Raw genomic sequence first — 212,105 nt, 5'->3', positions numbered from 1 at the left:
CGTCGATCCGGACGGGCATGCTGAGCGGGCGCGGAAACGGCGTCTGGAACGCAGCGTGCAGTTGGTGCACCAGGACGATGCGATGAGCACCCTGATCGCCGATCTGCCTGCCGAGACCGCCACGGCGGTCTACGCACGCGTGGATCGGATCGCGAAGACCCTGCGTGGTGGTGGTGAGACCCGCACCCTGGAACAACTCCGTGCCGACGTGTTCGCCGAACTCTGCCTCGGTCACCGCACGGCAGAAGCCCGTACGGAGGTGTTCGTGCACGTCGCCGCGACGACCCTGGCCGGGGTCGACGACCATCCCGCCGAGCTGTCCGGTCACGGGCCGGTACCGGCCTGGCTGGCCCGCCACCTCGCCACCAACTCGGGTTCGGTGCTACGCAGGGTCGTCACCGACCCGGTCACCGGAACCGTGCTCGATCTCGGACGCAGCCGATACCGCCCGCCGGCGGCGTTGGCGGAGTTGGTGAAGGTACGTGACCGGGAATGCCGGATGCCGGGTTGCCACCGGCCGTCCCACGTATCCGACATCGACCACACAGACGACTGGGCACGAGGGGGCAGTACCAGCGCCGCGAACCTGACCGGGCTCTGCCGACGACACCACCGCCTCAAAGACCTCCCCGGCTGGCACCTCGCCACCGACAACACCGGCGCCCTGCACATCACCACCCCCACCGGCAACGTCCACACCAGCCGACCCGAACCCCTCCACCCGCCAGACGAAGTACCCGCACCCTTCTGACCTGGACGGCACAGGAACTCGCCACCGTCCGTACAGCGTGACCGACCAACCGCCAACGGACGTCCATATCGAACAGAACTGCCAAAGTTCGCCACACGGCTGCCGAGCATGCCCGCCCGGACCCAGGGCGAGTCGCGGCGCCGAACGGCGAAGCCCCACCGACTGTCCACAGTGGATTCCAGACGCCGTGAGACTCGACACGAAGCCGATCCACCGGCGCGGGGCGGCCGACAGGACTCCATGCGACCGTCCGCCCGGAGCCTCCTGCCGACGGTCCGCATCTCGCGCCGGTTACGCCGCGACCGGGAGCCAAGCCGGCCACGGCCGCGGAACGCGCGGAACGAGTGCCGTCGAGCCGGGACGGATCCCGCGGCGACGACCGTGCACTGCAACACCCACGGCCGGAACCGCCGCCACCCCACCCACCGATACGATCAACCGTGCGGGCCGTGAACGAACCGCCGCCGTAACGTGGAGAAGCCCATGCGCGTACTGCTGACCTGCCTGCCGCTCTACTCGCATCTCGTCCCCGCGGTGATCCCGGCGGCGAGAGCCCTGGGCAGGGCGGGGCACCAGGTCGCGGTGGCAACGGCCCCCGCCATGGCCGGGGAACTGGGCCGCGCCGGGATCGAGCACCTGCCGCTGCCGAACGTGATCGACCTGGCCCGCTTCCTCACCGACCCCGCCTACACGAACCTGCCCGGCATGCCCGGCGCCGTCACCGAAGCCGGTGGACACCGGTCCGCGGCGGCCGAACCCTCGGTGAGCCGCGCCCGAAGCGACCCGGGCGAGGGAGTACGCGCCTACGCGGGCCCGCTCGCGCGTATCTTCGCCGAGGATCTCCTCGACGCAGCACCCCGCTGGCAACCGGACGTCATCGTCCGGGAATGCAACGAGTTCGGCGGCTACCTGGCCGCCGAACGCCTGGGCCTCCCGCAGGCAGTACTCGACATCTCACCGTTCTCGGCCCGGAACCTGCCCGCCGTACGGGACATCCTCAACGCCCAGCGTGCAGGCCTCGGTCTGGACACCGTCGACACCCCTGGCCGACCGGACCGGACACTCCTTGCCGCGCTGGTCCCGCAACAGTGGTACCCCGACGACATCCGGCTCCCCTCCGCCCGGTCCTACCGCCTCGACGACACCGGCCCGGGCGCGATCGCGCTCGACCCCGCGTTCGCGAACCTGCCCGACGACCGGCCACTCGTGCTGGCCGGACTCGGTACCGTGGCCCTCCAGGCGATCCCGGAAGCGCCGAAACTCCTCGAACTGCTGGTCGCCGCACTCGGCGAACTGCCCTGCACCGGAGTCGTCGCACTCGGGCCCGGATTCGACCCCGCGGACTGGACCGGCCCCCGGCCAGGCAACGTCCGGCTCACCTCCTTCGCCCCCCAGCCGCAACTGCTCCACTCGGCAGACCTGTTCCTCTCCCACGGCGGCTTCGGCGGTGTCCGCGAAGCCCTGCGCGCCGGCACCCCGATGGCGGTCCTGCCACTGTTCGGGGACCAGCAGGACAACGCCGACCGCGTGGCCGAACTCGGGCTCGGCACCCGGCTCGACCCGGCGGTGGTGGACGCGACCTCCCTCGCCGAAGCCTGCGCCCGACTGCTGGACGACCCCGCGCCCCGCCACCGGGCGGCGAGCATGTCGCGCCGGATGCTCGCCTGCCCCGGAACCGAGGCCCTCGCCGAGGACATCGCCGCACTGGCCTGACGGCGCCCGTCGGCCGACCGCCCCGCGCCCCGGCACACCCCCGTCGGCCCTGCGCGGAGCGTGACCGGCGCTTCCGCCGCACAAGTCTCTCTACGTTCCGTAGGACAACGGCTACAATTCATTTCGTTAGCTCACCTAATAGGGTGACATCCAGAGACCGGAACATTGCGGATCGTGGCCCGCCTGGGTCAAGGTCACGGTGGGAGGCGACATGGATCCGATCGACACCCCGGCGAGCGACGGGCACGGCCCGCGGCGGCCGGCCCCACTGAGCCGCCGGGACCTGCTGCGACGGACCGGGCAGGTCGCCGCGGTCGCGACCGGCGCCGGACTGCTCGGCCCCATCGCCCTCGAACGCGCGGCGGCCGCGGACCCCGCCGGCCACGGTGAACGGGCGACACTCACCGAAGGCACCAACATCGCCGCCTCGATGTCGCCGGACGGCCGGGCCATCGCGCTCGACCTCGTCACCGCCATCTGGATACTGCCCGCCGACGGCGGCCCCGCCCGCAGGCTCACCGACGACCTGCAGGACGCGACCCAGCCGCACTTCTCCCCGGACGGCCGCGGCGTCGTGTTCCAGTCGTACCGCGACGGGAACTTCCACCTGTGGGTCATCAACCAGGACGGCAGCGGTCTGCGCAGGATCACCGAGGGCACCTCGGACCACCGGGAACCGAAGTTCTCCCCGGACGGAACGCAGATCGTCTTCGCCTCGGATCGTGGCGGCACCGGCAGTTACGGCATCTTCCGCTGCGAACTGGCCACCGGCACCGTCAGCGCGCTCACCGACTCGGCCGCCGAGGAGGCGATGCCCGCCTGGTCGCCGGACGGCAGCAGGGTCGCCTTCACCGTGGACGACTCCGCGATCGACGCCGTCGAGGTGGCGACCGGCGAGATCACCCACCTGGTAGCCGCGGCCGAGGGTGCGAGCGTGTACGGCCCGGCGTTCGCCCCGGACGGCGCGACCCTCAGCTACACCCGGGTCACCGGTGCCACCGCGGAACTCGTGGTGGGGGACCGGGCGATCACCAGCGGCGAGGACGTCTTCGGATTCGCCGCCACCTGGCTCTCCGCCGACGAGCTCGTCTACACCGCCGACGGGGAGATCCGCAGGCGCTCGCTGACCGGTACGGCCACGTCCATCCCGTTCCGCGCGGAGGTCCCGGTCGTCTCGCGACGGGACTACCGGCGCGAACCCCGCGATCTCGACTCGACAGCCTCCCGGCCGGTACAGGGAATCGCGAGCCCGGTGGTCGCCCCGGACGGCTCACGGATCGCGTTCCGCGCCCTGAACGCCCTGTGGCTGCTGCCGATCACGGGAGGCAAGCCCAGCAAACTGGTCGACGACGGGTTCTTCGCCACCGACCCGGACTTCTCCCCGGACGGCGCGTCGATCGTGTACGCCTCCGACCGTGAGGGCGACGCCGACCTGTGGCAGCGCGACCTGACTACCGGCGCCGAGCGGCGGCTCACCGGTGTCGACGGCGCGCAGATGACTCCCCGCTGGTCCCCGGACGGCAACAGCATCGCCTACGCCGACCAGGACGGAGCGATCTGGATCCTCGACGTCGCGTCCGGCTCGGTCCGGCAGGTGACCCCGACACTGTTCATGCCCGGCCGGGTGAGCTGGTCACCCGACGGCTCGGTGCTGGCGCTCGCCGCGGTGAAGCCGTTCTCGAAGCGGTTCAGGGAGGGCACCAGCCAGATCCTGACGGTCGACCTCGCCTCCGGCTCGCTGCACTACGCCGAGGCGATACCCGGCAGGTCCATCGCCACCAGGGGCGACGACGGACCCGTGTGGTCTCCGAACGGGCGCATGCTGGCATTCGTCGTCGAGTCCGCCCTGTGGGTGGCCGAGGTCGACGCCGCGGGCAGCCTCGCCGGCGAGGCCCGGCAGGTGACCAGGGAAGTCACCGACGCGCCGTCCTGGGTGGGGTCCGACCGGCTGCTGTACCTGAACAACGGCAGGTTGCGGCTCACCGGAATCGACGGGAGCAGGCCGCGGACAGTGCCGGTGGACCTGCGCTGGCACCGGGCGAAGGTCACCGAGAAGACCGTCATCCACGCCGGTGCGATCTGGGACGGCGAGGCGACCGGTCTCCGGCGGGACGTGGACATCGTCGTCGACGGCGACCGGATCGCGGCCGTCGAGCCGCACCGGCCTGGAAGGTCCACAGTGGACGCTTCGGGGCTGACCGTGATACCGGGCCTGATCGAGTCCCACAACCATTGGCATCTGCGGGGCAGGCAGTGGGGTGACCGGCAGGGCCGCGTGTGGCTCGCCTACGGCATCACCTCGACGCGCTCGCCCGGCGATCCCGCCTACCAGATGGTGGAGACCAGGGAGGCGCTCGACGCCGGACGGCGGGTCGGCCCCCGGTTCTTCGCCACCGGGGAGGCGATCGACGGCTCGCGGGTCTACTACAACTTCATGCGCACCACCCGGTCGCTCGACCAGCTCGGCCCGGAACTGGAACGGGCGAAGGAACTGGGCTACGACCTCATCAAGACCTACGTTCGGCTGCCCGCCGAAGCCCAGCGGGAGCTGGCCGCACGCGCGCACCGGGCCGGAATGCCGCTGTCCTCGCACTACCTGTACCCGTCGGAGAACTTCGGCATGGACGGGATGGAACACACCGGCGCCACCAACCGGCTCGGCTACTCGCACACCGTCAGCAGGCTGGGACGCGCGTACGCCGACGCGGTCACGCTGTTCACCCGCACCGGCATGTCGATCACCCCGACACTGTTCAACTCGGCCGCGATGTACGGCGAGGACCGCTCGCTCGTCGACGATCCGCGTACCCGGGCACTCTTTCCCGCCTGGGAGTACGACCTGCTCCGCACGAAAGCCGAGAACGCCACGCTGCCACCGGCGGAGGCGATGCGGGAACTGCTGAGGGCGAACGTGGACATGGTGCTGCGGATCCACCGAGGCGGTGGCCTCGTCATCGCCGGAACGGACGCCCCGCTGGACAACGTCGCCGTATCGCTGCACACCAACCTGCGCGCCATGGTGCGGTACGGCTTCACCCCGTACGAGGCGCTGCGTACCGCCACCGCCAACCCGGCGCGCTGGCTGGGGCTGGAAGGCAGGATCGGTACCGTCGCCCCCGGTGCGCTGGCCGACCTGTCGTTCGTGACGGGGGATCCGCTCGCCGACATCCGGGCGGCGGCCGCGGTGACCCGGGTGATGCGCGGCGGCGTGCTGCACACGGTGGACGAACTGCTGGCTCCGTTCGCGCCGGATACGCGGGCGAGCGTCACGCCGGCGCTCGCTGCCTCGGCCCCCACCCCGCGGCACGACCACGACCCGCGGTTCTGGTGGCACGAGCCGGAATGGGCGCAACCGGTCTGCTGCGGCACCTGAGTTCGGTGCGCCCACGGCCACCTCGTTCGCCGTCGGCTGCCACCGCGACATGTCGACACCTGCCGTTCCGGCATGCCCTCGACCGTTCCCCGGCGAATCGCGACCGGTGGACCCGAGTGGAGTGGCAGGCGGTGGGCTTGCACTCCGGCCACGCGAAAATATGTGACGATGACCTATTGAAGTGTCACGCAGAAATCGTCGGCCGTGCAGATTCTCCTCACCGTCCGATCGCCTTTCCTCCGGCGCATGGAATGTGACCGAAGGACGTCGCCGGGCGCGCGGACGCAGCGCGGTCGCGGCCGGGAGTCAGGTCCGCTTTGTCGGAACGTCCTTGTCTCGCAACGGTTTCGTCCGCCGTCGGCGTGCCCGGTCGCGCATCCTCGCGATGGCGGCCCGGCGCGTATTCCGCCCGTGGCCGCCTGCCTTTCGAGAAGAATGCCCCTGAGTCGGCGGAATGGTCGGAGAATTCCCTTCCATGAGGACGTGGATGTTCGCGGCCGCTCGTGCCAGGCTGTTGTGGTGAGCAGACGTGAACTCGCCGGATTCCTGCGGCAACGCCGTGAAGCACTACGACCGGACGACGTCGGCCTGCCGACCGGTACGCGGACCCGGCGGACTCCGGGACTGCGCCGGGAGGAGGTCGCCGCTCTCGCCGGCATCTCGGCCAACTACTACGAGCGGCTGGAGCAGAAACGCGCGGCGCACCCGGCGCCGCTCGTCCTGGACGCCCTGAGTCGCGCACTGCGGTTGTCCGGCGGAGAACGTGCCCAGCTCACCCGGCTGGCGAGCAAGACTCCGGCGGCTGGGGACGACGCGATCGGCGAGACGCCGTCGCCCCCGCCGGACGGGGAGCGGATCGTGCTCTACCTGCCGGAACCGGAGAACCGGACCGAGAGCCGTCCCGCTCGGGTCGACGGCGACCACGCCGGAGAGACTCCGGTGGCCGGGGCGAGCTGAGCGGGCGGCCCCCGGCGCCGCTCAGTCCGTGGCGTCGATATGGACCAGTTCGGGACGGTCCAGGCGGTAGCCGACCCCGCGCACGGTCGTGATGAGGGCGGCGGCCGAACCGAGTTTGGACCGCAGTCTGCGGATGTGGACGTCCACGGTGCGGGGATTGCCCGGCTCGTCGAGTCGCCACACCTCCCGCAGCAGCCGTCGGCGGCTGTGCACCAGGCGCGGGTTGCGGCACAGGTGCAGCAGCAGGTCGTACTCCAGTCGTGTGAGGACGGGTTCGTGGCCGTTGTCGATCACCCGGCGGGCGCCGGGATCGATCCGCAGCGGCGGTTGCCTGCGCTGGTGCGGAATCGGGGGAACGGCGTCCCCGCCGTCGACGCGCACCTCGGTTCCCGGCCGGTCGGCGATCGCGGCGATGGTGTCCCGCAGCGAGGCGGCGACCCTCGGGGCGTCCTCGGACCGGACGGTGACGCGCAGGGCGAAGGTGACTTCGGCGTGCCCGGCGATGAGCCCGGCGGTGGATGAGGGGGTCAGCGGCATGATCGTGGTCCCGGTTCGTCGGTCGGCCGGTCTCCTGCGGGGCGGCGCGGATGGGCGCGACACCGCTCGGCGGTCGCGCGGGCGTGATCGATGGGGCGGCGATTGGCCGGACCGGTAGTGGGCACGGTTCCAGCAGAACCCGTCCTGGCGAGCCGGGCAATGCGGTCCCAGTCCGTGGAGCGGGTGGCGTCCCGCGGCGCGTTCGTGCACGCGGCGGAGCCGGGTTCAGTACACCGTCCGGTCCGCGCCGGGCAGCCAGGACGGCCTCGGCGGTACCCAGCGTGCCGGAGCGGGCGCCGCGGTCCGGTCGTCCGGCATGGCGAGCGGGTCGTCGCCCTCGTACCAGCGGCCCCAGTGGTGACGGCACAGGCCCCGTCCCACGGCCGGAGCCGGGCAGGCTCCTCGTCTGCACCGCGTGCCGGATGATTCCGTCATGGCGCGCCCCTGTTCCTCGCCGACGTGGATGGTCACTGTAGCTCCGCGTCCCTCCGTGCCCCGCGGTTCCGGAGGGGCGCGGACCTCACCCGACGTCCGCGGACCGTCCGGTCGATCGCGATCGGCGCAGGGCTGGGATGTGAAGTGCGCTACATCCTCACCCCGGTGCTCGAGCTTCCCGCGAGCGGCCCCGGCTTTCGTGCCCGCGGGGCCTCGGCCGGGGAGTTGCCGGGAACGTACGGCGGATGATCTGATGACGGCAGCGTCGCGTGCCGGTGACGGACAGCGTCAGGCATGGAGGCGCCGGACCCTCAGGGGTATCTCGTGTCAGTTCTCCTCAATCACACCATCGTTTTTGCCAAGGACAAGCGGGAATCCGCGTCGTTGTTCGTCTCCCTTTTCGCTCTGCGGGAGCCGATCGGCTGGGGCCCTTTCCTGTCCGTCGAACTAGGCCAGGGCGGTCTTGTCCAGTTCGCCGACGTGGACTTCGACATCCAGCCCCAGCACTACGCCTTCCTCGTCTCGGAGGAGGAGTTCGACGGCATCTACGGGCGCATCGTCGACAGCGGCCTCGACCATTCGGCCGATCCGCACTGGAACAGTCCGGGCACGTTCAACACCGGCCACGGTGGGCGCGGCGTGTACTTCCGGGATCCCGCGGGGCACGGTCTGGAAGCGCTGACGAGCCCGTATCTGTCCGGCGAGTAGCACCGCCCAGGTGGCGCGTGACGGCATACCTCGCGCGCCACCGGGACGGTGCCCACCTTCTGCTGCGTCCGGGTGATCATCTCCGGCGAAAGCCGAGTTCGCGGACCTCGGCCGGGAATTCGAACAGAGGTTCGGGCCGCGATGGGCTACCGTGCGATTCATGACGGGAATCGAGCCGCTGGCGGAGTCGTTCCGGTGCCGTCCCGGACCGGCCCATCGGCTCAGTGGCCCCGTTTCCGCATCGCGGAAAGTGTTTCCGCCGGTGGTCCGCAATTGTGGCCAAGGCGAATGGTTCCCGTACGCTCCCGGTATTCGAGACGTATTCCGGTGCGACCCGGCCGGGTAACCCGCGGAATTGTCCGGGCCGGCATTGTGGATATGGTGCGCCCGAAGAGAGGACTCCCATGACGACCATGGAAAGCCGGTCGATCGAGCAGGTGGTCGACAGTTCCCGGTACCCGTTGCGGGATCCGGGCGGCGCGGGCTGGAACACGGTCGTGTCCCGTGCCCGCCGGGAACTGCGTGAGCACGGGTGCTCGGTGCTGCCCGGCTTCGTCCGGTCCGAATTTCTCGCGGAACTCCGGGACGAATGCGCGGCCATCGCCCCGTCGGCGTACTACGACGTCGAAACCGTGAATGTCTACAACGCGGTGCCGGACGATACGCTGCCCGCCGACCATCCGGTCCGGATCTCGATGGAACGTGGCAACGCATTCGTTCCGAGGGACACGATCCCGGAAAGCGCCATCATTCACCGGCTTTACCGCAGCCCGCTGTTCCGGCATTTCCTCGCGACCTGTGTGGACCTGCCGGCGATTCACGAACTCGCCGACCCGCTGGCCGGACTCTGTCTCAACGTCGTGAATCCCGGACGGTCGCATCCCTGGCACTTCGACACCAACGAGTTCGCGATCAGCATGCTCACCCAGGAGCCCGACGGTGGTGGTGTATTCGAGTACTGCCCGAACATCCGCTCGGCCTCGGCGGAGAACCTGGACGATGTTCGCGCCGTGCTGACGGGCCGGGGCGGGCACCTGATCCGGCGGATGTCGCCCCGCGCGGGCGACCTGCAGTTGTTCCGCGGCCGGTACTCGCTGCACCGCGTGGGCACGGTGACCGGCCGGGCGCAGCGGCACTCGGCGATCTTCGCCTACAGCGGCCGTCCCGGCGTACTGGGGACCGTCGCCAGGACACGGCAGCTCTTCGGCCGCGTCGCGCAGAGCCACCTCGACGCCGAGGGCAGGGCGGTACGAGTGGATCAGTTGTTGGATTAGGGTTTCGCACGGTCCGCGATGCCCGCCGCACCCGGTGCGGGCGGGCCGCCGGCCGCGGCACGAAAACCACACCATGGAGGTCGACGATCAGCGTGAACGGTAGCCAGGACCTGTCCGCCCGGACCTTCGGCAACGAGGACGGCCTGCCCCGAGTGCCGTTGCCCACCGTCGAGGATAGTTGCGCCCGGTTCCTCGAATGGTGCGCGCCGCTGCTGACGGCCGAGCAGCTCGCGGCGACCGAGGAGGCCGTGCAACGGTTCCGGGGTCCGGGCAGTCCGGCGCACGTCCTGCAGGACGCGCTGCTGCGCTACGACGCCGAGGACGGCGTGCACAGCTGGCTCGACACCTTCTGGCCGTACCGCTACCTCGGCCGTCGTGATCGCATCGCCCTCAACGCGAACTTCTTCTTCCTGTTCGCGGATTCCGGAGCGTCGAGGCCCGGGCAGATCGAGCGGGCGGCGGAGCTGACGGCAGCCGCGCTGCATCACAAGGTGCGGCTGGACGAGGAGCGGATCCCGCCGGTCGTCGGCCGCGGCGGCCCACAGTCGATGGAGCAGAACAAGTACCTGTTCTCCGCCACCCGTATCCCGGGCACCGAACTGGACACCGTGCGCACGCCCTACACCGAGCAGTGGCCCGGGCCGTCCACCGAACGGCACATCGTCGTGTTCTACCGCGGGGGCATGTTCCGGATGGACGTGCTGGGCGCGGACGGCACGCCGCACTCGCTGGATGACCTCGCGGCCGGACTGTGCGCGATCATCGAGGCGGGAACCGTCGGCGCGGCTCCCGGCACCTCCGTCGGGCACCTGACCACGAAGGCGCGCGCCGAATGGGCGAGCAGCAGGCAGGCCCTGATCGACCACGATCCGGTGAACGCGGAACTGCTCGACACGGTGGAGCGGGCGTTGTTCTGCGTCGCACTCGACGATCTCGTCCCCGCCGACGACCTGAGCGCGGGCGGTGCGCTGCTGCACGGCGACAGTGGCAACCGCTGGTTCGACAAGGCGGTGTCCCTCGTGGTCTTCGCGGACGGGACGGCCGGTATCAACGTCGAGCACTGTTGCCTCGACGGCACCACCATCCTGAGCTTCGTCGACGCCATGCTGGAGGAGCCTGCGCGGGAGCAGTCCCGCAAGTCCGGAGCGCGGGACCAGGGAGTGCCCGGGTTCGCTCCGCTCCGGTTCGTCCTCGACGAGGTTCTGCGGGCCGATGTCCGGGAGGCGGATGAGGCGTTCGCCGCCTACGCGGCGGACACCGCCACCACCATCGTCTCCTTCGACGATTTCGGCGGCGACGCGGCGAAACGGTTGCGCATCTCACCGGACGCCTTCGTGCAGATGGCCTACCAGCTCGCGCACCGGCGGGCGAAAGGGAAAACCGGGGCCACCTACGAGTCCATCGCCACCCGCCAGTTCCACCACGGGCGAACCGAGGCGATGCGCGTGGTCACCCCCGAGGTGCTGGACTTCGTGGCCGCGATGGAGGACCCGGCCGCGGACGCGGCCACCCGGCGGGCCGCGCTGCGCGCCGCGGCGGACAAGCACGTCGCCAGGGCGAAGGAGTGCCAGGCAGGGCAGGCCCCGGAACAACACCTGTGGGAGCTGCAACTCGTCCAGCGGCGGCGTGGAGCCGAGCTCGGCGTGACCGGGCCACTCGCCCTGTACGACTCGCCGGGGTGGACCACGATGCGCGACGACTACCTGAGCACCAGCTCGGCACCGTCGGTCAACATCAGCTACTTCGGTTTCGGTTCCACCAGCAGTCAGTGCATCGGCGTCGCCTACGTGCTGCTGCCGGAGCGGTTCAACCTGCACCTGAGCACGCCGCGGGCGGTGGCGGGGGAGATGCACCTGTTCGCGGAGCAGGTGCGGGTGGCCGTGCGCGAACTGCGTGACCTGCTCGCCGCGGACACCGACGGCTGAACCCCCGCCGCTCGCCGTTCGCGGGGCACGCGGCGGCGCCCACGCCGGTGGACCGGCCTGCGGTCCACCGGCGCGGCGGATGCGCGTGAATCAGTTGTTCGCCTCGTAGTCGTCGATGACGTCCGCGGGGATGCGGCCGCGCTCGGAGATCTCGTAGCCGTTGTCGATGGCCCACGCGCGGATCTTCTTGTTGAGCTGACGGCTCTCCGCCTGCGTGAGCTCCGGCGTTGCCGCGGGGGACGCCGCCCGGGTCGCCTTGCGCTTGCGTCCGCCGATCCGGCGGCCGTACTCGACATAGCGGGCCAGCGCGTCGCGGAGTTCGTCGGCGTTCTCGGCGGACAGGTCGATCTCGTAGGTGATCCCGTCCAGTTCGAAGCTCACGGTCTCGTCGGCGTCCGAGCCGTCGAGGTCGTCGAGCCAGTGTGTTTCGATCTTCTGTGCCATCTGTCCTCGTCATCCACAATTGGCAGGGTGTCGATGCGGAAGGTAGCACCGGCGCCGCGACCGATGATCAGGTGCCGGTACTCCCCGCCGTCACCGGCCCGCGGGGCGCAAGTGATTGCGGCGCATGGACATCCCACGATGCCGTGGCCGCATGGGTGGACGCTCAGCGTGCGGGCCAGTGCCACGCGGGGCGGTCGAGAACGCCCTGGCCCTCGACGACGGTGTCGCCGAACTCCTTGGCGAGGGTGACCGTGCCGGTCCGGGTCCCCGTGTGTTCGGCCGCGGCCTCCACCGCGCGGACCAGCGGTACGGAATGCGAGACGAGAATGATCTGAGCTCCGGTGGACGCGGCGGCGATCAGCTCGGCGAGCGATGGCAGCAGATCCGGGTGCAGGCTGGTCTCCGGTTCGTTCAGCACCAGCAGTTCCGGGGGCCGGGGGGTCAGCAGGGCGGCGACCCACAACAGGTAGCGCAGCGTGCCGTCGGACAGTTCCGCGGCGTCCAGTGGCCTGAGCAGCCCGTGCTGCCGGAAGCGGAGGCCGAACCTGCCGTCGTGTACTGCCACCTCGGCTCTGGAACCGGGAAACGCGCTGTCGATGGCCTCGTCGAGCGCCACGGCGTCGCCGTTCTCCCGTATGGTCTGCAGGGCGGCGGCCAGATCGGCGCCCTCGGCGCCCAGCACCGGCGTCCTGGTGCCGACCCGGGTCGCGCGTGCCGGAGCGCCCGCGTCGGTCCGGAACTGGTCGTAGAACCGCCAGGACCGAATCCGGTCGCGCAGCACCAGCAGTTCCGGGGAGCGACGAGGGTCCGCGAGTTCGCTGAGCATGCTGTCGGTCGTCCTGATGGACTGCGTGTCCCCGGACCACGCCCCGCTTTCGTCGCGGGTACGCGCGGTACTGCCGGAGCGGTCCGCCAGCAGGCGCGCGGTTCTGAGCACCGTTCCGGTCCACAGGCATTCCCGTTTGAACTCCGGGTCACGCTGGAACGCCGAGTCCGGGTCCGGCATCGGCAGGCCCAGGTCGAGGGCGTAGCCGAACTCCTCGCCGGAGAACCCGAGCCGGAGGCCGACCGGTTGCGTACGCCGGGTGCCCTGAACGGGATGCCTGCCTTGGCGGACGCTCCTGCTCACGGTCTCCGGTCCCGCCCACAGGGTGGACAGCAGGCCGCCTTCCCTGGCGAGCGCGGGCACGGCGCCGTTCCTGGAGGCGTCCGCGAGCATCCGCAGGGTGCGGTACAGACTGGACTTCCTACTGCCGTTCGGTCCGGTGACCAGGGTCAGCGGGGCCAGCGGCAGGACCAGATCCCGTAGCGACCGGTAGTTCTGCACGGCGAGGGTCGTCAGCATCCGGTGAGGCTATGCCCGGCCACCGACAGTCCCGGCTTCCGGCGCGGGTGAACGCGGTGCGGCACGGCCGGTGTCACCAGGTTGGTTTGTCTGTCCATATCGGACAGACAGTGACGAGGGCGACCGGGGGTGCCGTCGTGGTGGCCGCGCCCTCAGTCCCGGGTTTCCTCGGCAGTACCGGACTGCTCGGCCATCGTCCAGTGGCCGGGCGCGAACACGCCGACCACCTCGGAATCGTCGAGAATCATGAGATGTCCCGCGTCGCGGAGCACGAACGTCGTGCCGGTGCGGAAGTCGTACGCGTTGTTCGATGGGGTCCTGACGGTGACGGGCAAGGCCGCTGCACCTCCTGAGGGACACCGTCCGCGAACGGGCGGAAGAAGCGATGGTGAACTGGTGCGCGGGCGCGGAGGATTCCCCGGACTCGCGGAAGAGTCCGCTGTGGTTTTCCCGCAGGGGCCACCGGGGCGGCGGGCCGCCGTCGAAACGGTGCCGCGAGGCCCCGGTGACCGCCTTCCCGCTTGGCGCGGGATCAGAACCAGTGTGCGCGACCGCCGACCTTCGTGCCCAGACGCCCCAGGACCGCCAGGACCACGCCGATCACCACGAGGGCGATGCCGATGGACCACAGCACGGGAATACTGGCGATGAATCCGATGATGAGCAGAATTACGCCCAGAACGATCACGACTGTCCTCCATGTCAGATCTTCGCCGCGATGACGACATCGACGGCGACTTGTGCTCGATAAACCGGATACGCCGCTGTGATGGCGATTCCGGCGGGAAACGGAACGAACGTCTCCCGTGGTGCACAGAACCGCGTCCGGGTGGCCGCGGGGACGAACGGAGCGCCTGGCGCCGCTGCCTCCTCGAACCATTCCGGGCGAAACCCATCGTGGGCCCGCACCTGGAGTGATGCGCGTCCGGGCGGTGGGTCGTTCTCGCCCTGCGAAGCCCGGGTACCCCGAAAAAGGGGCCGGCAAACCACTCAAAATCCAGAATGGCGCGAAACCGTAGCGGCAGGTCAGGGCACGTGAACGGCCAGCAGCACGACATCGTCGTCCGGCGCCGGTCCCGCCAGTTCGTGCACGACGGTGTCGACCAGCTCCCGCACCGGGACCCCGGCGTGCGTGCGGGCGAGTTCACGAAGAGCGTCGATGCCCTGCTCGACATCCTCGCCTCGCCGCTCCACCAGGCCGTCGGTGTACAGCAGCACGGTGTCACCGGGGGCGAGGATCGCCCGGGCGGTGGTGCGGTTCTCGACGAACATCGGACGGCAGCCCAGCATCAGGTCGTGCTCGCCGAGAACGGCCGCCGTTCCGTCGGCTCCGAGCCGGATCGGCGGTGGGTGCCCGGCATTGCTCCACTCCATCGCCCACCCGCCGTCGATGCGTGGCGCCAGGTGCATGACCACGGCCGTACCGGTGAGGTCGGTGCCCAGTCCCTCGCAGGCCTGCTCGAGCGCCGACAGGATCCCGGCAGGGGATCGTCCGGGGTGATCCCATTCCGCCTGCCTGAGCATCGCCCGCGCCTGCCCCATCATCGCGGCGGCGTGGATGTCGTGACCGGTCACGTCGCCTACGGTGACGGCCAGCGTCGCCCCGCCTGCCAGGGTGGGGACGGGCAACGGGATCGCGTCGTACCAGTCGCCACCGACCTGATCCTCGGCTCCGGCAGGACGGTAGTGGGCGGCCATCCGCAGCCCCTCGACCGAGGGCAAACGGGTCAGCATCGCCTGCTGCAACGCGGCCGACACGCTGATCCGGTGCTGTACGAAGCGGACGCGCTCGAGCGCCCTGGCCGTGTACGAGGCGATCATGGTGATCACCATCCGCTCCTCGTATCCGGCGAAGTACGGTTCGTGCCAGCCGAATTCGAGGACGCCGAACACCTCCTCGCCACTGATCACCGGGGCACACACCACCGCGTGCAGACCCAGCTCGTCGTAGTGGCGGACCGCTTCGGGTGCCAGCCGGATGGCCATGTCCGCGCGGTCCGGGTAGTGCACCAGCGCCCGTTCGCGGACGGCCTGGGCGGGGGGCAGCGGCGAGGCCGGGTCGAAGTCCGCCCACTGCCCGCGTACCCGGACCGGTGCCGCACCTACGCCCTCGCCGGCCGGCCCGGCCTGCGAGCGCTGGTCCTCGATGGTGCCCTGTACGCCGCGGTCCTGAGTGATGAGCAGTTCGACGTGCGGGGGAGCGAGTTCTCCGGTCGCCAGCTCGGTGATCAGGGAGCGGATGTCGGTGACGGACTCGGCTTCGCTCAGTGCCTCGGACGCGACCAGCAGCCGCTGCATCCGGACGAAGGCCGCCCGCAGGGGATCGTCGTGTGCCTGGTCTGTGCGTGGACTTCCGGTCGCCCCGGGCCCCGGTGGGTGCGGTGACATCGACGCTCCCCTGTGCGGTCGCGGACCCTCGCCCGCGAACTCGTCTTCGCCCCCGGAGTCTAGGCCCTGGCCGGTGCTTTTCGGTCGGAGGGACTCGTGATCGAGCGCACTGCCCCCGGGGCGCGCCCTCTCGCGGGCCGGCCCGGTCAGCGGGACGGCGCGGCGTCGTCGAACAGCGGAGGCAGGAAGGTGAGCATGAGTGCCGACCACGTCAGGTGAGTCAGTATCGGTGCCTGTATCCCGCCGGTCGCGCGCCGCTGCAGTCCGAACAGGACACCCATCACGGCCGAGGCGAGCACCAGCGCCGGATTGCGGGTGGCGATCGTGGCGAGCGAGTAGATCGCGGCCGAACCCGTGACCGGATGCCGGGGGCCGAGCGCGTCGTAGAGCGCGCCCCGGAAGAACACCTCCTCGGCGAGCCCGTTGGCCAGCGTGGTGAACAGCACCCCCGCATTGGTGCCCCGATGGGCGTACTGCAGGACTCGCCAGATCGCCGTGTTCAGCACCGGGATCCGGCGCGCCACCAGTGCGCACGCGTAGAACGCGCCGAAGGCGGCCGCACCGGTGAGCACGGGCGTGATCAGCGGTCTGCGGGGACGCCCGGTCCATTCCGTCCGGCCCAGGTGCAGCGGGCCCGACCACAGGCCGCCCGCCGTCCAGGTCGCCGCGGCGGCGAGGGTGAGGCCGTAGAACCGGGGCGATCCCGGCTCGGTCGACAGGGAGATGCCGAGCAGTCCGGCACCGGCGACGGCGACCCCGGCCACCCGCCGCCGGCGGGTACGCAGGGCGCGCCCGCCGATCACCGCCGCCGCCTCTGCGCCGCGCGCTCGCCGAGCGCGGCCAGGACGGCCTCGTCGTAGCCGAGGGGTTCGAGCGGCACGAGACGCGTGATGCTGTCGTCGCGGACCACCACCTCGTTTCCCATGGAGTCGACCAGCGAGCGCCCGGTGGCGGTGTCCACATCGGTCACCAGGGACAGCCAGCGGGCGGAGAGACCGGGGGAGAGCAACGGGACGGGCACCACGAGCAGCATTCGTCCCTCGATCGCCGCCACCCGCCGCATCATGTCCACGTACGCCAGGACCTCCGGCCCGCCGATGTCGAACGCACGGCCCTTCGTCTCCGCGACCGTGAGCACCCCGACCAGGTAGCGCACCACGTCGGCGACCGCGATCGGCTGGGTGCGGGTACGGACCCAGCGCGGGGTGATCATGGCGGGCAGGTGCTCGACGAGCTGGCGGGTCATCTCCCAGGAGATGCCGCCGTGGCCGACGATGATGCCCGCGCGCAAGGTGGTGACCGGGACCCCTGCCGTTCCCAGAAGGGATTCGACCTGGCGGCGGCTGCGCAGGTGCGCGGACAGTTCGTCGCCGTCGTCACCGAGACCGCCGAGATAGACGATCCGCTCGACGCCCGCGTCCGCCGCGGACCGGGCGAACGCACGTGCCGCTTCGGCGTCCCGTTGCTCGAAGTCCTTGTCTCCCAAGGAATGCACCAAATAGTACGCCACCTCGCAGCCGTCCAGCGCGGACCGGAGCGTGTCGGGATCGTGCACGTCGCCGTGCACCGGTTCGCCGGCGCCCCGGTAGGAGTCCGGGTGCCGTGTCATCGCGTGGACCTCGTGGCCCGCGGCCACCAGCGCGGGGCACAGCCGCCCGCCGATGAAGCCGGACGCCCCCGCCACCAGAATGCGCATTCGTGTCCCTCTCCACTGGGGCTCGCCGGGTGTCCGGCGGGCGCCGCGTGTGTACGCCGGAGCGTGTCCCCGGCCGACGGTACGGGCCAGGACGGCGGGCCGCCGTCCCGCGGATCACCCCGCCGGGCCCAGCCCGAGGAGATCGCGGCCGAGCGCGGCCCCCGAACGCCACGCCGTCTCCACCTTCGGGCTGCCCCAGCCGTCCCCGGCGAGGCAGATCCCGTCCTCGCCGCGGTGGAACGGTGTGTCCCTGCTGTGCCGGGGGCGCGCGTACCGCCAGCGGTGCACGTGCGTCCACAGCGCGTCCGCGCCGTCGAACCCGAGAAGCCCGCCCACCGCGTCCAGTACCGGCCGTACCGCCGCTTCCGGCTCCGCGTCGTACCGCTCGGCCAGCTCGGCCGTGGAGTGCGTGACCAGGACCGGGGCCAGGTCACCGCGCCGTGCGCCGTCGTCGGCGATCAGCGCCACATCCGGGTGGTCGTTGACGAACGCCGCCGTGCGCAGACGATCCCAGTGCCGGGAACCGAATCCCGCGGTCACCGCGAGGACCGGATCCCATGGACGGGCCGTCTCCGCCGTGGCCGGGCTTGCGGCGTCGACGAGGCGGGCGGCCTGCGGGTCGGGCATCGCCAGCACCACGGCGTCGAAGCGTTCGCCGTCGACGACCGGGCCCGGCCCGACGGAACGCACCGTGTACCCCAGTTCGACGGGCAGGTCCTGGGCGAGGGCGCCGACAAGGCCGCGCAGGCCGCCGGGTGCCCCCCACCTGGCCGGTCCGGTGGTGTCCCGCCAGACCCCGTCGTCCACGGCCTGCAGGGTGTCGGTCCACGGCCGCGCCAGGCCCTCCGCCTGCCAGTGGGCGGCGATCGCGGCGAACCCCGGGTCGCGCACGGTGAAGTAGGCGGCACCGATGTCGACGGCCCGCCGGGGCGAGCCGAGGTGCTTGGTCGCCATCCGGCCACCGATCGCATGTCCGCGATCGACGATCCGGACTGCCACCCCGGCGGCGGTGAGTTCCCGGGCGCAGGCCACTCCGGCGATACCCGCGCCGACCACCATCACGGTCATCGGGCCAGATTACGGTCGTGCCGACAGGGGCACCGATCGGAAGCGGACCGGCACGGTCTCAGGCGGGCGGCTCCGGTGCGGTGTGCCCGCCCTTGTCCGCCGTCGTGTCCTGCGGATCGATGTCCTGCTCGAACGCGGCCCCGGACTCCTTTTCCGTGCGCCGCTGGTCCTCCGTCTCGCCGAAGACCTTCTCCTCCAGCGCGTCCAGGGTCCGCCGCGGGTCCTGGCGCGGGTCGTCCGGTACCTCACCGCGGCCGGATCGGTCCTTGTCTGCCATGCGAGGTCCTTCCTTGGGGCCACCGGGGGAGGGCACCGCCCGTCCCGTTCCGGCGGCGTCTCCGGTGGCGAGCGCCGTGATCACGATCCCACGCCGGCGGGCCGTCTGCCGCGCGGTCGCCCGCGGGTGTCCCGTACCGCGTCACCGTGGTGGAGGACGTCGCCGTCCTGCGCAGGGGGCCGGTGGGCCCGTACGGTCGGGTGAGAAGCCGTGCGCACATCCGCGCGCCGGCGACGCACGCGGCCGCACATTCGGTGAATCCGGCCCGGACAGGAATGAGGCGAGGAACGTGACTGGTCCGACGATCGAGCACGACGGTTCCGGAACATCCACCGGACGGGGAGACGACGGCCGTGGTGGCCTCACCATCGCCGACACCGTCGTGCGCAAGGTGGCCGGCATCGCCGCCCGCGACGTGCCCGGGGTGTTCGGGCTCGGCGGCGGTGGCACACGCACGGTCGGTGCCATCCGGGACCGCATCTCGGGCGACTCGTCCAGCGCGGGCGGTGGCGTTTCGGTCGATGTCGGGGAGAAGCAGGTCGCGGTCGACCTGCGGCTGGTGGTCGACTACGGCAGCTCGATCGTCGACGTGAGCAGGGCGGTACGGCGCGATGTGATCGGCGCGGTGGAGTCGATCACCGGCCTGACCGTCGTCGAGGTGAACATCAACGTCGACGGCGTCCACTTCGCCGAGGAGGACGGCGACGAGCAGGTCGAGGATTCGCGCGTCCGCTGACGATCACGGGCCGGCGGCACACGGTCCGAACCCTTTCCGCCTTTACGCGCACGGTGGCCGTGCGTGCTGCCAGATCCGTGTCACCGCAGGTGGCGCGGGTGTTCAGCTTCGTCTCCGCAGGCGGCGTCGTAACCGAACGCCGAGTCGAGGAGACCCGCACATGACGATGTCCGTACCGCAACTCAGCCCCGATCGGATGGACGAGTTCGGCCGGGAACTGGACGCGATCCGCACCAGGATCGTCGCCGATCTCGGCACCGCCGACGCCGACTACATTCGCGAGGTCGTCGTCGCGCAGCGCCGCCTGGAGCTCGCCGGCCGCGCACTCCTGTTCGCCGGCTGGTTCCCGCCCGCGTGGATCACCGGGGTGGCCGCGTTGTCGTTGTCCAAGATCCTCGACAACATGGAGATCGGCCACAACGTGCTGCACGGCCAGTACGACTGGATGCGGGATCCGGCACTGAACTCGCAGACCTTCGAGTGGGACATGGTCTGCCCCTCCGACCAGTGGCGCCGTTCGCATAATTTCACCCACCACACGTTCACCAACATTCTCGACAAGGATCGCGACATCGGTTATGGGATCCTGCGGATCACCGACGAGCAGAAGTGGCATCCGTACTACCTCGGCAATCCGCTCTACGCGGCTGCACAGGCGGTGTTCTTCCAGTGGGGCATCATGTTCCACGACCTCGAGGCAGATCTGATCGTCAAGGGGGAACGGAGCTGGACCGAGTCGCTGCCGCTGATCGGTCCGATGCTGCGCAAGTCGGCGCGCCAGGTCGGCAAGGACTACCTCGTGTTCCCGTTGCTGACCGGGCCGCTCGCCCCGGTGACGTTCGGTGCGAACGTCACCGCGAACCTCGTGCGGAACCTGTGGGCGTTCTCGATCATCTTCTGCGGGCATTTCCCGGCCGGTGCGGAGACGTTCACCGTCGAGGAGACCGATCAGGAGACCCGGGGGGAGTGGTACTTCCGGCAGATCCTCGGGTCCGCGAACATCACCGGCAGCCCCTTCTTCCACCTGATGTCCGGAAACCTGAGCCATCAGATCGAGCACCACCTTTTCCCCGACCTTCCGTCCCGGCGCTACCCGGGGATCGCGGGGGAGGTACGCGAGATCTGCCGCAGGTACGGCCTGCCCTACAACACCGGATCGCTGTCCAGGCAGCTCGGCTCGGTAGCCCGCAAGATCGTCACGCTGGCCCTGCCGTCGGGCGGGGACGCCGCGGCCGCTTCGGCCAGGCAGCCCTCCGGCGCGGCGGCCGACCCGGCCTGACCGGCGTTCCCGGCATCCGTCCGCCCCGGCCGCCACCGTTCCCAGCAGGAGGGAAGAACTCGACAGATCACCGTCGCGGTTCGAGAATCCCCGTCACTGTATTGTTCGGCCCGATCTGGGGAAGGCGGACTCGTGATGGTTGCCGGTGCTGAGCGGACTCGTCGCTCGTTCCTGACGCTCGCCGGACTGCTCGCGTCCGGTTCGCTCGCCGCCTGCGGCTCGAACACCGGCCGTGCCGACGGGACGAACGGCGACGGAACGTTGCGGCACTGGTACCACGCCTACGGCGAGGACGGCGTGCAGGACGCGGTGAAGCGCTACGCCGAGGCCTATCCGGCCGCCCGGGTCGAGGTGCAGTGGAACCCCGGTGACTACGACTCGAAGATCGTGACCGCACTGCAGAACAGCCCGGTGCCCGACGTGTTCGAGGCGCAGGTGAAGGTCGAGTGGGTCCGGCAGCAACAGGTGGTCCCGCTCGACGACCTGCTCGGAGCGGAGCGCGGCGACTTCGTGCAGACGCTGCTCACCTCGCAGACCGTCGACGGCGCGCTCTACGGCGTCCCGCAGGCCATCGACACGCAGATGCTGTTCTACCGCAAGAGCATGCTCGCCGCGGCGGGGTTGCAACCGCCGAGGACCGTGGACGAACTGGTGGACGCGACCGCCCGGCTGAACACCGGCGGCGTGCGCGGGCTCTTCGTGGGCAACGACGGCGGCGTCTCCACGCTGACCGGCCCGCTCCTGTGGTCCGCCGGACTGGACTTCCTCTCCGTGGACGGCCGCGCGGTCGGCTTCAACGATCCGCGAGCGGCCACGGTGTTCGGCAAGTTGCGCGCACTGAACACCGGTGGCGGGCTCCTGCTGGGCGCCCCGACCGACTGGTCGGACCCGGGCGCGTTCTGTGACGGCCTGGTCGCCATGCAGTGGACCGGGCTGTGGAACCTGCCGAAGATCCGCGAGGCGGTGGGGGAGGACTTCGGCGTGCTGCCGTTCCCGGCACTGGACGGCACCGGCCGGGTGTCGGTACCGGTCGGGGCGTACAGCGCGATGGTGAACGCGAAGAGCGCAGACGTCGACGCCGCGAAGGCCTATGTCCGCTGGCTGTGGGTGGAGCGCACCGAGTACCAGGCCGAGTTCGCCACCGGGTTCGGTGTCCACCTGCCTGCCCGCACCAGCCTCGACGGCGCGGCCGCCGTGCTCAGTTCCGGGCCGGGTGCCGAGGCCGTGCGGTTCGTCGCCGACAGTGGGCGCATCCTCAGCCCGCCGGCGTGGACGGCGCAGGCGGGTACCGCTCTGTCCGACGCCGTCGCGCGCATCGCGCGTGAGGGTGCCGACCCGGCCGCCGAGACGCGCAAGGCGCTCGATGTCGCCGACAGTGAGATCACCCGGCTCTACGGCTGACCGTGCTCACTCGATCATCACGACGCATGTCCCGGCGCACGGCGTGGACGTTCTGGCTCTTCGTCGGCCCGTTCGCCGCCGGGCTGGCAGTGTTCACCTACCTGCCCATCGGCTGGAGCACGTACCTCAGCTTCTTCGAGGCGCGCAACACGGTGAATCCCACGGTGTTCGTCGGCCTGGCCAACTACGCCGCGATGCTCACCGACGAGGCGTTCCTGTCCAGTCTCGGCACCTTCACCGCGTTCGCGGCGTTCATCGTGCCGCTGACCTTCGTGCTGTCCCTGGCACTGGCGATCGGGGTGAACCAGATCAGGGTGGCGCGTACCTTCTTCCGATCGGTGTTCTTCCTGCCGTTCGCGTGTTCGTACGTGGTCGCCTCGCTGATCTGGAAGACCTCCCTGTTCTCCGGGGTCGACTACGGGCTGGCGAACACCGTGCTCGGCCTGTTCGGCGCGGACCCGGTCGCCTGGGTGGGCACGACCGATCCGCCGTGGTACTGGCTGGTGCTCGTCTCGGCACGGCTGTGGTTGCAGCTCGGCTTCTACATGATCCTGTTCCTCGCCGCGCTGCAACGGATTCCGGATCACCTCTACGAGGCGGCGTGGACCGACGGGGCGAGCCCGGGCTGGCAGACGTTCCGGCACATCACCCTGCCGCAGTTGCGGGGGACGGCCGTCGCGGTGCTGATGCTGAACCTGATCAACGCCTTCCAGGCCTTCGACGAGTTCTACAACATCCTCGGCGACTCGCGCGGCTACCCGCCGTTCGGAAGGCCACCACTGGTGTACCTGTACTACACCTCGCTCGGCTCCGGTGGTCAGGATCTGGGCCGCGGCAGTGCGGGCGCCGTCATCCTCGCGCTGCTGATCGGGCTGGTGACCCTGTTGCACGGCAGGGTGTTCCGCTTCGGCAGGAGGGACGCCTGATGCCCGCGCGGAGGAACGGCACCCCGGTGCCCGTGGGCCACCGGCGCAGCCGCGCCGGCCGGATCGGCGCCCTCGCGCGCGCGGTCTGCCTTTCCGCGGCGGCGCTGCTGTTCCTGCTGCCGTTCTATCTGCTGTTGCGTAACGGACTGGCCGACCGCGCGGAGATCACCTCGCCGGGCTGGACCCTGCTGCCGGACACCCTGCGCTGGGAGAACGTCACGGAACTGTTCTCCGGCACCGAGATCCCGCTCGCCCGTAGCCTGCTCAACTCCACCGTGGTGGCGGTACTGCAGACCGCCGGCCAGCTTCTGCTCTGCTCGCTGGCCGGGTACGGGCTGGCTCGCATCCCGTACCGGCACGCCACGAAGGTGCTCTACGCGGTGGTGGCCAGCCTGCTCGTGCCGACGGCGGTCACCTTCGTGCCGAGTTTCGTGGTGGTCTCCAGCCTCGGCTGGCTGTCCGACCTGCGTGGCCTGATCGTGCCCGGCTTGTTCAGCGCGCTCAACGTCTTCCTGTTCCGCCAGTACTTCCTGGATTTCCCGGTCGAGCTGGAAGAGGCGGGCAGGCTCGACGGACTCAGCCGCTGGGGCGTGTTCTGGCGGGTCGTGGTGCCGAACACGCGCGGGTTCTTCGCCGCGCTCGCCGTGATCAACTTCATCGGAAGCTGGAACCAGTTCCTCTGGCCGCTGATCATCGCGCAGGACTCCTCGTCCTGGACGGTGCAGGTCGCCCTGTCGAGCCTGCTGACCGCGCAGAACCCGAAGATCAACCTGCTGTTCGCGGCCGCCGCCGTGTCGATCCTGCCGATCGTGCTGGTCTTCGTTGTGCTGCAACGGTATCTGGTGCGGGGGGTGGCCGAGACGGGGCTGAAGGGCTGATCCGCAACGGTCAGGCCCCGGGGTCCGGATCGGCCGCCCCCTCCCGTTCGTCCCGCTCGGCCCATTCCAGCAGCGGCGCCAGGGAGAAGGCGTCCTCGTCGATTCCCGCGTGCAGGTCGCCGAGCTTCGCGAACCGGCCGGGCATCGTGGCGATGGTGAAGTCACGCGGAGCGGCCTCGTCGATCTCGTCCCAGGCGAGCGGTGCAGACACGGTCGCCTCCGGCACGCCCCGGACCGAGTAGGCGCTCGCGATGGTGTGATCACGGGCGTTCTGGTTGTAGTCGACGAACAAGGCGCTCGGGTCCCGGTCCTTGCGCCACCAGGTCGTGGTGACCTCGGCCGACCGCCGTTCGAGTTCACGGGCGAATGCCAGCGCGGCCCGGCGCACCTCGCCGAACTCCCAGTCCGGGGCGATCCGGACGTAGATGTGCAGGCCACGGCCGCCGGAGGTCTTCGGCCAGCCGGTCACGCCCAGCTCGTCGAGGAGTTCGCGGGCGAGGTGAGCGACCCTGCGTACCGTCGCGTACCCGCAGTCCGGCATCGGGTCGAGGTCGATCCGCCACTCGTCGGGACGTTCGGTGTCGGACCGCCGGGAGTTCCACGGGTGGAACTCGACCGTCGACATCTGAACCGCCCAGATCACGTGCGCCAGCGTCGTCACGCACAGCTCGTCGGCGTGCCTGCCGTAGCGCGGGAAATGCACCCGCACGGTCTCCAGCCAGGGCGGTGCGCCGCGCGGGACCCGTTTCTGGTGCACCTTCTCGCCGGCGACACCTTCCGGGAACCGGTGCATCATGCACGGCCGTTCCCGTAGTGCCCGGACGATTCCGTCGCCCACGGCCAGGTAGTACCGGGCCAGGTCGAGCTTCGTCTCCCCGCGGGCGGGGAAGTACACCCGGTCCGGACTGGACAGCCGCACGGTGTGTTCGCCCGCGTCGAGTTCCACCGCCGGTGTCTTGCTCGTGGCCGCCATGGGGACAATCTAACGCCGGATGGCCCGGTTCGGCGCCGGCGAACCCGGCCGGGTGGCGGCCCCGGTACCGTGCGCGCGGGTGCGGAGCCTGTCGGCGGGTATGTCCCGAAGAGGGCCATGGTGTGGTGAATCAGTGCCGCATGACGGGAATGTTTCGGACCTTTCGTCCGTTCTGGGGCTATGCGATCGGTGGGTGCGGAGACACGGCTCGAAACCCGGCTTGCCCCGGACGACCTGGTGGTGGTTGCCGGCCTGCCCGGTGCCGGGAAGAGCACCCTGTTACGGGAGGCGAGAAACCTCGCGTCGGCAACGATCCTGGACTCCGACCAGGTGCGGGACTGGTTCTCCGCCACCATGCCCGGCTGGGTGCGGTACCGCTGGTATCGGCCGCTGGTCCATCTGGCCCACCGCGGCCGCATCGTGCTGTACGCCGCCCGGCGCACCGGCCCCGTGGTCGCGCACGAGCCCGCCACCCGGGCGAGCACGCGGGCGATGCTCGTGCTGATCGGTCTGCTGACCGGCAGGCGGCGGCATCTGCTCTGGGTCAGTGCCACCCCCGGTGAGGCGGAGGCCGGCCAGCGGGCTCGCGGACGGCAACTGGCCGGCCGGTCGTTCGCCCGGCATGTCCGCCGTGCCGAGCGGGTGGAACCGGTCGTCGCCGCCGGAGGCGTGCGCGGGTGGCATTCGGTCGTGGTGGTACACCGGCCGGCGTCGGGGGAACGGCTCGTCCTGCGCCCGGTACGCGATCGGCCGGACAAGTCCACAAAGGACGCTTCTGACGATGTTGTTCCCTGGTCTCCCGAATCGGGCACGCCCTAATCCCGAACGGAGCGACCGGCGTACTCCGGAGCCGGCACGATCCGCTCCCGCAGTCGGTCCGTGACGGCGCCGGGGAACGGTGCGGCCCGGGACCCGGTCACGTGCACGGCGAGCAGTTCCTCGGTGGCCACCAGCCTGTCCTCGGCGTACATCTCGTGGCACAGGCGGACCTTCCTGGCGCCCACCGAGAGCACCACGGTGGTCACCAGCAGATCCGTTCCTGGCGCCACCTCGTGCAGATACCGCACGTGTGCCTCGGCGGTGTGCAGCGAGGACCCGGTCTCGGCGCGGTACCGCTCACCGAGACCGGTCAGCTCCATCAGGTTCGTCGTGGCGTCACCGAACACCAGCACGTAGTACGGCTCGCTGAGGTGACCGTTGTAGTCGATCCACTCAGGACGGACCGTCGCGCGATGCCGCGCGGGTGCGGTGTTCATCGCGAACCCCGGTCGCGGGCCTGGGCGACCGCACGGCGTACCGCGATGATCGCCCGGTCCCGCTCGGCGACCAGCTCGGCGATGGAGCGTTCCCCGGCCTCCTCGGCACACCCCGACACCATGGCGTCGCGCAGCTCACCGGTCAGTTCCGGGGCCGTGAGCCGGGTCCACGGCGACCGCAGTGAGGGGCCGAAGTGGTCCAGCATGTGTGCCATACCGCCCTCGCCACCGGCGAGATGGAAGGTCAGGCAAGGACCCTGCGCCGGCCACCGCAGCCCGGGCCCCTCGGTGATCGCCGTGTCGATCTGCTCGACGGTCGCCTCGCCGTTGGCCACCATGTGCAGCGCCTCCCGCCACAACGCCTCCTGCAGCCGGTTGGCGATGAAGCCGGGCAGCTCACGGTCCATCGTGATCACCGATTTCCCGACCCGCCGGTAGAAGGCGGCCGCCTCCGCCACCGCCCAGGGTTCGGTGAGCTCGCCACCGACCACCTCGACGAGCGGGATCAGGTAGGGCGGGTTGAACGGGTGGCCGACCACGAGCCTGCCCGGAGTGCGCGCATCCGCCTGCATCTCGGTCATGCCGTAGCCGGAGGTCGAGGACGCCACCACCACGTTCTGCCCGGCCGCGGCGTCGATGTCGGCGAGCAGCCGCCGTTTCGCCGGCAGCTTCTCCGGTCCGCTCTCCTGTACGAAGTCCGCGCCCTCGACGGCGGCGGCGAGGGTGCCGAACACGGTCAGCGCGTCGCGGCTCGCACCCTCGGCCAGGCCGATTTCGGTGAGGGCGGGCCACGCGCGGTCGATCAGCGTGCGTAGCTTCTCCTCCGCGTCCGGGGCCGGATCCCAGGCGTGCACCCGGAATCCACGGGCGAGGAAGTGCGCCGCCCAGCCGCCGCCGATCACTCCCGCGCCGACACAGGCGACCGTCCTGATCTCACGCATCGCCGACCTCCTTCAGGCCGAGCAGTGCCCTGGCCCGATCCGGTGTGGCGACGGTGCCGCCGACGTCGTGCACGATCCGGGCGGCGCGCTCCACGAGTTGCCCGTTGCCCGCCTTGACCCCCTTCGCCAGGTACAGGTTGTCCTCCAGGCCGACCCGCACGTGACCACCGAGGACGGCGGACTGCGCCACCCAGCGCATCTGGTCGCGGCCGATAGCGAACGAGGCCCACTGCGCATGGTCGGGAAGCATCCCGACCATGGCGTGCAGCAGTCCGGTGTCGGCGGGCGCGCCGTACGGGATTCCCATGCAGAGCTGGAACAACGGCGGCGGATCGATCAGCCCCTCCTCGATCAGCTTCGTGGCGAACCAGAGCTGGCCGGTGTCGAAGATCTCCAGCTCGGGTTTCACGCCGAGCTCCTGGATCCGGCGCGCACCCGCGCGCAGCATGTCCGGGGTGGACACGTAGAGCTGGCTGCCCTCGCCGAAGTTCAGCGATCCGCAGTCCATCGTGCAGATGTCCGGCAGCAGTTCCTCCACGTGGGGCAGGCGTTCGAGGCCGTTGACCAGGTCCGTGCCGTCCACCGGCTTGAGCGGATCCTCCTGGTCGATGACGAGGTCGCCGCCCATGCCCGCGGTCAGGTTGACCACCACGTCCACGCCGCTGTCCCGGATCCGCCGCACGGTCTCCCGGTAGAGGGCGACCTCGCGCGAACCCTGTCCGGTGTCGAGGTCGCGGACGTGGATGTGCACCACGGCGGCGCCGGCGTTCGCCGCTTCGACCGCGGACCGGGCGATCTGCTCGGGGGAGACCGGCACGTAGGGACTCTTGCGCACGGTGTCCCCGGCCCCGGTGAGAGCACAGGTGATGATGGTGTCGGTCATGGCCGTCCTTTCGAGACAAGGTCGCGTTCGATGAAGTCGTGCAGGTGCGCGCGCATGGCAGGCACCGAACTGCCGGGCCTGCCGGTGAGCACCCCGATGCCGAGGCCGTCGATGAGCGAGGTCAGCGCCGCGGTCGCGCGCTCCGGGTCCTGATCGCGGAACACTCCCTGTGCCTGCCCGGTGCGGATGGTCATCGCGATGGTCCGGTACCAGCGGTCGTAGGAATCCCAGTAGAGGGAACGGATCGCGGGGTTCAGCGCACTCTCGTTCCACACCTGCAACCAGACCGACCACTCCGCCCGGAGTTCGCCGTCCGCGGGAAGCTGGAGTTCGACCAGCAGCAGCAGGCGCTCACGTGCGTCGTCGATGGTGTGCAGTTGCGCGACCTGCCGGTCGAAAGCCAGTTTCACGTTGTGCCGCAGGGCTTCGTGCAGCACGTCCTGTTTCGTCGGGAAGTGGTGGTGGATCGCGGCTGTGCTCGTCGCGCACGCCTCGGCGATGTCCGCGATACGGACGTGGTGGTACCCCCGCTCGGCGATCAGTTGCCAGGCCGTCCGCAGAATCCGGGACCGCGGCCCGCCGTCGGTGCCGTCACCGGGCCGGACGGTGCGGGCCGCCGGTGCGGGCACCGCCGTCACGGTGCCGGCCTCGTCGCTGCCGTGCAGCAGCCAGTTGACGGTGACCCCGCAGTGCCGGGCGATGTCGACCAGTTCCCCGGCGGAGAACCGCCGCCGTCCGGCCAGCGCCTTCGACAGCTTCGTCTCCTCCAGCCCGATCGCACCGGCGAACTCGCGTTGCGGACGCCGCGTCGCCGCGATCAGGCCGCGGACGCGGTCCGGTACCGACCGGGCTGGATGCATGACCGAACGGTAACCAGAACCTTGCGAATATCGCAAGGCATGTGATTGTCGTCAGCCAGAAATCGCGTTTCTGTAACAGGTTCACGCAGGCGTACCGATCCGCGAGTCGGTAGCGTGCTACTCCGGCCGGGCTGCGCGGGCGAACACCTCAGTCGGTGAACCGCGCGCGTAACCGGTTCTTCTGCAGCTTCCCGGTCGGTGTGCGCGGCAACTCGTCGACGAACTCGACGCCGCGCGGTGCCTTGTAGTGGGCGATGCGCTCGCGGACGAACCCGATCAGTTCCCGCTCGAGCTCCGCGCCGGGAAGGACATTCGCGCTCGGCGCTACGAAGGCCATGACCTGCTCGCCCATCTCGGCGTCCGGAACGCCGATCACCGCGATGTCGTGCACCTTGGGGTGCATGGTGAGAGCGTTCTCGATCTCCTGCGGATAGATGTTCACACCGCCGGAGATGATCATGAACGCCTTGCGGTCGGTGAGGAACAGGTAGCCGTCCCGGTCGAGATAGCCGACGTCGCCGGTGGTGGTCCAGTGCGGGTGGGACGGGTGCTGTGCGCCCGCGGTCTTCTCCGGATCGTTGTGGTAGCTGAACACCGCCTCGTCCCGTTCGAAGTAGACCAGGCCGATCTCACCTGTGGGCAGTTCCCGGCCGTCGTCCTCGCAGACGTGCAGGACGCCGAGTCCGGCCCTGCCGACGGTGCCCGGCCTTTCCAGCCACTCCTGCGGGCCTACCAGGGTGATCCCGTTGCCCTCGGTCGCCGCGTAGTACTCGTGCAGGATCGGCCCCCACCAGTCGAACATCGCCCGTTTCACCTCCGTCGGGCAGGGCGCGGCGGCGTGTACGGCGACCCGGTGGGTGGACAGGTCGAAGCGGTCGCGCCGCTCGGGCGGCAATTTGAGCATCCGCACGAACATCGTCGGGACCCACTGGCTGTGTGTGACCCGATGACGCTCGATGGCGGCCAGGGCGTCGAACGGCTCGAATCCCGGCATCACCACCACGGTGCCGCCGCGGGCGTGCACGAAACCGGCGAAGCGCAGTGGCGCCGAGTGATAGAGGGGAGCGGGACACAGGTAGACGGTGTCGCCGTCGAAACCGTACATCTCGCCGAACAGCGCGACATGCGGTTCGTCCGGATCGCCGACCCTGCGGTCGTCGAGCGGTGCCTTGACGGCCTTGGGCAGTCCGGTCGTGCCGGAGGAGTAGAGCATGTCCGAGCCGGCGCGGTCGTCCTCCAGCGCGACCGTTCCCGCCGCGGCCAGCGCGCTCTCGTAGTCCCCGTGTCCCTCGACGTCACCGTCGAACGCCAGCCTGGCCAGGACGGCGGGCGTCTCGTCGGCGATCGCTCGGGCGAGGTCGGCCTTGGCGCCGGAGACGATGAGGACCTTCGCCCCGCAGTCGTTGACGATGTAGGCGATCTCGGCGGGCTTGAGGTTGTGGTTGATCGCGGTGATGTAGAGGCCGCTGCGGATCGCGGCCCAGTAGACCTCGCTGTAGCGCGGGCTGTTCCCGGCGAGCAAAGCGACATTGTCGCCCCGGCGCAGGCCCTGCTCGTGCAGGTACCGGGACAGTCGGATCGAGCGCTCGTCGAGTTGCGCGTAGGTGAGGGTTTCGCCGGTGTCGGACATGACCACGGCCGGGCGGTCCGGCGACAATCGCGCATAGGTACCCGGATACATGAGTCCGCCTCCTCGTCGAGAGCGATCCGCCACCGCGACCCGGTGCGCTCGGTGAGCATGCCCAACCTGTCCGCGACGGGTCAACGGCGCTGCCGGCACGCGGTCGCCGGGCGGACTTCGTGGCACTGCTCGGCGACCGCGTGCCGGATTCGTCCCGGGTGAGACCTGCTGTGCCCGGTGTTCCTGCAGCGTGCCGAGGACGATCCGCTCATCACCGAGCGCCACTTCGGGCGCCTGCCACGATTGCATCCCGGTGCCGCGGTCTCCCGCCCGCACGAGGGTGGCCACTCGCGGCTGATCGCCCGGCCCGAGGACTAGGTGCGGGAACTCGTCACCTTCCTGAACCGGGCCGGCGCGTGACCGGCGTCGCTCGGTGACCACCGACACAGCGGGCGACGGCCGGCCCGTGCGGGGTCGTTCGCCCCGCGTGCGCCGGGTGTGCCCGGCGTGGTGCGGCCGGATCGCCGGATCGGCTGCCTGAACGGACCTTGCGAACCGTCCTGCCAATATGGTTAGGCTTACCTAAAGGCGCTGAACTGTGCCCGGATGCGAGAGGATGGTCGGTGTCTGGTGGAGACGCGAGAAGTGGCACCTCCGCCCGTTCCGGTCCTCGGCGCCCCGTGGTCGCTGCGCACGGTCCGTGACACGGCGGAGGACATCGGTCTGGTGCACCAGTGGATGAACCGCCCTCACCTCGCCGCAGGCTGGGGTCAGGACTGGCCGCTCGGCCGGTGGACCGACGAGATCCGGACACAGCTCGCGGGCCTGCGCTCGCGTCCGTGCCTGGTGTCGCACGAGGGCAGACTGTTCGCCTACGTCGAGATCTACCGGCCCGCGCTGGACCCACTCGCCGGCTACTACCCGGCGGCGGGCACCGATCTGGGTATGCACACCGCCATCGCCGCCGTGGAGGACACCGGGCGCGGCTTCGGTTCCCGGCTGCTGTCCGCGGTTCCGGACGCGCTGCTGGCGGCGGACCCGGACTGCGCGCGCGTCGTCGCCGAGCCGAGGTCGAGCAACCTCGCCGCGATCGGGGCCAAACAGCGGGCGGGGTGGGTGAAGGGCGAACAGATCGAACTTCCGCACAAGGTCGCGACACTCATGTTCCGGTACCGGGGCGCCGGGCAACGCTGACGATCCCGACAACGCAGATAACACCGACATTTTCGCAATCGAACAATTCACCGCAAGCCGAGAGAGGTTCTCCGTGCCGAGTCCGATGCCGGAAGAAGTCCACGATGTCCACGACGTGATCGGCATCGGTTTCGGGCCGTCGAACCTCGGACTCGCCGTCGCGATCGAGGAACGGAACCGCCGCGGCGCCCCTGAGGACCGGGTGAGCGCGCTGTTCCTGGAGAAGCAGGAGACTTTCGGCTGGCATCGGGGAATGCTGATCGAGGACGCCACCATGCAGGTGTCGTTCCTCAAGGATCTGGTGACCCTCCGAGATCCGGCGAGTTCGTTCTCTTTCCTTTCCTATCTGCACGCGCGGCATCGTCTGGTGGACTTCATCAATCACAAGGAGTTCTTCCCGACCAGGATCGAGTTCCACGACTATCTGGAATGGGTCGCGGGCAGGCTCGGTCATCTCGCGCGGTTCGGTAGTGAGGTGACCGACATCCGCCCGGTGCGGACCGACTCCGGCCTCGAACTGTTCGACGTGGTGGTCGGCGGTCCCGGCGGGATCTCACGGACCTACCGGACGCGCAACGTGTCCCTCGCACTGGGGCTGCGGCCGCACCTGCCGGACTGGGCGGGTGAGAGCGACCGGGTCACGCACAACCGTGACCTGATGTTCGACCTGCCGGGATTCGCCGACGGGCCCGGCGGCCGGTTCCTGGTCGTGGGCGCGGGGCAGAGCGCCGCCGAGACGGTGGCCTGCCTGCACCGCGAGTACCCGGAGGCCGAGGTGTACGGAGCCTTCTCCCGGTACGGTTACGCGCCCGCCGACAACAGCGCGTTCGTCAACCAGATCTTCGACCCGGCCGCGGTGGACGACTTCTTCGTCGCGCCCGACGAGGTCAAGGACATGATCTTCGAATACCACAAACAGGCGAACTACTCGGCCGTCGACCTCGACCTGATCGACGACCTGTACCACCGGATGTACGTGGAGAAGGTCAACGGCCGGCAGCGGTTGCACATGCTGAAGGCGTCCAAGGTGGCCGGGGTACGGCCGCGCGGGCGCACGGTGTCCGCGACCATCGAGTTCCTCACCACCGGGGTGCGCGAGGAGATCGAGTTCGACGCGATCGTCTGTGCGACCGGGTATCGCGGGTTCGATCCGTCCACCTTGCTGGGGGAGGTGACGCGGTACTGCGTGCGCGACGACTCCGGTTCCCTGCGCGTGCTGCGCGACTACCGGGTGGAGACCTCGCCGGAGGTTCACGGTGGTGTGTACCTGCAGGGTCCGACCGAGCGCACCCACGGCATCTCGTCCACGCTGCTGTCCAACGTCGCGATCCGCGCCGGGGAGATCCTCGAGTCCCTGCTGGCGCGCCGCGAGTCGGCCAGGGCCGCGAGCGCCGCCGACGGCGAATCCCGCCGGCTGGCGATGGAGAGCCGGTGACGCTCCCCGAGGGGCCACGAGCCCTTCGATTATGGTTAGCCTAACCTTTGACGCGCGCTGATGATCCGCACCGCGTCCGCCGCACCCCGGGACACGTTCCGGAGAACGAGAGAGTAGGTCAGATGACAACTGCGAGCCAAGAGCAGGTCGTCGAGGTCGAGCCGTTCCTGCACGCCGAGGCACAGGTCGTCCGCGCCGAGCGGATCACGCCCAGCATGGTGCGTGTCCGATTCGGCGGGCCCGCCCTCGCGGCCCTCACCTCCGGCGGACCGGACCAGCGGGTGAAGATCTTCCTCCCGCGGCCCGGCCAGATCGTTCCCGAGGTGCCGACCGGAGCCGACTGGTACGCCCGCTACCGGGAGATGCCCGACGAGCGCCGCCCGGCGATGCGGACCTACACCGTCCGTTCCGCGGACCGCGCCACCGGTGAGCTCGACATCGACTTCGTGCAGCACGGCGACACCGGTCCGGCGTCGGCATGGGCCGCACGTGCGCAGCCGGGCGACCAGGTGGTCATCTGGGGGCCGAACGTCGAGGCTCCCGTGGTGCTCGGCAGCGACTACGCGCCGCCGGCGGACAGCGACTGGCAGCTCATCGCCGGAGACGAGACCGCGCTGCCCGCCATCGGCGGCATCGTCGAAGGGCTCGCCGAGGGCGTCCGGGCGAAGGTGTTCGTCGAGATTCCCGAGGACGCCGACCGTCAGGAGTTCGCCCCCACCCGGGCGGACGTCGACATCGTGTGGCTGCCCCGTGAGGGCGTCACGGCCGGGCGCAGCTCGGTGCTGGTCGACACGATCCGCGCCGCGGTACTGCCCGACGGCGCGCCGTACGCCTGGATCGCCGGTGAGGCCGGCGGCGTCCGCGAACTGCGCAGGCACCTGGTCAACGAGCGGGAGTTCGACCGCAAGCGCATCCACTTCTGCGGGTACTGGCGGGCAGGCAAGTCCGAGGACGCCCCGTACGAGGCGAGCGACCAGCAGGACTGAGGCACGGCCGAGCAGCGGAACCGAGGGGCGATGACGACCGGAGAGCAGGCGAGACCGCGGGGCGCGGCCGATCCGTCCGCCGTTCTGCGCGCGCGGGACGGGGACGAGTGGCGGCTGCTCGCCTGGTGCCTGCGTCGTCGCTGGGCGCTGGTGCTGGGTGCCGTCGCCGGGGGCACGGTCTTCCAGGGCGCCTCGGTGGCGTTCCCGCTGTTCGTGCAGTTCGCCATCGACGACGGCATCCACCCGGGCAACATGGCGGCCACGGCACGCTGGGCCAGCGTGATCGTCGCACTGGCACTGGTGCTGGTCGCGGGGCTTGCCCTGATGCAGACCCTGATCACCACCGTCGCGGTGCGCACCACCAACGAGCTGCGCGGCGCGCTGCTCGATCGCGCGCTGCGCCTGGACCGCCGGTCGCTTGCCGCGTTCGGCCGCGGCGACCTGGTCACCAGGGGCACCCGCGATGTGGACGTGGTGCACGCCTGGCTGTTCGGTGTCGCCTCGATGATCACCGGCTGCTTCGGCTTCGGCACCATCCTGGTGTTGATCGCCGCGCAGGACGCGCTGCTCGCCATCGTGGGACTGGCCACCGTCCCGGTGCTGATCGTGCTGAACATCGTGCTGCCCAAGCGTTTCGGTGCCGCGAACGCCCGACTGTCGGCGGCTCATGGCGCCCGCGCCGACGCGGTGGAGGAACTGCTCGCCGCCAGCGCCGCGGTTCGCGGTATCGGCGGCGAGGGGCCTCTGCTCGAGCGGCACGCCGCGCGCAGCGCGACGGTGGCCGAGGAGACGGTCGCCACCGCCAGGATCGCGGCGAGCTGGGCGGCCGGTGCGCCGTTCGTCCCCGGCGCGGCCACGGCGGTCGGACTCCTGGTCGGCGGGCAGGCGGTGATCGCCGGTTCGCTGACCATCGGCGGGCTGGTCGCGTTCAGCAGCTGGATGAGCATGCTCGGCGTCTGGGTCGGTGTCCTCACCAGCCGGTTCACCCAGCTCGGCGAAGCGGTCACGGCCGGTCGGCGGATCAACGAGGTCCTGCTGAGTACGCCCTCGGTGGTCTCCCCGGAGAGGCCGGAGCGGCTGCCGGCGCGCGCGGCGCTGCGGGTGGACGGCGTACGGGTGGACGACGAGCGTGGCACCGTGCTCGGACCCGTCGATCTGGTCGCGGAGCCCGGCGAGCTGGTCGCCGTGACGGGACCGATCGGCGCGGGGAAGTCCTTGCTGCTGCGGCTGATCAGCCGCTGGGAGGACCCGGATGAGGGCACGGTGAGCTACGGCGGGGTGGACCTGCGCAGGGCCGGGCTCACCGAGGTGCGGCGTCGTCTCGTGTTCGTGCCGCAGCGCCCGGCCATGGTGTCCGGGACGATCGCCGAGAACCTGCGGATCGGCCGGTCCGGGCTGACCGACGCCGAGCTGCGCGATGCCTGCCGGGTCGCGGCCATCGACGAGCACATCGCCGCCCTCCCGGACGGCTACGACACCCCGGTCGGCGAGCAGGGATCGACGTTGTCCGGCGGGCAGCTCCAACGGCTCGCGCTCGCCAGGGCGGTACTGCACGGGGCGGACGTCCTGGTGCTCGACGACGTGACCTCCGCCGTCGACGCCGGGACCGAGCGCCTCCTGCTCGACCGCCTGCGCGCCTGGTCCCAAGTGGACGGTTCCGCGCGAACGGTCGTGTTCGCCGGGCATCGGGACGCGGTCGTCGCGGCGGCCGACCGGGTCGTGGTGCTGCCGGGGCGCGGCACCGGCACCGCCGAGTTCGACCGGATGCCGGCGGGTGAGCGCGTTGGCTGACGTCCCCGTCCTCACCGAGAGCCCGGCCCAGTCCGGCGTTCTCCGCCGCGCCTGGCCGCACCTGCGCCCACACCGCGGCTCCATCGCCGTCGCCGTCACGCTCAGCCTGCTCGCGACCCTGTCGATGACCCTGCTGCCGCCCGTCGTCGGCTGGGCGATCGATCAGGTCGAAGAGGGCGACGGCACCGGCCTCTACCTCGCCGCGGCCATGTTCGCCGCGCTGGTCACCGGCCGGATGGTGCTGCTGCGCACGGCGGAGCTGTGGCTGGCACGCGCCGGCGAGCGGGTGGTGCGCACCCTGCGCGAGACCGCGGTGGCACGGCTGGCCTCGGCGCCGCTGCGCTTCCTCGAAGCCCAGCGTTCCGGCGACCTGCTGCGCCGCACCACCAGCGAGATCGCCGACCTCGCCTCGTTCGTCCGCTCGGATCTGCCGGACCTGCTGGCCGTCGCCGGATACCTCGTCTTCACCACCACGGTCCTGCTGTTCTATTCCTGGCAGCTCACCCTGGTGCTCGTCCTCGTGTTCCTGCCGCCCGCGGTGCTGGCGATGCGCTGGTTCCAGCGCGGAGCCAGGACCGCGTTCGCCGAGGAGGCCGCCGAACGGGCGACCGTCGCGGCCACCTACCGCGAGGGCGTCGAGGCGCAGGAGCTGCTGGCCTCGCGTGGCGCGGAAACCGAGTGGGCGCGCCGATTCGACCGGGACAACGAGAAGCTCCACCGGGCGGCGTTCCGCTCGGAGATCGTGGTTCTGCGGTCCAGCGGGGTGACGCTCGCGCAAGGCGTCGCCGACGCCGCGATCCTGGTCCTGGGCGGGCTGCTGGTCATCGGCGGCGGTATGCCGGTCAGCACGGTCGCCGTGTTCGTCCTGGCGATGCGCCAGCTCTTCGAATCGGCCAACCAGCTCACCGCCCTCATCGGCCAGTTGCAGACCTCCCGGGTCGGACTGGCCCGCCTGCTCGACCTGCTCGACACCACGGCGCGAGTGGACACCGGCTCGGCAGGCGGCGGGCAGGCCGAGATCGGCGAACGTGGAACCCTGCACGCCGACGCCCTCCACTATTCCTATGTGGACGGTGTGTGGGTGCTACGCGACGTCTCCTGCGACTTCCCGGCGGGTTCCCGCTCGGCGCTGGTGGGCCCCACCGGTTCCGGCAAGACCACGCTGGCCAAGCTGCTGGCCGGACTCTACGAACCGGACGGGGGCCAGGTTCGCTTCGCCGGGGTGCCGCTGGCCGACATCCCACCGGGGGAACTGCGCAAGCGGATCATGCTCATCCCGCAACGGGTGCACGTCGTCACCGGCACCGTGCGGGAGAACCTGCGACTGGTCCCCTCCTCTCCGGATGACGAACGGCTTTCGTGGGCGCTGGGTGAGCTCGGCCTGCTGCCCTGGATCGAGGGGCTCGCCGACGGCCTGGACACCGAGGTGAGTGCCACCGGTGACACCCTGTCGGCCGGTGAGCGGCAGCTCATCGGACTGGTGCGGGCGGCACTCGTCGATCCCGCCGTGCTGATCCTCGACGAGGCCACCGCCGACGTCGACCCGGTCACCGCGGAGCGCATCGAGACCGCACTCGACCGCCTGCGTGCGGACCGCTCGCTGATCGTCATCGCGCACCGGCAGTCCACCATCGACCGGTTGCCGCACGCCGTCCGCCTGCACGAGGGACGGACGGCGCGCTCCGAGCCAGAGCCGAGCCGCCCGTGAGCGCACCCACCGGCTCCGTCGCCCGTGAGGTGGTCCGGCTACCGGGACGCGGCCGCGGGTCGCGCCGGACCCGGGCCGGCCTGCGGGCGGGTGGTCTGCTCCTGGTCGCGGCGATCCTGCTGGCCGTGGTGCTGGTCAGTGTCTCGGTGGGGTCGAAGGCGATCCCGATCGACGTGGTCTGGCGGGCGATCGTCGACAACGACGGTTCCTACGACGCCGGCGTGGTCTGGGACCAGCGGATGCCGCGGACGCTCCTGGGCGCTGCGGTCGGCGCGGCGCTCGGGGTGGCCGGGGCGCTGATGCAGGCACTGACCCGTAATCCGCTCGCCGACCCCGGTCTGCTGGGGGTGAACGCGGGTGCCTCCGCCGCCGTGGTCGGCTCGGTCCTACTGTTCGGCCTCACAGATCTGTCCGACTACGTGTGGTTCGCCTTCGGCGGGGCCGCGATCGCGAGCGTGGTCGTCTACGTACTGGGCTCGGCCGGGCGCGGCGGCGCCACCCCGGTCCGGCTCGCGCTCGCCGGGACCGTGGTGACCGCGGTGCTCTCCGGACTGATCACCGCCATCACCACCACGGACGCGAAGTCCTGGCAGCTCATGCGGTTCTGGACCATCGGGTCACTGGTGAACCGCGGCGTGGACGTCCTGCTGCAGGTGCTGCCGTTCGTGCTGATCGGGCTCGCGATCGCGCTGGTCCTGACCTCGTCGCTGAACGCGATCTCGCTGGGCGACCAGGTTGGCCGCGCGCTCGGTGCGCACGTGGGCCGCACCAGGATCCTCGCTGGGCTGGCCGTGGTGCTGCTCTGCGGTGGGGCGACGGCCGCTGCGGGCCCGATCGTGTTCGTGGGTCTCGCCGTGCCGCATGCCGTGCGTGCCGTGGTCGGGCCGGACTACCGCTGGGTGGTGCCCTACTCGATGCTGGTGGCGCCGATCCTGCTGCTGGGATCCGACACGCTCGGCCGGGTGATCCTGTCCTCGGGTGAGCTTGAGGTCGGGGTGATGACGGCGATCGTCGGCGCGCCGGTCTTCGTGTACCTGGTGCGGCGCAGGCAGGTGACCCGGCTGTGACGGTTCGGGCACCCGAGGCCGGACCTCCCGTCCGGCAGGCATCCGGGCAGCGGCGCAAGGTGGTGCGGCTGTGGGACGGCCGCGTCTCGGCGCGGATCGGCAGGCGCGCGACCGTGGTCGCGGTGTGCCTGCTCGCGCTCGCCGCCGCCGCCCTCGTCGCCGCGCTGCTCGTCGGCAGCTACCCGATCTCGTTCGGCGCGGTGTTCCGTGCCCTCGCGGGCAACGGCACCCGGCAGCAGTTGTACTTCGTCAACGACGTGCGTCTGCCACGAGTGCTGGTCGCACTGCTGGTGGGCGCCGCACTCGCCGTCGCCGGGGCGATCTTCCAGAGCCTGACCGGGAATCCGCTCGGCAGTCCGGACATCATCGGCTTCAACGGCGGTGCCGCGGCCGGTGCGCTCGTGGTGATGCTGGTGCTCGACGACGGCAGCCTTCTCTCCAGCGGCATCGGCGCGGTACTGGGCGGGGCGGTGGTCGCGGTCCTGGTGTACGTCCTCGCCTACCGCGACGGAGTGCAGGGCTACCGGCTCGTCCTGGTAGGCGTCGGCGTGAGCGCCTTGCTGTCCGCCGGGATCGCCTATCTGCTCAGCCGCGCGGAGCTCACCGACTCGATGAACGCCCAGGTGTGGATGGTCGGCAGCCTGAACGGGCGCGACTGGGAGCAGGTGTGGACCCTGGTCGCGGTCCTGGCGGTCGCCCTGCCCGCCGCGTTCGCGCTGAACCGCCGGCTCGTCGCGCTCGAACTCGGCGAGGAGGCGGCCACGGCGCTGGGGTTGTCGGTACGCCGCACCCGGCAGTCGGCGATCGCGGTGTCGGTGGTGCTGAGCGCCGTCGCCGTCGCGACGGCGGGGCCGATCACGTTCGTCGCGCTCGCCGCGCCGCAGATAGCGAAGCGGCTGGCACGCTCCGCCGGACCGTCCCTGGTCACCTCGGCGCTGACCGGAGCGTGCCTGCTCGCGCTGGCGGATCTCGCCGCCCAGACGGTGATCCCGCGCACCCAGCTCCCGGTCGGCGTGGCGACGGTGGTGCTGGGTGGCCTGTATCTCGGCTGGCTGCTGGCGGGGGAGGCCCGTCGCGGCCGGGCGTGACCCGCCGTCGATCGGGACCGGTTCTTCGTCACACATTTGTCGCATGTGTTCACCCAGTTGATTAGGGTAGGTTTACCTAAATCGACGAGTCGGCCAGCGGGCGGCCGGCGTTGTGAGTGTGGAGAAAGCGGACCATGACGAACCCCTTCGATGACGAGGACGGCACGTTCCTGGTGCTGGTGAACGAGGAGAACCAGCACTCGCTGTGGCCCGCCTTCGCCGAGGTTCCGGCCGGGTGGACCACTGTGCGGCCCGAGGGCACCCGTCAGGAATGTCTCGACTACGTGGAGGCGAACTGGACGGACATGCGGCCGAGGAGCCTCGCCGAGGCGATGGACGCACCGGAAACCGGCCGGCGGTGAACGAGCGGCAGGACCACCCGGAACGGGTACCCGGCGTCAACCGGCGTGACTTCCTGATCAAGGCCGGGGCCGCCGGAGTGCTCGCGGTCGGCGTCGGGCAGGTCACGCTCGAATCGATGCCGTCCGGTGGAGGCGCCCCGGCAGGGAGTGCCGCCGCTCCCGCGGCCACGCACCACGGTCACGGTGCCGGCGCGGGGCCCGGCCGGGTCGCCGAGGTGGCGCTCACCCGCAGGGAACCGGCTGCCGGTACCGCGGCAGGAATCGAGGCGTTCCGCGATCCGCTGCCGACCCCGCCGGTGCGTACCGGCCGCGCGGCCGACGGCGTCGACCAGTTGTCCGTGCGGATGCGCCCGGCCACCGTCCGCCTGCACTCCCAGCTCCCGCCGTCCACGGTCTGGGGTTACGACGGCGTGTTCCCCGGTCCGACCATCGAGGCGCGCCGGGGCAGGCCACTACGGGTCACCTGGATCAACGAGCTGTCCGGCGTGTACCCGCTGCCCGCCGTCGAGCTCCCGTTCGACGAGAACGCCGACCCGTACCAGTGGGACCGCCCAGGTCGCGAGGGCGTGCAGCCCAGGGTGGATGTCGCGGCGCTTCCCCCGTGGACCTCCGTGCACCTGCACGGGGCGTTCAGCAACGGCAGCAGCGACGGCTGGGCCGAGGACGCGGTGCTGCCCGGCAACGGCCAGCCCGCCGAGTACTCGAACGACCAGCCGGCGACCGCGCTCTGGTACCACGACCACGCCATGCACATCACCCGCTGGAACGTGATGTCCGGACTGCTCGGCGCCTACCTGATCCGGGACGAGGAGGAGGACGCGCTGCGGCTGCCCTCCGGTGACCGGGAGATCCCGCTGATCATCTGCGACCGCAACTTCGACACCGACGAGCGGGGCGGGCTCACCGGCACGGTGCTGCACAAGACCACGGTGATGCGTACCGATCCGCTGCGCCAGGTCCGTTCCTTCGCGGGTCCGTACACCCTCGTCAACGGCATCGTCTGGCCGCACAAGGACGTCCGCCCCCGGTGGTATCGCTTCCGGATGGTCAACGCCTCCAACACCCGGCCGTACGACGTGCGGCTCGTGACCGAGGAAGGGCAGCCCGTGCCCCCGGGGACGATCTTCCAGATCGGCACCGACTCCGGGCTGATGCCCGCGCCGGTGGACGTGCGGGACGGGTTCGGTCTCGCCGCCTCCGAACGGGCCGACATCCTGATCGACTTCGGCGCGCTGGCGGGAACGCGGCCACGGCTGCGCAACATCAACTACGACCCGGGTCCCTGGCCCGACTTCCTGGAGTTCCGGGTGGGCGGTGGCCGGGAGCGGGACGACTTCCGGCCACCGCGCGTGCTGTCCCGGTCGTTCGAGAGGGTGACCGAGGCCTCGCTGCGGGAGAGCCACCCCGAGCTGCCGGAGCGGATGGTCATGGTGACCCCGGTCGGCGTCGGACACGCCCAGCAGTGGGAGATGGCCCGCGTCGACGCCCCGCCGGGCCCGTTCCCGATCGACGGCATCGTGCAGGTGCGGGAGAAGGACGGGGCGGTCACCACCTGGCAGCGCAGGGCGTGGAAGTGGTACGACCCGGTGCAGTTCGCCGTGGAGTCGGGTTCCTGGGAACGGTGGCGGTTCCTGAACCTGGACTTCTCCGGCTGGCCGCACCCGATGCACATCCACGTCGTCGCGTTCCAGCCGCTGTCGCGCGAGCTGTACGACATCGAGGGATTTCAGTCCATCGACCTGCCCGGCGGCGGGATCGGTGGTGGCACGGCGGTGCCGGTCGCCCACCAGGAGACCGTCGGGATACAGCCGTACGAGCAGGGTTGGAAGGACGTCGTCAACGTCGGCGCCGGGGAACTGGTCGACGTGGCGGCGAAGTTCGCCGACGTGAGCGGCCGGTTCGTCTACCACTGCCACATGTTCGAGCACGAGGACATGGGAATGATGCGGCCCTTCGTGGTGCAGCCGAAGGAGGTTCTCGCGATCGCGCGGGCCATGGAGCACGAGACCGGTCACGGGCACTGAGCGGTCGGCGAGTCCGGACGCCGCGGGCGCGGCGGGCAGCGGGCGCGCGGAAACAGGCGCGCGTACAGAGAGGAAGTCAGGCAGTGTCGGTGGTGCGGGTACCGGGCGGTTCCGGCGAGCGGTTGCCGTTGACGGCGGCGCAGGCCGGTGTGTGGTTCGGCCAGCGGCTCGACCGCTCCAGCCCGGCGTACAACACCGCGGAGTACGTGGAGATCCATGGCGAGCTGGACGAGCGCGCGTTCACCGAGGCGCTGCGGTCCACCCTCGCCGAGGCGGACATCTTCTCCGTCCGGTTCGGCGAGGACGGCGACGTGCCCTGGCAGCACACCGGCGCCGCCGCCCCGCCAGGACTATCCATTATGGACTTGACCGGGGCGGTGGACCCGGACCGGCGCGCACGCGAGTGGATGGACGCCGACCTCGCGGTGGCGGCCGACCTGGAAGGCGGGACGCTGGCGACCGAGGCGCTGCTCCGCGTCGGCGCGCGGCGATACCTGTGGTACCAGCGCTGTCACCACATTCTGCTCGACGGCTACGGCTTCACGATCGTCGCCAGGAGAGTCGCCGAGCGGTACACGGCCCTGGACGCGGGTGCCGAGCCCCCGGCCAACCCGTTCCGGCCGCTCGCCGACCTCGTCACCGAGGACGCCGCCTATCGCGAATCGCCCGCGTATGCCGCCGACCGGCGGTTCTGGGCGGACCGGATGGCGGACCGGCCGGATCCGGCGTCGCCCGCGAGGCCCGCCGCCCCGGCCCACGGCTTCCTCCGCGAGCGGGCCACCGTCCCGCCGGAGGTGGTGGCCGCGTTGTCCGCGGCCACCGGGAGCGCACGGGCCGGGTGGGCCGAACTGGTCGGCGCCGCGCTCGCCGCGTACCTGCACCGGGCCACCGGTGCCGGGCCCGTGGTGCTCGGCCTGCCGCTGATGGGCCGCCTGGGTTCGGCCGGGGCCCGGATCCCGGCCACCGCGGTGAACGTCGTTCCCCTGCGCGTCGGCACCGGCCCGGCGACCACCTTCGGCGAGCTGACCGCGGCGGTGGCCGCGGAACTCGCCGCGATCCGCCCGCACCACCGGTACCGGGGCGAGGACATCCGCCGCGACCTGGGACTGCTCGGCGCGGGCCGTCGCCTGGTCGGACCGTGGATCAACATCAAGCCGTTCGCCACCACGCCGCGCTTCGCGGACCTGAGCGCCACCACGCACTACCTCGCCGCGGGCCCGGTGGACGACCTGTCGGTCACCGTGCAGGGTGCCCCGGACGGATCGGGGCTGGTGCTGGAGTTCGACGGCAACCCGAACGCCTACGACCGGCCGGCGCTGCGCCGTCACGCCGACCGGTTCACCGCGCTGCTGGAGGTGCTCGCCCGCGGTGGAGCCGACCAGCCGATCGGCCGCGCCGACCTCGCCCCGGAGAGCGAACTGCGTGCCGTGCTCGACCACGGCCGCGCGCCCCGGACCGCCCACCGCGACACCGACCTGCTCGCCGAGTTCGCCCGGCAGGCGGCGCGCACCCCGGAGCTGCCCGCCGTGCGCGGTGCCGGACTGGAACTGTCCTACGCCGAGCTGGCCCGCCGCTCGGACCGGCTCGCCGCCACCCTGACCGAGCGCGGCGCGGGGCCCGGCTCCGTGGTGGCCGTCGCCGTCCCGCGCACACCGGACCTGGTGACGGCGCTGCTGGGCGTGCTGAAGTCCGGCGCCGCCTACCTGCCGATGGACCCCGACTTCCCGCCCGCCCGGCTGCGGCACATGCTCGACGACGCCACGCCCGCGGTGCTGCTCACCACGGCGTCGACGGTCACCGGGCTCGATCACCCGCACCGGCTGGAACTCGACGACCCGGCGACCGGCGCGCTGCTCGGCGCACCAGGACCGGCGCCGGCCCACCGGGCGCACCGGCCGTCCTCGGCCGCCTACGTCATCCACACCTCCGGCTCGACCGGGGTGCCGAAGGGTGTCGTGGTCTCACACCGCAACCTGGGCAACTTCCTGGCCTCGATGCGGGAGCGGTTCGCCCTCTCCGCCGCGGATCGGTTCCTCGCCGTCACCACCGTCAGCTTCGACATCGCCGCGCTCGAACTGTTCGTACCACTACTGGACGGCGCGACGGTGGTGCTCGCCGACCGCGCGGAGGTGCGCGATCCCGCCCGGCTCGCCGCACTCGCCGCCGCCGAGGCGGTCACCGCCATGCAGGCCACGCCCTCGCTCTGGCAGGCCATCGTCGAACTGGCGCCGCGAGTGGTCCGCGGGCTGCGGGTGCTGGTCGGCGGCGAGGCGCTGCCGGCCGGTCTGGCGAGGACACTGGCGGCCTCCGCCGCGCGGGTCACCAATCTCTACGGGCCGACCGAGACCACGATCTGGTCCACCGCCCGGGAACTCACCGGCTGGACCGGCGGGCCACCGCCCATCGGAGACCCGATCCCGAACACCGCCGCCTACGTACTGGACCGCGCGCTGCGTCCGGTCCCCGACGGCGAGGTGGGCGAGCTGTACCTCGCCGGTGACGGCGTGGCCACCGGTTACCTCGGGCGAGCGGGCCTGACGGCGGGCCGGTTCATCGCCGATCCGTTCGGCCCGCCCGGCACCCGGATGTACCGCACCGGCGACCTGGCCCGCCGCCGTCACGGGGAACTGGACTGCCTGGGCCGCACCGATCATCAGGTGAAGGTGCGCGGCTTCCGGATCGAACTCGGCGAGATCGAGGCCCGGCTGGGCCTGCTTGACGGTGTGGGCGCGTGCGCCGTCGTCGCCACCGGGGGAGCGGACAACCGCCTGCTCGCCTTCCTGGTGCCCGAGACCGGGTCGGCCCTGCCCGTCACGCACCGCGTACGCGAGCACCTCGCCGAGGCGCTGCCGGAGTACATGGTGCCCTCGGCGTTCACCGAGCTGTCCAGGCTTCCCCTGACACCCAACGGGAAGATCGACCGCGCCGCACTGTCCACATCGGACATCGACGGATCTGGCACGGCCGGGGCGTTCCGGCCGGACGGTTCCGCCCACGTACCCTCGGACGACCCGCACGAGGCGGTGCTGCGCGCACTGTTCGGGGCCGTCCTCGGCATCGGCGACACCGGGGCGCACGACGACTTCTTCGAGCTCGGCGGGCATTCACTGCTCGCCGTCCGGCTGGTCACCCGGATCCGTACCGAACTCGGCCGGGAACTGCCCGTGGGCCGCGTGTTCGACGCGCCCACCCCCTCGGCCCTGGCCGCGCACCTCGCCACCGCCGATCCCGCGCGACCCGCCCTGCGGCCCGCCGAACGTCCCACACCGCTGCCGGTCTCGGCCGGACAGCACCGGCTGTGGCTGCTGCACCGGCTCGACGGAGGCGCCGCCTACAACCTGCCGCTCGCACTGCACCTGCACGGCCCGCTCGATCCGGTGGCCCTGCGGTCGGCCGTCGACGACCTCGTCGCCCGGCACGAGAGCCTGCGCACGGTGTTCGGCGAGACCGAAGGAGTCGTGCACCAGTACGTGCGCGCGGCCGACGAGGTGCGGGTGCCGTTCGAGATCGCCGGCACGACCGGGCCCGAGCTGGCCGGGGCGATGGCAGCGCGGTCGCGCGGGACCTTCGACCTGGCCGACGAGCTGCCGATCCGGGCGACCCTGTTCCGGGTGGGGTCCGAGGAGCACGTGCTGCTGCTGCTCGCACACCACATCGCGACCGACGAATGGTCCCTGCGGCCCATGCTGCGTGACCTCGAGACGGCGTACACCGCCCGGCTGGCAGGTGAGGTGCCGGACCGCGCTCCGCTGCCCGTGCAGTACGCGGACCACACGCTGTGGCAACGCGCGCTGCTCGGCGACCCGGACGAGCCCACCGCGCTCGCCCGCACGCAGCTCGACCACTGGGCCGGAGCGCTGGCCGGACTGCCCGAGGAGGCCACGCTGCCCAGCGGGCGGCCCCGGCCACCCCGGCCCGGCGGCAGCGGTGTGTCGGTCGACCTCGATCTCGACCCCGGCCTGCTGGCCGACCTCCGTGCGCTGGGCAGGGCCAGTGGCACCAGTGTGTTCATGGTGCTGCACGCCGCGCTGGCCGCGCTGCTCACCCGATGCGGTGCCGGGACGGACATCCCGATCGGGATCCCGGTGGCCGGCCGGTCCGACCGGGCCGCCGAGGACCTCGTCGGGTTCTTCGTCAACACCGTCGTCGCGCGGGTGGACACCTCGGGCGATCCGACTGTCCGCGACCTCCTCGACCGGGTGCGAACCGCCGACCTGGCCGCGCTCGCCCACGACGAGGTGCCGTTCGAGCGGGTGCTGGACCGGATCGACCCGCCGCGCTCGGCCTCACGGCCACCGCTGTTCCAGGTGATGTTCGCCTACCGCAACGTGGGCGAGGAACCGGAGACCTTCGCCGGGCTCGGCGCGCGCACCGAACTCGTGGGCACCGGCACCGCGAAGGTCGACGTGACCCTCAACGTCACCGAGTCCGCCGAGGAACTGCACGGGTTCCTGGAGTTCTCCCTCGACCTGTTCGACCACGGTGTGGCGGAGAGCTTCACCCGCAGGTTCGCCGACTTCCTGACGGCGGCCACGCGGTCGGCGGACACCACTATCGGCGCGCTGCCGGTGCTGCACGAGTCCGAACGTTCGCTCATCGCGGCCGCGAACGACACCGCCCACCGCGTTCCCGGGCACACCCTGGCGGACCTGATGCGCGAGCGGTTCGCCGCCACCCCGGACGCCGAGGCACTGGTGTTCCGCGGGGAACGGCTCAGCTACGCCGAACTGGACGCCCGCACCGCGCACCTGGCCGCCGCACTGCGCGATCGCGGCGTGGGCCCGGACCGGGTGGTCGCGGTGCTGCTGCCGCGGTCGGCGGACCTGGTCGTCACCCTGCTGGCCGTCGTGCGCGCCGGGGGCGCCTACCTGCCGGTCGACCCGGAGTATCCGGCCGGCCGCGTCCGCTACCTGCTCGACGACGCCCGGCCGTGTCTCGTGGTGGACCCGGACTCCTACGCCGAACTCCGCGCCACTCCGGCGGCGTCCACAGTGTCCATATCGGACGGAGCGCAGGCGGGTGGCGACGCCGCCTATCTGCTCTACACCTCCGGCTCGACGGGCAGGCCCAAGGGCGTGCTGGTCTCCCACGACGCCATCGTGAACCGACTGCTGTGGATGGCCGAGCACTACGGTTTCGGGCCCGCCGACCGGTTCCTGCAGAAGACACCCGCCGGGTTCGACGTGTCCGTCTGGGAGTTCTTCCTTCCCCTGGTCACCGGCGGAACCCTGGTGGTCGCCGAACCGGGCGACCACCGGGACGCCGAACGGCTCGCCACGCTCATCGCGGAGGAACGGATCAGCACGGTCCACTTCGTCCCCTCGATGCTCGGCGCCTTCCTCGCCGGAACCGCGGGACCGCTCCCGCGGACACTGCGCCGCATCGTCTGCAGCGGCGAGGCCCTGCCCGCGGACCTGGTCACGCGGACCGCCGAGCGCACCGGTGCCGCCCTGCACAACCTGTACGGCCCGACCGAGGCGGCGGTCGACGTCAGCTACTGGGACACCACCGGCGCGGTGGCGGGGGAGCCGGTGCCGATCGGGTTGCCGGTGTGGAACACCGCGCTGCACGTACTCGACACCTCCCTGCGCCCGGTGCCGCCCGGCGTCACCGGTGAGCTGTACCTCGCGGGCAGGCAGCTCGCCCGCGGCTACCACGCCAGGCCGGGGATGACCGCGTCCCGCTTCGTCGCCGACCCCTTCGGCCCGCCCGGCGGGCGGCTCTACCGGACCGGGGACCTGGTGCGCAGGCGCGCCGACGGCGCGATCGTCTACCTGGGCCGGGCGGACGAGCAGGTGAAGATCCGCGGGCAGCGGGTGGAGCCCGGCGAGATCGAGGCGCGCCTGCTCGAATCACCGGACGTCGCGGCGGCCGCGGTGCTCCTGCGCTCCGGTGCGCTGGTCGCGTACTGCGTCCCCGCGTCCGGCAGGGCGATCGATGCCCACGCCCTGCGCGCAGGCCTCGCCGGCACGCTGCCCGCCCACATGGTGCCCGGTGCCTTCGTGCCGCTGGCGGAACTCCCGTTGACCGCCAACGGAAAACTGCATCGCGCGGCGCTGCCCGATCCGGACCGGACGGCAGCAGGACGGGCCGCCCGCACACCGGCCGAGCACACCGTGGCCGCCGCCTTCGCCGAGGTTCTCGGGCTGGACCAGGTCGGAGTCGAGGCCGGGTTCTTCGAGTCCGGCGGCGACAGCATCCTCGCGATCCACCTGGTCGCCGCGCTGAGCAGGGCGGGACTGCGCGTCACGCCTCGTGAGGTCGTCCAGGCAGGCACGGTGGAACGGCTCGCCGAACTGGCCACACTCGCGGAGGAACCCGCCGGGCCCACGGCCGAGGACCACGGACCGGTGGCGCCGACACCGATGCTGCGGTGGCTGCTCGAACGCGGCGGCCCCGTCGCCCGGTACAGCCAGGCGGCGCTGCTGCGCACCCCGGCGGAACTGACCGCCGCGGAGCTCCCGGCGCTGCTGTCCGGACTGGCCCGGCGGCACGGCCTGCTGCGTGCCCGGCTGACGGACACCGGTGCGGACGCGCGCCTCGTGGTGGCCGCGCCGGGCGAGCAGGTGCCCTCGGCGCGGGTGGTCCGCGCGGGCACCGATCCCGCATCGGCCGCGGCCGCGGAACTGGACGAGGAGATCGCGGCGCTCGATCCGGCCGAGGGCCGGATGCTGCGGGTCGTGTGGTTCGACGCCGGTCCGGCCGAGCCGGGACGCCTGCTCCTGGTCGCGCACCACCTCCTCGTCGACGCGGTCTCCTGGCACGTTCTCGCCGAGGACCTGGCCGCGATCCACGCCGCCCTACCGGGAGACCCGGCCCCGCCGTCCGGGACCTCGTTCCGCGAGTGGGCGGACGGGCTCGCCGGGGAGGCGGCCGGACGCCGCCCGGAGATCGCGTACTGGGAGGACCTCGCCGCCACCCGCGCCGGAGACGACGCGCTGCCCGTCCCGGGGCCGGGTCACACCATGGCCGGGGTCGTACGGCGCAGCACCGTCGTTCCCGCCGAGATCACGGCCGCGGCGACCGGGGCACTGCCGGCGGCCTTCCACTGCGGCGTGCAGGACGTGCTCCTGGCCGGCCTCGCACTCGCCTTCGCCCGGGTCAGGACGTCCCGGTCGCTCGTCGTGGACGTGGAGGGCCACGGCCGCACCGGCGACGGGCCGGCCTCGACCGCGGGCTGGTTCACCAGTCTGTACCCGGTGCGGACCGATCTCGCGGACCTGGACCTCGGCGACGTCTTCGACGGCGGGGAGCACGCGGGCACGGCACTGAAGCGGGTCAAGGAATCCCTGCGTTCGGTGCCGGGGGAGGGCCGCGGCTACGGCCTGTTGCGGTACCTCGACCCGGTGGGACGGGAACGGCTGTCCGGGACCCGCCGCGCCCTCGTGTTCAACTACCTCGGCCGTGCCGCCGGTGGCACCGGGGACTGGACCGGCACCGCCGAACTCGGCCCCTTGCCCGGCGGCGCCGACGCGGACCTGGGTGCGGGGCACACGGTGGAGATCAACGTCGTCCTCGACGAGCGGGACACCGGAGCCCGCCTCGACATCCACTGGTCCACTGTGGACGAACTGATCGGCGGCGCCGAGGTGGACGCGCTCGCCGGCGCCTGGATCGAGGCGCTGGGCGCGCTGGCCGAGCACGTCCGCCGTCCCGGCAGCGGTGGGCACAGCCCGTCCGACTTCCCGCTGGTGCCACTCGACCAGCGGCGGATCGACGCGTTCGCCGCCGCTCCCGGCGGACTGGCGGACGTGCTGCCGGTGGCGCCCCTGCAGGCAGGGCTGCTCTTCCACGCCGAGGCCCGGCGGGGCGGCTCCGACGTCTACACCGTCGTGCTCCCCTTCGACCTCCGCGGTGCGCTCGACGCGCAACGGCTGCGTGCCGAGGTGGACGCGCTGGCCCGCAGGCACGCGGTGCTGCGCACCGAGTTCCACACCCGTGAGGACGGCCCGCCCGTGCAGGTGGTCCGGGCCGAGGCCAGGCCCGGCTGGCGGCAGGTCGACCTGACCGGCTCGGACGACCCGGTGGGGGAGGCGGAGCGGCTGATCGAGCGGGAGCGGCGCACGCCGTTCGACCTCGCCTCGGCGCCACTGATCCGTGCCACCCTCATCCGGCTGGGTCAGGACGAGCACCGGTTCGTCCTGTGCCACCACCACATCCTGCTCGACGGCTGGTCCTCGACGTCGATCTCGCACGAGTTGTTCGCCGCGTACAACGGCGAGGAAGCGGGGCCGGCACCACGTCCCTACGCCGACCACCTGCGACGACTGTCCACAATGGATCATCCGCGATCGCGCGAAGCCTGGGCGGCGGCGCTGGACGGCCTCGACGAGCCGACGATGCTCGTCCCGCACGATCCCGGCGCCGGCACGGACTGGCCCGCCCGCACCGGGTGGGAACTCGACGAGGACCTGTCCGGCACACTCCGCCGGTGGACCCGGGAACGCGGTCTCACCGTCAACACCCTCGTACAGGGCGTGTGGGCGCTGCTGCTCGCCCGGCTCACCGGCCGCCAGGACGTCGTCTTCGGCACCACCGTCTCGGGTCGTTCCGCCGAGCTGACCGGGGTCACCCGCATGGTCGGCCTGTTCATCAACACCATTCCGGTCCGGGTGCGAGTGCGGCCGGAGGAGACGGCCGAGGACTACCTGGCGCGGATCCTGGACGAGCAGACCCGACTGCTGGACCACCATCACCTCGGGCTCGCGCAGGTGCAGCGGATCGCCGGTACCGGGGAGCTGTTCGACACCCTCGTGGTCGTCGAGAACTATCCGGTCCCGCCCGGTTCCGCCGCGCATGGCGACGGGATCACGGTCTCCGGCGGCACCCCGGTGGACGCCACGCACTACCCGGTCACCCTGATCGTCGCGCCCGAGGAACGCTGCTACGTCGGCATCTCCCACCAGCCCGGGGTTCCCGCCGCCCAGGCACGGGACCTGCTGAACCGGTTCACCGCACTGCTACGCGCCGTGGTGGCGGGCCCGCGGCGGCCGGTCGGGCGGCTGGGCGTGGCCGACGCCGAGGAGACCGAGCGCGCCGTGCGGCGGTTCAACCGCACCGGCGAGGTCCGGCCGTCCCCCTCGCCCGCGCGGGCGTTCGCGGAGCAGGCCGCCCGGACACCCGGCGCGATCGCCGTCGCCGACGCTCGGACGGAACTGACCTACCGCGAACTCGACGCGGCGGCGGCGCGGCTGGCCACGCTGCTGGCGGACCGGGGCGCCGGCCCGGAGACCGTGGTGGCGCTGGCCCTGCCGCGGTCGGTGCGGATGGTGGTCGCAGTACTGGCAGTGCACCGCGCGGGCGCCGCGTACCTGCCGGTCGACCCGGCGCACCCGTGGTCCCGGACCGCGCAGGTGCTCGCCGAGGCGGGGCCGGTGCTGATCCTCGGCGAGGGCGGCTATCAGAGTCCGCTCGACGGCCTGCCCTGCCTGGCGCTGGACGACCCCGGCACGGCCCTCGCACTGCGCGAGGGCCCCGGAATGGCACCGACACCGGTCCCCGGAACCGCCGCCGCCTACGTCATCTACACATCCGGTTCCACCGGCAGGCCGAAGGGTGTGGTCGTGCCCGGCGCGGCCCTCACCGGGCTCGCCGACTGGGCACGGTCCGAGTTCGGTACGGACGGCCTGGCGCGGGTGCCCGCGTCCACCCCGCTCGGCTTCGACGTCTCGGTGTTCGAGATGTTCGCCCCACTGCTCTGCGGTGGCCGGATCGACATCGCGGAGGACGTCCTGGCACTGGCCGAGGACCGCTTCCGCGGGCAGCGGTTCAGCCTGGTCTCCGGGGTGCCCTCGGCGATGGCGGGAGTGCTCGACGGCGGGCTGGCCGAGATCGACGCCGGAACCGTCGTGCTGGCGGGGGAGGCACTGTCTGCGGAGTTCGCCGACGCCGTGCGCACCGCGCTGCCCTCCGCCCGCCTGCACAACATCTACGGGCCCACCGAGGCGACCGTGTACGCCACCGCCTGGGACGTCAACGCCGAGCACGACGGGGGCCGCATCCTGATCGGCGCGCCGATCCGCGGTTCCCGTGCCTATGTCCTCGACTCCCACCTCAACCCCCTGCCGCCCGGCGTAGCGGGGGAGCTGTACCTGTCCGGGCGCCTGGCACGCGGCTACCTCGGCCGCCCAGGACTCACCGCCGAGCGGTTCGTCGCCGACCCGTTCGGCGAACCGGGGGGACGGCTCTACCGCACCGGCGACCTGGCTCGCTGGACCGCGGACGGGCGCGTCGACTACCTGGGCCGCGCCGACCATCAGGTGAAGGTGCGGGGTTTCCGGATCGAACTGGGCGAGATCGAACACGTCCTCACCCGGCACGAGGCGGTCCGCGCGGCGGTGGTCGTGGCCAGGGCGGACGAGCGCGGAGGGGACCGGCTGGTCGCGTACCTGCACAGCGAGGACGGGGCCACGGAGCGCGATCCGGCCATGCTGGAACGGGCGGTGCTGGAGCACTGCGGTACCGCGCTGCCGGACTACATGGTGCCCGCCGCGGTCGTCGTCCTGGACGAGTTCCCGTTGACCGCCAGCGGAAAGCTGGACCGTGCGGCGCTCCCGGATCCGGGTGGGACGCCCGCTGTGTCCGGAGCGGCGGAGGCTCCGGCGGCCACCGGTACGGCGCGGCTGCTCGCGGAGGTGTTCGCCGAGGTGCTCGGGGTGGCCGAGGTCGGGCCACGGCAGAACTTCTTCGAGGCGGGTGGCGACAGCATCTCCTCGCTCCGGGTCGTCAGCAGGGCACGGGCGGCCGGCGTCGCCCTCGGCGTCCGCGACGTGATGGAGCTCGGTACCCCGGAGGGGCTGGCCGCCCGCGCGGAGGCGCTCGGTGTGAACGTGTCCACAGTGGACCCAGCCGGCGACGGGGCGGGTCCGGCGGAGTTCCCGCCGACGGCGATCATGCGCTGGCTGGCCGAGCGGGGCGGACCATCGGACCGGTTCGTGCAGTGGAGCGTGCTGCACACCCCGGCCGGACTCGACTCCGCCATGCTCGACGACCTGCTGGCCGCCGTGCTCCGGGCACACCCGATGCTGGCCGCCACCCTGACCGCGGACGGGACGTTGCGACCGGGAACCGGAGCACCGGTGACCGCACGCAGGGTGGAGGTCGCGGATCTCCCCGCCGAGCGGGTGGCCGCGCTCCAGGAGCGGGAACGGCAGCGCGCCGTGGACGAACTCGACGCCACCTCCGGAGTACTGCTGCGCGCCGTCTGGTTCGACGCCGGAGCGGGTGCGGCGGGCAGACTGCTGCTGGTCGCCGGGCACCTGGCCGTCGACGGGGTCTCCTGGCGCATCATCCGCGACGACCTCGCGGACGCCTGGGCCCGGCACCGGGCCGGGCAGAAGCCCGAGGTGACGCCGGAACCCGTGTCGTTCGCCCGCTGGGCGGTGGACGCCGCGACGCCGCCGCCGGATCGCGAGGCGGAACTGGCGGGCTGGCGGACCCTGCTGGCCGGCGACTTCCGGCGCATCGGCAGCAGGCCGGTTGATCCGGAACGCGACCGCGTCGGCGAGGCCCACGTCATCGAGACGGTACTGCCGGCCGCGCTGACCGCGACGCTGCTGAGCGTCACCCCGGCCGCCGCCCACGCGACGGTGCAGGACGTTCTGCTGGCCGGGCTCGCCACTGCCGTCCACCGCCGCGGTGGTGACGGGCCACCGGTGCTCGTCGCCGTCGAGGGGCACGGCCGCGAGGAACCGCGCGAGGGCGTGGACCTGTCCCGCACCGTCGGCTGGTTCACCTCCCGCTACCCCGTCCGGATCGCCGACGCGGGCACCCCCGACGAGACGCTGGCCCTGACCAAGGAGACGCTGCGGACGCTGCCGGGCGGCCCGCTCGCCGGGCACGGCTACGGCAGGCTGCGCCATCTCGACCCGGCCGCGGCCGCGGAACTGCCCGCCGTGCCGGAGATCGGCTTCAACTACCTCGGCCGGTTCGGCGAGGACGATGCCCGAGCGTGGTCACCGGCCGGGCCGATGGGCGGGGGCGCGGACCCGGCGACCGGTGTCGCGGCGGCCGTGGACCTGACGGTGGTGACCGAGGAGAGCGCGGGCGAGCCGCGGCTGCGGGCCCGCTGGGCCGTGGCCACCGGGGTCCTGGAACCCGCCGAGGTCGCGGCGCTCGCCGAGCACTGGCAGTCGGCGCTGGAGGAACTGGCGGCCTGGTCGCGCTCGGCCACACCGCGGCACACGCCCTCGGACTTCCCGCTCATCCCGCTCACCCCGCAGGACGTCCGGGCGATCGAGACCGCACCGGGACGCGGCCCCGTCACCGACCTGCTGCCGTTGACGCCGCTGCAGACCGGACTGTTCTTCCTGACCGGTTTCGCCGACGACGGACCGGATCCGTACCTGATGCGGTTCCGGATCGACCTGAACGGCACGGTCGACGGGGGACGGCTCCGGGCCGCGGCCGGTGCGCTTCTGGCCGACCACCCCAATCTGCGGGCCGGCTTCACCTACACCGCGGCCGGGACCCCGGTGCAGTTCGTCCCGGTCACCGGCACCGCGCGATGCCGGGTACTCGACCTGCGGGCGGAAGCCGACCCGGCCGCCGCGCTCGCGACGGCGGAGGCCGAGGAGGAGCGCGAACGTTTCGACCCGGCCTCGCCCCCGCTGCTGCGCCTGACCGCGGCGATCCTGCCCGGCGGTCACAGCGCGCTCCTGGTCACCGCGCACCACCTGCTGTTCGACGGCTGGTCCGGCCCGCTCCTGGTGGCGGAACTGCTCCGGGCGTACGGCGGCGGTGGCACCACCGCGCCCGGCAGGCCCTACCGCGACTACCTGGCCTGGCTCGGCCGGCGGGACATCGCGGCCGACCGGGCGGCGTGGCGGCACGCCCTGGACGGACTGGAGGAGCCGACCCTGCTGGCCCCGGCGGGCGCGGGCGACGCGGAGCGGCGGGCTCGCAGGCAGGAGACGGTGCTGCCCGCGGGTCTCACCGCTGAGCTGACCGCGTTCCTGCGCTCCCACGGCCTGACGGTGGCGACGCTGGTCCAGGTGATCTGGGGACTGCTGCTGGGCAGGCTGACCGGACGCGAGGACGTGGTGTTCGGTGCCGTCGTCTCCGGCAGGCCACCCGAGCTCGCCGGCTCGGCGTCGCTGATCGGGCTGTGTGCCAACACTGTGCCGGTGCGGGTACGGGCCGACTCCGGCGAATCACTGGGCGACCTGCTCGAACGGGTCCGGCTGGAACAGGCCGCACTTCTCGAGCACCAGTATCTTGGCCTCGCGGACATCCAGCGCGAAGCGGCGCCCGGGGAACTGTTCGACACCGTTCTGGTGGTGCAGAACTACCCGCTCGACGGCGCCGCCGTACGGGACGCCGCGGGCGAACTGGGCCTGCGCGAGGTGCGGGCGTACGACGACACCCACTATCCGGTGGCGCTGGTCGTCGAGCCCGGTACCGAGCTGCGGCTGGTGTGGAAGTACTCCGCGGCGGCGTTCGGCGAGGACGAGATCCGCCGGCTGGGCAGGCGGTTCGAGCTGCTCTGCCGCGCCGTGGTGGAGCGGCCCGGCACCCGGTCCGAGACGGTCGACGTGCTGCTCCCCGGCGAGCGGGACCGGCTGCTGCTCGAGCACAACCGGACCGCGCGGGATCGCAGGCCCCTCGGGCTCGCGGAACTGTTCGCCGCCGCGGCCGCGGCTCACCCGGAGCGGACCGCGGTGACCGACGCGGGCCACTCACTGAGCTACGCCGAGCTGGACGCCCGTTCGGACGAACTGGCGGGCGAGCTGGCCGGACTGGGCGCGGGCCCGGAACGGATCGTCGCGGTCGCGCTGCCCCGGTGCGCGAACCTGATCGTGGCGATGCTGGCCGTGCAGAAGGCCGGTGCGGTGTACCTGCCGGTCGACCCCGGGTACCCGGAGGGACGGATCGCGCACATGCTCGCCGACGCGGCCCCGTCCCTGCTGGTGACCGACGCCGAGGCGGATGTGCGCGCGCCCGCCGGGGTGCCCCGGTTGCTGCTCGGCACCGGCGCCTCCTTGACCGGCCGCGCCGTGCCCGCCGTCCGGCCGTCCCCGGCTGCCGCCGCGTACGTCATCTACACCTCCGGCTCCACCGGTGTGCCCAAGGGGACCACGGTCACCCATACCGGAGTCGCCGATCTCGTCGGCACCATGACCGAGGCCTTCGACGTCGGTCCCGGCAGCCGGGTGCTGCAGTTCGCCTCGGTCAGCTTCGACACCTCGGTGTGGGAACTGTGCATGGGCGTGCTCACCGGCGCCACACTGGTGATCGTGCCGGACGAGGCGCGGGCGGGTGAGCCGCTGGCGCATTTCCTGCGGTACCACGAGATCACGCACGCGACCCTGCCGCCGGCCGCCCTGTCCTCGCTGGCCCCGGAGCGGGTTCCGGCCGGGATGACGGTGATCACCGCGGGCGAGGCGTGCACCCCGGCGCTCGTCCGGGCCTGGTCGGCGGACCGGCCGATGTTCAACTCCTACGGGCCGACCGAGACCACCGTCGACATCACCCTCTGGGAGTGCCGGGACGAGCCCGGCATGACCGCGGTGCCGATCGGCGACCCGGTGCACAACACCGCCGTCTATCTGCTCGACCACCGCCTGCGGCCGGTGCCCGAGGGCGTCACCGGTGAGCTGTACGCGGCCGGGACGGGACTGGCCAGGGGGTACCTCGGACGCGCCGGGCTCACCGCGGCCAGGTTCGTGGCCGATCCCTTCGGTGCCGCGGGATCCCGGCTGTACCGCACCGGCGACCTTGCCCGCCGCCGCCCGGACGGCACGCTCGTCTACGCGGGCCGTGCGGACCACCAGGTGAAGGTGCGCGGGTTCCGGATCGAACCCGGTGAGGTCGAGGCGGTGCTCACCGCCCACCCGGTGGTCGGCGGGGCGGCCGTGGTGGCCGTGCCCGACACGCGCGGCGGGAACCGGCTGATCGGCTACCTGGTCGCCGACGGGGAACTGGACGTGACCGACGTCCGGGCAGCGGCACTGCGCACGCTGCCCGATCACATGGTCCCCGCCGTGTTCGTCGAGCTGGACGAATTCCCGTTGACACCCAACGGAAAGCTCGACCGCAGGGCGCTGCCCGAGCCCCCGGTGGCGACCCCGGCCGGCCAGGGCCCGGATGCCGGGGGTCGCGTCGCGCGGACGCTGGCCGGGATCGTCGGCGAGGTGCTGGGCCTGCCCGCGATCGGTTCGGCGGACGACTTCTTCGCACTCGGCGGGGACAGCATCTCCTCCATCCAGGTGGTCAGCAGGGCCCACGCCGCGGGCCTGGACCTGCGGGCGCGGGACGTCTTCGAGTGCAGGACGGTCGCCGCACTGGCCGACCTGGCCGCGAGCCGCGAGACCTCCGGGCCGCGGGCCGCCCCGGTCACCGCGGACCCGGTGGGCACCATGCCCGCGACACCCGTCATGTTGTGGCTGCGCGACCTGGGCGGGCCGATCGGCCGGTTCAGCCAGTCGCAGGTGCTGCGCACGCCGGCCGGACTGACCGAATCCGGGCTGCTGTCGGTGGTGCGGGCAGTGCTCGGCAGGCACGACATGCTCCGCGCCCGCCTCGACCGGACCGAGGACGGCGGATGGACGCTGGAGGTGCCGCCCGGCGACGCCGTCCAGCCCGCCGACCTCGTGTCTACTGTGGACGTTTCGGCGGTGGACGAGTACCGGTTGCCGGACGTGGTGGCGGAACATCTCGACCGGGCCGCGGATCTGCTGGCGCCGGAGAACGGCGTGCTGGCGCGGTTCGTCTGGCTGCGGTCCGGCGAGGGCCTGCCCGGCAGGCTGATCGTGCTGATCCACCATCTCGCCGTGGACGGGGTGTCGTGGCGGATCCTGCCCGGCGACTTCGCGGCGGCGTGGGCCGCCGTGGCGGCCGGGACGGACCCGCCGGACCCGGCGAGCGGGACCTCGTTCCGGGCCTGGGCGCGGCGTCTGGCCGAGGCGGGTACCGAGGGCGAGTTCGCGGGCGAACTGCCGCACTGGCGGGCGACGCTCACCGCCGCACCGGAGGGCCCCGCGGGCGGCCCGACCGACCCGCGGCGGGACCTCGTCGGCGTGGCGCGGCTGATCCACCAGGTCGTCCCGGCCCACCGCTGTGCGCCGCTGCTGACCGCGCTGCCGGAGGCGTACGGGACGGGGGTGCAGGAGGTCCTGCTGACCGCGTTGACCCTCGCGGTGGCGCGTGGGCACGCCAGAGCCGGGACACCGACCCGGGAACTGCTGGTCCGGCTGGAGGGCCACGGCCGCACCGAACTTCTCGCCGGTGCGGACCTGTCCGGCACGGTCGGCTGGTTCACCACCGGGTACCCGGTGCGGCTGGGAATCGCGGGCGCCGACCTCGGAGACGCGCTCGCCGGTGGCGAGTCCGCCGGCCGAGTACTGAAGGCGGTGAAGGAACAGCTCGTCGGCGTTCCGGGGGAGCAGGGGCTCGGTTACGGCGTGCTGCGCCACCTCGATCCGGCGGCGGCCCCCGAACTCGCCGCGTACGCCGAGCCCGAGGTCTCCTTCAACTACCTCGGCCGGTTCACCGAGCCCGCCGGGGACACCGACTGGCAGCCGGTCGCCGGAGCGTCCGGTGTGGACGGTGCCGCCGAACCGGGCCAGCCGATGGCGCACGCGCTGGAGATCAACGCGGTGGCCGTGGAGATCGACGGGGAGACCGAGTTGCACGTGGACTGGCTGTACGCACCCGGGGTCATCGACGACACCGGGGCACACGACCTCGCCGAGACCTGGCTGGACACGCTGGACGCGCTCGCGGACCACGCGGCCGGGCCGGCGGCCGGCGGGCACACCCCGTCGGATCTCGCACTGGTCTCCCTGAGCCAGCACCAGATCGACACCTTGGAAGCGAAGTGGGGCAAGGCATGACCCGTACCGGCCTGGAGGACGTTCTCCCGCTGTCCCCGTTGCAGGAAGGGATGTTCTTCCTCTCCTCCTTCGACGAGAACGCGCGTGACGTCTACACGGTGCAGTTGCAGTTCGAGCTGGCGGGCGAGGTGGACGCGGACGCACTGCGGGCCGCCGCGAGAGCATTGCTCGACCGGCACGCGAACCTGCGGGTCGCCATCACCGCGACCGGCGTCGAACGTCCGGTGCAACTGGTCATGCGGCACGTCGAGGTCCCCTTCACCGAGACCGACGTTCCCGGCGCGACCGCCGGGGAACGCAGGCACGCCGCCGACATGATCGCCGAGGAGGACCAGCGCACCCGCTTCGACGTGGAGGCGCCCCCGCTGGTCCGGTTCACCCTGCTCCACCTCGCCGAGGACGAGCACCGGCTCCTGCTGACCCATCACCACCTGCTGATGGACGGCTGGTCGGGTCCGCTGCTCGGCCGCGACCTGTTCGCCCTCTACGCGGCCAGGGGCGACGCCTCCCGGCTGCCGCGGGTGCGGCCGTACCGCAACTACCTCGCCTGGCTCGCCGGTCGCGACCGGGACGCCGCGCGGGCGGCCTGGCGCGCGACGCTGTCCGATGTGGACGGTGCGACTCTGGTGGCGGGCACCGACCCCGGCCGGAGCCCCGCCTTCCCGGAGCGGCTGGCCGACCACCTTCCGGAGGAGGCCGCAGCGCGGCTGACCGCGTTCGCCCGCGCCCGTGGCGTCACGCTCAACACGGTGGTGCAGGCGGCCTGGGCGATCGTCCTCGGTGCCCGTACCGGCAGGCAGGACGTCGTGTTCGGGACCACCGTGCACGGCAGGCCCGCGGACCTGCCCGGCGCGCACGACATGGTGGGGTTGTTCATCAACACCGTGCCGGTGCGCGTTCGGCTCGATCCGGCCGAGTCGGTCGGCGGGCTGCTCGACCGGGTTCAGGCCGAACAGGCCGCGCTGCTGGATTACCAGCACCTCGGGCTGACCGAGATCCAGCAGCTCGCGGGCGGCGGCGAGCTGTTCGACAGCCTCGTCGTCTTCGAGAGCTACCCGGTCGACGAGCAGGCCCTGGTCGAGCAGCAGCGCGCCGGGGGACTGGACGTGCGTGCCGTGCAGACCCGCGACGCCGTGCACTACCCGGTGAGCATGATCCTGATCCCGGGCCGCGAACTGGAGGTGCGGTGCACCTTCCGTGCCGACGTGCTCGACGCCGGTGACGCCCGCCTGCTGCTCGACACTCTGGTCCGGGTGCTCACCGCCCTCGCCGAGGACGCCGCGCTCCCGGTGGGCAGGCTGCCCCTGCTCGGCGCGGCCGAGCGCGACACGGTCCTGCGCGCCTGGAACGACACGGCACGGCCGCTGCCCGCGACGACGCTGCCCGCGCTGTTCGCCGAGTGGGTCACGGCCACGCCGGACGCTCCCGCGGTACTGGCAGGGGACGCGCGGTGGACCTTCGCCGAACTCGACGCCAGGATCGGCGCCATCGCCGCGGCCCTGCGGGCGGACGGGGTCCGGGCCGGCGACGTCGTCGCCGTGGCGCTGCCCCGGTCGGCCGAGCTGGTGGCCACGCTCTACGCCGTGCACCGCCTCGGCGCGGCGTACCTGCCGATCGATCCCGCCCACCCGGCCGATCGCGCCGAGTTCATGATCTCCGACGCGGAGCCTGCGGCCGTCGTCACCGGAGCCGGTCTGCCCGCCCGGGGCCTGCCGCCGGTGACCGACTCCGCCGCCGGACCCCGGCACGCCGCCTACGTCATCTACACCTCGGGTTCCACCGGCAGGCCGAAGGGGGTGGTGGTATCGCACGCGGCCATCGCCAACCGATTGCGGTGGATGCGGGAGACCTACCGTCCGTCCACGACGGACCGGATGATGCTCAAGACGCCGGTGTCCTTCGACGTCTCGGTGCCGGAACTGTTCTGGCCCGCCGCGACCGGGTGCGCGCTGGTCGTCGCCCGCCCGGACGGTCACCGCGATCCGGCGTACCTGGCGCGGCTGATCGAGGACGAACAGGTGACGACGGTGCACTTCGTGCCGTCGATGCTGAACGCATACCTCGCCGACCCGGCGGCGGCCTCGGCGGTGCCGCCGCGCCGGGTGCTGTGTAGCGGGGAGGCGCTGCCCGGTGAGCTCGCGGTGCGGGCCCGGCAGGTGCTGGGCGAGATCGAACTGCTGAACCTGTACGGCCCCACCGAGGCGGCCGTCGAGGTGACGATGGCCGACGCCGGGGCGGAGGACAGCACCCGTCCGGTCCCGATCGGCCGTCCACTGTGGAACACCCGCTGCTACGTGCTGGACGCGGCGCTGCGGCCGGTGGCAGCCGGCAGTCCCGGGGAGCTCTACCTCGCCGGGGCCCAGCTCGCCGACGGGTACGTGCGGCGCGCCGGCCTCAGTGCGACCCGGTTCGTCGCCGATCCGCACGGCCCGGCGGGTGAGCGGATGTATCGGACCGGTGACCTGGCCGCGTGGAACGCCGACGGCACGTTGCGCTACCTCGGCCGCACCGATGACCAGGTGAAGGTGCGCGGCTTCCGTATCGAACCGGGCGAGATCGAGCAGGCGATGATCGCGGTGCCCGGAGTCGTGGGCGCCGTCGTCCTCGCCCGGCCCGGTGCCGGGGGAGCACAGGAGCTGATCGGCTACGCGGAGAGCGCGACAGAGAGCACCACGGCGGAGGCGCTCCGGACCGCGCTGGCGGCCACGCTGCCGGAGTACATGATCCCGGCCGTGCTGCTGGTCGTGCCCGAGTTCCCGTTGACCGCCAACGGAAAGCTCGACCGGGCGGCGCTGCCGGAGCCGGTGCGCGAGTCGGTGACCGCGCACCGGGAGGCACGCGACCACACCGAGACCCTGATCAGCGAGCAGTTCGCCGCGGTCCTCGGTGTCCCGCACGCCGGGGTGGACGACAACTTTTTCGCACTGGGCGGGCATTCGCTGCTGGTGGTGAAGCTCGTCAGCGCCCTGCGCTCGGTTCTGGGCTCCCAGCTCTCCGTGCGCACCGTGTTCGAGAACCCGACGGCCGCGGGTCTGGCCAGGGCGCTCACCGCCGCCTCGGACGGTGCGCCCGCCATCACCGCCGGGCCCCGGCCGGAGTGTGTTCCCCTGTCGGCCACCCAGCGCAGCCTGTGGTTCCTGTACCGGATGGACGGCCCGTCCGCGACGTACAACCTGCCGCTGGTGTGGCGGATCGGCGGCCACCTCGACGTGGCCGCGCTGCGAGCGGCGGCCGCCGACCTCTGCGACCGTCACGAGGTGCTGCGCACGGTCTTTCCCGACCACGACGGAACGCCGTACCAGCAGGTGCTCGACCAGGTACGGCCGGAGCTGCCGCTCGTGGAGGTCACCGAAGCGGAACTGGTACCGGGGATCGGAGCGGCCGCCGCCCACGAGTTCCGGCTCGACCGGGAACCGCCACTGCGGCCGGTGCTGTTCCGGCTGGCCGAGGACGACCACGTGCTGCTGTTCCTGCTGCACCACATCGCCGGGGACGAGTGGTCGGCGGGGCCGTTGCGCCGCGACCTGTTCGGCGCCTACCGGGCGCGCACCCTGGGGGCCGCGCCACAGCAGGAACCCCTGCCCGTCCAGTACGCCGATTTCGCGCTGTGGCAGGGGAAGCTGCTCGACGGGACCGAACTCGCGGACCGGCAGGGGCGGTTCTGGCAGGCCACCCTGGACGGTCTGCCCGAGCTGATCGAGCTGCCCACCGACCATCCGCGTCCCGCGGTCGCCGGGCAGCACGGCGACGCCGTGGAGTTCACCCTGCCGCCGTCGGTGCGCGAGGCGGCGCGGGCACTCGCCGCGGACTGCGGGGTCACCCAGTTCATGCTCATGCAGGCGGCCGTCGCCGGCCTGCTGCACCGGCTCGGCGCGGGCGAGGACATCCCGCTGGGCACCCAGGTCGCCGGGCGCGCGGACAGCGTTCTCGACGAGGTGGTGGGCTTCTTCACCGACACCGTCGTACTGCGCACCGATCTCGGCGGGCGGCCCACCTTCCGGGAACTGCTCGGCCGTGTCCGGGAAGCCGACCTGAGCGCGTTCGGCAACCAGGACCTGCCCTTCGACCGGGTGGTGGACCTGGTGCGCCCGCGCCGGTCCCTGGCGCATCACCCTTTGTTCACCGTCGGCATCGCGTACCAGCACGCCGACATCGAGGCCCGCCGGTTCGGCGGGCTGACCGTCGCCCCGCACCGGATCCAGGTTCCGGTGGCGAAGTTCGACCTGGACTTCGAGTTCGTCGCCACCAGCACCGGGGAGGTCCACGGCGCGCTGATCCACCGCACGGATCTGTTCGAGCGGCGGAGCGCGGAACTGCTGACCGACCGGCTGTTGCGCTTCCTCGGCGAAGCGCTCGCCGATCCCGACCGTCCGGTCTCCTCGATCGAGTTGATGACGGCACGGGAACGGGACCGGCTGCTCGACCGTGGCCGGGGAGTGCGGCAGCCGGGCAGACGCGGCATCGCAGCCCTGTTCGCCGCCGCCGTCGCCCGTACCCCGCAGGCACCCGCCGTGCTGACCGGGGCCGGGACCCGCAGCTACGCCGAGCTGGACGCCGACACCGCGCGGCTGGCCAGGGTGCTCCGCGCCCGGGGGGCCGGTGCGGAGACCCCGGTGCTCGTCGCGCTCGGACGCGGGCTCGACGCGGTGACCGCGTTCCTGGCCGTCGCGAGGGCGGGCGCCGTCTATCTGCCGGTCACCCCGGACACTCCGGCCGCCAGGATCGCCGAGATCGTGGCGGGCTCGGCCCCGGTACTGGCCCTCACCACGGGTGCTACCGCCGGGTCGCTGCCGCCGGGCCTGCCGGCGGTGCTGCTCGACGCGCCGCTGCCCGCCGACGATCCGGGCGCCCCCCTGCCGGAACCACTGCCCGGTGCCGCGGCGTACCTGATCCACACCTCCGGCTCGACGGGGAGGCCGAAGGGCGTGCTCGTCGCCGATTCGGCGATCGAGGCGCTGGTGGCCACCGCGGTCCGTACCTACGGCGCGGGCACCGGCGCGCGGGTGTTGCAGTTCACCTCGCCCGCGTTCGACGTGTTCGTCGAGGAGCTGGCGATGTCGGTGCTCTCCGGCGGGACGCTGTGCGTCCCGGATGAGAGTGAACGGCTCGGTGAGGGGCTCGCTCGTTACCTCGCGCGTACCGGGATCACCCACGTCGATCTGCCGCCCGCCGCCCTGGAGACGCTGCCGGCAGGCGGACTGCCGGAGGGCACCACCGTGGTCGTCGGCTCGGACCGGGTACCGGCCGGACTGCTCGGCCGCTGGGCGTCCGGGCACCGGGTGTTCAACGCCTACGGCCCGACCGAGACCACCGTCAACGCGACGGTGTGGGAGTGCCCGCGGGACTTCGACGGTGGTGGGCGGGTGCTCATCGGCGGGCCGGACACCGGCAGGCGGGTGTACGTACTCGACGAGGCGCTGCGCCCGGTGCCCTCCGGGGTGCCGGGGGAGCTGTACGTCTGTGGCGACGCGCTGGCGCGCGGCTACCGGAACGCGCCGGCGGAGACCTCCGCGCGTTTCGTGGCGGATCCGCTCGGCGGGACCGGGGCCAGGATGTACCGCACCGGCGACCTGGCGCGGTGGACCGCGGACGGGGAGCTGGAGTTCCTCGGCCGTTCCGACGAGCAGCTCAAGGTGCGCGGGTTCCGGATCGAACCGGGTGAGGTGGAGGCGGCGCTGCTCGCCGAGCCCGAGATCGGTGCCTGCGCCGTGGTCACCCGCGCCGACGGGTCCGCGTCCAGGCTCGTCGCCTACGTCGTCCCCCTCGGCCGGGTCGACAGGGTCGACCCGGAGGGGCTGCGCGGCAGGCTCGCCGCGCTGCTGCCCGGGTACCTCGTCCCGGCGGCCGTGGTGGAGGTGGCCGAGCTGCCACTGAACGCCAGCGGGAAGGTGGACCGCCGGGCATTGTCCACATCGGACCGATTTGCGCCCGGCACGGCGACCGGGGCCGGCAGGGCACCCGGCACCGCCGCCGAGCTGGCACTGGCCACCGCGTACGCGAGCATCCTCGGCGTGCCGGAGGTCGATGCCGACGCGGGCTTCTTCGCCCTCGGCGGGGACAGCATCTCCTCCATCCAGGTCGTCTCCCGGATGCGTGCCGCCGGATGGCGGATCACCGCCCGGCAGGTGTTCGAACAGCAGACGGTGGCGGAGCTGGCGGCGGTCGCCGAGCCCGTCGATCCGGCCGAGCGCGCGGAGCGGCCGGTGCCCGGTGACCTCGCGGTCGATCCGGTCGCGCTGACAGGCGTGGTGCCGGCCGGGGCCGAGATCGCCGAACTGTGGCCTCTGTCGCCCCTGCAAGAAGGTCTGCTCTTCCTGGACTCGCTGGAGTCGGACGGGGCCGATGTCTACACCGTGCAGCAGGTGTTCGATCTCGACGGTGACCTCGACCCGGCGTTGCTGCGCCGCTGTGCCGAGACCCTGCTCGACCGGTATCCGAATCTGCGCGCCGGTTTCGTGCAGGGCGAGTCTCCCCGGCCCGCCCAATTCGTCCTGGACCGGGTGACGCTGCCGTGGCGGGAGATTGATCTGTCCGATGTGGACGATGTGGAGGCGCGGTCGCGGTTCGACGCGATCGCCGAGCGGGACCGTGCCGCGGGATTCGACCTCGCGGCACCACCGCTGATCCGGGCCACCCTGGTGCGCGTACCGGGCGGCGGCCACCGGTTCCTGCTGAGCCACCACCACATCCTGATGGACGGCTGGTCCGGGCCGCTCTACGGTCGTGAGCTGTTCGTTTTGTACGGCAACGGGAACCGGAGCGAGACGCTGCCCGAGCCCGCCGCGTACCGGGACTACCTGGGCTGGCTGGCCGGGCAGGACCGGGAGTCGGCGACCGCCGCCTGGCGGGAGGCACTGTCCGATGTGGACGAGCCGACCCTGGTGGCGCCCGGGCTGACCCCGGCCGCGCTGCCCGCCGAGGTCTCGGTGGAACTTCCGGAGGAGGTCACCGCCGGACTCGCGGCGCTGGCCAGGGATCGGGGCCTGACCCTGAACACCGTCGTCCAGGTTCTCTGGTCGCTGGTGCTCGCCGGGCACACCGGAAGCCAGGACGTCGTCTTCGGCACCACCGTCCACGGCAGGCCCGCGGACCTCGCCGGTTCCGAGCAGATGATCGGACTGTTCATCAACACCGTCCCGGTCCGGGTCCGGCTACACCCCGCGGAGACGGCAGCCACGCTGCTGACCCGGGTACGGGCGGAGCAGTCCCGGCTGGTCGACGCACAGTACCTGGGCCTGGCCGAGATCCAGCGCGCCGCGGGCACCGGGCAACTCTTCGACACCCTCGTGGTGTTCGAGAGCTACCCGATCGACGACGCTGCGCTGGCCGAGGCCGAGGAACAGGCAGGACTGCGGGTCGCCGGGCTGACCGAGGTCGATGCCACGCACTACCCGCTGACGCTGCTGATCGCCCCCGGCGAGCGGCTGCGGCTGTCGGTGCGCCACCGTCCGGACGCGATCGACGAGAACACCGCCCGCCGGCTGACCGGGACGCTGGAGCGCGCGGCGGCCTGGCTGTGGCACGATCCCGACGCCGCCGTCGGAACGGCGCGGCTGGTGGCCGAGCGGGATCACGACACCGTGCTGCGGACGTGGAACGCCACCGCCCACCCCGTTCCGGACACCACCCTGCCCGCGCTGTTCGCCGAGCAGGTGGCCCGCACCCCGCGGGCGACCGCGCTCGTCGCGGACGGCGAGCACCACACCTACGCCGAGTTCGAGGCGCGGGTGGCCGCGCTCGCGGGCGGGTTGCGGGAACACGGTGCCGGGCCGGGCACGGTCGTGGCGGTGCGGCTGCCGCGCTCGATCGACCTCGTCGCGACACTGCACGCCGTGCACCGGTGCGGCGCCGCCTACCTGCCCGTCGACCCGGACCATCCCGAGCACCGGATCCGATTGCTGACCGAGGACGCGCGTCCCGTCGTCACCGTCACCCCGGACCTGCTCGGCCGGCTCGCGGAGGGTCCGGTGCTGCCCGCCGGGACGGTGGCCGTGAGCGGGGCCGACGCCGCGTACGTCATCTACACCTCGGGCTCGACCGGCGTCCCCAAGGGCGTGGTCGTCGAGCACGGCGCCATCGCGAACCGCCTGCTGTGGATGGCCGAGCACTACGGATTCGGCCCGGGCGAGCGGACGCTGCAGAAGACCCCGGCGACCTTCGACGTCTCGGTGTGGGAGTTCTTCCTGCCGCTGCTGACCGGCGGCACCCTCGTGCTGGCTCGGCCGGACGGGCATCGGGACCCGGCGTACCTGGCCGAGCTGATCCGCACCGAGTCGGTGGACACCGTCCACTTCGTACCGTCGATGCTGACGGCGTTCCTCGCCGAACCGGCCGCCGCGGACTGCGCGGGAACCCTGCGCCGCCTGGTGTGCAGCGGGGAGGCACTGCCCGCGGACCTGACCGTGCGCGCCCGGGAAACCCTGGGCGTGGCCGTGCACAACCTGTACGGCCCCACCGAGGCGGCCGTGGACGTCACGGCCTGGGACACCGGAAGCGACGACGGCTCCCGCCCGGTCCCGATCGGACGTCCGGTGTGGAACACCCGCGTCTACGTGCTCGATCCGGCTCTGCGTCCGGTCGCCCCGGAGGCCCCCGGCGAGCTGTACCTGGCCGGGGCGCAGCTCGCCCGCGGCTATCTCGGGCGCGCGGCGCTGAGTGCGCGGGCCTTCGTCGCGGACCCGCACGGCGGCTCGGGAGAGCGGATGTACCGGACCGGCGACCTGGCCGCGTGGAACGCCGACGGCACGCTGCGCTACCTCGGCCGCACCGACCACCAGGTGAAGCTGCGCGGCCAGCGGATCGAACCCGGCGAGATCGAGCACGCACTGCGGGCGCTCGACGGGGTGGCCGAGGCCGCCGTGCTCGCGCTCGGCGACGCTGCCGGCACCCGGCTCGTCGGCTATGTGACGGCGGGCGGAGCGGAGGTCACCGGCGACCGCCTGCGTGACGCGCTGGCCACCCGGCTGCCCGCCCACCTCGTCCCCTCGGCCGTGCTGGTGCTGGACTCGCTGCCGCTGACCTCGAGCGGGAAACTGGACCGGAAGGCACTGCCCGCGCCGGACTTCGCCGCGGCGACCGGGGGCCGGGAGCCGGACGGGCCGGTGGAGTCCGCGCTGGCGACAGCGTTCGCGGACGTACTCGGGCTGGATCGGGTCGGTGCCGACGACGGCTTCTTCGCGCTCGGCGGCGACAGCATCTCCTCATTGCAGCTCATCGGCAGGCTGCGTGCCCTCGGCCATCGGGTGACCCCGCGGCAGGTGTTCGAGCTGCGCACCGTCGGCGAACTGGCACGGGTGGCCGTGCCCGCCGCCGCGTCCGTGCCGGTCCGGGACAGCGCTCTTGCCACCGACGGCTCCGGCACCGCCGTCCTGCTGCCGGTGATGCGCGAGCTGCGTGAACTGGGCGGCGACCACCGGCGGTTCAGTCAGTCGATGCTGGTCGGCGTTCCGGCCGCGGCCTGGCTCGACGACCTGCGGGCCCTGCTGGCCGCGCTGCTGGACACCCACGACGCGCTGCGCGCCGAACTGGGTGAGGACTGGGAGTACCGCATCCGCCCACGGGCAGCGGTGGCACCGGCGGACATCCTGCGACGAGTGGACATCACCGAGGCAGGCGAGGAACTGGCGGCGGTGATCGGCCGGGAGTTCGCCGCCGAACTCGACGCGCTCGACCCCGGTCGCGGCCGGATGCTGCGCGCGGTGTGGTTCGACGCGGGCCGGGACCGTCCTGGCAGGCTGCTGCTGCTCGCACACCACCTCGTCGTCGACGGGGTGTCCTGGCGGGTGCTGCTCGACGATCTGGCCACCGGCTGGGACTCCCGTCGTTCGGGCGCCCGGATCGTGCTCGAACCGGCGGGCACCTCGCTGCCCGCGTGGTCCAGGGCACTCGCGGCGCGCTCGGACGATCCACAGTGGATGGAGGACCGCGCGCGCTGGCAGGAGATCCTGTCGGGCCCCGCGCGGATCGGTACCGAGCGCGCGCTGGACGCGGCGATCGACACGCGCGCCACGGTGCGTTCGCACGAACTGACGATCTCGGGCGAGGTGACGGCGGAACTGCTGACCTCGGTACCCGCGGCGGTGCACGGCGGCGTGCAGGACGTGCTGCTCGCCGCGCTGGCCCTTGCCGTCGGGCGCCGGCGTCGCGCGCACGGGCACCGGTCCGGAGGCGGGTTGCGAATCGACCTGGAGGGTCACGGCCGGGACGAGCACCTGGTTCCGGGTACGGACCTCTCCCGCACGGTCGGCTGGTTCACCACCGTCTACCCGGTGCTGATCGGCGCGGACACCGCGGACGTGCTCGGCACGATGATGTCGGTCAAGGAGGAACTACGGGCCGTCCCGGACGCGCTCGGTTTCGGTGTGCTGCGCCATCTCCGGCCGGACGGTGCCGAGCTCGGCGGCGACACGGCCTCGGTACTGTTCAACTACCTCGGCCGGATGGGCACCCCCGGCGGCGGGACGGGCGACTGGACGCCCGCCGCGGAGTCCGGGTCGCTCGACGCGAGCGCCGACCGCGTCACCCCGGTGAGCCATCCGCTGGAGATCAACGCCGTCACGGTGGATACCGGCCAGGGGCCCGAGCTGCATGCCACGTGGAGCTTCGCCGACGGCGTGTTCGACGAGGCCGGCGTGCGGGAGCTGGCCGAAGGCTGGCGGACGGCACTGGCCGAACTGGCCACCGCGGCCAGGGGCGTCGACCGGCGCACCCCGTCCGACTTCCCCCTCGCCACCGTCGAACAGTCCGATGTGGACACTCTGGCCCGGCCGGGGATCGAGGATCTGCTACCGCTGTCGCCCCTGCAGGAGGGCCTGCTGTTCCAGTCCGTCGTCGACGAGGGCGGTGCCGGGGCCTACATGGTCGCGCACACCCACGAGATCGACGGCGAGGTGGACCCGGAGCGGCTGCGCGCCGCGGGCACCGCGCTGCTGGAGCGGCACGCCGCGCTGCGCGCCTCGTTCCGGCAGACCGTCTCCGGCGGGTTCGTCCAGGTGATCCCGGCCCGGGCGGAACTCGTCCCGGAGTTCCACGATCTGTCCGATGTGGACGGGGTCGGGGCCGCTCGGACACTGGACACCCTCACCGCCGACGCAGCCGCGACCCGGTTCGATCCGGCCGAGGGACCGCTGGTCCGGCTGGTGCTGGTGCGCCTCGCCGCGCGCCGGCACCGGCTGCTGCTGACGCACCACCACATCCTCGCCGACGGGTGGTCCGGCCCGCTGCTGGCGGGCGAGCTGTTCGCGCTCTACGGCAACGGTGCCGACCCGTCCGCGCTGGATCCGGTGCGGCCGTACTCGGATCACCTCGCCTGGCTGTCCAGGCAGGACGACGCCGCCGCCGAACGGGCCTGGACCACCGCTCTGTCCGGAGTGGACGGTCCGACGCTGATCGCCCCGGACGCCGCGCCCGCGGCGGGCGAGCCCGAACGACTCACCGAGGAACTGCCGGCCGGGCTGACCGAACGGATCGACGCGACCTGCGCGGAGCTCGGCATCACCCGCAGCACCGTGCTCAACGCGGCGTGGGCGCTCGTGCTGGGCAGGCACACCGGCCGCACCGATGTCGTCTTCGGCGTCACCGTGCACGGCAGGCCTGCCGACCTGCCCGGCTCGGACCGGATGATCGGACTGTTCATCAACACGGTCCCGGTCCGGGTCAGGGTGGACCACGCGGAACCGGTGCCGGAGCTGCTGTGCCGGCTGCGCGACGAGCAGTCCAGGCTGCTCGAACACCAGCACGCGGGCCTGGCCCGGATCCAGCGCTGGGCAGGCACCGGTGAGCTCTTCGACACCCTGGTCGTCTACGAGAGCTATCCGGTGGACCAGCGCGGACTGGCGGAGACCGAACGGGCGGCCGGGTTGCGGGTCGACTCGGTGACCGGCACCGACGCCACCCACTATCCGCTCACGCTGGTCGCCGTTCCCGGCGACCGGCTGACGGTCGGTCTCGACGTCCGCACCGACGTCGTGCCGAGGGAGACCGCCGACGCCCTGCTGCGCGCACTGGTCACCGCGCTGACGGGCCTGGCAGGAGCGGACGCCCGGCCGGTCGGGCGGCTGCCGCTGCTGCCGGAGAACGAGCGGACGGCGGCGCTCGGACAGGGGCGGGGCCCTCAGGTCGCGGTCGAGACCGCCACCCTGGACACACTGTTCGCGCAACGGGTACGGACGGCTCCGGACGCCGAGGCCGTCTCGCACGACGGCCGCACCCTCAGCTATGCCGGGTTCGACGAACTGGCCGGCCGCATCGCGGGCGGGCTCGCCGCGCGCGGGGCGGGACCGGGAGCACTGGTGGCGGTGTCCCTGCCCCGGTCGATCGAGATGGTGGCGACGCTGTACGCGGTGCACCGGTGCGGTGCCGCCTACCTGCCGGTCGATCCGGAGCACCCGGAGGAGCGGATCGCCGCGCTGCTGGCCGATGCCGCTCCCTCCGTGGTGGTGACCGAGGAGATGCTCGGTGAGCTGACCGGCGGCCCGCCGATGCGGGCAGGCACGGTGTGCGTCCCAGCGGCGGCACCCGCCTACGTCATCTACACCTCGGGCTCGACGGGACGTCCGAAGGGCGTGGTCGTCGGGCACGACGCCGTGGTGAACCGGTTGCGCTGGATGGAACAGGAGTACGGTTTCGGGCCGGCGGACCGCATCCTGCAGAAGACACCGATCACCTTCGACGTGTCGGTCTGGGAGCTGTTCCTGCCGCTGATCACCGGCGGCACGCTGGAGATCGCGGATCCGGGCGGGCATCGCGACCCGGCGTACCTGGCCGGGCTGATCCGCACCACCGGGGTGACGACCGTCCACTTCGTACCGTCGATGCTGCGACCGTTCCTCGACGAGCCCTCGGCGGCCGGACTGGGCCTGCGCAGGGTGGTGTGCAGTGGCGAGGCGCTGGGTGAGGACCTGGTGCGCGCGCACCGCCGCGTCCTGCCCGGCACGGCGCTGCTCAACCTGTACGGACCGACCGAGGCCGCGGTGGACGTCACCCATGCCGACACCGCCCGGGAACCCGAGGGCACCAGCGTTCCCATCGGGAGACCGGTGTGGAACACCGGCGCGCACGTGCTCGACGGCGCGCTCCGGCCGGTACCCGCCGGAGCGGCCGGCGAGCTGTACCTCGCCGGCGTCCAGCTCGCGCGCGGCTACCTGGGCAGGGCCGGGCTCACCGCGGAACGCTTCGTGGCGAATCCTTTGGGGGAGAACGGGTCCCGGCTCTACCGCACCGGCGACCTCGCCCGGCGGCGGGCGGACGGCGCGCTGGAGTACCTGGGGCGTACCGACGAGCAGGTGAAGATCCGCGGGCAGCGGGTGGAACCGGGCGAGGTCACCGCGGCCATGGCCGCCCTGCCCGGGGTCGGGGGCGCGGAGACGATCGCCCGGCCGGACGGGGCGGGCGGGCTGCGGCTGATCGGCTACCTGCTCGGTCCGGACCGCGACCCGGCGCCGATCCGCGAGGCGCTGGTCGCGGTCCTGCCCGCGCATCTGGTCCCGGCCGCGTTCGTCTGGCTGGACGAGTTTCCGGTGACGCCGAACGGAAAGCTCGACCGGGCGGCGCTGCCGGACCCCGATCCGGTGGCCACCGGCGAGGTGGGGCCGCGCAACGACGTCGAGCGCCTGCTGGCGGAGGAGACGGCGCGGGTGCTCGGTCTTGACCGGGTCGGCGTGCTGGACGACTTCTTCGCGCTCGGTGGCGACAGCATCCTGTCCCTGCGGCTGATCGGCCGTGCGCGGCAGTCCGGGCTGCGCGTCACCGCCCGCCAGGTGTTCGAACTGCGGACGGTGGCGGCTCTGGCCGTGGTGGCGGACACCGTCGCGGCGGCGGACGAGCCCGTGACCGGCAGCACGGCGCCGCTGATCGAACTGGACGAGGACGAGTTCGCCGACTTCGCGGACGAATGGAGTGTTTCGTGACGACCCCCCGTGGCGTGCAGGACGTACTGCCGCTCTCGCCGTTGCAGGAGGGCCTGCTCTTCCTGTCCACATGGGACAGCGACGATGCCGGCGCGGCGGACGTCTACACCGTGCAGCAGGTGTTCGAGCTCGAGGGCGAGGTCGACGCCGCGCGGATGCGCGCGGCGGGGGAGGCGTTGCTGCGCCGCCATCCCAACCTGCGGGCCGCCTTCCGGCCCCGCCGCTCCGGCGAGACCGTCCAGGTCGTCCCGGCCCGGGTCGCGCTGCCCTGGCGGGAGATCGACCTGGCCGACCTCGGCCGGGAGGAGCGGGAGACGGAGCTGCGCAGGCTGCTCGACGCGGACCGGCGGGAACGTTTCGACCTGGCCAGTCCACCGTTGCTGCGGCTGCGGCTGATCCGGCGGGCCGCCGACCGTGCCACCCTGGTCCTCACCGCGCACCACCTGCTGCTCGACGGATGGTCCGGACCGCTGGTCGGCGAGGAGCTGCTGACGCTCTACGGCGCGGGCGGGGACGAGACCTCGCTGCCTCCGGCCCCCGCCTATCGCGACTACCTGGCCTGGCTCGGTGGCCAGGACCGGGAGGCCGCCAGGGAGACCTGGCGCCGGTCGCTGGACGGCCTGGCGGAGCCGACTCTGCTGGCGCCGGAGGCCGGCAACGAGGGCGAGTTCCCCGCCGAGCACACCGTCGCCGTCCCGGCCGGGCGGACGGCCGCGCTCACCGCCTGGGCGCGGGGGCACGGTGTCACGCTGAACACCGTGGTGCAGGGACTGTGGGCGATCGTGCTCGGCAGGCTCACCGGGCGGCGGGACGTCGTGTTCGGTACCACCGTCTCCGGCAGGCCCGCCGAACTCCCCGGTGTGGAACGGATGATCGGGCTGTTCATCAACACCCTGCCGGTGCGGGTGACGCTCTCGCCGGGCGAAACCCTGCCCGCGCTGCTGGAACGGCTGCAGGCCGAGCAGACGGCGCTGCTGGACCACCAGTACCTCGGGCTGGCCGAGATCCAGGGGCTCGCCGGGCACGGGGAACTCTTCGACACGCTCACCGTCTTCCAGAGCGCCCCCGCCGACGAGGGCAGCCTTCGCCAGGCCGACGCGGCGGCCCGCCTGCGGGTGCCGGAGGTCAGCGTCACCAGCGTGACGCACTACCCGCTGACCGTCGTCGCCGTGCCCGGCGAGGAACTGGAACTTCTGCTCGCCCACCGGCCCGGCGCCGTCGGCACCGCGACCGTGCGCCGGATCGGCACCGCGCTGTGCGAACTGATCGGCACCCTGCTCGACCGCCCGGACACCCGGGTGGGTGCCATCGGCCTGGCCACGGCCGAGGAACGCGAGCTCGTGCTGAACGGCTGGAACGCGGCCATCCTCCCCGTCGACGGGGAGACGCTGCCGGGGATGTTCGCGGCCAGGGCCGGCTCCCGGCCGGACGCGACGGCCGTCGTCGACGGTGACCGCACCCGGACCTACGGTGAGCTGCACGCCGACGCGGCCCGGCTCGCCCGCCTGCTGATCGACCGCGGCGCGGGGCCGGAGCGCATCGTCGGCATCGCCTTCGGCCGCGGACTCGACTTCCTCACCGCCATGCTCGGGGTCGAACTCGCCGGGGCTGCGTACCTGCCGCTGGACCCGGCGTACCCGGCGAGCAGGCTCATCGCGATGATCGAGGACGCGCGCCCACTGGCCGTCCTCACCGACACGGCGACCGCCGCGGGGTTCCCGGCCGCCGGGGCCGAAATGCTCGCCCTGGACGACCCGGCGATCGCGGCGGATCTGGCCGCCAGGGCGGACGGGCCGGTGGCCGATCGCGAGCGCGTCTGCCCGCTGCGGCCCGACCACCCCGCCTATGTCATCTACACCTCGGGGTCCACCGGACGCCCGAAAGGCGTCCTGCTGCCGCACCGCGGAATCCCCGCACTGGTGGCCATGTTCGCCGCGTCCGTCCACAGTGGACCAAGCGGCCGGGTACTGCATTTCGCCTCGCCCGCCTTCGACGTGTCCGTGGCCGAGGTGGCGATGAGCCTGCTCTCCGGGGGCACCGCCGTCGTGGTCCCCGAGGACCGCAGGCTCGGCAGCGAGCTGGCCGGCTTCGCCGCGGAGCAGCGGGTCACCCACCTGCCGGTGCCGCCCTCGGCACTGGGCACGCTCGCGGCCGCCGAGTTGCCCTCGGGAGCGACCGTGATCTCCGGCACCGACGCCTGCACCCCCGAGCTGGTCGAGCGGTGGACCAGGGACCACCCCATGTTCAACGCCTACGGGCCCACCGAGGCCACCGTCAACTCGACGCTGTGGCGCTGCCGCCCGGACGCGGGCGTGCTGATCGGTGTCCCCGACCCGGGCAAGCGGGCCTACGTGCTCGACGCCGGGCTGAACCCGGTACCCCCGGGACTGCCGGGTGAGCTGTACCTGGTGGGCGGCCTCGCCCGTGGCTACCTGGACCGGCCGGCGCTCACCGCGAGCAGCTTCCTCGCCGATCCGCACGGTGCCCCCGGGACGCGGATGTACCGCACCGGTGACCTCGTCCGCTGGACCGGTGACGGCGAGATCGAGTTCCTCGGCCGGATCGACCAGCAGGTGAAGATCCGTGGGTTCCGGCTGGAGCCGGGCGAGGTGGAGACCGCGCTGCGCGCGCTGCCCGGAGTGGACGACGCCGTCGCGGTGGTCCGCGAGGACGGGCCGGGCGTACGGCGGCTCGTCGCCTATGTGAGCGCCGGCGACGGTGCGGCCCCCGAACCGCTGACCCTGCGTGCTGCGCTGGCCGAGACCCTGCCCGGGCACGCCGTACCGGCCGCCGTCGTCGTGCTGGAAGCACTGCCGTTGACGGTGAACGCGAAGGTCGACCGAGGGCGGCTGGCCTCCGACGCGGAGTTCGCCCCGGACCTGCGCGCGCTCGTCGGCCGGACCGCGCCGCGCACCCCGCGCGAGTCGGTGCTCGCCGCTGCGTACGCCGCCGTCCTCGGCCTGCCCGAGGTCGCCGCCGAGGACGACTTCTTCACCCTCGGCGGTGACAGCATCCTGTCCCTGCAGGTCGTCAGCCGCGCCCGGCAGCAGGGCCTGCGGGTGACCCCCCGGCAGGTCTTCGAGTGCCGCACGGTCGCCGCGCTGGCCGACGCCGCCGTCGCGGCGGACCGCCCCGCCCCCGCCGACACCGTCGGGGCCGTCGGCCCGGTCCCGGCGACACCGATCCTCGCCGGGCTGGCCGAGCGTGGCGGGCCGATCGGCAGATTCAGCCAGTGGGCCGTGCTGCGGGTACCCGCGGGGATCGGGACGGCACGGCTGACGGCCGTCCTGCGGGCGATCACCGACCACCACGCGGCCCTGCGCGCCGTGCTGGCCGACGACTGGCGGCTCCGGGTCCGGCCGCGCGGTGGCGCCGATCCGGCGGCCGGACTGCTGCGGGTGCCCACCGAGGGCGAGCCGGATCCCGCGGAGGTGCATCGGTACGCCGACCGTGCGGAAGGCGAACTCGATCCCGCCACCGGCGAACTGCTGCGGGCGGTCTGGTTCGATCCCGGGCCGGACCGGCCGGGACGCCTGCTGCTGGTGATCCATCACCTCGTCGTCGACGGGGTCTCCTGGCGGATCCTGGCCGAGGACCTGGCAAGCGCCTGGCAGGCGATCGAGGCGGGAGAGCAACCGGCACTGCCGCCGGTGCCGACCTCGTTGCGAGCCTGGGCCACCCGCCTCGGCGACCGGGTGCCCGCGCACCGGCCCGAACTCCCGTACTGGAGGGCGGTACTGGCTCCGGCGGCGAGCATCGCCATCCGCCCGCTGCGCGTCACCGACATCGCGGACGGACTGCGGGAACGCACCGTCCGGTTGCCGGTGGGGACGACTCGCACGCTGCTGACCCGCCTTCCCGAGGTGTTCCGTGCCGGAATCCAGGACGCGCTGCTCGCCGCGCTGGCGGTGACCGTGGCGCGGACCGGGGCCGGGCGCGCGCTGGTCGCCGACACCGAGACCCACGGCCGGGACGACCCGGAGGGCCTGGACCTCTCGCGCACCGTCGGCTGGTTCACCGGACTGGTGCCGCTGCGCGTGGACACTGCCGGACTCGATCTCGGCGAGGTGCTCGCCGGAGGACCGGACGCGGGGCGCCTGCTCAAGCGGGTCAAGGATTCCCGGCTCGGCGCACCGGCCAGGGGCACCGGCCACGGTCTGCTCCGGCACCTCGACGAGGAGGCCTCCGCCGTGCTCGCCGCACTGCCGCGGCCGGAGGTACTGGTCAACTACCTCGGCCGGTTCGGCGCGGCCGAGGCGGGCGAGGAACGCGACTGGGTACCGGCGGGCGGCCTCGGCGGCGGGACCGACCCCGATTCGCCGGTGACGCACGCGCTGGAGATCAACGCCTCGGTGACCGACGGGCCGGGCGGCCCCGTCCTCACGGCGTCCTGGGCACATCCGCCCGAGGTACTGTCCGATGTGGACGCCGAGACCCTGGTGTCCGGCTGGCTGGAGGCGCTGGGCGCACTGGCTCGCCACGCCGCCGCCGACGGGGCGGGCGGCTACTCCGTGACCGACTTCCCGCTGGTCCCGCTGGAGCAGCAGGAAATCGACGACGCCGTGGCGGCCGTTCCCGGTCTCACCGAGGTGTGGCCGCTGTCGCCGCTGCAGGAGGGCATGCTGTTCCTGTCCTCGTTCGACGACCCGGACGAGGCGGCCCTCGACGTCTATGCCACCCAGCAGGTCCTGGAACTGCGCGAGGCGGAGCCCGCGCGACTGCGCCGCGCGGCGGCGGCACTGCTGCGCAGGCACCCGAACCTGCGCGCGGGCTTCCGGCACCTGCCCTCCGGTCGCGCGGTCCAGATCGTCGACGGCGATGCCGAACTCGACTGGCGCTCGGTGGATCTGTCCGAAGTGGATGCACACGATGCGGATTCCGCGCAGGACAAGGAACTGCGTTCGATCGTGGAGCAGGAACGCGTCCGGCGGTTCGATCTGGCCGCACCGCCGCTGCTCCGGTTCGTGCTGGCCGATCTCGGCGGCGGGCGCCACCGCCTGCTGGTCACCAGCCACCACATCGTGCTCGACGGCTGGTCGGCACCGTTGCTGAGCGAGGAACTGCTGACCCTCTACGGGGCGGACGGAGCGGACGCGGCGACGCCGCGGCCCGCGTCCTACCGGCGCTACCTGGAGTGGTTGGTCGCGCAGGAGCGCGAGGGCGCGCGCGATTCGTGGCGGCGCGCACTGTCCGAACTGGACGGTCCCACCCTGCTCGCCGAGGACGGCGGACAGCGGGCGCCCGCGTTGCCGGAGAAGCTGACGGTCCGGGTCGGCGAGGCCGAGACCGCCCGGCTCGCCGCCTGGGCGCGCTCGTCCGGTCTCACGGTGAACACGGTCGTCCAGGTCGCCTGGGCACTGCTGCTGGGGCAGGTGACCGGCCGCCGCGACGTCGTTTTCGGGGCGACCGTGTCCGGCAGGCCCGCCGACCTGACCGGGGTGGAGCGGATGATCGGGTTGTTCATCAACACCCTCCCGGTGCGCGTCACGGCGCGGGTCGCGGAGACGGTGGGCGAGCTGCTGACCCGAGTCCAGTCCGAACAGGCGGCACTGCTCGACCACCAGTACCTCGGGCTCTCGGAGATCCAGCGGTTCGCCGACGTCGGTGAACTGTTCGACACCCTGCTCGTGTTCCAGAGCTACCCGGTCGACGCCGAGGCTTTGCGGGAGAGCGAGCGGGGGTCCGGGGTCCGGGTCGCCGGGGTGGACGCCGAGGACGCCACCCACTACCCGCTGACCCTGGTCGTCGATCCGGGGCCGACCCTCGACCTGATCGTCGAGTACCGCGCCGACATTCTCGGCGCCGAACGGGCGAGCACGCTCGTCACCCGGCTCGCCGGCCTGCTCGCCCGCCTGCCGGAGGAGGAGCGCACCCCCGTCGGCAGGCTCGACCTGCTCGACCCGGCCGAGCGCGATCTGGTGCTGCGGCGGTGGAACGACACCGCGCTGCCGGTCGAGCCCACGACCGTGGTCGCGGCCGTCGAGCAGCAGGTGCGCCGGGTCCCGGACGCCGTCGCGCTGGCCTGCCGGGACACCGTCCTGACCTACCGGGAGCTGGACGCGCGGGCCAACGCGCTGGCCCGCGCCCTGATCGCCCGCGGTGCCGGGCCGGAACGGATCGTCGCGCTGATGTTGCGCCGTTCCGAGGAGTTCGTGGTGGCCATGCTGGGCGTGCTCAAGTCCGGCGCGGCCTACCTGCCGGTCGATCCGGATTACCCGGCCGACCGGGTGCGGTACATGGTCGCCGACGCGGACCCGGCCCTGTTGCTCACCACAGCGGACCTGGCCGCCACCACCGACCCGCCCTGTGCGGTCCTGGCGCTCGACGATCCCGGCTGCCGCGGCGAGCTCGCCGCGTTCGGCACCGAGCCGGTCACCGACGCCGAGCGTCTCCGCCCGCTGCTTCCCGAGCACCCCGTGTACGTGATCTACACCTCGGGGTCGACCGGGAAGCCGAAGGGCGTGGTCGTACCGCACCGCAACCTGGTGAATCTCTTCCACAACCACGACGCCGTGGTGCTCGGGCCCGCGGCCCGTCGCCGGGGGCGGGCCGCACTGCGCATCGGGCACAACTGGTCCTTCGCCTTCGACGCCTCCTGGCAGCCGATGCTGGGACTGCTCGGCGGGCACGAACTGCACGTCGCGACCGACGAGCTGCGCACCGACGCGGAGGCACTCGCACGGTTCCTGGTGGAGCGGGAGATCGACTTCGTCGAGGTCACGCCCTCGCACTTCCTCCAGCTCGCCGAGGCGGGACTGGTGTCCGGCGGGCGGTGTCCGCTCGCCGTGATCGGCGTCGGCGGCGAGGCAGTGCCCGATCCACTGTGGACACAGGTACGGGCCTTCGCCGGCACCGAGGGGTTCAACTTCTACGGCCCCACCGAATGCACGGTGGACACCGTGGTGGCGGCGATGGCCGACACGGACCGGCCGGTCATCGGCCGTGGCGTCGCCAACACCGCGCTCTACGTTCTCGACGACGGGCTGCTGCCGGTCCCGCCGGGCGTGCGCGGTGAGCTGTACATCGGCGGTGCGCAACTCGCCCGCGGCTATCTCGGCCGGGGCGGCCTGACCGCCGCCCGGTTCGTCGCGAACCCGTTCGCCGGGGAGGGCGAGCGGATGTACCGCACAGGAGACGTCGTGCGGTGGAGCGAGGACGGGCGGCTGGAGTTCCTCGGGCGCACCGACGACCAGGTGAAGATCCGCGGCTTCCGGGTCGAGCTCGGCGAGGTGGAGACCGCACTCGCCGCGCAGGAGGCGGTGAGCGACGCGGTGGTGGTGCTGCGGGGGACCGGCACGGGCGCCACCCGGCTCGTCGGATACGCGGTGGCCGGGAGCGGGCGCGCCGACGGTGCCGCCCTGCGCGAGCGTCTCGCCGCGAGCCTGCCCGAGCACCTGGTCCCCGGGGCCGTCGTCGTCCTGGACGCGCTTCCGTTGACGCCGAACGGGAAGGTGGACCGGGCGGCGCTCGCGACCGCCGACTGGGCCGAGCCCGCGCGCGACGCGCTGGGCGAGAGCAGGCCGCCGCGCAATGCCATGGAACGGACCCTCGCCGAGATCCTTCGCGAGGTGCTGGGCCTGCGCGAGATCGGTGTCACCGACGACTTCTTCGCGCTCGGCGGGGACAGCATCCTGTCGATGCGGGTCGTCGGCAGGGCACGGGCGGCGGGGCTGCGGCTGAGCCCGCGCCGGATCTTCGAGCACCGGACCGTCGCCGCACTCGCCGAGGTGGCCGAACCGCTCGGTGAACGGAAGGAGAGCACCGTAGCGGCGGTCGGGGAGATTCCGCCGACGCCGATCATGCTGATCCAGCGCGACCGCGGCGGACCGGTCGGCAGGCTCAGCCAGTCCGCGCTGTTGCGGGTTCCCGCCGCCGTGGGGACGCCGGTGCTGGCGGAACTGGTGTCGCACCTGCTGGCCCGGCACGACATCCTGCGGGCCACCCTGCGCGCGGACTGGACCATGCTGGTGCCGGAGCCGGGCACCCCGTCCGCGGCCTCGGTGCTGCGCAGGGTCGACGTCTCCGGCAGGCTGGACGAGGAACTCGCGGACCTGTTCACCGCGGAGTTCGGCGAGTTCGAGCGCACGGTGCTCGAACTCGACCCGTTCGCCGGGGACATGGTCCGCGCGGTCTGGTTCGACGCCGGCCCGGGCAGGCCGGGGCGGCTGCTGCTGATGGTGCACCACATGGTGATCGACGCGGTGTCCTGGCGGGCGATCTTCGACGACGTGGCGGAGTTCGGCGCCGCCCGTGCCGAAGCGCGCGCACCGGTGAGTACGCCCGCGGAACTGTCCTTCCGCGGCTGGGCCCTGCGCCTGCGCGAGCTCGCCGCCGGACGCGGGGAGGAACTTCCGTACTGGCGCGGTGTACTCGCCGGAGCCGACCTCACGGTGGCGGACGGTCCGGTGGACCCGGTCCGGGACGTGATCTCCACCGGCCGGAACCGGAGCGTCGCGGTGGGCCCCGAGGTGACCCGGGAACTGCTGACCGCGGTGCCCGCGGCGCTCGGTGCGGGTGTGCAGGACGTCCTGCTCGGCGCGCTGGCCGTGGCCGCGGCACGTCGTCGTGGTGGCGGGGCGCTGCTGGTCGAGGTGGAGGGGCACGGACGCGAGGAGGAACAGGTGGGCGGCGTGGATCTGTCCCGCACCGTCGGCTGGTTCACCACCATGTACCCGATGCGGATCGAGGCCGCGGGCGGCGCACCAGAGGAGGCCGTCCGGCAGGCCTGCGTGGCCCGGACATCGTTGCCGGACAACGGGATCGGCTTCGGCCTGCTACGCCACCTCGACCCGGACGCGGCCGCCGAACTCGGCGAGCTGCCCGTCCCGCAGGTGCTGTTCAACTACGTGGGCCGCTTCGGTGCCGGGGCCGCCGAGGAGCGGGACTGGATGCTCGCCGCGGACGCGGGCGCGCTCGGCGGTGACGTGGATCCGGACGCGGCGGCCACCCATCCGCTCTCGATCAACGCCTCGGTGGCCGACGGGCCGGACGGCCCGCGGCTGACCGCGGAATTGTCCTACCAGCCGCGCGTCCTGCCGGAGGAGGTGCTCGACGGCCTGGCCGGGGAGTGGACGGCCGTGCTCGCCGAACTGGCCGGGGGCGCGGGCGGGCCCGGCTGTAACGAGGTGGAAGCGGCGGGCGAGTCACCGAGCGGGTGAAGGTTACGCTAACCTTCATTAAGTTAGGTGACACTAACAAGCGTGTGCGGCGGGACGTTCCTCGCGCGACATCGTTCTCGGTGGCATCGTTCTCAAGGGAGGAGTACGTCGTGGTGACACGGCTACAGAATCGGGTCCACATCGGCAGGCCGGCCCGTCGGCGGGGACTCGCCGCGGCCGCGGCCGCACTCATGCTGGTCAGCACGGCGTGCGGGTCCACGGAGGAACAGGCGGAGGCGGGCGGGCAGACCCGCCAGTTCGAGACCCCCAGCGGAACGGTGGAGATCCCGGCAGCACCGCAGTCGGTGGTCGCCCTGGACCAGTACTCGCTGTTCGGGCTGCTCGACGTCGGCTACACACCGAAGGCCGCCGCGGGTGGCCTCGCCGAGAACTTCGCGATCATGCCGGAGTACGCGGCCCAGTACGAGCAGATGCCGAAGGTCGGCGACCCGCTGGACATCGACATCGAGCAGGTCGGCGCGCAGGCCCCGGATCTGGTGCTGGGCAACAAGTTTCTGTCGCTGGACAAGCACAAGCCGGAGGACTACCAGAAGGTCGCGCCCACCGCGATCCTCGGTGGCGGGCCAGGGGACCCGGCCGTGGCCTGGCCGGTCTGGGTGATCCAGGCCGCCGACGCGGTAGGCAAGCGCCCCGAGGCGGAGGCGCTGAAGAAGCAGTACGAGGACCGCGCCGCGGCCATCAAGACGCAGTACGCCGACAAGCTGGGCAAGCTCAAGTTCGCGCTCATCAACGGCGGTGGCGGCAAGTGGTTCCTCAACCTCGACGAGTCCTGGGGCGGCACGATCCTCAAGGACCTCGGTGTGCAGTTCGCGCGAGCCGGAATCACCGACCCGAAGAACAACACCCCGGAGTTCTCCATCGAGAACCTGGACAAACTCGACGAAGCCGACGTTATCCTGTACCAGGCGGATTACGAGGGCACAGCGGGCGCGGACACCCAGGCGATCATCGACCAGCCCGCGTACCAGAACCTGCGCGCGGTCAAGGCGGGCAAGTCGCTGCCCACCGGCAACTTCTACGCCCTGCACTACAAGGCGGCGATGAAGTTCCAGGACGAGATCGAGCAGATCCTCAAGACCTCCTGACCCCGTCCGCTCGCCGGCTCCGCGCGTCGTCGCGGGGCCGGCGACCGTGCTCCGGTGGACAGGAGGCCCCGGAGCGCTCGCCCTGCCGGGCTACGCTCGGCGCGAAGGGCACCCGAGAAACCTGGAGGACTCCGACGTGGACGGCGAGACCCATCGCCTGGAGGGACACAACCTCACCCTGGCCTACGAACGCCGGGTCGTGGCGACCGATCTCGGTGTGCGGGTGCCGGACGGGTCGTTCACCGTCATCGTCGGTCCGAACGCCTGTGGGAAGTCGACGCTGCTCAAGGCGCTGGCCCGGATGCTGCGCCCCGAGCAGGGCACCGTCCACCTCGACGGCAAGGCCATCTCCTCGTACAAGTCGAAGGAGGTGGCACGCAGGCTCGGCCTGCTGCCGCAGACCTCCACCGCGCCCGGTGGCATCACCGTCGAGGATCTGGTCGCCCGCGGCCGGTATCCGTACCAGGGCCTGCTGCGGCAGTGGTCCGAACAGGACGAGGACGCCGTCCGGGAGGCCATGCGGCTCACCGGGGTGGCCGAACTCGCCGACCGGCTGGTGGACGAGCTCTCCGGCGGGCAGCGTCAGCGGGTCTGGCTGGCGATGGTGCTGGCCCAGCAGACCTCCATCCTGCTGCTGGACGAGCCGACCACCTTCCTCGACGTGGCGCACCAGGTCGAGGTGCTGGACCTGTGCGCGGACCTGCACGAGGAGAAATCGCACACGCTGGTGGCGGTGCTGCACGACCTCAACCAGGCCTGCCGCTACGCCACGCACCTGATCGCGATGCGCCCGGGCGGGGTGGTCGCCGCCGCGGGCGATCCCGCCGAGATCGTGACGGCCGAACTGGTCGAGGACGTGTTCGGCCTGCCCTGCCGGGTGATCGACGATCCGGAGACCGGCACCCCGCTGATCGTGGCGAGGGCGAGGGACCGGGCACGGGCGAAGCGGACCAGGGTGCCCGCCGGCCTCTCCGGTGACGCCTGAACCGGAACTCAGCCGGGCGCGGGCCCGGTGGATCGCCGGACGACCAGCTCCGTCCCCAGCACCACCGGTGTCCCGGTGGGCCGCCCGGCGAGCAGGTCCAGTGACATCCGCCCGGCTGCCCGTCCCTTTCCGGTGAGGTCCTGGCGCACGGTGGACAGCGCCGGCTCGGTCCAGTTCGCCTCCGCCGTGTCGTCGAAGCCGATCACCGACAGCTCGCCCGGTACGGCGAGGCCGAGCTGACGGGCCGCTGACAGGGTCGCGATCGCCAGCTCGTCGGACATGCACAGCACCGCCGTGGGCCGAGGATCGGCGCCGAGCACCTCCAGCGCGCTGAGCTGGGCCTCCGATCGGGACAGACCCGAGGTCTCCCAGATCGGCACCGAGTGCGGGTCGACCCCCGCGGCGGCGAGGGTGTCCAGGTAACCGCACATCCGCTCGCGGTTGTCCCGGAACCGGCTGAGCCGGGCGGCCTCGACCGAGAGCGGACCGCCGCGCGGGGTGGACAGGCACTGCGCGGAGAGGATGCCGAAGCGGCGGTGCCCGAGGCCGAGCAGGTGCGCCGCCGCCGCGGCCGCGCCCCCGCGATCGTCGATACCCACCACGGACGCGCCGGCCACCATCGGCTGATCGATCACGACGAGCGGGAGCCCCCGCTGCCGGACCGCGTCCAGCGCCGGGGCACCGTCGGCGAGCGAGTACGCCACGGCCAGGTCGGCCTGTGCCGCGAGCACCTGTTCCGCTCGTGGCCCGCCGTCGTGCCCGCCGGGAATGAGCAGCAGCGCGTATCCCTCGCGGTCCACCTCGGTGGCCAGCGCGTCCAGGGTGATCGACAGGGCCGGGTCGGAGAACGCCGCACGCAGCGGCGTGTCCAGCATGAAGGCGATCGCTCCCGAGCGGCTCGTGGCCAGGCTGCGGGCAACCGGGTTCGGGCCCGGATAGCCGAGCTCGGCCGCCACCCGCAGCACGTCCTCCCGCAACCCGGCGGAGAGCTGATCCGGCCGGTTGAAGGCGTTGGACACCGTGGCCCGGGAGACGCCGACCGCCTCGGCCACGCTGTCCAGCGTGGGCTTGCGTTTCCGGGGGGCGTGCACGCCCCGCAGCTTACGGCGAAGCCGGCGCCGGGGTGATGAGCTCGCTCGCCGCGTCCAGCTCGGTGTTGATGATCGCCTCGACCAGTACCTCGCCGGCCGGTGTCAGCGTGATCCTGCCTGCCGCCTCGTCCAGCGTGACCAGGCCCCGTTCGGCCAGGGACGCGAACTGCGCCCGCCACGGCCCGGCGAACAGCGAGCAGCCGGGGAACCGCCGTCCGTGCACCGTGTCGTCGAGCGGCCGCAGGGTGGACAGCGCCATCTTCACCGCGCGGGCCTCCTGCGCGGCGGTGGAGAACCCGGTCGCCGAGCCGAGCGGGATACGCCCGGCGTCCACCGCCTCGGCGTAGCGCTTCCAGTGCACGTCGGTGATCGCCTCGGACCGGCGGCAGCTCGAACTGCCGCCGAGACCGATCGCCACCTCCGCCTCCTGCCGCTCCTGGTCGACCATGATCGACTTCCACTCCTCGGGGCCGTGGCCGTCCCTGGCGAAGTACATGGTCGGATGCTCGGTGTACCCGCCCGCGCGCAGACCCTCGGTGAGCACCTCGCGCATCTGGTACTGCTCACCCAGCGGCGGCCAGCGGTGCCCGTCCCGGACGAGCTTGTCCCGGTGGTCCGGGAGCTGCCAGGCGGCGGGCTGCACCCCCGCGACGCCGGTGCGGGTGTCGGTGTACGACTTGAGGTGCAGCTTGGTGCAGACCACCGCGGTCGGCTGGTTTTCCAGCACGATGTCGAGATCCCGCCGGACGCTGTCCACGGTCTGGTCCAGCAGCCCGTACATCAGGTCGATGCTGACCCACTCGAAGCCCATCCGGTGGGCGTTGCGGATGAAGTCCACGCACATGTCCGCGGAGTGCTCCCTGCCGGACTGCGCCAGCACCGGGTCGTCGAAGGACTGGACACCACTGGACAGCTTGGTACAGCCCAGTTCCGCCAGCAGCTCCAGCTTCTGCGGGGTGAACGTGCTCGGATCACCCTCGAAGCGGATGGCCGTGTCCGGGCCGAAGGCGAAGTTCTCCCGATAGAAGCCGAGCAGCCTGCGGATCGCCTCCGGTGGCAGCAGCGACGGCGTTCCGCCGAAGACGTTGAACTCGCCGATCGGCGCGGTGGCCAGTGAGGGCACCCGCTCCAGCCACAGCCGGGCCTCGCGGATGTTCCAGTCGACCCACTGCGCGGCCTTGGCGTCGGCGACCTCGGGGCTGCCCTTGACCAGGACGACCGGGTACTGGCAGAACCGGCACCGGTAGGCGCAGGTGGGGATGTAGGACCAGAGGTGGATGGGGGCGGTGGTGGAGAGCTGCTCGTCGAGGTCGGTGAGGAAGGACTCGGGGGAGTAGTCCGGTTCGTTGCCCGGGAAAACGTGGGCACCGAACGGATCCTCGACGACGTACTCGAGAAGATGCCGGTTGCCGGGTGCGGCCAGCGCCCCGGCCACCGCGGGCACCGGGGCGCCCGGATCGTTCTCGCGCAGCGAGGCGAGCGCCTGCTCGTAGGTCATGCCCATCAGAAGACACCTCCGTTGCCGAAGTAGTTGTGCGCGTCCCCGGACTCGCGGTCCTCGCAGTAGTACTTGACGAACTCGGGGAACCGGTCCGGCGGTACGTCGCGCAGACAGGGCGGCAGTGGCGGCGGATGACCGATGTCCTCGCCGACGGTGGCCCGCAGCCGGGCGAAGATCTCCTCGGCGAACTCGAAGTACAGGCGGTAACACGGGGTCTTGTAGGAGTGGATCGGGGTGAAGTCGACGACGCGCATCTCCTCGGTGATCTCGGCGATCCTGCGTCCGAGCCGCTCCGCGAGCCCGGCGCCGAAGAACTCGACGACCGCGTCGTCGTCCAGCAGGGAGGGCGTGAGCAGCACCGGCAGGATGGTGTTCTTCGGCGTGAAGTCCTTGACGGAGAACTCCCAGGCCTGCAGCGCCTCCTCGGCGGTCAGGTCCGACTCGCGGCCCGGACCGGGGGCGTCCACCCGGATGTCGCGCATGACGATGATGCCGTCCGAGCCGTACGCGCGCCCGGTGATCACCTCGTCGATGGCGTGGTCGACCCGCCGCGGATTGATCTCCACCCGGGAACCGGGCGCGTACACGATGTCCTCGCCGGAGCCGCGGACCTTGATGCCGAAATCCCAGTCGTCGGAGAGGTGGTTGACGAACCGGCCGCCCTGCAACTGGTAGAAGATCTCGATACCGCCGACGCGGTCGTAGACGTCCCGGTCGACGGCGAAACCCTTGCCGTCGGGGAAACCGCCGAACAGCGCGAAGGTGACCGCGCGGCACCGCAGCGTCTTCGAGATCGCGTCCCACAACCGCGGTCTGCCGGTGAAGTGCTCGGCCGAGTAGTAGTAGTCGCAGACCCCGATGGCCGCCTTACCGGACTCCATCGCGGTGAACAGCTCGCACAGCCAGTCCGGGTCGACCCGGCAGTCGGCGTCCGCCGAGACCAGCAGGAACCGCTCGTCGGCCCCGGGGCCACGGCCCCGGCTGCGCGCGCTGGCGAAGTCCATCCCGGTCCGGCGTGCGCAGGCGACACCCTGCTCGGGCTCGGCGACCACGTGGACCGGGAGGTCCGGGTGGTCCTCGGCGAACCGCCGCGCGATCGCGACGGTGTCATCGGTGGAGTTGTTGTCCACCAACACGATCTCGTACAGCGACCGGTCGAGCGGTCCCGCCGCGCCGCGCTGGTGGTAGAGCGAGTCGAGCACCGCGGGCAGGTTCGCCGCCTCGTCGAACACCGGCAGCACGACGCTCATCCGCGTCCGTTCGCCCATCGGCACCAGGAACAGCCGGTCCAGCAGCCGTTCGGCGCTGTCCCGCCCGAAGTGCCGCCGGCCAAGCTCGTGGTTGAAGTCCGCCATCGCCGCCCGTTCCGTGTCGTTCTCCAGCAGTTCCGCCACTTCGTCCACAAAGGACACTGTGGGCAGGTCGGAGACGCCGACGTCGAGGACGGGCGCCCGGAAACCCTTGTTCCCGTAGACCGTGTCGTAGAGTTCGTACCGGGTGCTCACGTAGGGCACGCCGGAGGCGATCGCCTCACCGACAGGGTTGCCGTAGCTCTCGTAGTCGTACGAGGTGAGGAAGGTGACCAGCGTGGTGTGCGCCAGCAGGTCACGGACGGAGAAGCGGCCCGGGGCCCCGGCGAGATCCGCCTCGTGCGGCGCGAGCCTGCCGCCGAACACCACCCGCCCGGCCACGCCGAGCCGGGCGGCGAGCGCGGTCAGCCGCTCGTACTCCGCAGGGCACTCGGCCGGTTCCCCGGCCACGAAAAGGTAGGCACCGGTACGGCCGGCGAGCCCCGCGAGCAGGTGCAGGTCACGGTCGATCCGCTTCTGCGGGACGATCCTGGTGATCCTGGACAGCAGCGGCACGTCCTCGGGAATGCCGTGTACGCGGCGGAACCCGGCGTTGTGCTCGGTCACGGCGGCACGCCGGTGGGCGAAGGTGTTCGGCAGCACGTCGATGTTGCGCAGGTGCGGCGCCCACTCCAGGGTCCGGCGCCGGGCGGTCTCGTGCAGCGCCAGGTAGTGGATGAAGGGCGAGTCGACCGGCTGGGGCGTGTTCTGGTACGGGAATTCGCCGTATTTTCCGCTGCTCGGTTCGCTTTGCCACATAAGGTCATGGTCCCGCCACAGTACGAAACGGCCCAGCCGGTGACGGTTCCCGTATTCTGCTATAGCTGCGTGCAGTGCGGCAGTGTATACGATGTTCTCCGGTAGCGTCCCGTTCTCGACGATCACTGTGGAAATGCATAGTTCTTCCCACTTATCGAGAATGAGATCGCGAATGCGGTCGGTGGTCACTCTCATGGAGGGGCGCAGTCGCTCACCGTGGCCCGCACCGACCACCTCCCGGAGAACGTTCGCGACGAACTCCGGAGTGTAATCGTCGATCGTTGATATAGCGTCGATACGTGCCAGTTCGACCCATTCCGGCAGAAGCTCGTTCTCGTCGCGGTAGGGTCGAAAGAAGGCATTCTTGTCCGATTTTATGTCGTATCCGAGATCGAGATACACGTCGTATCCGCGGTCTCGGAAGACTCGTGCGGTCTTCACGAACTCGACGATTACCCCGGAGATCGGCGTCGCGTCGAACGAAATTCCCCAAAGAGCGGTCAATTCCGTCGCACGCTCCCTCGGTGTTGGCATCCGGCGATAACGGTAGGTTATCGCCGCTGTCGTCGGGGGGCTAATGTTACGTCCCATTAGTATCCGCGCAAGAAGGAGTTCGGGTGATCTCAGCGCGTGCCGCCGTGACGGTCGCCTTCGTGGTGAACGGTGCCCTCTACGGATCCTGGGCGGCACGGGTACCCGCACTGGCGGACCAGGTGGGTGCGGGGACAGCGGGGCTCGGTCTCGTGCTGCTCGGGCCGAGCGTCGCCATGATCGTCACCGCCTCCCCTTCGGCGCGAGCGTGTGCTCGGTGGGGCCCCCGTCCCGTGCTCAGCGGGTGCCTGGCGAGCGCCTGCCTGCTGCTGCCGGTGCTGGGCCTGGCGAGCTCGGTGGGCACGCTGGGGCTGGCACTGGCAGCGCTGGGCGGGCTGATGGGCGCGGTGGACGTCGCGATGAACGTCGCCGCCGTGACCGTGGTGCACGCGCTGGGCCGGCCGCTGATGCCGGTCTTCCACGCCGGCTTCAGTTTCGGCGGGCTCGCCGGTTCGCTGGGCGCCGCGGGCGCCGCCGCGGCGTCGGTTCCGCCGGCGGCCCAGTTCTGTGCCGCCGGAGTGGGTGGGCTGGTGGCCGTGGTTGTGACCGCGCGAGCCATCCCCGCCGCGCGGGACGGGACGGGACAGCCGCGGAACGAGGGCTTCCGGAGGGTGATGGGCAACGGCCGGGTGTGGATCCTGGCGGGGATCGCGCTCTGCGCGGCGGTCGCCGAGGGAGCGTGCGCGGAATGGTCCGCACTGTTCCTGGTGCGCGAACGAGAACTTGACGATGCCACGGCCGCGGCCGCCTACTCGACGTTCACGGTGGCCATCGCCGTCACCCGGCTGACCGGTGAACGCGCGCAGCGCCGCTTCGGGCCGTACCGGCTGCTGGGGATGAGCGGCACCCTCGCCGCCTGCGGCCTGCTGTTCGCGGCGGTGGTTCCCGCGGGAGCCGCCGCGTTCGCCGGATTCGCCGTCGCCGGGATCGGGCTCGCGTTCTGCTTCCCGCTCGCGATGGACCTCGCCGGTGCCGCGGGCAGGGACGGCAACGGTACCGGCGGTGAGCGGGAACTCGGGTTCGTCACCACCGTGGCCTACGCGGGACTGCTCGGGGGACCGCCGCTGATCGGAGGCGTCGGGGCCCTGTCCGGTCTGGCCGTGGCTATGGGCGTGGTCGCGGCCGTGGCGCTGCTGATCGTTCCTGGCGCGGCGGCGGCGCGATCGGCCGGGGCACGGGCCGCCCGCGGCGCGCGGTAGGTTCGCGGGCACGCCGCCGGGATCGTCCCCGGCGGGCGACCGCCGTCTGTGCCGGCTCGCCCGGCTTGGGGGACTGCCATGGACACCGGGATGGACACCGGAATGGATGACGACCGCCGCGCGGCATTCGGTGCGCACCTGGTCTCGACGCTCACCGGCGGCGCGCTGAGCATGCTGGTCAGCGTCGGCTACCGGACCGGGCTCTTCGAGGCCGCCGCCACCGGCCCGGCGACCAGCGCCGAACTCGCGGACCGTGCGGGCCTGCAGGAGCGGTACGTGCGGGAGTGGCTCGGCGCCATGGTCACCGGCGGCTTCCTCGAGTACGAGACCGCGAGCGCCCGCTACACGCTGCCGCCCGAGCACGCCTGTTTCCTCACCGGCACCGGGGCGGCGAACGCGGCACCGATGGCCTCCATGCTGCGGGCGTTCGCCGGGGCGCTGCCGGAGCTCGAACGGTCGTTCAGCACCGGCGGCGGGGTGCCGCACGCCGGCTTCGCGCCGCACTTCGACGCGGTGGGAGCGACCGCGGGGGACAACTGGCGGCGCATCTACGACGAACAGCTCGTGGACGGGTTCCTCGCCGCCGTGCCGGGCCTGGTCGACCGGCTCGGCGAGGGGGTGCGGGTACTGGACCTCGGTTGCGGCACCGGGCACGCGGTGACGGTCGCGGCGCGGGCGTTCCCGGCGTCGGAGTTCACCGGCCTCGACATCGACGAGCGCGGGATCGCCACCGCCGAGGCCGAACGCGCCGGTCTCGGCCTGGACAACGCGTCGTTCGTGGTGGCCGACGCCGCCGCGCTCGCGCCCACGCCGCCGTTCGACGTGATCCTGGCCTTCGACGCGGTGCACGACCAGCACTCGCCCGCGGAGGTGCTGCGGCGCGTCCGCGCCGCGCTGGCGCCCGGCGGCGTCTTCGTGATGGTGGACGCCAAGTTCTCCAGCCACCTGGAGAACAACATCGGCAACCCGTTCGCCGCCCTGTGCTACGCCATCAGCCTGATGTACTGCACCACCACCTCACTGGCCGAGGGTGGAGCCGCGCTCGGCGCCATGTGGGGTACCGAGACGGCCTGCCGGATGCTCGGCGAGGCCGGGTTCGACGAGGTCGAGGTGGTCGACTCGCCGCGTCCGCAGAACTGCCTGTTCATCTGCCGAACCTGAAGCGTCGTCGACGGAGTGTGACGATCAGTCATGGCGTGACGCCGACGCTTCCCCCGTCACGGTGACGCCTGGGTGTGGACTCGGTACCATCGGCGACGGTCAGTTCCGGCGGCGTCACTCGCGCTCGCCGAGGGGCAGCGTCGGCATCGATGGGGGACAGGCAGCGTGCCGGAGAGTGCGTCGCACAACCGGGCCGCCGTGCAGGCCGGGCCCGGCGGGCCGATCCGGCTTCGCCTGCACCATCCGGACACCGGCACCCGCTCCCGGCTGCGTGCCGCACTCACCGCGGCGCCCGGCATCAAGGTGGTCGGCTCGGGCACCCGCCCCGGAACCCCCGGCGCCGACGTCGTCGTCCTCGGCCTGCCGGTGACCGGACTGCGTGCCGGGCTGGACACCATCCGCACCCTCCGGGCGACCCGGGAGGCGCCGAGGATCGTCGCGCTCGGGCAGGACCACGACCAGGAAACCGTGGTGGCCGCCGTGGAGGCCGGGGCGCAGGCCTTCCTCGGGCCCGGCACCGACCCGGCCGAACTGGTCCGCGCCGTCCGGGTCGTCGCCGACGGCGGCGGTGTGCTGTGCCCGTGCGGAGTCACCGCGCTGATCGACGCGCACCTCGGACGCAGGCCGGCTGCCGGCCCGCAGCCGGCGACGGTGGACCTGAGCCGGCGCGAACGGGAGGTGCTGCACCTGCTCGCCCGCGGCGACAGCAGCGCGGAGATCGCCAGGAACCTCACCGTCACCGAGGCCACCGTCCGCTCGCACATCCACCACCTGCTCGGAAAACTCGGACTCCGCAGCAGGGCACAGGCGGTCGCCTACGCGTTCCGGCACGGCTTCGAACCCGGCGGGCCGTCAGCCGCCGAGTTCGCCGATCACCGCGGCCATCCCGGCCACCGTCGGCGCGTCGAACACGGCGTGCAGCGGCACCTGCACACCTAGCTCGGCACGCATCCGCGTCACGAGCTGAGTCACCAGCAGCGAATGGCCACCGAGGGCGAAGAAGCCGTCGGTGACACCGATCCGGTCCACTCCAAGCACCTCCTGCCAGATGGCGGCCAGCCGCTGTTCCGTGCCGTCGCGCGGGGCGACGAACGCGCCCGCCAGCTCGGGCCGGGTGCTGTCCGGTGCGGGCAGCGCCCCGCGGTCCTGTTTCCCGCTCGCGGTCAGCGGGATCGCGTCCAGCATCGTCCAGCTCGCCGGGAGCATGTACTCCGGCAGCGTCTCACCGGCCGTCGCACGCAGATCGGCGACCAGTGCGGCGGTGCCCCGCCAACGCGGCTCCGGCGGTTCCGCGGCCGCCACGACGCCGTCCCTGGTCGCGTACACGTTGTACAGCCCGGTCTCCACCAGTTGCGGATCACGCAGGACCCGAACCCGGTAACGGTGGCTCTCCAGCACCTGCACGACCTCGCCGAGCCTGCCGTCGCGATCGTGCACCTCCACGACCACCTGCGCGATCCGCGCGAAGTCCTCCGCATCGAGCCCGGCGAGCACCTCCAGCTCGCTCTTCTCCACGTCGATCTTCAGCAGGTCGACCCGGTCCAGGTCGTGCTCGCGCAGCACATCGCCGAGGCGGCGGACCCGGCACTCGTAGTCCTCGGTGCGCAGGCGTTCGGCCAGCAGCTCGTCGATGACGTCCTCGCCGATGTCGACGCCCTGCGACTCGATCTGCCCGACCAGGAACGACTTCACCACCCGGCTCTCGTCCGCCGGATCGGCGAACCTGCCGGACAGCACGGAGGCGTACGGGTAGTACGAGAACGTCGCCGTCGACTCCTCGGCACCCAGCGCGTACGGCAGGACCTGCCCGTCGATGCCGTGCAGCTCGAAATTGAGCCGTAGCACCTCGTTGGCAGGCGGCATCGGCTCGAACGCGAACACGCGCGGGTCGCGGCACACACCGGCGGCGAACACGCCGAACATGCCGATGTTCGCGCCGACGTCGAGGATCACCGCGCCGTCCGGCAGGCGGACATCGCCCTGCAGGTAGACCTCGTCGGTGAAGATCTCCTGCGCCATGAAGTCGGTCTCCGACCGGTTCAGCGTGAACACGGTCGAACCGCCGGGCAGGTCCACGGTCTCGTGCTCGGTGGCCCGCGGCCGGGTCAGCCGTCGCGCCGCCGTCGCGGTCCGCTCGTCCGGGACGACGTAGGCCACCAGCCGCTCGCCGTCGCGCACGGCGACCACGGCCTCGCGCACCCCGGGATGGGCGGCGATGGCGGCCTCGATTTCGGCCAGCTCGATCCGGAACCCGCGGACCTTCACCTGGTCGTCCACCCGCCCGGCGAACTGCAGGACCCCGTCCGGTCCGCGCCGGGCCAGGTCCCCGGATCGGTAGAGCAACGCGTCGGGCACACCGGAGAGGTGGTCCGGGACGAACCGCTGCGCGGTCAGGTCCGGACGTCCGCGGTAGCCGAGGGCGAGCCCGGCGCCACCGACGTGGATCTCGCCGGCCACACCGTCGGGTACCGGTTCGCCGTGCACGTCGAGCAGGTGCACCCTCGTGTTCGCCAGCGGACGCCCGATCGGGCTGGTGCCGGACCCCCGCACGCTGTCGGCCTCGGTCAGCACGTGCCAGGTGACGTGCACCGTGGTCTCGGTGATCCCGTACATGTTGACCAGCACCGGATCCCGGTCGCCGAAGCGGTCGAACCACCGGCGCAGAGACGCCGGATCCAGCGCCTCCCCGCCGAACACGACGAGCCGCAACCGGTGATCCAGTCCGTCGGCGTCCTCGACCGCCTGGCAGAGCGCGCGGAACGCCGAGGGCGTCTGGTTCAGCACGGTCACCTCGTGCCGGTGCAGCAGGGCGGCGAACCTCTCCGGCGACCGGCCGACCTCCAGCGGCACGATCACCAGCCTGCCGCCGTGCAGCAGGGCGCCGAACAGTTCCCACACCGAGAAGTCGAAGGCGAACGAGTGGAACAGCGTCCAGGTGTCGTACTGGTCGAACGCCGCCCACTCGGCCGTGGCCGCGAACAGCGAGACCACCTGACGGTGGCGCACCTCCACGCCCTTCGGCCGCCCGGTGGAGCCGGAGGTGTACATGACGTAGGCCAGATCGTCCGGTCCCGCTGGCACCGGAACCGGCCCCGCCTCCGGAGCGCCGGCACCCGCGTCGAGTGGCACCGCCGGGACGTCCCCTGGCACCAGGCCCGCCAGGTCCTCCTGCACCAGCACGGCGATCGCACCGGCATCCGCCAGCAGGCCGGCCAGCCGCGCGGCGGGATTCACCGGATCCAGCGGCAGGTACGCCCCGCCCGCCTTCAGCACCGCGAGCACACCCACCACCAGATCGGCGGAACGTCCGGCGCACACCCCGACCACCGATCCCGGCGAGCACCCGGCCGCCACCAGCCGGCCGGCGACCCGATCGGCACGCCGGGCGAGCTCGCCGTAGCTGATCGTCTCCTCACCGGCGAGGATCGCGACCGACTCCGGCGCGCGGGCGACCTGTGCGTCGAAGAGCGCGGTCAGCGTCGTCTCCGGCACCTCGGCGGTGACCGCGGGCTGTGCGCGCAGCTCCCGGCGGCGAGCGTCGTCCACCGGCGTCAGCGCGGACACCGGCAGCGCCGGATCGGCGACGACCCGGTCGAGCAGTGTGGCGAGTCCGTCCAGCATCGCCTCGGCGGTGGCGTCGTCCAGGCGCCTGCGGTCGTGCATCGCGTGCAGCCCGAGCCGTTCCCCTGGCTCCACCAGCAGGGTCAGCGGGTAGTGCGAGGACGACCAGCTTCCGGCGAATCCGGCGGCCACGTCGCCGGGATCTCCGGAACCGGTGAACAGATCGTCGTCGACCGGATAGTTCTCGAAGCCGATCAGCGTCTCGAACAGCGGGGTCCCCGGCGGGGTGTCGCTGCACGCCTGGATGCGGGCGAGCGGCGTGTAGTCGAACTGGCGGGCCACCGCCTGCTCGTCCTGCAGCGCCCGCAGCCAGCGCGGTACCGGCTCGGCACCACCGGTGCGCACCCGGACCGGCAGGGTGTTGATGTACGGCCCCACCGCCGCCGCGGCACCCTCCTCCTCGGCGGGCCTGCCGGAGACGGTCGCGCCGAACACCACGTCGCGGTCGCCGCCGTACACCGACAGCAATGCCGCCCAGCAACCCTGGACCACCGTGTTCACCGTGACGTGCTCGCGCCGGGCGAACTCGCCGAGCGCGGACGTCCGCCCTGCGGTCAGCTCGATCCGGCGTTCCGCGAAGGCCTCGGCCGCGGGCCCGTCCCAGGACGGCCGGGCGACCCGCAGCGGGGTCGGGGCCGCCCGCCCGGACAGCACCTCCCGCCAGTACTTCTCGGCGTCGGCGAGATCGTGGGTACCGAGCCAGGCCACGTGGTCACGGAAGGACGGCGCGGGCGGCAGCGCCGGATCCCGGTCCGCCACCGCCGCGCGGTACAGCGCCAGCACCTCGCGCAGTACCACGGCGAAACTCCACCCGTCGACGACGAGGTGATGCGCCGTCCACAGGAAGCGGTACTCCTGCTCACCGAGGCGGAACAGGGCGAAGCGAGTCAGCGGCGGGACGGTCAGGGCGAAACCGCGCGCGCGGTCCTCGGCGAGGTACCGGCCGAGACGGTGCTCCTGCTCCTCGGCGGACTGGTCGCGCCAGTCGGCGAGATGCCACCGCGGCGGCGCGGCCGAGGGCACCACCACCTGCACCGGCTCCGCGAGGCGCTGCCAGACGAAGCCCGTCCGCAGCGCGTCGTGCCGGCCGAGGACCTCCGCCCACGCGCGGCGGAACGCGGACACGTCCAGCGGGCCGCGCAGGCTGAGCCGGACCTGTTCGACGTAGGCGCTGGTGCCCGGTTCGGCCAGGGTGTGGAACAACAACCCGTGCTGGGTGGGGGAGAGCGGATAGATGTCCTGGATCTCAAGGCGGGCGGTCACCGGCACACCCGGCGGATCTCGTCGCCCACTCGTCCGGCGACGAGCTCGGCGGCGGTCTCCAGGAAGAAGTGGTCCCCGGCGAACACCGTCAGCTCGGAGCGCCCGGCGCTGAGGGCGCCCCAGTCGCGCACCTGCTCGGGCAGGATCGCCGCGTCGGCGTCCCCGGCGAACAGGCTCATCGGGCACCGCAGCGGCGGCACCGACGGCCGCGGCCGTTGCCTGCGCGTCGACTCGAAGAGCTGGTAGTCGGCGCGGATCGCGGGCAGCATCAGGGCGAGGGCGGCGGGTTCGGCGATCTGTCTGGCCGTCAAGGCGCCGGCCTTGCGCAGGCCGCGGATGAACTCGCCGTCGGTCATCGCGCCCAGGTCGTCGCCCAGTGACTCCTGCTGCCACGGCGGCGCGGCACCGGACAGGATCAGCGCGTCCGGCTCGATCCCGTCGTCGGCGCGCAGGGCGACCGCGAGGTCGGCGGCCAGCAGCGCGCCCATGCAGTGTCCGAAAAGGACGAACGGTCCGTCCAGCCATGGCCGCAACCGGGGCAGCAGTTCCTGTCGTAGCGCCGCCACCTCGGTCACCGGGGCGTCGTGCAGGCGCTCCTCCCTCGCCGGGAGCTGAACCGAGCACACGTCCGCGGTGTCACCGAGAAGTCCTTGCCAGGCTTGGAAAACCGAGGCGCCACGGCCGGCGTAGGCGAAGCAGATCAGTCGCGGCCGCAGAGGACGCCCGGCCGGTGCGACGCCCGGCGCGGGCAGTACCCATGCGGAGCCCCCGCCGGGCATGGTGCGGTCGCTCGTCGTGGTCACGGTGCCGTTTCCTCCTCGTCGTCGGCGGGCTGGGCCTCGCGGAACTGTTCGAGCACGATCGCGAGCGTCTCGTCGCTCAGCTCGGCCAGCGGGAAGTCGGACGGCGTGTAGCCGCCCGCCCCGGGGCCGGTGCAGTGGTGGACGAGCGCGCGCACGGCCGCGACGAAGGTGTCCACGGCCTGTTCGGCCGCGGCCCGGTCGTGCACCGCGGAGTCGTAGGTCCACGCCACCTCGAACCTGCCGTCCAGGACCCGGCAGTCGATCTCCACCGGCCACGGCCTGCGGTTGACCGGATCGCGGGAACGACCGTCCTGGCCGTCGGCGATGCGCAGGAGCCCGCCGCCGATCCCGTCGAGCCGTCCGAGGTAGTTGAAGACGATCGCGGCGGCGGGCACGGGATCCGGTCCGGCGGGCCAGTCCCGGCGAGGTCCGTGCCGCAGCAGGCCGAAGTCGCCGGGTCGCCCGGGTGCGGCGCGCAACTGCTCCTTCACCGTGGCCATCGCCCGGCCCGGCTCGGCGTCCGGGTCGATACCGGCGAGATCGAGCACGGCCGGAGTGACGGTGGTGAACCAGCCGACGGTGTCGGCGAGTTCGCCCGCCTCCCGGCCGTGCCCCTCCACATCCACCCGCAGCGGACCGCTGCCCGCGTCCCCGCCCGCCGTCATCGCCAGCGCCGTCAGCAGCAGTTCGTCCACCCGCGTCCGGTACGCCGCACCGGCCCTGGTGAGCAGCGCGGCCGTCTCGCCGGTGCCGAGCGAACGCGACACGCTGTCCGCGTCGCGCTCCGGGCCCGCCGCGACCGGGACGAGCGGTGCCGCGTCGAGGTAGCGCTGCCAGTGCGGGACGCGCTCGCGCAGTTCCGGGTCCTCGGCGCGGGCCGCCTGCGCGCGGGCGTGCCCGGAGAACCGCGCCGGGGGCGGTGGCAGTTCCCCGCCCTGGTAGGCGAGCGCGAGATCGTCCAGCAGTACCCGCCAGGACACCCCGTCCACCACGAGGTGGTGCACCGCGAGGAGCAGGGCGGTGCAGCCGGAGCCGTCGAGGACCAGCAGTGCGCGGGCGACCGGCCCCTCGGCGAGATCCAGCATCGCGTTCTCCCGCTCGGCGGCGGCCTCGATCCCGTACCTGTCGTGGCCGGTCACCTCGATTCTGCCCACCGCGACGCCCGGCCGGTCCGCCCGGACCTGCGTCCAGGTGCCCTCGGCGTCGCGGCGGAAGCGCAGCCGGAAGGCGTCGTGCCGCTCGGCGACGGCCGCGATCGCGGCGGTCAGCCGATCCGGATCGAGCGCTCCGCGCTCCGGCTCCAGCAGCAGCGACTGGTTGAAATGCGCCGGATTCTCCAGTTCCAGAGCGAAGAACCACCGCTGGATCGGGGTCAACGGTATGCCCTCGGCGTCGTCGCCGTCCACGGTGACTTCCGCTCCGGACACGGCCGGAGCCTTCCCGGCGACGGCGGCCAGTTCGGCGATCGTCTGATGCTCGAACAGGTTCCGCGGCGACAGCCGGATGCCCTCCCGGCTCGCGCGGGAGACGACCTGGATGCTCAGGATCGAGTCGCCGCCGAGCTCGAAGAACCGGTCGTGCACGCCGATCCGCTCGACGCCCAGCACGTCCCGCCAGATCCGGGCGAGCGCGATCTCGACGGGACCGGCCGCGTCGACGAACCCCGCACCGGCGACCGTGCCGGACCCCGCGTCCTCGTCGGCACCGGCGGCGACCAGCGCGCCGCGGTCGATCTTGCCGTTGCCGGTCAGCGGCAGGCGCTCCCAGAACGTCACCGTCGGCGGCACCATGTACCCGGGCAGCCGCCGGGTCAGGTGCTCGCGCACCGACCGTGGCGTGCTGCCGGGTTCCGCGGCGACCACGTGCGCGGCGAGGGCACGCCGGGCGTCCCGCGCGCCGAGCACCACGGCGGCGGCCTCGGCGACACCGGGCACGGTCAGCAGTGCCGCCTCGATCTCACCGAGCTCGATCCGGTGACCCTGCACCTTGACCTGGTGGTCGCGGCGGCCGAGGAACTCGATGATCCCGTCCGGGGTGTAGCGGCCGAGGTCGCCGGTGCGGTAGCGGCGCTCCCCGGTGTGCGGGTCCATCACGAACGCGGCCGCGGTGCGCTCGGCCTCGCCGAGGTATCCCTGTGCCACACCGACCCCGGCGATGTACAGCTCGCCCGGAACCCAGTCCGGACAGGGCAGCCCCGCCGCGTTGCAGACGTGGAACCGCTGGTTCGTCAGGGGCGTGCCGTACGGAACGCTGTGCCAGCGCGGGTCCGGCTCCCCGACGGGGTGGTGGATCGACCAGACGGCGGCCTCGGTCGCGCCACCCAGGCTGGTGATGCCGGCGTCGGGCAGTACGGCGCGGGACCGTTCCGGCAGTGTCAGCGGAATCCAGTCGCCGCTGAGCAGGACCGCCCGCAGTGCCGATACTCGAGAACGTCCGGGAGGCGCCCCTTCCAGCAGCTCGATGTACATCCCGTACAGCGCCGGGACGGTGTTCCACAACGTCACCCGGTGCCGCTCGGCCAGATCCGCCCAGTGCGCGGGGTCCTGGGCCCGTCCGTGCTCGGGCAGTACCGCGGTCCCGCCCGCCGCGAGCAGGCCGAACACGTCGTACACCGACAGGTCGAAGCTCAGCGAGGACAGGGCGAGCACCGCGTCTCCCGGGCCGGCCCCCAGGCGGGCGTTGATGTCGAGGACGGTGTTCAGTGCGGCCCGGTGGTGCACCATCACGCCCTTGGGCACCCCGGTCGAGCCGGAGGTGAAGATGACGTACGCCAGGTCGTCCCCGGCCGGGGACGACCGTTCGCGCGGCTGCTCCCGGCTGCCGTCGACGGCCAGCACGGCCACGCCGTCCGGCATCTCCAGCTCGTCCGCGATCGCGGGCTGGGTCAGTACGACGGCCGCACCGGTGCGTTCGACCAGTTCCCGGCGGCGCAGCGCCGGGAGGTCCGGGTCGACCGGCACGTACGCGGCCCCGGCCTTGTGCACGCCGATGACCGCGGCGAACTGCTCCCAGCCCTTGCGCATCGCGACGGCGACCCGGTCGCCGCGCCCCACCCCGTGCTGCTCCAGCCGGGTGGCGACGCGCTCGCTAGCCCCGTCGAGGTCGCCGTAGCTCACCGTGTGCTCGCCCCAGGCGACGGCCACCGCGTCCGGATCGGTCCGCGCCCGGCGCAGGAACGGTTCGTGCAGCCCGCCCGCCGGGATGGCGGCGTCGGTGCGGTTCACCGCGGCCCTGGCCGTGAGCTGCCGTCGAGGGGTCAGGGCCAGCGGGCCGGTCTCCCAGGCGGCCGGCTGGTCGGCGAGCGCGCCGAGCAGCCCGACCAGGGCGTCGAACACGGCCCCGGGCAGTCCGTCCGGGAACATGTCGTCGATCGTGTCGAAGTCGAGCACCAGCTCGCCGCCGTCCTGCATCACCTGCAGGTCGACGAGCACCTGGGGCGTCTGGGCGACGCTGTGCACCCGTCGGCCCAGCCAGCCGAACGGGACCGGCGCGCCCGTCCCGTCGTCCCCGGCGAGCAGACTGGTGAACACGTACGGCACACCCAGCCGGAACGCGTCGTCCCCGCGCAGCGCGTTGGCCTCGGCCACCAGCTCGACGCCGCCGCGGCCGACGTGCTCCAGATCGCTCCACAACCGCCGCTGTACCCGCCGGGCCCGTTCCCGCAGGGTGGGTGCCGAACCGGCGTCCACGGCGACCGGGACGTTGGAGGTGAAGTCGCCGACCACGCCGTCTCCGGCGGCGTGCGCGGCACGGAGGGTGAAGGTGGTGACGTTGACGCAGAATTCCGGGGCGGCGCTCCACGTCGCGAGCGCTTCCGCGTAGAGGGTCAGCAGTAGTGCCGAGGCACCGAGGCCGGACCGGGCGCTCGCCGCACGGATCCGCTCCCACCGCTCGGCGTCCACGCGGGCGCTGCGCCGCACGAACCGGGGCGTGCCGAGCTCACCCGGATCGCGCGCCCACGGCAGTTGCGGTGGCGGGGGCAGGTCCGGCAGCCGCGGTGCCCAGTACGGATCGGGGCCGGTGTGCGCCGCGGTGGTGGCCAGGTGTTCCAGCACGATGTCGCGGAACGACAGGCCCAGCGGTTCCAGCCGGGCGGTGGGAGCTTCGTAGAGCCGCCGCCATTCCTCGGACAGGATCGCGAAACTGCGGCCGTCGCACAGCAGCATGTCGACGGTGAGGTGGATCCGCGTAGTGCCGCCGGGCATCCGGGTGGCGTGCAGGTCGAACAGCGGCCACTCGTCGGATCCGCGCGGCGGATCGCACAACCGTCCCCGGACCCGGTCCAGTGCGGCCTCGGTCTCCGCCGCCGCGGCACCGGTCAGGTCGCCGACCTCGATCCGGTATTCGGGCACCGAGGGCAGGATCCGCTGGCGGCCGTCCGGGTCCACGACGGCACGCAGCATCTCGTGCCGCCGCACCAACCGGTTCCAGGCCGCCGCCAACCGGTCGACGTCGGCCTCGGCCATCTCGTACTCGAGGTAGTGCCGGGCGCTGACACCGCCGAGTTCCAGTCCCTGGCCGACCCAGTAGGCGCGCTGGATCGGCAGCAGTGGGAAGGGCTCGTGCCGATCCGGGCCCGGTTCCGGCGCGCCGTCGCCGGGCGGCGGTACCGCTGCCCCGGTCGCGGCTGGAACCGCGCTGCCGGAGCCCTCGGCACTGCCGGCACTGCCGGTGCCGTCCGGAGCGCCGGTCGGCGGGGGCGGGCCGGTGGAGGTCTCCGGCCGCGCGAGCTCGTCCGGCGTGGTGGCGGAGCGGATGTACGCCGCGAGATCCCGAATGGTGAGCAGGTCGGCGATCGTGTCCATCGGGATCCGGACGTCCAGCTCCTCGGAGATCCGGCGGACGAGGGAGAACCCCTTGAGGGAATTGCCGCCGTGGTCGAAGAAGTTCGAATCAGAGCCGATCAGCCCGGGTTCGACCACCAGAACGTCCGCCCACATCCCGCGCAACGCCAGCTCCAGCTCGTCGGCGACACCGGTGGCCGCCACCGTGTCCTCCTGGCCGGTCGCCGCCGTCGCGGGGGCGGGCTCCGCCGCGACGGGAGGTTCGGCCGTGCCGGACGCGGGCACGGGCTCGGCCACGGGCGCCTCGTGGCTCGCGGCACGCCCGGTGGGGAACCGCCGCACCGGGCGCACCGGGAGCCACGCGGTCTCGTGCTGCCACGGGTATCCGGCCAAGCGGACGGTGCTGCCCGTGGGGGCGAGGGCCGCGCGGTCGAGCGGCACCCCCCGGGACAGCAAGGTGCCCGCCGAGGTGAGCAGGCCGTGCAGCTCGTCCTCACCGCGGGTCAGGGACGGCACGATCGTCAGCTCCGGCCCGGCCACGGCACGGACCGAGCGGGAGAGCGCGGGATGCGCGGACACCTCCGCCCAGCAGTCGATGCCGCGTGCGGTCACCTCGGCGACGGCGTCCGGCAGGGTGAACGGCTCGGCGAGGTTGCGGGCCCAGTAGGTCCCGTCCACGGGCACGTCCAGCGACCGCCCGGTCACCGTGGAGACCATCGTGGTGTGCGGCCGGGCAGGCGAGATCCCGGCCAGCGCGGCCCTCAGTTCGGGGGCCAGCGCCGCCATCGCGGGCGAGTGGAAGGCCAGTCCACCGGTGCGGAGCTCGTGGGTGAAGACCCCGTCGGCGGCGAGCCGGTCGATCAGCGTGCGGACGGCGTCCGGCTCCCCGGAGACCAGCGTGGTGGTCGGCGCGAGCCGCCCGGCGACGCTCAGCCCGTGCCGCGCGGCGAGTTCTGCGGCGGCCTCGGCACCGAGCTCGACGACGGCGCTGGCGCCCTGGCCCTGCAGCCGCGCCATCAGTGCCGCACGGGCCGTCACCACGGCCACGGCGTCACCGAGACCGAGGGCGCCCGCGGCGTGCGCCGCGGCGACCTCGCCGAGACTCTGACCGGTCACCGCGGCGGGGGCCAGCCCCCAGGAGCGCCACATCGCGGTCAGCGCGACCTGCAGGGTGAACTGCACGGCCTGCGCGTGCCGGGTGTCGGTGAGGTCCGGCGTTCCAGCCCCGGACAGGGCGTCCGCCGGGGACCAGGCCATGGCGGCGCGGAAGGCCTCGTCGCACTCGCCGACCGCGGCACGGAACGCGGGTGCGTCCCGGTACAACCGGGCGGCCGTGTCCCGGCCCACCGCTCCCTGTCCCGGAAACACCAGCGCCACCCGGGTGTCCTCGCTCGCACGGTCCACAGTGGACATCGCCGGGGTCACCGTGGCCGGGATCCGCCGCAGGCCCTCGATCGCCTCGGCGGCGGTCGCCGCGACGACCGCCGCGCGATACGGGTGCGGGTCCCGGCGCAGCAGTGCCGTGTACGCGAGATCGGGCAGCGAGACCTCGCCGTGGGAGAGCTGGTCGGCGTAACCGGCGGCGAGCTCACCGAGCGCCGCCGGGGTGCGGGCGGAGACGGTGATCAGCGCGGGCCCCTCGTGGGCGGGCGCGCGGTCCGGCGCGGCGGGTGGCGCCGGTGCCAGTACGGCGTGGGCGAGGGCGCCACCGAAGCCGAACGAACTGATCCCCGCGTACCCGGCGGGCAGCGGCTGCGGGGTGGTCGGGATGGTGAACGGCGTCGAGGTCAGGTCGATCCGCGGATTGCGCTGCCGCTGGTGCAGCACCGGGGGAACCATGCCGTGGTGCAGGGACAGGGCCGTCTTGATCAGGCCGACGACACCGGCCGCGGCCTCCAGGTGGCCGAGGTTCGTCTTGACCGCCCCGAGCAGGCAGCGCCGCCCGTCCTCCCGGTCCGCGCCGACGGCCGCCGCGAGGGCCTCCAGTTCCAGGGGATCGCCGAGCGCCGTACCGGTGCCGTGCGTCTCGACCAGGCTCACCTCGGCGGGCGACACCCCGGCCTGGTCCAGCGCGTGGCCGATCACGGCGCTCTGCGCCGGGCCGCTCGGCGCGGTGATGCTGCTGGTGCGCCCGTCCTGGCCGATCGCGGTCCCGCGGACCACCGCCCAGATCGCGTCGCCGTCACGCACGGCCGCGGACAGCCGCTTGAGCACGACCACGCCGCAGCCCTCGCCCCGGACGAACCCGTCCGCGCTCGCGTCGAAGGTCTTGCACCGGCCGTCGGCGGCGAGCATGCCGAGTTTGGCGTAGATCACCGAGGTGACCGGCGAGGCCATCACGTTCACCCCGCCCGCGAGGGCGATCTCGGACTCGCCGGCGCGGATGCTCTGGCAGGCCAGGTGGACGGCGACCAGGGAGGAGGAGCACGCGGTGTCGAGCGCGACACTCGGACCGCGCAGGTCGAGGTCGTGCGACAGCCGGTTGGCCAGGATGCTGCGCTGGGTGCCGGTTCCCGTGTGGACGGTCACCGACGCGGGATCCGTTGTCTGGAGCCAGGTGTAGTCGTCGGTCATCGAAGCCATGTACACGCCGGTGCGGGTTCCGGCGAGAGACGAAGCGGGTACCCCGGCGTCGGTGAGGGCGGCGTTGGCGGTTTCCAGCAGGATCCGTTGCTGCGGGTCCATCCGGGCGGCCTCGTCGGCGGGGATGCCGAAGTAGGCGCGGTCGAATCCGGCGACGTCGTCCAGGAAACCACCCCAGCGCGAGTTCATCACGCCCGGTGCGGCGGGATCCGCGTCGTACCACTCGGCGGCGTCCCAGCGCTCCGCGGGCACCTCGCCGATCAGGTCGCGTCCCGCGCACAGGGCGTCCCAGAACGCGGCGGGGGAGTCGATCCCGCCGGGCAGCCGGCAGCCGATGCCGACCACGGCGACCGGTTCGGCCACAGGCCGCTCCGGCGCGGCCAGGCCGAGCTTGCGGGCCAGCAGGTTCCGTTGCGCGTCGGTGAGCCGGGCCAGCCGGGCGGCCATCTCGGTCGCGTCGGTCACGTCGTGCCTCCGGGGCGGTCGGGTGCGAGCAGGTCCGGCAGTGCGCCTGCCAGGTCGGCGATCAGCCGGCCGACGATTTCCTCATCGGTGCCGTCGGTGCCGTCGGTGCCGTCGGTGCCGTGGCCGGATGCCTGCGGCTCGGGGGTCGTCGCCGCGGCCGGCGCGGCACCTGTCCCCGCCAGGAGTCCGGCGAGGAACCCGGCCAGGCGCGCGACGGTCGGGTAGTTGAGCACGGCGGTCTGCGGTAGTTCGGTGCCCAGGTCGAGCTCCAGGCGCTCGTGCAGGTCGATGCCGGTCAGCGAGTCCAGTCCGAGCCTGGAGAACGTCGTGTGGTTGTCGACCTGCGCCCGCTCCGCACCGAGCAGGTCCGCCAGTGCGGTCCGGACCGTCTCCCGCAGTTCCTCTTCGTTCGGCTCCGTGCCGGGAGAAACGCGGGGTGCCACGGGGGACACGGGCGATGGCTGGGCCGCGGGCGTGGCGGCGGGTGTCGCGAGCGGTACCACGATGGTCTTCCCGGCATCGGCGTTCCCGCCGCCGGGTGCGGGCAGCGGCAGGTCGCTGAGGTCCCACGGATACCGGGGAACCGTTGCCCTGCGGGAGGTTCCGCTGATCTGGGCCCAGTCCAGCCGCACTCCGTGCTGATAAAGGCGGCCCGCCACGGCGAGCATGGCCGCCCGGTCGTCCGTGCCGGGGCGCAGCGTGGGCACGGATGGTCCGGACGAGGCCTCCGGCGGGCTCGTGCCGATCTCGACCCGGAGCATCCCGTCCGCCGGTAATGGCGGGGACGGTGCCCGCTGCCCGCCGTCGCTGTTCCCGCTGACTATCCCGCGCCAGTGGCCGGCGTCGGCGTGGGCGAGCGGGCCGCCCGCGCGGGCCGAGTACACCGGGACCGCCGGGGTCCGCGGCGGGAGGTCGTGGCCGAGCCCGAGCGCGAGCGCCATGGCGGCGCGGCGGTCGAGCAGGCCCGCCGCGTACCCGGCGGCGATCTCGCCGGAACCACCGCCCGCCACCGCGGCGGGACGGACTCCCCAGGACGCCAGCAGGTCGGTAAGGCCGATCTGCACCGCCGTTCGCACCGGCGCCGCGACCCGCGCCGGCAACGGTCCGGCCGGAACGGTGTGCAGCAGTTCCGCGGGGGACCAGCCGGCGAGTTCGCGCACGATCCGGTCGCAGTCGTCGACGGCCGTGCGGAACCCCGGCTCTTGAAGGAACAGCGATCCGCCCGATCCCGCCGCGGGGCCCTCCTCCGCGTAGGCGAACAGCAGGCCCCCGGCGACCGGGGTCTCCGCCGCACCGTCCCGGACCAGTTCGTCCAGTCCGGCGGCCAGTTCGGCGCGGGTCGCACCGATGACCGTGGCCCGCAGCCGGTGGCAGGCCCGCAGCCCTGCGCCGAAGCAGAGTTCCGCCGGGTCGACGGCCGGGTCGGTGATCAGCTCGCGGTACCGGGACGCCAGCGCGCCCAGTGAACGGGCTCCGCGTGCGGAGACCGGCAGCAGCAGCGCCCGGTCCGGGCGTATCGGGGGGACCTGCTGTTCGTGCACCTGGGCCTGCTCGAGGACGAGGTGGGCGTTCGCGCCGCCGAAGCCGAAGGAGCTGACCCCCGCCAGTGCGGGCCGCACGCCCCGGTCGAGCGGAAGGGCCGCGGAGTTGACCCTCAGCCCGAGCGTCCCCGGGTCGATACGCGGGTTCACCGTCTCCGCGTGCAGGGTCGGCGGCACGACAGCGTGCCGCAGCGCCAGTGTCGCCCGCATCAGCCCGGCGATCCCGGCCGCCGCCTCGAGGTGCCCGAGGTTGCTCTTGACCGAACCGATCACGCACGGGGCGCCCTCGCGGCCCTCGCCGACCGTCGCGCCCAGCGCCGACGCCTCGATCAGGTCACCCACAGGCGTGCCGGAACCGTGCGCCTCGACCAGGTCCACATCCGTGCCGCGCACCCCGGCCCGGCGGTGCGCGGCACGGATGACGGCCTGCTGCGCGGCGCCGGAGGGTGCGGTGAGGCCGTTGGTGCGACCGTCGTGGTTGACCGCGCTGCCACGGATCACGGCGTGTACACGGTCGCCGTCGGCCAGCGCGTCGGCCAGCCGCTTGAGCACCACCACGCCCGCACCCTCGGCCCGGACGTACCCGTCGGCGTCCGCGCCGAACGAACGGCAGCGACCGGTGGGGGAGAGCAGGTGCGCGCGGGCGAACGCGGCACCGACCTCGGGTGCCAGCACGGCGTTGCAGCCTCCGGCGAGCGCGAGCGAGCATTCCTCGTCCCGCAGTGCCCGCGCCGCGAGGTGCACCGCCACCAGGGAGGACGAGCAGGCGGTGTCCACCGCCATGCTCGGGCCGCGCAGGTCGAGCGCGTAGGACAGCCGGTTGGCGGCGATGCTGTGCGCGGAGCCGGTGGCCAGGTACGGCTCCTCGAACCCGGACGGCCCGGCGCGCAGCGCGAACTCCGGGCTCCACACGCCGACGAAGACGCCGGTGCCGGTACCCGCGAGCGCGTCCGGGTCCAGCCCGGCGTCCTCGACCGCTTCCCAGCCGACGGTGAGCAGCATCCGCTGCTGCGGGTCCATGCTGCGTGCCTCGCGCGGCGAGATATCGAAGAAGTCGTGGTCGAAACCGGTCAGGTCGCGGACCAGGCCTGCCCAGCGCAGTGCCGGTTCACCGGTGCCGCCCAGCCCGCGTTCCGCCGGGACCTCGGCGACCGCGTCCGTGCCCTCGGTGAGCAGCCGCCACAGTTCGTCGGGGGAATCCGCACCGGGGAACCGGCAGCCCATGCCGATGATCGCGACGTCGTTCCGGGTGGTGTCCGGACTCCTGGCCTCGGTGCGGGCGGGGGAGGGCGCCGCGGCCGGTACCGGGGCCAGCGCCGGGGCGGCCGTGGATCCCGGGGACGTGCTCAGGGCGGTGGCGAGCCGGTCGAGGGTGGGGTGGTCGTACGGCGCGGTCTCCGGAACGTTCCTGCCGAGCAGCGTGCTGAGCGCGCCCGCCAGTTCGGCCGCACCGGCCGAGCCGAGTCCGTACCCGGCGAACGGTGCCCCGCCGTCCAGCGCGGCCGCCGGGACGCCGGTGAGAGCGGCGACGCGGGTGCGCAGCCAGGCCAGCAGCGCCGCGCCGTCCGGTACCGCCGGCGCGGCGCTGCTGGCGAGGTGGATCTCCCCGGTGCCACCGAAAAGCGTGCCGTGCCAGGACGCGAGCACGTCGAGCTCGCCGTCCCGGTACGCCGCACGGCTCGCCGCGCGCTGGATCTTGCCGCTGGAGGTCTTGCTCAGCGTCGCCCGCCGGATCAGCACCACGGCGTCGGTGCGCAGTTCGTGCGATTCGGTGACCGCCTGCCGGATCGCGGTGACGGCCTCGGCCGCGGTGCTCGCGGACAGGCCGTCATCCGTCACCTCCTGGACGACGACGAGGTGCTCCTCCTCACCGTCGTCGACGGCGAAGGCGGCGGCACAACCCGGCCGCAGTGCGGGATGCGCCTCGAAGACGGTCGCCTCGATGTCGTGCGGGTGGTGATTGCGCCCGGCGACGATCAGCAGGTCCTTGCGCCGTCCCGAGACGAACAGCTCGCCGTCGTGCAGGAAGCCGAGGTCTCCGGTGCGCAGGTAGCCCCCGGTGCCGTCGGGCAGGGTGGCGCCGAAGTCGCGGGCGGTGGCCTCGGGCCGTTCGAAGTAGCCGGACGCCACGCTGTCGCCCGCCACCCACACCTCTCCGCCGCGGCCGTCCGGCAGGGGCGTGCCGGTGCCGGGGTCGACCACGCGCACGTCGAATCCGGGCAGGGGTGCTCCGCAGGACACCACCTCCGTGCCCGCGCCGGGGTCCGCCGAGCCGGTGGCGAGCATGTGTGTCGAGCCGGTGGCGAGCATGTGTGCCGAGCCGGTGGCGAGCATGTGTGCCGAGCCCGTGGCGAGCGCGTCCCGGTCGAAGGTGCCCACCCGCGGCCCGGCGCCGGACCGGGCTGCGGTGACGATCAGGGTCGCCTCGGCGAGGCCGTAGGCGGGGATCAGCGCCCGCTGCCGCAGGCCGGCCGGGGCGAAGGTGTCGGCGAAGCGGCGCAGGGTGGTGGGCCGGATCGGCTCGGAGGCGCTCGCCGCGACCTGCCACCGGGACAGGTCGAGCGTGCCGATCTCGGCGGGCGGAACCTTGCGCACGCAGAGTTCGAAGCCGAAGTTCGGCGCGATGGAGTGCGTGCCGTGGTGTTCGTGGTGGGCCCGCAGCCAGCGCATCGGCTCCCGGACGAACGCGGTGGGGGACATGAGCACGCTGGGCATCCCCAGGTAGACGGGGAGCAGAGCGTTGTAGACCAGGCCCATGTCGTGGAACATGGGCAGCCACGAGATCATCACGGCCTCGTCGCCGTGCTGCCATACCGCGTCCATCGCCGCGCAGTTGGCGAGGATCTCCCGCTGCCCCACCCGCACGCCTTTGGGCTGAGAGGTGGAACCCGAGGTGTACTGCAGGTAGGCGGCGGCGCCGGGGGCCGCCGGGCGCAGACCGCGTTCGTCCTCCGAGGGTGCGGCGTCCTCGACGCACAACCAGTCGGCCGCGGCCAGTTCCGGCGCCGTGTCCAGGTGTTCCCGCAGGGCCGACATGGTGCCGGTCCTGGTCACCACGGCCGCCGCGGCGCAGTCGCGCTGGATGCCGGCGAGCCGGTGCAGGGACCGGGCGTACGGCGGCCGGGGCGGCGGCGCCGGGACGGCGGTGACCCCGGCGAGCAGGCAGCCGAGGAAGGCGACCAGGAAGTCGGTTCCGCTGTCGTACACCAGCAGTGCCCGCCGCCCGGCGAGACCGCGCTCCCGCAGCGCCCAGGCGAACCCGAGGGCGTGCGCGTAGAGCTCCCGCCAGGTGTGCACGCGGTCGGCGCCGTCGCCGAAAGTGAGGAACCGGACGGCTTCCCGGTCACCCCGGTGTTCGGCGTGCGCGGCCAGCAGGCCGGTGATCTCCTGTGCGTCCGGTGTGCTGTCGTTCATCGGTCGTACTCCCCCGGTGCGCCGTCAGTCCGCGAAGTCCGGCATGACCTTCTCCGCGAACAGCCGGATCGAGGTCATGATCAGCTCGTGCGGAACGGTGCCGACCTGCATGACGAGTGCGAGTTCGTCGACACCGGCCGCGGCGAAGCGGGAGACGGTCTCCCGCGCCGACACCGGGTCACCGATGACGGCGGTGAGCGGGGAGTTGTGCCGCGAACGACGGTCCATCAGCTCGGCGAGGTCGGTCTCGGGCAGGTCGTCCCTGCCGATCGGCAGCCTGCCCACCGGACGGTCGCGGTAGGCGTAGTACTGCTGCATCGCCTCCCAGAAGAAGCGCGAGCCGCGGTAGCCGTGCCGCGCGGCGAGGTGGTCGTCCTCCAGCACCAGCGCGGTCGGGGTGCAGACGTACCGGTTCGTCGGCTGGTAGCCGTCCGGCGTCGCGACGGCCTGCCGCTCGCGGTAGACGCGGACCTTGGCGGCCAGTTCGTCGTCCGTGCCCGCGGCGAAGTTGAGCGCCCCGAGGCCGAGCGATCCCGCGAGCTCGGCCGTCTTCGGGTTCGTGCACGCCGCGAACATCGGCGGGTGCGGCTGCTGCACGGGGGTAGGCACCACCTGCGTGGGTGGGATGTCGTAGAGCTCGCTGTGCCACTCGAAGACGTCCTGCTGCCACATCCTGGGCACCATCCGCAGCGCTTCGAGCCACTGGTCCTGCAGGACGGCGGGATCGTTGCCGAACGCGTCCTGCTCCACCCGGCTGCCGCTCTTGCCGGAGCCCCAGTCGACCCGGCCCCCGGACAGGATGTCCAGCGCCGCGACCCGCTCGGCGATGCGGATCGGGTGGTTGTAGCGGTGCGGGGTCAGCGTGACACCGTGGCCGAGCCTGATCCTGCTGGTCCGCCCGGACAGGTGCGCGAGGAAGATCTCCGGCGCGGAGGAGTGCGCGTACTCGTAGAGCCCGTGATGCTCGGCGGCCCACACCCCGTGATAGCCGAGGGCGTCGGCCAGCACCGCCTGCTCGACGGAATCGTGGAAAAGCCGGTGCTCGGCGGCCCGGGTGGGTTCGGAGATCTGCATCTCGAAGAACAGGGAAAACCGCATGCGCCGCGACGGCTCCGTTTCCGCACTCTGACGACCGGCGTTCCGGACGAGTGCGCCCCGGTGCCGTGGCCCCCCAGGCCGCTCGCGGGCGAACCTAACACCACCGGTGCCGTGGCGTCTTCAGTTATTCGTTGATGCCGGCCGCCTGCCCGGCGGTGCTCTCCGGTCCTACTCTCCGGCGGGCGGGTAGGGCCGCTCGCACAGGAGCCGGGCCAGGTGGGCCGAGTTCGCCGCGAGGGTGCTGATGGTCGACGCAACGGCGGCGGGGGTCTGCTCGAGGTCCTTGTAGTCGCTGGGGTTCATCGCCTCGGCGTTCCAGTAGGTGCAGCCGTTGGCGGGGATGGTGAAGCCCATGTCGTTGAGACCTTGGAAGCAGTCGGCGACGATCTTGTGTGCCCCGTCCTCGTTGCCGACCACGGCGGTGACGGCGATCTTGCCGTAGGTCAGCGGCCTGCCCTGGTCGTCGGTGTAGGACAGTTCCGCGTCCAGCCGTTCCAGCACCCGCTGGGTGACGCTGGACATGTGCCCCACCCAGGTCGGTGTGGCCAGGACGAGGATGTCGGCCGCGTGTATCCGGCGGCGTAGTTCCGGCCACTCGTCGCCCTCGCCCATGTCGGCCTCGGTGCCCGGCCGTACGTCGTGGTCGGCCACCCGGATCGATTCGCCGTTCACGTTGTGTTCGCCGAGAGCGGTGAGTATCTGGCCGGCGATGACCTCGCTGGACGATTCGGCGGGGGAGGCCTTGAGGCTGCAGACGAGTGCGAGGGCGCTCAGCGGTGTCGCGGTGTCGGTCATGCGGCCCGGTTACCCACTGCCCCCGGCGGTCAATCGGACGCCGGGCGGAAAGTCCGTACCGGGCAAGGGCTCGCCCGCGATCCCGTCGGCCGCACGACCTCGCGCGATCGCGTGACATTCGCCGGGCAGGCGCGCCGGGAAGGGTTTAGCGTCAGGACATGGCCGACATCACCAGCCTGATCCTGGACGACCACGACTGGTTCCGGCGTCAGTTCGCCGCGCTGGACGATCTGACCGATCCGGGTGAGCTGGCCGCGGTCTGGCGCCCCCTCGCGGACCTGCTGGACGTGCACGCGGCGGCGGAGGAGTCCGTCTTCTACCCGGAGCTCATCCGCAGGGGCGAGGACGCGGAGGACGAGACCCTCGACGCGGTCGGCGATCACAACGACATCCGCGGCGGCGCGCACGATGCCGATCTGCACCCCGTCGGCAGCGCGGCCTGGCACGCGGCCGTGCGCAGGGCCCGCGAGGCGAACAGCGAGCACATGGCCGAGGAGGAGGACGACGCACTGGCCGACTTCCGCAGGCACGCCGATCCGGGACTCCGGGAGGAGCTGGGCCGCCGGTTCCTCGCCTTCAAGGAGGAGCACGCCGGTACCCGGGGGCTGGACGTCGGCGATGTGGACCCGGAGCGGTACGTACGCGAGGTGGAGGCGGAGCAGGGAACGGCGCCGTCGGCGGACTCGTCGTTGGGCATCGGCAGCCTGAAGGATCAGGCGTGAGGACGGAGTTCTGAGATGGATCATCTTTTCCGGGAACTGGCACCGATCTCCGCCGCGGGATGGAAGCAGATCGACGCCGAGGCCCGCGAGCGTCTGGTGCCGCACCTGGCCGCGCGGCGACTCGTCGACGTGGTGGGCCCGCACGGCTGGGACCATTCGGCCACCGGCCTCGGCCGGGTGAGCACACTCGGATCCTCGCCGGCGGAACCCGCGCCGAACGGGGCGGCGCTGCGGCAGCGAACGGTGCTGCCGCTGGCCGAGTTCCGGATCCCGTTCACGGTGTCGCGAACCGAACTGGGCAACGCCGACCGCGGCGCCGACGACCTCGAGTTCGACAACCTGGATGCCGCCGCCCGCCAGGCCGCGCTCATCGAGAACCGCGCGGTGTTCCACGGCTGGGAAGAGGCGGGCATGACCGGTATCGCCGCGTCGGCGCCGTACCCGGTGGCCTCGCTGGGCGCGGAGGCGAACGCCTACCCGCACATCGTCGCTCAGGCGGTGGACGCTCTGCGCGAGGCCGGTATCGACGGCCCGTACGGGCTCGCGATCGGCCCGGCCGGATACCGGCGCATCGTGGAGAGCGCCGAGCACGGCGGCCTGCTGGTGTTCGACCACCTCCGCCGCATTCTGGGCGGCGGCAAGGTCGTGCGGTCACCCGGACTGGACGGCGCCCTCGTACTCAGCCTCGGCGGCGGCGACTTCTTCCTCGACCTCGGCCAGGATCTGTCGGTCGGCTACAGCCACCACGACGCGGACACGGTGTCGCTGTACCTGGAGGAGAGCTTCAGCTTCCGGGTGGCCGAGGCGAACGCCGCGATCGCTCTGTCCGACTGAGCTCGCCCGGCACCCCGCGGCTCAGCCGAACCGCGGGGCACGGTTGGCCGTGCTCAGGTGCGGGCCCTGGCCCGGGGCGGATGCGGGACGACGTGCGGCTGACGCCGATCACCGGAGCGGCCTGGGCGCGGCGGGGATTCCCCGCCGCCCGTGGTCTCCGCGGTGCTCTCGTCCGGCTCCAGCAACGCCAGGGAGTCGGACAGCAGCGTGCGGGTACCGCTGAGCTGCCGCGCGACTTGTTCGCGCAGTTCACGCAGGGTCCGTACCTCGCTCTCCGCGGCGGCGACCATGTCGTGCGCCCGCGCTCCGGCGTCCCGTACGGTCCGCTCGGCCAGCGTGGCCGCGGCCTGCTCACGTTCCCGCGCGGTGTCCAGCGCCTGCTGCCTGCGGGTGGTGATCGCGCTGGTCAGGTCCGCCTCGGCCTGTTCGCGCGCGCTCGTGGATTCCTGGTCGAGGCGGGTCCGGCGGCGCTCGGCCTCGGCGTCGAGTTCGGCGACACGGGCCCGGCCACTGTCCATCAGCGCCGTGTGCTCGGCTTCCATCTCGGCCGCACGCCGGTTGAGTTCGGCTGCCCGCTGTTCGAGGTGCCGGGTCAGCGCCGTGGCCGAGCGTTCGGCCTCGGCCAGAGTGCGCCGTGCCTCCTCCTGGGCCCGTTCGGTGGTCTCGTCGGCTTCTTCGCGGGCGAGTTCGAGCATGTGCCGCAGGCGTTCCTGCAGGGCGCCGGAGTCGATCGGCGACCGGCTGATCCGCCCGATCGTCGCCCGCAGTTCCCGGTTGTCCGTCCGTAGCTCCTCGAGCTGCCAGGCCAGCCGCCGGGCGTGGGTGGCCTCCGCGTCGCGGTCGCCGGTGACCAGACGCAGTTCCGCCTCGACCCCGTCGGCGTACTGCTGGACCTGCGTGCGGTCGTAACCACGCAGCACGACATCGAAATCGGCCTTCAGGGGAATCAGTTCCTGCCGGCCGTCCCGTGCTGACACCATCTACCTCCTGGTCTGGATCTTGCTTCGCGGCGGTGCACCGTCTCCGCTGTCGTCCCGGCGTCCGCTGTGTCACCGACTTCAGGACGATTCGCGGAGCCCCGGTGTTCCCGGTCGCGATGTGACGTACGCGGCGATCGGCGGACCGCCTGCCGTTCGCCGCCCGGTGGTGAGACCGGTGCACGCGCGTGACGTCGCCCGCCGGCCCCATGGCGTTACGGGTCCGGGCGCGGTTATGCGCATTGTCACCACACTGGGGGAGCCGAACGAGGCCCGCGGTCGTGAGTTCCGCAACTTTCTTTGTACCGCAATGGAATTCAGGTGCCCGGTTGTGGCCCTCGGGCGCGTCGTGGCGGCGGGCACACTTCGGCCGGCGTGCATCCTAGGAGTCCATTGTGGACTCAATCGGGAAGGAGCGGCACGGATGGCCGATCGCGGCTGCCGAGCAGAGTGGCTCTGGTGACCGAGGACGCGCCGAACCTGTCGCGCAGATCGTCGAGGGCCGCGTCCAGCGAGCCGGACGGGTTCGCCTCGAAGGGCAGTTCGAGCTGGGCCGGGGCCGCGGCGTCGGTGAGGTTGCCCAGCGCCACCCCGACCAGGGTGAGCCCGCGCAGGCCGATCGCCGGCATCGCGGCACCGAGCAACCTCCGGGCGGTGAGCAGGATCGTCTCCGTCTCCGCCGTGGCCAGCGGCAGCGATCGCGAACGGGTGGCGCGGGTGTAGTCGTCGAAGCGCAACCGGAGGACGACGGTGCGGCAGACGCGGTCCGCCGTCCGCAACCGGCGGGCGACCCGATCCACCAGCGCGGCCACCACCGCTTCCAGTTCCCCCGGCGACCGCGATCGCCTGCCCAGCGCCCGCTGCGCGCCGATCGACCGGCGCCTGCGTCCGGTGCGGACCGGCCGGGGGTCCCTGTTGTGCGCGAGCGCGTGCAGGTGGCGGCCGGACGCGCTGCCCAGCATCGCGGTCAGCCCCTGCTCGTCGAGTTCGGCGACCTGTTCGACCGTCCGGATCCCGTGCCGGTGCAGTTTCCCGGCGGTGACCGGCCCGACGCCCCACAGCCGCTCGACCGGGAGCGGGTGGAGGAACGCGAGTTCTCCGTCCGGCGGCACGACCAGCAGGCCGTCCGGCTTGGCCACCGCGCTGGCCACTTTCGCCAGGAACTTCGTCCTCGCCACACCCACCGTGATCGGCAGGCCCACCTCCGCCAGGACGTCCGCGCGCAGCCGCCGGGCGATGTCGGCCGGGGTGCCCGCGATCCGCCACAGGCCGCCCACGTCGAGGAAGGCCTCGTCGATCGACAGGCCCTCGACCAGGGGAGTGGTGTCGCGGAAGACCTCGAAGACCGCCTTGCTGGCGACCGAGTACGCGGACATGCGTGGGTCGACCACGGCGGCGTGCGGGCAGATCCGCAGCGCCTGCCGCCCGCTCATGGCGGTACGCACGCCCATCGCCTTGGCCTCGTAACTCGCGGCGAGTACGACCCCGCCGCCCACGATCACCGGCCTGCCTCGCAGGCGCGGGTCATCGCGCTGCTCCACGGAGGCGTAGAACGCGTCGAGGTCGGCATGCAGGATCGTCGCGTCGTCCGCCACCGGCACAGACTCGCACCGGGGTCCGACAAGAACCTCCCATCCGGCCTCAGCGCGCGGTCCCCGCCCGGCGCCGGTGGGCCGAGCAGACGAGTCCCGTCGCCACCAGCAGGGCTCCGATCGCCAGCGGCGCCCCCAGCGCGGCCCAGAGCTGGGCGGCCACACCCAGGTCGTCCGCGACGGCGCCGTAGACCTCCCGGTTCAGCCGGGCGCTCGCCGTCGGCGACACCGTGCCGATGACCCCGGGGGCCAGGCCCCACAGGAGGCCACCGGCCCGAGTCCGGATACCAGCCCGAGCGAGGCGATCCCGGCCAGCAGGATCGCGCCGAGCAGCAGGAACAGGGCACCGGCGGGTTCGACCTGGTCGATCGCGCGGACGTAGTCGCGCTGGTTGACGTGCGCGCCGTACATCATCAGCGCCAGCGCGACCGGGGTCAGCACCACGCCGCCCAGTGCCGCGAGTACCCGCGCGCCGGTCCGTTCGCCGTGTGCCTGCCCGGGCGGGCCGGAGGAGTAGGGGGCAGCGGCGTACGGATCGGCGGACGAGGGGGTCCGGCCGTACGGGGCGCCGCGGTACGGGTCCGTGGTCATCCGGGAACCTCCTGGGGAGGCGGCGATGGCTCGGCCGCGGTGGTCCAGCGTATCCAGCAGGACCGGGTCGCCGGGCCGGAATCGCCGTGCCGGTGGCGATTCCGGCGGGACCGGGCCGGGCGGCTCCACCGGTGGACGGGGGCGGGGCGATACTGGCCCGGTGGATCCGTTCCCGGTGACCGACCTCGAGAGCTACCTCGGCGGCCACTGGCGGATCGATCGCGTGATCGTGGACGCCGCCGGCGCGCCGGCGGGTGGCTTCACCGGCCACGCCGCGATCACCCCCGAGGGCGACGGCGTGCTGCGGTACCGGGAGCGGGGCACGCTCCGGCTTGGCACGCACACCGGCGAGGCGAGCCGGACGCTGCGCTACGAGGTGACCGGTCCGGGCCGCGCCGACGTCCGCTTCGAGCACGGCGGGTTCTTCCATGCCGTGGACCTGCGCGAGGGCCGCTGGCGGACCGAGCACCCCTGCGCCGCCGACCTGTACCGGGTCGCCTACCGCGTCCTCGGTCCCGGCCAGTGGTCGCAGGAGTGGACGGTGTCCGGTCCCGCGAAGGACCACACGATCCGTTCCGCCTTCCACCGCCTCGCCGGGCACCCCGGCCGACTCAGGCCGGGCGGCGACCGGTGACCAGGTGCTGGCCGGGGATCGCCCGCAGCGATGTCACCCCGACCTCGGTCAGGCCCGCGCCGGTGAGCCAGTCGCCGAGTTCACCGGCTCCGGTAGACCTGGCCGCCCTGGCCGTGGAAGAGGTTCACGCTGAACGTCCGCGGGAACGCCTCCCCAGTCCGGTCGCCGGGGGTCACCAGGTCCGCACTCTGTTCCAGTGCAGCCACCGTCCCACCCGGGTCAGTGCCCCGGCGACCCGGCGTTCTCGGCACGGCGTCGCGTTCGCGCGGTGCGTGGGCCAGTTCGTGGGCGCGGGCATCGAGTTGGCCGTGGGCCAGCGCGGTGGCGGTTGCCGATGGCCGGGGCCGGGCCGGCACGGCCGTCTCACGCGGTGTCCGGGCGGCCCGTACGACGATCGCCGTCAGCGGACGGTCCGGTCGGGCCCGGTGACCGCCGATAGGATCCGCGGATGCCGAAACGTGTTCCCGTGCTCGTCGTCGCGGGCTTCCTGGGCGCGGGGAAGACGACCCTGATCAACCACCTGCTACGGAACGTGCGCGGGACCAGGATCGGCGTGATCGTCAACGACTTCGGCAGCGTCAACATCGACGCGATGATGGTGTCCGGGCAGGCGGACGCCATCGCCTCGCTGGCCAACGGCTGCCTCTGCTGCGAGGTCGACGTCAGCGGCCTGGATCGCATGCTCGGCAAGCTCACCCGGCCGCGCCGGGGGATGGACGTCGTCGTCATCGAGGCGAGCGGACTGGCCGAACCACGCGATCTGGTCCGGATGGTGTCGGCCAGCGCCAACGAACGGGTGGAGTACGGCGGTCTCGTGGAGGTGGTCGACGCCGTGGGGTTTGAGCGGAGCCTGGACCGGCACCCCGAACTGGCCGCACACCTGCGCTGTGCGGATCTGGTGGTACTGAACAAGACCGACCGGCTGGCCGCTGCGGAGCGGGACCGGATCGGCGCGCTCGTCGCGGAACTGGCAGGCGGCCGTGCGCCGATCCGGGTCGAGCACGGCCGGCTCGATCCGGAGCTGCTGTTCGACGCCCGCGCCGAGGACGGGCGGCGGCGGTCAGCCCAGCTCTCGTTCGACGAGCTGCCGGAGTACCGGCAGGCCGATCACCCGCACGCCCGGTACGACAGTGTCGCCTACCACGGTGCCGAACCGATGGACGCGAGGCTGTTCATGCGGTTCCTCGACACCCGCCCGGCGGAGGTCTACCGGATGAAGGGGCACGTCTGTTTCCTGACGGCGGAAGGGAACCAGACCTTCACCGTGCACACCGTCGGCGATTTCGTCCGGTTCGAGCAGGTGCGTGGTGCCCGCCTGACCGAGCTGGTGCTGATCGGCACGGGCCTGCGCCCGGCCGAGCTCGAAGCCGGCCTGGACGACTGCCGGGCGACCGAACGGACCGCCGCCGATCCGCAGGGCATGCTGCGGGTGCTCCGGCTCGCCGAAGCCTGACCCGGCACCGTCTGACGGCGACCGGGATGACAGCGGCCGGAACGACGACGAGGGCCGTGCCTGCCCTCCGGGCGGGAACGGCCCTCGTGCGGCGTGGTCGCCGCGGCGTCAGGACGCGGGGTAGCTCAGCCCGTGTCCGTAGCCGTACAGCGGATCCTTGCCGTCGCCGACGTTGATCGGCTGCTGCTCGAAGTCCCTGGCCCAGGAGAAGGTGAGCTTCCCGGACGGGTTGTGGTCGCCGAAGAGCACGTCGGCGACTCCGGCGCCCTCGCTGCCGGGAAGCCAGGACGCCAGCAGCGCGTCGACGCCGGACACCTCCTCGGTGATGTCCATCGGCCTGCCGGACACGAGAACGGCGACCGTCGGCACACCGGTCGCCCGCACCTTCTCCAGGGTCGCCAGGTCCTCCTCGTCGAGCCTGAGATCGTCCGGCCGGTCGCCCTCGTGCTCGGCGTACGGCGTCTCGCCGACCACGACCACCGCCGCCCCGTAGCTGTCGTCGATGCCCTCGGCCTCCCGGTCGTAGGCGACCTCGGTCGACTCTCCTGCGACCTCCCGGATCCCGTCGAGAACCGTGGTGCCAGTGGTCGTCGGGCCGCTCTCGCCCTGCCAGGTGATCGTCCAGCCGCCGCTCTGGTTGCCGATGTCGTTGGCGTTCTTGCCCGCGACGAAGATCTTGCCGCCGTCCTTCGCCAACGGCAGGGCACCGTCGTTCTTCAACAGCACCTGGGACTTGCGGACCGCGTCACGGGCCAGCTCGCGGTGCTCGGCGCTGCCGACGGTCTGCAGGTACGAGCGGTCGGCGAGCGGGCGCTCGAAGAGGCCGAGTTCGAACTTCTTGGTGAGGATGCGGGTGTTCGCGTCGTCCAGCCTGGCCTCGGACACCCGGCCGGCGTCGACCTCGGCGCGCAGCAGCTCGATGAACTTCGCGTAGTCCTCGGGCACCATGAACATGTCGATGCCCGCGTTGACGGACTGGCGCACCTCCTCGGCGGTGAAGCCCTCCTCGCCGTCGATCTGGTCGATGGCGTTGTAGTCGGAGATGACGATTCCGGAGAACCCGAGTTCCTGCTTCAGCAGCTCGTCGATCAGGTACTCGTGGCCGTGCAGTTTCTCGCCGTTCCAGCTGCTGTAGCTGATCATCACCGAGCCGACGTTGCGGTCGATGGCCTCCTGGAACGGTGGGAGGTGGACGCGCCGCAGCTCGGCCTCCGACACCTCGGTGTCGCCCTGGTCGTCACCGCCGGTCGTGCCCCCGTCCCCGATGAAGTGCTTGGCGGTGGCCATGACCGAGGCCGGACCGTTCAGCGCGTCGCCCTGCAGCCCATCGATCACCCCGGCGTTGCGGGTGGCGTCCTCGGGCAGTTCGCCGAAGGACTCGTAGGTGCGGCCCCAGCGGTCGTCCCTGGCGACACACAGACAGGGCGCGAAGTTCCAGTCGATGCCGGTGCCCGCGACCTCCTCCGCGGTGGCCCGCGCGATGTCCTCGGTCAGTTCCGCGTCGTTCGCGGCGCCCAGTCCGATGTTGTGCGGGAAGATCGTCGCCCCGTGCACGTTGTTGTGCCCGTGCACCGCGTCCACGCCGTAGATCAGCGGAATGCCCAGTGGGCTGTCCATCGCCTCCCGCTGGTAGGCGTCGTACATGTCGGCCCAGGATTCCGCCGTGTTCGGTGCGGGCCAGGACCCGCCACCGGACAGCACGGAGCCGAGCCGGTGCCCGGCGGCGTCGGCCGGGGTGGCCGAGGCGCGTTCGCCCTGCACCATCTGGCCGATCTTGTCGTCGACGCTCATCCGGCCGAGCAGGTCGGCCACCCTGGCCGGGACCGGCTGGTCCGGATCCTGGTACGGCGGCGGGGGTGGCGGCGCGGTCTGGGCGGTCGCACCGAGCGGCGCGATCACCGAGCCCGCGAGCAGCAGGCCGGCGATCGCGGTCAGGCGAGATCCGCGCGCGGGTCCGCGTCTGGGCAGCGTCATGGGTTCCTCCGGGACGGGCCGATGCAAACGGCGTCAACCTATCCAGCGCCGCCGTAATGGTCTAGGCCAATTCGTCGGATATCGGCGACGTCCCACCAACGGCCCAGTCCGAAGGTCCGGTCGGCCCGCGGGGCCGGAGGCCTGAGCAGGATGTATAACGCTGTATTCGGCGCGCCACCATCGAGCACGCGGAGGGCCCGCGGGCCTCGGCGCCAGTGAACCGCGATGAGCCCTCGCCGGTGCCGCCGGGCGCTCGCATTTTGTCCACAGTGGACTCCGACGGCCGCGCGGGCTTGCCGCGGCCTCGTCCGCGGTAGGACGATGCCGCGGTGCCTGCCAGCAGAACGCCCCTGTGGTCCGGATTCGCCCTCGTGCTGCTGGCGTTGCTCGCCGTGATCGCGGGACTCGGGCTCCGGCCCCCGGCGCCGGCGGACGCGAGCGCGCCCCCGGAGGAGTTCTCCGCCGCACGTGCGAGCGAGCACCTGGCGCCGATCACCGCCGAATGGCATCCGGCCGGGTCCCCGGCGAACGACCGGGTGCGCGAGTACCTGGTCGGCGAGCTGCGCGAGCTCGGCCTCCGCCCCGAGATCGACTCCCGCGCCACCGGCCGCGGCATGGACGACCGGCTGCACCTGGCGGGCTCGGTCACCAACATCCACGCCCGGATCCCCGGCACGGCTCCGACCGGGCGGGTTCTGCTGGCCGCGCACTACGACTCGGTGCCCGGTGGGCCCGGTGCGGCCGACGACGCCGCGAACCTCGCCGCGATCCTGGAAATCCTGCGGGCCCTGGGCGCCGGCTCACCACCCCGCAACGACATCGAGGTCGTGTTCACCGACGCCGAGGAGGCGGGACTGCTGGGCGCGCGTGGCTTCCTCGACGGCGGGGGAGCCGCCGCCGTCGACCGCACGGTGGTGGTCAACATGGAGGCGCGGGGCAGTTCCGGGCCCGCGATCATGTTCCAGACGGTCGGCGACAACGCCGGACTGATGCCCGCGGCCGGCGCCGGGAGCGCGCTGGCCACCTCCGTCTCCGACGACGTCTACCGCCTGCTGCCGAACGACACCGACCTGACCGTCTTCGCCGAGGCCGGCCTGCGCGGCCTCAACTTCGCCTTCGTCGGCGGGTCCGCCCACTACCACACCCCGCACGACGACATCGCCCATCTGAGCACGGCGACCGTGCAGGACATGGGTGAGGCGGCGATGGCGGCCACCCGGGAGCTGGCCGGTACGGAGCTGGGTGTGTCCGGCGAGGGCGACGACACCTACTTCACCGTGTTCGGCCTCCTCGTGCACTACCCGGCGGAACTCGTGATCCCCCTGGCGCTGCTCGCTTTCCTCGTGTTCGCGACGGTCGTGTGGTCCTGCCGCGGACGCGGGGCGCGGCCGTCACGGATCGCCTTGTCCGCGGTGTCGTTGCTGGTTCCGCTCGTTCTCGCCGGGGTGGCTGCCTGGGCGCTGCTGCGGGCCGTGCGACCCGAGTACGCGCTCTTCCTCAGCGGTGACACCTACCGTCCGCAGCTCTACGCGATCGCGCTGTCGGTGCTGGCGCTGGTGCTGCTCGTGCTCTGGTGCCGCTGGTCGGCACGCGGTGGCCGGACGGAGACGATGGCGGCGGTACTGGGCTGGTTCGCGGTGGCGGCCGTGGCCGCGGCGTTCCTCGCCCCCGGAGGTGCGTACCTGTTCACCTGGCCCGCGCTGCTCGGCTCGATCGCACTCTGGGCGGCGAACCGGTGGGCTGGGGACGGATCGCCGTGGCACCCGCTGGCCGCGGCCGCCGGGGCCGTGCCCGCCGTGCTGCTGGGTCTGCCCGTGGTGCTGCTGTTGTTTCCGCTCGTCGGTATCTCGCTGGCCGCGGTGCCGATGGTGGTGGCCGTGCTCTTCGGCGCGACCACCGCCGGGCTGCTGATCGCCGCCGTTCCCGCCCGCGGGCTGGCGACGGGCACCGTGGTGGCGGTCGTGGCGGCGCTCGGTCTCGGCGGTGCGGGCCTGGCCGTGGACCGCTACGACACACACCATCCGCGCCCGGTCAGTCTCGGCTACGGGGTGGACGGCACGAGCGGCCGTTCCTACTGGCTCAACACCGGCAACCCGTCGGACGCCCTCGTCGCGCCACTGCTGGCCGAGCGGGCGGACGTCCCGGAGGGCCTGTTCCCCAATCTGGCCGGCCAGCGGATCACCGCGGGTGCCGCTCCCGTGTCGCGCTCGGTCGGGGTGCCGGCGATAGAGCCGTCCGGCTCCCGGGAGACCGGCGACGGCACCCGGGAGGTCACCGTGCGCCTGGATGCGGGCCCCACCGCGCACAGTCTCGTGCTGTACGCCGACGTCTCGGCACACGAGGTCCTGGGCGCCACCGCGAACGAGGTGCCGTTGCCGGGTGGCCGCAACCTCGGCGACTCGCGATGGGGATGGGGGATGCGCTACACGGCCCCGGCGGAGTCCGGGGTCGAGGTGACGCTCCGGGTACGGGGCGCGGGCCCCGTCGCGCTCAACGCCGTCGCGCTCTACACCGGCCTGCCGGCGGACGCCGGGGCACCGGCCCTGCCCGCCGAGGCGAGCTGGTCCTCCCCGCCGTCCGTGGCGAACCAGAGCTACGCCTCGCTGGTGGCCTCGGTCTGAGACCGCGTCCGGTCAGCGCGTCGCGCCGCTTCCGCCGGATACGGAGTCGCCCTGCTCTCGCCGCGCAGGGCGTCGAAGAAGTCGGTCAGCACGGCGGCGACAGGGGAGTGGCGGATGAGCAGTTCGGTCACCTGGGGGCCGGCCCCGTCCGGCACGGTGCCCTCCGCGCAGGCCCGGATCAGATCGACGCGGTCGCCGGTGAGGGTGCCCGCCAGCCGATACGCGAGGTGGGTCGCCGTGTAGCGGCGGTCGTAGCCGCGATGGTGCCGGAGGAAGGCGTCCTCCTCGGGATCGAGGTCGAACCGGGACGAGGTCGCGAGGCCGAAATCGGCGAAGTACAGCCGGGCACCGTCGGTCAGCACGTTCTCGAAGTGCGCGTCGAAGTGCAGCAGTCCGCGGGATTCCATGAACGAGGTGGTGACCGAGAGCTCGCGGGCCAGCATGGCGGCCGCGTCCTCCACCGCACCTTCGGCGAGCCGGGCGGCGAACCAGTCGTGCACGGTCCACGGCAGGTACTCCAGGAACAGCACCAGGCTCGCCGTGCTCCTCCGGATGGCGTCGACACGTTCGCGGACCGCGGGCGACCCGTGCCAGAAGCCGACGGCGGCCTCCACGTCGGCGAGTTCGTCCGGCAGCGGCCGGCCGCCGGGTTCGGGCAGGACCCGCCAGTGGTACATCACCGGGAATCCGGCGCAGTCGCCGCCGAGCACCCACTCCGTCGTCATGACGTGCGCGGCGAGCTCGCGCCACGCTCCGAAGCCAGGGCTGCCCAGGCCGTACTGGCAGAAGGTGGGCAAGCCGAACAGGTTCGCCGTCGAACGCAGGTTCTCCGGCCGCAGCTCCAGATCGGTGAGGGGCACACGTTTGACGAACACCGGCGTGTCCGCGACGTCCATCAGCACCGTCTGACCGCCGATTCCGGTGCCCAGCGGCCGGGCGCCGGCGAGCAGCCCGGTGAGGCGCCGATCGCTCAGCGCGGCCAGCGTCGCGCCGACCGCGCGGCGGGTGGTGCGGCGATCCGCCGAAGCGAGCACTGGCCGCTCTCCGTTATCCGCGTCGCGCGACATACGCTCATCGTGCCCGCGATCAGGCAATCGCCGCCACGCCCCGGCCACGACAAGTACTCGACGTGCCGGGTGTGCCGCCCCGAGTGCCGCTCAGTGAGCGAACCGGCGTCTGGTGAGTCAACCTTGCCGTACAGCTCTGACAGGAGTGACGGACTGATACGCCGCTGCGCCGGCCGCCGGTCGTTCCCGGTGGTTGTGCCGCCCGACAACAAGCGCTGTGCACATCGACATCGACAGGTGTGGGTGACCACGGTCACAATCGGCCTGACGTGGACCGGACGACGGATCGGGGCAGCATGAACCTAGCCAACAGCCTGGTGACCAGCGGGGACGAGCACGCCGAGCGAGTCGCGCTGCGCTGCGGCGATCGGTCGGTGACGTACGCCGAGTTCCTGCGCGACGCCCGTGCGGCGGCCGGGTTCATCCGCGGCCTCGGTGCGGGCCCCGGGGACCGCATCGGGCTGGTGGCCCCGAACGTGCCCGCCTTCCCAGCCGTGTTCTACGGCGCTCTGCTCGCCGGCTGCGCCGTCGTCCCGATGAACCCGCTGCTGACGGCCAGGGAGATCACCTTCTTCCTCACCGACTCCGGGGCCCGCGCGGTCTTCACGCTGTCCTCGGCCGCCGACGCCACCCAGGAGGCGGCGGCCGAGGCGGACATCCCGGTGGTGGTACTCGAGCAGGACGGCCTGAGCGCCGAGCAGCTCGACGGCACCGAGCCGGTCACCGAGGTGACCGAACGGGACGGCGGTGACCTGGCCGTGATCCTGTACACCTCGGGGACGACGGGGAAGCCGAAGGGCGCGCTGCTCACCCACGACAACATGCGCAGCAACGCGGCCACCACGGTGGACACCCTCGTGCAGGCGACGCCGGACGACGTGATCATGGGCTGCCTGCCCCTGTTCCACGTCTTCGGGCTGACCTGCGGGCTGAACACCGCCGTGCGGGCCGGTGCCGCGCTGGCCCTGCTGCCGCGCTTCGACCCGGCCGAGGCGCTGGGCATGATCGAGACGCACCGGGTGACGATCTTCGAGGGCGTGCCGACGATGTACGCCGCGATGCTGCAGGCACCCGGCTCCTTCGACGTCGGCAGCCTGCGTACCTGCCTGTCCGGGGGCGCCCCGCTGCCGGTCGAGGTGATGCGCTCCTTCGAGGACAGGTTCGGCTGCGAGATTCTCGAGGGCTACGGGCTCTCCGAGACCTCACCGGTCGCCTCCTTCAACCACCCCGGGACCCCCCGCAAACCCGGTTCGGTGGGTGTCGCGGTCCGCGGGATGGAGATCCGGCTGGTCGACGACCAGGGCAACGACGTCGCCGAGGGGGAGATCGGTGAGATCGCGATCCGCGGCGAGGGCCTGATGGCGGGCTACCACGGCCGTCCGGAGGCGACCGCCGAGGCGATCCCCGACGGCTGGTTCCGCAGCGGCGATCTCGCCCGCCGCGACGAGGACGGCTACGTGTTCATCGTCGACCGCAAGAAGCAGCTCATCATCCGCGGCGGATACAACGTCTACCCGCGGGAGGTCGAGGAGGCGCTCTACGAGCACCCGGCCGTCGCCGAGGCGGCGGTCGTCGGACTGAAGCACCAGACCCTGGGTGAGGAGGTCGGAGCGGCCGTGTCCGTCCGGGACGGCGAGGACTTCGACGCCGAGGCCATCCAGGCGTTCGTCAGGGAACGGGTGGCGGCGTACAAGTACCCGCGGCACATCTGGTCGGTGGGGGAGCTGCCGAAGGGGCCCACCGGGAAGATCCTGCACCGGGAGATCACCGCACCGCCGGAGGTGGAGGTCGAATGAGTACCGCGACCCCGGCCGGGCATCGCGATCGCACCGGCCAGACCGAGGACGACGCGTCCGAGAACGCGGGCGCGCCACTGGACCTCCTGCTCACCGACGCGACCCGGACCTCGCTGGGCCGGCTGCTGCCGTCGGCGTCGACGGCGCGGTTCGCCGCCGGACTGGCCCGCAGGCCGCTGACGGTGCTGCGCCGCGTCCGCGCCCTCGGCGGGGAACTGGGCCGGGTGGCGACGGGTTCGTCCACGGTCGCCCCGGACGATCGCGACAAGCGCTTCGCCGACGAGGCGTGGTCGGACAATCCCGTGCTGCGCCGCACCGTGCAGGCATACCTGGCGACGGCGCGGGCAGCCGAGTCGCTCGTGGCGGACGCCGAACTCGGCGAGAACGACCGCCGGCGCGTCGAGGCCGCGGTGTCCAACGTCGCCGACGCTCTGGCACCGAGCAACAATCCGCTGCTCAATCCGCTGGCCCTGCGCGCCGTGGTGGACACCGGCGGTGGCAACTTCGCCCGCGGCGCCCGCAGGCTCGTCCGTGATCTGGCCACCCCGCCGCGAGTGCCCAAGATGGTCGAGCCGGACGCCTTCGAGGTGGGAAGGACCGTCGCGGCCACCCCGGGGACCGTTGTGGCGCGGACCCCGGTGTTCGAGCTCATCCAGTACACGCCGACGACCGGTACCGTGCGCGAGATCCCGCTGTTGATCGTCCCGCCGACGATCAACAAGTACTACGTCATTGACATGGCTCCGGAGCGGAGCCTGGTCGAGTACCTGGTCGGCCAGGGGCACCAGGTGTTCACCATGTCCTGGCGCAACCCGGACGTGCGGCACGCCGCCTGGAACCTGGACACCTACGGCGAGGCCGTCGTCGACGCGCTGGCCGCCAGCAGGCGGATCACCGGCGCCCCCAGTACCGCGCTGATGGCCCTCTGCTCCGGCGGGATCCTCAGCTCGATGGTGCTCGCCCACCTCGAAACCCGGGGCGAGCTGCACACCGTCGCGGCGACCGCCCTGTCGGTGGCCGTGCTCGACCAGCGCAAGGCCGGGCTCCCCGGTGCGCTGCTGACCCCGGCGGCGGCGAAGGCGGCGGCGCGGGTCTCCGCGGCGAAGGGATACCTGGACGGACGATCGCTGGCCGAGGTGTTCGCCTGGCTACGGCCCAACGACCTGGTGTGGAACTACTGGGTGCAGAGCTATCTGCTCGGCAGGACCCCGAAACCGTTCGACGTGCTGTTCTGGAACGCCGACCCGACGCGGATGCCGGCGGCGCTGCACCGCGACTTCATCGACCTCGCCCAGCACAACTCGCTGGTCGAGCCGGGCACCGCGACGATGCTCGGCTCCCCGGTGGACCTGGGCCGGATCGGGATCGACTCGTACGTCACCGCAGGCATCGCCGATCACCTGTGCCCGTGGCAGAACTGCTACCAGAGCACGCAGCTCTACGGCGGGAAGAGCCGCTTCGTCCTGTCCACCAGCGGTCACATCGCCTCGATCGTCAACCCGCCGGGCAACCGCAAGGCGAACTTCCGTACCGGTGAGCACAATCCGGCGGACGCCGAGGAGTGGCTCGCCCGTTCGGAGAAGCAGGACGGCTCCTGGTGGCCGGACTTCAGCGAGTGGCTGCACGCCCGCACCGGCGAGCAGGTGCCGCCCCCTGCCGAGCCGGGTGGACCGGACCACCCGCCGCTGGAGGCCGCGCCGGGCAGCTACGTGCTGGTCACATGAGCACGGCGGCGCGACGGCCGCGGCAGGCGAGCACGGTGGCCGTGCGAGGCCGGAAACTGGCCGTCACCCACCATCCCGGAGCGGCGGGCCGGGTGCCGCTGGTGCTGTGCAACGGGATCGGCTCCAGCCAGCGGCTGTTCGACCCGGTCGTCGGGGCACTCGACCGTGACCGTCCGCTGATCCTGTTCGACGTCCCCGGCCTCGGCGGCTCGGCCGCACCGCGGGTGCCGTACCTGTTCTCCACACTGGCGGCCGCGCTGCACCGGGTGATCGCCGGGTTCGGTTACCGTTCGGCCGACGTTCTCGGCATCTCCTGGGGCGGCGGACTCGCCCAGCAGTACGCGTTCCAGTATCGGCGGCGGTGCCGGCGCCTGGTGCTGGTCGCCACGGGAACCGGAATGCTGATGGTGCCCGCCGCGCCGCGCACGCTGGCCAGGATGTCCACCCCCCGGCGGCACCGCGACCCCGCCTACGCCGAACGCATCGCCGGTGACCTGTACGGCGGATCCGCCCGGCTGGACCCCGCCCGGACGATCTCGGCGCTGCACAACGCACCCACCGCCACCCCCCGGCGCGCCTACCTGTACCAGCTCATGGCGATCGCCGGCTGGAGCAGCCTGCCGTTCCTGCCGCTGATCCGGCAGCCGGCCCTGGTGCTGGCCGGCACCGACGACCCGATCATCCCGCCGGTGAACGCGAGCATGATGGCCGGGCTGCTGCCGCGCGGCAGGCTCCACCGCTACGACGGCGGTCACCTGGCACTGCTCACCGAGGCCGGCGAGCTGGCACCCGTCATCGATTCCTTCCTGGACGAGGACGGCGACGAGAGGAGCGAACGGTGAGCAGCACCCACGACGGCGGGACACACCTCGGCGAATCGCTGGGCACGGACTTCTTCTCCGTCCGGGACCAGTTCACCGAGGAGCAGTGGGAGCCGTTCATCGCCACCCGCAGATTCGTCGACGACGAGGTGCTGCCCGTGGCGGCCGGGTACTGGGAGCGCGCGGAGATGCCGTGGCCGCTGATCCGGCGGCTGCCCGAGCTGGGCATCGTGGGGGAGGACATCGCCGGCTATGGCTGTGCCGGGATGAGCCCGACGGCGTGCGGGCTGGTGCACATGGAACTGCACCGGGGCGACGGCAGCCTCGGCACCTTCCTCGGTGTGCACGCCGGGCTGGCGATGCAGTCGATCGCGATGTGCGGCTCGGACGAGCAGAAGCAGCGCTGGCTGCCGGACATGGCGGCGATGCGTGCCATCGGCGCGTTCGCGCTCACCGAACCGGACCACGGTTCGGACTCGGTGGCGCTGGAGACCACGGCCCGCCGCGAGGGCGGCGACTGGGTGCTGGACGGGACGAAGCGGTGGATCGGCAACGGCTCGGTGGCCGATCTGGTCGTCGTCTGGGCGCGTGACACCGGCTCCGGCGAGGTGAACGGTTTCGTCGTGGAGAAGGGAACTCCGGGATACCGGGCCGAGGTGATCGAGGGCAAGGCCTCGCTGCGCGCGGTGTGGCAGGCCGACATCACGCTCGAAGGGGTGCGGGTGCCGGAGGCCAACCGGCTGACGGGGGCGAACGGTTTCGCCGACACCGCCCGCGTGCTCGCGTCGACCCGCAGCATCTGCGCGTGGATGGCACTGGGCCACGCCACCGGGGCCTACGACGCCGCTATGCGCTACGCCTCGGAACGCAAGCAGTTCGGCAAGACGCTGACCAGTTTCCAGATCGTGCAGCAGCGGCTGGTGAGGATGCTCGCGGACCTGACCGGTATGCAGCTCTACTGCGTGCAGATCGGCAGGCTGGCCGATGCGGGCAGGCTGTCCCCGACGGTGGCCGGGCTGGCGAAGATGAACAACACCGGCAAGGCGCGCCAGATCATCGCCGAGGCCCGTGATCTCATGGGAGGCAACGGTGTCCTGCTGGAGAATCACGTCATCCGGCACATGGCCGACATCGAGTCGATCCACACCTTCGAGGGCACCGAGACCATGCAGACGCTGATCGTCGGACGGGACATCACCGGGATCGGCGCCTTCACCGGCGAGACCCGGTGACGGATTCGCCGCTGGCCCGGCTGGTCGACCGGGTCGAGCCGCGGCTGCCCGAACTCGTCGACCGGGTGTTCGCCACGATCCTGGAGCAGATCACGCTCTACCGCGGTGCGGAGACCGTGCCCGCCGACGAACTCCGCCGTTCGGTCGAGCACAACCTGCGCTACATGATCTCGGCGATGCGTGATCCCCTGGCGCCGAGGGACTTCAGCGCGCCCGAGGAGACGGGCAGGCGACGCGCTCAGCAGGGTGCCCCGCTGCCGGAGGTGCTGCGGGCCTTCCGGATCGGGTTCACCTCGATGTGGGATCTGCTGGCGGAACAGGCGCGGGCGGACGCCGAGCCGGACACGATCGACACCCTGCTCGCCGCCGCCGCGCGGACCTGGCAGCTCACCGACGAGTACGCCGAGGCGTTGACCGAGGCGTACCGGACGAGTACCGCGGAGCTGCTGGTGGCCCAGCAACAGCGGCGATCCGCGCTCGCGGAGGCGCTGTTCACCGGCGAGCAGCGGCCGGACGCCGGGCCGTGGGAGGTCTCCCAGCTTCTCGGCCTGCCCGCCGACGGCGACTTCGTGGTGATCGTCGCGGAGACCAGCACCACCGCGGAGGCGGGGCTGGCGGGCATCGAACGCGGGCTGGCCGATCGCGGGATCGCCTCGGCGTGGCGGCTCGCCCCGGGACGGCAGATGGGCGTGGTCTCGCTGCGCCCCGGGCAGTCCGGGCCCGCGCTGGAGGTGACGACGGCGCGGGCGACCACGCGCACCGGGATCAGCCCGGTGTACCGCTCGCTGTACGAGACACCGCGCGCGGTGCACCTGGCCTCGGTCGCCCTGGGCGGCCTGCCCGCGGGGCGCGCGGAGGTCGCCGTGTTCACCGGAAACCCATTGGCGGGACTGCTCGCCCGGCAGCGCGACGAGAGCGACCGGCTGGTGCGCGAGGTGCTGGGCCCGGTGCTGGAACTGCCGGTGGACGACCGGACCACGCTGATCGACACCCTCCAGGCGTGGTTCGACCACGCCGGTTCGGCCGAGCGCGCGGCGGAGGCGATGTTCTGCCACTCCAACACCGTTCGCTACCGGCTCCGCCGCATCCACGAACTCAGCGGACGTTCCCCGGCCGAGCCGTGGGCGGTCGCGGACCTGGCGGCGGCGCTGCAGGCACTGCGGTTGCGCCGCGAAGGCTGACCGGGCCCGTCCACTCCCGGCCGCCCCGGAGGTCACCTCACCGGTTTCCCAGTGCGCGCAGGGGGTCGGCGAGTTCCCGGTGGAAGAAGTCGAAGAAGCCCTCCGGGTCGGGCCCGGCGTTGATGAGTGCCAGCCGGTCGAATCCGGCGTCGGTGAACTGCCGGGCCACCCGCAGGTGCGCCTCGACGTCCGGGCCGCAGCCGAACGCCGCGCGCATGTCGTCCGGCGTCGTGTACGCGGTGGCGGCCTCGAAGTTCACCGGGTTCGGCAGCTCCGCCTGCACCTTCCAGCCCATCACCCCGAAGCGGAACAGCCGGTGCGCGGACCGCGCCGCGGTCTCCTCGTCCGGCGCCCAGGCCAGCGGCACCTCCGCGTATGCGGGGCCGGAACCGCCTGCCTCGTGGTAGGCGCGCAGCAGGTCGGCGCGCGGCTCGGTGGCGAAGATGCCGTCCCCGCATTCGGCGGCGAGCGCGGCCGCGGACGGTCCACCCGCGGCGACGGCGATCGGCGGCGGCGAGTCCGGGAGATCGAAGACCCGGGCGTCCTCGGCGGTCAGGTGCCGTCCGCGGTAGGTGTGGTAGCCGCCGGTCCACAGCAGACGGATGATCTCCAGCGACTCCCGCAGCATCTCGTGCCGGACGTCCACCGGTGGCCAGCCTCGTCCCACCACATGCTCGTTGAGGCGTTCCCCCGAGCCGACGCCGAGGGTGAATCTGCCCTCGCAGAGCAGTGCGGTGGTCGCCGCGGCCTGGGCGATGACCGTGGGGTGGTAGCGCAGGAAGGGGCAGGTGACACCCGTCGCCAGCGCAATGTGTTCGGTGCGGGCGGCGATCGCACCGAGGATGGTCCAGACGAAGCCGGAGTGCCCGTGCCCGTCCAGCCACGGGTGGAAGTGGTCGCTGATCTCGACGAAGTCGAATCCCGCCTGTTCGGCTCGTACCGCCTGACCCACCAGTTCGGCGGGCGACAGTCCCTCGGCGAACAGCTTGTACCCGATCTGCACTCGGACCTCCCAGTCCTCGACGTCTTCGCGGTGGGTACCCCGTCGCCGGACTGCTAATCCCTGTCTCTCATGCCCCTTCGCGCGATGACACTGTCCACTTTGTACACACGTCCGGGTGACCGGCGCTTGTGCGGGCCCGCGTGCGCTGTCAGTGTGTCGAGGTCATCCGGCCACGACACGGTCACCTCGCACCGGATCCGGACCGGCCGAATCAGGCCGATGTGGACAGTGCGCGCGTTGTTTCGACAGGTGCCCGTTCTTCACGGTGACGGCGTTCGGGCGGGCACGGCGCCGCCGGCTCGTGGGCCCGGATGGTCACGGTGGTGTGCGGCCGACGGGTAGGGGCCCGCCGGCGCACACCATCCGCTGTGACCGTGAGCCCGTTTGGCCCCGCCGCCCGCGCGGTACTCCAGCGATGACGCGCGACGCGCGGCCACCACCACCGGTACTCCCGGTAGCCGCCGCGCTACTGTGCCGGAACAGCCGATCGTGGCACGCTCGCCCGGTGACGGCCGATGACGCGAGACGAGAGGTGGATGCCGTGGTCCGGATGGAGTTCACAGCGGTCGTACTCATTCCCGACGAGCCGGCACCGGTCATGTTGCTCCGGGAGACCGAGGGCCTGCGCCGCTGGCTGCCGATCGTCATCGGCGAGGCCGAGGCGGACGAGCTGATCGCGGCGCACAAGGGGGTCGACCGGCCCAGGCCCGGCACCATCGAGCTGATCGCCGCCGTGCTGGAGGCCTGCGACCACCGGATCGAACGTGTCGAGGTGCCCGAACTCCGCGACGGCATCTTCATCGCCGAACTCGTGCTGACCAACGACGTGCGTGTTTCGGCGCGGCCGAGCGACGCGGTCGCACTCGGGGTAAGGGCCGGGGTGACCACGGAGGTGGGCGAATCGGTGCTGGCCGTGGCGAGCGTGGACATCGCACTCGGCGACGACCTGGAGGACTCCGGGGCCGAAACCGATGACCACGAACGCGAGATCGCCGAATTCCGCACCCTGCTCGAACTCGCCGATCCGGACGATTTCGTCGCCGACCCCGGCGAGGACCCGGACGAGGGGCCCGCCGACGATTCCGGCGACGACCGGGCCTGACCGTTGTGCGGTTGCCGGTGTGGAACTCCGCGGCGACGACGTCCGGAAAGCGCTGTGCGGTAAGGGTCTCCGCGCGCCTGCCCGTCCTGGTTTTCCGGTTCCGGTCCTTGTCGCGCCGGTCTCGCGCGGCCGCGACGGCGAGAATGTGTCACCGTGGCGGAATGACCATCACACCCGGCCCTGGGCCCGAGCCGGAGGACGCGCCCGGCCTGGAGGAGGGCGGCTCGGTGACCCCAGGTGACACCCCGCCGGACGCCGGGCAGACCTCCGGTCTGTCCCATCCGCAGCCGATGCCGTCCCGGAAGTTCCCGATCGCCGCGCTGATCGTGATCGGACTGCTCGTTCTCGCCCTCGTCGGCTTCTTCCTCGCCCGGACCTTCGAACTGCTCAGCTAGCGGACGTCGTCCGGCCCCAGCAGGCGGCCGAACCCGTCCCGAGTCCGGCGCAGCGGGTCGAGCTGGTGGGCCCGCTCGCGAATCGAACACCACCCATCGGACGCCGGGTTGGGCCCGTCGACCACCATCTCCGCGGTCGGTTCCGGCTGAGCGCCGTGTTGCGATAGGACTTGTGTCGCGTCCGGCGGACGTTCTCCAGCGATCCTGATGATGCCGGGCGCGTCCGCTTGCGCATAGCGTGACCGTGGCGCCGCAACGCCGGCGGCACCGTCCGATGCGCGGCACACCGCGTGACACCAGGGAGACGAGATGACGACGAGCAACGCGATCACCGCGACCGCCGAGCGGGTGGACGCGCCGTTCGGCCGGCTGGGCGGCGAGTTCGGACCGGACGCGATCGTCACCCCGGCGGCCGTCTACACCGGGATCGGGACGCCGGCCCTGGCCACCCTCGGCGGCGGCGCGGCGACCCCGCTGACACCGGGCATCGAGGTCGGCGGCAACGCCTCCGTGGCCGAACTGGTGGCGGCGAGGTCCTCGGCGCTGCGCGCCTGAGCCCGAAGCGCTCCCACCGGTTGCGGTTCGCGCGCCGAGCAATCGGCGCGAGCCTGCCGTAACGAGTGACCCGGCTGTCCCGACATGACGGACGTGCTGCTCGTATCGGGACAACCTGCCGCCCCGGCCCTGATCGCCGTGGAGATCGTGGCCCTGAGCCTGGTGCTGGTCGCGGCCGGGGTGCTGGTCAGGGCGTGGACGCGGCGTTCGGTGCGGATCCGCCGCCGCGACCTGGTCCTCGACCCGGGGCCGCGCCCGGCCGGTTCCCCCTGCCCGGCTGACGCGCCACAGGAGAGCGTCGCCGCTCGCACCTCGCCGGTGTCGGCCATGGGCGTGCCCTTCCACGGGCCGCTGGTGGGCTACGCGGAGTGGATTCGCGACAACGCGGGCGAGCTGTCCTCGACGCAGTGGCGCACGGTCGCCGCGGTGCTCGCCTCCGCGGCGGGGCAGGCGGCGGGAATCGCCCGTGACCTGGAGAACGTGCCGGACGGGCCGTCCGGACTGTCCTCCGCGAGCCCCCGGCCGGGCCCTCGTCCCGGCGATCTCGACCTCGGCCCGGTGGCCTGACCTCGATCGCCCTGCCGGGGAAATCCGTTCGACCTCGCCTCGGCGTTGACCTATCGTGACGGTCATGCGTTTCCACTACTTCCTCTGACGGCACCGCGAACCGGAACTCCCGCGCACCTCGAGTCGCGTGGGAGTTCCGTGTGCGATCCGTTGCCCACCGCGACCCGGTCGCGGACCGCCACCCGCTGGAGCCGTCCGGCTCGCGGGTGTTCGCCGAGGAGGAACCATGTCTCGCTCTGTCACCCTGCCCGCGCGCGCTCGCGCACACCTCGCCGCCTCCGGCCTGTACCTCGCCCGTGGCGGTCGTGCGGTGCTGCGCGGCGTCGACCTCACCGTGTCTCCCGGCGTCCGGCTGGGGGTGGTCGGCGAGAACGGCCGCGGCAAGACCACCCTGCTGCGGGCGCTGGCCGGAACGCTGCCGCCGGATGCGGGTGCGGTGCGCCGGGCAGGCACGATCGGCGTGGCCGACCAGGAGTTGCCGGTTCCGGCGGGCCGCACCGTCGGTGACCTCGTCGCCCTGGAGCTCGCGGACGCCCGCGCCGCCCTGCGGGAACTCGACGCGAGCGTGGCGGCGCTGGCCGAGGAAAGCCCCGAGGCGGCCGACCGGTACGCAGGGGCGCTCGCCGCGGCCGAATCCCTGGACGCCTGGGACGCCGACCGCCGGGTCGACGTCGCGCTGGCCGGACTGGGTGCGGTCACCGATCGGGAACGCCCGCTGGCAACGCTGTCGGTCGGGCAGCGGCACCGGGTCCGGTTGGCCTGCCTGCTCGGCGCGCGCCACGACCTGCTCCTGCTCGACGAGCCGACCAACCACCTGGACACGCACGGCCTCGACTACCTGACGGCAGGGCTGCGTGCGCATCCGGGCGGCGTGGTGCTGGTCAGTCATGATCGCGCGCTGCTCGCCGACGTGGTCACCGCCGTCCTCGACCTGGACCCGACCCGGGACGGCCGCCCGCGTACCTACGGCGGCGGCTGGTCCGGTTTCCGGGACGGGCGCAGGGCCGAGCGGGATCGCTGGGTCGCCGACCACGCGGAGCAGGAGCGCAAACGGGAGCGGCTCGCCGAGGACCTGGCCGCCGCGCGCGACCGGTTGTCGACGGGCTGGCGACCGGAGAAGGGCACCGGCAAGCACACCCGCGCGACCAGGGCTCCGGCACTGGTGCGCTCGGTGCACCGCAGGGAGGAGGACCTGCGGGCAGCGGCGGTCGGAGTGCCGGAACCGCCTGCCCGGCTGGAGATGCCACGGCTGCCGGCCATCGCCGCGGGCGTCACCATCCTGCGGGCCGAGGGGGTCATGCTGGACGGCAGGCTGGGCCGGGCGTGCTCGGTGTCGCTGCGACCGGGAGAGCGCCTCGTGGTGACCGGTGGCAACGGGTCCGGCAAGTCGACCCTGCTCGACCTGCTGGCCGGGGGGCAGGCCCCGTCCGAGGGTGCCGTGCACCGGGCGCGCAGGGCGCGCATCGCGTTGCTGGCGCAGGAGTCGACCGCGCCGTCCGGCCGGAGTGCCGCCCAGGTGTACGAGTCGGCCATCGCGCGGCTGGTGAGCACGGGGGCCCTGGCGGCGGGGGAGGTGGTCGCGCTGGGCAGGCTTGGTCTGCTGTCCGGTGCCGACGCGGCCCGTCCGGTCACCGAACTGTCGGTCGGCCAGCGGCGGCGGCTCGACCTGGCCGTCCTGCTCGGCTCGCGTCCGCACGCGGTGCTGCTGGACGAGCCGACGAACCACCTGTCCCCGGCACTCGTCGACGAGCTGACGGAGGCGCTCGACGCGACGGACGCGGCCGTCGTGATCGCCACCCACGATCGTCAGCTCTTGCGGGAGACCGGTTCCTGGCCACGGCTCCGGCTCTGACCGGGGCAGTCCACATCGATCGTCAACTCAAGGTTGACGTTCCACCATGCGTCAACCTATAGTTGACGCATGGTGGAACCCGTTCGCACGACCAATTCCGTCCGGCTCGACGACCTCATCGAGGTCATCAAGAAGGCGCATTCGCAGGCGCTCGACCAACTCTCCGGCGCGGTGATCGCCGCGGATCATCTCGGCGATGTCGCCGACCATCTCATCGGTCACTTCGTCGACCAGGCCCGCCGCTCCGGCGCCTCCTGGACCGACATCGGGCGCAGCATGGGCGTCAGCAAGCAGGCGGCACAGAAGCGGTTCGTGCCGAAGGTGCCGGGCGAGCCCTCGGACCTTGACCCCTCGGAAGGGTTCGGCCGGTTCACCGTCCGGGCCAGAAACGTCGTCATGGCCGCGCAGAACGAGGCGCAGGCGGCGGGCAATCCGGAGATCGGTGCCGGGCACCTGCTGCTGGGCCTGCTGGCCGAGCCGGCCGGGGTGGGGACCAAGGCGATCACGGCGCAGGGCGTGTCCGTCGACGACGTCCGGCGGGCCGTGGCCGCTGAGCTGCCCGAGGCCGGCGGGGACGTGCCCGATCTCGTTCCGTTCGACGCGGGGGCGCGCAAGGTGCTGGAGCTGACGTTCCGGGAAGCCTTGCGACTGGGGCACAACTACGTCGGCACCGAGCACATTCTGCTGGCACTGCTGGAACTCGAGGACGGCGTGGGGGTGCTCACCGGGCTCGGCGTCACGAAATCCGCCGCCGACACCGCGATCGTGGAGGCGGTGGCGGCGATCGTGGCGGAACAGGAGGCCGGCTGACGCGAGTCCGTCCACTGTGGATCGCCGGACGGGTCGAACCCCGAAAGCCGTATAACGAACTATTCGGTTCGACTCGGAGAAATTCGATCGCCGTAGCTTCGCTCGCCAGGGCGGTCCCTGACCTCGCACAGACGCTCAGGGCACCGTCCGGCGGGCGAAGCGGTACCTGGTGAGGGTGCCCGGTCCCCACAGCCACACCACGAACGCCGCGAGGCAGAGCGTGACCGCCGGCGGTGACGGCCGGATCGTAGGACCAGCCGTTGACCGAGATCGAGTAGGTGACATTGGTCGTCGCGTGGAACACGGCGGCCACGACGATGCTGCCGCCCGCTGCCGCGTAGTGCCACACGATCAGTACCCGCGTGGCACCAGTCCGGTGAACTCGCCCAGCAGCACGAACGGGATTCCGCCCAGCGCGACCAGCAGGAAGAACATCCAGGGCGATCGCGGCGTGGCGGGCCTGGCTGCGGCATGACGGGGGACCTTCCGTCTGTTCCTGGCCGCCCGGCATCCTCGCGTCTCCTCCGGTCGCGCGCATCGGGAGAACCCGGACCTGACCCCGTGCATCCGTCGCCGTCTCGCCGTCGCCGTCTCGGCGGGCCTCCCCGGTCAGTCGCGCCGGACGCGGTCGGACGCCGAATCGGTGTGGCGGAGCTGATCCGGTTTGTGGCGCAGGTACTCGGCGTGCCCGGCGGCGTCCTCGGGAACCCCGACCTCCCACCAGGCCCCCGCCTCGGTCCAGGAACGTGGATCGGTGCGCACCACCACGACCGCGGGCCGGCGCTCGGCCGCCGCGGTGGTCCTGGCGCGCCGGTAGGCGGAGCGGACCTCGTCCAGGCCCGAGGCGCGGAACACGGCGCAGCCCAGTGATTCGGCGTGTGCGGCGAAATCCACCCGGGGCGGATGGCCGTGCCGCGACCGGCAGTCGGCGTACAGGTTGTTGAACGGTGCTCCGCCCTGCCCCTCCTGCAGGCGGGCGATCACCGCGTAGCCGTCGTTGTCGCAGACCACCGCGACGAAGGGGTGTCCGGCGAACGCGGCCGAGAAGAGTTCGGAATTCAGCATCAGGTACGAACCGTCGCCGAGCAGAGTGGTGACCGTCCCGGCCGGGCGGGCCATGGCGGCACCCCAGGCGCCGGCGAGCTCGTATCCCATGCAGGAGAAGCCGTACTCGACGTCCATGGTGGCGGTGCCCGCCGCCCGCCAGCCGCCGATCAGCTCGCCGGGCAGGCCGCCCGAGGCGGTCAGCACGTAGTCTTCGGGCGCGGTCTCCTCGTTGACGACGCCGACCACCTGGGCATAGGTCGCAACGCCCGGTCCGGGCGCACGCAGTGCGTCGATGTGCGCGTCCCACCTGCCACGCTCGGCGGCGGCGCGAGCCGACCACTCCCGCGGTGCCCGCCAGCCGGTGAGCCGCTCCGTCAGTTCGGTGAACCCGGCGCCCGCGTCACCGACCATCGCCAGCGCACCGTGCTTGACCGCGTCGAACGCGGCGGTGTTGAGCGTCAGCAGGCGCACGCCGGGGGAGAACACCGTCCACGAGGCGGTGGTGAAGTCCTGCAGCCGCGTCCCCACCGCGAGCACGACGTCCGCCGCGGCGGCGAGCGCGTTGGCCGAGGCGGACCCGGTGACTCCGAGCGGCCCGGCGTGCAGCGCGTGATCGTGCGGTACCAGCGTCCGCCCGGCTGTCGTCTCGGTGACCGGGACGCCGTGTCGTTCGGCGAAGTCCAGCGCGCGATCCGCTGCCCCGGAGTACCGCACTCCGCCGCCCAGCACGAGCAGCGGGCGCCGTGCGGTGCGCAGCACGTCCGCCGCATCGGCCAGTACCCCGGAGTCGGGTCGCGGTCGGCGGATCCGGTGCAGCACCGGCGCGAACAGGCTTTCCGGGAAGTCCGCGGTCTCGGCCTGCACGTCCTGCGGCAGTGCCAGGGTGACCGGGCCGGTGTCCGCGGGATCGGTGAGCACCCTGGCCACCTGGGGCAGGGTCGCGATCAGTTGCTCGGGCCGGGTGATCCGGTCGAAGTACCGGCTCACCGCCCGGAAGGCGTCGTTCACGGTGGCGGTCGCGTCGCCGAAGTGCTCGACCTGCTGCAGCACCGGATCGGGTGCGCGGCCGGCGAAGGTGTCGCCCGGCAGCAGGAGCAGTGGCAGCCGGTTGGCGTGTGCCACCCCGGCCGCGGTCACCATGTTCAACGCTCCCGGCCCGATGGAGGACGTCACGACGCCGACCTGCCTGCGGTGGGTGGCCTTGGCGTACCCGGTCGCCGCCAATGCCATGCCCTGTTCGGAGTGGCCGCGCCAGACCGGCAGCGCGTCCCCGGCCTCGGCGAGCGCCGAGCCGAGACCGAGCACGTTCCCGTGACCGAAGATCGCGAAGACACCGGGGAACAGGGGAACCCGTTGTCCTTCCAGGGTTTCCGAGTGCTGTGCGACAAGCCAGCGCACCAGTGCCTTCGCGGTGCCGAGTCGCATCAGGTCACCGTCCTTCGTCCGGTGGCGGAGGTGACCGGGCATCGCGGATCCGGTGGCTGATCCGCCCAGGTGTCGCGGATCCAGGCGTGCGCGGGGTCGTCGCAGAAGGCCATCGAACGCTCCTCCGCCGGGCCCGCCAGCACGTTCAGGTAGTACATCGGGTAGCCCGGTGCCGCCACACACGGCCCGTGATAGCCGCGCGGGACCAGGAACACGTCCCCGTCACCGACGGCCACGTTCTCGTCCAGCGTGCCGTCGGCGGTGTAGGTGCGGTGCAGTCCGAAGCCCCCGTCCCCGGCGATCCGGAAGTAGTAGATCTCCTCGTTGACGACCTCGCATTCGCTCGCCTCGTCGTGCTTGTGCGGCGGGTACGAGGACCAGTTGCCGTCCGGGGTGATGAGTTCGCAGGCGCTGAGCTTGTCCGCGTGATCCCAGACGCCCGGCACCCCGAAACCGGTGACCTGCCGGGTGGCCTGGCCCGATCCGCGCACATCCACCGGCACCTCCTCGGCGGGGCCGTAGCGGGGTTCCAGCCTGCGGGCGCAGCGTGCCATCGGCAGAGCCAGCTCACATCCGTCCACAGTGCTCAGTTCCAACTCGGCATCCCTTGGCACATAAGCGAAGTCGGTTACCCTGGAGAACACCGAATCCCGCCCGTCCAGCGTGATCCGCCGCCCGTCGACGTCGATCGCGCAGCCGCCGGACAAGGGCAGCACGAACGCCTCGAACTCGCCCGTGCGCAGGACACGTGAGCTGCCGGCGGACAACCGGAGCACGCGGAGGCCGGTGTGCGTCCAGCCGGCCACGTCCGGGGTGAGCAGAACCGGGTCCGTGCCGTCGGTGAGTGTCCCGTGTGGATGGTGCAGGTCGCTCATGTGTCGCCTCCCCGTGCGATGGCTAGTGTTCTCGCGGCCGCGTCGACAGCGGCACCGACATCTCCGTCCGACGGATACAGCAGGGCGCGGCCGACGACGAGGCCGCGGACGGCGGGGTGTGCGAGGGTGCGCCCCCAGGAGGCGAGATCCGCGGCCGGGTCGGCCGAAGGGACACCGCCGAGCACGACGACCGGGAGAGTGGTGGCGTTCAACGGGATCTCGTCCTCGGGGGCGGGCAGTTTCAGCCAGGTCCGGGCCGAGGTCACGCCCAGCCCCGAGCCGACCGCCACGGCACGCGCCAGGGAGGTCGAATCCCGTTGCAGCACCAGGTTTCCGTGGTCGTCCGGGCGGTAGGGGAGTGGCTCCACCATCGCGAGCAGGCCGTGGGCGGCGAGTTCGGACACCGCCCGCGCGCAGGAGGCGAGCGTGGGGACGGTGCCCGGGTCGGAATCGACCAGCCGGAGCAGCATCTTGCCGCCGTCGAGGCCGGAATCGGCGATGGATCGCGCGTCGTATCCGGTGAAGCGGTCGTCGATCTCCCAGTGCGCGCCGGCGAGGCCACCGCGATTCATCGAGCCGATGACGACCTTGTCGTGCAGGGCGCCGAGCAGGAGCAGTTCCTCGACGACGTCCGGGGTGCCGAGCAGACCGTCCACCGCGGGGTTGTCCAAGGCCACCAGCAGCCGTTCCAGCAGGGACCGGCGGTCCGCCATGGCCAGCGGGTCCCCGCCGACGCCGAGCGCGCCCCGCGCCGGGTGGTCGGCGGCGACGAGGAACAGCGAGCCCTCCCCGGAGAGCAGTTCGGGTCGTCGCCTCCGGTCGCGGTAGGCCCTGGCGATCGCCGCCGGGTCGGTGGCCCTGGTGTGCAGCAGATCGTGCCACTGCGCGTCGGTGAGTGTCACAGCAGTTCCTCGATCTCGGCGGGTCGGGGCATGGCGTCCGCGCAGGCGAGCCGGGAGGCCACCAGCGCGCCGGCGGCGTTGGCGTAGCGGGCGATCCGGACCGGCTCCCATCCGGACAGCAGACCGTGGATCAACGCGCCGCCGAAGCCGTCGCCCGCACCCAGCCCGCACACCACCTCGATCGCCCGCGGCCGCACGGTCCAGGAGCCCTCGGCGGTGGCGATCAGCACGCCCTCGGCGCCCTTCTTGACGATGGCCAGCCGCACCCCGCGCCCCAGCAGCCGCGCAGCCGCCTCGTCCGGGTCGGCGGTGCCCACGGCGACCTCGGTCTCCTCGCGGTTGCCGACGGCGACCGTCACGTGATCCAGCATCCAGCCGATCTCGGCCCGCGCGGATTCGCGGTCCGGCCAGAACATCGAGCGGTAGTCCAGGTCCAGCACCGTGTGCTCGCGCCGGCCTCGGTGCCGCAGCACCGCGCGTTGTGTCGTCCGGCCCGGTTCGGCGCAGACGCCGGTGCCGGTGACCCAGAGCAGTGGTACCGACTCGACCAGTTCCCATGGCACGTCGGCCTCGGTCAGGGTCAGGTCCGGTGCGATCGGCGAGCGGTAGAACAGCAGGGGCGGGTCGGTGGGCGGGTCCAGCGCGCAGAACACGACCGGGGTGAGCAGTCCGTCGGCCGTCGCCACATAGTCGGCACCAACACCGAACCCGGTCAGCGCCTGCCGGACGTAGTCGCCGAAACCGTCCGGACCGACCTTGGTGAGCACGGCGGTGCGGCGGCCGAGCCGGGCGGCGGCGACCGCGACGTTGGTTGCGGTCCCGCCGAGCGACTTGGCGAACGAGCGGACCCCGGCCAGCGGCACCCCGCTCTGCTCGGGATACAGGTCGACGCCGACCCGCCCGATGGTCAGCGCCTCCGGCGTCATGTCGTCTCCCCGCCGTGCAGTTCGTGTTCCAGCGCCTCGAGTTCGGCTCCACCCGCCATCTGGCGGGTGAGCTCCCCGATGTCGATCTCGGACTTCTCGTGGTGGCCCAGCGGGGCGCCGCGCTTGAGCAGCAGGAAGCGGTCGGCGACCGGGTAGGCGTGGTGCGGGTTGTGTGTGATCAGTACGACGCCGAGGCCGCGGTCTCGTGCCTGGGCGACGTACTTGAGCACCACCCCGGCCTGTTTGACGCCCAGCGCGGCGGTGGGCTCGTCCAGGATCAGCACCTTCGCGCCGAAGTGCACCGCCCTGGCGATGGCCACGCACTGCCGCTCGCCACCGGACAGCGTGCCCACGGGCTGCTCGACGTCGCGCAGGTCGATTCCCATCTCCGACAGCGCGCGTTTCGTCGTCTCCCTGCCGGTGCGACGGTCCAGCATCCGCAGTGGACCGAAACCGATCGTCGGTTCGGAGCCGAGGAAGAAGTTGCGCCACACGCTCATCAGCGGAACGACGGCCAGGTCCTGGTACACGGTGGCGATCCCACGGTCCAGGGCGGCTCGGGGCGAGTCGAACCGGACCGGCTCGCCGTCGACCAGGAACTCACCGGTGTCGTGCTGGTGCACCCCGGCGAGGATCTTGATCAGGGTGGACTTGCCCGCCCCGTTGTCGCCGAGCACGCAGGTCACCTCCCCGGCGTTGACCACTGTGGACACCTCACGCAGGGCGATCACGCTGCCGTAGGACTTGCCGATCCCGGAGACCTCGATCAGGGGAGTGGTCATCGACGTACCCTTTCCGCTCGCCGCCGGAAGGCGTTGTTCACCAGGACCGCGGCCAGCAGCATGATGCCGAGGAAGAGCATGAACCAGTCGTTGTCCCACTGGGCGAAGACGATGCCCTGGCGGGCCATGCCGAAGATCAGGGCGCCGAGCGCGGCGCCGATGGCCGAGCCGAAGCCGCCGGTGAGCAGGCAGCCGCCGATCACCGCCGCGATGATGAACTGGAACTCCAGCCCGACGCCCTGGTTCGCCTGCACGCTGGCGAACCTGAGGATGTTGATCGAACCGACCAGCCATCCGGCGAGCGCGGTTGTCATGAACAGCAGGATCTTGGTGCGCACGACCGGAACCCCGACCGCGCGGGAGCTGATCTTCGAGCCGCCGACGGCGAAGATCCAGTTCCCGAAGCGGGTACGCACCAGGACCCACGCGGCCAGCGCGGCGAACCCGACCCACCACAGGATGGATATCTGGAAGGCGGTACCGCCGATGTCCACAGTGGACGCGAACACGAACCCGGACGACTCGTAGCCTTCCGCGCCGCGCACCCCGGACACCTGCACCGTTCCGGTGAGCAAGCGGGTAACTCCGAGGTTGAGGCCCTGCAGCGCCAGAAAGGTGCCCAGGGTGACGATGAAACTGGGCAGTCCGGTGCGCATCACCAGCCAGCCGTTGAACGCCCCGACGGCGAGCGCGAAGACCAGGGAGGCGAACAGCGCGAGCCAGATGTTCCAGCCCGCCTCGGTGGCGAGGATCGCGGTGACCAGTGCCGTCGAGGCGGTCATCACACCCGCGGAGAGGTCGAACTCGCCACCGATCATCAGCAGGCATACGGCGACGGCCATGATTCCCAGCGTCGACGCGTCGTCCAGCCAGGTCGCCACGCCGCCCGCGCTGAGGAACTCGTCGGTGGCGAGGGAGAAGAACGCGAAGACGACGACCGCGCCGAGCAGTGCGGCGATCTCCGGCCGCACGATGAGCCGGTCGGCGAGCCGCGGTGAGCCGACCCGTTCGTCCGGGAGTGGGCTGAGGGTGCTGGTCATCGCGTACCCCGATCCACGTACTGGCCTACTTCGTCCACATTGGACTTCTCTATCAGGTCGGGGCCGGTGAGCACCGGCCTGCCGCCGCCGACGACGTTCGCGTTGTCCCGATTCAACTTGAGGAACACGATCGGCAGGTAGCCCTGCTCGTACTGCTGCTGGTCGACCGCGAAGAGGACCTGGTCGGACTTGATCGCGGCCACCACGTCGGTGTTCAGGTCGAAGGTGGCCACTTCGGCGGCCGAGCCCACCTGCCCGATCGCGTTCACCGCGTTCGCGGCGACCTGGGAGTTGAGGGTGAGCACGGCGTCGATGGAGCCGTCGGTCTGCACGGCGCCACGGATGCGGGACTGCGCGTCGGTCGGGTTGCTGATGTCCACCTGCAGGGTTTCCACCTGGCCGCCGAAACCGGTGCGCGCGCCCTCGCAGCGTTGCGCCTGGCCGACGTTGCCCGCCTCGTGGACGACGCAGAGCAGCTTCTTCTTGCCGAGTTCGGCGAACTTGCGGCCGGCGTTCTCGCCCGCGATGCCCTCGTTCTGCCCGATGTGGGTGATCGCGCCGTACTCGGCGCTCTTGTCCTCGCCCGAGTTGATGGTGATCACCGGGATGTTCGCCCGTACGGCCGCGTCGATGGAGGGTTTGAGTGCCTCCGGATTCGCCATCGAGACGACGAGGCCACCGACTCCCTGTGCGACGGCGTTGTCCACCAGCTTCGCCTGGTTTCCCGGGTCCCCGTCGGAGTTGTACTCGACCTGGACGCCGAGTTCCTCTCCCGCGGTCTCCGCACCGTTCTTGACGACGTTCCAGAACGCGTCACCCGCCGTGCCGTGGGAGATCACCGCGACACGCAGCGGACCGTCCTTTGTGGGCGATGGGGGCGCACCCGGGGTGCCGGAGTCGGGCAGTGCGGTGGGCCCGGTGCAGGCCGACAGCAGGATCGCGGCGGCCGCGAGCACCGGGACGAGGCCGCGGGGCACACCCGGCCCTCGTCCTTTCCACCTGGGGCGATGGGACGTCATTGTCTCTCCTCGCGGTTTCTCGGATGACGCTCGGGCCGGTGCCGGATGGAATCAGCCCGAGGGGAGCCGGCCGACGATCCGGCCGAGGTGCGCCAGGCTGCGGGCGGTGTGCTGCCGGGGAAGGTCGTCCGGACTGGTGTCGCCGAGCGCGGTGTCCTGTTCCAGGACGTACCAGCCGTCGTACCCGGCCCCGTGCACGGATCGGACGAGCGTTTCGATGTCGATGTCGCCCTCGCCCAGTGGTGTGAACAGTCCCCGGCCGACGGCCTCGGTGTAGGGCAGCGTCCCCGCCCGTACCTCCGCGGCCAGGTCGGCACGTACGTCCTTGAGGTGCAGATGCCCGATCCGGCCGGGGTGTTTCCTGGCGAGTGCGACCGGATCGGTGCCACCGAGCACGAGGTGGCCGGTGTCGAGGCAGAGTGGAAGGTCGGAATCGGTGAGAAATCGCTCCACCTCGGACTCGGTCTCCACGTGGGTGCCGACGTGGGGGTGCAGCACGGCGAGCAGACCGTGCCGCGCGGCGACCTCGCCGATCCGGGCGGTGGTGTCGAGGAGGGTCCGCCACTGCTCCGCGTCGAGAACGGGTCTGCGGTCGTATCCGGCGAGACCGGTCGCGGCGGCGAGTACCAGCAGGCCCGCACCGCAGGCGGCGAACAGGGCGGCCGAGTCCTCCGCGGCGGCCAGCGCCGCGTCCGGATCGGTGTGTAGTGGAATCGCCAGGAAACCGCCGACCAGTGCCAGTTCGTGCTCGTCGAGCAGCGCGCGCAGTGCTTCCGGATCACGCGGAAGGTATCCGGGCGGGCCGAGTTCGGTGGCGCGCAGCCCCAGCCCGGACATCTCGGCGAGCACGGTCCGCGCCGCCAGTTCCCGGCCCCATCCTGGGACTTCGCAGACGCCCCAGGAGATCGGGGCCGACGCGACACGGATTCCCGGCGGCACTGTCATCGGCGACACTCCGGCTCATCGAGGGGTTGGAGCGCTCTATTGATTAGAGCGCTCCAATCTTGTAACCTGCGTCACAGTGTGTCAAGGGGTCGGGTAGCGCAATCCTTGACCGAGGGGAGCGGGGATTTGGACAGGCCGACCATGGAGGACGTCGCCGCACTCGCCGGTGTGTCACGTGCGCTCGTCTCCCTGGTCATGCGCGGTTCTCCGAAGGTGAGTGCGCATCGCCGGGACGCGGTGCGCCGGGCCGCCGCGGAACTCGGCTACTCCCCGCACGTGATGGCCCGGTCACTGGCCAGCCGCACGTCCACCGTGCTCGGGGTGCTGGTGTCCGACCTGCGCAACGCCTACTTCGCCGAGGTGGTGGAAGGGCTGGACGCGGCGGCGAGAGCGGCCGGGTTCGACCTGATCCTCACCACCGGCGGACGTAGTCCGGCACGGGAACGCGCGGCGCTGGAGAACCTGCTGTCCTTCCGTCCGGCGGGCATCGCGCTGCTCTCGCCGGTGCTCCCGGCGGCCGCGATCGCCGGAGCCGCGCGGCAGAGCCCGGTCGTGCTGGTATCCCGTACTTCGCGGTCGTCCACAGTGGACACCGTGAACGACGATGGTCAGGCGGGTGCGGCGCTGGCGGTCGACCATCTGGTGTCACTGGGCCACCGGCGCATCGCCCATCTCGACGGGGGCGGGGCGGCGACCGCCGGAGCCCGCCGCCGCGGCTATCGCGCCGCGATGCTCCGGCACGGTCTGCGGCCGCGGGTGGTGCCCAGCGAGCACACCGACACGGCGGGGGAGAAGGCGGCGCGGGAGCTGCTGGATTCCCGTGCCCGCACCGAGTTGCCGACCGGCCTGCTCGCCGGCAACGACGTGAACGCGGTGGGCGCCATCTCCGCGCTGGAGGAGGCCGGCCTGCGCGTTCCCGGGGACGTGTCGGTGGTGGGCTACGACAACACCTCGCTCGCGGCGCTTCGCCACGTGTCGCTGACGACCGTCGACCAGCCGCGCAGCGAGATGGGCAGGCTCGCGCTGGACGCGCTGCTCGAACGGGTCCGGGGCGGGCGCACCGAACCGGTCCGCCACCTGCTGCACCCGGCGCTGGTGGTCCGGGCGACCACCGGCGCACCCGCGTTTTCCGCAGCACCCGACCGTGGAGGAGAGGCATGAGGCTGGGACTGGCCGGTACCGGACGGATCGGCACCACGCACGCGGAGATCCTGCTCCGGCTCGACGGCGTGGAGTCGGTGGTGGTGGCCGACGCCGATGCCCGGCGTGCCGAACGGGCCGCGGCGGCGGTGGGCGCGGAGTTCGCGGCGGACGTCGGCACGCTCCTCGCGTCCGGTCTCGACGGGGTGGTGGTGGCCGCCGCCACGGACGCGCATCCGGAACTGATCATCAAGGCCGTCGACGCCGGCATCCCGGTGTTCTGCGAGAAGCCCGTCGCCGCGGACATTCCCGGCACGCTCGCGGTGATCGACCGGATCAGCGGATCCGGGGTGCCCGTGCAGATCGGCTTCCAGCGGCGGTTCGACGCCGGTTACCTCGCCGCGCGCGCCGCCGTCGCCTCCGGCGGGCTCGGCTGGGTGCACACCGTGCGCGCGACGACGCTCGACCCGGCACCGCCCCCGGCCGAGTACGTTCCGCGCTCCGGCGGGATCTTCCGCGACTGCGGCGTGCACGACTTCGACATCATCCGCTGGGTCACCGGCCGTGAGGTCGTCGAGGTGTACGCCCGTGGGGCGAACCGCGGCGCCGCGTTCTTCGCCGAGGCCGGTGACGTGGACACGGCGGCGGCCATGCTGACCCTCGACGACGGCACGATCGCGCTGGTGTCGGCGACGCGGTACAACGCCGCGGGGTACGACGTCCGGCTCGAAGTGCTCGGCTCGGCCGACGGGGTCGTCGTCGGCCTCGACGACCGGGTACCGCTGACCTCGGCGGAGCCCGGGGTCGACTGGCCGGCCGGGCCCGCGTACCCGGGCTTCCTGGAACGCTTCCGGCCCGCCTACGAGCGGGAGCTGGCGGACTTCCTGCGGGTGGCCGCCGGCCAGGCGCCGAGCCCGTGCGGGGTGGCGGACGCGCTGGAGGCCTTCTACATCGCCGAGGCCTGCGAGCGGTCGAGACGGGACCACCGGCCGGTGCCGATGGAGCAGGTGCGGCAGCGGTGACCTCCGCGCGGGCCCGCACTCGCCTCGTACCGTCGCCGTCGCCGTCGCCGTCGCCGGTGGCCCCGGCCCCGCGCCGGTAAACTGCGAGGGTGCGGACCCGACCGACCCTGTCCTTTCCGGACACCGAGGAGCAGTGGCCCACCACCACGTGCCTGGACGCGGTCACCGCGGCGGTGACCGGACGCCGGGTCGTCGTGCTGAGCGGCGCGGGCCTGTCCACCGAGTCCGGGATACCCGACTACCGCGGCGAATCCGGCAGTCTGCGTACGCACACCCCGATGACCTACGGCGAGTTCGTCGGTGGTGTCGAGGGCAGACGGCGGTACTGGGCCCGCAGCCACCTCGGCTGGCGCACCATCGCCAGGGCCGCTCCCAACGACGGTCACCGGGTGGTGGCCGCGCTCCAGGCGCACGGACATCTCTCCGGCATCATCACGCAGAACGTGGACGGGCTGCACCAGGCGGCCGGTGCCTCCGGTGTGGTCGAGCTGCACGGCAGCCTGGACCGCGTCGTGTGCCTCGGCTGCGCGAGCACGAGTTCACGGGAACGGCTGGACACCCGGCTGCGGGCGGCGAATCCGGCGTTCGGGGGTACGGCCGGGCGGATCAACCCGGACGGCGACGTCGACCTGGAAGAGGAACAGGTGCGCGGCTTCCGGCTGGTCGGTTGCGCCGACTGCGGGCACGGCGTGCTCAAGCCGGACGTCGTGTTCTTCGGGGAGAACGTGCCGCGATCGCGGGTGGACCGGTGCTACCGGCTCGTCGACGAGGCGAGTGCCCTCCTCGTCCTCGGTTCCTCGCTGACCGTCATGTCCGGCCTGCGGTTCGTCCGGCACGCGGCCCGGTCGGGCACGCCGGTGCTCATCGTCAACCAGGGACGTACCCGCGGCGACCGCTACGCGAACGTTCGGGTGGACCTGCCGCTCGGCCGCGCCCTGAGCGAACTGGCCGGGCACGTGGGACTGCACGGCCCGCGCTGACCCCGCGCATCCTGAGCGCGTCACCGGCGGCAGGCCCGGGTGTCATCCGGTGAGCAGTCCATCGAGACGGTCGAGGAACGGCCGTTGCCCGGCGAGGATCTTTACGGACGCCTCGGCGAGCCCGAACCAGGCGACCCGGTCGATCTCCGGGAACTCCCGGACGGTGCCCGAGCCGCGCGGCCACTCCAGGGAGAACGTGCCCGGGACGATGCCCGCCGGATCGAGCTCGCCCTCCACCGCCCACGCGGTCACGAGTTTGCCGCCCGCCTGCCGCACGGTCCCGAGTCCGAGCAGGGCGCCGGCGGGCACCGGCAGGCCGAGTTCCTCGGTGAACTCCCGGCGCGCCGCGTGTTCCGCCGTCTCCTCCCCGGCGTACTCACCCTTCGGCAACCCCCATGCGCCCTCGTCGCGCCGGGCCCAGAACGGGCCGCCGAGGTGCCCGAGCAGCACCTCCGGGACGGCCCCGGAGCGCCGGTACACCAGGATCCCCGCACTCTGCTTCGCCATCCGGCCCATCCTGCCCGGCGGCACGTGGAACCGCCCGGCCGAGATCGACCCGGGCCGGATCGACGCCGGTGAGGGCGGGACAGGGAGCCCGGCGGAGAGCGGGCGGAGGTGCGGGCACGCCTAGGATCGGGCGGTATGACCGAGTTGCGGCTGGAACGCTACCGGGCGGAACTCACCGCGTACTGCTACCGCATGCTGGGGTCCGGATTCGAGGCCGAGGACGCCGCGCAGGAATGCCTCGTGCGCGCCTGGCGCAACGCAGGCGCCTACGACGCGGCCAAGGCCGCCCCGCGCACCTGGCTGTACGCCATCGCCACCAACGTCTGTTTCGACATGCTGCGCAGCGCCCAGCGCAGGGCGAGGGCGATGGACCTTGTGCCCGCTGCCGGTCCCGGCACCCCGCTGGGCGCGCCGCTGCCGGAGCCGCACTGGGTGCAGCCCGTTCCGGACGGACGCCTGTTCGACGAGGGCGATCCCGCGGATCAGGTGGTGCTGCGGGAGAGCGTGCGGCTGGCCTTCGTCGCCGCGCTCCAGGTGCTGCCCCCTCGGCAGCGGGCGGTGCTGATCCTGCGTGAGGTACTGCGCTGGCGGGCGGGCGAGGTGGCCGAACTGCTCGGCGACAGCGTGGCCTCGGTGAACAGTGCGCTGCAACGGGCCCGCGCAGGGATGGCGGACCACGACACCGCTGCGGCACCGGCTCCGCTGGACGCTCACGGCAGCGCGCTGCTCTCCAGGTACGTGGACGCGTTCGAACGCCACGACGTCGGAGTCCTGGTGGCACTGCTGCACGAGGACGCGACGATGTCGATGCCGCCGTTCACCTGGTGGCTGCGCGGCAGGGCGGACATCGGCGCGGCGATCAGTGCTCCCGGGCAGTCGTGCGAGGGCGACCGGCTGGTGCCCGCGGGATTCGCGAACGGTGTTCCCGCGTTCGGCCAGTACCGCGACGGCGAGGGCTTCGCGTGGGTACTGATCGAGGTCACCGCGGAGCACGTTACCGAGGTCACCACCTGCCTGGACCCGGCCCGGCTGTTCCCGTTCTTCGGACTGCCGATGAGTTTCGCCGGGCGGGCCCGTACCACCATCGACAGCAGCCGAACGAACACCGAGGAGTCCCATGGCCGTCGAGCCGCGGATCGTGCACCGTCCTGAGCAGCACTACGCCGGCGTCGTCAGGACGATCACGCCGACCACCTACGCCGCCATCGCCGACCGGATTCCGGAGATCCTGGGCATGCTCGGCTCCCGCGGGATCGCTCTCGTCGGAGCACCCTTCCTGAAGTACGAGGTGATCGACCCCGACGGCGAACTCGTCGTTGCGGCCGGGGTTCCGGTCGCCGACCCGCCCCCCGCCGAGGGTGACATCCACCCGGCGACGCTGCCCGCGGGCAGGTTCGTGGTGGTGCACCACACCGGACACCCCGACGAGTTGCCCGCGCTCACCGAGGAGGTACTCCGCTGGGGCGGGGATCAGGACCTGCGCTGGGACATGACCCATGTCCCGGAGGGCGAACGGTGGGGGTGCCGGACGGAGTCGTTCCTCACCAACCCCATGGAACAGCCCGACATGAACCTGTGGAGCCACGAACTGGCATTCCGCCTCGCCGACTGACCGATCTCAGCAGACGAGGGTGGCCATCGGCGATCGCGCCGGTGGCCGCGCTCGTCCGTCGTCGGCCACTCGGATCATGGCGCACACACCCGGGTGCACCATTCTCACTACATCTTTCGATGCAATCCGCAAATTTGCTGATTCTCGCCCATTTCGGCCCGCGTGCGATAATGCGGACGTCGAATCCGCTGGGTGAAAAGCTGTGGCAGAAGAAATTCTTGCCCGGGTTTCGGCCATCTCGGCGAGAATGCCGCCCGCCGGTGTCGTGATCGGGCCACTATCTCGTCAAGGTGGCTCTGTCAAAGTAAATCAGGCCTGGTCGTAACAGGGCTCCGATCTACGGTCTCGTTCCGTGACCGTTCCACCACCTGCCGTCCCGTCGGTGCGCGCAATTCTTTCGGCGGCCGGAGAGTGTGCTCGTCGCTTGACCCGAAGAATGGTCGTCCCTAGTATCGAATGCGCTGGGTGGCATTGAATTCCCTCTGTCCGGAGTGGGCTATGTGGTGATTCGGCCGACGGAATCTGCTCGGGGGAACGTCGTACAGGGGGAGCGAACATCACAACGCCAGGTTTCGGGCCTGCCGGAGCGGCGCCTTCTCCGGCCACCCCCGGTGTACCCGAGTACGCGGCGGACCCCGGACCCGACCTGCCGCTGTCGGCCCCCCAGCACGGCATGTGGCTGGGCTGGCGGCTCGACCCGGAGAACCCCCGGCACAACATCGGTGAGTTCTACGACATCCGCGGCCCGCTGGACCCGGTGCTGCTCGAGACCGCCTGGACGCGGACCGTCGGCGAGGCCGACACACTGACCGTCGCCCTGACCGACGGCCCGGCACAACGCCCTGGACAGGTGCCGGAGACCTCGCCGCGCCGGGTCGACCTCACCGGGCACGCGGACCCGGTGCGATCCGCCCACGACCTGATGCGCGAGGACCTGATCGCCCCCCGTGGGCCGGGCGCACCCCTGTTCGGCACGATCCTGTTCACCCTCGCCGAGGACCACCACTTCTGGTACCACCGCTACCACCACATCCTGGTCGACGGACTCGGCGCGACACAGCTCTTCCAGCGGGCCGCCGAGACCTACACGGCACTCGCGGAGGGCCGGGACGCATCCGGCCCCGCGCCGTTCGGCTCGTTGCGCGCGCTGCTGCGGGCCGACGCCGAGTACCGATCAGGCGCCGACTTCGCACGGGATCGCGAGTTCTGGGCGAACCGCCTGGCCGGCCTGCCCGCACGGCCCGGACTCTCGCGCCGTTCGTCCACGGAACTGCTGCCCTCGGTCCGGCACGACGCGTGGCTCGGCGCCGGCCGCCCGGACGCCTGGCGGGCGGCGGCCCGGACGGCCGGGGTGTCCTGGCCCGCGATCCTGCTCACCGCGGCCGCGGTGTTCGTGCACCGGATGACCGATACGTCCGAGGTGGTTCTGGGGCTCGCGGTCGGCGCACGGCTCGACCCGTCCACGCGGAACGTGCCCGGCTTCACCGCGAACGTCGTGCCGTTGCGGATCACCGTGGGTACCGGGATCCCGCTGACCGGACTGCTCACCGAGGTGGAGAGCGAACTCCGCGCGGTACTGCCGCACCAGCGCTACCGCATGGAGGACCTGCGCAAGGATCTCGGCCGCACCGGACCAGGTGACCGCCTGGTCGACCTGACCGTCAATCTCGTGCCGTTCGACCTCGACGTTCGTTTCGGCGAGCACCCCGCGACGGCGCACAACCTGGCGGTCGGGCCCACCGACGACCTCGCGTTCGGCTTCTTCGTCCGGGTCGGTGCCCGGGGCGTGCAGTCCGCCGCCGACGGGAACGCCGCCCGTTACGACGCGGCGGAGGTGGCCGAGCACCACGACCGGTTTCTGCGCCTGCTCGACGAGGTCACCAGCACGCTCACCGAGGGCTATCCGGGCCGCGCGGCCGGAGAACTCGGCATCCTCACCGCCGCCGAACGGGACGACCTCCTGCGCGCCCGCAACGACACCGGCTCCGCCTACCCAGCGGGGAAGTGCGTGCACGAACTGTTCACCGAGCACGCCAGGCGCACACCCGGCGCCCCGGCGTTGCGCGACGGGCACCAGTCGCTCAGCTACGCGGAACTGGACGCCACGGCGGATCGGCTGGCGCGCGGCCTGATCGCGGCCGGTGTGCGGCGCGAGTCGCGGGTCGCCCTGCTCCTTGACCGCTCGGCGGACCTCGTCGTCGCCATGCTCGCCGTGCTCAAGGCCGGTGGGGCATACGTTCCGCTGAGCCCCGGCCAGCCCGCCGAGCGGACCCGGCGGCTGGTCCGCGACGTGGGTGCCGTCCTCGTGCTCGCCGCGCCGCGCGATCGGGACGCCGCGGGTGCGGCCGGGGTCCCCGTGCTCACCACCGATGACGGCGGGACCTCCGGACCCGGCGAACCGGCCGTGGTCACCGGGACGGATCCGCGGCAACCGGCGTACGTCATGCACACCTCCGGATCGACCGGCGCGCCGAAGGGCGTGGCGGTCACCCACCAGGGCCTGGTGAGCCTCGCCCGGGACCGGCGCTGGCGCGAGGCCCACGGGGTCGTCTCGTTCCACTCCTCGCCCACGTTCGACGCCTCGACCTACGAGATCTGGGTTCCGCTGCTGACCGGTGGGCAGATCGTCGTCACGGCGGGCGAGCTGACACCCGAGCGGGTCCGGACGCTGGTCGCCGAGCACGGCGTCACCGCGATGCTGGTGACGGCCGCGCTGTTCACCTACTTCGCCGCCGAGTCCCCCGACTGCTTCGCCGGGCTGCGCGAGCTGTGGACGGGCGGCGAGGCGGCCTCGCCGGAGGCCGTGGCGCGGGTACTGCGGCACTGCCCGGGCACCGCCGTCGTCAACGCATACGGGCCGACCGAGTACACGGTGATCGGTACCCACCGGGAACTGACCGCCGCCTCCGTCGAGGCCGGTGCGGCACCGATCGGGCGCCCCCGGGACAACAGCAGGGTCTACGTCCTGGATCGCGGGCTGCGACCGGTTCCGCCGGGTGTGCTCGGCGAGTTGTACCTCGCCGGCGCGGGCCTGGCGAGGGGCTACCACGGGCGCCCGGCGCTGACCGCGGGACTGTTCGTGGCCGACCCGTTCGTCCGCGGCGCGGCCGCGGAGCGGATGTACCGCACGGGCGATCTGGTCCGGTGGAACCGGGACGGTGACCTGGAGTTCGCCGGCCGGGCGGACGACCAGGTGAAGATCCGCGGCGTGCGGATCGAGCCCGGTGAGATCGAGGCGGCGCTGATCGCGCATCCCGGGGTGGGCCGTGCCGTGGTGATCGTGCGCGCCGACCGCCCGGGGGAGCGCCGGCTGACCGGTTACGCCGTCCCGGCGGCCGGGGGCGCTGAACCGGATTCCGGCGAACTGCGCGACCACCTGGCCGCGATCCTGCCGGAACACCTCGTCCCGGCGTCCATCGTGGTGGTGCCCGAGTTGCCGGTCACCGCGGGTGGGAAGCTGGACCGGGCCGCGCTGCCGGCTCCCGGGCCGGTGGAGCGGGCAGCGTCCCGGCAGCCGCGGAACCCGGTCGAGGAGCGGTTGTGCGCCCTGTTCGCGGAGGTGCTGGACACTCCGGTGGTCGGCATCGACGACGGCTTCTTCGATCTGGGCGGCGACAGCATCCTGTCGCTGCAGCTCGTCGCCCGCGCCCGTGCCGCCGGCCTCGTGCTGGAACCCCGCGACCTGGTCCGGCACGGCAACCCGGCCGCGCTCGCCCGGGCCGCCCGTACCGGCCTGTCCCCTGAGCAGCCCGGCCCCGCCGAGGGCACGGGCCGTAGCCCGCTGACGCCGGTGATGGCGTGGTTCGCCGGCACGGGCGGCCCGTTGCGCGGATTCCACCAGTCGATGCGGCTGGATCTTCCCGTGGGACTCGGCGAGACCGCGCTGCTCGCCGGGCTGCGTGCGCTGCTCGACTGGCATGACGCGCTGCGGATGCGGCTCAGCGGCGACGAGCTGGTGTTCGCTCCGCCCGGCTCAGTAGCGGAACGGGGGTGCCTGCGCCGGGTGGATTTGTCCGGGGACGACCCCTCCGGAGACGACGCCGAGGTGTGGTCCGCCACCATCGCGCGGGAGAGTGCCGCCGTGCAGCGGGAGCTCGACCCGGCGACCGGCGACCTGGTCCGGCTCGTCTGGTTCGACCGGGGAGACACCGGGCCGTCCACCGCTCTGCTGGCGATCCACCACTTCGCGGTGGACGGGGTCTCCTGGCGGGTACTGGTGCCGGAATTCCTCGCCGCCGCCGAACGTGCCGCCGCCGGACGGACCGCGGCGGTGCCGGGCCGGGGAACCTCGTTCGGTGCCTGGGCGCGCGGACTGACCGAGCAGGCCGGTCTCCCCGGGACGCTCGCCGAACTGCCGTACTGGCGCGAACTGCTGGACGCACGGGAGCCGCTGATCGGCCCCCGTCCCGTCGATCCGGCCGTGGACCTCACCGGCTCGGTGCGGCAGGTGACGCTGACACTGCCCCCGCGCGTCTCCGAACGGCTGCTGACGGCGGTGCCCGCGGCGTTCCACTGTGGCGTCGACGATCTCCTGCTCGCCGCCCTCGCCACGGCGGTGGCACGCCGGCGGGGCGATGGCACCGGTGTGCTCGTCGATGTGGAGGGTCACGGCCGGGAACAGGACACCGTGCCCGGGGCGGAGCTGTCCCGGACGGTCGGGTGGTTCACCAGCCTGCACCCGGTTCGGCTTGACCCGGGGCCGGTCGGTGCGGCCGGGGACCTCGGCGCGGCGACGCTGGACCAGGCGGTGAAGCGGGTCAAGGAGCAGCTTCGTGCCGTGCCACGCAAGGGAATCGGCTTCGGGATGCTCCGGTACCTGAACCCGCTGACGGGTCCCGAACTCGCCGGTCTGGGCCGCCCGCAGATCGGCTTCAACTACCTCGGCACCGTGGCCGCGGACCAGGTCTTCGACGCCGGGCGGGATCCCGGCAGGCCGGTGGCGCATGCGCTGGCCATCGACGCGCTGGCGGTACGCCACCGGGAGGGCCGCGAGCTGACGGCTACCTGGTCCTGGCCGGGGACCCTGCTGTCCGAAGTGGACGTCCGCCCGCTCGCCGAGGAGTGGTTCGCGGTACTGACGGCGCTCGCCGACCACACCGGGCGCGCGGGCACGGGCGGGCACACCCCCTCCGACTTCCCCCTGGTGGACCTGACCCAGGCCGAGATCGACCGGCACGAGCGCGCACACCCCGGTGGCGTGACGGATCTGTTGCCACTCGCACCGCTGCAGGAGGGACTGCTGTTCCACGCGGCCTACGACCGGGACCGGCAGGACACCTACGTGGTCCAGTTCCGGATGGACGTCGAGGGGGAACTCGACACGGCCGCGCTGCGCGCCGCGGGCGACAGGTTGCTCGCCGCGCATCCCAATCTGCGTGCGGCGTTCCAGCACCGTGACTCCGGTGACGCCGTGCAGGTGCTGCCCTCGTCGGTGACGATGCCCTGGCGGGAGGTCGATCTGTCCGAATCGGACCCGGAGGTGCGTGAGGATCGGCTGGAACGGTTGCTCGCGGACGACCGGGCGGCCGGTTTCGACGTCGCGGTGCCGCCGCTGCTCCGTCTGATGGCGGTCACCGTGCGACCGAGACGGCATCTGGTCGTGCTGACCCACCACCACCTGCTGCTGGACGGCTGGTCCATGCCACTGCTGGTGCGCGAACTGTTCGCGGCGTACGCGGGAAGCGGGCAGCTCACGACGGTGCCCGCGAGCGGGTACCGCGAGTACCTGGAATGGCTGGCGGGCACCGATACCGGCGCGGCTGAGCGTGCCTGGAGGGCGGCGCTGGCCGGTCTAGCGGGCCCCACGGCGGTGGTTCCCTGCGGGCCCCGCGGTGACATCGTTGCCGGGGACGAGGAACTCGAACTGTCCGAACGCGACACCGCCGGGCTCTCCGCGATCGCCCGCCGATGCGGGGTCACGCTGAATACGGTGCTCCAGGCCGCCGTGGCGGTGCTGCTTGGCAGGCTCACCGGACGCGAGGACGTCGTGTTCGGCACCACCGTGGCGGTCCGGCCGCCGGAGGTGCCCACGGTGGAGGACCTGGTGGGACTGTGCATCAACACGGTGCCGGTCCGGGCGCGGGCGAGCACCGGCGAGCCGTGGTCCCGGTTGCTGGCCCGGCTGCACCGGGAACAGTCCGAACTCGGCCCGCATCACCATCTCGCGCTGCCCGCGATACAGCGGGCCGCCGGCCACGGCGAACTCTTCGACACGCTGCTGGTGTTCGAGAACTACCCGCACGATCCGGGATTCCTGCCCGGGGATGTCCCGGGCCTCCGGCTCACCGGCCTGCGGGTCGCCGAGGAGACGCACTACCCGCTGACCATCGTCGCCGTTCCGGGACCGCGACTGCGCCTGCGGTCCGTCTGCCGGGGGGCGGCGGGCGACCCGGTCACCCGGGGCCTGCTCGGCAGATTGGCCGGCCTGCTCCAGGCCATCCGTGTCGGGCACGAGCAGCCAACCGGGCGGACGGGCGTGCTCACCCGCGACGAGCGGCACCGGTGGCCGGAAGAGATGGCCGGGACGGTGCTGCCGGAGCCGCCCGGGTCGCTGCCCGGACTGTTCGCCGCCCAGGCGGCCCGCACCCCGGACGCGCTCGCCGTGCTCTCCGGCGAGGTGTCGCTGTCCTACGCCGAACTGGACGCCCGGGCCGGGGAACTGGCCGGGAGGCTGGCCGGTCTCGGTGTGGGCGTGGGAACACCGGTCGCGATCATGCTGCCCCGGTCGGTGGACCTGGTCGTCGCCGTGCTGGCGACGGTGCGAGCGGGCGGCATGTACGTGCCGGTCGATCCGGAGTATCCGGCCGACCGGATCGGGTTCGTCCTCGCCGACTCCGGCGCGGCCGTGGCGGTCGTGGGCGCGGAGTCGCGGGCCCTGCTGCCGCCGGAAGTGGTCGCGGTGGACGCCGGGCCGGACGGGACGGGCGTCGTCCCCGCTCCGCTTCCGGCGACGATCCCGCCGGGCTCCGGCGCCTACCTGATCTACACCTCGGGTTCCACCGGCAGGCCGAAGGGGGTGGTGGTCCCGCACGCCGCCGTCTGCAGGCACCTGCGCTGGTGGCGGGGCGAATTCCCGCTCGCCGCCGACGATCGCGTACTGCACAAGACACCCGCCGGTTTCGACGTGTCGGTGTGGGAACTGTTCTGGCCACTGACGACGGGCGCGTCGGTGGTGCTCGCCCGCGCGGGCGGTCACCGCGACCCGGAGTACCTTGCCGCGCTGATCCGCGACCGCGCGGTGACGACGGCGCACTTCGTGCCCTCGATGCTCGACGCCTTCCTCGACACGCCCCTCGCGTCAGGCTGCACCGCCCTGCGGCGGGTGATCTGCGGGGGTGAGGCGCTCACCCCCGAGGCCGTCGAACGCTGGTACGACACGCTCGATGTGCCGCTGTACAACGGTTACGGGCCCACCGAGACCGCCATCACCGTCACCGTGTGGCCGTGCAGGCCGGGTGCCGGCACGGTGCCGATCGGAAGGCCGGTGTGGGACACCAGGACCATGGTCCTGGACCACGCGCTCTGCCCGGTGCCCGCCGGGGTCGCCGGTGAGCTGTACGTCGCGGGCGGGCAGCTCGCGAACGGGTACCACGCCCGGCCGTCGCTGACGGCGACCCGGTTCGTCGCCGACCCGTTCCGGCCGGGCGAACGGATGTACCGCACCGGCGACCTGGTCCGCCGCGACGCCGAGGGCGAACTGGAGTTCCTCGGACGGACCGACGACCAGGTGCAGATCCGCGGTAACCGCGTCGAACCCGGCGAGATCGAGCGCACCCTCGCCCGGCATCGGTCGGTGGCGGCGTCCGCGGTGGTCGCCACGCCGGCGGCGTCCGGCTCACCGCGGCTGGTCGGCTACGTGGTGCCGCGCGGCGAGATGCCGGAGCCCGAGCTGCTGCGAGCGCACCTCGCCGAGTACCTGCCCGTCTACATGCTGCCCGCGGACTTCGTCCGGCTGGACGCGCTTCCCTTGAACGCCAACGGAAAACTCGATCGGTCCGCACTGCCCGTTCCCGGATCCGAAACGGGCACGGTGTTCCTGGCGCCGCGTGACGAGGGTGAGCGGCTGCTGTGCGCCATCTGGTCGGAGGTGCTGGGCATCCCGGAGATCGGTGTGCGGGACGATTTTTTCGCGCTGGGCGGGGATTCCATCCACAGCATGCGGGTGGTGTCCCGGATCCGTTCGGAGACGGGAGCGCGGATCTCCCCGCGCGCCCTGTTCGAGCACCCGACCGTGGCGGCGCTCGCTGCCGCGCTACCCGGCTCGACCGCGGCACTGCCCGCACGCGGCGACCTCGTCGCCCGTGTGCACGACGGCGCCCCGCCGCTGTCCCTCGCGCAGCAGCGGCTGTGGTTCCTGGACGAGTTCCGGCCGGGCGGCGTGGAGTACAACCTCGGCGTCGGCTGGCGGCTGTCCGGTCCGCTCGACACCGGCGCCCTGCGGGCGGCGGTGACCGGCGTGGCCGCCAGGCACGAATCTCTGCGCACCACCTTCGCCCGGTTGGCCGGACGCGGAGTGCAGGTGGTGCACCCGCCTGCCGAGGTCCCGGTCCACGAGATCGATCTGTCCACATCAGACAGTAAGACGCAGTCCGCCGAGCTGGACCGGCTGCTGCGCGAGGAATCGGCGACCGCGTTCGACCTGCGGACCGGGCCGCTGCTGCGGGTCCTGCTGGTGCGCCTGTCCGGCGCCGAACAGGTGCTCGTGCTGTCGGTGCACCACATCGTCGCGGACGGCTGGTCGCTCGGGATCATCGCCGGGGAGCTGACAGCGCTGTACGAAGCGGCCGTCGCGGGGCGGCCCGCGCTGCTTCCGGAACCGGCGTTGCGCTACACCGACTACACCCTGTGGCAACGGGATCTGTGGGAGCCGGGCGTACCGGCCGACGAGACAGCGGCGGATCTCGCGTACTGGCGCGAGCACCTCGACGGGATCACACCGCTCGAACTTCCCCTCGACCGCCCGCGTCCCGCCGTACGCGGCTCGTCCGGGGCGCAGCACACCCTCGACATCCCGGCGGAGCTGACCTCCACCCTGTCGGCCCTGGGCCGCGAGCACGGCGCGACGCTGTTCATCACCCTGACCGCGCTCACCCAGTTGCTGCTGGCCCGGCACACCGGACGCCGGGACATCGTCATCGGCACCGCCACCTCCGGCCGGGAACGGACCGAACTGGAGGGTCTGGTCGGGTTCTTCACCGACACGCTCGTGCTGCGTTCCCGGATCGACGAGTCGCACGGCTTCGGCGAACTGCTCGCCCAGGTACGGGAGACCGTGCTGGCCGCGTACGCGCACCAGGGGGTGCCGTTCGGCAAACTCGTGGAGACCCTCGCCCCGGAACGCGACACCAGCAGGGCACCGCTGGTCGAGGTGATGCTGGTCCTGCAGAACGCGCCGGCACAGCGGTTCGCGCCGGACGGCCTGGACTCACGCGAGTTCCCGCTGCCCCGCGAGGCCACCCAGTTCGACCTGAACATCCACTTCCGGCAGGAACCGGACGGCGGCCTCGCCGGCCTGATCGAGTACGACACGGACCTGTTCGACGAGAGCACCGTCGCCGCGTTCGCCCGCCGTCTCGTGCTGCTGGCCGCCCGCGTCACCGAGACGCCCGGCCGCAGACTCCTGGACGTGCCGGTCCTCGACGCCACCGAGCGTGCCCGCGTCGCGCGCGAGGACGAGGGAGCCGAGGTCGCCGTGCCGGCCGGCACGCTGCCGGAGTTGTTCGCCGCCACCGCGGCCCGGATGCCCGGGGCGACGGCGGTGGTGGCCGGGGGAATCTCGTGGTCATACGCGGAACTGGACGCCCGGGTACGCGGCCTGGCCGGACGGCTGACCGAGCTCGGCGTGCGGGCGGGGACACCGGTGGCGGTGCTGCTGCCGAGATCGGCCGAGTCGGTGGTGGCGGCGCTGGCGGTAGTGCACGCGGGCGGGGTGTACGTGCCGATGGACCCGGACCATCCGGCCGCGCGCAGGGATTTCCTGCTCGCCGACAGTGGTGCCGCCGTCGTGGTGACCGACGGCGGGCACGACGGCTCGCTCCCCGAAACGGTGGTTCCGGTGCACGCCGGTGCGGACCACGCCGCCCGCTCGGTCCCTCCGGCCGCCGTACCACCGGGAGCGCCCGCCTACCTGATCTACACCTCGGGATCGACCGGGCGGCCCAAGGGCGTCACCGTCTCGCACGCCGCGATCACCGGGCACCTGCACTGGATGCGGAAGGCCTTCGAGCTGACCGCGCGGGACCGGGTCCTGCACAAGACCTCGGCCGCGTTCGACGTGTCGATCTGGGAACTGTTCTGGCCCATGCTCACCGGAGCGGCCATGGTGATCGCCCGTCCCGGCGGGCACCGCGACCCCGAGTACCTGGCGACGCTGATCCGGGACGAGCAGGTCACCACCGTCCACTTCGTACCGTCCATGTTGGACGTCTTCCTCGCAGCGTCCCCGGCGGCGGGCCGCACCGGGCTGCGCCGGGTCCTGTGCAGCGGGGAGGCGCTGTCCGCCGCGACCGTCCGACGCTGGTACGAGCTCTCCGACGTGCCCCTGCACAACCTCTACGGGCCCACCGAGGCGGCGATCGACGTCACCTGGTGGCCCTGCGATCCCGGTGCCGAGGGCGTCCCCATCGGACGTCCCGTGCACAACACCCGGACCCACGTGCTCGACCACGCGCTGCGCCCGGTGCCGGACGGGGTCACCGGCGAGCTCTACCTGGCGGGCGGCCAGCTCGCGACCGGCTACCACCGGCGGTCGGGGCTCACCGCGCGCAGCTTCGTGGCCGACCCCTTCCGGACCGGCGGCCGGATGTACCGGACCGGCGACCTGGCGCGGCGGAACGCCCTGGGCGAACTGGAGTACCTGGGCCGCATCGACGACCAGGTCAAGATCCGCGGCAACCGGATCGAACTCGGCGAGGTGGAGAACGCCCTCGTCGGCCACCCCGCCGTCGGCAGGAGCGCCGCGAACGTCGCCACCGGCCCGGCCGGGGCGCCGATGCTGGTCGGCTACCTGGTGCCGGTGCCCGGCGGGACGGCACCCGATCCGGCTGTCCTGCGGGCAGACCTGGCGAGGCACCTGCCCGGTTACCTGGTGCCCTCGGCATTCGTCGTGCTGGACGCCCTCCCGTTGAGCGCCAACGGCAAGCTCGACCGTGCCGCCCTGCCCGCCCCGGAGTTCGCGCCACGGTCCGGCCGGGAACCACGCACGGAACGGGAACGGGTGCTCTGCCGGTTGTTCGCCGACGTCACCGGGGTGGACTCGGCCGGCCCGGACGACGACTTCTTCGCGATCGGCGGCGACAGCATCCTGCTGATCGAACTGGTCGGCAGGGCACGAGATGAGGGCCTGGTGCTCACCGTGCGGGACGTCTTCGCGCGCCGGACCGTGGCCGCACTGGCCGAGGCGGCCACGGACGCGCCCGTGGCACCGCTCGAGGAGGACACCACGGTGGACGAGGCACTGGTCTCGGTGAGCCAGTTCGAGATCGACGAGTTCGCCGGCCTGCTCGGCGCCTATGAGGAGCGACAGTGACCAGACCCGGCATCGACGACGTCCTGCCCCTGTCCCCGTTGCAGGAGGGCCTGCTCTTCCACGCCCGCTACGACCAGGACGGCACCGACGTCTACTACATCCAGCTCGGCGTGGACCTCGACGGCGAACTGGACGCGGCCAGGCTGCGGCGCGCGGCCGAGGCGCTGCCGCGCCGCCATCCGAACCTGCGGGCCGCGTTCCTGGAGCGGAAGTCGGGTGAGCCGGTCGCGGTGATCCCGCGGTCGGCACGGCTGCCGTGGACCGAGATCGATCTGACGGCACTCGCCGGGTCCGAGCAGGCCGCGGCGCTGACGGAGCTGATGGCAGCCGACGCGGCGCAAGGGTTCGACATGACCCGCCCGCCGCTGATCCGGTTCACCCTGGCCCGCCTCGGCCCCGGCCGCTGCAGACTGGTGCTGACCAGTCACCACATCCTGATCGACGGCTGGTCCGGGCACATGCTCTTCCGCGAACTGTTCGCCCTCTACGACAACGGCTGCGACGAGTCGCTGCTGCCGCCCGCTGCCCGCTATCGCGACTACCTCGCCTGGCTCACCAGGCAGGACCCGGAAGCGGCCCGCGAAGGCTGGCGGCGGGCACTGGCCGGACTGGACGGGCCCACCCTCGTCGCACCACCGGAACTGGGACGGGCAGGGGGGCCTACCGCGTCGATCGAACTGTCCCTCCCGCGTGAACTCACCGCCGCCCTCGACGACCTCTGCGCGAGCCAGGACCTCCGGCTGAACACCCTGGTCCAGGGAGCCTGGGGCGTACTCATCGGGTCTCTCACCGGACGCCGCGACGTGACCGTGGGCATGACCGTCTCCGGTCGTCCGCCGGAGGTCGCCGGCGTCGGCACCATCGTGGGCCTGCTGGCCAACACGGTGCCCGCGCGGATCCGGTTCGACCCCGCCGAGCCGCTGAGCCGGATGCTGGCGAGGACACAGCGGGAACTGTCCGAGCTTCTCGTGCACCAGTACTCCGGCCTGAGCGACATCCAGCAGGCCACCGGGATGCGGGAACTGTTCGACACCGCCGCGGTGCTGGAGAACTATCCGACCGAGACCTCCCTGTGGGCGAGTCCGACCGCCGGGGTGACGGTACGAGGCATCACCGGCCGGGACGGCGCGCACTATCCGCTGTCGCTGCTGGTGACGCCGGGCGAGGAGCTGTCGCTGCGGATCGACCACCGGCCGGACCTGTTCGACCGGCAGGCGGTGGAGGCCGTGGCCGCCCGGCTGCGACGGTTCTTCGAGACCGTCGTCGCGGATCCGCACAGTCCGGTCTCCGCGGTCGACCGGTTGCCCGAATCCGACCGGCACACCGTGCTGACCGTCTGGAACGACACCGGCCGAACCCTGCCTGCGGACACCATCGTCGACCTGTTCGAGGCGACCGCCGACGCGCGCGGCGACGCCACGGCACTCGCCGCGGACGGATACGCGCTGACGTACCGGGAACTCGACGAACGTGCCAACCGGCTGGCCCACCGGCTGATCGGCCTCGGTGTCCGGCCGGACGAGCCGGTCGGGCTGTTCGCCGAGCGTGGCCTGCAGTTCGCCGTCGCGGCGCTGGCTGTGCTCAAGGCAGGTGGCGCCTACGTGCCGCTCGACCCCTCGTACCCGGTGGCGCGGCTGGAACTCATGCTCGCCGACACCGCGGCCGCGTTGGTGCTCGTCCAGCCGCACCTGGTGGACCGGCTGCCGGCCGGGGCCGCGCGGACGGTGCCGCTGGATTCACCGGGGGACACCGGCGGCACCACGGACAGGCCGGGCCTCCCGCTCGGACCCCGGCACGCGGCCTGCGTGCTCTACACCTCCGGTTCCAGTGGAGTGCCGAAGGGGGCGGTGATCGAGCACCAGGCGATCGTCCGGCTGGCGTGGTCACCGAACTTCGTCGACGTCGCCACCGAGGACGTCGTGCTGAACCTCGCCTCACCGTCGTTCGACATCTGCACGACGGAACTGTGGACCGGACTGCTCAACGGCGCCCGGGTGGCGGCGTTCCCGCCGGGCATCCCCTCGGTGGCCGAACTGGGCGCGTTCTGCCGGGAACACGGGGTCACCACCGCGTACCTTCCCACCGGCCTGTTCCACGAGATCGTCGACGCCGATCCGGACGCGTTCAAGGGAATGCGGCAGGTCGTCCCGGGCGGCGACGTGCTCTCCCCGGCGTTGTGCGCGGCGCTCGCCGAACGCCAGCCGCAACTGCGGATCGTCAACGGCTACGGCCCGACCGAGGTGAGCGGGCTGTCCTGCTGTCACACCTACGATCCGGACGGCGAGCCGGCCGGGCCGATCCCGATCGGCGTGCCGACGCAGAATTGCCGGGCCTATGTGCTGGGGCCGGATCTGCGCCCGGTCGCCATCGGCGTCACCGGGGAGGTCTACCTCGCGGGCGAGGCACTCGGCCGGGGCTACCTGCGCCGGCCGGAGCAGACCGCGCGTACCTGGGTGGCGAACCCGTTCGACGGCGGGCGGCTGTACCGGACCGGCGACCTCGCTCGCTGGGACGAACGGGGACGGCTGCGCTTCGCCAGCCGCGAGGACGACCAGGTGAAGGTCCGGGGTTTCCGGGTCGAGCCGGGCGAGGTCGAGGCCGTGCTCGGCGCGCACCCGGCGGTGGCGCAGGCGGCGGTCGGTGTCCGGGAGACGGCGCCGGGGGACCGGCGGCTGATCGGTTACGTCGTGCCCTCCGGTGACCGCCGCGCGGGCGGGGACCAGGCCGACGCACAGGTCGAGGAATGGCGCACCATCTACGACGCGGTCTCCGGGACGTTCCGGCACGAACTGGGCGAGGACTTCACCGGCTGGGACTCCAGCTACGAGCGTGCGCCCATCCCGCTCGCCGAGATGCACGAGTGGCGGTCCGCGCGGATCGACCGGATCCGGGAGCTGCGTCCCCGCCGGGTCCTGGAGATCGGCGTCGGACGAGGACTGCTGCTGGCGAAACTCGTCCCGGAGTGCGAGCAGTACTGGGGGATCGACTTCTCCGCGCCGATCATCGAGGGACTCCGCGAACAGGTGGACCGGCTGCCGGGACCGCGGGCCACGGTGGAACTGCGGACCCTCGCCGCCGACCAGCTCGACGGGCTGCCGACCGGGTTCTTCGACACGGTCGTGCTGAACTCGGTGGCCCAGTACTTCCCGGACCACGGCTACCTGGCCACCGTCATCGAGCGGGCCATGGCGCTGCTCGTCCCCGGCGGCGCGATGTTCGCGGGCGACCTGCGCAACCTGCGCACCCGGCGGTCGTTCCACACGGCGGTGCGTCTCGCGAGGGCGGAGGAGTCGGCAGAGACCGAGGTACTCCGCCGCGCCGTCGAACAGGATGTGCTGCTGGACAAGGAACTCCTGCTCGCACCGGAGTTCTTCACCGCACTGGGCGAGCGGATCGAGGACATCGGCGGCGTCGACATCCGATTGCAACGGGGCGCCCACCACAACGAGCTGACCCGGCACCGCTACGACGTCGTGCTGCACAAGAAGGCCGCCGGGGCCATGCGGTCGGTCCGGGATCTGCCCCGGGTCGAATGGGGCGGACGGATCGGCACCCTCGCGGACCTGCCCGGGCTGCTGCGTGAGTCCGGCGCGGACGGACTGCGGATCACCGGCATCCCCAACCGGCGCCTGGCGGGGGAGACCGCCGCCGCCCGCGCCCTGCGCGACGGCCGATCGCGCAGCGCGGTGACCGCTGCCCTGCGCGAGTACGGCACCGCCGTGGACCCGGAGACCGTGCACACCGCTGGGGACCGGCTCGGCTTCTGGGTCGGCACGACCTGGTCGTCCACCGGCTCCGGTGAACTGTTCGACGCCGTCCTCCTGCCCGCCGAACCGGCCGGGACCCACCACCCGGTCGACCTGCTGGTCACCACCGAGTCCGAGGACCGGCCACTGTCCGCCCACGCCTCCCACCCGGCCGTCTCCCTGACTGCCGGCGCGCTCGGCGAGACCGTGCTGGCGCATCTGCGCGACCGGCTGCCCAGCCACATGGTGCCCGAGGCGATCGTCGTGCTCGACGAGTTTCCGCTCAACCCCAACGGAAAGCTGGACCGCAGAGCCCTGCCCGCGCCGGATCTCCCCGGCGGGAAAAGCGGACGGGTGCCGCGCACGCCCCGCGAGGAGATCCTGGCCGGACTGTTCGCCGAGGTGCTGGGCCTCGCGGAGATCGGCATCGACGACGGGTTCTTCGACCTCGGCGGCCACTCCCTGCTGGCCACCCGGCTGGTCAGCAGGGCGCGGGCGGTGCTCGGCGTGGAACTGCGGGTGCGCGACATGTTCGAGGCGCCCACTGTCGCCGAACTCGCCCGCCTGTGCGCGGGCGCCGGCGATGCGAGAACACCGCTGCGTCCCCGCACCCGGCCCCCGGTCCTGCCGCTCTCACCCGCGCAGCGGCGGCTCTGGTACCTGCAACTGCTCGACGGTGTGGGCCCCGCCTACAACATGTCCTGGAGTCTGCGGCTGACCGGCGCGCTCGATCTGCCCGCGCTGCGTGCCGCGCTCGGTGACGTGGTGCGCAGGCACGAGAGTCTGCGCACGGTGTTCCCGCACACCGGCGGTGTTCCCGCCCAGGTGGTGCTGGAGACGGCCGATCCGGAGTTGCACGTCGTCGGCACCACCGAGGCCGAGTTGCGCGGCGGGCTGGACGCGGCCGCCGCGCACGTCTTCGATCTGAGCGGTGAGACCCCGCTGCGGACGAGCCTGTTCGTCCTCGGCCCGCAGACCCACGTGCTGTTCGGCGCCTGGCACCACATCGCGGGTGACGGCTGGTCGACCGCGCCCTTCTTCCGCGATCTGGCGCAGGCCTACGCGGCACGGTGTCAGGACGCGCCCCCGGACTGGTCTCCGCTGCCCGTCCAGTACGCCGACTACACGCTGTGGCTACGTGAGCGGCTCGGTGCCGAGGACGATCCGGGCAGCGTGCTGGCCGGGCAACTCGCGTACTGGCGCGGGGCACTGGCCGGGCTGCCGGACGAGATCGCGCTGCCCGCGGACCGGTCACGGCCCGCCGTGAGCAGTCACCGGGGTGACGTCGTCACCGTCGACTGGCCACCGGCCCTTGCCAGGGCGGTCGCCGAACTGGGCCGCCGGAGCGGGACCACGACCTTCATGGTGCTGCAGGCCGCCCTCGCCGCGCTGCTGCACCGGATGGGAGCCGGCACGGACATCCCGATCGGCAGCCCGATCGCCGGCCGTACCGACGACGCCCTCACCGAACTGGTCGGCTGCTTCCTGAACACCCTGGTGCTGCGCACCGACACCTCCGGCGACCCGACCTTCCGGGAACTGCTGAGCCGCGTGCGGGAGACCGTCCTCGCCGCGTACGACAACCAGGACGTCCCGTTCGAGCAGCTCGTCGACACGCTCAACCCGCGGCGCTCGCAGGCACACCACCCGCTGTTCCAGGTGATGCTGACCCTGCAGAACACGACACGGCCGGAGTTTGATCTGCCGGGCCTGCGGATCGAACCGGAACCGGTCGGCCGCGCGACGGCGAAACTGGACCTGTCGATCGAGTTCGCCGAAACCCCGGGAGCCGCCGGCGGACTGGCCGCGGTGGTCAACTACAGCACCGACCTCTTCGACGGTGACTCGGTGCTGTCGTTGATGGACAGGTTCCGGCGGCTGCTCGAGACCTGGACGGCCGATCCCGAGCAGCCGATCGGCCGCGCGGACCTGATGGACGACCGGGAACGGCGCCGGCTGCTCGGCGGCCCGCACCCCGAACCCGGCACCGCGGGCACGCGGACCGCCACGCTGCCCGGGCTGTTCGAGGCACGCGCCGCCGCCGCACCGGACGCGGTCGCCGTCGTCTGCGAGGGCGCGTCGCTGACCTACGGTGACCTCGACGCGCGCGCCGACCGACTGGCCGGGCTGCTCACGGAACGGGGCGTGCGCACCGAATCGCCGGTGGCCCTGCTGCTGCCCCGCTCCCTCGACCTGGTGGTCGCCGTCCTCGCGGTGCTGAAGGCGGGCGGGGCGTACCTGCCGATCGATCCGGACTACCCGGCGGAACGTATCGCCCTGCTCACCCAGGACGCCCGCCCGAGGGTGCTGATCTCGGCGGGCCCGCTGCCGGACGGTCTCGACGGACCGGCCGCGTCCGAGCACGTCCGCCTCGACGACCCCGCGGTCGCCGCCGCACTCGACGGCCGCGCCGCGGCGGTACCCGCGAACGTGCGCCCTCGCGGGCCCGTGCCGGGCAACGCCGCCTACGTCATCTACACCTCCGGATCGACCGGGACACCGAAGGGCGTCGTGGTGACGCACCGGAACGTCACCCGCCTGTTCCAGTCGACCGCGCCGCTGTTCGGGTTCGGCGACACGGACGTGTGGACGATGTTCCACTCGTACGCCTTCGACTTCTCGGTGTGGGAGATGTGGGGTGCGCTGCTGCACGGCGGCACGCTCGTCGTGGTGCCCCGCGAGATCACCCGCTCACCGGCAGAGTTCGCGGCGCTGGTGCGCGAGCGGCGGGTGACCGTACTGAGCCAGACCCCCTCGGCGTTCGACCAGTTCGCCCGTGCCGAGGCGGAGGCACCAGCCGGCGAGGACGCGCTGCGGTACGTCGTGTTCGGCGGCGAGCGCCTGCACCCGCCCCGATTGCGCGAGTGGTACGCCCGCCACGGTGGGAACGGGCCCGTCCTGGTCAACATGTACGGCATCACCGAGACCACGGTGCACGTCACCCGGCAGACGCTCGATGCCGGGATGTGCGCCGAGGAGACCGCCAGTCCCATCGGCGAGGCGATCGCGGACCTGCGGGTGTACGTGCTCGACGAGCGGATGCGGCCGGTCCCGCCCGGGGTGCGCGGCGAGGTCTACGTGGCGGGTGCCGGACTGGCCCGCGGATACCTCGCCCGCCCGGCACTGACCGCGGGACGCTTCCTCCCGGATCCCTTCGGCGCGGCCGGAACCCGCATGTACCGCAGTGGCGACGTGGCCCGGTGGCGCAGCGACGGCACCCTGGAATACGGCGGCCGGGCCGACGACCAGGTCAAGATCCGCGGTTTCCGGATCGAGCCCGGCGAGGTCGGTGCCGCGCTCGCCGCGCACCCCGCCGTGGACCGGGCCGAGGTGGTGGTCCGGGAGGACCGCGCGGGCGTCCGGCGGCTGATCGGTTACGTGGTGCCCGCCACGGCGTCCGCGCCGCCGTCGCCCGCCGCACTGCGCGAGCACGCGGGCCGGGCGCTGCCCGCGCACATGGTCCCGGCCGCGGTGGTGGTGCTGGAGCGGCTTCCGTTGACGGTCAACGGAAAGCTGGACCGTGACGCGCTGCCCGCACCCGACTTCGGATCGGTCACCACCGGCGGGGCCGCCCGGACCCCGGCGGAGGTCACCCTCACCCGTGCCGTCGCCGACGTGCTCGGCCTGCCCTCGGTCGGCGTCGAGGACAGCTTCTTCGATCTCGGCGGCGACAGCATCGTGTCCATCCAGCTCGTCAGCAGGGCGTGGGCGGCGGGTCTGTCGATCACGCCGCGCGACGTCCTCGCCCAGCAGAGCGTCCGGGGGCTGGCCGCCGTCGCGCGCCCGGTGCCCGCGGAGATTCCGGGGGAGTCGAGACCCGCGGCGGATTCCGGCGCGGCGGAGGGGGCGATACCGGCCACGCCGATCATCGCGCGCCTGGCCGAGCTGGGCGGCCCCATCGACGAGTACAACCTCGCGATGCTCGTCCGTGTCCCGGCGGGCATGCGCGTGGACGAACTCCTCACGGCCCTCGATCTGATGCTCGACCGGCACGGCGTGCTGCGGTCCGCGCTGCGCCGCGGTGGGGACACCGGCGCGGACTGGACACTGGAGGTCGGCCCGCGGGGCTCCGTCCGGGCCGCCGACCTGCTGCGCCGGGTGGACGTGCGCGCGGCGGACACCACGGTCGCTCCCGGCGACGTTCCGGTGCCAGGTGAACTGCTGGAGGCGGAGTTCGCCGCGGCGCAGCGCGGCCTCGACCCCTGGGCCGGGGTGATGGTGCGGGCGGTGTGGTTCGACGCGGGCGCGGACCGTCCGGGCAGGCTGCTGCTGATGGCGCACCATGTGGTGATGGACGCGGTGTCCTGGCGGGTGCTGCTGCGCGAACTCGGCACCGCCTGGGATGCGGTCCACACCGGTGTGACGCCTGCCCTGCCACCCGTGGCCACCTCGTTCGCCGGCTGGGCGCGGGAACTCGCCGCACAGGCCGTCAGTCCACTCCGGACACAGGAACTTCCACTGTGGACGGAGATCGTGCGGCGGCCGAACCCACCGTTCGGCAGCCGCCCGCTGGACCCGGACCGGGACACCGTGGCGGCCGGTGACGGACTGGTGCTGCGCCTCGGCGACGATCGGGTCCGGTCACTGCTGAGCAGCGTGCCCACCGCGTTCAAGGCGGGTGCCCACGACGCGCTCTACACGGCGCTGGCGCTGGCCTTCGCGCACTGGCGCGGAGAGGGTGGCAGCGGGTTGCTGGTGGATCTGCAGGGCCACGGTCGCGACGCGATCGCCGAGGGCGTGGACTGCTCGGCGACGGTGGGCTGGTTGGTGAACGTGTTCCCGGCCTGGTTCGACCCGGGCGCGCTCGACTGGGACGAGGTCCGTGCCGCGGGACCCGGCCTCGGCGCGGCCGTCGGCCGGGTCCGCGACCAGTTGCGCGCACTGCCTGACAGCGGGCTCGGGTACGGGATGCTGCGCTATCTCAACCCCGGCACGGCCGGCACGCTGGCGGCGGCCGAACCGCCGCGGGTGAAGTTTAACTACCTCGGCCGGTTCACCGTCGGCGACGACACCGGGGACTGGGCGCCCACCGGGGAGATGTCCACGGTCATGGGCGGCGGAACGGATCCGGGGATGCGCGTCTCGCACGTACTGGAGTCCACTGTGTACATCGCCGACCATCCCGGGCACTCCGAGCTGACCGCGATCTGGGGCTGGCTGGACGGAGTACTCGACGGTGAGGCAGTGCGCGTACTCGCCGGGCACTGGCGAACCGCGCTCGAGGCGATCATCACCCGCGCGGAGGCCGACGTGCGCGCCGGGCGGGTGGACACGGGCGGGGTCACGACACTCGGCGATCCACGGGCCCGCTACGGCGGCACACCATGAAAGGGATGATTTCGTGCTGATCCTGGGATTCAAGGAGGGGCACGACGGCGCGGTCGTGGCGATCGAGGACGGCAGGCTGCTGTTCTCCATGGAGGCCGAGAAGGACTCCTTCCCGCGTTACGACACGCTCACCGCCGAGGTGCTGTCCAACGCCGCCGAACGACTGGACCGGCTGCCGGACGTGGTCGCCGTCGGCGGCTGGGTGAAGGGCGCCTTCTCGGTGGAACCGCCCTCGCGTACCGGCTACTTCGGTGTCGGGCCCGGCTCGGTCACCGACCGCGCGGGAACCTTCTTCGGCCGTCCGGTCCGGATGTTCTCCTCCAGTCACGAGCGCTCGCACATCATGACCGCGCACGGACTGGCCCCGCTGCCGCCCGGGCAAGCGCGGTACTGCTTGGTCTGGGAGGGCAACATCGGTTCCTTCTACCGCGTGGACGAGCGCGGTGAGGTGACCCACCTGCGCCAGGTGATGGCCGACCCCGGCAACAAGTACGCCTACCTGTTCGCGCTCGCGGACCCGGGATTCCCCGCGAACAAGGGACTTCTCCGGCTGCAGGACGCGGGCAAGCAGATGGCGCTGACCGGTTTCGCCGAGCCGGGCCCGGCGAACCGGCAGGAACGCGAGCTGATCGAGTTCGTCCTGGAGCAGGACGGCATCATTCTCAACCTCGGCAAGGACGAACTGCGCTGGTCGCCGTTCCACGACATCGGGGTGGAATCGCAGGAGTACAAGAACCTGGCCGCGCGGATGTCCGACGCCATCTTCGAACGGTTCCACGACTACGCGGCGGAGACGCTGACCGAAGGCCTGCCACTGCTCATCTCGGGCGGCTGCGGACTCAACTGCGAGTGGAACCGCCGCTGGCGTGAGTGCGGCCTGTTCCCCGAGGTGTTCGTGCCGCCGTGCCCGAACGACAGCGGGTCCGCGCTGGGAACCGCGATCGACGCGCAACTGTTCTACACCGGTTCGGCCGAGGTGTCCTGGGATGTCTACGCGGGGGACGGCTTCGTCCAGGACACGGTGTTCGACGCGGCGTTCTTCCACAGCCGGCCACTGGATCCGGCGGAGGTGGCCGCGTTCCTGGCCGAGGGCAACATCATCGGCTGGGCCCGCGGCCGCTGGGAGATGGGTCCGCGCGCGCTGGGCAACCGGTCGATCCTGGCGGCACCGTTCACCGAGGAGACCACCAGGCGGCTGAACGCGATCAAGCAGCGAGAGGGATACCGGCCCATCGCACCGATCAGCCTGGAGTCCGAGGCCGCCCGCTGGTTCGAGGGGACGATCCCGGATCCGTACATGCTGTACTTCAGCCAGGTCCGCTCCGGCGAGCTGGCGGCGGTGACCCATGTGGACGGTACCGCCCGCGTGCAGACGGTGACCCGCGAACAGAACCCCGCCCTCGCCGCCCTGCTCACCGCCTTCGGCGACCGCACCGGATTCAGCGTGCTGTGCAACACCTCCCTCAATTTCTCCGGTCGCGGCTTCATCAACCGGACCAGTGACCTGATCGAGTACGGCGAGCAGCACGGTCTCGACGGCTACGTCGTCGAGGACACCTTCGTGACCCGGCGGCAGTGACCGCAGCCCGACGGATTGATGGGAACGATTCGCACCATGAACCAGAAAGCCAGCACGCGCCAGGAGACGCAGCCACTGAGTGGGTACCGCGGTGACGCCGGGTACTTCCGCTTCGAGGAACGGACCGAGTTCGATCCCGAACTCGTGCTGGACGTCCTTCGCGGCAGGAGACTCGGCGTGATCTTCCGCGGGGTGATCCCGGCGAAAGCGCAGCGGGCGATCACCGATCGGTTCTGGGCCAGTCCCGCCCGGAGGCACCGTCCCGGCGAGCCCTCGCACTACGTCGGCTCGTACCACTGGAACAAGTCGGTCGAGACCTACCTCGCGGAGAGCGAGGCGGTGCGGGTTGACGTCGAGAACGTGCTGGATGTGCCCGACTCGCCCTGGGCGTCCTTCCGGGACGGTGTGTCCACGGCGCTCGCCCGGCACGGTGCCACCCTGCGGGTCGCGCGGATGCACGGCACCTCGGCCGGCCCCGCGCTGATCCGGGCCTGGACCGGTGCGGGCGCGTTCTCCCTCGCCCCGCACGACGACGCCGCCCAGTGCAAGGATCCGCGGCAGGCCGGGTTCGAGATCCAGCGGACGCTGGAGCACGAGGTGTGTGCGGTGAACATGTGCGTGGAGCACGAGCAGGGTGGGCGCCTGGTGATCTGGAACATCCGCCCTGACGACCCGAGCCGGGACGAACTGGGGCTGCGCGACACCGGATTCGGTTACCCGGCGGACGTTCTCGCCGGTTTCGACGAGATCCGCCTGGACATCCGCCAGGGTGATGTCTACGTATTCAACGGCGCCCACGTGCACGCCGTCGACGCGACCGAGGGCAATCGCACCAACGTGTCCTGCCTGATCGGCTTCACCGACGACCGGACGGTCGTCACCTGGACCTGAGGGCGCACGGCCCGCGGCGATCTCCGGGAACGCCCCCGGGAGTGACTCATAGCCATAGGCTATGACCACCGCGCGGTTTCCCGGCTACCGGCGGCCGGCTGGCCGAACCAGACTCGCCGTATGCACACCACAGCGCATCCCCGGCGGGTGCGCCCGCTGTTCACCGCGGTAGCCATCACCGGTACCGGGGTCGCGCTCGCCTACCTGGTCGGCTCGGTGGTGCCGATGGTCAGCGCGCTCACCGCGGCCGTGCTGCTCGGTGTCGCGGCCGGTTCCTCGCCCGCGTTGCCGGAGACCGCGCGGACGGCGATCGGCACGGTCACCAAGCGGCTCCTGCGGGTGGGCGTGGTCCTGCTGGGGCTGCAACTGGCCGTGCCCGCCGTACTGGAAATCGGGCCGGGAATCCTGCTGGCAGTGCTGCTCACAGTGGGGATCGGCTTCCTCGGCACCGTCGCGCTCGGCAGGCTGATCGGTGTGCCACGCGGTCTCGGGCTGCTCGTCGCGACCGGTTTCTCCATCTGCGGGGCTTCCGCGATCGCCGCGATGGAAGGGGTGGTCGAACGCGAGGATTCCGACGTCGCCACCGCCGTCGCGCTGGTCACCTTCTACGGCGGTCTGGCCATCGCCGCCGTCCCGCTGATCGGCGGCTGGGCCGGCCTCACCGACGAGCGGGTCGGCGGCTGGGCCGGACTCGGCGTGCACGAGGTCGCGCAGGTCGTCGCCGCGGCCACCCCGGCCGGCGCGGCCGCGGTCGCCATCGCCGTGGTGATCAAACTCAGCAGGGTCGTGCTGCTCGCACCGATCGTGGCGGCCGTCAGCATTCACGAACGCCGCCGCACGTCCGCGGCGGAGAGCGGACGGGCGCCGCTGGTGCCGCTGTTCGTGCTGGGTTTCCTGGCGATGGTCGCGCTCCGCAGCACCGGGATCCTGCCTACGGCGGTGCTCGATCTGGCGAAGGTCCTGTGCACCCTGCTGCTCGCCGGTGCGCTGTTCGGACTCGGCTGCGCGGTACGGATCGGCAGGCTGGTGCGCGCCGGGGGACCGGCGCTGCTGCTCGGCCTGTTGTCCACCCTGCTCGTCGGCGGCGTCTCCCTCGGCACGCTGACACTGTTCGGCTGAGCTTCGGGCACGGGCGGGCACGTACTGTGCGAAGGACCCGCACCGGCGTACCGCAGGGAGTTGACGGATGACGCCGCCCCGTGTGCTCGTGGCGCCCGACAAGTTCAAAGGTTCCCTGCCCGCGGCCGGTGTGGCGGCCGCCGTGGCGTACGGCCTGCGCGAACATCGCGAGGACCTGGACGTCGCCGAATGTCCCGTCGCCGACGGTGGCGAGGGAACGCTGGACGCGGCCGTCGCCGCCGGTTACCACCGGGTTCCGGTGGTGGCGACCGGGCCCGCGGGGCAGCCGGTCGACACGGCCTTCGCCCGGCTCGGTACCCGGGCCGTCGTCGAACTGGCCGACGTCTCCGGCCTGGCCCGCTTGCCCGGCGGACGGCCCGCCCCGCTCACCGCCGGGAGCACAGGGACCGGCGAGGTGATCCGGCACGCGCTGGACGCCGGATGCCGGGATCTGGTGGTCGGGCTCGGCGGCAGCGCCTGCACCGACGGCGGCTCCGGCCTGCTCAGGGCGCTCGGCGCGCGACTGGTCGATTCGGCGGGCGGCGAACTGCCTCCCGGTGGCGCGGCGCTCGCGGACCTGGACCGGGTCGACCTGGCCGGCCTGGACCCCCGGTTGCGGGACGCGACGCTCACCGTCGCGAGCGACGTCGACAACCCGCTGCACGGTGCGGACGGCGCCGCCGCCGTGTACGGACCGCAGAAGGGCGCGACGCCCTGGCAGGTGGCGTTGCTGGATGCCGCGCTCACCCGGTGGGCGGACCGGGTCACCGCGGCGCTCGGTACCGAGGGCGCGCACCGGCCCGGTGCGGGGGCCGCCGGAGGCGCCGGATACGCACTGCTCTCGGTTCTCGGTGGACACTTCCGGCCGGGCATCGACACCGTGCTGGAGCTCGTCGGCTTCCACACGCTGGTGCCCGGCGCGGCGCTGGTGGTCACCGGTGAGGGCGCCCTGGACGAGCAGACCCTGCGTGGCAAGGGACCGGCCGGGGTCGCTCGCGTGGCGCGTAGTCACGGAGTCCCGGTCGTCGCCGTCGCCGGGCGCAGCGACCTGTCCCGGGAATCCCTGGCGGCGGCCGGGATTCTCGGTGTGTACACCCTCACCGACCTGGAACCGGATCTCGCCGTGTGTATCGCCGAGCCGGTGCCGCTGCTGCGCCGCATCGGGGCGGCGATCGGGGCGGACCGGCTGTCCGGCGTGCGGCCACCGGGCTGAACGCGCCACCACGACAGCCGTCCGAGCCGTCCTGCTGTCCGATGTGGATGTTCGGGGCGGCGGGGTTCGCCCTCGGAGTCACGCCGGATTCAGCCCGGGGCCAGCGCGGTGAGCGCGGCGGTCGCGGCGCGGGCGACGAGCGCGTCCTCGTACTCCGCGTCCTCGGCCCGCCGGTCGGACATGACGGCCATTACCACCGGCGCGCGGTCCGGTGGCCAGAGCACGGCGATGTCGTTGCGGGTCCCGTGATCGGCTGCCCCGGATTTGTCGCCGACCACCCAGCCGTCCGGCGCACCGGCAGCGATGAGCGTCTCGCCGGTCGTGTTGGTCCGCAGCAACTCGGTGAGCACCGCTCGCTTGTCCTCCGGCAGGGTGTCGCCGAGGGCGAACGCGCGCAGACTGCCCGCCAGTGCGCGTGGGGTGCTGGTGTCCCGCGGATCGCCCGGTGCGGTCTCGTTGAGTTCGGTTTCCGTCCGGTCGGACCGGCTCGTCGCATCGCCGATGCCGCGCAGGGCCGCGGTGAGTCCGTCCGGCCCGCCGATCTCCGGCAGGAGCAGGTTCAGCGCGGTGTTGTCGCTGTACCGCAGGGCCGCGTCCATCGCCTCCCGCAGGGTCATCCCGGTGTCCACGTGCCGCTCGCTGACCGGCGAGTGCGGCACCAGGTCCCCGGGGCCGAAGCGCACCCGCTCCTCCAGTTCGCCGAGCGTGTTCCGCTGGAGCGTGACTCCGGCGGCGAGAGCCTTGACGGTGGAGGCGAAGGCGAATCTGTCGTCGGCGTGGAAGGCGAGTTCGCGACCGGTGCCGGTGTCCACCGCGTACACGCCCAGCCGGGCGTCGAACTCCCGTTCAAGGCCTCCGAAGACGTCCGGGGTGGCGGCCGCGGAGGTCGGCGGTGCAGCGGCGGGGCCTTCCGCTCCGGGTGCGGTGGGGGCGGCGCACCCCGGCAGCAGGAGGCAGGTCAGCGCCGTGGCCGCGGCCCGGCGGAGACGCGCCGGGGACTCTGTCGGTCGGATCATGATCGTAGTCTGGCCGGTTCTGCCGATCCGGTCGAAGACGGAATCGATCGGTTCGATGCGGTATCGGCATACGATGGCCGGGTGGATCTCATCGGCTGCTGCCGGGCTTTCGTGCGGGTGAGCGAGACCGGCAGCTTCACCCGTGGTGCCGCGGCGGCACGGATACCCCAGTCGGTCGCCAGCCGCCGGGTGGCGGCGCTGGAAAGGCACCTCGGCGAGCGGCTGTTCGACCGCACGGCCCGCCGGGCCCGGCTCACCCCGTTCGGCCGGGAGATGCTGCCCTCGGCGCGCCGCCTGGTCCGGCTGGCGGAGGTGCTGGAGCAGGACGCGACACGGGCGAGGCTCCGGCCGGTGCGGCTGGCCGTTCCGGAGGTCTGCACCACCCGCGGGCTCGTCGATCTGGACGTCGAGGCGCGGGCACACGAACTGTTCCTGGAGTTCCGTCGAGCGCCGCCCGCCGAAAGGGCCGAACTGGTACGCGAGCAGGACGTACGCGCCGCGCTGGTCGCCGTGCCGGCGGAGGACGGCGTCTGGACGGTGCCGCTGGGCGTGGCCGGGGGCACCGCGTTGCGGCGCGGAGCTGTGTACCTGGAGTCCCTGCGGGTCGGCCGTTCCGGTGGCCCGCGCCGCCGGGTCTGGATCCAGCCGGAGGACGACGTCCCCCACGTTCGGGACGTCGTCACCCGGGGCGGTGACGCGGTGGGGCTCCCACCGGCCCAGGTGTCGGTGGCCGACGCCCTGACCTCGGCGGCGGCGGAGGTGCTCGGCTCCGCGGACCTGCTGCTGTGCTCCGCCGCGCAGGCCGGGGAACTGGGGCTGCGGTGGCGCCTGATCGGCGAGCTGCCCGGCCTCGCCCGCGGTTTCGATGCCACCGCCACGGCCGCGGAGGACGCCGAACGGCTCCGGACGCTCGTGTGGACCGGGATCGCCCGGTGCCTCGGCGTCCCGACGGCGGCGGAGGCGGCCGGGTGAACGCCGATCCGCTGATCCGGCGGTTGCGCTCCGACCTCGACGAGGGTGGCCTGCGCGGCTCGTTCCTGGTGCGCGACCTGGCCTCCGGCGAGGAGATCGGGATCGAGCCACAGCTGATGTTCCCGGTCGCCTCGCTGATCAAGATCCCGCTGGCGCTGGTCACCCTCGACCGGATCCGGCGCGGCGAGCTCGACGGAGCCGAGCGGTTACCGGTGGAGCCCGGCCGGATCACCACTCCCGGTCCGACCGGGCTGAGCCGGTTCCGGCACCCGGCCCGGATCGCCGTGGAGGACCTGGTGTATCTGAGCACGTCGGTCAGCGACGGGGTCGCGGCGGACGCACTGTTCACCTTGACCCCGCCCGCGGAGGTCACGCGGACCATCCGAGGGTGGGGCCTGCACGGGATCGTCGCCAGGCACACGATCAACGAGCTCACCACCACTCCGGCAGAGCGGCTCGAGGGCGGCGACGTGCATCTGGCCCACTCACTGGCGATCGGCGCGGGAACCGCGGGCCGTGGGCATCCGGTGGCCCAGCTCGACGTGAGCCGGGCGAACTCCGGCACGGCCCTGGCGTTCGCCGACCTGCTGGGGGAGGTGTGGTTCCCGTCGAGGATCGACGGCGGGGTGGCCGCCCGGGTGCGTGAGCTGATGCGGGACAACCTCCTGCGGCACCGCCTGGCCCCGGACTTCAGCTCGGATGCCTCGGCCTGGTCGTCGAAGACGGGCACCCTGCTCAACCTGCGGCACGAGGTCGGCGTCGTAGAGCACGCCGACGGGCAGGCGTTCGCCGTCGCCGTGCTCACCGAGTCGCGGGTGGCGGCGGCCGCCCAGCCCGAGGCAGAACTGTTGATGGCCAGGGTGGCCCGCACGCTACGGGACCATCTGCGGCACCAGTGAGGTATCCGGACGGCGCGACCGGAACCTTACTGCGCCAGCAGCATTCCGTGAAACACCCTATAAATCAGCAGACAAGGAAGGATAGGGAAGAATATGGTCCTTCGTGTGAGGCAGGATCTGCTGACGGCCGACGAGGTCGCCGAACTGCTGGGCCTGCACGTCCGCACGGTGCGCAACTACGTGCGGGACGGCAGGTTGCACGCCGTCCGGATCGGCAAGCAGTACCGGATCGCGCGTGCCGATCTGGAGGCGTTCACCGGGAGTCCGGCCGGGGAGGCGTCCGCGGGCCGCCAGGTGGAGGCGACGAGCATCGTCGAGGTGGAGTCCGTGGACCCCGGCACGGCGGACCGGGTCAGCACACTGCTGACCGCCGCTGCCTCCGGCCGCCCGGACCGTGCGCAGCGCCTGCGGGTGGACACGATCTACGACCCGCGGCGGGCGCGGCTGAAGGTCGTGGTCGTCGGAGACCTGAGTGCCACCGCGCACGTACTCGAACTGATCAACGCCATCGTGGAGGAACCGGGAACATGAGTGGGATATACCGATCCGAGGCCGGGGGCTTGCTGGTGCGTGAGCGATACCTGGCCAACCTGGCGTTGTGGCCGGTGGACAACGACCAGTGGCGAATACCGACCCCGGAAGGCGAGACCTTCGTCATCGCCTCCGGCCAGGTGACCGCTCCGCCACTGGTACTTCTGCACGGGTCGGGCAGCAACTCCGCGGAGTGGGCGAGCAGGATCCCCGAACTCGCCCGGCACTTCCGGGTGTACGCGATCGACATGATCGGCGAGCCCGGCCTGAGCGCCCCGTCCCGCCCGGACATGAATTCGGACGCCTATGCGCTGTGGCTGGACGCCGTGCTGGACCACCTCGAACTGGCCCGGGTACCGATCATGGCCTTCTCCCTGGGTAGCTGGCTGGCGGTGGACTACGCCACCCGGCGGCCCGAGCGGGTGGACCGCCTCTCGCTGTTCTGCCCGACGGGCATCGGCAGGCAGAAGAGGGGCTTCCTGCTCGCCGCGATCCTGCTGAACTCGCTCGGACGCTGGGGCAAGCGCAAGACCGTGACGGGGATGCTCGGCCCGGGCGTGCCGGCGATGGAGGCGGCGGAGGCCGAGGCGTTCCTCGACCAGGTGCTGCTGGTGTCGCGACACTATCGGTACCGCAGCGAGGAACTGCCGGTATTCGGCGACGTGACGCTGCGCAGGCTCACGATGCCGGTGCAGGTCTTCGCCGGCGAACGCGACGTCCTGTTCGACGCCGTGGGAACCGCGCGGCGGATCGCGGCGACCGTGCCGCACGCGACGGTGCGGCTGCTGCCCGGGGTCGGCCACGTGGTCCCGCCCCGGCCCGAGGCCGAACTCGCCTTCCTGGCCGGCGCCGCGCCGGGGGGAGTCGCGTGAGCGGAAGAGCCGGGGCCGGCACGGCAGCCGTTGCCCGGTGCGGTCGCGTGGCGGTTCAGCGGTCGCGCCGACGGTCCGGCAGCCGCGGTCCGGTGCGCCCGAGTCGGCCGTAGGCCTCGGCGACCGCCGCCAGTCCTTCGACGGCGACGTCCTCGGCGTGTTCGAACTCGGCCTCGGTACGCGCACCCGCGAGCGCGGCTCCGGCGGAGAGCCAGCGCTCGCGTGCCGTGCGCAGCAGCGCGGCCGCCCGAGGATCGTCCAGCTGTTCGGCGGCGACCACGGTGTCCTCGACGTAGTGGCCGAGCTGGTGGTACCGCGACCGGGCGGCGACCGCCTCGTCGTTGCTGCGCAGCGCCCGCTTCCTGCGTCCGGTCAGTACTGGTACCAGCGCGCCCGCCGCCACCAGCGCCACCGCGATTCCGATCCAGATCCAGGTCACCGGATCGCCCCTTCCAGTTCGGTCAGTTCGCGTTCCACGGCCGTGAGCTCGGCGTCGGTACGAGCCGCGTCCGCGCCGTGCGGCACCCGCACGTAGCGTTCGGCCCGGCCGGGCGCGCGGTGGATGCGGTGCTCCCGCAGGGGGCGGTGACCGCGTCGAGTCGCGCGGGGGAGGGCGGGACCGGCCCGGGGTAGTCGAACGGTACGTCGGGAGCGGCATCGGCGAGCGCGGCCATCCTTTCGGTGACCTCCATGGTGGAGGTCATGGCCCGCAGCTCGGGGATCCGGATCACCTGCACGGACGCAGCGTGGCAAACCGCGGGGGCGATCGGGGCGGTATCGCGGGAAACGAGCCGGACCGTAATACGGGCGTGGCCATTCGACGGGCGATGGCCGTTCGGCGTCACCGCCTGCGGCGTGGTTTTCCGCGCTTGCGGGGATCACCGGAACCACGTCGCCGGTTGCCGCCCGCGGACGTGCCCGCTGGTGACCGGCGGGCACCGGCGTCCGGGCGCGCACGCTCCGCCGGAGCGTGTGGACGCCCCCGGGTGCTGTTGACGGTGCGTCCGCGGACGATTCCGATGAACTGTTCCATCAACTCGCCGGTCTCCTCCTCGTCCGGCCAGGAGAGCGCGACCTTCGACTCGGGTGCGTCCGGGAACGGCCGGTACGTGAGGTCCTTGCGGTGGTGGAGGCGGGCGAGCGACTGCGGGACGAGGAGCAGCCCGACTCCGGCTGCCACCAGTTCGACGGCGTCCGCGGTCGTCGCGGGGCGCTCGATCGCGGGACGTCCGGGTGGCCGTTCCCAGTCGATGGTGTCGTCCACCGGGTGCAGCACGACCTCGTCGGCAAGGTCCTCTGTGGACACCTCGTCGGTGGCGGCGGCGACGAGATGGTCCTTCGGCGCCACGACCACGGTCGTCTCGGTGTAGAGGGGGATGGCGTGCAGGCCCGTCCGGTCGATCGGTAGCCGCAGGAGGGCCGCGTCGGCCCCGCGCGCCCGTACCAGGTCGGCGGCTTCCCCGGGGTGCACCCTGATCAGGTCGAGCGGGACGTCCGGCAACCGCTCGTGCCAGATCCGCACCCACTTGGCCGGGGTCACCCCCGGTACGTAGGCGAGTCCGAACGATCGGGGTGCGTCCGTGCCTGTCACGAGGTCAGATTACCGGCCGTGATCAGGCCGGGTGCGCGTGCCCGATACCCTGGCGCCATGATGGCGCAGAAGACCCCGCAGACGATGAAGCCGGCGACGGCGGCGAAGAAGCTGGGTGTGTACCTCCAGGCCACCCCGGCCGAGTTCCAGGAGGGTGTCGTCTCGCGCGACGAACTGAACGCGCTGCAGGCCGATCCGCCCGAATGGCTGCGGGATCTGCGCCGCAACGGGCCGCACCCCCGGCCGGTGATCGCGGCGAAGCTGGGCATCTCGATCGGTGGCCTGGCGCGTGGCGGCATCAGCGAGGCCCTGACCACCGAGCAGGTCGACGCGCTGAAGGCGGAAAGCCCGGAGTGGCTGCGGCGCGAGCGTGACACGAAGGCCGAGGTTCGCAGGGAAGCGTTGCGCGCCAAGGAGAACAACGCCGAGACCGGTCGCTCCTGATCGGTCGCTGCCGGACACGTACGGCTGCTGTCCACTGTGGACCGGTAGCGCGTCGGCTCAGCTCAGGTAGGCGGCCGGATTCGCCACCACCCGCTCGAGTTCGGCGAGGGCGGCCCCCGTGGCCGCGTCCGAGGGGTCGCCCGAGCCGATGACGATGTCGACGGCGGCCCACGGATTGGAGATGACCCGGCGGGCGAGTACCCCCTCGACACGGTCCCGGATCAGCGGGCCGATCACCGCCAGGTCGCCACCGAGCACGACGGCGGGCAGGTCGAGCAGGTGGACCGCGCTGCTGACGGCGGTACCGAGGGCGTCGGCGGCACGCTCGAGGGCTGCCAGCGTCCCGGGGTCACCGGCGCCGGCTCTCGCGAGGACGTCGTGCGGCGATCCGTCCGGCGGGAGTCCGGCCCCGGCGAGGAGTACCCGCCGTCCGGCGAATGACTCCAGGCACCCGTTCGCGCCGCACCTGCAGGCGGGCCCGTTCGGATCGACGCACACGTGACCGATCTCCCCGGCCCAGCCGTGGCTGCCGCGGAGTACGGCACCGTCGCGGACCGCGGCGCCGCCGATACCGATCTCCCCGGAGACGTAGATGAAGTCGCGGTTCGCTCCGGGGACACCGGGCCGGGCCCTGGCGACGCTCAGGGCGGCGAGATCCGCCTCGTTCCCGACCTGGAGCCGGACCGGGCCCAGCGCCGTGCGGAGGTGCTCCGCGGCGTCGACCTCCGCCCAGCCGAGGTTGGGGGCGCGCAGCAGACGACCCGAGGGGGTGGAGACGATACCGGGGAGCGCGAGGCCCGCCCCGGCGAGTCGCTGGTGCCGCGGGAGCCGGGCCATCAGCCGGCTGGCGATGGAGCCGAGTTCGCCGAGAACCTCCGCCGGGTCCGAGCCGACGAGGTCGCCCGCCTGTGAGTGCTGCGCGACGGTCGCCCCGGTGAGGTCGACGACCCGCGCGGTGAGCCGGGAGGTGTTGACCTGCAGCCCCAGTGCGACGAAGCGGGCCGGCGAGGGCACCAGGGGCACGGCCGGACGGCCCCGCGCCCCGGCGGTGGAGCGCTCCTGCTCGGCGAGAACCTCGCCGCGGACGAGTTCGTCGACCAGGCGGGAGACCGTCGCCCGGCTCAGCGCGGTCCGCTGTGCGAGTTCGGCCCGGGACCGCGGCTCCGGCGCGGCGAAGGCGGTCGTGGCGATGAGCGCCAGGTTGACCTCGCGCAGGCTCGCCTGTGAGGCGTTGCCGCGTCCGTCGGCGGTTCCGTTCATCCTGACCTCCGCTCGTCCGGCGCTTGACGGCACCGCCGTACCGTCTTTAGTTTCATCGTAGAACTTATTCCGGGTGCTCGCCGCCGCGGGGCCACGACGATCGGAGTTCGCGATGACGCGCACCCCCACCAGGGACGACCGATTCTCCTTCGGCCTCTGGACGGTCGGCTGGACGGGCACGGACCCGTTCGGCGTGCCGACCCGGCCGGCACTGGAGCCGTGGGAGTACATCGGCAAGCTGGCCGAACTGGGCGTGTGGGGGGTGACCTTCCACGACGACGACGTCATCCCGTTCGGTGCCGACGAGGCGACCAGGGAGCGAATCTGCCGCCGGGTCAAGGAAGCCACCGACGCCGCGGGCCTGGTGATCGAGATGGTCACCACGAACACCTTCAGCCACCCCGTCTTCAAGGACGGGGGACTGACCAGCAACGACCGGGGTGTTCGGAGGTTCGGCCTGCGCAAGATCCTGCGCGCGGTCGATCTCGCGGCGGAGATGGGCGCCACGACCTTCGTGATGTGGGGCGGCCGCGAGGGCAGCGAGTACGACGGCTCCAAAGACGTCTACGCGGCGTTCGAGCGTTACAAGGAGGGGCTGGACACCGTCGCGTCCTACATCAAGGAACGGAAGTACGACCTGCGGATCGCCCTGGAGCCGAAACCGAACGAGCCCCGCGGCGACATCTTCCTGCCCACCGCAGGGCACGCGCTGGCGCTGATCGCGGAGCTGGAGCACGGTGACATCGTCGGGCTCAACCCGGAGACCGGGCACGAGCAGATGGCCAACCTCAACTACACCCACACGCTGGGCCAGGCGCTGTGGGCCGGCAAGCTCTTCCACATCGACCTCAACGGCCAGCGCGGCCTGAAGTACGACCAGGACCTGGCCTTCGGGCACGGCGACCTGATCTCCGCCTTCTTCACCGTGGATCTGCTGGAGAACGGGTTTCCCGGATATCCCGAGGTGCCGGGTTACACCGGGCCGAGGCACTTCGACTACAAACCGTCCCGTACCGAGCACATGGACGGCGTGTGGGAATCGGCCAGGGCGTGCATGTCGACCTACCTGATGCTCGCCGACAAGGCCGCCGCGTTCCGTGCCGATCCGCGGGTCACCGAGGCCATCCGGTACGCGGGCGTGCTGTCCCTGGCCGAACCCACGCTGAACGAGGGTGAATCGATCGCCGATCTCCTCGCCACGGAGGACGGCTTCGACCCCGACATCGCGGCCGAGCGCGACTTCGGTTTCGTCCGCCTGCAGCAACTGGCCCTCGAACACCTCATCGGCTGAGGCCGGCAGAGCGGCCGCCGGCCGTCCTGCAAGGCCCTCGTGGCACGGGGTTTCCCACCCGATGGCGCCGGGTGGGAAACCCCGTGCGGCTACCCGCTGTGGTGTGCGATCTGGATCAGGTTTCCACAGGTGTCGTCGAGTACCGCGGTGGTCACCGGCCCCATGTTCGTCGGTTCCTGGGTGAAGCGCACCCCGAGCTCGCGCAGTCGCCGGTACTCGGCCTCCACGTCGTCGACGGCGAAGGAGGTGTAGGGGATTCCGTCGGCGACCAGCGCCTCCTTGAACGGTGGGACCGCGGGGTGGCCGCTGGGTTCGAGCACCAGTTCGGTGCCGTCCGGTGCCTGCGGGGACACCACGGTCAGCCACCTGTCCCCGCCCATCGGGATGTCGTGCTTGGTCACGAAACCCAGCACCTCGGTGTAGAACCGCCGTGCCTTCTCCTGGTCGTCGACGAGCACGCTCGCGAGGTTGATCCTCATGTCGGCCCCCTCCTGTCCGTTGTGTCGGTGCCACCGGAGTGGTCACCGGTGTCGTGGCCCGGCCTGCGCAGCCACCGTTCGATGATCGGTTCCAGTGGCCTGGTGTCGATGTAGTGGAACTTGTACCGGCCCGCACGCCTGGTCGAGACCAGGCCCGCGGCTTCGAGAACCTCGAGGTGCTGGGAGATCGCCTGCCGCGACGAACCGAGCCCGTGGCGCGTGACCAGCCGGGCGCGGATCTCGAAGAGTGTCTGCCCGTTCCGGTCGGTCAGCTCGTCGAGGATCGTCCGGCGGGTGGGATCGGCCAATGCCCTGAAGACGTCTCCCATACGCCGAAGTTACGCAAGTAGGCACTTGCCTGTCAAATGACCCGCCGGGTGCTACCGGGTTTGTTCCGGGACCGGTCCCGGAACAAACCCGGTACACCTGAAGACCGCTACTGGGACGTCACCGGAGTAAGGAGTTCTGATGGATCGCAGATCGTTTCTCGCGCTGGGCGCGGCATCGGCGGTGGGCACCGCGCTGATCGGTACCGGAACTGCCGCCGCCCAGCCGCGGATCGCACCTCCCTCGGCGCGGAACCTGCTGTGGGCGGCGGATCTGTCCACAGCGGACGATTCCTACGGCGCGGGTTTCGGCAACGTGCAGATCCAGTACGGCGACGGGGACATCGAGAACGACGGCCCCGGCATGCCGGTGGTCGACCATCCGAAACTCGGCAGGGCACTGCGGATCTCGCTGGAGGAGAACCAGACCCGGTGGGAGGCGGCGCCGGGGGCGGGTGACGACTGCGGGGAGGGCACCGAACTGTTTTTCCGCGTCGACTTCGTACTCGATCCGGACTTCCCGGTGGACCAGGACAATCCGTTCTGCATCGTCAACCAGATCCATCAGGGCAGCGACAGCGGCTCGCCGCCGATCGAATTCGACATCGTCAACGGCACGCTGTCGGTTCGTGGCGACAGCGACGCCTACGCCGAGGAACTGACCCAGGTCGCCGTGGACACCGTCTACAGCCTGGTGTACCGCGTGCGTTTCTCCACGGACCCGGCGAAGTCCCTGCTGGAGGTGTGGGTCAACGGCGAGCAGGTGCTGGCCGGATTCGCGCCCCCGTGCGCCACGATGAACGGCGGCAACTCGTACTGGAAGGGCGCCACCATGTACTGCAGCGCGTCGATCCCGCCGCTGACGGTCTTCCAGAACGCCCACCGGATCGGCACCACCTACGAATCGGTCACCGCCTGATCCTCACCGTGGTGGAACGGCGGCGCGCCGGGTGACCGGGCGCCGCCGTTCCACCCGGGACGGCGTCGTGCCCGCGAGCGGGTCAGGGCCGGCCGTCGAGCTTCGCCTGGGCGGCGGCCGCGACGGATTCCGCGTACCCGCACTGCCGGTCCCGTGTCTCCGGCACCCTCGCCTGAACCTGTAGCACCTGGAACGTGCCCTCGGCGTTCGGCTGGTCCTGCTGGGGCAGGTGGATCGTGCAGGTGTTCCCGTCGTCCTCTGCATCGGGCTCGGTGCGGAACGCCTGCCTGCCGGCGATGGTGACCGGTTGCTGGTCGCCCGGGTCGGCGAAGCGCTCCCTTGAGGTGAGCAGGAATCGCACCTCCACGGCCGGCAACCCCTCGTCCTCCGGATCGGTGCCCCATTTGCAGCCCCAGTGGGCGAACTCGCCGTAGTAGGACGCCCGGTTCAGGTCCTTGACGGTTTCCAGGGTCGCGTCGTCCACCAGGTCGCAACTGTCGTACGCGCTGAGCGAGTAGGCGCCCGCGTAGTCGGTGTGCGGGACGCCCCGCTGGGCGAGGTGGTTCGCCGCCGAGGCGTTCGCGGCGGCGATCAGCGCGCACGGGTCGGGTCCCCGTTCTCCCCGGCTCCTCGGGTAGGCGGTGGCGAAGAAGGCCGAGTTGTCGGAGAGGACGATCAGCCCCTTGCACGACTTCGCCGGGCCGTTCTGTTCCAGCGCGCCCTGATACACCTGGACGCCGCCGAGATCGTATTCGGTGCCGTCGTCGGAGTGGTCGTACTCCTTCCTGGTCGGCTCGCTCATCTCGAAGCCGACCACGGACTCCTCCCCGGCCGGGCCGGAGATCCTGGCAAAGCAGCCGAACAGGGCCGAACCGCGCACGATCTCGACGGAGCCGTACCCGGCCAGTGCCGCGGGATCGAGCAGCGGGCAGGCGTCCACCGTCTCCGGCTGGTCGCCCATGACCACCGCGCCGACGTCGGCGGGCAGAGCGATCCCGCCGGGCTCCCCGGCCGGGGCGGGGCCGGGGCCGCCGTCGCCACCGTCCACTGTGGTCAGTGTGAGCAGGACCGCGGCGACCGTCGCCACCACGGCGACGGCCAGCCAGGTCCCGTGCACGCGGCGCTTGCGCCCGGCCGGTTCCGGTGCGGCGGACAGAGGCGGCGCGACGGTGACCGGGTCCTGGTCGCCCGTTCCCGCGGCCGGGCCGGCGGCAGGCGGTGGGGACGGGCTCGGTTCGCCCGGCTCACACGTGCGGCGCAGGGATTCCCGGACCGTCGCCGCGTCCGGTCTGGTGGCCGGGTCGAGTTCGAGCAACCGCAGCAGCAGCGGGCGCAGTGGTCCCGCGTTCTCCGGCGGCCGGATGATGCCGGTGCTGACCAGGCGCAGCATCGTCAGCGGGTTGTCGTCGCGTCCGAACGGCGGCGTGCCTTCCAGCGCCGCGTACAGGGTGGCGCCGAGGCTGAACACGTCCGAGCCGGGGGTGGGCTCCCCGCCTCTGGCGATCTCCGGCGCGAGGTAGCAGATCGTGCCGATGACCGCGCCGGGCTGGGTGAGCCTGGCGTCACCGGTGGAATGCGCGATGCCGAAGTCGGCCAGCTTCACCGGCCCGCCCGCCGCCCCGACGAGCACGTTGGCCGGGGTGACGTCCCGATGCTGGATCCCCAGTTCGTGCGCGGCGGCCAGCGCGCCGGCGAGGGCGATGCCGATCCGGGTGACCTCGTCCTGGCCGATCGTGCCCTGCTCGGTAAGCAGTTCCGCGAGGCTTCGCGAGGGGACGTACTCCAGGACCAGCCAGACGTCACCGTCGTCGACCTGTACGTCGTAGAGCGCGACCACGTTCGGGTGCCCCCGGAGCCTGGCCGCGAGCCGGGCCTCGCGCAGCGTGCGCTGCCTGATGGCGGCGGCCTGTTCGTCGTCGAGATGGGCGGCGGGTACTCGTTTCAGCGCGACCACGCCGTCCAGCACCGTGTCGGTCGCTCGCCACAGCACCCCCATGCCGCCCGCGGCGATCTGCTCGTCGAGGCGATAGCGGCCGAGTACGACGGAGCCGATTCCGATCCGGCCGTTGCCGTCACCGGTCATCGGGGTCCGGCCGCAGACGTCGCGGGCGGTCTGCTCACGGAGATCATTATGGCACAGTCATTCCGGCGTGGATCGGGGATTCTCGGCCGCCGAACCGTCCAGTACGGCCAGGTCCGTCGGCACCAGCGTGGTACTGATCAGCAGTTCGGCCAGCAGGTTGTGATTGAGCGCGTTGCCCACCGGCTCGCCGACCTCGTCCCGGGTCAGCCCCGCGACTCCCTGCTCACGCAGGCGCCTGCGGACCTCGGCGACGAGGTGCGAGACGCGCTTGTCCGTCCAGTGCTCGCCCGGACGAAGCGCGCCCAGTTCCTCCGTCACCGCGCTCCAGGACGCGGGCTGGGGATGGGCTTCGTGGCGCAGATAACGCTGCCCTAGCGCGACCAGTACCAGGCGTTCCGGTTCGCTGAGCACCCAGGTCACGGGGCTCGTGGTGCTGGCGTCGTGCTGCGGGCGGGCCGGCGTCGCCGGAGTCCCCGCCACGCGCACCTCGAGCAGGTGCTCCCGCTCCGGCGTGACGATGAACAGCGGGGTGTAGGCAGCGGGCAGCAGTTCCTCCTGGCCGCCGAGCAGGAGCTGGGAGCCGGGGAACCGGATCGGGGCCTGGCCCTCGTTGCGCACAGTCCAGTGCGCGCCGTCGTGCCGAATCACCCCGTGCCTGCGGCTGACGTGCCGGTCGTCGTGCCCGACGCACACGTGCACGTCGGGCTCCCTGCGGCCGAACACCACCTCCATCGGCGCGGTCGCGGGCACACTGATGCCACCGTGTCTGGACAGGACGAACAGGGTGCCCGCACGCACCGGCGGTACGCCTCGCGCCAGGCTTCCCGTCTCGGCGGCCAGCAGGCGCACACCCTCGGGGGTTGGCGGCAGGGCTTCCGGCATCGGCTCCTCCTCTCGGCTACGGAGTCGTCCGGCGACGGTAGTGGCGAGCAGTCGGGGCGAGCGGTCGCCGGGTGCCGTCCGGTCAGGTCACCGGTCGCAGTCGTGCGCGCGCATCCCCCGCCACAGCAGGTCGGCCAGGTCCGCGGCGTGCCTGCGCCACTCGCCGCCAGGGTCCAGGTGCAGCAGCCCGGCCAGTCCTCGCAGGACGGTTTCCGGATCGAGGTCGGGGCGGGTGTTCCCGGCCTCCGCGTTGGCCCGCAACAGGGTGGACACCGCACCGACCATGGCCGTGTAGGCGCTCGCGGGCAACCTGCCCTTGGCTGCCGTCACCGCGTGCAGAGCGTCGGCGAGGCCGCGTTTGGTCATCATGTAGTGGGCAAGGTGATCGGTCGTCCACACGTGGAACGCCCGGTCCGGCGGGTGCGTCTCGAGCAGGGTCGGCACGACCTCGACGAGGTGCCGTACCTCGCGCTGGTAGACGGCCAGGATCAACGCCTCCGGGGTGGGGAAGTGCCGGTACACGGTGCCCACGCCGACCCCGGCCCGTTTCGCGATGGCGTTGAACGAGATCTCGCCGGATCCGGCGAGTGACTCGGCGGCCGCCACCAGGATGCGCTCGTTGTTGCGCCGGGTGTCCGCGCGCCGGGGGCTGACCGATCCGGTCGTCATGTCCCTCCCGTTGCCTCGCTGTCCTCGCCGTTTCGCCCTGGTCGCCACGCTCGTTGTCGTGCGGCATGGTGAATGTAGTGCACGGAGCGCCTGAGTTTGAGCAGCTCCAGGTCGGAGGCTTCGTTGCGGAGCGGATTCTCCTCCGCTAGCGTTGCGCATGAAGCGGATGAATATCCGGTTCAGTCCCGGTCGAGCCGAACTCGGCACAGCCCCCACCACTCAAGCTACGCCGCGGGTGTCCGGCACGGACGGCCCCGCGGGAAAGAGGTCCAGTGGACATATCACTCGAAGTCAACGGCAGAACGGAGCGGCTGAGCGTGGATCCGGGCGTGACGCTGCTGGATGCGCTCCGGGAACGCCTCTCCGTCACCGGCCCGAAGAAGGGCTGCGACCGGGGACAGTGCGGTGCCTGCACCGTGCACGTCGGCGGCAGGCCGGTGCTGGCGTGCCTCACCCTGGCCGCGACCGTCACACGGGAGGTGACCACGGTCGAGGGCCTGTCGGCGGAGGGCGAGGAACTGCACCCCGTCCAGCAGGCCTTCGTCGACCAGGACGCCCTGCAGTGCGGATTCTGCACCTCGGGCCAGATCATGTCGGCGGTCGCCGCCGTGCGGAAGGACGTCCCGGACGTCCGCGAGTTCATGTCCGGCAACATCTGCCGGTGCGCGGCGTACCCGAACATCGTCGCGGCGATCGAGCAGGCGAGCGAACAGGCAGGGCGGTCGGATGCGTCCCTTTGACCTCACCGCGGTGACGACCGTCGACGAGGCGATCGCCTCGACCGGGACCTTCCTGGCAGGTGGCACCACCGTCGTCGACCTGATGAAACTCGATGTCCTTACGCCGCAGCATGTTCTGGACATCAACGAGGTTCCGCTGCGCGGTATCGACACCGGCGACGGACTGCGGATCGGCGCGCTGGAGCGGATGGGCGACATCGCTGAGCACCCCGGCGTGTACCCGGCCGTGTCCCGCGCGCTCCTGCTGAGCGCGTCCCAGCAGATCCGGAACATGGCCAGCATCGGCGGCAACCTGCTGCAGCGCACCCGCTGCTCGTACTTCCGCGACATCGCGATGCCGTGCAACAAGAGGGAACCGGGCACCGGGTGCCCGGCGATCGCGGGTGCCAACCGGATGCATGCCGTGCTGGGCACCAGTGACTCCTGCGTGGCCACCCACGCCAGCGATGTCGCCGTCGCCCTCGTCGCCCTGGACGCGGAGCTGCGACTGGTCGGCGCCACCGGCAGCCGCACCGTCGCCCTGCGCGAGTTCTACCGAACCCCGGGCGAGACGCCCGAGCTGGAGAACGACCTGCGTCCGGGCGAGTTGATCGCCGAGGTCGTGGTGCCCCGGCTGGACTGGGCCTCGCGTTCCACCTACGTGAAGGTGCGGGACCGGCAGTCCTACGAGTTCGCGCTCTGCTCGGCGGCGGTCGCACTGGACATCCGGGACTCGCGCATCGTCGACGCCAGAGTGGCGGCCGGCGGGGTGGCGACCGTGCCATGGCGGCTCACGGCGGTCGAGGACGCCCTGCGCGGCCTGCCCGCGACCGAGGCTTCCTTCGAAGAAGCCGCGTCGGCCGCCTCCGACGGCGCCCGGCCGTTGTCCGGCAACGGTTTCAAGGCACCCCTGCTGCGCAGGACCATCGTTCGCGCCCTGCTCGAACTGACCGAGGGGAGCCACTGATGACCAGTCGGCTGGACGGACCGCAGAAAGTCACCGGCCGGGCCGAGTACGGCGCCGACCACAACTTCCCCGGAACGGCCCACGGGTATCTCGTGCTCAGCACGATCGCCCACGGCGAGATCGAGGCGATGGACGTCGCGGCTGCGAAGAGCGCTCCTGGCGTGATCGCCGTGTACTCGCCGTTCGACCCACTGGAACTGCACACCGCGAGCTCCCCGCTCTTCGGCGAGACCGCGGTTCCCATGCAGAACAGGGAAGTCGATTACTACGGCCAGCCGATCGGCTTCGTTGTGGCGGAGACCTTCGAGCAGGCGCGGGACGCCGCGATGCTCGTCGAGGTCTCCTACATCGCGCGTCCGGCGTTGACCTCCCTGGAGGACGGGCTTGCCGGAGCCGAGGACGCACCGGCGGCTCGGGACGGCGCCCCGCCCTCGCTCACCGTCCTCGCCGAGGGTGTCGAGTCCATTGAGGACGCTCTGGCGGTGAGCCCGGTCGTCGTCGAGGCCACCTACACCACCGCCACCCAGAATCATGCCGCGATGGAGCCGCACTCCGCCGTCGCGCTGTGGGACGCCGACGGGCTGACCGTCTACAGTGGAAACCAGGGGGCCGACCTCCAGGCCGCCGAGTTGTCCAGCGCATTGCGGGTGGATCCGTCCACCGTCCGAGCGGTGAATCCCTTCGTCGGCGGGGCTTTCGGTGGCAAGGGCAGGACCTCGGCGCCCGCGTTCCTCGCCGCCGCGGCGGCCAGGGTCCTCGACCGTCCGGTGAAGGCCGCGCTCAGCCGGGAACAGGTGTTCACCGCGACGGCCGGGCGCGCCGCGACGGTCCAGACCATCTCGCTCGGCGCCGAACGGGACGGCACGCTGGTCGCCCTGCGCCACGACTCTTGGTGCAGCACGGGAATCGACCGATCGTTCGTGGAGCCGACCTCGCACGGCACCTCGAGAGAGTGGTATGCCACCCGGAACCTGGCCATCAGCCAGAAGATGGTGCCGCTGAACGTCCCGCCGACCACGTTCATGCGCGCGCCGGGCGAGGCGCCCGGGTCGTTCGCGCTGGAGAGCGCGATCGACGAGCTGGCGATCGCGCTGAACATGGATCCGATCGAGCTGCGCAGAAGGAACAACTCGGTCGCGCCGCCCGGCAAGGACCTGCAGTGGTCGAGCAAGCACCTCGACGAGTGCTTCGACGTCGGTGCCCAGCGGTTCGGCTGGGCGGAGCGTTCGCCGGACGGGCGCACCGACGGCGACTGGCTCGTCGGAGTCGGCACGGCCACCGCGATGTTCCCCGCACTGCGGTTCCCGGCCACGGTCGGCATCACGCTGCGCGCGGACGACACCGCCGTGGTCGGGACCAGCGGGGCGGATCCGGGTACCGGCCTGCTGACCGTGCTGTCGCTGGTCGGTGCCGAGTCGCTGGACCTGCCACCGGAGCGCATCGTCCCGCGGCTGGGGGATTCGACGCTCCCGGCAGGCGGGCTGTCCGGCGGATCGACCGCCACGGCCAGTGCCGGATCGGCGATCATGGTGGCCGCGGCGAAGGCGATCGACGAACTGGTCGCCCTGGCATCGTCGCCGGGCGCGCCGTTCGACGGCGAGGACGTCACCTACGCCGACGGCCAGGTGCTGGCCGGGGGGCGGGCGATGACCTTCGGTGAACTGCTGCGCGCAGTGGACCGTCCGTCGATGACCGTGACGGGTTCCTCGGCGCCAGGGGAGGAGCTGACCAAGCACTCGTTCAGCTCGTTCGGTGCGCAGTTCTGCGAGGTCCGGGTGCACAGGTGGACGCGAGAGGCCCGGGTGTCGCGCATGCTCGGCGTCTTCGACGCGGGCCGCATCATCAACGACAAGGCGGCCCGCAGCCAGATCGTCGGCGGGATGATCTGGGGCGTGTCGGCGGCGCTGCACGAGGGACTGGAGATCGAGGCGAACGGCCGTCCCGCCAACGGCGACTTCGCGAGCTACCTGCTGCCGGTCAACGCGGACATCCCCGATGTCGGCGTGCACTTCGTCCAGTACCCGGACACGCTGCACAATGCCGTCGGTGCCAAGGGAATCGGCGAGATCGGCACGGTCGGCATGGCGGCCGCCGTCGCCAACGCGGTCTGCAACGCGACCGGCATCCGGGTCCGGCACATCCCGATCGTGATCGAGGATCTGCTGGCGGAGTGGTGACGTCTTCCGGTCGCGGGAGGGCCTGCCCGCCCGCGACCGGACATCCGCCGCGGGGGTGGGCTCGGCAGATATCCGGGCGCCCGCGAGCGAGTGTGTCTACCCTGGCGACATGCCCATACCGACGGTACGTGAATTTCGGCAGACGGCGATCATGGGACTGCGGCGCTCGGCCACCCGGCTGGTCGCGGCCGGCGGCGACCCGGCCGCGAAGGTCCTCGGCCATCGGCCGCTGCCCGATCCGCACCCGTTCTACGACGAGATCCGCGACCGCGGCCCGCTGTACCGGAGCAGGCTCGGCTTCCACGTCACGGCGCACCACGCGACGGCCAGTGCCGTGTTGCGCGATCCCGCGCTGCTGGTGCTGCCGGGCGCGGAACTCGGCTCGGTGGACTGGGACCGGGAGCCGGGCAAGCCGGTGGCACACCTGATCGAGCACTCCCTGCTGGCGATGAACCCGCCCGTGCACACCCGCCTGCGGCGAGTGGTGGCCCCATGGTTCACCCCGAGGGCCCTGCGCACCCGTACCGAGCAGATCGAGAAGACGGTACGCGGCTGTCTGGACGAACTCGCCCACCTGGACGAGTTCGATCTGGTGCCGGAGTTCGCCGTCCGGGTTCCGGTCCGGGTGATCTGCGATCTGCTGGCGGTGGACGATTCCCGGGAGAACGACTTCGCCCGCTGGGGCCGGATCGTCGGCGGCTCGCTCGACGGCGTCCGCTCCCTCACCGAGTGGCGGGTGGTGGCGGAGTCGCTGCGCGAGATGACCGAATTCTTCACCGACCTGATCGAGCGTCGCCGCGCCGAACCGGGCGAGGACGTGGTGAGCGGGCTGATCGCGGCCCAGGACTCCGAGGAACTGACCGCGCGGGATCTGGTGGCGACCACGGCGCTGTTGCTGGGAGCGGGTTTCGAGACGACGCAGAGCCTGATCGGCAACGGCGTGCTTGCCCTGCTCGAACACCCGGTGCAGCGCGCCGCGCTGGTGGCCGATCCCGCACTGGCGGGCAACGCCGTCGAGGAGGTGCTGCGCTGGGACTCGCCGGTGCAGATGACCGCGCGTCTCTCGGACAAGGCCGTCACCGTCGGCGGACGGGAACTGCCACCCGCGTCCGCCGTGGTCACTCTGCTCGGCGGCGCCAACCGGGACCCGGAGGTGTTCGCCGACCCGCACCGCTTCGACATCACGCGGGCGAACGCCCGCGACCACCTCGCGTTCTCCTCGGGAGCGCACTACTGCCTCGGTGCGGGCCTGGCTCGGATGGAGGGCGAGATCGCGCTGCGCGAACTGTTCGGCCGCTACCCGGACCTGAGCGCGGCCGGCGCGGCGCGCCGGGGGCCCTCCCGCACCCTGCACGGACTTCTCAGCCTGCCGGTACGCACCGGAGTGGCCAAGGTCGTCGCGACGTAGGGCAGCACGGGCCGGGGGAGTGCGGCCGGCCCGTGCCGCTGCGGCCCACGCCAACGGTGTGCCGGGTCAGTCGATCTTCGGGGTAGCGCGCATACCTACGTAGACGTAGGGCTTCCCGTCGGGCAGTTCGGCGAAGACCACCGGCAACGCGTCCAGTCCGAAGGCCTCGCCGGAGGCGGCGAACACCGTGTCCGACAACGGAACCAGCTCGGCCTCCAGCGGATCGGCGTAACCTGCCATGCCGTCGACGAGTTCGTAGCGAAGCCGCGGCCGGCCGGTATCGCCACGCAGGATCGTGGTGCGTACACCCTCCCGCCGGTACGTGCCGAGGTACCGGGCGGTGTTCACCTCCGGCGGGTGCTCCGGCACGGCGAACGGTGCGGGCATCCGCACATCCGCGAGTTCGCCGAGAAGTTCACCGAACAGGTCGGCGTAGAGCCGATCGGCGTGCCCGCCGTTGACCATCAGTGCCACCGCCAGGCCGGCGTGCGGCACGATTCGCAGGAACGACTGCTGAGTCACCGCGCTGCCGTCGTGTCCGTAGCCCGGCACTCCCGCCCAGTCGTAGAGCGTCCAGCCCGCGCCCCAGCCATCTGCGTGCATGGTCCATTTGTCCGGGCTGCCCGCCTCACGGGTCCGCATGGCGACGGCGGACGCGACGGACAGTACCCGGGTGCCGTCCGCGGCGAGGCCGTCGTTGAGGTGCATTCCGGCGAAGCGTGCGACGTCGCCGGCGGAGGTGATGATTCGTCCGTAAGGCCCCGCCGAGCGGGGCATCATGTCCCATGTCGGTGCGGGTTCGGTGCCGAAGTGGCCCATGGCGACCCGGAATCGCAGCGCTTCCTCGGGCAGCGTCACCGACCGGGCCAGACCGAGCGGCGCGAACACCAGATCGTGCAGCGCCCGGTCCCAGGTGGTGCCGGTGACCACCTCCATCACCCTGCCCAGCACGGCGTAGCCGACGCTGCTGTACGACAGGGCGATACCCGGCGGGCAGTCCGGTGCCACCGACTCCGCCGCCGTGACGTAGCGGGCCACGCAGTCGTCTCCCCGGCCCGTGTCGTGGTTGAAGTCGCAGGTCAATCCGCTGGTGTGGCTGAGCAACTGGCGGACGGTGATCTTCGCGCTCGCCGGGTCCGGAGTGTGGAAGTCCGGCAGGATCGCGGTGATCGGCGTGTCCAGGCCGAAGGCGCCGGTGTCCGCCAGTCGCATGATCGCGGTGGCGGTGTAGGCCTTGGCGAGTGAACCGCTGAGGAACACGGAGTCTGTGGTCACCGCGACCCCGGTGCCGCTGTGCAGCACCCCGCTGGCCAACTCGTGCACCTGGTCGTCGACGACGAGGCCGAGCGCGGCCCCTGGCACCTGGTGCGCGGCACGCAGGGTGTCCAATCTGGTCTGCCAGTGGGCAATGTCGATGTGCATGTCGGGTGCTCCGGTGGTGGGCTCAGCGGCGGTGGCCGGCGTGCACGGCATCGAGCCGGGTCTGCCATTCGGCTACCAGGCCGGGCATCTTCTCGGCGAGGAACTCGGCGAACGCGGCCAGCTCGGCCAGCCGGACGCGGCTCTCACCGCCCGCGGTCGCCAGCCCGCGTCGGGCGAGCACCCCGAGCGCGGCGTACTCGGACTGGTTGTCGAGCAGTCGCGACCAGACCTCGGGATGCAGCCGAACCCGGTCGACCCGCTCACCCGCGGTCCGCGACCTCCGTAACCACGACCAGTCCTCGAGCTGGCGGGCCGCGGCGGTCACCCCGGTGCGGCTGGCCTGCAGGCTCTCGGCGATCTGGGCGATGGTCTGCGCCGCCGGATCGCACACCAGCAGCCAGCCGATCACCCTGCCGGTCATCGGGGGCAGCCCGTACTGCCGGGCGAAACAGCGGCCCGCGTCATCGGCGAACTCCAGGTCCCAGCCGGTATCCATGGAAATATCGTACCTAAGATAACTGAGATCACGGAAATCTGTGTCATCTCGGGTCGATCTTCGCGATTTCCCGATCCTTGGCGGCGCGGTGGCAGGGCTGGGCTGGCCCGAAGGGCACGTGTCTCCGGTGGCACATCCGCTACGCGCCACACCTACCGGAGGTCCTCCGGTCGATGTCGGACCGCGAGCGCCCGCCACGGTCGGCTCCGGCGCGCCGAGATGGGCGTCGGTCCCGGCCGGTGTCACGGTGGTGTCAGTGGACCGCGCCGTGCGCGGGGTCCGCCTCGGCGATCGACTCCCGGTGCCGCCGATTGGCGGCGATCACCGAATCCAGCGCGCGCAGGGTCTCCCGCAGGTCCCCGATGTACGAGTCGAGCCGCTCGCGCTCAGCGACGAGCCTCGCCCACGCCTCGTCGGCGTTCCGGGGGCTGGGTGTGTCGACACATGGCAGCAGTTCAGCGACCGTCCGACTAGACAGACCCGCGCGGTAGAGGCACTGGATGAAGCGGATCCGGTCGACATCGGTGTCGACGTAGTGCCGCTGCCCGCTGTCGCTGCGGGTGCTGGCGAGGAGGCCCTTCTCCTCGTAGTAGCGCAGCGAGCGGACGCTCACCCCGCTCCGCCGCGCCAGTTCACCGATCCGCACGCCGTTCTCCCTTCGCGGTGTTGTCCGGCCCTCCTGTGCGACGACGGGGTGAGCACTCCCATGTTGTCCACAGTGGATGGATGGCGTGGAACGTCAGCGGCGAACCAGTTCCACGACCGGAATGAGCCGGTCGGTCTTCTCCTGGTACTCGGCGAACTGCGGCTGCGCGGCTGCCTGCCTGGTGTAGACACGGTCCCGTTCGGCGCCGTCGAGCACCGTCGCCCGCACCGGGAAGGTGTCCTCGCCGACCTCGACGGTGACCTCGGGGTGAGCGAGAAGGTTGTGGTACCACGCCGGGTTCTCCGGTGAACCACCCTTGCTCGCGAACACGAACAGGCGCTCACCCTCGGCGAGGTACACCAGCGGCGCGATCCGCTCGGTACCGGATTTGGCTCCGAAGTGATGCACCAGAATCAACGGCGCGTTGGCGAACATGCCGCCGACCTCACCGCCGTTCGCGCGGAACTCGTCGATCACCTTGGCGTTCATCGCGGCGAAATCCGTCATCGGTTTCCTCTCCTGACACGGTTCGGCACACGTCGTCCCTCGGCCGAAGCTGACCGACCGCCCGTCCGTGTGCTCGGCTCCAGCGTAAAACCTGACACTGACGTCAGGTGTCGTGTTGGTGACGACCATCACCGAGCCGCGGTGGTAGCCACCTCGGGGCGCACGGATGATGCGAGGTATCGCGCCCGGCGTGCCGGGAACCGGCCTTATCCCACAGGATCCGGGAAAACGAGGTGAGCCCGGTACTTCTGCGCAGACTATTCGAACTCTGTGGTGCCAGCTCGTCGCACGCTGTTAGTTTCCCTGGTAGACGTGCCGCGTGCGCACCGATACAGACAAAGGAGCGTGACCTGATGGTTGCTCGTAAACCGCTGGTCGGGGTGCTGATGACCGGTGCGTTCCTGCTTCTGGGAAGTGTCGCGGGCAACGCGGCCGCGGACCCGCGGACCGCCGCGAACCCGACGGAGAGCGTGGGGACCGCTTCGGGGGCTACGCCCGCCGAAGCCTGCCCGTACCCGGGCCACCAGTGGAAGCACCCGCTCGACGTCGGCATCGTCTGTGACACCAGGTCGGCCATCGTGAACCTGCCGGGGTACCCGGCCCAGGAGGTGGCGATCGGTGGCGACTACTTCGTCCACTACGACTCGGGCGACGGGTGGCGCAGGCTGGGCAACATCGAGGTGAACCGGCAGGTTCCCCCGTCCGAGCTGGGCCTGGACGGTGGCGGTGACGGCCAGCTCCGGACCGTCGGCAAGGACAACCGGGACTACTGCGTCACGTTCACCGAAGGCAAGTGGACAGCATGGGCGCCCTGCTGAACTCCTTCGCGGGGCCTCTCTGACAGGGCGCCACGTACGCCGATGGCCTGGAACGAGCCCGGCCTATCGGCTCAGGCCGGGAATCCGGCCTGGCCCGACACCGCGCGTTCCCGCGGACGGGTAGAGATGTGAACCGACGACCGCGCGCCGGGGCAGGCCTCCGGACGCTCGATCGAGACCGGTTGTCCATTGTGGTGTCGTTGACGCTGCTGAGCGCGGCGTGCCGAGAGAGGCTGGAGATGAGTACCGGTAGCGGGTCTGGGGACGATGCGAACGAGTTGCTCCTGCTGGGACAGTCGGTGATGGTGGCGAAGGTGCTGTCCCTGATCGCCGAGATCGGAGTCGCCGACCTGTTCGATGGCCGGCCGCTGACAGTGGAGCACCTCGCGGAGCGCACCGGCACGGTGTCCTCGGCGCTACGCAGCTTCCTGCGCCTACTGGCCGGGCACGGCGTGGTGGAGGAGTTGCCGGACGGCCGTTTCGAGCTGACCGCGCGTGGCACGCTGCTGCGGTCGGACCACCCGAACTCGCTGCGTTCGATTCTCCGGCTGTACACCATGCTGTACGCCACCTTCGACCGTGCCGACCACACCTTGTACACGGGGCAGTCGGCGTTCGAGTTGGTGAACGACAAGCCACCCTTCGAGTACTACCGGGAGAATCCCGAACTCGGCGCGCTGTTCGACGCGGCGATGGCGGACATGAGCCGGGGTGAACGGGACGACCTGATCAGGTGGTACGACTTCTCGCCCTACCGCCACATCGTCGATGTCGCCGGCGGCGACGGGACTCTGCTCACCGCTGTGCTGAAGAAGTATCCCGACGCGGCCGGGACCGTCTTCGAGCAGGAACACGTCGTGGCGGCCGCTGTCAGAAGCAGCGTCCGATGTGGACTCGAAGAGCGAATGGCCGTGGTGGCGGGTGACTTCTTCACCGAAGTTGCTTCAGGGGGCGACCTCTACATTCTGAAGTCGGTCGTTCACGACTGGCCGAAGGACAAGGCGGAGATCATCCTCCGCCGTTGTCACGAAGCGATGTCTTCCGGTACCCGCCTGGTTCTCTTCGAGCGAGTCCTCTTCCCCGACAACGTCTACGACCAGGCCAAGACCCATGACGTCATGATGCGCACCCTGTTCTCCGGTGCGGAGCGTACGGTCGCCCAGTTCCGAGAGTTGCTGGCCGACTGCGGATTCGACTTCATCGGCACGACGCGGGTCGGCGACACCCTGCACGCCGTGGAGGCCACCCGTCGCTGACACCGGCGGTTCGTCGCTGTCCGTGCTCCCCGTATGCCCGACCTGTCCTCGGTCAGGGGCCGGTGCACACTCCGGTGCGCCAGGCCCAGGCGGCGATCTCCACTCGGTTCCGGACTCCGAGTTTCCGCTGGACGTTGGCGAGATGTGTCTTCACGGTCGCTTGTGTCACGTACAGGCCGCCTGCGACTTCGTCATTCGTCCGTCCCTGAGCCACCAGTTTGACCACTGCCAGTTCTCGCTCGGTCAGCGGCTCGAGAAGGGGCTTCTCGACCGTATCCGGGTCTTTGCCGCGGTCGGGGGCCAAATGGGACAACAGGCGCACGGTTACCGCGGGCGAGATCAACGTGGTTCCGTTGGCGGCCGCACGAACGGCCTCGACGAGCAGAGCGGGCGACATGTCTTTCAGCAGGAACCCACAGGCACCATTGCGTAGGGCTTGATAGACGTATTCGTCGAGGTCGAACGTCGTGGCGATCAGGACGTTGAGCGGTTCGTGTACAGCGGGTGCGGCGAGCAATCGGGTCGCTTCGAGCCCGTCCAGCTTGGGCATCCGAATGTCGAGCAGGCAGACGTCGGGCCGCAGCCTGCGCGCATCCGCCACCGCCGCCTCGCCGTCGCCGACCGAGGCGACGACCTGCATATCAGGCTGCGAATCGAGGATCATCTGGAACGCCGACCGCATCATCTTTTGATCGTCGGCGATCAGCACGCGAATCGTCATCCTTGAGATGATGGCAGTACGGCCGTTACCGCCCACCCGGTACCCGTGGGCCCCGCTGACAGGCGGCCGCCGACGGACTCGACGCGTTCGGTCAGTCCGACCAACCCGAAGCCGCCGGGGAGTCCGTTAGAGGCGGCGATGCCGTCGTTGGTCACGCTCAGCTCAACGGATTCACCGGAATCGTGGGCACTGATCTCCACGCGGGTCACCTCCGCCGCGTGTCGCAGAACGTTGGTCAGGGATTCCTGGACGACGTGCCGGGCCGCGTCGAGTGTCTTCGGTGACAGTGTGCGGGTCGCCAGAGTCTGGTCGATCGACGTCGTGACCGGAGAACCGGTGTACCTGTCCGCGGCGTCGGCGACGATCGGGCCGAGTGTCTGATGTGGACGGACCGGTGCCGTCGTGTCATCCCGGAGTACCGTGACCATGCCGCGCATCGATACCAGCGCTTCGGAGCCGGCCTTCTCGATTCCGGCTAGCATTTCGTCGAGCCCTTCCGGGGAAGGTGCCATTCCTGCGGCTGTGATGAACCGGACGGCCTGGGCCTGCGCGACCATCGCCGTTACGTGGTGCGCGACGAAATCATGCAGATCGCGGGCGTACTCGAGGCGCTGGGACTGTCTGGCAAGGTCGAACGCGTCCGCGCGCCGCCGGTCGTGCAACCGCAGATACATACCGAGCAGCGCCATGAAAGCCATGCCGAACACGATGGCGGCGCCGATGAGGGACCGGTACTCCTGGTCCGCGAGTCGTAGCGGCAACAACGGGGCCGCGATGAACAGGAGCGCCGCCAGCCACACGGCTCGCCGCGGCGAGACCTGAATGATCACCCTGACCATCAGGGTCGCCAGTCCGAGCAACTCGATGACGCCGAACGTGTTGTCCGGTGGGAATTGCAGATGCGCGCAGATGACCGTGAACACGATCGACAGCACGGCGATTCCGCTGACCACCGTGGCGGAAACGGTCGACGAGAGCAGGGCCGCCACGGGCACCAATCCGCAGAGCACGATGCCGATCGCACCGGTCGCGGACTCCGCGCTGACCCCTTCCAGGATCACCACGACCCCCGCGGTCATGGCGAGTAACCCCGCGGTCAGGCGCTGCACCCAGGTGAGTCTGTCGAAAATGCCGATCATGCGGCGAGACTAGGACAGTGATGACGGTCCGGCCTCATTCTTTCGGCCGAGCGGCGGTCGCATCACTCGCCAGCGTGGTTGATCCGTTCGACGACGGATCCGCACAGGATCAAAACCGTCAGCTGGATCGAGGACAACGGAGCGGGCGATGGATCAGCGAACGGTCGCGGTAGCCGACCAGCTCGGCAAGGCCTACGGAACAGGCCAGGCGGCCGTGACCGCACTGGCCGGAGTGTCGGCACGGTTCCAGCAGGGCGAGTTCACCGCGGTGATGGGCCCGTCCGGTTCCGGAAAGTCGACGCTGATGCACTGCCTTGCCGGGCTGGACACCCCGACATCGGGCAAGGCGTGGATCGGTGGTTCCGACCTCGGCTCGTTGACCGATGCCAACCTCACGAAGCTGCGGCGAGAGAAAATCGGGTTCGTCTTCCAGTCGTTCAATCTGCTGCCCACGCTCACCGCGTGGGAGAACATCGTGCTGCCCTTGTCGCTGGCCGGCAAGCGTCCGGACAAGGCGTGGACCAATCGTGTCGTCGACGCGGTCGGGTTGGCCGACCGGCTCGGCCACCGGCCCGCGGAACTCTCCGGTGGACAGCAGCAGCGCGTGGCCTGCGCCCGTGCGCTGGTCTCCCGGCCGGACATCGTCGTCGCGGACGAGCCCACCGGCAATCTCGACTCCAGGACCGGCGCGCAGATCCTCGGCCTGCTGCGGATGTGCGCGCGCCAGTGGGGGCAGACGGTCGTGATGGTCACACATGATCCGATCGCCGCGGGATACGCCGACCGCGTGTTGTTCCTCGCGGACGGGCGGCTCGTCGACGAGATGGCCCAGCCCACCGCGGACGGTGTCCTCGATCGGATGCGACGGTTCGATGCCCAGGCGGTCCGCTGATGTTCCGGATGGCGATCCGCTCGATCCTCGCCGGCAAGATCCGATTCCTGCTCCCCACCGTGGCCGTCGCGCTCGGCGTCGCCTTTGTCACCGGTTCGCTGCTGTACAGCTCGTCGGTGCGGGCGTCCCTTGAAGGCGGCACACCGGACTTCGCGGTGCAGATCACCGCCCGGTCGACGACCGACGCCGGTGTGACGGCAGACGTGGTGGCGAAACTGCGTGCCGTGGACGGTGTGGCCGAGGTCCGGCCGACCTCGGAAGGCGAGACGTTCATTGTGGACAATGAGGGCGGGTTGGTCGGCCAGCCCGTGTACGCGGGCGGTGTCACCTACGACCCCGACTACCAACTGACCGCGGGACGGGCGCCCGCGGGTGCTACGGAGATCGCGATCGACGACTGGACCGCGAAACGCACCGGTTACCAGGTGGGCGACCAGATCCGGTTCGTCGCCGACGGTACCGCTCGCGACGCCCGGCTGGCCGGGACCTTCACGACGTCGGACACCCGAGTCACTCGAGGTGGCACGCTGACCGCCTTCGACGACGCCACCGCACGCGCCCTGTTCGCCAAGACGCCCGACAGCAACACGACGGTCTCCCTCACCACGGCGCCGGGCACGTCGGAGTCCGCACTCGCGGCGAATGTCAGGGCGGCCGTGTCGCAGGACGAATTCATCCTTGACACGGCGTCCGAGTTCACCGAGACCGCCACCGATGGCAAGCTGACCGCGATCCTGCTGGCCTTCGCCGGTATCGCCTTGTTCGTCTCGATCTTCCTGGTGGCCAACACGTTCACCATGTTGTCCGCCGCGCGGGCCCGGGAACACGCGTTGTTGCGTGCCGTCGGTGCCGACCGCCGATACGTGACGCGGATGGTCCTCGCCGAAGCGTTGGTAGTGGGTGTCGTCGCCACTGTCGTCGGCTACCTGCTCGGGATCGGAGTGGGGGTGTCGCTGGATTCCCTGTTCGGCGTCGTCGACGGACCTCCGATCGAGCCCCGGATCTTCGGGGTTGAACCAGTTCTCGCCGCGCTCGGGGTCGGGATCGGCGTGACCGTCTTCGCCGCGTACATTCCGGCCCGCCGTGCTTCCGCGGTCCCGCCGATCGCCGCCCTGCGTACGGGATTGCCGCCGACCGGAAAGTCGTTGCGGCGGCGCAATACTGCCGGATTCGTGATGACCGGCCTCGGTACGGCGATCACGACTGCCGCTGCGGACTCGGAGGATTGGCTCTACCTCGGCGCACCGCTGCTGTTGCTCGGACTGATCACTCTCACACCGTTGTTCGGTGTCTGGCTGACTGCGTTACTGCGCCGTCCGCTGACCCGTGTCGCGGGGATCCGAGGCACCCTGGCCGTGCAGAACACCCGCCGGAACCCGCGCCGCACAGGTACAACGGCAAGCGCGCTCATGATCGGGCTGGCCATCTGCGGGGCGGTGACCGTGCCGGTCGCGTCGGTCGCCGCCGAGGATGCTCGTCGGGCCGACACCGGTGACCGTGCCGATATCCGGATCAGCGCCATCGGCTTCGCCGAAATCGGCGAGGACACTCAGGGGCGTGTCGCTCAGCTTCCCGGCATCGACGCCGTCACACCCTTGACCCCGACCGAGGTTGGCTCCCGCCCGAATTCGCTGAACGTGGCCGGGGTGGATCCGGCCACGATCGGCAGCCTCATCTCGTTCACCCTCCGATCGGGCTCACTGGACGACTTGGCAGGCGGAATCGCGGTCAGCGACGAGGAAGCCGATGCCCACGAATGGGTTGTCGGAAGTGTCGTCCCAGGGGACAGGCCGTTGCCGATCGTCGCGATCTTCGACGCGCCGGCGGGCTTCGACTACGACGCGCTCGTCGGAACCGCGAACGGCGCGCCGGAGACGATCCTGATCAAGACCGCCCCGGGGCGAACCGACAGCGCCCAGGCGGAGATCCGTCGCGAGCTGAACAATCCGACCCTGGTGGTGCAGACCCACGCCGAGTACATCGACGCCGAGCGTTCCCAGTTCGACGCGGTGCTGAACATTCTGTACGCCCTGCTCAGCATCTCGGTGCTGATCGGTGCGCTGTCCGTGGTCAACACCATGACGATGTCCACCCGGGAACGGGTCAGGGAGATCGGCCTGCTGCGCGCGGTCGGCCTCAGCCGTGGCCAGGTCGGCACGATCCTGCGGCTGGAATCCGTGATCATTGCCGTCCTCGGCGCCATCACCGGTTTGGTCGGCGGATGCGTCATCGGCGCGGCGGCGGTATCCAGCCAGGACGGCATTCCTGTCGCCATGCCGTGGGGTCGACTCGCCTTGTTCGTCGCCCTGACAGTCGCGATCGGCATTCTGGCCGCCCTGTGGCCCGCACGAAACGCCGCCAGGATTCCGCTCCTCAGGGCCATTCACACCGACACCGAATAGCGGCGGTCAGGCACCGAGGGTGGTGTCTTCCGGTCGAGGTACGGGCCGGTGTCGAGCGGGTGAGCGGTGGCTTCGATCTTGCCTGCGTTCCAGCGGAAATGTGGATCGTCGCGCATCCCGGCCGGCCGGTACCCCTACTTCGGTGCCTGGAAGCCGCCGTTCTTCTGCTCGAGCAGTTCGGCCAGCCACAGCGGGGTCCGGTCCTCGAACATCGGGCCGATCAGCTGCACTCCGACCGGCAGGCCTTCGGGGGACCGGCCGGCGGGTATGGCGGTGGCGGGCAGGCCGGGCATCGTGGCCAGACCGGCCCAGACGAGCTGGTCGAAGTACGGGTACTCGACGCCGTCGATGTCGATGCGCCGCTCCAGTGGATTGGGGCTGTGGTCGTGCGGGAACGCGGGCGTCGGGGTGATCGGGCACACCACGGCGTCGAACTCGGCGAACAGCCGCCGCCAGCTGTGACGGTGGACCTCACGGCGGTTGTTCGCTTCGATCCAGTCGTGGTGGCTTAACACCATGGCACGCAGTCGCACGGCGTCGAGTGTCTGGTCGTCCGCGCTCAGTGCGGCGGCGCGGGTTCGCAGCAGTTCGTGCGATTCGGTGGGAAAACGTGCGACGGAGCCCGAGATCAGCAACTGCGTGTAGAGCGTCGCGGCTTCGGTCAGATCGGGCAGCAGCGGACTGTGCCGTGCGACGCGGGCGCCGCCGTCGACGAGCGCGTCGGCCACCCTGTTCACACCCGCCAGCACGGCGGCCCCGGTCGGAATGAGCGGATGTTCGTCGAGGACCAAGACCCGGAAATCGCGGAGCCGCTCGTGCCGGGCGGGCGGCAGTGCCAAGCGGTGCGCCACGCCGAACGTCAAGGGGTCCGGTCCGGCCATGACGTCGAGCAGGAGCGTGAGGTCGCGGGCGGTGCGCGCCATCGGACCGACGACGGCGAGGTCGAGGTCGACCGGCAACGCCGGCTCGGACGGCGGGACCATACCGCGGTTGGCCACCAGTCCGAGCGTCGGCTTGTGCGCGTAGATGCCGCAGAAGTGTGCTGGGGTGCGCAGCGAGCCGGCGATGTCGGAGCCGATGGACAGCGCACCGAACCCGGACGCCAGTGCCGCCGCCGACCCGCCGGAGGATCCGCCCGGCGTGCGACTGCGATCCCACGGGTTTGTGGTGGTGCCGTGGATCTCGTTGAAGCTCTGTATGTCTTGCAGCCCCAACGGCACATTGGTCTTGCCGAGCAGCACCGCGCCCGCGACCTTGAGTCGTGACACCTGTACCGCGTCCTCGTACGGCATGTAGTTCCGGTGCGGCGGCATGCCCCAGGTCGTGGGCAGCCCGGCGATGTTGTACGACTCCTTGACCGTCACCGGGATGCCGAGCAGCGGCCGGTCCTCGCCACGCGCGCGTGCCTGGTCGGCACGGTGTGCGGCGGCCCGAGCCCGGTCGAAGTCCGGTACGCAGATCGCGTTGATCGCCTCGTCGTCGCGCTCGATACGGGTGATCGCCTCGTCGGTCAGTTCCACCGATGTCACCACACCAGCGCGCAATGCGGCGATTAGCTCTTCGGCCGCCTGAAAGCTCCAGTCCATGAATCCGAAGTTATCGGCCTGCCACAAAGGGCACGAAATGTCGGTTCGCGCAACAATGAGGTCGAACGGGCCACCTTCACCAACGAAGTCGCGCACTTGTTCTACGGCCGAAGCTAGGTTGTCGCAGTTCACAGCGCGTGCAGCGGGCCAACTCCGCCCGTACGGGCCATAAAAACGTCGTATCGCGCAACAGGATGGATATCTCAGTTCGTGTCCGCTGACCGTTGATGCTCCCGATCGCGCATTGGGCCTTGACCAACACCATCGTTGGTCAACGAGCAATTGTCTTCGTGTTCCTCAGCGTCCGCTCATGCCGCATAGCTCGCGTCTGCCAAGGGACTGTCATGAAAACGGTGCGTCCGGTCTGACACACTGAGCAACAGCTCGGCGAGAAGGGGTGGCGTCTGATGACGACGACACTGGGTGGCGTGGTGAAGAGGAAGGCCGATGAGCAGTCGGCGGAGCAGCCGACCGCGGTCGAGCTGATCCGCGCGGCCAAGGAGCAGGGGGTTATCGCTGACCGGCCCGGACGTGCTGCTCGAGCAGCTGGATAAGACGGTGCTCACAGAGAACACCGGGCCGGTCGCGATCGAGGCGCCACGCGATCAGGCCGGCCCGTTCGTGCCGCAGATCGTGAAGAAGCGTCAGCGGGATTGACCGGGTCGACGAGGTCGTGCTGTCGCTCTATGTCAAGGGGCTCACGACCGGTGAGATCAGCGCGCACCTCGCGAGGTCTGCGGTTCGCCCGTCCGTTGGAGTCGATCTATGCCGCGGTCTTCATCGATGTGACCGTGGTCAAGGTCCGTGACGGCCAAGTCGCGAACCGCCCGTTCGGTGCCGCGATAGGGGTGACGCTGGCCGGGGGCCGCCACAGCTTTGGCCTCTGGGCCGGCACCGGCGGTGGGGCGCGAAGTTCTGGATGGCGGTACTCACCGACCTGAAGAGCCGAGGCGTCAACGACACGTTCCTTGTCGTCTGCGACGGACTCAAAGGACTGCCCGAGGTCGTGTCGAACGGTGGCCCCCGGCGCTGATCCAGACCTGCGTCATCCATCTGATCCGCAACACCGTCCGGCTCACCAGCCGTCGCTACTGGGACGAGCTGAAGCGGAATGTGAAACCGATCTGAACCGCGGCCAACGCCACCGCTGCCCGCACGGCGTTCGACCAGCTCGCCGGCAAGTGGGACGATCACTACCCGGCGGTGGCCCGGCTCTGGGACAACGCCTGGGTCGAGTTCATCCCGTTCCTCGATTACGGCGTCGCGATCCGCACTGTCGTCTGCTCGAACAACGCGATCGAGTCGCGCAATGCCCGTTACCGGCGAGCGATCAACGGCCGCGGACACTTCCCCAACGAGCAGGCAGCGTTGAAATTCCTCTATCTGGTCACCCGATCACTGGACTCTACCGGCCAATGCCGGCCACGATGGACCCTGTTGGCCGGATGGTCCGCTGGGCCGCCGCCTGTGGGGTGTGGCGAGCTCACGCAGCGGTGCGCTTCGCCAGGTAGGACAAATGGTGCGAGGTAGCGAAAGCTACAGGTTTGGTCGTCGATCCGAGACCGTGGCCTCGGCCTTCGGCTGCGTCGAGTATTTCGCGATCACCCCAGGAGAAGTCCGGTCCGAAGAAGCTGTCGGATTCGACGACCTCCCGGAACACAATGCGGAAAGTGTGAGCACGAACGTTTTCTTCATATTTCTCGACGGCGTCCTCGGGCTCGGCCATTCGCTGGCGTATATAGAGCCAGTGATAGGGGCAGGTGTACTTAACGCTGACATGTTTGCTGCGAAATCCCGGACCTGTCAGGGGGTGAACGACGCCATAGTCACCGAGATGAAGGTCGGCGTAGCCGCCTTGGGCAACCGACGCCCAGAGCTGCTCCTCAACGCGAGGCGCCTCCCAGATTGCGGTCTCTTTGAGCGAGGATGGTACCGACCCGCACAAGAGGCTCCTTGAGCGAAACGGCCCGAACAGCGAAAGGGTATCGAGAGTTGCGGCGATGTCTTCTGTGAGGCGGGCGCCAGCTTGGTCCACGTACCGTAGGTCGACGATCAGATCGAGGTCGGCGGGTTCAACATGAAGCCATCTAAAGAGTTGTTCGTATTGGTCGGCAGTTGCGCCAATCGTGCGTATGCGTAGGGCTCCGCCAGCGCCGAGTTCTTGGCAGAGCCGGCTTGTGGTCGATGCCGCGCTTTGTGTCGCGTCGCTTCGAATGACAGGTATGAACGGCACTGTCGCGTCGTTGTCGAAGAGATCGGCTTGGCGTGAGAGGCGATCCACGAGCTCGCCGACCGCGCCCGCCGTGCCGTTGCCAAATCCCGTTTTCCCAACTGTGTCGGATGCGTCCAGCATGGCGTGGCGTCCCAGACGGTGGAGGTGGCGAACGACAGCTTCGACCTCAATCAGCTGTTTCGCGGGTGTCATGCCGTTTGCTTCGAATTCCAATAGGGGTTGGACTTGGCGCACGTCGTCGGCCGTATTGAGCTGGTTGAGTGCCGCAAACTCGCCCTGCTTCGCTCGAAGCGCGATGAGGGTATGGAAGCTCCGAGGAACAGGCATCATCACCGCCAATACTGACCGTAACAACTTGAATACGAAGATCTACGTTAACGGTCGTAGTCGTGGGTGGGTATCCGCCATAAGGGGAGGAGGGGTGCGAGGCAGCGCAGTTCTCCATCGAGGTGAGCGTCGTAACCTTTCACCAGCTTGGCCTAGAGAAACGTGATCGGGTGGGTTTTAGACTGTCCGCTCGTCGAGGTTTCGGCCGGTGCAACGCCGAGAGGACGGCAGATCACCACGTCGTTGAATGGACCCTGAGGTTGCCTCTGCCCGATGCCGTTCGCGGCGGTCTCGGTCACCTTCCAATCGGTAGGAGTCAAGGGGACCGGTTCGCGGTTCCAGCGTTCGCATGATCAACGACCGGGAAAGACAGGGTCGGCAGCAAGTTGAACGGTCACGGGTTGGGCCGCTTCCTATTTGGCTCCACTGTGCTGGCCGATCACCCGAAGACGATGAACTTGCGCGAGGACGTCGTGCTACCGAAGGTGCGCAGGTGGATCGGTGGCTTGTTCCACCGCGACAACATCGACCGCACGGTTGGCACGCTGGCCGGGTCGCAAGGCGACGCCGGATCGGATCGGCACGAGTCGGCTAAGAGGGTGTGGTGAAACCCGGCTCTGTTGGTGGACGCGGGTGTGGTAGTTGATCTTTGTTGGGTGGTTTGTGGTCATCTTTGTGGGTGTGTCGGTGTAGCTGTGTGCCTGTGTATGCCTCGTCGTTG

134 protein-coding genes and 1 pseudogene are annotated in these 212,105 nt (G+C 71.8%); 74 read left to right on the top strand and 61 right to left on the bottom strand.

The window, feature by feature from the left end; translation table 11 throughout:
- The 4 genes from CFN78_RS18685 to CFN78_RS30350 all read left to right on the top strand — a co-directional run.
- The coding region (locus CFN78_RS18685) for an HNH endonuclease signature motif containing protein (RefSeq protein WP_133116381.1) at positions 1–751 on the top strand (751 nt) is incomplete at its 5' end.
- A 483-nt stretch (positions 752–1,234) separates the two neighbouring features.
- Positions 1,235–2,464, top strand: coding sequence for a glycosyltransferase (locus tag CFN78_RS18680; RefSeq protein WP_094864127.1), 1,230 nt, complete (start codon positions 1,235–1,237; stop codon positions 2,462–2,464).
- Between the two features lie 211 nt (positions 2,465–2,675).
- The gene (locus CFN78_RS18675; protein WP_094864126.1) at positions 2,676–5,837 is read left to right on the top strand and encodes an amidohydrolase family protein; all 3,162 of its coding nucleotides are present in this window, start codon (positions 2,676–2,678) and stop codon (positions 5,835–5,837) included.
- Positions 5,838–6,356: 519 nt separating this feature from the next.
- Complete coding sequence (locus CFN78_RS30350; protein WP_094864141.1) at positions 6,357–6,794, top strand: helix-turn-helix domain-containing protein; 438 nt, start codon at positions 6,357–6,359, stop codon at positions 6,792–6,794.
- Between the two features lie 21 nt (positions 6,795–6,815).
- Here CFN78_RS30350 and CFN78_RS18665 read toward each other — a convergent pair whose 3' ends face one another.
- The gene (locus CFN78_RS18665) at positions 6,816–7,331 is read right to left on the bottom strand and encodes a winged helix-turn-helix domain-containing protein (protein ID WP_094864125.1); all 516 of its coding nucleotides are present in this window, start codon (positions 7,329–7,331) and stop codon (positions 6,816–6,818) included.
- A 225-nt stretch (positions 7,332–7,556) separates the two neighbouring features.
- Positions 7,557–7,802: a hypothetical protein gene (locus CFN78_RS18660; protein WP_240519536.1), complete on the bottom strand. Its 246-nt coding sequence runs from the start codon at positions 7,800–7,802 to the stop codon at positions 7,557–7,559.
- A 288-nt stretch (positions 7,803–8,090) separates the two neighbouring features.
- On the opposite strand from CFN78_RS18660, the gene CFN78_RS18655 reads away from it, so the two are divergent.
- From CFN78_RS18655 to CFN78_RS18645, 3 genes are all read left to right on the top strand, one after another.
- Complete coding sequence (locus CFN78_RS18655; protein ID WP_094864139.1) at positions 8,091–8,474, top strand: VOC family protein; 384 nt, start codon at positions 8,091–8,093, stop codon at positions 8,472–8,474.
- 404 nt (positions 8,475–8,878) lie between these two features.
- The gene (locus CFN78_RS18650; RefSeq protein ID WP_094864124.1) at positions 8,879–9,748 is read left to right on the top strand and encodes a HalD/BesD family halogenase; all 870 of its coding nucleotides are present in this window, start codon (positions 8,879–8,881) and stop codon (positions 9,746–9,748) included.
- A gap of 92 nt (positions 9,749–9,840) precedes the next feature.
- Positions 9,841–11,673: a choline/carnitine O-acyltransferase gene (locus CFN78_RS18645; protein ID WP_094864123.1), complete on the top strand. Its 1,833-nt coding sequence runs from the start codon at positions 9,841–9,843 to the stop codon at positions 11,671–11,673.
- Between the two features lie 90 nt (positions 11,674–11,763).
- On the opposite strand, the gene CFN78_RS18640 is transcribed toward CFN78_RS18645, so the two are convergent.
- From CFN78_RS18640 to CFN78_RS18600, 9 genes are all read right to left on the bottom strand, one after another.
- Positions 11,764–12,117: a histone-like nucleoid-structuring protein Lsr2 gene (locus tag CFN78_RS18640; RefSeq protein WP_094864122.1), complete on the bottom strand. Its 354-nt coding sequence runs from the start codon at positions 12,115–12,117 to the stop codon at positions 11,764–11,766.
- Between the two features lie 163 nt (positions 12,118–12,280).
- Positions 12,281–13,462, bottom strand: coding sequence for an AAA family ATPase (locus tag CFN78_RS18635; RefSeq protein WP_094864121.1), 1,182 nt, complete (start codon positions 13,460–13,462; stop codon positions 12,281–12,283).
- A gap of 152 nt (positions 13,463–13,614) precedes the next feature.
- A complete protein-coding gene (locus tag CFN78_RS18630; RefSeq protein ID WP_094864120.1) occupies positions 13,615–13,797 on the bottom strand; it encodes a hypothetical protein in 183 nt (60 codons plus the stop codon).
- A gap of 197 nt (positions 13,798–13,994) precedes the next feature.
- Positions 13,995–14,150 carry a DUF6131 family protein gene (locus CFN78_RS29230; protein WP_094864119.1) on the bottom strand — a complete coding sequence of 52 codons (156 nt, stop codon included), beginning with the start codon at positions 14,148–14,150 and terminating at the stop codon, positions 13,995–13,997.
- A gap of 338 nt (positions 14,151–14,488) precedes the next feature.
- Positions 14,489–15,850, bottom strand: coding sequence for a PP2C family protein-serine/threonine phosphatase (locus CFN78_RS18620; RefSeq protein WP_094864118.1), 1,362 nt, complete (start codon positions 15,848–15,850; stop codon positions 14,489–14,491).
- A 146-nt stretch (positions 15,851–15,996) separates the two neighbouring features.
- The gene (locus CFN78_RS18615; RefSeq protein ID WP_240519535.1) at positions 15,997–16,653 is read right to left on the bottom strand and encodes a CPBP family intramembrane glutamic endopeptidase; all 657 of its coding nucleotides are present in this window, start codon (positions 16,651–16,653) and stop codon (positions 15,997–15,999) included.
- On the bottom strand, positions 16,650–17,546 hold the full coding sequence (locus tag CFN78_RS18610) for an NAD(P)H-binding protein (protein ID WP_094864117.1): 897 nt from the start codon (positions 17,544–17,546) through the stop codon (positions 16,650–16,652). Before CFN78_RS18610 ends, CFN78_RS18615 begins: the two co-directional genes overlap by 4 nt.
- A 114-nt stretch (positions 17,547–17,660) precedes the next feature.
- On the bottom strand, positions 17,661–18,614 hold the full coding sequence (locus tag CFN78_RS18605; protein WP_094864116.1) for an NAD(P)/FAD-dependent oxidoreductase: 954 nt from the start codon (positions 18,612–18,614) through the stop codon (positions 17,661–17,663).
- 58 nt (positions 18,615–18,672) lie between these two features.
- Positions 18,673–18,891, bottom strand: a complete 219-nt coding sequence (locus CFN78_RS18600) for a hypothetical protein (RefSeq protein WP_094864115.1) — start codon at positions 18,889–18,891, stop codon at positions 18,673–18,675.
- Between the two features lie 289 nt (positions 18,892–19,180).
- Here CFN78_RS18600 and CFN78_RS29840 point away from each other — a divergent pair, with 289 nt between their 5' ends.
- From CFN78_RS29840 to CFN78_RS18575, 5 genes are all read left to right on the top strand, one after another.
- Complete coding sequence (locus CFN78_RS29840) at positions 19,181–19,627, top strand: Asp23/Gls24 family envelope stress response protein (RefSeq protein WP_240519534.1); 447 nt, start codon at positions 19,181–19,183, stop codon at positions 19,625–19,627.
- Between the two features lie 160 nt (positions 19,628–19,787).
- Positions 19,788–20,906: a fatty acid desaturase family protein gene (locus CFN78_RS18590; protein ID WP_094864113.1), complete on the top strand. Its 1,119-nt coding sequence runs from the start codon at positions 19,788–19,790 to the stop codon at positions 20,904–20,906.
- 135 nt (positions 20,907–21,041) lie between these two features.
- Positions 21,042–22,307 (top strand): ABC transporter substrate-binding protein, encoded by a 1,266-nt coding sequence (locus tag CFN78_RS18585; RefSeq protein WP_094864112.1) that lies wholly within the window; start codon positions 21,042–21,044, stop codon positions 22,305–22,307.
- Between the two features lie 26 nt (positions 22,308–22,333).
- On the top strand, positions 22,334–23,233 hold the full coding sequence (locus CFN78_RS18580) for a carbohydrate ABC transporter permease (RefSeq protein WP_094864111.1): 900 nt from the start codon (positions 22,334–22,336) through the stop codon (positions 23,231–23,233).
- Positions 23,233–24,111 (top strand): carbohydrate ABC transporter permease, encoded by an 879-nt coding sequence (locus CFN78_RS18575; protein WP_094864110.1) that lies wholly within the window; start codon positions 23,233–23,235, stop codon positions 24,109–24,111. The genes CFN78_RS18580 and CFN78_RS18575 overlap by 1 nt, the downstream gene beginning before the upstream one ends.
- Positions 24,112–24,121: 10 nt before the next feature.
- Here CFN78_RS18575 and ligD read toward each other — a convergent pair whose 3' ends face one another.
- On the bottom strand, positions 24,122–25,084 hold the full coding sequence (ligD, locus tag CFN78_RS18570; RefSeq protein WP_094864109.1) for a non-homologous end-joining DNA ligase: 963 nt from the start codon (positions 25,082–25,084) through the stop codon (positions 24,122–24,124).
- Positions 25,085–25,264: 180 nt separating this feature from the next.
- Here ligD and CFN78_RS18565 point away from each other — a divergent pair, with 180 nt between their 5' ends.
- Complete coding sequence (locus CFN78_RS18565) at positions 25,265–25,903, top strand: P-loop nucleotide/nucleoside kinase family protein (protein ID WP_094864108.1); 639 nt, start codon at positions 25,265–25,267, stop codon at positions 25,901–25,903.
- Here CFN78_RS18565 and CFN78_RS18560 read toward each other — a convergent pair.
- The 5 genes from CFN78_RS18560 to CFN78_RS18540 form a co-directional block, all read right to left on the bottom strand.
- A complete protein-coding gene (locus CFN78_RS18560) occupies positions 25,900–26,340 on the bottom strand; it encodes a thioesterase family protein (RefSeq protein ID WP_094864107.1) in 441 nt (146 codons plus the stop codon). The two genes, CFN78_RS18565 and CFN78_RS18560, sit on opposite strands and share 4 nt — an antisense overlap.
- Positions 26,337–27,281, bottom strand: coding sequence for a 3-hydroxyacyl-CoA dehydrogenase NAD-binding domain-containing protein (locus CFN78_RS18555; protein WP_094864106.1), 945 nt, complete (start codon positions 27,279–27,281; stop codon positions 26,337–26,339). Before CFN78_RS18555 ends, CFN78_RS18560 begins: the two co-directional genes overlap by 4 nt.
- Positions 27,274–28,164: a beta-keto acid cleavage family enzyme gene (locus CFN78_RS18550; protein ID WP_094864105.1), complete on the bottom strand. Its 891-nt coding sequence runs from the start codon at positions 28,162–28,164 to the stop codon at positions 27,274–27,276. The genes CFN78_RS18555 and CFN78_RS18550 overlap by 8 nt, the downstream gene beginning before the upstream one ends.
- Positions 28,161–29,024 (bottom strand): TetR/AcrR family transcriptional regulator, encoded by an 864-nt coding sequence (locus CFN78_RS18545; RefSeq protein ID WP_094864104.1) that lies wholly within the window; start codon positions 29,022–29,024, stop codon positions 28,161–28,163. Before CFN78_RS18545 ends, CFN78_RS18550 begins: the two co-directional genes overlap by 4 nt.
- A 148-nt stretch (positions 29,025–29,172) precedes the next feature.
- Positions 29,173–30,705: an acyl-CoA synthetase gene (locus CFN78_RS18540; protein ID WP_094864103.1), complete on the bottom strand. Its 1,533-nt coding sequence runs from the start codon at positions 30,703–30,705 to the stop codon at positions 29,173–29,175.
- A 177-nt stretch (positions 30,706–30,882) separates the two neighbouring features.
- On the opposite strand from CFN78_RS18540, the gene CFN78_RS29225 reads away from it, so the two are divergent.
- The 15 genes from CFN78_RS29225 to CFN78_RS18470 all read left to right on the top strand — a co-directional run bounded on the left by CFN78_RS29225 (position 30,883) and on the right by CFN78_RS18470 (position 84,288).
- Positions 30,883–31,023, top strand: a complete 141-nt coding sequence (locus CFN78_RS29225) for a hypothetical protein (RefSeq protein ID WP_165777615.1) — start codon at positions 30,883–30,885, stop codon at positions 31,021–31,023.
- Between the two features lie 267 nt (positions 31,024–31,290).
- The gene (locus CFN78_RS18535; RefSeq protein WP_240519533.1) at positions 31,291–31,839 is read left to right on the top strand and encodes a GNAT family N-acetyltransferase; all 549 of its coding nucleotides are present in this window, start codon (positions 31,291–31,293) and stop codon (positions 31,837–31,839) included.
- A 73-nt stretch (positions 31,840–31,912) separates the two neighbouring features.
- Positions 31,913–33,274 (top strand): lysine N(6)-hydroxylase/L-ornithine N(5)-oxygenase family protein, encoded by a 1,362-nt coding sequence (locus tag CFN78_RS18530; protein WP_338065538.1) that lies wholly within the window; start codon positions 31,913–31,915, stop codon positions 33,272–33,274.
- A gap of 122 nt (positions 33,275–33,396) precedes the next feature.
- Positions 33,397–34,260: a siderophore-interacting protein gene (locus CFN78_RS18525; protein WP_094864100.1), complete on the top strand. Its 864-nt coding sequence runs from the start codon at positions 33,397–33,399 to the stop codon at positions 34,258–34,260.
- Between the two features lie 30 nt (positions 34,261–34,290).
- Positions 34,291–36,051: an ABC transporter ATP-binding protein gene (locus CFN78_RS18520; RefSeq protein ID WP_094864099.1), complete on the top strand. Its 1,761-nt coding sequence runs from the start codon at positions 34,291–34,293 to the stop codon at positions 36,049–36,051.
- Complete coding sequence (locus CFN78_RS18515) at positions 36,035–37,759, top strand: ABC transporter ATP-binding protein (protein WP_240519532.1); 1,725 nt, start codon at positions 36,035–36,037, stop codon at positions 37,757–37,759. The genes CFN78_RS18520 and CFN78_RS18515 overlap by 17 nt, the downstream gene beginning before the upstream one ends.
- Positions 37,756–38,826 (top strand): FecCD family ABC transporter permease, encoded by a 1,071-nt coding sequence (locus CFN78_RS18510; protein WP_240519531.1) that lies wholly within the window; start codon positions 37,756–37,758, stop codon positions 38,824–38,826. Before CFN78_RS18515 ends, CFN78_RS18510 begins: the two co-directional genes overlap by 4 nt.
- Positions 38,823–39,914 (top strand): FecCD family ABC transporter permease, encoded by a 1,092-nt coding sequence (locus tag CFN78_RS18505; protein WP_094864098.1) that lies wholly within the window; start codon positions 38,823–38,825, stop codon positions 39,912–39,914. Before CFN78_RS18510 ends, CFN78_RS18505 begins: the two co-directional genes overlap by 4 nt.
- Positions 39,915–40,048: 134 nt before the next feature.
- Entirely contained in the window at positions 40,049–40,276 is a 228-nt protein-coding gene (locus CFN78_RS18500; protein WP_094864097.1) for an MbtH family protein, read from the top strand.
- Positions 40,273–42,300 (top strand): multicopper oxidase family protein, encoded by a 2,028-nt coding sequence (locus CFN78_RS18495; RefSeq protein ID WP_205660560.1) that lies wholly within the window; start codon positions 40,273–40,275, stop codon positions 42,298–42,300. The genes CFN78_RS18500 and CFN78_RS18495 overlap by 4 nt, the downstream gene beginning before the upstream one ends.
- 83 nt (positions 42,301–42,383) lie before the next feature.
- Positions 42,384–59,132, top strand: coding sequence for a non-ribosomal peptide synthetase (locus CFN78_RS18490; protein ID WP_110495011.1), 16,749 nt, complete (start codon positions 42,384–42,386; stop codon positions 59,130–59,132).
- Positions 59,129–73,039: a non-ribosomal peptide synthetase gene (locus CFN78_RS18485; RefSeq protein ID WP_094864095.1), complete on the top strand. Its 13,911-nt coding sequence runs from the start codon at positions 59,129–59,131 to the stop codon at positions 73,037–73,039. The genes CFN78_RS18490 and CFN78_RS18485 overlap by 4 nt, the downstream gene beginning before the upstream one ends.
- Positions 73,036–82,197 carry a non-ribosomal peptide synthetase gene (locus CFN78_RS18480; RefSeq protein ID WP_165777614.1) on the top strand — a complete coding sequence of 3,054 codons (9,162 nt, stop codon included), beginning with the start codon at positions 73,036–73,038 and terminating at the stop codon, positions 82,195–82,197. The genes CFN78_RS18485 and CFN78_RS18480 overlap by 4 nt, the downstream gene beginning before the upstream one ends.
- Before the next feature lie 110 nt (positions 82,198–82,307).
- Positions 82,308–83,303, top strand: a complete 996-nt coding sequence (locus CFN78_RS18475) for an ABC transporter substrate-binding protein (protein WP_094864093.1) — start codon at positions 82,308–82,310, stop codon at positions 83,301–83,303.
- Positions 83,304–83,439: 136 nt separating this feature from the next.
- Positions 83,440–84,288, top strand: a complete 849-nt coding sequence (locus CFN78_RS18470) for an ABC transporter ATP-binding protein (protein ID WP_240519530.1) — start codon at positions 83,440–83,442, stop codon at positions 84,286–84,288.
- Positions 84,289–84,296: 8 nt separating this feature from the next.
- Here the strand turns inward: CFN78_RS18470 and CFN78_RS18465 are convergent, their stop codons facing one another.
- Genes CFN78_RS18465 through CFN78_RS18455 form a run of 3 tightly spaced genes read right to left on the bottom strand, consistent with a single transcriptional unit; the run spans position 84,297 to position 88,988 of the window.
- Positions 84,297–85,349, bottom strand: a complete 1,053-nt coding sequence (locus CFN78_RS18465) for a LacI family DNA-binding transcriptional regulator (RefSeq protein ID WP_205660565.1) — start codon at positions 85,347–85,349, stop codon at positions 84,297–84,299.
- A 40-nt stretch (positions 85,350–85,389) separates the two neighbouring features.
- Entirely contained in the window at positions 85,390–86,883 is a 1,494-nt protein-coding gene (locus CFN78_RS18460; protein ID WP_094864091.1) for a radical SAM protein, read from the bottom strand.
- A complete protein-coding gene (locus CFN78_RS18455) occupies positions 86,883–88,988 on the bottom strand; it encodes a glycosyltransferase (protein WP_240519529.1) in 2,106 nt (701 codons plus the stop codon). Before CFN78_RS18455 ends, CFN78_RS18460 begins: the two co-directional genes overlap by 1 nt.
- A 617-nt stretch (positions 88,989–89,605) precedes the next feature.
- On the opposite strand from CFN78_RS18455, the gene CFN78_RS18450 reads away from it, so the two are divergent.
- The 3 genes from CFN78_RS18450 to CFN78_RS18440 all read left to right on the top strand — a co-directional run bounded on the left by CFN78_RS18450 (position 89,606) and on the right by CFN78_RS18440 (position 92,878).
- Positions 89,606–90,778 carry an MFS transporter gene (locus CFN78_RS18450; protein WP_094864089.1) on the top strand — a complete coding sequence of 391 codons (1,173 nt, stop codon included), beginning with the start codon at positions 89,606–89,608 and terminating at the stop codon, positions 90,776–90,778.
- A 78-nt stretch (positions 90,779–90,856) separates the two neighbouring features.
- Complete coding sequence (locus CFN78_RS18445) at positions 90,857–91,939, top strand: class I SAM-dependent methyltransferase (RefSeq protein ID WP_240519528.1); 1,083 nt, start codon at positions 90,857–90,859, stop codon at positions 91,937–91,939.
- A gap of 165 nt (positions 91,940–92,104) precedes the next feature.
- Positions 92,105–92,878 carry a LuxR C-terminal-related transcriptional regulator gene (locus tag CFN78_RS18440; protein WP_165777613.1) on the top strand — a complete coding sequence of 258 codons (774 nt, stop codon included), beginning with the start codon at positions 92,105–92,107 and terminating at the stop codon, positions 92,876–92,878.
- Here CFN78_RS18440 and CFN78_RS18435 read toward each other — a convergent pair.
- From CFN78_RS18435 to CFN78_RS18410, 6 genes are all read right to left on the bottom strand, one after another.
- The gene (locus CFN78_RS18435) at positions 92,792–96,823 is read right to left on the bottom strand and encodes a non-ribosomal peptide synthetase (RefSeq protein ID WP_165777612.1); all 4,032 of its coding nucleotides are present in this window, start codon (positions 96,821–96,823) and stop codon (positions 92,792–92,794) included. The two genes, CFN78_RS18440 and CFN78_RS18435, sit on opposite strands and share 87 nt — an antisense overlap.
- Complete coding sequence (locus CFN78_RS18430; protein ID WP_094864086.1) at positions 96,820–97,626, bottom strand: thioesterase II family protein; 807 nt, start codon at positions 97,624–97,626, stop codon at positions 96,820–96,822. Before CFN78_RS18430 ends, CFN78_RS18435 begins: the two co-directional genes overlap by 4 nt.
- On the bottom strand, positions 97,623–105,458 hold the full coding sequence (locus CFN78_RS18425; protein ID WP_094864085.1) for a hybrid non-ribosomal peptide synthetase/type I polyketide synthase: 7,836 nt from the start codon (positions 105,456–105,458) through the stop codon (positions 97,623–97,625). The genes CFN78_RS18430 and CFN78_RS18425 overlap by 4 nt, the downstream gene beginning before the upstream one ends.
- Entirely contained in the window at positions 105,455–110,413 is a 4,959-nt protein-coding gene (locus CFN78_RS18420) for a type I polyketide synthase (RefSeq protein WP_094864084.1), read from the bottom strand. Before CFN78_RS18420 ends, CFN78_RS18425 begins: the two co-directional genes overlap by 4 nt.
- A 24-nt stretch (positions 110,414–110,437) precedes the next feature.
- Positions 110,438–111,511: an LLM class flavin-dependent oxidoreductase gene (locus tag CFN78_RS18415; protein WP_094864083.1), complete on the bottom strand. Its 1,074-nt coding sequence runs from the start codon at positions 111,509–111,511 to the stop codon at positions 110,438–110,440.
- Between the two features lie 168 nt (positions 111,512–111,679).
- Complete coding sequence (locus CFN78_RS18410) at positions 111,680–112,306, bottom strand: flavodoxin family protein (protein WP_094864082.1); 627 nt, start codon at positions 112,304–112,306, stop codon at positions 111,680–111,682.
- Positions 112,307–112,464: 158 nt separating this feature from the next.
- On the opposite strand from CFN78_RS18410, the gene CFN78_RS18405 reads away from it, so the two are divergent.
- Together CFN78_RS18405 and CFN78_RS18400 are read left to right on the top strand one after the other, a co-directional pair.
- Entirely contained in the window at positions 112,465–113,028 is a 564-nt protein-coding gene (locus CFN78_RS18405) for a hemerythrin domain-containing protein (protein ID WP_094864081.1), read from the top strand.
- Positions 113,029–113,043: 15 nt separating this feature from the next.
- Positions 113,044–113,862 carry a family 1 encapsulin nanocompartment shell protein gene (locus CFN78_RS18400; protein WP_094864080.1) on the top strand — a complete coding sequence of 273 codons (819 nt, stop codon included), beginning with the start codon at positions 113,044–113,046 and terminating at the stop codon, positions 113,860–113,862.
- Between the two features lie 53 nt (positions 113,863–113,915).
- On the opposite strand, the gene CFN78_RS18395 is transcribed toward CFN78_RS18400, so the two are convergent.
- From CFN78_RS18395 to CFN78_RS18380, 4 genes are all read right to left on the bottom strand, one after another.
- Entirely contained in the window at positions 113,916–114,842 is a 927-nt protein-coding gene (locus tag CFN78_RS18395) for a coiled-coil domain-containing protein (protein WP_094864079.1), read from the bottom strand.
- Between the two features lie 398 nt (positions 114,843–115,240).
- Positions 115,241–116,434, bottom strand: coding sequence for a DNA polymerase IV (gene dinB / locus CFN78_RS18390; RefSeq protein ID WP_420807901.1), 1,194 nt, complete (start codon positions 116,432–116,434; stop codon positions 115,241–115,243).
- A 46-nt stretch (positions 116,435–116,480) separates the two neighbouring features.
- Positions 116,481–116,660, bottom strand: a complete 180-nt coding sequence (locus tag CFN78_RS18385; protein ID WP_094864077.1) for a hypothetical protein — start codon at positions 116,658–116,660, stop codon at positions 116,481–116,483.
- Positions 116,633–117,022 (bottom strand): hypothetical protein, encoded by a 390-nt coding sequence (locus tag CFN78_RS18380; RefSeq protein ID WP_094864076.1) that lies wholly within the window; start codon positions 117,020–117,022, stop codon positions 116,633–116,635. Before CFN78_RS18380 ends, CFN78_RS18385 begins: the two co-directional genes overlap by 28 nt.
- Before the next feature lie 160 nt (positions 117,023–117,182).
- Here CFN78_RS18380 and CFN78_RS18375 point away from each other — a divergent pair, with 160 nt between their 5' ends.
- Positions 117,183–117,656 carry a DUF6314 family protein gene (locus tag CFN78_RS18375; protein ID WP_094864075.1) on the top strand — a complete coding sequence of 158 codons (474 nt, stop codon included), beginning with the start codon at positions 117,183–117,185 and terminating at the stop codon, positions 117,654–117,656.
- 80 nt (positions 117,657–117,736) lie between these two features.
- On the opposite strand, the gene CFN78_RS30115 is transcribed toward CFN78_RS18375, so the two are convergent.
- Positions 117,737–117,862 (bottom strand): hypothetical protein, encoded by a 126-nt coding sequence (locus tag CFN78_RS30115; RefSeq protein WP_276307340.1) that lies wholly within the window; start codon positions 117,860–117,862, stop codon positions 117,737–117,739.
- A 242-nt stretch (positions 117,863–118,104) separates the two neighbouring features.
- Between CFN78_RS30115 and CFN78_RS18370 the strand changes: the two genes are divergently transcribed.
- Entirely contained in the window at positions 118,105–119,109 is a 1,005-nt protein-coding gene (locus CFN78_RS18370; RefSeq protein ID WP_165777611.1) for a CobW family GTP-binding protein, read from the top strand.
- A gap of 108 nt (positions 119,110–119,217) precedes the next feature.
- On the opposite strand, the gene CFN78_RS18365 is transcribed toward CFN78_RS18370, so the two are convergent.
- Positions 119,218–121,083 carry a glycoside hydrolase family 3 protein gene (locus CFN78_RS18365; protein ID WP_094864074.1) on the bottom strand — a complete coding sequence of 622 codons (1,866 nt, stop codon included), beginning with the start codon at positions 121,081–121,083 and terminating at the stop codon, positions 119,218–119,220.
- A gap of 329 nt (positions 121,084–121,412) precedes the next feature.
- Here CFN78_RS18365 and CFN78_RS18360 point away from each other — a divergent pair, with 329 nt between their 5' ends.
- Positions 121,413–123,704, top strand: a complete 2,292-nt coding sequence (locus CFN78_RS18360; RefSeq protein WP_133116379.1) for a M20/M25/M40 family metallo-hydrolase — start codon at positions 121,413–121,415, stop codon at positions 123,702–123,704.
- Here CFN78_RS18360 and CFN78_RS18355 read toward each other — a convergent pair.
- On the bottom strand, positions 123,677–124,738 hold the full coding sequence (locus CFN78_RS18355; RefSeq protein WP_094864072.1) for a protein kinase family protein: 1,062 nt from the start codon (positions 124,736–124,738) through the stop codon (positions 123,677–123,679). The genes CFN78_RS18360 and CFN78_RS18355 overlap by 28 nt on opposite strands.
- Positions 124,739–125,067: 329 nt before the next feature.
- Here CFN78_RS18355 and CFN78_RS18350 point away from each other — a divergent pair, with 329 nt between their 5' ends.
- The 5 genes from CFN78_RS18350 to CFN78_RS18330 are packed head-to-tail and all read left to right on the top strand — an operon-like array spanning position 125,068 to position 131,525.
- Complete coding sequence (locus CFN78_RS18350) at positions 125,068–126,567, top strand: long-chain-fatty-acid--CoA ligase (RefSeq protein WP_094864071.1); 1,500 nt, start codon at positions 125,068–125,070, stop codon at positions 126,565–126,567.
- Positions 126,564–128,291: a PHA/PHB synthase family protein gene (locus CFN78_RS18345; RefSeq protein WP_094864070.1), complete on the top strand. Its 1,728-nt coding sequence runs from the start codon at positions 126,564–126,566 to the stop codon at positions 128,289–128,291. Before CFN78_RS18350 ends, CFN78_RS18345 begins: the two co-directional genes overlap by 4 nt.
- Complete coding sequence (locus CFN78_RS18340; RefSeq protein ID WP_094864069.1) at positions 128,288–129,133, top strand: alpha/beta fold hydrolase; 846 nt, start codon at positions 128,288–128,290, stop codon at positions 129,131–129,133. Before CFN78_RS18345 ends, CFN78_RS18340 begins: the two co-directional genes overlap by 4 nt.
- Entirely contained in the window at positions 129,130–130,344 is a 1,215-nt protein-coding gene (locus tag CFN78_RS18335) for an acyl-CoA dehydrogenase family protein (protein WP_094864068.1), read from the top strand. Before CFN78_RS18340 ends, CFN78_RS18335 begins: the two co-directional genes overlap by 4 nt.
- On the top strand, positions 130,341–131,525 hold the full coding sequence (locus CFN78_RS18330; protein ID WP_094864067.1) for a PucR family transcriptional regulator: 1,185 nt from the start codon (positions 130,341–130,343) through the stop codon (positions 131,523–131,525). Before CFN78_RS18335 ends, CFN78_RS18330 begins: the two co-directional genes overlap by 4 nt.
- A gap of 37 nt (positions 131,526–131,562) precedes the next feature.
- Here CFN78_RS18330 and CFN78_RS18325 read toward each other — a convergent pair whose 3' ends face one another.
- The gene (locus tag CFN78_RS18325) at positions 131,563–132,528 is read right to left on the bottom strand and encodes a TIGR03557 family F420-dependent LLM class oxidoreductase (RefSeq protein ID WP_094864066.1); all 966 of its coding nucleotides are present in this window, start codon (positions 132,526–132,528) and stop codon (positions 131,563–131,565) included.
- A gap of 505 nt (positions 132,529–133,033) precedes the next feature.
- Between CFN78_RS18325 and CFN78_RS18320 the strand changes: the two genes are divergently transcribed.
- The 6 genes from CFN78_RS18320 to CFN78_RS18295 all read left to right on the top strand — a co-directional run bounded on the left by CFN78_RS18320 (position 133,034) and on the right by CFN78_RS18295 (position 137,809).
- Positions 133,034–133,630, top strand: a complete 597-nt coding sequence (locus tag CFN78_RS18320) for a bifunctional nuclease family protein (RefSeq protein WP_240519527.1) — start codon at positions 133,034–133,036, stop codon at positions 133,628–133,630.
- Positions 133,631–133,791: 161 nt separating this feature from the next.
- Positions 133,792–134,025, top strand: coding sequence for a DUF6480 family protein (locus CFN78_RS18315; RefSeq protein WP_094864064.1), 234 nt, complete (start codon positions 133,792–133,794; stop codon positions 134,023–134,025).
- A gap of 309 nt (positions 134,026–134,334) precedes the next feature.
- Complete coding sequence (locus tag CFN78_RS18310) at positions 134,335–134,580, top strand: hypothetical protein (protein WP_094864063.1); 246 nt, start codon at positions 134,335–134,337, stop codon at positions 134,578–134,580.
- Positions 134,581–134,664: 84 nt separating this feature from the next.
- The gene (locus tag CFN78_RS18305; protein WP_094864062.1) at positions 134,665–135,147 is read left to right on the top strand and encodes a hypothetical protein; all 483 of its coding nucleotides are present in this window, start codon (positions 134,665–134,667) and stop codon (positions 135,145–135,147) included.
- A gap of 226 nt (positions 135,148–135,373) precedes the next feature.
- Positions 135,374–136,999 carry an ABC-F family ATP-binding cassette domain-containing protein gene (locus tag CFN78_RS18300; RefSeq protein WP_094864061.1) on the top strand — a complete coding sequence of 542 codons (1,626 nt, stop codon included), beginning with the start codon at positions 135,374–135,376 and terminating at the stop codon, positions 136,997–136,999.
- A 69-nt stretch (positions 137,000–137,068) separates the two neighbouring features.
- Positions 137,069–137,809 (top strand): Clp protease N-terminal domain-containing protein, encoded by a 741-nt coding sequence (locus tag CFN78_RS18295; RefSeq protein WP_094864060.1) that lies wholly within the window; start codon positions 137,069–137,071, stop codon positions 137,807–137,809.
- Positions 137,810–138,160: 351 nt separating this feature from the next.
- On the opposite strand, the gene CFN78_RS28760 is transcribed toward CFN78_RS18295, so the two are convergent.
- The 9 genes from CFN78_RS28760 to CFN78_RS18255 are packed head-to-tail and all read right to left on the bottom strand — an operon-like array spanning position 138,161 to position 146,770.
- Positions 138,161–138,376: a hypothetical protein gene (locus tag CFN78_RS28760; protein WP_133116378.1), complete on the bottom strand. Its 216-nt coding sequence runs from the start codon at positions 138,374–138,376 to the stop codon at positions 138,161–138,163.
- Positions 138,377–138,418: 42 nt separating this feature from the next.
- A complete protein-coding gene (iolD, locus tag CFN78_RS18290) occupies positions 138,419–140,281 on the bottom strand; it encodes a 3D-(3,5/4)-trihydroxycyclohexane-1,2-dione acylhydrolase (decyclizing) (RefSeq protein ID WP_094864132.1) in 1,863 nt (620 codons plus the stop codon).
- The gene (gene iolB / locus CFN78_RS18285; protein ID WP_094864059.1) at positions 140,281–141,156 is read right to left on the bottom strand and encodes a 5-deoxy-glucuronate isomerase; all 876 of its coding nucleotides are present in this window, start codon (positions 141,154–141,156) and stop codon (positions 140,281–140,283) included. The genes iolD and iolB overlap by 1 nt, the downstream gene beginning before the upstream one ends.
- Positions 141,153–142,058: a Cgl0159 family (beta/alpha)8-fold protein gene (locus tag CFN78_RS18280; RefSeq protein WP_094864058.1), complete on the bottom strand. Its 906-nt coding sequence runs from the start codon at positions 142,056–142,058 to the stop codon at positions 141,153–141,155. The genes iolB and CFN78_RS18280 overlap by 4 nt, the downstream gene beginning before the upstream one ends.
- Complete coding sequence (gene iolC, locus CFN78_RS18275; protein WP_094864057.1) at positions 142,055–142,984, bottom strand: 5-dehydro-2-deoxygluconokinase; 930 nt, start codon at positions 142,982–142,984, stop codon at positions 142,055–142,057. Before iolC ends, CFN78_RS18280 begins: the two co-directional genes overlap by 4 nt.
- Positions 142,981–143,766 (bottom strand): ATP-binding cassette domain-containing protein, encoded by a 786-nt coding sequence (locus CFN78_RS18270; RefSeq protein ID WP_094864056.1) that lies wholly within the window; start codon positions 143,764–143,766, stop codon positions 142,981–142,983. Before CFN78_RS18270 ends, iolC begins: the two co-directional genes overlap by 4 nt.
- Positions 143,763–144,806, bottom strand: a complete 1,044-nt coding sequence (locus tag CFN78_RS18265) for an ABC transporter permease (RefSeq protein WP_094864055.1) — start codon at positions 144,804–144,806, stop codon at positions 143,763–143,765. The genes CFN78_RS18270 and CFN78_RS18265 overlap by 4 nt, the downstream gene beginning before the upstream one ends.
- Positions 144,803–145,825, bottom strand: coding sequence for a sugar ABC transporter substrate-binding protein (locus tag CFN78_RS18260; RefSeq protein WP_094864054.1), 1,023 nt, complete (start codon positions 145,823–145,825; stop codon positions 144,803–144,805). Before CFN78_RS18260 ends, CFN78_RS18265 begins: the two co-directional genes overlap by 4 nt.
- A 51-nt stretch (positions 145,826–145,876) precedes the next feature.
- Positions 145,877–146,770 carry a sugar phosphate isomerase/epimerase family protein gene (locus CFN78_RS18255; RefSeq protein WP_094864053.1) on the bottom strand — a complete coding sequence of 298 codons (894 nt, stop codon included), beginning with the start codon at positions 146,768–146,770 and terminating at the stop codon, positions 145,877–145,879.
- 141 nt (positions 146,771–146,911) lie between these two features.
- Between CFN78_RS18255 and CFN78_RS18250 the strand changes: the two genes are divergently transcribed.
- The 3 genes from CFN78_RS18250 to CFN78_RS18240 all read left to right on the top strand — a co-directional run bounded on the left by CFN78_RS18250 (position 146,912) and on the right by CFN78_RS18240 (position 149,912).
- Positions 146,912–147,931, top strand: a complete 1,020-nt coding sequence (locus CFN78_RS18250; RefSeq protein WP_205660561.1) for a LacI family DNA-binding transcriptional regulator — start codon at positions 146,912–146,914, stop codon at positions 147,929–147,931.
- Positions 147,928–148,932: a Gfo/Idh/MocA family protein gene (locus tag CFN78_RS18245; protein WP_165777610.1), complete on the top strand. Its 1,005-nt coding sequence runs from the start codon at positions 147,928–147,930 to the stop codon at positions 148,930–148,932. The genes CFN78_RS18250 and CFN78_RS18245 overlap by 4 nt, the downstream gene beginning before the upstream one ends.
- Before the next feature lie 89 nt (positions 148,933–149,021).
- On the top strand, positions 149,022–149,912 hold the full coding sequence (locus CFN78_RS18240) for an NAD-dependent protein deacetylase (RefSeq protein ID WP_094864051.1): 891 nt from the start codon (positions 149,022–149,024) through the stop codon (positions 149,910–149,912).
- Between the two features lie 42 nt (positions 149,913–149,954).
- Here CFN78_RS18240 and CFN78_RS18235 read toward each other — a convergent pair whose 3' ends face one another.
- Positions 149,955–150,419, bottom strand: a complete 465-nt coding sequence (locus CFN78_RS18235) for an NUDIX hydrolase (RefSeq protein WP_094864050.1) — start codon at positions 150,417–150,419, stop codon at positions 149,955–149,957.
- Positions 150,420–150,554: 135 nt separating this feature from the next.
- Here CFN78_RS18235 and CFN78_RS18230 point away from each other — a divergent pair, with 135 nt between their 5' ends.
- The 8 genes from CFN78_RS18230 (at position 150,555) to CFN78_RS18195 (ending at position 177,434) form a co-directional block, all read left to right on the top strand.
- Positions 150,555–151,571 (top strand): RNA polymerase subunit sigma-70, encoded by a 1,017-nt coding sequence (locus CFN78_RS18230; protein ID WP_094864049.1) that lies wholly within the window; start codon positions 150,555–150,557, stop codon positions 151,569–151,571.
- On the top strand, positions 151,537–152,031 hold the full coding sequence (locus tag CFN78_RS18225; protein ID WP_094864048.1) for a GyrI-like domain-containing protein: 495 nt from the start codon (positions 151,537–151,539) through the stop codon (positions 152,029–152,031). The genes CFN78_RS18230 and CFN78_RS18225 overlap by 35 nt, the downstream gene beginning before the upstream one ends.
- A 475-nt stretch (positions 152,032–152,506) precedes the next feature.
- Entirely contained in the window at positions 152,507–163,558 is an 11,052-nt protein-coding gene (locus CFN78_RS18220; RefSeq protein ID WP_338065539.1) for an amino acid adenylation domain-containing protein, read from the top strand.
- Entirely contained in the window at positions 163,555–172,632 is a 9,078-nt protein-coding gene (locus CFN78_RS18215; protein ID WP_094864046.1) for a non-ribosomal peptide synthetase, read from the top strand. Before CFN78_RS18220 ends, CFN78_RS18215 begins: the two co-directional genes overlap by 4 nt.
- 13 nt (positions 172,633–172,645) lie before the next feature.
- Complete coding sequence (locus CFN78_RS18210; protein WP_094864045.1) at positions 172,646–174,211, top strand: carbamoyltransferase C-terminal domain-containing protein; 1,566 nt, start codon at positions 172,646–172,648, stop codon at positions 174,209–174,211.
- A 36-nt stretch (positions 174,212–174,247) separates the two neighbouring features.
- Positions 174,248–175,102 carry a 2OG-Fe(II)-dependent halogenase WelO5 family protein gene (locus CFN78_RS18205; protein WP_094864044.1) on the top strand — a complete coding sequence of 285 codons (855 nt, stop codon included), beginning with the start codon at positions 174,248–174,250 and terminating at the stop codon, positions 175,100–175,102.
- Between the two features lie 120 nt (positions 175,103–175,222).
- Positions 175,223–176,221 carry a YeiH family protein gene (locus tag CFN78_RS18200; protein WP_094864043.1) on the top strand — a complete coding sequence of 333 codons (999 nt, stop codon included), beginning with the start codon at positions 175,223–175,225 and terminating at the stop codon, positions 176,219–176,221.
- 67 nt (positions 176,222–176,288) lie between these two features.
- Entirely contained in the window at positions 176,289–177,434 is a 1,146-nt protein-coding gene (locus tag CFN78_RS18195; RefSeq protein ID WP_094864042.1) for a glycerate kinase, read from the top strand.
- An 89-nt stretch (positions 177,435–177,523) separates the two neighbouring features.
- Here CFN78_RS18195 and bla read toward each other — a convergent pair whose 3' ends face one another.
- Positions 177,524–178,450, bottom strand: coding sequence for a class A beta-lactamase (bla, locus tag CFN78_RS18190; protein WP_094864041.1), 927 nt, complete (start codon positions 178,448–178,450; stop codon positions 177,524–177,526).
- 81 nt (positions 178,451–178,531) lie between these two features.
- Between bla and CFN78_RS18185 the strand changes: the two genes are divergently transcribed.
- The 4 genes from CFN78_RS18185 to CFN78_RS18170 all read left to right on the top strand — a co-directional run bounded on the left by CFN78_RS18185 (position 178,532) and on the right by CFN78_RS18170 (position 181,724).
- On the top strand, positions 178,532–179,422 hold the full coding sequence (locus CFN78_RS18185) for a LysR family transcriptional regulator (RefSeq protein ID WP_094864040.1): 891 nt from the start codon (positions 178,532–178,534) through the stop codon (positions 179,420–179,422).
- Entirely contained in the window at positions 179,419–180,321 is a 903-nt protein-coding gene (locus CFN78_RS18180; RefSeq protein ID WP_094864130.1) for a serine hydrolase, read from the top strand. Before CFN78_RS18185 ends, CFN78_RS18180 begins: the two co-directional genes overlap by 4 nt.
- Before the next feature lie 105 nt (positions 180,322–180,426).
- A complete protein-coding gene (locus tag CFN78_RS18175) occupies positions 180,427–180,852 on the top strand; it encodes a helix-turn-helix domain-containing protein (protein WP_165777609.1) in 426 nt (141 codons plus the stop codon).
- Positions 180,849–181,724: an alpha/beta fold hydrolase gene (locus CFN78_RS18170; protein ID WP_094864038.1), complete on the top strand. Its 876-nt coding sequence runs from the start codon at positions 180,849–180,851 to the stop codon at positions 181,722–181,724. Before CFN78_RS18175 ends, CFN78_RS18170 begins: the two co-directional genes overlap by 4 nt.
- Before the next feature lie 55 nt (positions 181,725–181,779).
- On the opposite strand, the gene CFN78_RS18165 is transcribed toward CFN78_RS18170, so the two are convergent.
- Together CFN78_RS18165 and CFN78_RS18160 are read right to left on the bottom strand one after the other, a co-directional pair.
- Positions 181,780–182,163, bottom strand: a complete 384-nt coding sequence (locus CFN78_RS18165; RefSeq protein ID WP_094864037.1) for a hypothetical protein — start codon at positions 182,161–182,163, stop codon at positions 181,780–181,782.
- A 402-nt stretch (positions 182,164–182,565) separates the two neighbouring features.
- A complete protein-coding gene (locus CFN78_RS18160) occupies positions 182,566–183,315 on the bottom strand; it encodes a LysR family transcriptional regulator substrate-binding protein (protein WP_094864036.1) in 750 nt (249 codons plus the stop codon).
- A gap of 57 nt (positions 183,316–183,372) precedes the next feature.
- Between CFN78_RS18160 and CFN78_RS18155 the strand changes: the two genes are divergently transcribed.
- Positions 183,373–183,759, top strand: coding sequence for a DUF5997 family protein (locus CFN78_RS18155; protein ID WP_094864035.1), 387 nt, complete (start codon positions 183,373–183,375; stop codon positions 183,757–183,759).
- A 57-nt stretch (positions 183,760–183,816) separates the two neighbouring features.
- On the opposite strand, the gene CFN78_RS18150 is transcribed toward CFN78_RS18155, so the two are convergent.
- Complete coding sequence (locus tag CFN78_RS18150) at positions 183,817–185,019, bottom strand: ROK family transcriptional regulator (RefSeq protein WP_094864034.1); 1,203 nt, start codon at positions 185,017–185,019, stop codon at positions 183,817–183,819.
- Between the two features lie 112 nt (positions 185,020–185,131).
- On the opposite strand from CFN78_RS18150, the gene xylA reads away from it, so the two are divergent.
- The gene (gene xylA / locus CFN78_RS18145) at positions 185,132–186,310 is read left to right on the top strand and encodes a xylose isomerase (protein ID WP_094864033.1); all 1,179 of its coding nucleotides are present in this window, start codon (positions 185,132–185,134) and stop codon (positions 186,308–186,310) included.
- A gap of 89 nt (positions 186,311–186,399) precedes the next feature.
- On the opposite strand, the gene CFN78_RS18140 is transcribed toward xylA, so the two are convergent.
- Positions 186,400–186,789, bottom strand: a complete 390-nt coding sequence (locus CFN78_RS18140) for a VOC family protein (protein ID WP_094864032.1) — start codon at positions 186,787–186,789, stop codon at positions 186,400–186,402.
- The gene (locus CFN78_RS18135) at positions 186,786–187,118 is read right to left on the bottom strand and encodes an ArsR/SmtB family transcription factor (protein ID WP_094864031.1); all 333 of its coding nucleotides are present in this window, start codon (positions 187,116–187,118) and stop codon (positions 186,786–186,788) included. Before CFN78_RS18135 ends, CFN78_RS18140 begins: the two co-directional genes overlap by 4 nt.
- A 139-nt stretch (positions 187,119–187,257) precedes the next feature.
- On the opposite strand from CFN78_RS18135, the gene CFN78_RS18130 reads away from it, so the two are divergent.
- Entirely contained in the window at positions 187,258–188,034 is a 777-nt protein-coding gene (locus CFN78_RS18130; protein WP_094864030.1) for a heparin lyase I family protein, read from the top strand.
- 82 nt (positions 188,035–188,116) lie between these two features.
- Here the strand turns inward: CFN78_RS18130 and CFN78_RS18125 are convergent, their stop codons facing one another.
- From CFN78_RS18125 to CFN78_RS18115, 3 genes are all read right to left on the bottom strand, one after another.
- Positions 188,117–190,117, bottom strand: coding sequence for a serine/threonine-protein kinase (locus CFN78_RS18125; protein WP_094864029.1), 2,001 nt, complete (start codon positions 190,115–190,117; stop codon positions 188,117–188,119).
- A 57-nt stretch (positions 190,118–190,174) separates the two neighbouring features.
- A complete protein-coding gene (locus CFN78_RS18120) occupies positions 190,175–190,999 on the bottom strand; it encodes an FHA domain-containing protein (protein WP_094864028.1) in 825 nt (274 codons plus the stop codon).
- Positions 191,000–191,086: 87 nt separating this feature from the next.
- Positions 191,087–191,668 (bottom strand): TetR/AcrR family transcriptional regulator, encoded by a 582-nt coding sequence (locus tag CFN78_RS18115; protein WP_094864027.1) that lies wholly within the window; start codon positions 191,666–191,668, stop codon positions 191,087–191,089.
- Between the two features lie 272 nt (positions 191,669–191,940).
- On the opposite strand from CFN78_RS18115, the gene CFN78_RS18110 reads away from it, so the two are divergent.
- From CFN78_RS18110 to CFN78_RS18095, 4 genes are all read left to right on the top strand, one after another.
- Positions 191,941–192,408, top strand: a complete 468-nt coding sequence (locus CFN78_RS18110; RefSeq protein ID WP_094864026.1) for a (2Fe-2S)-binding protein — start codon at positions 191,941–191,943, stop codon at positions 192,406–192,408.
- The gene (locus CFN78_RS18105; protein ID WP_094864025.1) at positions 192,395–193,354 is read left to right on the top strand and encodes an FAD binding domain-containing protein; all 960 of its coding nucleotides are present in this window, start codon (positions 192,395–192,397) and stop codon (positions 193,352–193,354) included. The genes CFN78_RS18110 and CFN78_RS18105 overlap by 14 nt, the downstream gene beginning before the upstream one ends.
- Positions 193,354–195,531: a xanthine dehydrogenase family protein molybdopterin-binding subunit gene (locus CFN78_RS18100; RefSeq protein ID WP_094864024.1), complete on the top strand. Its 2,178-nt coding sequence runs from the start codon at positions 193,354–193,356 to the stop codon at positions 195,529–195,531. The genes CFN78_RS18105 and CFN78_RS18100 overlap by 1 nt, the downstream gene beginning before the upstream one ends.
- A 109-nt stretch (positions 195,532–195,640) precedes the next feature.
- The gene (locus CFN78_RS18095; protein ID WP_094864023.1) at positions 195,641–196,939 is read left to right on the top strand and encodes a cytochrome P450; all 1,299 of its coding nucleotides are present in this window, start codon (positions 195,641–195,643) and stop codon (positions 196,937–196,939) included.
- Positions 196,940–197,005: 66 nt separating this feature from the next.
- Here the strand turns inward: CFN78_RS18095 and CFN78_RS18090 are convergent, their stop codons facing one another.
- The 4 genes from CFN78_RS18090 to CFN78_RS18075 form a co-directional block, all read right to left on the bottom strand.
- Positions 197,006–198,361, bottom strand: a complete 1,356-nt coding sequence (locus tag CFN78_RS18090) for a serine hydrolase domain-containing protein (RefSeq protein ID WP_094864129.1) — start codon at positions 198,359–198,361, stop codon at positions 197,006–197,008.
- A 22-nt stretch (positions 198,362–198,383) separates the two neighbouring features.
- On the bottom strand, positions 198,384–198,857 hold the full coding sequence (locus CFN78_RS18085; RefSeq protein WP_094864022.1) for a GbsR/MarR family transcriptional regulator: 474 nt from the start codon (positions 198,855–198,857) through the stop codon (positions 198,384–198,386).
- A 253-nt stretch (positions 198,858–199,110) separates the two neighbouring features.
- Positions 199,111–199,503, bottom strand: coding sequence for a MerR family transcriptional regulator (locus CFN78_RS18080; protein ID WP_094864021.1), 393 nt, complete (start codon positions 199,501–199,503; stop codon positions 199,111–199,113).
- A gap of 93 nt (positions 199,504–199,596) precedes the next feature.
- Positions 199,597–200,010, bottom strand: coding sequence for a nitroreductase family deazaflavin-dependent oxidoreductase (locus tag CFN78_RS18075; protein ID WP_094864020.1), 414 nt, complete (start codon positions 200,008–200,010; stop codon positions 199,597–199,599).
- Between the two features lie 353 nt (positions 200,011–200,363).
- Between CFN78_RS18075 and CFN78_RS18070 the strand changes: the two genes are divergently transcribed.
- Together CFN78_RS18070 and CFN78_RS18065 are read left to right on the top strand one after the other, a co-directional pair.
- The gene (locus tag CFN78_RS18070) at positions 200,364–200,828 is read left to right on the top strand and encodes a hypothetical protein (protein ID WP_094864019.1); all 465 of its coding nucleotides are present in this window, start codon (positions 200,364–200,366) and stop codon (positions 200,826–200,828) included.
- A gap of 239 nt (positions 200,829–201,067) precedes the next feature.
- Positions 201,068–202,084, top strand: coding sequence for a methyltransferase (locus tag CFN78_RS18065; RefSeq protein WP_094864018.1), 1,017 nt, complete (start codon positions 201,068–201,070; stop codon positions 202,082–202,084).
- 52 nt (positions 202,085–202,136) lie between these two features.
- On the opposite strand, the gene CFN78_RS18060 is transcribed toward CFN78_RS18065, so the two are convergent.
- Both CFN78_RS18060 and CFN78_RS18055 read right to left on the bottom strand, forming a co-directional pair.
- A complete protein-coding gene (locus CFN78_RS18060) occupies positions 202,137–202,805 on the bottom strand; it encodes a response regulator (RefSeq protein ID WP_094864017.1) in 669 nt (222 codons plus the stop codon).
- Positions 202,802–203,944, bottom strand: a complete 1,143-nt coding sequence (locus CFN78_RS18055; RefSeq protein ID WP_094864016.1) for a sensor histidine kinase — start codon at positions 203,942–203,944, stop codon at positions 202,802–202,804. The genes CFN78_RS18060 and CFN78_RS18055 overlap by 4 nt, the downstream gene beginning before the upstream one ends.
- Before the next feature lie 148 nt (positions 203,945–204,092).
- On the opposite strand from CFN78_RS18055, the gene CFN78_RS18050 reads away from it, so the two are divergent.
- Both CFN78_RS18050 and CFN78_RS18045 read left to right on the top strand, forming a co-directional pair.
- The gene (locus CFN78_RS18050) at positions 204,093–204,836 is read left to right on the top strand and encodes an ABC transporter ATP-binding protein (RefSeq protein ID WP_094864015.1); all 744 of its coding nucleotides are present in this window, start codon (positions 204,093–204,095) and stop codon (positions 204,834–204,836) included.
- Positions 204,836–207,238, top strand: a complete 2,403-nt coding sequence (locus tag CFN78_RS18045) for an ABC transporter permease (RefSeq protein ID WP_094864014.1) — start codon at positions 204,836–204,838, stop codon at positions 207,236–207,238. Before CFN78_RS18050 ends, CFN78_RS18045 begins: the two co-directional genes overlap by 1 nt.
- Before the next feature lie 134 nt (positions 207,239–207,372).
- On the opposite strand, the gene CFN78_RS18040 is transcribed toward CFN78_RS18045, so the two are convergent.
- Complete coding sequence (locus CFN78_RS18040) at positions 207,373–208,824, bottom strand: amidase (RefSeq protein WP_094864013.1); 1,452 nt, start codon at positions 208,822–208,824, stop codon at positions 207,373–207,375.
- 407 nt (positions 208,825–209,231) lie between these two features.
- Here CFN78_RS18040 and CFN78_RS29835 point away from each other — a divergent pair.
- Positions 209,232–210,261, top strand: a pseudogene (locus tag CFN78_RS29835) (IS256 family transposase); the annotation flags it as partial.
- A gap of 46 nt (positions 210,262–210,307) precedes the next feature.
- Here CFN78_RS29835 and CFN78_RS18030 read toward each other — a convergent pair.
- Positions 210,308–211,387 (bottom strand): beta family protein, encoded by a 1,080-nt coding sequence (locus CFN78_RS18030; protein WP_240519537.1) that lies wholly within the window; start codon positions 211,385–211,387, stop codon positions 210,308–210,310.
- Positions 211,388–212,105 lie beyond the last annotated feature (718 nt).

It is taken from the genome of Amycolatopsis antarctica, assembly GCF_002262875.1.
In the GTDB taxonomy this organism is placed as follows: Bacteria; Actinomycetota; Actinomycetes; order Mycobacteriales; family Pseudonocardiaceae; genus Amycolatopsis; species Amycolatopsis antarctica.
Note: the sequence above shows the minus strand (reverse complement) of the source record. Positions and strands in the feature narration are given on the sequence as shown.

Coding starts and splice junctions, on each gene's coding strand:
- CFN78_RS18525 (WP_094864100.1), top strand. CDS start 33,397: ATGACAACTGCGAGCCAAGAGCAGGTCGTCGAGGTCGAGCCGTTCCTG.
- CFN78_RS18590 (WP_094864113.1), top strand. CDS start 19,788: ATGACGATGTCCGTACCGCAACTCAGCCCCGATCGGATGGACGAGTTC.
- CFN78_RS18090 (WP_094864129.1), bottom strand. CDS start 198,361: ATGCACATCGACATTGCCCACTGGCAGACCAGATTGGACACCCTGCGT.
- CFN78_RS18555 (WP_094864106.1), bottom strand. CDS start 27,281: ATGCGTGAGATCAGGACGGTCGCCTGTGTCGGCGCGGGAGTGATCGGC.
- CFN78_RS18115 (WP_094864027.1), bottom strand. CDS start 191,668: ATGACGACCGGATCGGTCAGCCCCCGGCGCGCGGACACCCGGCGCAAC.
- CFN78_RS18045 (WP_094864014.1), top strand. CDS start 204,836: ATGTTCCGGATGGCGATCCGCTCGATCCTCGCCGGCAAGATCCGATTC.
- CFN78_RS18060 (WP_094864017.1), bottom strand. CDS start 202,805: ATGACGATTCGCGTGCTGATCGCCGACGATCAAAAGATGATGCGGTCG.
- CFN78_RS18230 (WP_094864049.1), top strand. CDS start 150,555: ATGACCGAGTTGCGGCTGGAACGCTACCGGGCGGAACTCACCGCGTAC.
- CFN78_RS18085 (WP_094864022.1), bottom strand. CDS start 198,857: ATGGATACCGGCTGGGACCTGGAGTTCGCCGATGACGCGGGCCGCTGT.
- CFN78_RS18140 (WP_094864032.1), bottom strand. CDS start 186,789: ATGAGGATCAACCTCGCGAGCGTGCTCGTCGACGACCAGGAGAAGGCA.
- CFN78_RS18580 (WP_094864111.1), top strand. CDS start 22,334: ATGTCCCGGCGCACGGCGTGGACGTTCTGGCTCTTCGTCGGCCCGTTC.
- CFN78_RS18075 (WP_094864020.1), bottom strand. CDS start 200,010: ATGACGGATTTCGCCGCGATGAACGCCAAGGTGATCGACGAGTTCCGC.
- CFN78_RS18245 (WP_165777610.1), top strand. CDS start 147,928: ATGAGGCTGGGACTGGCCGGTACCGGACGGATCGGCACCACGCACGCG.
- CFN78_RS18200 (WP_094864043.1), top strand. CDS start 175,223: ATGCACACCACAGCGCATCCCCGGCGGGTGCGCCCGCTGTTCACCGCG.
- CFN78_RS18305 (WP_094864062.1), top strand. CDS start 134,665: ATGACGGACGTGCTGCTCGTATCGGGACAACCTGCCGCCCCGGCCCTG.
- CFN78_RS18665 (WP_094864125.1), bottom strand. CDS start 7,331: ATGCCGCTGACCCCCTCATCCACCGCCGGGCTCATCGCCGGGCACGCC.
- CFN78_RS18395 (WP_094864079.1), bottom strand. CDS start 114,842: ATGGTGTCAGCACGGGACGGCCGGCAGGAACTGATTCCCCTGAAGGCC.
- CFN78_RS18255 (WP_094864053.1), bottom strand. CDS start 146,770: ATGACAGTGCCGCCGGGAATCCGTGTCGCGTCGGCCCCGATCTCCTGG.
- CFN78_RS18300 (WP_094864061.1), top strand. CDS start 135,374: ATGTCTCGCTCTGTCACCCTGCCCGCGCGCGCTCGCGCACACCTCGCC.
- CFN78_RS18600 (WP_094864115.1), bottom strand. CDS start 18,891: ATGGCAGACAAGGACCGATCCGGCCGCGGTGAGGTACCGGACGACCCG.
- CFN78_RS18635 (WP_094864121.1), bottom strand. CDS start 13,462: ATGCTGACGACCCTCGCCGTGCAGAACTACCGGTCGCTACGGGATCTG.
- CFN78_RS18540 (WP_094864103.1), bottom strand. CDS start 30,705: ATGTATCCGGGTACCTATGCGCGATTGTCGCCGGACCGCCCGGCCGTG.
- CFN78_RS18575 (WP_094864110.1), top strand. CDS start 23,233: ATGCCCGCGCGGAGGAACGGCACCCCGGTGCCCGTGGGCCACCGGCGC.
- CFN78_RS18545 (WP_094864104.1), bottom strand. CDS start 29,024: ATGCATCCAGCCCGGTCGGTACCGGACCGCGTCCGCGGCCTGATCGCG.
- CFN78_RS28760 (WP_133116378.1), bottom strand. CDS start 138,376: ATGCACGGGGTCAGGTCCGGGTTCTCCCGATGCGCGCGACCGGAGGAG.
- CFN78_RS18170 (WP_094864038.1), top strand. CDS start 180,849: ATGAGTGGGATATACCGATCCGAGGCCGGGGGCTTGCTGGTGCGTGAG.
- CFN78_RS18050 (WP_094864015.1), top strand. CDS start 204,093: ATGGATCAGCGAACGGTCGCGGTAGCCGACCAGCTCGGCAAGGCCTAC.
- CFN78_RS18650 (WP_094864124.1), top strand. CDS start 8,879: ATGACGACCATGGAAAGCCGGTCGATCGAGCAGGTGGTCGACAGTTCC.
- CFN78_RS18295 (WP_094864060.1), top strand. CDS start 137,069: ATGGTGGAACCCGTTCGCACGACCAATTCCGTCCGGCTCGACGACCTC.
- CFN78_RS18365 (WP_094864074.1), bottom strand. CDS start 121,083: ATGACGCTGCCCAGACGCGGACCCGCGCGCGGATCTCGCCTGACCGCG.
- iolB (WP_094864059.1), bottom strand. CDS start 141,156: ATGAGCGACCTGCACCATCCACACGGGACACTCACCGACGGCACGGAC.
- ligD (WP_094864109.1), bottom strand. CDS start 25,084: ATGGCGGCCACGAGCAAGACACCGGCGGTGGAACTCGACGCGGGCGAA.
- CFN78_RS18120 (WP_094864028.1), bottom strand. CDS start 190,999: ATGCCGGAAGCCCTGCCGCCAACCCCCGAGGGTGTGCGCCTGCTGGCC.
- CFN78_RS18370 (WP_165777611.1), top strand. CDS start 118,105: ATGCCGAAACGTGTTCCCGTGCTCGTCGTCGCGGGCTTCCTGGGCGCG.
- CFN78_RS18315 (WP_094864064.1), top strand. CDS start 133,792: ATGACCATCACACCCGGCCCTGGGCCCGAGCCGGAGGACGCGCCCGGC.
- bla (WP_094864041.1), bottom strand. CDS start 178,450: ATGATCCGACCGACAGAGTCCCCGGCGCGTCTCCGCCGGGCCGCGGCC.
- CFN78_RS18550 (WP_094864105.1), bottom strand. CDS start 28,164: ATGACCGACACCATCATCACCTGTGCTCTCACCGGGGCCGGGGACACC.
- CFN78_RS18680 (WP_094864127.1), top strand. CDS start 1,235: ATGCGCGTACTGCTGACCTGCCTGCCGCTCTACTCGCATCTCGTCCCC.
- CFN78_RS18235 (WP_094864050.1), bottom strand. CDS start 150,419: ATGGCGAAGCAGAGTGCGGGGATCCTGGTGTACCGGCGCTCCGGGGCC.
- CFN78_RS18265 (WP_094864055.1), bottom strand. CDS start 144,806: ATGACCAGCACCCTCAGCCCACTCCCGGACGAACGGGTCGGCTCACCG.
- iolD (WP_094864132.1), bottom strand. CDS start 140,281: ATGCGACTCGGCACCGCGAAGGCACTGGTGCGCTGGCTTGTCGCACAG.
- CFN78_RS18260 (WP_094864054.1), bottom strand. CDS start 145,825: ATGACGTCCCATCGCCCCAGGTGGAAAGGACGAGGGCCGGGTGTGCCC.
- CFN78_RS18415 (WP_094864083.1), bottom strand. CDS start 111,511: ATGCGGTTTTCCCTGTTCTTCGAGATGCAGATCTCCGAACCCACCCGG.
- CFN78_RS18405 (WP_094864081.1), top strand. CDS start 112,465: ATGGCCGACATCACCAGCCTGATCCTGGACGACCACGACTGGTTCCGG.
- CFN78_RS18675 (WP_094864126.1), top strand. CDS start 2,676: ATGGATCCGATCGACACCCCGGCGAGCGACGGGCACGGCCCGCGGCGG.
- CFN78_RS18135 (WP_094864031.1), bottom strand. CDS start 187,118: ATGGGAGACGTCTTCAGGGCATTGGCCGATCCCACCCGCCGGACGATC.
- CFN78_RS18130 (WP_094864030.1), top strand. CDS start 187,258: ATGGATCGCAGATCGTTTCTCGCGCTGGGCGCGGCATCGGCGGTGGGC.
- CFN78_RS18565 (WP_094864108.1), top strand. CDS start 25,265: ATGCGATCGGTGGGTGCGGAGACACGGCTCGAAACCCGGCTTGCCCCG.
- CFN78_RS18640 (WP_094864122.1), bottom strand. CDS start 12,117: ATGGCACAGAAGATCGAAACACACTGGCTCGACGACCTCGACGGCTCG.
- CFN78_RS18150 (WP_094864034.1), bottom strand. CDS start 185,019: ATGAACGGAACCGCCGACGGACGCGGCAACGCCTCACAGGCGAGCCTG.
- xylA (WP_094864033.1), top strand. CDS start 185,132: ATGACGCGCACCCCCACCAGGGACGACCGATTCTCCTTCGGCCTCTGG.
- CFN78_RS18225 (WP_094864048.1), top strand. CDS start 151,537: ATGGCCGTCGAGCCGCGGATCGTGCACCGTCCTGAGCAGCACTACGCC.
- CFN78_RS18155 (WP_094864035.1), top strand. CDS start 183,373: ATGATGGCGCAGAAGACCCCGCAGACGATGAAGCCGGCGACGGCGGCG.
- CFN78_RS18445 (WP_240519528.1), top strand. CDS start 90,857: ATGGACACCGGGATGGACACCGGAATGGATGACGACCGCCGCGCGGCA.
- CFN78_RS18030 (WP_240519537.1), bottom strand. CDS start 211,387: ATGATGCCTGTTCCTCGGAGCTTCCATACCCTCATCGCGCTTCGAGCG.
- CFN78_RS18205 (WP_094864044.1), top strand. CDS start 174,248: ATGAACCAGAAAGCCAGCACGCGCCAGGAGACGCAGCCACTGAGTGGG.
- CFN78_RS18380 (WP_094864076.1), bottom strand. CDS start 117,022: ATGACCACGGACCCGTACCGCGGCGCCCCGTACGGCCGGACCCCCTCG.
- CFN78_RS18340 (WP_094864069.1), top strand. CDS start 128,288: ATGAGCACGGCGGCGCGACGGCCGCGGCAGGCGAGCACGGTGGCCGTG.
- CFN78_RS18195 (WP_094864042.1), top strand. CDS start 176,289: ATGACGCCGCCCCGTGTGCTCGTGGCGCCCGACAAGTTCAAAGGTTCC.
- CFN78_RS18055 (WP_094864016.1), bottom strand. CDS start 203,944: ATGATCGGCATTTTCGACAGACTCACCTGGGTGCAGCGCCTGACCGCG.
- CFN78_RS18460 (WP_094864091.1), bottom strand. CDS start 86,883: ATGGGCATGACCTACGAGCAGGCGCTCGCCTCGCTGCGCGAGAACGAT.
- CFN78_RS18345 (WP_094864070.1), top strand. CDS start 126,564: ATGAGTACCGCGACCCCGGCCGGGCATCGCGATCGCACCGGCCAGACC.
- CFN78_RS18520 (WP_094864099.1), top strand. CDS start 34,291: ATGACGACCGGAGAGCAGGCGAGACCGCGGGGCGCGGCCGATCCGTCC.
- CFN78_RS18620 (WP_094864118.1), bottom strand. CDS start 15,850: ATGTCACCGCACCCACCGGGGCCCGGGGCGACCGGAAGTCCACGCACA.
- CFN78_RS18420 (WP_094864084.1), bottom strand. CDS start 110,413: ATGAACGACAGCACACCGGACGCACAGGAGATCACCGGCCTGCTGGCC.
- CFN78_RS18455 (WP_240519529.1), bottom strand. CDS start 88,988: ATGTGGCAAAGCGAACCGAGCAGCGGAAAATACGGCGAATTCCCGTAC.
- iolC (WP_094864057.1), bottom strand. CDS start 142,984: ATGACGCCGGAGGCGCTGACCATCGGGCGGGTCGGCGTCGACCTGTAT.
- CFN78_RS18560 (WP_094864107.1), bottom strand. CDS start 26,340: ATGAACACCGCACCCGCGCGGCATCGCGCGACGGTCCGTCCTGAGTGG.
- CFN78_RS18605 (WP_094864116.1), bottom strand. CDS start 18,614: ATGACCGTGATGGTGGTCGGCGCGGGTATCGCCGGAGTGGCCTGCGCC.
- CFN78_RS18040 (WP_094864013.1), bottom strand. CDS start 208,824: ATGGACTGGAGCTTTCAGGCGGCCGAAGAGCTAATCGCCGCATTGCGC.
- CFN78_RS18095 (WP_094864023.1), top strand. CDS start 195,641: ATGCCCATACCGACGGTACGTGAATTTCGGCAGACGGCGATCATGGGA.
- CFN78_RS18610 (WP_094864117.1), bottom strand. CDS start 17,546: ATGCGCATTCTGGTGGCGGGGGCGTCCGGCTTCATCGGCGGGCGGCTG.
- CFN78_RS18585 (WP_094864112.1), top strand. CDS start 21,042: ATGGTTGCCGGTGCTGAGCGGACTCGTCGCTCGTTCCTGACGCTCGCC.
- CFN78_RS18070 (WP_094864019.1), top strand. CDS start 200,364: ATGGTTGCTCGTAAACCGCTGGTCGGGGTGCTGATGACCGGTGCGTTC.
- CFN78_RS18250 (WP_205660561.1), top strand. CDS start 146,912: ATGGAGGACGTCGCCGCACTCGCCGGTGTGTCACGTGCGCTCGTCTCC.
- CFN78_RS18100 (WP_094864024.1), top strand. CDS start 193,354: ATGACCAGTCGGCTGGACGGACCGCAGAAAGTCACCGGCCGGGCCGAG.
- CFN78_RS18065 (WP_094864018.1), top strand. CDS start 201,068: ATGAGTACCGGTAGCGGGTCTGGGGACGATGCGAACGAGTTGCTCCTG.
- CFN78_RS18310 (WP_094864063.1), top strand. CDS start 134,335: ATGACGACGAGCAACGCGATCACCGCGACCGCCGAGCGGGTGGACGCG.
- CFN78_RS18485 (WP_094864095.1), top strand. CDS start 59,129: ATGACCCGTACCGGCCTGGAGGACGTTCTCCCGCTGTCCCCGTTGCAG.
- CFN78_RS18500 (WP_094864097.1), top strand. CDS start 40,049: ATGACGAACCCCTTCGATGACGAGGACGGCACGTTCCTGGTGCTGGTG.
- CFN78_RS18125 (WP_094864029.1), bottom strand. CDS start 190,117: ATGACCGGTGACGGCAACGGCCGGATCGGAATCGGCTCCGTCGTACTC.
- CFN78_RS18410 (WP_094864082.1), bottom strand. CDS start 112,306: ATGACCGACACCGCGACACCGCTGAGCGCCCTCGCACTCGTCTGCAGC.
- CFN78_RS18270 (WP_094864056.1), bottom strand. CDS start 143,766: ATGACCACTCCCCTGATCGAGGTCTCCGGGATCGGCAAGTCCTACGGC.
- CFN78_RS18400 (WP_094864080.1), top strand. CDS start 113,044: ATGGATCATCTTTTCCGGGAACTGGCACCGATCTCCGCCGCGGGATGG.
- CFN78_RS18350 (WP_094864071.1), top strand. CDS start 125,068: ATGAACCTAGCCAACAGCCTGGTGACCAGCGGGGACGAGCACGCCGAG.
- CFN78_RS18105 (WP_094864025.1), top strand. CDS start 192,395: ATGCGTCCCTTTGACCTCACCGCGGTGACGACCGTCGACGAGGCGATC.